Consider the following 177,133-nt stretch of genomic DNA (forward strand, 5'->3'; position numbering starts at 1 on the left):
CCGCAATCTCAACTACGGCGACTTGGACAGCCTCGGGTTGTTCCAGCAGCGGCCGTCCGCGGGCTGGGGAACCCCCGCCCAGGTACGCGACCCGGTGTATGCGTCCACGAAGTTCTACAAGGCGCTGCTGGAGGTGCGCGGGTGGGAGTCGATGACCGTCACCCAGGCCGCGCAGGCCGTCCAGATTTCTGGCTTCCCTGATGCGTACGCGCAGTGGGAGCCGCTGGCCCGTGCCCTGCAGTCCGCGATCATCAAGACGCTGCCGGACGGCGGCAAGTCCAAGCCCGAGGACGGCAAGACCACCGACAAGGACAAGCAGGACAAGAAGAACTCCACGACCGGCAAGGGTGGTTGCGCCACCGGAGCGGACGGGAGCAACTTCGGCACGATCCCGCCGGGCGCGGTGCCCAAGGGCTACGCGATTCCCAAGGACGCCCCGAAGAAGATCCAGACCGCGATCCGGTGGGCGCTCGGCCAGCTGGACACCCCGTACCAGTGGGGCGGCACCTGCGAAAACTCGCACGGGCCGGACCCGATGGGCCGGTGCGACTGCAGCTCGCTGATGCAGATGGCCTACCACGCCGCCGGCGTGAACATCTCCCGCACCACCTACACCCAGGTCAACGAGGGCAAGGCCGTCTCGGTCAGCTCGCTCAAGCCCGGGGACCTGCTCTTCACCCGGGGCACCGCGGCGGTGCCCGAGCACGTGGGGATGTACATCGGCAGCGGCTTGATCATCAATGCGCCGAAGACCGGTGACGTCGTGCGCATCACCACGCTCGCGAACTGGAAACCCCAGATCCTCGCCGCGCGCCGCATCCTCAACTGACCGGAACGCCCCCCAGCTTCACCGAAGCCACTCCCCTCCCCCGGCCCGGGGCACACCCCCGGGCGCCAGTGAAGCAGCTCACGTCGGCACGGCTCACGCCGTCGGCCGCGACCGCCCTTCCGGCAAGCAGGCCGAGACCTGCGCCTGAGCCCGCTCTGCGGCATTTCCCCCCTCTCCGAGGCGCTCGCCTCCACTCTCCCCCTCTTCTTTCGTCGCTTTCGCACGCTGTTTCGGCGTGCCCGCAAGGAGCTCGTCTGTGCCCACGCTCGACCATGTCCGCTACCTCGCCTACAACCCGGGCATCAGCCCGAAGGAGGGCGGGCTTCCGGGCCTGTCCGTCCTGAAGGACGTCATCTCCTCGATCAACCTCTTCGCGATCATTGCGATCGTCGGCGCTCTGGCAGTGAGCCTGGCCGTGTGGGCCTGGGGCCACTACACCGGCGGCCACCAGGCCGAAGCCAACGGGAAGAAGGGCGCGGTCGTGAGCGCCGGATGTGCGCTCGGCCTCGGCGCCGCCAACGGCATCGTGTCGTTCTTCAGCACGCTCGGGACGCAGGTCCACTAATGCTGAAACGTCACTTCAAGCGCCCGCGCACCCCACGTTTCTCCGCGCTGACCTCGCGGACGGCCTCGTGGTCGATGAACCGGCGCCTGGCCGCCGGCATCGCGGCCCTGGCGGTCCTGGCCGGTGCGGCCGGGCTGACCGCCTACCTCACCGCCGACACCGACAAGCCCGCCGGCTCGCCCCCTCCAGTCTCCGCGAGCAGCAGCCCCTCGCCCACGGCCTCGGCCGACGGTGAGGGCAGCGGCGCCGTGCCGAAGCCGCCGTCCACCCGTGACCCGGCGGAGTTCGCCAAGGCCACTGCCGGTGCCCTGTGGTCCTACGACACCCGCCGGACCACCCAGCCGCAGCACCTGGCAGGGCTGAAGGCGTGGATGACGAAGGAGCCGAAGTACACCGACTGGGACTCGGTGGCCTCGCAGGTCCCCGACCCGACGCTGTGGTCGCGGATGCACGACAACGGCCAGTACGCCACCGCGAAGATCGCCGAAGGTCACATGCCGCACGCGTTCACAAAGGCGCTCGGCGACAACCCCGGCGCCATCACCGAGGCGTATGTCTACGTGGTCACCGTCAGCGGCAAGCAGTCCATCTCCTGGCGCGGCGGCGGAGCCGGCGCCGAGGGCCGGGCGATCACGCTCGCCGTCCAGTGCCGCCCCGACCGTGACTGTGCCCTGTCCGGGGTCTCCCCCCGCGTCGCCCCCTGACCCACGCCCAGCAGGAAGGAGGTAAAAACCTGTGGGCTTCTGCAATCTCCCGCTGGTGGACAACGTCTGCAAGGCGGTCGACGCGATCGATTTCGTCGCCGACCCCGGCAAGTCCATCACCGAGGGTCTCGGCGCGTGGATCGCCAAGAGCGTCGGCGAACTCGCCGCCTCGGCAGCCGACCTGGCCGCCAAGGCTGTCGACACCACCACCAAGGTCGATCTCAATGCAGGATGGTTCAGAGACAACTACGAACTGATCCTGCCGATCGCCCTCCTGGTGATCGTCGGCACGTTCTGTATGCAGCTGGTGCGAGCCGCCTGGAAACGCGACGGCCAGGCTCTGAGCCAGGCGCTCAGCGGCACGCTGGTCGGCGTGATGTTCGCCTTCGGCGCCATCGCGTTCACCACCGTCGCCCTCACCGTCGTCGACGCACTATCGGACGGCCTGTTCAAGGCCGGGCACTCCTCGATCGCGGACTCCGTCCGCCGCATGATCAAGGTCTCCCAGTACGGCGGCATGTACGAACTGGGCTGGCTGGTACCAACGTTCGTGGCGATCGGCGCCGCCATCGGAGCGTTCCTCTACTGGTGCGTGATGATGGTCCGCAAGGTCGGCATCCTCGTCCTGGTCACGCTCGCCTGCTTCGCCGGTGCGGGCGGCGGCTGGGAGGTCGCCAAGCGGTGGCGCAAGGGCTGGATCGAAGCCACCGCGACCCTCGTGGTCTCGAAACTCTTGATGACGATCGTCTTCCTGCTGGGCGTCTCCGCCATGGGCAAGACCGAGGCGAAGGACGGGCTCGCCGCCGTCTCGGATGCGATGGCCGGCATCGTCGTGATGGTCATGGTGCTGCTGTGCCCGTACATCACGTACCGGTTCGTGCACTGGGCCGCTGATGGTCACGGCGAGGACCTCCACCGTTCCGGCGGCGCCGGTATGGCGGCTGCGTCCCGTACCGCCCAGGGCGTCGGCCGCAAGGCCATGGCCATGTCGGCCGGAGGTGGCGGCGGTGCCGCTCTGGCCGCGGCAGCCCCGCAGGGCCCGCCGCAGGTCCCCGGCCAGCTGCTGGCCAAGGCAGCTCCCTCCAGCTCCGGCTCAGGTTCCAACTCGGATTCGGATAACGACTCCGGTTCGGGAGCGAGCAGCGGGACGTCCGGTCCCGGGTCGGGATCTTCCGGGAGCCACGGCGAGGGCGGCTCGGGCGACGAGCCGACGCCCACGCCTCCCCCTCGGTTCGCCACGGACGACAGCGGATCCTCATCCCCGCAGTCCGGCCGGCTGACGGGCCAGGGCAACGGCATGCCGGCGCAGCAGTCCGGACTCATGGCCGCGGGTAGCCAGCCGGGAGCGAGTCTGGCCTCCGGCTCCGGTCTGATCGGGCAGGGACCGCCGGCCCCGACTCCGCAGGGTCCCGCGGTCTCCACGCCCAGGCCACAGCCCGTCACCCGGTCCGGCGAGACGGCCGCCCCGCCGTCGCCTCCCGCGACCGGCAGCTGACCCACCGTCCCCCACCCCTGGGGCACCCGCCGACCCAGTCCACTGCGGCGGCGGGTGCCCCAGGGCCCCACCCGGCCACGCCACCTCTTGCTTCGTCGTGCCCCCTGCACTTCCAGAACGGCCCCCATCTGTATGTCTGATCACTCCGCCGCTGTGCCGGTGACGGTGAAGTTCCCGCACCGAAGTCGCCGCGGCATCCTGCTCGGGCTCTCCCTGCCCCAGCTCGCCCTCACCGCCTCCACCCTGGCGGTGCTGATGCTCATCGTCGTGAGTACCGGCCTCACCGGCGCGTTCGCCCTCACGCCGCTGTGGGCGGCCATTGCCGCGCTGGTCTTCGTCCGCCGGGGCGGACGCTCGCTCATCGACTGGGCCCCGGTCATCACCCGCTACTCCATCCGCCGCGCCCGAGGACAGCACATGTGGTTCTCCCGTCCCTCCAGCCGCCCCCGCACTGAGGGCCTGCTCCATCTGCCGGGCACCGACGCCTCGTTGCGGGTGTTCACCTCCCCCGACCGGCAGCTCGCCGCGGTCCACGACCCGCGCGCGGGCACCATGACCGCCGTCGCCCGCATCTCCAGCCGGGCCTTCGCCCTCCTCGACCCGGCCACCCAGAACGCCAACGTCTCCGGCTGGGGCCGCACCCTGGCCGGCCTGGCCCGCACCGGGCACATCAAGACCATCCAGGTCCTCGAGCGCACGGTGCCCGACTCCGGTGACGCTCTGACCCGGCACTGGAACGAACACGGCCACCCCCAGGCCCCGGTCGCCGGCACCGTGTACGCCGAGCTCGTCGCCGCCGCCGGCCCGGCCGCCGCCCCTCACGAGGCGTACCTGGCCATCTCCCTCGACATGAAGGCCGCCCGCCGGCTGATCTCGCAGGCCGGTGGCGGACTGCCGGGTGGTTTCACCGTGCTGCAGCAGACCACCGCCACCCTCACCCAGGCCGCCCGCAATGCCGGCCTTGCGGTCACCGGCTGGCTGGACGCCCGGGAGATCGCCGCGGTCATCCGCACCGCCTACGACCCCAAGGCCCTCTCCGCCCTCCAGCAGTGGTCGCCCACCGGCCGTGCCGAAGCCGACCCGGCCGCCGCCGGCCCCGTCGTCCAGGTCGAGGAAACCGACCGGGTCATCACCGACAGCGCCCACCACGCCACCTACTGGGTCGAGAACTGGCCCCGCACCGAAGTCGGCGCCGGATTCCTCCACACCGTGCTGTTCTCCGCCGGCGTGCGCCGCTCCTTCTCCCTGATCTACGTCCCCCAGCAGCTCGAGGCGGCACTGAAGGATGTCCAGCGGAGGAAGGCGACGATCATCGCGGACGCGGCCGAGCGCCAGCGCAAGGGCCAGGTCGACAACGAGGAAGACAGCGTCGAGTACGCGGACGTCAAGCAGCGCGAGCGGCAGCTGATCGCCGGCCACGCCGACGTCGCCCTCACCGGCCTGCTCACCGTCTCCGCCGACAGCGACGACCAACTCGACGCCGCCTGCGCCCAGATCGAGACCGCCGCCGTCTCCGCCCAGGTCGACCTGCGCCGCCTGACCTACCAGCAGCCCGACGCGTTCGCCACCGCCGCCCTGCCGCTCGCCCGCACCGCCCTGTAACACCCGCAAGCCGCAGGAAGGACCACCCTCTCGTGACGCCTCCGTCCCCGCCCACCGGCAACGAGCCGCTCGCCTACCTCACCGCAGCGACCGCCGGTATCCGCCACCACACCCGCACCACCACCTCATCCCCCGGCGGCCGTCCGGCAACCCGGGCCCAGGTGGACGCCCTCCACGCCCACCTCACCGCCCTCCACACCCTCCTCGGCCGGCTCGCCGAGCAGACCCGCAGCGAACGCCCCGCCCAGAGCAGCCACTTCGCGGCGGCCCGCACCCGCCTGTGGCAGGCCGGCGAACACCTCCACGACGCCTTCCACCAATCTCCCCGCACCCCCGCACTCGACCCGGACGCGCCGCAGGACGACACCTGCCAGCAGGACATCGACCCCACCGGGCCGCCGTTCCTGACGATCTGCCTGCGCCACCTGCGCACCAGCACCCTCGTCCGGCAGCAGACGACCCCGGCCGACCTGCACTCGCCCCTCCACGGCCACGCCCGCCACCGCACCAGCTGAGACCGTTCCCCCGCTGAAAGCCGAGCACTCCACCCGATGAACCACCGGCCCGCCCGCACCGCCCGCCGCGCCAGCGCCTCCCCGCTCTTCACTCCCCACACCCGCGACCGGGCCCGACGCCGCGCCGACCGCCGACAACTGCACGCCGCCCGCGACAAGGCCCGCAAGGCCGCCCCCGCCCCCGCCCGCCGCCGCAGCCGGACGGACGACCAGGGACCGATGCCGCAGTACCCGGCCAGTGGCCGGCCGGGTCCAGCCTCGGCCCGCGGCGGGAAGCTGGCCCTGCCCGCCCACCGGATGACCACCGCCACCGTCGCCGGCGCGTATCCCTTCCTCGCCGAAGGCGGCCTCGGCGCCGAAGGCACCTACATCGGCCGCGACGTCCACGCCGAAGCCTCCTTCACCTTCGACCCCTTCGCGCTGTACGGAAAGCTCGACGGCTTCACCAACCCCAACGTCCTGCTCGCCGGCGTCATCGGCATGGGCAAATCCGCACTGGCCAAGAGCTTCGCCCTGCGCTCAGTCGCCTTCGGATACAGGATCTACGTCCCCTGCGACCCCAAAGGCGAATGGACAGCCGTGTCGGCCGCGCTCGGCGGCACGACCATCGCCCTCGGCCCCGGCCTGCCCGGCAAACTCAACCCCCTCGACGCACCCCCACAGCCCGACGGCGTGACCGCCGAGGACTGGGCCAGCGAAGTCCGCAAGCGACGCCTGATGCTGCTTGGCTCCCTGGCCCGTACCGTCCTCGGACGGGACCTGCTGCCGATGGAACACACCGCACTCGACGTCGCCCTCGACTGCGTCGTCACCCACGCCGCCCAGACCGGCCGCACACCGCTCCTCGGCGACATCGCCGCCACCCTCAACAACCCCGGCCTGCTCGACATCGCCGGCGGCGAACTCTCCGGCCGCCTCGGCGACGCCGCCCGCGACCTCGCCCACGCCATGCGCCGCCTTGTCCACGGCGACCTGGCCGGCATGTTCGACGCCCCCTCCACCGTGGCCTTCGACCCGCGCAGCCCGATGCTCACCATCGACCTCTCCCGCCTCGGCGGCTCCGGCGACGACACCGGCCTCGTCCTCGCCATGACCTGCGCCTCCGCATGGATGGAGTCCGCACTCGCCGACCCCAACGGCGGCAGGCGCTGGGTCGTCTACGACGAGGCATGGCGACTCATGCGACACGCGGGCCTGCTCGAACGCATGCAGTCCCAGTGGAAACTCTCCCGCGGCCTGGGCATCGCCAACCTCATGGTCATCCACCGCCTGTCCGACCTGCTCACCGCCGGAGACGCCGGCTCGCGCGGACGCGCACTCGCCGAGGGCCTGCTCGCCGACTGCTCCACCCGCATCGTCTACCGCCAGGAAGCCGACCAAGTCCTCGCCGCCGCCGGACTGCTGGGCCTGACCTCCGTGGAATCCCAGGCCATCGCCCACCTCAACCGCGGACGCGGCCTGTGGAAGGTCGCCGGCCGATCCTTCATCGTCCAGCACCTGCTCCACCCACAGGAACTGGCCCTCTTCGACACCGACGCCCGCATGCATTGAATCTGCATAAATGCCGAGACAAATACGGAACTAAGGCATCGCATGACAGAGTCCGCCTCAGACCCCTTCCTGGAACGCCTGCAGCAGCTGTCCACCCGGCTCAAGGCTGCCTGCGACCACCTCGAACTGCTCGACGCCACAGGCCACGTTCCCTCAACCGTCCCGGTCGGTACGATGCTGCAGCACACGGTCACCGCCCAGAGCCTCTCCCGCGACACCACGCTGCTGGCCACCGAGTTCACCACCCGGTTCACGAGCCCCTCGGACCACCTGTCCAAGGCCCATGCACAGCTGCTCACCGCCGTAGCGGACACGTGCAACGCCACGACGCTCTTCGCGCAGACCGCGCGCACCGCAGCAACTCCGCCCCGTCACGCGGGACCCCGGACGCCGACCGCTGGCAATGGCAGCTGGTCCTCGATCACGCCCATGGACGCGGCGCGCTGCGCCGGGCCTCCGAGGCCGTCAGCACTGCAGGCGGCCACGTGAAAACCCACCACGAGATGGAGCGCCTCCTCGCCGAAATGCGTGGCCGTTCCGCTACCCCCTCCCCGAGCCCAACGGCCCGGACAAATCCACGGCGCTAGCAACACCGGAGCGAACTTGTTGCGCATAGACCCTCGCAGCCCCGCCCACCTGAACACCATCGCCCAGGAAATACGCGAACTGGCCAACGGGCTCACGTTGTTCACCCACAACACGCCGGAGACAGCGGCCTTCACTGCCGGTGCTCGGATGAAGGCCCTCGGCAGCATGACGGAGATGCTCTCCAACACCCTGCTGTACAACCTCAGCGGCGAGCCCTCCGCCGACCGCGCCGAGCGTCGCGGTGCCGGCGCCCTCGCCACCGCCGCAGTCGGTACGTCACAGGCCATGGGTCACCTGGCTGAAGCGCTCCAGCAGGTCGCCTTCCTCCAGGAACACGCCACGCGCCGGCCAGGGCCGGACCTCGCCGACGCCCAGCAGGCCGCATGGAACGTCATCGGTGACCACTTGGACGACGCCCGCACAGCACTGGAAGACACCGCCACCCAGATGGAATTCGACACCCTTCACCTCACCCAGCCGCCACGGCGGCCCGCCCCGCGCAGAACCGTCCCGACCCCGCAGGCCCAGCGGCCACCCACGCCGGTATCCGTCCCCACCGCCCCTCGGCGCCGACCGGCCCCCTGACCGCACCACCTACCACCCGTCCCCGGAAAGAACCTCCCTCTTGCCTAACCGAGCTGATCTGTCCGCGTTCGCCGACGCACTCGCCCAGCGGCTGCCCGGCACGTGGACCAGCCAGTACCACCCGCACCCCGACTACCCCGCCCAGTTCCCCATCGCCGAACAGCTGTGGGACATGGCCCATGCCCACTGGGCCGTCGCCGAGTTCGTCCTCAACCACGACGCCGTACTCAGCGGCCCCGGCGGCAAACGCCTGTACGTCATCGACCGGCCCCTCAACCAGAACGAGTTCATCGTGGCCGCCCTGGCCCCACCCGGACTCGATGACCACCTCTTCCGCGGCGTACCCGAGCCCAACGGGATCACCGTTGGAACCGACCCCGCCCGGGCCGCGGCCACCGTCGCCCGGCGCCTGCTGCCCCGCTACGACAAGGCACTCGCCGAAGTACACCGCAGGGCCGCCGTGGAGCAGGACCTTTCGGTGAAGCGCACGGCCCGGGTGGATTTCGCCTGGCAGGCTGACGGCTCCCTGACCGCCACCACCGACCACCCAGGGGCCATCGATCACCTGCACCGCGCCGGCTTCCATGCCGACCCCCGCTTCAGCGACACCTTCGCCCTCCCCGTCGCACTCAGCACAGCCGAACGGGACCAGAGGCTGCGCACCGTCGCCCTGGAACTCGGAGCTCTCGGAGCCCATGTCTCCATCCGCAACGCCCCCATGCCGCCCGCACCAGCGCCCCCGGCCCCGGCGGTCCTGACAGAGCTGGTCCACCGTGCCGCCTCCGCCGAGGACCTGCACGCGGTAGCCGCGGTCCTCGACGAAGCACTCGACCCGAGGACCGGGCCCCTTCCCGGTCTGGAAGCAGTGGTCCGTCACAGCGCCGCCCGCGCCGCCGAGACCGGACCGGCCCCCCTGCGCAGTGAGTTCACCGTCTCCTTCGACGCCATTGCCACGCGCATCCAGCAGCTCCGCCGCGATCTCGTCGAACTCCGGCTCGGGGTGGGAGAGATCGCTGCTCTCACCCACGCCCACGGCGAGCACATCTGGTCCGATCTCCTCGACCAGCGTCACACCACACGCGCCACCCCTACTGCGACAGCCGCATCCCCGACGCCAGCCAGGACCACCGCCACCATCGGTGTCCCGCGCGGGCGCTGAGCGTAGTCACGTGCCGCCGGTCACCACCATGCCCTCGTTGCCGCCACCGGTGAGCCCTTCACACTTTTCCCCAGCACGGAGCACAGCCCTGTGGATATCCCAGACCCTCATGTCGTCGTCGGCCGCCACCCCGAATTCGGCTACGTCGCCCTGAACACCCAGGACTTGTTCGTCGCCGACCACGTGCTCAAGCTCCTCGGCTTTCAGCCCGTCCCCGGCAGCAAGCTCTACGCCCTGGCCAACCCCGAGCACGACGGCGAACGCCGCGCCCGGCAGGCCATCGCCTCCCTGCGTGCCGCCCGCTACCAGGTCGCCGCCGACATCAGCCTCGACCCCGCACCACCCCAGCAGGCCGCCACCCAGCGCCTCGCCAACGAGCACCAGCAGACCACGACGCAGGGCAGGGCGCAGCGGACGACGCCGACTGCTCAGGCGGCGGTCGTGAAGTCCGCTGCCTGGCAGAGCCGTACCGATCTCCAGCCCATTCCGCCCAAGCCGAAGAACCCTCCGCTGTGGGCGCCCCGCAGCCAGATACGACGGTGAGGCCCCAATGGACCTGACACCAGCCGACCGTGTCGCCGGCGCACGCTCCTCAGCAGAGGCGGCACGCATACTCCAGGAAGCGCTCGAAGATCCGCGCGGCCATCTGGCCAGTCTCTATGACCTGTTGGAGCGGGCCGGCATCTGGTTCGACGAGCACCCCGGCCCCGCCCCCGGCGACGCCGCCCAGCGGCTGCGCGACGCCGCTTCCGCGCTGGATGCGATCGGGGACGACGTCGTCCGGGTCACCGAAGATCTCATCCGATCCCAGGCGCCCACACCCCGCGGGACGGGGCCTCGGCCGCACACCGTGCACCCCTTCGGCCCGCCCGGCCCCAGCCTGCCACCGCGTGCTGCCGCACCGCCCGGCCACCGTCCCCGCCGCTGACCATCCCCTTCAAACCGCGACCGAGTTGGAGAACTTCATGGCTGTCCGTACTCACTGGACCATCGACCACACGTGCGGCCACCAGGCCGAGCACGACCTGTCCGACCGCGCCGCCGACCGACGCGCCAGCTTCGCCCGCTGGCTTGAGGCCCGCGACTGCTCCGACTGCTGGAAGGCCGCCCGCGAGAGCAGTCCTGCGGACAAGGAGCAGTGGCTCGCCGCCCGGCGCGCCGAAGAGCAGGAAGCGGCCACCGAGTGGGAGCAGCGCTACGAGATGCCGCCGCTGGAGGGCCCGGAAAAGGCGGTGGGGTGGGCCGTGCGGTGCCGGCACCAACTGGTGACCGCCGCGTACACCGCTCTGGCTGTCGAAGGTGAGCTTGACGACGCGGGCTGGTCGGAGATCGAGGAGAAGGTCCGTACGGTCACTCGGGCCGGGTGGTGGATCGACCAGCGCGATGCCGATGGCGCCGATCTGCCGGAGCTGCTCGAGGCGGCCACCGACGCCGACTGCCCAACCGAGAACCCCTACGTGTAGCAGAGCAGTTATAGCCCCTTATAGCCGGTTCAAGAAGCCGGCTTCGCCGCACGACCCTCGACTTGCGCCCCCCTTCTGACCGTTCCACCCGCTGAGGTCCCGTCGATGCCCGACTCCGCTCCCCTTTCCGTCCACGCCACCGACACGGTTACTCCCAGCCGGCAGGTCCGGCACGACCACTTCGCCCCCGGCGACCGCGTCGTGGTCATCCGGGGAAGCCTGGATGGCGACCTCCACGGGGACGACCTGACCGTCGTCGCGCCGTCCTGGCACACGCCCACCGGCCAGGACGGCTGGCGCACCCGCAATCCCCATGGCGGCGCCCACACCTTCACCACCGCGCACCCGCGCTATCTGGTCCACGTCGAGCGGCACTGCTCCGACTGCGTCGCGTTCTTCCGCGCCCTGGCCGCCGAGCTGCTGCCGCAACTGCCCAAGCGCGGGTGTACGGAGGGGGATTGGTACCGCTTCACCGCTCTCGACCAGCTCGTGCATCGCGATGACTACGGCCTAGCGGCCTGATCCCCCCTCTGGAGCCGCGAAGGCGATGCCGTCACCGTCGTGCAGGACGTCCGGCAGACCGCGGAGCCCGGCACCCCACCCGCTCGTCCCTGCCGCACAGATTCCCCCCGCCTCACATGTTCCCCAGCTCCGCCACGATCGCCGGACCTGCAGCCCGGCTGACGCGACACCTCTTCTACCGCCTGCGCCGACTGCTCCAGCGCTACATCAGCCGCTGTGCCTCCGCATGCGCGACGCACCCCCGGCATACGGGCATCCCTCTGGCCACCAGCTTCGGCACGCTCGACGAGACCAGCCGAACATCCGGCACGACACCTCCCCCTGGCCGAACCGGGGATGTGAGCGGTCGATGTTGACGGTCCCGTCCCGGTAACGATGGAGGAGGCGGATCGGATCGCCGCCGATCTGATCCACCTGCTCGACCAACGGCTGCGCACCACGAGCGAGCCCCGGGCTGCGGCCCCGTCCATCTCAGAACCGGCGTGCTGGAGCGGCTCACCGCCGCTCGCCCTTTCTCACAGCGCTCCCGCCCCCCGGCCTCGGCCGCCGTATCTCCCGCGCCCAGCCGCCGAGGCCGCTGTACCCAGCGCATTCCCCCGCGTCTCTCGCGCTCCCCCTCCCCCTTCCGCACCACCACAGGATCATCCGCTTTGCCTCCTCGCACGTCCCCGTCCGCGTCCTCCTCCCCGGCCACGGACCTCCTCTTCCGGATCCTGATCGGCGCCATCGCCGTTTTCGTCCCCTTCGCCACCGCCTCCTGGATCGGCGGCAACGCCGTCGCCTTCCTCACCACCGACGCCGACTCCCGTGCCCCCTTCCGCCCCACCGACGCGCTCCTCCACCCGCACGACCTCTGGCCCGAGACCGGCGACACCGCCCTGACCCTCGGCACCCTCGTCTTCCCCTGCGTCCTCCTCGTGGCCCTCGCCGCCATCGCCGCGCGGCTCTACATGCGCCACAAGAACGGCACGAAGGGCCGCAAGGCCGTCAAGGGGATGGCCACCCGGCGCGACGTCGAGCCGCTGCTCGCCCGACAGATCACCGCCAAGGCCAAAGAGCTGCGCCCGAGCCTGGCCAAGAGCGAGACAAAGAAGATCGACCCGCAGCAGACCGGAGTGCTGCTCGGAGATCTCGCCGGCACCCGGCACGAGGTCCGCATGGGCTACGAGGACGTGGCCGTGGCCATCATGGCCCCCCGCTCCGGCAAGACGACCTGCCTGGCCATCCCCGCGATTCTCGGAGCCCCGGGCGCCGTCCTGCTGACGTCCAACAAGGCCGCGGGCGACGCCTATACGGCCACGCTGGAGGCCCGGGGGAAGGTGGGGCGGACATGGTCGATGGACCCACAGCAGATCGCGCACGCCCCGCGGGAGATGTGGTGGAACCCCCTCGCCGACGCCACCAGTCTCGAAGGCGCCGGCCGTCTGGCCGGCCACTTCGTCGCCGCCTCCGTCGACAGCAGCAACGCCGGCGACTTCTGGTCCAAGGCCGCGCAGAACATCCTCGCCCAGCTCTTTCTGGCCGCCGCTCTGGACCGGCGCCCGATCACCGACGTGATGCAGTGGCTGGCCTTCCCTGCCGACCGCACCCCGCTGGACCTGCTGCGTGACCACGGTTTCGACGCCGTCGCCGCCCAGCTCAAGGGCACCGTCGAAGGCCCGCCCGAGACCCGCGACGGCATCTACGAGACCGCCCGCCAGTACGCGGCCTGCCTGCTCTCGGCCGATATCGCCGCCTGGATCACCCCGCAGGACGACGTCGCGGAATTCCGGCCCGCCGAGTTCGTCCAGGGCCGCGACACCTTGTACCTGCTGTCGAAGGACGGCGGCGGAGGAGCAAGCGCCCTGATCGCCGCGTGCGCGGACTCGGTGATGCGCACGGCGACCGCACACGCCGAACGCTCCGGAGGCCGCCTGGACCCGCCGATGCTCGCCGTCCTCGACGAGGCAGCCAACGTATGCAAGATCAGCGACCTGCCGGACCTGTACTCCCACCTCGGATCCCGCGGGATCATCCCCATCACCATCCTGCAGAGCTACCGCCAGGGCCAGAAGGTCTGGGGCGACTCCGGCATGGACGCCATGTGGAGCGCGGCCACCATCAAGGTCATCGGCTCCGGCATCGACGACCCCGACTTCGCCGACAAACTCTCCCGGATGATCGGCGACCACGACGTCGAGACCGTCTCCACCTCCACCTCGGACTCCGGCACTTCCAAGTCAGTCTCCATGCGGCAGGAGAGGATCCTGCCCGCCGACGCCATCCGCGCCCTCGCCAAGGGCACCGCCATCTGCCTCGCCACCGGCATGCGCGCCGCCATGCTCACCCTGCGCCCCTGGTACAAGGAGCCCGGCGCCACCGAACTCTCCGCCGCCTCCCAGCGCACCTCGCAGGCCATCACCGCCCGTGCCGTCGCGAAGGCTGCACCGAAGCAGGACAACTTCGGGCAGGCCGCATGATCCTGGACCTGTTCGCCGGCCCCGGTGGCTGGTCACATGCCCTGGCCGTCCTCGGCGCCCAGGACGTCGGCCTGGAATGGGATGAGTGGGCGTGCAAGACCCGGGCAGCCGCCGGGCACACCACGATCCGAACCGATGTGGCGCGGTATCCGACGTGGCCGTTCACTGGGAAGACCATGGGGCTGATCGCGAGCCCACCGTGCCAGGCGTGGTCGATGGCCGGCAAGCGGCTGGGGCTGATCGACCAGCCCTTGGTCCACCAGGCCGTCGCCGACCTTGCCAACGGTCTCGACACCCGCGGCAAGCTCCTGGCCGCATGCCGGGACGAGCGGTCGCTGCTGGCCGCCGAGCCGATGCGCTACCTCCACGCCCTCCATGCCGTCGGCCAGCCCGAATGGGTCGCCATGGAGGAAGTGCCGGACGTGCTTCCGCTCTGGCGCCAGTACGCCCAGATCCTGCGCACCTGGGGCTTCTCCGTATGGACCGGCATCGTGAACGCGGCGGACTACGGGGTTCCGCAGACCCGCCGGCGGGCCATCCTCCTCGCCTCCCGCACCCGCGACGCCGCACCGCCTGAGCCGACACACGCCCAAGTAGCCACGCAAGACACGCTCTTCGGACCGGGCCGGGCCCGCTGGGTCTCCATGGCCGAAGCGCTCGGCTGGGGCGCGACCGACCGGCCCGTTCCCACCGTCTGCGCAGGCGGTGGGAACGGCGGCGGGCCCGAGCCCTTCCCCAGCGGGTCACGCAAAGCACTGGCCACGTCCCGTGACCGCGGAACCTGGCAGCCCCACCACACCGGCTCAACAGCCCGGGTGAGCCACGGGCGTTCATCCTGGGCGCTGCGGAGCAACAGCCAGGCCAACGCCACCGTTCGCCGGGCGGACGAACCAGCAGGCACCCTCTTCTTCGGCCACCGCGTGAACGAATGCGTCTGGGTACCCGATCCCACCACGCCGCCCGCCCCGGCCCCTGGTAGCGAACGAAAGCCGGGCGCGATCCGAATCACGGCGACGGAGGCAGGGATCCTCCAGTCTTTTCCCGCCGCCTACCCGTGGCAGGGCACGAAGTCACGGCAGTTCGAGCAGATCGGCAACGCCGTACCTCCCCTGCTGGCCGCGCAACTCCTCGCCCCACACCTGGGTGCCCGTGTACGCCAGAGCGACTTTGGGCTGGCCGCATGAGCACCGGTCTCCAGGGTCTGCCCGGCCGGGACGTCATCGTCCTGGCCGAGCAGGCCCTCCTCGGCGCCCTTCTCTTCCAGCCCCACATGCTCGCCACGGTCTCCGGATGGCTGGAGCCGGAGCACTTCTACCTCCCGCACCACACCGCCCTGTACTCCGCGATGCGCCACCTTGCCAAAGCCGGGCACCCCGCCTTCATCGAGAAGCACCCGTCGGCAGAGGACGGACTCGCATGGGTGCAACAGATCACCGCACTCAGTGCTGAAGAGGCACCAGCAGTCACGCCCTCCTACGCTCACACCCTGATCAGCTCATGTCCCCAACCCAAGCACGCGTCCGCGTACGGACACATGGTCCTAGCCGACCACACGCGCCGGACTGTCGCTCAGCACGCTGCGCGTCTCTGTCAGGCCGTACAGGAAGCTCCAGGGCTCGACGCGGGGGTGGATCTGACCTGTGCACGGGCTGACGAGTTGGCTGACGTCCTCGAGCAACTCGCCCGCCGGTGGCGACCCCACCCCGGTTCTCTCCCCCGCACCAAAGTGGGCCTCACGCCCTCGCCGAACGAGGACACCGGCGACCGAGTCCATGTCGAGCAAGCCTTTCTCTCAGCCGTCACGCATCAGCCAACGAAGCTCAGGGAGGTCCGCGCCTATCTCACGGTGGAGGACTTCGCCGACCCAGTCCACCAGCAGCTGTTCCGGGCGCTGGCCGCCCTGGACCACCGCGGCGACCCAGTCGACCCAGTCACCGTCCTGTGGGAGGCTCAGTACCGTGGTGCCTTCACCCGGACCACGACCACACCCCAGGAAGTTCTGGCTATCTGTGAACCATCCGGCAACGACCCCATCTATTGGGCCGTCCGCGTCCTGGGGCAAAGTCTTATCTCCACCGCAGCTGAGGTCAGCACCCGTATCAAGGCTCTCGCCGCCGATGCAACGCTCACACCCCACCAACTGATTACCGCCTCTCGCCGCGCCCACGGCGACCTCACCCTCATCCGCCTCCGCTGGCACCGTGCCCAGAGCGAAATCGCGGCGACAGAGCCCCGACACCAACCGAAGCCATTCACAGCCGACCGAGTCTCGCCACGCCTTCCAACGCAAGGAACCACATCCCAGAGCTCACCTCCGAGAACCCCGAGGTCTCCTACGTCTCCCCCCGGATCCGCACCTGTCCCGTCAGGGCAATCGCCGCTATCAGCGCCCCCGTCTTCACCGCACGGCCCTTCCTCCAACCCACGAGGCAGACGGTAATACCCGCCCACATCACCTCGACGGCCCTGATGGCTCCAGCACCCAAACAGCGAAGTGCGCTGCCGTCGGAGAAGACCTGTGAACATGGCAGCACGACGCATATTACTCTTGATCAGAGCATGCAGAATGAGCCGCCTATCGCTACACTGCCGCGAAGCCACCATTGACATACCAGGAGTTGGCAGCCAGAGCCTGATACATGACACCTCTCCAGTGATTCAGGTCATCCACAAAGAGGCTGTCGGCCATTTTCCCCAAGTGTGCAGCCACCGCTTGCGTGTCCATACCTTTCAGGTAGTGACGAAGAGAACTCATCTCTGCAGCTGCATGGGGGCCATACAAGTCCCCCAGCTTGAACATACGGAAGTGCCGACGCACTCGAGCTACGAGAACCTTGTCCCATTCTTCTGGCGGCTTGACAAAGAACTCGACAGCGGCGGGAGCGTCCTCGAGGACGCGAGCAAAAAGCCACTGCTGCTTACCGATGTCATCGTAGTAGGGATGGAGCGTCTGCTCTTCGGCGCTTGCAGGGGCAGCCTCACCCTTAAGCGCATTACAGCTGCGGCACGCCGGTACGAGATTGACCGGCACCACCGCCAGCAGTGGATAGTCTCCTTTAGGGAGCTGATGGTCAACAGTCTCCACATGGCGCTCGCCACACAGAGGGCAACGCCCAAATCGAACTGAGGCCTTAATCTCGTTGTAGACATCCCTACCTGGAGCGTAAGGGCGCGCCATGCGCTGCGTGTAGTTCTTTTTCAGCTCTTCCTGGACTGCCTTGTCGGCAGGCTCGCCCTTAAGGTCCTTTAGCGTGTGCAGAGCAGCCGCTGAAGCCGCTGCTTCGTACCTGTCAGCAGCGTCAGCGACGGTGTCTTCAAGAGCTTCTAGCTTGGCCCTCTTGACCTTTGGAAGGGTGTTGCTGACGCAAGTGAGGTAGAGTGCACGCGCTGGAATATTGGGGGCTGGCAACGACCACATCAGTAGCGTCCCTCTGCATCCCAATCCGATCCATCTGATTCTCGTACAGCGATGAGGGCTCGAACGATGGCTTTGGCCTCGCCACCGAGCTGCCCATTAAATTCAGCGAGCACCTGATCGTAAGTCAGGCCCTGCTGCACCAGGGCCCTGAGGTCACGGTGAAATCCTGAATCTGTGACTTCTAGGCCAAATACTTCATGAGTGAGGACCCCGACGTTTTCGCCAAACGTCTGGATTGTGGGGCGCTCAACGACCATCTGATGTCCATAGCGCCGCAATTTCAACACGCAAGAAGCAGGGACCTCTTGGACAACGACCGGCGAGTGGGTAGCAATAACCGCCAGCCCGTTGCGCTCACCAAGTAGGTCAGAAAGAGCACGAACAAAAGCGGCCAGCAACGGAGGGTGCAGGTGAGATTCCGGCTCATCGATGACGACCAGCGTCCGCTCAGTTACGTGCTCGACCAGACGAGTCATGGTCAAGAGAACAGCCTTATGGCCTGAACTTAGACCAGCGAACAGCTGGCGCGCCTTGCGGCGTCGACTATTCGCGCTTCGAGTGGATTGGAAATCTTCGAGCCATGCATCCTCAATGAAACCACTGCCAGCGTATTGCAGGGTTCTCAACGCCTTTGCCCACCGCTGCGCACGTTCACCAGTCAGGCAAGCTTCCACACCGTCCGCGAAGTCTCTCTTCAGCTGGTTGGACGTCTTAACGCGGGGGGCCCGCCCCCCGGAAGCAGGAATCTTCAACCCAACATAGGCAAAGCGGTCAATTCCCACGTCATCGCCATGGATGAGAGGCAGTTCATCGAAAGCACTGAAAGTGACGCTAACCAAGTTCGCGAAGGTGTTTCGATCACCGCGGTTGTATTCAATGACACGTCCTACGTCCTGCCCATGAGCTCGGGCGTCGCCAACGCAGCGCGTCAAGTTATTAAGCAGGAAGGATTTTCCGACACCGTTACGACCGATCAGCACATGGATATTCGTTGGGGGCAGCGACTCGGGAGCCACCTCGAAGGACAGCCTCACCGAGCTTCCTCCACCGGCGGCCGGCAGTGGAGGCTCGTAGGCCACACGAAAGCCCGACACCCGTTCGCCGTGGTCCTGAGCGATACGACGAAACTGCTCTTCAACAGCGGCCGACTTCACGAAGCGCATGAGTGACTCCCGCGTCACTCTCTCATGCTGAGCACGCTGGAAGACCTGCTCGTCGTAGGCCATGTCCCGCAGCGAAGAGAGAACCACTTCACGGATCCGCCCCCCGAGGCGACGGAGACGCACGTAGTAACTGTCGTCTTGCCCTAGCGAGAAGAATGTATCAGCGAGAAATTCGAAGCTCTCGGGCACCTGCACAGAAGCCTTCGAGGGCATCCCGTACTCGCCGATCTTCACCTCGCCGATCTCGTGCTGGACGCCCTGCTCGTCATAGATCACCAGGTGGAACATGGTGACGAAACCGAAATCGTCCCAGCTGTCCCTCTTCAACAAAGCGAGGGACCGAGCATTCTTCGGCTCTCGCCCACCCGGCTCCACTACAGTGAACCGCACTCGATCCCTACCCCTCCACGCCCCAGCGAGCGATCAACTACACCCAACACACAGGTGCTGGCGAAGTCGTAGAACAACAAGGATAATCACGGCAGCCATCGAGCGTGACCCGCATGCAGTTCACGTCTCCAGCCACGTGCGGGCTCCGGAGGAGTAGGCACTCGCAGCTCATCAAAGTCGGGAAGGCGGGGATCGGTCCGGGTTCTCCCAACTGGGTAGCGGAACCCTGGCTCACTACGATCTGACCAGCGTCCTCTACACCGAGTCCGCCATGCCGCCGTCCCGGCCAGTGCAGGAAACGTCACCGTACCCAGCGCAACCTGGCTGGAGCTCGCTGGGATCCCTCTGAGCGCTGGCGCGACGACCCGGTGCCGACACCTCGCGCCATGGTATGAGCGGCCACCCTGCGATCCGCTCATACCATGGCGCCACAACTCGACTTGGGGGATGCGCTCCCTCTCTGTAAGACAACGGACAGAGAGCGTGTCAACAGGATCCCTGCTACTCAGTCCGTACGTCGAGGTCGTGGGTGGCCTCCTCAAGGGGCTCGATCAAGCCGTTCCGGAGCGATACACGGTCAAACTCTCCTTCGACGTGAATCCGGACCTGGACTCGGACCGTGCCCTGTTGGTCCCGGCACCACGCGAGGGCGCGCCCCAAATCGAAGAGCCCAGGCTTATCGATGATTGCGTCGATGTCAGCCACGCGCACCCTGTCGCTTGCCCCCGACGCAGGCTTAGCGCCGCCAGTAGTGGAGCCTTGCGAAGCAGCAGCCGGCGAGGAAGCTGAATCATGCGGCTTCCCACCTCCGGGATTGGGGGCCGGCTGCGGCTCCGGGTCGGGCTCCGGGTCGGGCTCCGTGACAGATTGCAGGCACTCGCGGGCGTAGTCGTGCCAGAGGATCGCAGCGTCCTCCGAGAGGTCGGTCTCTTCACCAAGAAGCCGCTCCCCGAAACGCACTTGCTGCGGGTCACGGGGGGCTAGGGAATCGGGCCCGCCCACAAGGCCGACCACGTAGCCGAGCTCTGACGAAGTCACTGCCTTCGCGATGACGGATGCGATGGCTTGTTTGTCCCACAGCTTAGTGAACTCGTAATAGCTGTAGAACCAGTCCACCAGCTCAGCACACGTGATGATCTTTCTCTCCGGCCCCAGGCCGGAAAGAGCAACAAGCTTCGCCGGAGTAACCGAGCTGAAAACGCGTTGGCTCAGAGCCTCCACGACGCGTTCGTGAAGGGCACGTCCAGCTGCAAGCATGGTGCGCAGGTCGAAAGTTTCCAGCACGTAGGGCGCATCGCCATTGCGTGACCTCGTGGGCAAGGCGACCGCACTGTACGCACTTCCCAAGGCCGCAGATGCCTCGCGCCGCGCATTGCCCGACTTCTCCCGAAGCTCCTCGGCCTGTTCCGGGCTGAAGTTGTAATTGGCAGCCCGAGCAAGGAGGGAGTCTGCCGCCAGGCGCATCCTTATGGCATGGCGCGCTTGGTCAAACTGCGCCTTGTCAGGGAGAACCAACGCCAGCCCGTTCCGGTATCTCCGTGGGCCGCCCTTTCCGGAGTACTCGATGAATTTCGCCAGAGGGTCTCGATCTTCAGACCAGTCCGGGTGAAGGTAAGCGACGGTGAACAGCGGTTGTTCGTCACTGATGCCACCAGATTCACTCGGCCACAGGGCCACGCCCTTGCTGCCACGAAGCTGCAGCTCCAACGCGGCGCGTACCTCGGCAAGAACCTCGCTGGAATCGAGCTTGTTGGCTTCGTCTCGGACGAGCTTGGTGAGGTTCGGGGTCGGCTCGAAGCGATAGCGACGCCCGGTGTAGTGCAGGTAGAGCTCTTCGTCACGCAAGTCGTGCAAGGCTGCAATGACTACGTTGCGGTCAAGTCCGGGCACGAGAACGCTGCGTACAAGGTCCGTTTCCAGGACACCGCGATCCTCGCCATCTCGCGCGCCGAAGCTGTAGAGCATGATGGCCGTGGCAACTCGCGTTCCCACTCTGAGCTGCTCGATCATCGGGCTGTTCGCGCCGAGGTGCCTGTCGACGGTTCCTGCCCCCGCGCCGGCCGACGTGATGTCGCTCGAGAGAACAGAGGTGTATCGCTCTCGTTCCCCGACCTGACCGAAGAAGGCTCCTCTTGATGCCTCGTCCGTGAAGTCGATGTCACCCGGGCCGATCAGGGGGCTCCTGGCCCCCGAACGCCACAGGGCGTTCACCACAGCGGCCAGGAACTGCAAGGCACCTCGGGTCCTCTGGTAGGACGGGAGAGACCCCCAGCGGTGGTACATAAGGTCGAGGAGGTCAGGGTGGAAGGGGTAGGCAGCCAATATCCGCTGCTCAAGCGTGTCCGCAGCGACGTCGGCTTCCCTGCGGGCATCACCGGTCTCAGCCGCGGCCAGTAGCTGCTTCCGGAGGAGCTGGGAGTACGCTCGTGCAACCTCGTGATGGACGGATTCATCGCCCAGTTCCGCGAAGAGCCGACGCTGGACGACTCGGAGCACCTCGTCGTCCGCGACTGGCTCCCGCTTCGCGTCAACGCGGGTGACGAGCTTGTCGAGGTCGCTGAGCAGACCTTCTGCGCCTACCGCTTCTCCAACGCTCGCCTGAAGGCTGTAAACCATCGCTGCCCGCGGCTGTGCACTGATCGCTTCAGTCAATGCCTGCACAAACAGCATCGCCTGCCGACCTGCGGTCGATTCGCCTCGAGGGATGGCCAGGGCCTTTTCGACGAAGACCAGCACCTCGTCCAAGAGAACGAGCGTCGGCTTGTCACCGAGGATCTGCCTCAGTACGTCGCCGCCGGGTGCCGAGCCTGTCCGATCGTGCTCCTCAATCAGCTCATAGCGACCCAACTGCGCCGCCAGTTCGCCCCACAGGGTGTGGGTTTCAATCCCCGTTGCCCGCATCGGGGACAGAGGATCGAGTTCCTCACCGGACAGAACCGCGATCTGGACGTCACCAGGGTCAGCCAGCTCCTTCAGGTCCGGGCATGCGGCAACCGCCGCTGCCCGGTCCCGGGCAAGGTGCAGAAGCGCTACGAGGCTGTGGGTCTTGCCCCCGCCGAAGGGTGTACGCAGCTGCAAGACGTGAGAGCCAGTCCCTCCTGCGAGGACGTCCATAACGTCCTCGAGCAGTTCCTTCATCTTCACAGTGAGATAGGTCGCCCGGTAGAACTTGCCTGCGTCCGTATACACGGGCGCAATGCCCGCCCGGCCACGGAAGACGCCAGCGAGGTTCGCGGCGTAGGTGCCCATGTCGAGGACGCCGGCCGCCACATCATCATGAGGACGTGCGACCTGCGACCACGGCATGAGTCGATAGCTCGAGCTCACAGCGTTCCAACCCCCTGAGTTTCAACTTTGCGCAAGATCGACACCTCAGACCAGCCCTTGCTCGCCGACGATCGTTCTCCATGAGACCAGCAGTCGCTCCGCTGCGCTCGCCTCTCTGGGTTTTGTCTCGCTTGAGCTGGCCCGGAGAGCCCGGCCAGCCAGCGTCTGAATCAGGTCGCGCAGCCGCACGACGTCGACGCTGACGGACATCAGATAGGACCGCACCTCGGCCGGACGATGCTCCGCACGCCAGAGGACTGCATGGGCCACGTCAATGAGCGGCGGTGCGACAGCTGGCTCCAGGTCGATGAGGGCGATAGTCCCATTGCCTTCGGTGTCCGGCTTTCCCAGGCGGGCATCATCCCCCCGTTCCTCGAAGTCCCTGAGTACGACGGTCGACTTGACCTTCGAAACGAGGGGGTTCGGGCCCGTTGTTAGCCCGCTGGGGCCGTCAAGATTTGCCCCCGTCATCCGGGCGAGGTTGTTAGCCTCGTCGAAGGGGACAGCACCGTAGCCGTAGGAGTACTGGGCAGCGACGTAGTAACGCGTGACAGGGTCTGTGCTGGCCAGTGCGCCGAAGATAGCGTCCAGAACACGCGTCTGCACCATCTCCAGGAACGTCTCAGCCGGGAGCAGTTCACCGTTGTCCTGTTCCACCCTCTCGTACCGTGTAAGCGCCCGGAGGCCGGCTCCCACGGTCGCAATCACCAAGTCGGAGCCGGTGATGCCGAGTTGCTCCAGGCGCTCTCGGCGTTCCTTGATGATGTCATTGAGTTCGGCCATTACCTCGGCTTCACTGCCTACACCGGCATCGTCCTTGCGCTTGCGCGCCACAAGGAAAATCGATGAGGCGAGGCTCGCAGTGCCTCGGCCGACAGCACGCTCAGGCATCTCTGTGTCGAGTGGCCATGCCTCGGTGATGGTGAAGCCTGCATTGCGAAGCGCCTCCACGAGACTGGACCACCCAGAAGTGGTCTTGTGCGCGTACACACAGACGAGAGGGGCGCCTGGCTTGAGTACTCGGTGAGCCTCGCTGAACGCACGCTCCATGAGGTTCTCGTAGTGCTCCCGCGCGGCATCTTTACTCCCCGAGTGCCGATAGGCGGCAACAACGGCTTCGTTCCTCTTAGGCGTCAGCTCGCCGCCGAGGTCTGTGGGGTACAAGAAGCCAACCGAACGCTTGAGCCAGACGTAGAAGAAGTCCGAAAGGTCTGCGTACGAGATGTTGTCGTAGTACGGCGGATCGGTGATGACTGCGTCTTGGGAATTGTCGGGGAGTGGCAGCGACGCTGCTGACCCACGCACACAGTTCGCCGGACTCGGGAGCGCAGAAAGCCGTTGGACGAGATCTGCTGTTTCTTTCAGGTACTTGCGAACGTCGCCGGACGCGCCGGCGAACGGGTTCGCCTCATAGAAATCCCACACCATGGGCAGAGCCTGCCGCGCGAAGGTGTTGGTGCCACCTTCATTCTTCGTGTCGAGGCGGCACAAACTAGACAAACGGTCAGCCACCCGGTTCAGAGCCATCGCCAGCGCAGTCGAAAGCGCGGCCGCTCGCCCCGGTTCCATGCCTTGCGCGCACGCCTCGTCATGGACCTGCTTGATCCCCGCAGCAAGCGTGCTGAGGGACAGGAGCTGCCGCGGAGTGAAGAGGTCGCGGTACTGCGCAAACCCATAAACCATGCACGTTCCGCCCGTGATACGCATGGTGCCGGGAAGCGACTCCGACAGAGGCTCAACGGGCAACTCTTCGAGGCGTTTAAGGCACTCGGCGTCATCAGGCAGTTCATACTCGCCAACGGCAAGGTAATCGCGTCCACGCCCGACCGCCTTGGTCACGATGGCGGCAAGCGGGGCGGTCCCCATGCGGCCAGCCCGGGCTTCTGCCTTCACATACTGACCGGTGACTGTCGCACCGCAGATTCGGCAGGTAACCTCACCACCCCTGGAGCCTTCCGCAGGATCAAAGCCCAGGTCCGCCTCCGCCGCGGCCTCCACCACTTCGTAGCGCAGCGACCAGCCGTCGCGATCCGTGACAGGCTTCAGGGCTACATACCGGTTCTTCTTCCGCCCAAGCCAAGTCTGCCGGACAAGGTGGGCGTCATGCTCCGGCGTGGCTGGGTTCGGACACCGCACCGTTCGTGTCCACAGATAAGCCAGGGGGAGACGCCGGTCGCTCTCGTCGTCAGCCAGAATTCGCTGCTGACCAGTACCGCTGTCGACGCTGGGGTAGAAGGGGGCCAGCTGTTCCCAAGCCGAATCGATCCACGCTTTCCCCCACCGGCGAATGTCGTCGGCGAGCCCAGAATGACTCTGCGGGTATTCGAGGATCATGCGCTCAATAATGTGCGCCACGGGATTCAGCTCGTTTGCCGTTACTTCACAGCCGAGACGGAGAGCCTCCAGGGGGATCGCACCTCCCCCGGAGAACAGATCAACAACCTTCGGCGGCCCGTCGTCGCTGGCCGCAAGCACCTCATTACGAGCGGTACGAATTGCTTGGTCCGGCTCCCCCCAAGTGCAGAGGGCATCGAAGAAATCCGACTCCTCCTGCAGGGTGCGCGTCCGGCCGGCAGCCGGGGTGAGAGCCGCGTAGACAGCCGCTCGCGACGCCGCCAAGGGGCGACGGGCCCACCACAAGTGCATGGAGGCCGGGTGGCCGACGCGCCCACCGACCTTCTCGCTCGCACTCGTGCGGCTGATGACGTCGATCGGGATCGCGTCCTCGATGAGCCGCTTAAAACTGCTGTCGCGCACTCTCATCCTCTCACTCCGCGGCTTCCGCTTCTGTAACCGCGTGATCTCGGATGCTAGCGCCCGGCACCCGGTAACCGGTAACCTGCCGGATTTCAGCCACATTGGGCAGGGTGTGGTAGGGGTCCTGGACCCTCATCAGGACGGGGTCCGTCGTGGCGCTGTACACGACATAGAGCCAGAAGCCGGCAGCCCATCTCTGAGCTGCGTACCACTCGGTCCTGTAGAGGCCAACGTCGCCGGAGGCGGCGCCTCGGCCCTTTACCTCGATCCGGCGCACCTGGGTGGCCCCATCGGGCAGGGTCCGGGTGGACCGGATGTCGAAGCCGCTGCCATCCTGCAGGTGCCCCACGTACTCGGGGTGCCAGCCGTGCTCCTCCTCGTACGCCATGGCTACCGCGACGGCGGCTTCTTCGACCTCCTTGCTCGGCCGCATGACATCGACATCGGGGTCTTCGAGAACGGCAGGGGGGACCACGGAGGCGGATCCGAGGTGTGTGACCTTCCCGGAGCGGACCACTCCCAGCCGGCTGAGCGATTCGAGCTTCGCTGCTCGACGATGTGCGAGCTCCTTGAGCTGCCGCTCAGCGTTGTCTCGCAGCAGACGGTATGAGTCATCACCCCCAGCAACCTTGGCGTCGTGCGCCATCCAGCGATCCTGCAGCCGACGCTTCTGAGCGTCCATGGCCTCCGACAAGTACGAGGAGCGAAGCTTCGCGTGTTCCAAGCGGTTGGCTCGTTCAGCGGTGGTACGACCGAGCTGCACCGCAACTCGAAGCCAGTCCGTCGTTGTCTTGATCTGGTCAGGAGACAGAGGAGGCGCCGCTCGGCTCGGCGCTGGTGTAAGCGTGTGCAGAACATCGGCTGGCCCTCGGTGAAGCCCGTCCTCGTCCTCTATGACCGCAACAACTTCCGCGAAGGCAACTTCTGGGGCGCCGTGCACGTCCTCCCCGACCACCTCGTAGGCAAAAAGGTGCACGAAGTAGGAGACGAGAGCACCAGGGTCCACAAAGGCAGCCGCTCCTTGGGGTACCCCTTCCGCTGCGAGGTCGCGCTCCAGAGACTCCGCGAGCGCCGCGAACAGAGGGTGCCCTGGCGAGCACAGCGTCGCATCCTCATGCTCGACTCGGTCCCGCTCGTCCTTCCGGAAGGTGACCTTGCGGTACTCCGACGCGGGGCGGCCTCTGTACCGGACGGCGGTCAGGTCATCACTGCGAAGAGCGACAGGCACATGCTCGATGCGTAGCAGCTGATCTGCTCGGCGTTCGACGCGCAAACTCTGGCGGCTCGCGGCTCGGAGGAAGAACGCCTCTACATACTCCGGCATCAAGCGGCGCTCATCGGAGAGGAAGTTCTGCCCTCGGACCCAGTCGATATCGACGTACTTCTTTGCCAGCGCGATACCAGTAGCCTTCTCATACTCGGCGAGTTTCTCCGAGTCGAGTCGGTTGATCTCAGCCACTGCCGCGTCACGGTTCGCACGGGTCGGGTTGGCCAACGTCTCCTTGACCAGGCGTTCGAAGTCGACACCGTTGAGCGTGAGCAGCTCCCCAATCACATCGTAGACCCGGCCATTCAAATCCTGGCGCATCGCCTCAAGCCGGTGGTGAAGCCTCTCGAGAAGCTCACCCTCCACGGTATTACTCGCACAGAAATTGAAGATCCAACAGTCGGCGCTTTGGCCGATCCGGTGCACGCGGCCCATACGCTGCTCAAGACGGACTGGATTCCACGGAAGGTCATAGTTGATCATGAGATGACAGAACTGAAGGTTGATACCTTCGCCCGCAGCCTCTGTCGCGATGCAAATCTGCTTGTTCTGCCTGAAGTCGTGCTGGATCCGCTTCCGCTCGGCAGGTGGGTGCCCTCCATGAATAGTGCAGACCGAGTATCCCCACTGCCGAAGGTGCGCTTCCAAGTAATCGAGGGTGTCGCGATGTTCCGTGAAGATAAGGAGCTTGCCCCGACCGTCGCGCAATTCTTCGAATTCGGCCCTCTCCAAGCAGTCGCGGAGAGCTGCCAGCTTTCGCTCCTCGCCTTGCGAGCGCACCCTATCGGCATGCGCAACGAGCTTACGCAATTCGGTGACTTCTGTGCGCAACTGAGAGATTTGCGCAGCACTACTGACTTCCGTAGCGAGAAGATCGTCGACAGACTCGTCGATGTCATCCGCGCCAGTCTCGGCGTCGTCCATAACGTCTACGTCGGCCGGAATACGCCCCAACGCGGCCAGTCGCCGAGTCGCCTCAGCCGGTGCCATTACCGTCAGCTGATCAGCCAACGCCTCCAAGCGATCGGCGCGCTTGGCCAGAGACGATCTGATTGCACCTAGGCTCGACGCCAAGCGGCGCTGTAGCACTGTGCGAGCCAAGGCTACGGCGTTGCCCCGCGACCCACCACTGTTCCCCAAGTAGGTGTTCACGTACTGCGTGACATCCAGGTACAGAGAATATTCAGCCGGGGAGAGCTGGAATGGCTGCGTGCGAACATGCCGTTCAACGAACAATGCGCCGCCATGCTCATCGACCAGATCTTCCTTCTGACGCCGAAGAAAGTATGGGTTGTTCTCATTCGCGATCTGCTTCTTGACAAGGTCAGACGTCGAGAACTGATCCGGGTCGAGAAGTCCGAGGAAGCGAGTGAACCTGTCCTCATCGCCCGAGTGGGGTGTCGCCGTCAGCAGCAGGAGACGATCCGCCTGCTGAGAAACCCCTTCCACCAGGGAATATCGCTTAGTCTTAACGATCCTTTCGTCCTTACCCCGCTTCGTGAAAGCCGAAGCCTTGTGGGCCTCATCGACGATTACCAGATCCCACTGACTACGGAATAGATCATCGCGTACGCCGTCCCGCTTGGCGAAATCAATACTGCTGACCACCAGCGGGTAGCGCTCCCACGGGTTTTGCCCAAGCTGATTGCGCACTTGCTCACTCGAAACAACCTCGAACTGTTCGTCGAACTTATCGAGCATTTCGTCCTGCCACTGCGTAGTCAGCGGAGCCGGACATAGAATCAAGATTCGCTCGACTGCGCCACGCAGTTTCAGCTCTTTAAGCAAGAGGCCAGCCATGATCGTCTTCCCGGCGCCAGGGTCGTCGGCAAGCACAAACCGCAACCGAGGCTGAGGCAGCATGTGGCGGTAGACGGCTTCGATCTGGTGCGGCAAGCCCCGAACACCGCTCATGGACACCGCGAACAAGGGGTCATGTGCAAACGCATGACGGATTCGCTGAGACTCGACCCACAGGGAAAGATCCCGCGGATCCACAAGCTCCGGCTGCGGCGACACGTTCGCCAACGCTGCCTGAAGCTCCGACTCCAGCACCTGTGTTTCATCAGGGGCGCCGTTGGCATGCCGCACCCGAACCAGAAGCACGCCCGCCCCGATCGTCTCCACGTGCTCAACCCTGACAGGGTGCGCAAAGTGACCGTCCAGCATGATCAAGCGGTTCTTGGCGCGCTCCCCCAAGTCACTCACGTCCAGGTCCCTCCGTCACTCCGGTAGCAGCCGGGCCCCAACGTATCCGATACCTGTGACAACGCCCCTCACTCACCGGTTCCACACTGTCACCCACTCATAACGGCCCTCTGCCGAAGCTGGTCAAAGGGCTCCGCCACGACGCGCCACAACAGACAGGTGACGTCCGCCCCACACGAGACACAGCCCTGGACGCCGGTCGCAGCTACGCGGCCTGGTAACTCAGCCGGAACAGGTCTCCAGCGCGCTCCAAGTCCGCCTCAGACCGCAGGCGCACCTCGAGCGCCCCCGTGCCGTGGTGGCCGATCTCCCGTACGTCCCGGGTGAAGCCGGGGACGAGGTCGACCGTGTCCGGGTCCGCCTTGAGGTAGACGACGACCTCGCGCTGCTGCGTGCGGCCGACACAGGCGAAGTTCTTCAGCCGCCTGTAAGCGAGGTACTGCTTGCGCTCCACCTGCGTCACGTCATCGCCGAGCGACACCAAGACATCGTCCAAGGCCGATCGCAGCTCCTCCAGCGATCCGCCGGCGCCACAGGGCTGCACGATCGTCGTGTCGGCGCGATGACGCTCGCGCACGGCACGTCGCTCCTTGGCCGGCGGCGTCACGGAGACGACCGTCTCCAGGGCGAGCAGCTCGTGGCCGAAGTAGCGGTAGCTGACGAGGTCGATGTTGCGCTGGATCTCGCGGACGGCGTGGACGTCGTATCGCGTGAAGCTCTCCGCGACGCAGATCAGCCTGGGCACGCTCCACAGCACCTGAGCCGCCGCCGCTGCCCCGAGGCGTTCGCGGACCAGGAGCTGGAACTCGGCCCGATGGTCGGTCAGCCAGGAAAGGTAGAAGAGGCCCTGCGGGATTACACCCAAGCTCTGGCCACGCTTGTATTCGACGATCACGGGCGAACCGTTCTCGTCCAGGCCCAGCGAGTCGATCCGTCCGCCGTGCCGCGGTCCGGTGCTGTACTCGCTCGCCAGGAAGCGCACGCCCAACAGCGCCTCCATGTTCCTCTCGACCAGCTCCTGCAGATGCCGCTCACGCACCGCCGTGGCCGATACCACCTCTGCCGCGCCACCACCCGCGACGTTGAACAACCTCAGACTCGACACCCGTCCCCCTTGTCCTCGCGGATCACAACGATCCGCGAGGGCAGGATTGTTTCCGGAGGCGTGAGCGCACGTCAAAGGACTTCGGGAACAGCGTCGTGCACCCTGGGCAGGCCCTTCGCCCTGCCCAACACAACCGCCCGCCGACCGGACTCAAAGCCCAGTCGACGGGCGATTTTGTGCCCTCTGGCCACCCTCCCGACGAGCGTCACACGAGCGTCAGGAGAGCGTCACGAGCGTCATTTCAGCGTCAGAATTTCGCCCGTAACGCCCATAGCGCACATAATGCACACCAGGTAAAACCGCAGGTCAGAGGCCCTTTGCCGCAGGCTTGAGGATCGCGACGCACTCAACGTGATGGGTCATCGGGAACAGGTCGAACGCCCGCAGCTTCACCGGCTCGTACCCCGCCTCCGCGAAGTACTTGAGGTCGCGCGCCAGCGCTGCCGGGTCGCATGCCACGTACGCGATGCGGCGCGCACCCAGAGTGGCGAGATGCCGCACCGTCTCCTTGCCCGCACCGGCCCGCGGCGGGTCCAGGACGATGATGTCGGCGCTGTCGATGCGGGTGCGCGGGAGGACCGATTCGACCTTGCCCTGTTCGATGCGGACGCGGTCCAGGTCGCGGAGGTTGTGGCGGGCGTCCTCGACGGCGCGCTTGCCGGATTCGATGCCGAGGACGGCGCCCTTGTCGCCGACGCGCTCGGCGAGGGAGCCGGCGAAGAGGCCGACGCCGCAGTAGAGGTCGAGGGCCATGTCGCCCTTGCGCGGCATCAGGCCCTGCATGACGGCCTTGACGAGGGTGTCGGCGGCCTGGGGGTGGACCTGCCAGAAGCCGCCGGCGCCGACGCGGTAGGTGCGGTCGTCGGCGCGCTCGCGGACGAAGGCGCGGCCGTGGACGGGGTGGACCTGCTTGTCGCGCTCGCCGATGCGCATGACGGAGACGGGCTTGTCGAGCTCGACGATCGGCAGGCGGCCGCCCGGCTTGGGGGTGAGGATGACCTGGCGGTCGTGGGAGCCGGTGGCGGCGATGGCCTCGACCGAGGCGATCTGCGGCCACTCGCGCTTCTCGATGCCGAGCTCGCTGACGCCCTCGGCCGCGATCATGCAGTGGTCGATGACCTGGACCTCGTGGGAGCGGTGCTTGCGCAGGCCCGCGTGGCCCTCGGCGTCGATCGTGTACTGGACGCGGGTGCGCCAGGCCGGGACCTGGCCCGCGGGGAGCTTGTCGCCCTCGGCCGGCATGACCGTGCCGTCCCAGCCGGCCTCCTCCGGCGTGAGGCCCGCGAGGCGCATCAGCTGCTCCGCGATCACCTCGCCCTTGAGGCGGCGCTGCGCGCCCGGCTTCGCGTGCTGCCAGTCGCAACCGCCGCACTTGCCCGGGCCCGAGAAGGGGCAGGGGGCCGGTACCCGGTCCTTGGACGCCTCGAGCACACGAACCGCGTCCGCGCGGAGGAAGCGGGACGTCGACTCGCCCTCCGTCACCCTCGCCACCACGCGCTCGCCCGGCAGCGCGTGCCGTACGAACAGGACCCGGCCCGACTCCGTGCGCGCCACGCAGTGGCCGCCGTGGGCCACCGGGCCGACCTCGACCTCGTACTCGTGGCCGACCAGCGATGCTTCGGTCTCGTGCTGCATGACTGGTCGACTCCAGAAAGTAGAGAAAAGTAGAGAAGTGGGGAGACAAGAGGAAGGGGTGCGGGGGACCCCCTGGACAACAGCCGTCCAGTTTACGTCCCGCCGCACCCCATCAGCGACATCGGTCGCGACATCGGTGCCCCGCGTCGCTACTTCTTCGTCGCTACTTCTTCGTCGCCGCCTTCTCCTTCTTCGACTCCCCGACCGGGCCGCGGCGCACCGAGCCCGGCGCGTTCCACTCGGCGCGCTTGCGGGCGCGCCGCTTGGCGACCTCGGAGGAGTCCAGCTGCCACGGCACCGAGGTGACCATCACGCCCGGGGTGAAGAGCAGGCGGCCCTTCAGGCGCAGGGCGCTCTGGTTGTGCAGCAGGTGCTCGTACCAGTGGCCGACCACGTACTCGGGGATGTAGACGCTGACCGCGTCGCGCGGGCTCTCCTTGCGGAGGCCCTTGACGTAGTCGATGACGGGCCGGGTGATCTCTCGGTACGGCGAGTCGAGGATCTTCAGCGGGACGTCTATGCCGCGCCGGTGCCACTCCTCGCGCAGCGCCTTGGTCTCGGCCGCGTCGACGCTGATGCTCACGGCCTCCAGGGTGTCGGAGCGCATCAGCTTGGCGTAGGCCAGGGCCCGCAGGGTGGGCTTGTGGACCTTGGAGACCAGGACGATGGAGTGCACCCGGGACGGGCGGACGGTTTCCTCACCGGGCTCGTCGGGGGCGGCGATCTCCTCGGCGACCCGGTCGTAGTGGCGCCGGATGGCGGTCATGGTGGCGTAGAAGATCACCATGCCGAGGATGGCGACCCAGGCGCCGTGGGTGAACTTCGTGACCAGCACGACGACCAGGACCAGGCCGGTGAGGAAGCCGCCGAAGGTGTTGATGGCGCGGGAGCGCATCATGTGGCGGCGCTTGGCCGGGTCGGTCTCGGTCGCCAGGAGGCGGTTCCAGTGCCGGACCATGCCGGTCTGGCTCAGGGTGAAGGAGACGAACACGCCGACGATGTACAGCTGGATCAGCTTGGTGGAGTCCGCGCCGTAGATGTACGTCAGGACGGCGGCGGCGCCGGCGAGCAGCACGATGCCGTTGGAGAACGCGAGCCGGTCGCCGCGGGTGTGGAGCTGGCGGGGCAGGTAGCGGTCCTGGGCGAGGATCGAGCCGAGCAGCGGGAAGCCGTTGTACGCGGTGTTGGCCGCGAGGAACAGCACCAGTGCGGTGGCGGCCGCCAGCACGATGAAGAGGAACGATCCGTTGCCGAAGACGGCCTCGGCGACCTGCGAGATCACCGGGTTCTGGGTGTAGCCGTCGCCGACCGGCGTGCCGTTCTTCAGCAGGTCGGTGGCCGGGTTCTCGGCCATCCGCACCTTGGTGACCAGGGCCAGGGCGATGATGCCGCAGAACATGGTGACGGCCAGGCCGCCCATGAGGGCCAGGGTCGTCGCGGCGTTCTTGGACTTCGGCTTGCGGAAGGCGGGGACGCCGTTGCTGATCGCCTCGACGCCGGTGAGCGCGGCACAGCCGGAGGAGAAGGCGCGCAGCAGCAGGAAGACGAGGGCGAAGCCCGCGAGGCCGGTGTGCTCGGCGTTGATCGTGTAGTCGGCGGTGGGGGCCTTCATGGTGTCGCCCGCGATCAGGCCGCGGTAGGCACCCCAGGCGATCATCACGAAGACGCCGCCGACGAAGACGTAGGTGGGGATGGCGAAGAGCTTGCCGGACTCCTTGACGCCCCGGAGGTTCATCAGGGTCAGCAGCACGATCACGGCGATGGCGCACGCGGTCTTGTGCTCGACGACGAAGGGGATGGCGGAGCCGAGGTTCTCGATGCCGGAGGCGATGGAGACCGCGACGGTCAGGACGTAGTCGACGAGCAGGGCGCTGGCGACGGTCAGGCCCGCCTTGGGGCCGAGGTTGACGTTGGCGACCTCGTAGTCGCCACCGCCGCTCGGGTAGGCGTGGACGTTCTGGCGGTACGAGGCGACCACCGTGAACATCAGCACGACGACCGCCACCGCGATCCATGGGCTGAAGTGGTAGGCGGAGACGCCCGCCACGGACAGCACGAGAAGCACTTCGCCCGGCGCGTACGCCACGGAGGAGAGCGGGTCGGAGGCGAAGACGGGGAGGGCGATGCGCTTGGGGAGAAGGGTTTCTCCCAGCTTGTTGCTGTGCAACGCCCGGCCGATGAGGATCCGTTTCGGCAGGTCGGTCAGTTTGGACACGCAGAGGATCGTAAGGGTTCCGTATGGCTGTCGCCCACCCGCCACCCACCGGGAGCCGATCCGGCACACGCTACGCGATCACTCCCGGTGGGTAAAGGGCGGTTCAAATGCCGGCTACGGTCGCAGCCTCACCGGCAGCGCGCGATGGCCGTTGGAGATGAAGGACTCCACCGGGCTGAGCTCCTCCGGAGCCACCGCCAGCGACATCTCGGGGAAACGGGCGAAGAGGGCGGGCAGTGCGACGGCCGCCTCCAGCCGGGCCAGCGGGGCGCCGAGGCAGAAGTGCACTCCGTGACCGAAGGAGAGGTGCTCCTTGGTGGCACGCATCACATCGAACCGGTCGCCGTCGTCGCCGTAGATGCCGTGGTCGCGGCCGGCGGCGGCGTAGGCGGCGACGATGGCGTCGCCCTTGCGCAGCACCACTCCCCCGTCGGCTCCCCCGTCCGCTCCCCCGTCCAGCTCGATGTCCTCCACCGCGTAGCGCAGCGGGAGGTTGGCGACGGGCGCCTGGACGCGCAGGGCCTCCTCGATCACGTCGTCCCAGCCGACCTTGCCGTCACGGACGAGGGCGAGCTGCTCGGGGTGGGTGAGGAGGAGGTGAATGGCGTTGTCGAGGAGATTGACGGTGGTCTCGTGGCCCGCGCCGATCATCAGCAGGAGGGTGTCGACGAGCTCCTGCTCGTTCAGCTTGCCGTCCTCCTCGTCGCGGGCGGAGATCAGCACGCTGGTCATGTCGTCGCCGGGCGTCTCCCGCTTGGCGGCGACGAGGCCGCGCAGCAGGCCGTAGAGCTCGCTGTAGGTGGCGGTGACCTCCTCCGGGTCGGCGGAGGTGTGGAAGATCGAGTCGACGCAGCGGCGCAGGCCCTCGCGGGTGGACTCGTCCTCGACGCCGAAGAGCTCGCAGATGACCTGGATGGGGATGGGGTAGGCGTACTCCTCGCGCAGGTCGGCGACCGCGCCGGGCGGGGTGGCGTCGAGGCGGTCGAGGAGGTCCGCCGCCATCCGTTCGATGCGGGGGCGCAGGGCGGCGGTGCGGCGGGCGGTGAAGGCCTTGGCGACGAGGGTGCGCAGCCGCTTGTGGTCACTTCCGTAGGCGGTGAACATATTGGTCACCGCGACCCAGGTGTAGAGCGGCCACTCCGGGGAGATCTCGCCGTCGATCCAGGCGGGCCAGTGCCGGCGCGGGTCCTTGGAGACCCTCGGGTCGGTCAGCAGCCGCTTGAGCAGCGGCTGGCTGGTCACTGCCCACGCCACCACGCCCCCAGGGAGCTCCACACGGACCGCTTCCCCGAGGGCGCGGAGGCGGGCGGCTTCGCCGTGGATGTCACGGCCGGCGGGATCGATGGTGAAGGGGCATGCGGAGCGGTCCATCGGCGGTCTCCAGAGGTCTCGTCCGGGGTCGGCGCGGACGGCTGAGGGCGGGGGGCCATACCGGGGTGTTGAGGGGCCGTACCGGCGTGTACGGGCGGGGGCGCCGGCACGGGGACGGGCACCGGCGGGAAGCGCACCGGCAGCGCGGTGAGCGCGCGGTGGAAGGGGCCGGGCCGCCAGACGAGCCGGTCGGCGGGGACGGCCAGCTCCAGGTCCGGGAGCCGGTCCAGCAGCCGCTCGACGGCGGCGGCCGCGATGAGCCGGGCGGGGTCCTTGGCGGGGCAGTGGTGGGGGCCCGCGCTCCAGGCCAGGTGGGCGCGGTTGCCCGCGCGGCTGCCGGCCGGGTGGCCGGTGCGCAGGGCGGGGTCGGTGTTGGCGGCGGCGAAGCTGACCACCACGGGCTCGCCCGCGCGCAGCGGGACGTCGCCGAGGACGTCGTCGGCCAGGGGGTAGTGGACGGCGTAGTTGGCCATGGGCGGGTCGAGCCAGAGGACCTCGTCGAGGGCGTCGTCGACGGGCAGGCTGCCCCCGGCGAGGTCGCCGGCGAAGCGGTCGTCGGAGAGCAGCAGCCGCAGCGCGTTGGCGATCAGGTTCTGCTGGGGCTCGGTGCCCGCGCCGATCAGGACGACGAGCTGATGGAGCATCTCCTCGTCGCTGAGCCGGGCGGGGTGGGCCATCAGCCAGGAGATCACGTCCGCGCCGGGCTGCCGGCGCTTGAGGGCGATGAGCTCCAGGAGGCTGCTGGTGATCAGGGCGTCGGCGCGTTCGGCCTCGACGCCGTCGAAGATGCCGGAGAAGCCCTCGACGAGCCGGTCGCCGAGCTCGGGCGGGCAGCCGAAGAGCTGCTGGAAGACCAGCAGCGGGAGGGTCTTGGCGTAGCTGCCGAGCAGGTCGGCCTCGCCGAGCGCGGTGAAGCGGTCGATGAGGCTGTCGGCGCTGCGCTCGACGTAGCCGCGCAGGGCGTTGGGGTCGATCCGGGCGAGGCTGTCGTCGACGGCCTGGCGGTAGCGGCGGTGGTGGTCGCCGTCGGAGAACAGGCAGTTGGGCCGGTAGGCCATCATCGGCACCACCGGGTTGTCCGCCTCGACGCGGCCGTCGGCGAGGGCACGCCAGTGGCGGGCGTCCTTGACGAACCGGCCGGGGCTGCGCAGGACTTCGAGCGCGGCGCGGTAATCGGTGACGAGCACGGCCTTGACCCGGGGGGCGAGCTCCACGGGCGCGGCGGGCCCGTGCTGCCGCAGCCGCTGGTAGACGGCGTGCGGGTCGGCGGCGAAGTCGGGCCCGTAGAGCGGGGTGTATGTCACGGACGGCGCCTGCGGGGGGTACGCGGCGGGCGGTGCCGGCCGGCCGTACGTCGCGGGCGGCTCGGTGCGGGAGGCGCCCCATTCCGGCGACGGGTACGGCGTGGACTGTTCCCGTGAGGGGTACGCCGTGGGCTGTTCCCGCGACGGGTACGGCGTGGGCTGCTCACGCGAGGAGTACGTCGCGGGCTGTTCCCGTGAGGGGTTGGGCACGGGCGGCGCCTGCGAAGGGGGCGCCGTGGGCGGCGCCTGGTGCGCGGGGCACCCGGGGGGTGGTGCGTCCGGGCGGAAGGTCACACGTGCTCCTGGGCGGTGCGGGCGCTGAGGTATTCCACGAGGGTGATCAGGGCGCGGGTCGAGGAGACCCGGTCGCGGGCGTCACAGGTGATCAGCGGGGTCTCCGGGAGGAGGTCGAGGGCCTCGCGGATCTCCTCGTCGGGGTAGGTGGGGGCGCCGTCGAAGTGGTTGACGGCGACCGCGTACGGCAGCCCCAGCTCCTCGAGCAGCCCCATGACCTCGAAGGACTGGTCCAGCCGCCGGGTGTCGGCGAGGACGAGCGCGCCGAGCGCGCCCTGGGTCATGTCCTGCCAGAGCCGGGTGAAGCGCTGCTGGCCGGGCGCGCCGAAGAGATAGAGGACGAGGCTCTCGCTGAGGGTGAGCCGGCCGAAGTCCATGGCGACGGTCGTGGTGGTCTTGCCGTCGATGCCGGCCAGGTCGTCGACGAACGCGCCGGCCTGGGTCATGGTCTCCTCCGTGCGCAGCGGCCGGATCTCCGACAGCGAGCCGACGAAGGTGGTCTTGCCGACCGCGAAGTGCCCCACGACGAGGATCTTCGCCGCGGTCCGGACGGTACGGGGCAGGTAGACGGCTCCGTCAGAGGCGAGCGCGGAGTCCATCGAGCACCTCCTGGAGGATCTGGGCCTCGGGCAGCTCTGCCGAGGGGATGGGGGCCCGGGTGGAGAGGTGGCCGCTGTCGACGAGATCGCCGAGCAGCACCTTGACGACGCTGACGGGCAGCATCAGATGGCCGGCGATCTCGGCGACGGACAGGGCGCCGCCGAGACAGAGCTCCATGAGGGCGCGCTTCTCCGGACTGAGGCCGCCGAGCGGCCGGTCCTCGTGTGCCAGCACCAGGGTGACGAGGTCAAAGGTGTTGCGCGTGGGGTGGGAGCGGCCCTCGGTGACGACGTACGGGCGGACCAGCCCTTTGTCGCGTCGCGGCGCCGGCGGGGTCATGCCTGGCTGCCCGGGCCGCCCTGCCAGGTGTCCATGCCCTGCCGGGGCGGGCTCACCAGCTCCTTGCCGAGCCGGTCGACGGTCTTCTGCATGCGGTAGGTGACGGCTTCCATGTCGACGTTCTCGCTCGCCGAGACGGCGAGGTAGGCGCCGGGGCCGGCGGCGATGAGGAAGACGTAGCCGTGGGCGAACTCGATGAGCGTCTGCCGCCAGGGGCTGTCCTGGTTCCGCGGGTGGGTGCAGAACTCGGTGGTGGAGCGGCTGATGGACTGCAGCCCGGAGAGGGCGGCCGCCTGGCGCTCGGCCTCGTCGCGGTCGATGCCCTGGGAGTGGGCGCGCAGCATGCCGTCGGCGGAGAGCAGGATCGCGTGCCGGGCCTCCGGCATCTTGACGACCTCGTCCAGCATCCAGCCCAGCTCTTTGTTCATGTGGTCGTTCACGCGTGCGGGTTCCCTTCGTCTTCTGCGGGGGTGGGGGCGTGGGCGCCGGTCGGCCCACCGGCCGCGTCCCGGTCGCCGGGCAGCGGCGGGAAGCGGTGCTCCCCGGTGCGACCGGTGCGGGTGCCGCGGGCGAACGCGCCCATGCGCCGGGCGGTCTCCTCGGCCGAGCGCTCCGGGGGGATGTCGGCGGGCGGCATCGGCGCGGCCGGGCGGGAGTGGCGCTGCTGTCCGGGCGCGGGCTGCCTGCGACGGCGTTTGGGCAGCCCGCCCGCGGTGGAGCCGGTCACGTGCGGGGCGCCGGGGGCTTGCGGGGTGTCGGCGCCGTGCGGGGTCTCGCCGGGGTGCGCGGTAGGAGTGTCGCCGGGGTGCGCGGTATCGGTGCTGTGCGGAGCGACCGGCGGGCGCGGCGTCGCCCGGGGGGTGGTGTGCGGCGTGCCCGTGTCCTCGGCCGGCCGGTCCGCGCCGGCGCCGTACGCGGGCGGCGGCTCCTGCGGGGCGTGGGTGCGCTCCGGGTGGCGGGTGCGCGAGCGGGAGGGGCCGCGCGGGGCGGGCACGGTCGGCGTGTGGCGCGGCTCCTCGCCCCGGCCGCGCTCCCGCAGGGGCGTCGTCCCGGGTCCGTCCAGCTCCAGCTGGGTGAGCAGCGCGGAGGGCAGGAACAGGACCGCGCGGACACCGCCGTACGGGGAGCGGGTGTCGACCGAGACGCTGAAGCCGTAGCGCGCGGCGAGCACGCCGATCACGGGGTAGCCGAACTGCGGGGGGTCGCCGAGGCGGGAGACGTCCACCGCCCGCCGGCCCGAGAGCATGGCGACGGCTTCCTGGATCTCCCGGCCGTCCATGCCCACGCCCGCGTCGTCGATGACGACGCACGCGCCGTTGTGCACCGGCTGGAGGCTGACCTCGACGGTGGTGTTGGGCTGGGAGTGTCGGGCGGCGTTGTCGAGGAGCTCGGCGACGGCGAGGACGACGGGCTCGACGACCCGGCTGACGACGGCGAGCTCGTTCTGGCCGCTGTGCACCCGGACGCGGCGGTAGTCACGGATCCGGGAGGTGGCGCCCCGGACCACGTCGGTCAGCGGGGAGGCGACGCGCTGCCGGCCGGGCCAGGAGCCGCAGAGCACGGCGATGGCCTGCGCGCGCCGGCCGAACTGGGCGTTGGCGTGGTCGATCTCCAGCAGGTCGCGCAGGACGTCGGGGTTGTCGTGCCGCTCCTGCATCTCCGAGATGGCCAGCTGCTGTTCGTGCGCCAGGCCCTGGAGCGCGCGCATGGACGCCTTGAGCGCGGCCTTCGCGGACTGGTCCGCCCGGCTCTGCGCCTTCTCCACGGCCTGGGCGAAGAGGTCCATCACATCCTGGAGGCGCTGCGCGAAGACGGTGCCGGCGAGCCGCGCGTCGAGCGGCCCGGGCAGCGGCACCTCCTGGCTGACGGCGTCCGCGACGGCGGGCAGCCGGACACCGACCAGATGCCCGATCTCCTCGTCACGTGCCTGGACGCTCTCCTCCAGCTGGGCGACACGCCTGCGCAGTCCGGCGGTGATCGAGCGCTGACGGGTCAGCAGCACCGCGACCGCGGCCACCGCGACGACCAGACACCAGATCACCACCTGGGATATGTGATCAGACATCAATTCCTCTTGGCCGAAGGGAGCTTGCGGTCGGAGGGACAGGTCGGTAGCTCCCTGACGTCCCGTCCGGAAGCGGAATACGCGGATCATCCTAACCGCGTACATGACCATGCGTCCGATCTTCGTCACGAGTCCCGAACATGCTTGCGCATGCCTTTCGTCCCTTCAAGGGAATGGGGTTCACGTCACCCCGATTCGGGGGTGCCGGGAGGGGTACGGAAACCCCCGTCACCCCCTCCCCCGGGGCAGCGGTACGAAGGGCCCCGGCCCCCGTGCCGCCCCCGGTCGGAGGTCCTGGCGCCCGGTCCCGCGGGGGTTGCGGATACGGTGGTGACATGCGCTCGGTGCGGACAAAACTCCCATCGGGCACATCGCGTCGTACCCTCGGGCCCCCGCCCGTCGGGCCGTGAGTCGAGGAAGAAAGTTGTGAGCAGGGTGTTGGTGCAGGTCAGCGCGGTAGTCCGGAGCTTGGGGCAGGCGTAATGCACATCGTGATCATGGGGTGCGGGCGAGTGGGCTCGGCCCTCGCGCAGACCCTTGAGCAGCAGGGCCACACGGTCGCCGTGATCGACCAGGACCCGACGGCCTTCCGCCGTCTGGGCTCCGGGTTCGGCGGGCGCCGGGTGACCGGCGTCGGCTTCGACCAGGACACCCTGCGCGAGGCGGGTATCGAGGAGGCCGGCGCCTTCGCCGCCGTGAGCAGCGGCGACAACTCCAACATCATCGCGGCCCGGGTGGCCCGGGAGATGTTCGGCGTCGAGAACGTGGCGGCCCGGATCTACGACCCCCGCCGCGCCGAGGTCTACCAGCGGCTCGGCATCCCGACCGTGGCCACCGTACGGTGGACCGCCGACCAGATGCTGCGGCGGCTGCTGCCGTCCGGCGCGGAGCCGCTGTGGCGCGACCCCAGCGGTGGCGTGCAGCTCGCCGAGGTGCCCATCTCCGAGGAGTGGGTCGGCCACAAGGTCAGCGTCCTCCAGGACGAGACCGGGGTGCGCGTGGCGTTCCTCACCCGACTGGGCGAGGCGATGCTGCCGACGTCCTCCACGGTGCTGCAGGAGGGCGACCTGGTGCACGTGATGATGCGCAGCGACGAGGTCGAGAAGGTCGAAGCGGCGTTCTCCGCGGGTCCCGAGGAGGCGCACCGGTGAGCGACGCACACGCGGCCGCTCAGCCGCGGACGACGTACGACGCGCGCTTTCGCCGCGTGGGCGGAGAAGCGAACGGAGTAATGCTGTGAGGGTCGCTATTGCTGGTGCCGGGGCCGTCGGCCGTTCCATCGCGGGCGAGCTGCTGGAGAACGGGCACGAGGTCCTGCTGATCGACAAGGCCCCCTCGGCCATCTCGGTGGAGCGGGTGCCGCTGGCGGAGTGGCTGCTGGCCGACGCCTGCGAGATCACCTCGCTCGACGAGGCGGCGCTCCAGCGCTGCAACGTGGTCATCGCCGCGACCGGTGACGACAAGGTCAACCTGGTCGTCTCGCTGCTCGCCAAGACCGAGTACGGGGTGCCCCGGGTCGTGGCCCGGGTGAACAACCCCAAGAACGAGTGGCTCTTCAACGAGTCCTGGGGCGTGGACGTCGCCGTCTCCACCCCGCGTCTGATGTCCGCGCTGGTCGAGGAGGCCGTGAGCGTCGGCGACCTGGTGCGGCTGCTGCGCTTCAGCCAGGGCGACGCCAACCTCGTCGAGCTCACCCTGCCGCCGGAGTCGGCGCTGGCCGGCACCCGTGTCGGCGACGTGGACTGGCCGGAGGACACCTCGCTGGTCACCATCATCCGCGGCAACCGCGTGCTCACCCCCAACCGGGAGGACGCGCTGGAGGCCGGCGACGAGCTGCTGTTCGTGGCCGCCCCGGCCCGCGAGGAGCAGCTGGAGGACCTGCTGTCGGTGCGCCGCGAGAGCACCGCCGACTGAGTCCGGCCGTACACGCGCCGAGGGCCCCCGGGAACGATTCCCGGGGGCCCTCCGTGTTCGTCGGCCGCGTTCGGCCGCGTCCGTCGGCGCCGTACGGCCGCTCAGCGCGCCGTCGCCTCCGCCTCGCGCTCCGCGCGCTCGGCCGCCTCCATCTCCGCGAAGACGTCGATCGGCGGCGGGGCCTTGGAGAGGAAGATCCAGGTCAGATAGACCGACAGCAGCATCGGCGGGATGCCCAGGGCCACCTTCACCCAGCCCAGCTGGGTGACGTCACCCCACCAGTAGAGGGGGAAGAGGACCGCCGACTTGGCGAGCAGGATCAGCCCCCAGGCCCAGCTGGCCTTGGTGTAGGCGACCTTCCGGCCGGGGTTGCGGGTGCGCCAGGAGAGGTTCTCCTTGAACACCGGGCCCAGGATCAGGCCCATCAGCGGATAGCCGGCCAGGGCCGAGACGATGTAGCCCACCGCCAGGCCCAGGGTGTAGAGCATGCCCGGCAGGTAGAAGTTCTTGGCGTCGCCGGACATCATCGCGAAGACCGCGCCGAAGGCCACGCCGAAGACACCGCTGAAGGCGTGCTTGAGGGTGTCCTTGCGGACCAGGCGGGCGATGCCCAGGAGGAGCGAGAGGCCCAGCGCGGCGATGGCCGCGATGTGGATGTCCCGCTTGACCGTGTATATCGCGACGAAGACCAGGCCGGGGACGGTGGTCTCCACCATGCCGCGCACGCCGCCGAAGGCCTCGAAGAGGGCGGCCTCGGTGGCCGCCCTCGAGTCCGCGCCCTGCGCGTCCCGCGTGGCTTCCTGCTGATCCGTCGGCTTGTCGAAGGACGGCAACGGCTACTCCTGTCCGAGCGGTCGGAGTTCGTATCGGGGATTGAACAGCACCCTCCGGCCGCGGCTCATGGAGATCCGCCCGGAAGCGATCAGCTTACGGCCGGGCTCTATGCCCGCGATGGACCGACGGCCGAGCCAGACCACGTCGAGCGCGGCCGAGCCGTCGAACAGCTCCGCCTCCAGGGCGGGCACGCCGGCGCGGGGCCGGAGGGTGACCGTCCGCAGGGTGCCGGTGACCTTGACGATGGCACGGTCGTCGCAGTCGCAGATCCGGGTGCAGCCCGTGGCCTCCGTGTCCTGCTGGAGCTCGGCGTGATGGAGCTCCTCCTGGGAGGACGACAGCCGGTCGAGCATCCGGCGGAAACGGCCGGTCGGCTTCTCGGGACGGGGTACGGCACTCATGTCCCCAGCGTACCGGGGGCCCACGCGATCGGGATCAGCCTCGACGCGCCCGGCGCGGCCCCGGACCCCCGGCCGGCGCGGCCCCTCACCCCTCGAAGCGGTAGCCCATCCCCGGCTCCGTGATGAAGTGCTTGGGGTGCGAGGGGTCGAGTTCCAGCTTGCGGCGGAGCTGGGCCATGTACACCCGCAGGTAGTTCGTCTCCGTGCCGTACGACGGCCCCCAGACCTCCTGGAGCAGCTGCTTCTGGCTGACGAGACGGCCCGTATTGCGTACCAGCACTTCCAGCAGGTGCCACTCCGTCGGCGTGAGGCGTACGTCCTTCCCGCCGCGGTTGACCTTCTTCGCCGCGAGGTCGACCGTGAAGCCCTCGGTCTCGACGATCGCGTCGTCGCCCGCCGCCGACACGCCCGTCGGCTCGGCCCGCCGCACGGCGGCCCGCAGCCGGGCCAGCAGCTCGTCCATGCCGAACGGCTTGGTGACGTAGTCGTCGGCGCCCGCGTCGAGCGCCTCGACCTTCTCGTCGGAGGTCTGGCGGGCGGAGAGGACGAGGATCGGCACCCGGGTCCAGCCGCGCAGGCCCTTGATGACCTCGACGCCGTCCATGTCGGGCAGGCCGAGGTCGAGGATGACCACGTCGGGGTGGCGCGCGGCGGCGAGCTGGAGCGCGGTGGCGCCGTCGGGCGCGGCGTCGACCTCGTACTTCCGCGCCTTGAGGTTGATCACGAGCGCGCGGACGATCTGCGGCTCGTCATCCACCACGAGCACCCGGTTCATGCTGAACCACCTCTGCTGTTCGTGCGGGCCCCGCCAAGGGGTCCCGGGATTCCGTCGGGGTTGCTGCGGGGGCCGCGCCGCGACCCGGGCCTCACGAGGTGGCCTGGGCCGGAAGGTCCGGCCGTACGGGCGGCCGGCCGGCGGCCGCCCGCAGGGTCAGGACCATGGTCATCCCGCCGCCGGGGGTGTCCTCGGCGGCCAGCGTGCCGCCCATGGCCTCGGCGAAGCCGCGGGCGACCGCGAGGCCGAGGCCGACGCCGGCGCCGCGCGGCGCGTCGCCGTAGCGCTGGAAGGGCTCGAAGATGCGGTCCTTGGCGCTGTCCGGGACGCCGGGCCCCTGGTCCGCGACCCGGACCTCGACCCGGTCCCCCAGGGCGCTGGCGGACACCAGGACCCGGGAGCCGTCGGGGCTGTACTTGACCGCGTTCTCCACGACGTTCGCCACGGCGCGCTCCAGCAGGCCGGGGTCGACGGCCACCATCGGCAGCGTCTCGGGGATGTCGAGGACGACGCTGCCCTCGGGGACGCCGCCCAGCGCCATCGGGACGACCTCGTCGAGGTCGATCTCCCGGATCAGCGGGGTGACGGTGCCGGTCTGGAGGCGGGACATGTCGAGGAGGTTGCCGACGAGGTGGTCGAGGCGGTCGGCGCCGTCCTCGATGCCGGCGAGCAGCTCGGCCTCGTCCTCCTCCGACCAGGCGACGTCGTCGGAGCGCAGCGAGGTGACGGACGCCTTGATGCCGGCCAGCGGGGTCCGCAGGTCATGGCTGACGGCGGCCAGCAGGGCCGTGCGGATGCGGTTGCCCTCGGCGAGCGCGCGGGCCTCCTCCGCCCGGTCCACCAGCCGCTGCCGGTCCAGGACGACCGCGGCCTGCGCGGCGAAGGCGGCCAGCACCCGGCGGTCCTCGGCGGGCAGCACCCGGCCGGAGAGCGCGAGGGCCATGTTGTCGCCGACGGGCATGTCGACGTCCGCGTCCTCGGGGCGCAGCAGGGGCTTGCCGTTGCTGGTGACGACGCTGCTCGCGCAGGTCCAGGGGTCGACCTCGCTGGCGCGTTCCAGCAGCGCCACCGACTCCATGCCGAAGGTCTCGCGGACCCGTTCCAGCAGGACGTCCAGGCTCGTCTCGCCGCGCAGGACGCTGCCGGCGAGGAAGGAGAGGATCTCCGACTCCGCGCGCAGCCGGGCTGCCTGGTGGGTGCGGCGCGCGGCGACGTCGACGACGGACGCCACGGAGACCGCGACGAAGACGAAGATCGCGATCGCGATGATGTTCCGGGTGTCGGTGATCGTCCACTGGTGGACGGGCTCGACGAAGTAGTAGTTGAGCAGCAGCGAGCCGAAGGCCGCCGACGCCAGGGCCGGGAGCATGCCGCCCAGCAGGGCCGCGCCGACCGTCGCGCACAGGAACAGCAGCATGTCGTTGGCGAGGCCCAGGTCCGGGACGACCCGCGTCAGCATCAGGCTGAGCACCGCCGGGCCGGCCACGCCGACCAGCCAGCCGGCCACGAGCCGGCCCCGGCCGAGCCGGGCGCCTCGGGCCACGGGCAGGCCGCGGCCCTTGGCGACCTCGTCGTGGGTGACGATGTGGACGTCGAGGTCGGGGCCGGAGTCCCGGGCGACGGTCGCGCCCACGCCGGGCCCGAAGATGTACTGCCAGGTCTTGCGGCGGCTGGACCCGAGCACGATCTGGGTGGCGTTCACCCCGCGCGCGAACTCCAGCAGCGAGGCGGGGACGTCGTCGCCTATGACGTGGTGGAACGTGCCGCCCAGGTCCTCGACGAGGGTGCGCTGGACGGCCAGCTCCTTCGGGGAGGCCGAGGTCAGCCCGTCGCTGCGGGCGATGTAGACCGCGAGGATCTCGCTGCCGGAGCCCTTGGCGGCCATGCGGGCGGCGCGGCGGATGAGCGTACGGCCCTCGGGGCCGCCGGTGAGGCCGACGACGATGCGCTCGCGGGCGTGCCAGATGGTGGAGACGTCGTGCTCGGTGCGGTACTGCCGCAGGTACTCGTCGACCCGGTCGGCCGTCCACAGCAGGGCCAGCTCGCGCAGGGCGGTCAGGTTGCCGGGGCGGAAGTAGTTGGAGAGGGCCGCGTCGACCTTGTCGGGCTTGTAGATGTTGCCGTGCGCCATGCGGCGGCGCAGGGCCTGCGGCGACATGTCGACCAGCTCTATCTGGCCCGCGCGGCGCACGACCTCGTCGGGGACGGTCTCGCGCTGGCGGACGCCCGTTATCGACTCGACCACGTCGCCCAGCGACTCCAGGTGCTGGATGTTGACGGTGGAGATCACGTCGATGCCGGCCTGGAGCAGCTCCTCGACGTCCTGCCAGCGCTTGGTGTTGCGGGAGCCGGGGACGTTGGTGTGGGCGAGCTCGTCGACGAGGGCGACGGCCGGGCGGCGGGCGAGGATCGCGTCCACGTCCATCTCGGTGAAGCGCGAGTCCCGGTAGACGAGCTCCCGCCGGGGCACCTCCTCCAGGCCGTGGAGCATGACCTCGGTGCGCGGGCGGCCGTGGTGCTCCACGAAGCCGACCACGACGTCCGTGCCACGCTCCACGCGGCGGTGCCCTTCGGAGAGCATGGCGTAGGTCTTGCCGACGCCCGGTGCCGCGCCGAGGTAGATCCGGAGGTTGCCGCGTCCCATGGCCCCTATTGTCTTTCACGAGTCGCGGCGGTGTGCAGGCTGCCGCGTATCCCCGACCTTACGACCAGAGTTTTGGACATTTCGGGCGGTAGCCGGTCGGGGGGCAGGTATTGACGCAGTCCTGACGCGTCGGGCCGTAACCGCCGGCCCGCAGGTCGGAGGCGCGACGGCGGCCGGGCGGACGGAAATCCGGTGCGGCGCTCCGGGCGTCCCGGCGAGAATGACGCGGCCGGACCCCCGGCACACCGCCGCATCACCCCGCCGACGCGAGGAGGCCGTCACCATGCCCGAGCCGCGCACCGCGCACACCTCCGATCTCACCGCCGCCGAACTGGCCGCGATCCGCGCCCTGCTGGACGACTCCTTCGAGGGCGACTTCTCGGACGACGACTGGGACCACGCGCTGTGCGGCATCCACGCCACGGTGTGGGAGGGTGACGCCCTCCTCGCCCACGGCGCCCTGGTCCAGCGCCGGCTGCTGCACGGCGGCCGCGCGCTGCGCACGGGCTATGTCGAGGCCGTGGCCGTGCGCGCGGACCGCCGCCGCGAGGGCCTCGCGTCGGCGGTGATGGGGGCGCTGGAAGGGGTGCTGCTGCGGGGCGGGTACGAGCTGGGCGGCCTCGGCGCCTCGGAGGAGGCGGCTCCGCTGTACACGGGCAGGGGCTGGCGGCAGTGGCGGGGCCCGCTGTCGGTCCTGGCCCCGTCGGGGATGCGGCGCATCCCGGAGGAGGCCGGGAACGTCTACGTCCTTCCGGTGGGCGCGCCGGGGCCGGATCTGGACGGGGAGCTCGTCTGCGACTGGCGGGCGGGGGACGTGTGGTGAGCCGGCGCTGACGGCCGGGTCCGGCATCGGGGCCCGGCGTGGGCCCCGATGCCGGGCGACGCCCGGAGGGGTCGGTCGTGGTCGCCCCGGCGGGCGCCCCTCATGTCGTCCGGCCGCCGCCCGTGTCCGTACGGGAGCGGGGGCGGCGGTCCAGCAGCTGCGCCAGGCCCTCCCGGGTCGCGGCCACGATCACCCGCTCGCCGGGGGCCAGGACGTGCCCGGGCGGCGGGTCCCAGCGCGGCGTCGCCTCCGGGCCGCCCAGGGCGAGGAGCCGCCAGGCGCCGGGGCTGAAGGCCTCCCCCGCCGTACGTCCCTGGAGCGCGGCGTGGCCCTCGACCTCCACGGCGGCGATGAGGACGACCTTCCGCTCGACGGGGACGGCCCCCAGGATCTGACGCCCCATCATCGCGCCCGCGAAGGCCGGGGCCACCAGCGAGGAGACGCTGCGGCTGCGGGTGAGGGCCTGGGGGTGGGAGTCCCGCAGGGTGCGGTAGACCGCGCCGGCGAAGCGGTCGTCGTACAGCCGCATGACCACTCGAAGGTCGGGTTTGACGCCTCGCGCGTACAGAACGGCTTCCAGGTTCGTGATGTCGCTACTGGTGAGCGCCAGCAGGGTGCGGCTGTCGGCGATCTTGGCCGCCTCCAGGACGCCGTCCTCCGTGATGTCGCCGATGACCGTGGGAACCCGCAGCGAGCGGGCGAGGGCGACGCCCCGGGCCTGCGGGTCGCGCTCCACGCAGACCACCGGGATGCCGAGCTCCCGCAGCCGGGCCAGCACCCGCGCCCCGATCTTGCCGAGCCCCAGCAGCACCACGTGCCCGGACAGCCCGCGCGGCGGCCGCGGCAGCGCCGAGGCGGACCGGAACGTACCGAGGCCCTCCAGGGCCGCCGCCACCAGCAGCGGCAGCAGCAACAGCCCCAGCAGCCCGGACAGCAGCTGGAGGATCTGCCGTCCCATGGGCTGTCCGATGGCCGGGTCGTTGATGGCGAAGAGGTCCAGCAGGGACAGATACGCGGCGTGCACCGGCGCGTCCCCCGTCACCAGCCACGACGCGACCGCCAGCCCGCACACGGCCGCCGCCAGCCCCGCCAGCGCCCAGCGCAGCCGCCGGGAGAAGAACGACCCCAGCGGCAGGCTGCGCGCCGCCGCGAACCGCGAGGACGGCGGTGGCGGCGGCGCCGCGAACCGCACGGTCTCCAGCACGATCCGCCCCCGCCGCCCGGCCCGCGCCACCTGCCGCTCGTCGGGCAGCAGCACCGGCCCGTCGCCGTCCGAGAGCAGAGCGAGGGTGATCGCCCCGGGCCCCGCGTCCTCCCCGCCCGGCCCCGGGGCGGGCGCGGGCCGTTCCACGGCGCGCAGCATCAGGTCCCCCGCCTCGATGGCCTTGCTGGTGCCCGTCACGGCGGCGGCCACCAGCGCCGGGGCGGCGGTGTCCGCGTCGGAGAGCACCGTGGTGGTCCCGGCGTCGGCGTCGCCCACCAGGGCGGCCTGGTCGAGGAGCTCCTCCAGGTACTGGCCGAGGCGGCGGTTGTAGAGCCGGATGACCAGCCGCAAGCGGGGGTTGAGCCGTCGGGCGCGCATCGCGGCGTTGACGTTCGTCTCGTCGTCCTCGTAGACGAGCGCCAGCGCGACGGCCCGTTCGACACCGGCCTGCGTCAGCGCCTCGTCGTCCGGCTCGGCCGCCTCGACGACCCTTACCGGCCCACCGGACGAACCGTCGGTCCCGGCCGGCCCGTTGGGCGCGGACGGACCGCCGGGGCCGGCCGCGCCGTTGGGGCCGTTCGCGCCCCGCCCGACCGCGCCCGTCACCCGCCCGAAGAGCGCGGCGGCCCGCCCCGCGACCGCCACGGGGCGGCGCCGGTCGTCACGGGCGGGCGGCAGCACCAGGACGACCCGCTCGCCGTGCACGCCCGACAGCTCCGCCGTGAGCCGGTGCGCCAGGCCGTCGTCACCGCACACGACCATGTGCGGGGCGGACGAGGCGACATGGGACTGCTGAGGTAAGGAGGCCACGCCCCTACAGTGCCCTGCCGCGGCCCCTGACGCCGCGCCATTTACCGAGGACGCGCGGGCCGTCCCCCGTACGAACGGGGCCCGCGCCGCCCGGGAGTGCGCGATGATGCGGGACATGACCTTGACGCCGATGTGTCTGTGCCTGGTGACCCGGACCGCCGCCGACGGTCAACGGGAGGTGCTGCTGGGCCGGAAGAAGCGGGGCTTCGGCGCGGGCAACGTCGTGGGCCTCGGCGGCCATGTGGAGGCCGGGGAGAGCCCGGCACGGGCCGCGGTGCGCGAACTGCTGGAGGAGTCCTCGCTGGTCGCGCCCGAGTCGGCGCTGCGCCCGGCGGCGAAGCTCGTCTTCCGTTTCCCCGCCCGCCCGCACTACGACCAGGAGGTGACGGTCTTCGTCACCGGCACGGCCACCGGCACCCCGCGCGAGTGCGACGAGATCGCACCGGCCTGGTACCCGGTGCGCGCGCTGCCGCTGGAGGCGATGTGGGACGACGCCGGGCACTGGATGCCCGACGTGCTCGAAGGGCACTACGTCGACGCGGAGTTCACCTTCGCCGACGACTGCCTGACCGTCGCCGCGGCACGGGTCCGGGCGGAGCCGGTGGCCGGCTGACCCTGCCGGGCCTCTCGTCACCGCGCACGCGCGGGGTGACGAGAGGCCCAGGGGGATCAGCCCTTGGCGAGCTTCTTCAGGGCGATGTTGAGCTGGAGGACGTTGACGTGCTCCTCGCCCATGAAGCCGAGGATCCGGCCGTCCACGTGGTCCTCGACGAGCTTGTCGACCTTGGCCTCCGGCAGGCCGTTGGCCTTGGCCACGCGCTTGGCCTGGAGCCGGGCGTAGTCCGGGGAGATGTGCGGGTCGACACCGGAGGCCGAGGCCGTCAGGGCGTCCACCGGCACGGATGCCGGGGAGACGCCGTTGAAGGCGGCGACGTCGGCGCGGCGCTGCTCGACGCTGTTCAGCAGGACCTTGCTGTCGGCGGCGAGGTTGGAGGCGCCGGAGACGAGCAGCTTGTAGCGGGTGTTCTCGGTGTTGGGGCCGGCGGCCGAGGGGCGGGGCTGGAAGTACTGGGGGTCCGGCAGGGGGTTGCCGTCCTTGTCCTTCTTGTCCGCGAGGTTGAAGCTCTGGCCGAGGAGTTCGGAGCCCACGGACTTGCCGTCGACCTTGATCTCGGAGCCGTTGGCCTTGTCGTTGAAGGCGGCCTGGGCGATGCCGGTGACGACGAGCGGGTAGATCACACCGCAGATGACCGTGAGGACGAGCAGGGCGCGCAGCCCCGCGCCGAGCAGCCGGATCGTGTTCTGTACGGAGTTGTTCACGGTGGTCACCCGATGCCAGGGATGAGGGAGATGAGCAGGTCGATGATCTTGATGCCGATGAACGGGGAGATCAGGCCGCCCAGTCCGTAGATCAAGAGGTTGCGGCGGAGCATGGCGTCCGCGCTCATCGGGCGGTAGCGCACGCCCTTGAGGGCGAGCGGCACCAGGGCCACGATGATCAGCGCGTTGAAGATGACGGCGGACAGGATCGCGGACTTCGGCGAGGCCAGGCCCATGATGTTGAGCTTGTCGAGACCGGGGTAGGCCACGGCGAACATCGCGGGGATGATCGCGAAGTACTTCGCGACGTCGTTGGCGATGGAGAACGTGGTCAGCGCGCCACGGGTGATCAGCAGCTGCTTGCCGATCTCGACGATCTCGATGAGCTTGGTGGGGTTGGAGTCCAGGTCCACCATGTTCCCGGCCTCCTTGGCGGCCGAGGTACCGGTGTTCATGGCCACGCCCACGTCCGCCTGGGCCAGTGCCGGGGCGTCGTTGGTGCCGTCGCCGGTCATCGCCACCAGCTTGCCGCCGGCCTGCTCGCGCTTGATGAGCGCCATCTTGTCCTCGGGCGTGGCCTCGGCGAGGAAGTCGTCGACACCGGCCTCCTCCGCGATGGCCCGGGCCGTCAGCGGGTTGTCACCCGTGATCATGACGGTCTTGATGCCCATGGCGCGCAGCTCGTCGAACCGCTCGCGCATGCCCTCCTTGACGACGTCCTTGAGGTGGATGACGCCCAGGACGCGCGGACCCTTGTCGTCCTCGACCGCGACGAGGAGCGGCGTGCCGCCGGCCTGCGAGATGTCGTCGGTCAGCCGGGTGGCGTCGTCGGCGACGGTGCCGCCGCGCTCCTTCACCCAGGCCACGACCGAGCCGGTCGCGCCCTTGCGGACCTTGCGGCCGTCGACGTCCACGCCGGACATCCGGGTCTGGGCGGTGAAGGGGATCCACTCGGCGCCCACCAGCTCGCCCTCGTGGCGCTCGCGCAGGCCGTACTTCTCCTTGGCGAGGACGACGATCGAGCGGCCCTCGGGCGTCTCGTCGGCCAGCGAGGAGAGCTGGGCGGCGTCCGCCACCTCGGCGGCCATGGTGCCCTTGACGGGCACGAACTCGGCGGCCTGGCGGTTGCCGTAGGTGATGGTGCCGGTCTTGTCGAGCAGCAGCGTGGAGACGTCGCCCGCGGCCTCCACCGCGCGCCCGGACATCGCCAGGACGTTGCGCTGGACGAGCCGGTCCATGCCCGCGATGCCGATGGCGGAGAGCAGCGCGCCGATGGTCGTCGGGATGAGGCAGACCAGCAGGGCGGCCAGCACGATCATCGTCTGCTCGGCGCCCGCGTAGATCGCGAAGGGCTGGAGGGTGACGACGGCGAGCAGGAAGACGATGGTGAGCGAGGCCAGCAGGATGTTGAGCGCGATCTCGTTCGGCGTCTTCTGCCGGGCGGCGCCCTCGACCAGGTTGATCATCCGGTCGATGAAGGTCTCGCCCGGCTTGGTCGTGATCTTGATGACGACGCGGTCGGAGAGGACCTTCGTACCGCCGGTGACCGCCGAGCGGTCGCCGCCGGACTCGCGGATGACGGGGGCCGACTCGCCGGTGATGGCCGACTCGTCGACGGAGGCCACGCCCTCGACGACGTCGCCGTCGCCCGGGATGACGTCGCCCGCCTCGCAGACGACCAGGTCGCCCACGCGCAGCTCGGTGCCGGCCACCGACTCCTCGCCGCCGTCGCCGGTCAGGCGGCGCGCGACCGTGTCGGTCTTCGCCTTGCGCAGCGTGTCGGCCTGGGCCTTGCCGCGCCCCTCGGCGACGGCCTCGGCGAGGTTGGCGAACAGGACGGTCAGCCAGAGCCAGATCGTGATCGTCCAGCCGAACCAGTCGCCCGGGTTCTTCAGCGCCAGCCCGGTGGTGACCACCGAGCCGACCTCGACCACGAACATCACCGGGGACTTGACCATGACCCGGGGGTCGAGCTTCTTGAACGCGTCCGGCAGGGACTTGAGCAGCTGCGCCGGGTCGAAGAGACCGCCGGCGACGCGGCCGGGCTCCTGGGCGCCGTGCCCGTCGACGTCCTTGGGGTCCTCGGAGGTGGGTCGGACAGGGGTGGTCGTGCTCATGAGAGTCCCTCCGCCATCGGGCCAAGGGCCAGGGCCGGGAAGTAGGTCAAGCCGGTGATGATGAGGATCGCGCCGACGAGCAGGCCCGCGAACAGCGGCTTCTCGGTGCGCAGGGTGCCCGCGGTCTCGGGGACGGGCTTCTGCTCGGCGAGCGAGCCGGCCAGCGCCAGGACGAAGACCATCGGCAGGAAGCGGCCGAGCAGCATCGCCAGGCCGATCGTGGTGTTGTACCACTGCGTGTTGGCGTTCAGGCCCGCGAAGGCCGAGCCGTTGTTGTTGGCGCCGGAGGTGAAGGCGTAGAGGACCTCGGAGAAGCCGTGGGCCCCGCTGTTGTTCACCGAGTTCGACGCGCCGTTGAGGATCGAGCCGGGCGGCGTGGACAGGGCCATGGACAGCGCGGTGAAGCCGAGGACCAGGGTCGGGGTGATGAGGATGTAGCACGCGGCGAGCTTGATCTCGCGGGTGCCGATCTTCTTGCCGAGGTACTCGGGCGTGCGGCCGACCATCAGGCCCGCGATGAACACCGCGATGATCGCCATCACGAGCATGCCGTAGAGGCCGGAGCCGACGCCGCCGGGAGCGATCTCGCCGAGCATCATGCCCAGCAGGGTGATGCCGCCGCCGAGGCCGGTGAAGGAGGAGTGGAAGGAGTCCACGGCGCCGGTCGAGGTGAGCGTGGTCGTGGTTGCGAAGATCGCGGAGGCGCCGACGCCGAAGCGCTGCTCCTTGCCCTCCATCGCGCCGCCGGCGGCCTGGAGCGCCGCTCCGTGGTGCGCGTACTCGGTCCACATCATCAGCGCGGTGAAGCCGAGCCAGATGACGCCCATCGTCGCCAGGATCGCGTAGCCCTGCTTGACGTTGCCGACGAGCTTGCCGAAGGTACGGGTCAGCGCGAAGGGGATGACGAGGATCAGGAACGCCTCGAAGAGGTTGGTGAAGGCGTTGGGGTTCTCGAACGGGTGGGCGGAGTTGGCGTTGAAGTAGCCGCCGCCGTTGGTGCCGAGCTCCTTGATGACCTCCTGCGAGGCCACGGCGCCGCCGTTGACCTGCTGGCTGCCGCCCGCCAGCTGCCCGATCCCGTGGATGCCGGCGAAGTTCTGGATGGCGCCGCAGGCGACGAGGACCAGCGCGCCGACCACCGAGAGGGGGATCAGGATGCGGATCGTGCCGCGCACCAGGTCGGCCCAGAAGTTGCCCAGCTCGCCGGTGCGGGAGCGGGCGAAGCCCCGGACGAGGGCGACGGCGACGGCCATGCCGACCGCGGCGGAGACGAAGTTCTGCACCGCGAGGCCGAGCGTCTGCACGGCGTGGCCCATGGCCTGCTCGCCGGAGTACGACTGCCAGTTGGTGTTGGCCACGAACGAGGCGGCGGTGTTGAACGCCTGGTCCGGGCTGATCGCGGTGAAGCCGAGCGAGAGCGACTCCGGCAGCACGCCCTGGACCCGCTGGAGCAGGTAGAGGAAGAGGAGGCTGACGGCGGAGAAGGCGAGGACGCCGCGCAGATAGGCGGGCCAGCGCATTTCGGCGCCGGGGTCGGCGCCTATCAGGCGGTAGATCCATTTCTCGGCGCGCAGGTGCTTCTCGGAGCTGTAGACGCGGGCCATGTAATCGCCGAGCGGGATGTACACCAGGGCCAGCGCGCCGATGAGCGCGACGAGCTGAAGAATTCCGGAGAGGACGGGACTCATGTCTGTGCTCAGAACCTCTCCGGGAAAACGAGGGCGAGGATCAGGTAGCCCAGCAGGGCGACGGCCACGACGAGGCCGACGATGTTCTCGGCGGTCACAGCTTCGTCACCCCCTTGGCGACGAGAGCCACCAGTGCGAAGACCGCGATGGTGGTGACGACGAAGGCCACATCGGCCATCGTGTGCTCCTAGAGAGGTTCGGAAGAACGGACCCCTAGAGGAAACCTCCACTACCGTCCGGTAGCACTTCCGTTGACGCCTCCCTTACGGCCATTAGCGCCCCCTTGACGAGATCCTGACGCGGACGCTCCGGACCTGCGGAAACGTTCCGGAAACGCCGCTGGGCCGGAACCCGTATTACGGGTTCCGGCCCAGCGAAACAGCGTATTCAGGCCGCCCGGCGGCCCTTTCGGCAGCCACCCGGCGGTCTTTCCGGCACCGGCGTCCTTCCGGCGGCTCGGGTCAGCGGATCTCGCTGATCTCCGGGCCGCGCTGGAGACGGTCCACCCCGCCGGCGAAGCGGGAGCCCGGCTCCTCCTGCTGCTGGAGCCCCTCGGCCACCATCTGCGCGTCCTCGGGCAGCTTCAGGACGATCGGGTCGCGCGGCGCCATCGGGGAATCCCCGCGCACCACGACCGTGTCCCGGAAGACCTGCTCCAGCAGCCCGGCGGTCTGCGGCTGCACCGCGCCCTGGCCGGAGATCACACCGCGCAGGAACCAGCGCGGACCATCACAGCCGACGAAACGGACGAGCTGGACGCCCTGGGTGCCGTCCGGCAGCGCCACGGGCACCTGGGCCCGCAGCTCCCAGCCGAGCGGACCCTCGACCTCGTCCACGACACCGCCCTGCTGGGTGATGCCGGCCGCGATCTCCTCGCGGACCTCGCCCCAGATGCCCTCGCGCTTGGGGGCGGCGAACGCCTGGAGCTGGACGGCGCTGTCGCGCAGCACCACGGTCGCGGCGACGATGGCCTCGCCGGCGACCTCGACCCGCAGCTCCATGCCCTCGACGCCGGGCACGAACAGTCCGCCCAGGTCCACCCGGCCCTCGGCGGGGTCCCCGACCTCGGAGGCGTCCCACGGACCGTCGGGGCGCGGCCCCGGCTCCAGCCGGATCCGGCTCTCGGCCGCGGTGGCCTCTGCGGCCCGGGAGTCCTCAGTCAACTCCTCGGAGGCCACGTCGTCGATACGATCGACAACGTCCTCGCTGCGCTTGCGGCGACGACCGAACACGTCACTGTCCTTCCCGGTCGCAGGCGACCGAAGCGAATCCATTCCCCACGGCAGCGTGGCCACCGGTGGACCCGAAGCCCCCTTCGGCCCGCGCCGAGCCGGGAAGCTCCGCCACCTCGTGGAAGCGGACCTTCTCGACCTGCTGGACAACCAATTGGGCGACGCGGTCGAACCTCTCGAACCGGACGCTCTCGCGCGGGTCCAGATTGACCACAATCACCTTGATCTCTCCACGGTACCCGGCATCGATGGTGCCCGGGGCATTGACCATGGACACCCCGCAGCGGGCGGCCAGGCCCGACCGGGGGTGGACGAACGCCGCGTAGCCGTCGGGCAGCGCGATGGAGATGCCGGTGGGCAGCACCGCGCGCTCACCGGGGGCGAGCTCGGCGGCCTCGGTGGTGACGAGGTCGCAGCCCGCGTCACCGGGGTGCCCGTACGAGGGAATGGGCACCTCGGGGTCGACCCTGCGGATCAGGACGTCCAGTTGCGGACGGGGCACGACGCTCACGGGTTCACCTCAAAGGCTCGGGCGACCTTCACCTGGTCGGGATCGGCGAGGGCGGCCTGGATCTCCTGCTTGCGGCCGTTCTCGATGAAGTGGTCGACCTTGACCTCGATGAACACCGCGTCCGCCTGCACCGCGACCGGGCCCTCCGGCCCGCCGATACGGCCGGTGGCCGTGCAGTAGATCTTGCGACCGTGCACCGCGACGGCCTCGGCCGTCAGGTGCAGCACGGTGCCGACCGGCACGGGACGCGTGAAGTCCGTCTCCAGCCGCCCCGTCACCGCGATGGTGCGCAGCAGCCAGCCCAGCGAGCCCAGGGTCTCGTCCAGGGCCGTGGCCAGCACACCGCCGTGCGCCAGGCCGGGGGCGCCCTGGTGGGCCTCCCTGACGCGGAACTCGGCGGTGACGCTCACTCCGTCGCCGGCGCGGGTCTCCAGGTGCAGCCCGTGCGGCTGACCGCCGCCACAGCCGAAGCAGTGTTCGTAGTGCGACCCGATGATCTCTCCGGGCGCGGGGGCTTCGGGGTGCCGCACCGGAGGCCGTGCGTCGGCCGGCGGTGTCAGCGCTGTCGTTCGTCCACTCACAGGGGCTGACCTTACCCGCGCGGACGGGGCCCGGTCCCGTCCGTGCCAAGCTTGTGCGCATGCAGCCTTACGAAGAACGCCTGACCGCGCCCCGATCCTGGTGGGTCATCGCGGTCCTGGCCGGCGTCGCCATGGCGCTGATCCTGCTGCCGCTGGGCACCCTGCCGATGCTGGGCGGGCTGATCGGCGGCTCGGCGCTGTCCGCGATGGCGGTCAGCTCGTACGGCTCCGCGCGGATCCGGGTGGTCGGCGGCGCGCTGGTGGCGGGCGACGCCAAGATCCCCGTCACGGCGCTGGGGGTGCCGGAGGTGCTGGACGCCGAGGAGGCCCGCGCCTGGCGCACCCACAAGGCGGACACCCGCGCGTTCATGCTGCTGCGCGGCTATGTGCCCACGGCCGTGCGGATCGAGGTCACCGACCCGGCGGACCCGACTCCGTACGTCTACCTCTCCACGCGTTACCCGGAGCGACTGGCCGCCGCGGTCGAGGCCGTACGGGCTTAGTCGAGGCCGTAGGGGCTTTGCGGGGAGGCCGTAGGGGCCTGGTCGGGGCCGTACGGGCTTCAGGTCGGGCCGGTGGTCCCGGAACCCGGCCTCGGGGATCCCGGGGCCCAGGCGGTCACCCACAAGGGCCACACGGGCCTCTGGGAGGCCCGTGCGGGCTTCCGGGTCGGGCCCGGTCGGCCCTCGCGGCGTCTCAGGCCAGCCCCAGGCCCTCGTCCGGCGGCTCCGAGGGCGTGCCCGCGAGCTCGTCCCAGGAGGTCTGCCGGGCGCGCAGGTCCTTGCGGACCTTCTCCGCGAGCCGTTTGGTGTCCCGGCGGTTCATCACCGCGCCGACGGTCGCGCCGATCATGAACGGCGTGAGGTTGGGGAGGTTGCGGAAGGTGCGCTTCAGCACCCGCTGGCGCAGCTCGCGGCGGAGCTGGCCGCCGAGCGCGGCGTTGACGGTCAAGGGGGACGTGACGTCGATGCCACGCTCGTCGGCCCAGGCGCCCAGGTAGGCCAGGGCCCGCTGGCGCCCGTTGCCGGGGGCCCGGACGCCGTACACCTCGTGCAGCTCGGCGATGAGCTTGTACTCCACGGCGGCGACGCCGATGACTTCGGCCGCCAGCTCCGCGGGCATGGCGGGCGGCACGGGCAGCATGGCCGCCGCCCCGATGCCCGCGCCCACCGTGGAGGTGCCGTAGGCGGCTCCGGCCACCAGTTTGTCCGCGAGCTCCTCCGGCCCGAGGCCGGGGAACTGCGCGCGAAGGGTCGCGAGATCACGCACCGGGATGCGTGGAGCGTTCGCGATGATCCGGTCCGCGACGGCGGTGAGGCCCGCCCGGGCGCCCCGGCCGCCCTTGCGCAGCCGCACGGCGGCCTCCTGGCCGACGACGGCGGCGAGCGAGGCCATGCGGCCTCGCTCGGTGGTCGGGCCGACACCCGCCTCGACCGCGCCGCCAGGGACGTCCTCGACGGGCCCGGAGGTCAGCCCGGGCCGCTGGGAGCGCCGCTTCCGGAACGGGTTCGAGCCTGCCATGGCAGACCCTGCCTCACTCGCAGTCGCGGCAGATCGGCTGGCCGTTCTTCTCCCCGGCGAGCTGGCTGCGGTGGTGCACGAGGAAGCAGCTCATGCACGTGAACTCGTCGGCCTGCTTGGGCAGGACCCGGACGGCCAGCTCCTCGTTGGAAAGGTCGGCGCCGGGCAGCTCCATGCCCTCGGCGGCCTCGAAGTCGTCGACGTCGACCGTCGACGAGGACTTGTCGTTCCGCCGGGACTTCAGTTCTTCAAGGCTGTCACTGTCGACGTCGTCGTCGGTCTTGCGTGGGGTGTCGTAGTCCGTTGCCATGTCGCTCTCCCCCTCTGGGTGTCTGCGGTATCTCCAGCGCACGTAACGCGTGAGAGGCCGGACTTGTGCCCGACCCGAGGCGGAGATTTTGCCTCACATCAAGGTCTGTTACTCAATCGACACCCAACCGCACACCTGAAGAGGTGATCGGGACGGGTGCCGATGGGGACCGTACACGGTCGAAATGCCGTGTACGGCCATGCCATTCCGTGTACTTCCCGTGATCAGGACCCCCGGAAACCCCCATTTTTCAGGCGTTCCCCCGGGGCCACCGGTCACGGAGAGTAGATGGCCGGAAGTCTGCGTATGTGACCGATCACACACGGCCGCGATGCCGGGCGGACCGGATGAATTCCGCCCAAAGCGAACCCGCGACGCCCTATTCTCGCAGACTTCCCGGCCCGGGTGCCGCCCGGGTCGGCACCGGTCAGGTGGGCAGGACGACCCGCATGACCAGGCCACCTCCCTCACGGGGCTCGGCGGTGATCCGCCCGCCGTGCGCCCGCGCCACCGAGCGCACGATGGACAGCCCCAGGCCGACGCCCTTGTCGCTGCCGGTACGCTCCGTGCGCAGCCGGCGGAAGGGCTCGAAGATGTTGTCCACCTCGTAGGCCGGGACGACCGGGCCGGTGTTCTCCACGATCAGCACGGCCTGGCCCGGCAGGGCCTGGGTCGTGACCTCCACCCAGCCGTCCGGGATGTTGTAGCGCACCGCGTTCTGCACGAGGTTCAGCGCGATCCGCTCCAGCAGCACGCCGTTGCCCTGGACGACCGCGGGCTGCCGGGTGCCGCGCAGCTCCACGCCCTTGGTCTGGGCCTCCCCGCGCGCCTGGTCGAGGGCCTGGGAGGCCACCTCGGCGAGGTCCACGGGCTTGCGGTCCACGATCTCGTTGTCGCTGCGGGCGAGCAGCAGCAGGCCCTCCACGAGCTGCTCGCTGCGCTCGTTGGTGGCCAGCAGCGTCTTGCCCAGCTGCTGGAGCTCCGGGGAGGCGCCGGGGTCGGACAGGCTGACCTCCAGCAGGGTGCGGTTGATCGCCAGCGGGGTGCGCAGCTCGTGCGAGGCGTTGGCGACGAAGCGCTGCTGGGCGGTGAAGGCGCGCTCCAGCCGGTCCAGCATCTCGTCGAAGGTGTCCGACAGCTCCTTGAGCTCGTCGTCCGGGCCGCCCAGCTCGATCCGCCGGCTCAGATCCGTGCCGGCCACCCGGCGGGCGGTCCGCGTGATCTTGCCCAGCGGGGAGAGGACCCGGCCGGCCATGGCGTAGCCGAAGGCGAAGGCGATCACGGCGAGGCCGAGGAGGGCGAGGAGGGAACGGCGCAGCAGGGAGCCCAGGGCCGCCGCCCGCTGGTCGACCATGCAGCCGTTGAGGATGCTGTTCGCCTGCTCGGCGTTGAGGCCCGGGCTCTTCAGCGCGGGGCAGGTGTTACGGGTCACCTGGACCTGGCTGCCGTCGACCAGCTTGATCAGCGGCTCGCTGCCGACCTCCAGGGCGTTGGCGGCCAGCAGATAGATGATCGTCAGCAGCAGGACGCCGGCCATCAGGAACATCCCGCCGTAGAGCAGGGTGAGGCGTATCCGGATGGTCGGGCGCAGCCAGGGGAAGGGCCGTACGACCGGCTGGCGCGGGTCCCAGGTGGGCTTGGGGGGCGGCGTGGCCGCCGGGCCCGGCCCGCCCGCCGGAGGGGCGGGGGGCGGCGGGGGCGTGGGGGTGGCGGGGGTCTGGGACATCGCGGCTCAGATCCGGTATCCGGAGCCCGGGACGGTGACGATCACCGGGGGCTCGCCGAGCTTGCGGCGCAGGGTCATCACGGTGACCCGGACCACGTTGGTGAAGGGGTCGGTGTTCTCGTCCCAGGCCTTCTCCAGCAGCTGCTCGGCCGAGACCACAGCACCCTCACTGCGCATGAGGACCTCCAGGACGGCGAACTCCTTGGGCGCCAGCTGCACCTCGCGGCCGTCGCGGAACACCTCGCGGCGGTTGGGGTCCAGCTTGATGCCGGCCCGCTCCAGCACGGGCGGCAGGGCGACGGTCGTCCGTCGGCCCAGCGCCCGGACGCGCGCGGTGAGCTCGCTGAACGCGAAGGGCTTGGGAAGGTAGTCGTCGGCGCCGAGCTCCAGGCCGGCCACGCGGTCGCTGACGTCGCCGGAGGCGGTCAGCATCAGGACCCGGGTGGGGATGCCGAGCTCGACGACCTTGCGGCAGACGTCGTCGCCGTGGACGAGCGGCAGGTCGCGGTCGAGCACGATGACGTCGTAGTCATTGACGGCGACGCGTTCGAGGGCGGCGGCTCCGTCGTACACGACGTCGACGGCCATGGCCTCCCGGCGCAGTCCGGTGGCGACGGCGTCTGCGAGCAGCTGCTCGTCCTCGACGACGAGTACGCGCACGGCGCTTTTCCTTCCTCTTGGCCCGTGTGGGCAGGCGTGATGACCCCTGATGGGTTCCTCCATCCTGCCTCGGATGTCGGTAAACCGGCTGTAAGGGGTGCCCGGCGGACTGCTGGGGGAAGGATTCCGGATTCTTCGGCGGCCGAAGGTTTCCGCCCGGACCGGGGTGGGGAAGACGTCTGCACACCCGCGATCACGCTTCTCCGTACGCCTCCGCGTACGCGGGTACTCCACGCAGTGATCGTTTTCGCCGTGGCACACCCCCGTGCCGCCAACCCACGACGAGGGGGCGCAGCACCATGGACGCGTTCACCGCTGGCATTCTGCAGCGCATAGAGACGACCCGGTCCGACCTCGACCACGCCCGACGTACGGGCGACGACTACCTCGCCGACGTCGAACAGTCGGAGCTCGACGAGCTTCACCGCCTGGCGGCGGAGCACGGCGTGCAGGTCTGATCCGCACAGCGCGGAGCGCCCCCGGCACGGCTTCGGTCCGTGCCGGGGGCGCCTGCGTGCCGGCGGGGCGAAGCCCTCGGGCCTGCCCGCCGGGGGCCGGGGCGGCAGCCCCGGGAAACGGTGAAAGGGTGGGGCCGGGGCCTCTCCGCCGCCGCGACGGCGGCCGGCCACCGCGTGGGAGCCCGGCGGTGCCGAACGACCCGCACCCCCACCGCAAGCCGGAAGCCGGAAGCCGCCCGCAGGGCTAGTCGTGCCAGGCCCCCAGCTCCTCCAGCCGGGCCTGGAGCGGCTCGAAGAGCCCCGGCGCCGCCGCGATCGTCAGCTCGCCCGAGGCCGGGTCCTCGGGGCGGCGGCCGCCCGTGAGGGCGCCGGACTCGTGGGCGATGAGGGCGCCCGCCGCGTAGTCCCAGGGATTGAGCCCCCGCTCGTAGTACCCGTCGAGCCGGCCGCAGGCCACGTCGCACAGGTCGATCGCCGCCGATCCCCCGCGCCGGATGTCCCGCACCTCCGGCAGGAGCGCGCGGACCACCTCCGCCTGGGCGGCGCGCCGGGCCGTCAGATAGCCGAAGCCCGTGCCGATGAGGGCCTGGGAGAAGACGGGCGCGGGCCGGCAGCGCAGCCGCCGCTCCCCCTCGAAGGCGCCCTGCCCGCGTACGGCGCGGTACGTCTCACCGCGCATCGGCGCCGCGACGACGCCCACGACCGCCTCGCCGTCGATCTCGGCCGCTATCGACACGGCCCACGACGGCAGCCCGTACAGGTAGTTGACCGTGCCGTCGATGGGGTCGATCACCCAGCGCACCCCGCTGGTGCCCTCGGTGCTGGCGCCCTCCTCCCCCAGCAGCCCGTCGTGCGGGCGGCGCTCCGCGAGGAAGCCGGTGATCAGCTTCTCGGCGGCGATGTCCATCTCGGTGACGACGTCGATGGGGCTGGTCTTGGTGGCGGCCACGCCGAGATCGGCGGGCCGGCCGTCGCGCAGCAGCGCGCCGGCCCGGTCGGCGGCCTCCAGGGCCACGGCCAGGAGTTCGTCCTTGAGGGCATCGGGGGCATCGAGGGCGTCAAGCGCATCGGTCACGGTCGGCGGCTCCTTACGCGTACGGGCTGTCGGCACCGGCGGCGGCCGGGCGCGGGGCCCGCGCCGGGCAGCAGCCGACGGGGCAGAGGTCGTGGGAGGGGCCGAGCGAGCCCAGCGCGCAGCGCTCGGGCCGCTCGCCCCGCTCGGTCGCCGCACGCTCCAGCACCAGCTCGCGGACGGCGGCGGCGAAGCGCGGGTCGGCGCCGACGGTGGCGGCCCGGGCCACGGGCAGGCCCAGCTCGGCGGCCTTGGCGGCGGCCTCGGTGTCGAGGTCGTACTTGACCTCCATGTGGTCCGAGACGAAGCCGATGGGCACCATGACGACGGCCGGCGCGCCCTCGGCACGCACCGCCTCCAGGTGGTCGCAGATGTCGGGTTCGAGCCAGGGGATGTGCGGGGCGCCGCTGCGCGACTGGTAGACCAGGCGCCAGGGGCGGTCCTCGACGCCGGTCTCCTTCCGCACCGCCTCCACGACGAGCCGGGCCACGTCGAGGTGTTCGGCGACGTAGGCGCCGCCGTCGCCGTGGCCCTCGGCCGGGCCGGAGGTGTCGGCGGCGGCCGTGGGGATGGAGTGGGTGGTGAAGGCCAGGTGGGCGCCGGCCCGGACCTCCTCGGGCAGCCGGCCGAGCGCGGCCAGCGTCGCCTCGGCCATGGGCGTGACGAAGCCGGGGTGGTTGAAGTAGTGCCGCAGCTTGTCGACGCGCGGCAGGGGCAGGCCCTCGGCCTCCAGCGCGGCCAGCGCGTCGGCGAGGTTCTCCCGGTACTGCCGGCAGCCGGAGTAGGAGGCGTAGGCGCTGGTGGTGAGGGTCAGTACGCGGCGGTGGCCGTCGGCCACGATCTGCCGCAGGGTGTCGGTCAGGTACGGCGCCCAGTTGCGGTTGCCCCAGTAGACGGGGAGGTCGACGCCCTGCGCCGCGAAGTCCTCGCGGAGGGCGCTCAGCAGTGCGCGGTTCTGCTCGTTGATCGGGCTGACGCCGCCGAAGAGGAAGTAGTGCTGCCCGACCTCCTTGAGCCGCTCGCGGGGGATGCCCCGGCCGCGGGTGACGTTCTCCAGGAACGGGACGACGTCGTCCGGCCCCTCGGGCCCGCCGAAGGAGAGCAACAGCAGGGCGTCGTAGGGGGCGTGGGATGGCTGATCCGACATGCCTCCGATCCTGCCACCCGCCACTGACAGCCGGGAAATGGCGGTGCGTCGCACGAACATCCGGACGTAAGCTGTATCGGCCACCTACGTCCCTTACGGCACCCTCTACCCGTCCCCAGTGCCGACCCTCCCGGGAGCCGTCCTTGTCCAGTCCCTACCGCGCGATATTCGCCGCACCCGGCACCAAGGGCTTCGCCGCGGCGGGCCTCGTCGGCAGGCTGCCCCTGTCGATGCTCGGCATCGGCGTCGTCACCATGATCTCCCAGCTGACCGGCCGGTACGGGCTGGCGGGCGCCGTATCGGCGACCCTGGCGCTCTCCGCCGCCGTCCTGGGACCGCAGGTCTCCCGGCTGGTCGACCGGCACGGGCAGCGGCGCGTACTCCGCCCGGCGACGGCCCTCGCGCTGACGGCCGTCGCGGGGCTGCTGGTGAGCGCGCAGCAGCGCTGGCCCGAGTGGACGCTGTTCGTCTTCGCGGCGGGCGCGGGCTGCGTGCCGAGCGTGGGGTCGATGGTGCGGGCCCGGTGGGCGGCGCTCTTCCACGGCTCGCCGCGCGAGCTGCACACGGCGTACTCGGCCGAGTCCGTCATCGACGAGGTGGTCTTCATCATCGGGCCGATCCTGTCGATCGGCCTGTCCACGAGCTGGTTCCCCGAGGCGGGCCCGCTGCTGGCGGCCTGCTTCCTGGCGATCGGCGTCGTGTGGCTGACCGCGCAGCGGGCCACCGAGCCGAAGCCGCATCCCCGGACGGACCAGACGGCGGGCTCCGCGCTGGGCTCGCCGGGGCTCCAGGTGCTGGTGGTGGTCTTCGCGGCCACCGGCGCCCTGTTCGGCTCCATCGACGTCGTCACCGTGGCCTTCGCCGAGGACCAGGGCCACAAGGCCGCCTCCAGCCTGGTGCTCGCGGTGTACGCGCTGGGCTCCGGCATCGCCGGCGCGGTCTTCGGCCTCCTCCACCTGCGGGGCGACGCCGCCCGCCGCTGGGTTCTGGGCGTGTGTGCGATGGCCGTGAGTATGATCCCCCTCCAACTGGTCGGGAACCTGCCGTTCCTGGCCGTGGCGCTCTTTGTCGCGGGCCTGGCCATCGCGCCGACGATGGTGACCACGATGGCCCTCGTCGAGCAGCACGTACCGCGCGCGAAGCTGACCGAGGGCATGACCTGGACGAGCACCGGGCTGGCGGTCGGCGTGGCGCTCGGCTCGTCGGCCGCCGGCTGGGTGGTGGACGCGGCCGGGGCCCGGGCGGGGTACGCGGTGTCCGGCGCGGCGGGACTGCTCGCGGCCGTCGGCGCGTTCCTCGGGTACCGCCGGCTGCGGCCGGCGCCGGAGCGGGTGGGGGTGCGCGCCCATGGGGGCGACGGCAAGGACGGACAGCACCTGGCGGAACAGCGCCACCAGGAGGCATGACGACGGCTTATGGCGCAACTGGGCGGGGAACGTCACCGCCCGGCCCGTGCGCAGGGTGGCCCCGAGGACCGCGGAGGAGCTGTCCGCGGCGGTCGTCCGGGCCGCTTCCGACGGCCTGAAGGTGAAGGCGGTCGGCAGCGGCCACTCCTTCACCGCCGCGGCGGCCACCGACGGTCTGCTGATACGCCCGGAGGGCCTGACCGGCATCCGTTCGGTCGACCGGGACGCCGGGACCGTGACGGTCGGCGCCGGCATGACGCTCCGTCGGCTCAATGAGGAGCTCTCCGCCCGGGGCCTGTCCCTGACGAACATGGGCGACATCATGGAGCAGACGGTCTCCGGGGCCGTCAGCACCGGCACCCACGGCACCGGCCGTGACTCGGGCGCGATCGCCGCCCAGATCGCCGGGTTGGAGCTGGTGACCGCCGACGGTTCGGTGCTGACCTGCTCGGCGCGGGAGAACCCCGAGGTGTTCGCCGCGGCGCGGGTGGGCCTCGGCGCGCTGGGCGTGCTCACCGCGATCACCTTCCGGGTCGAGCCGGAGTTCCTGCTCACCGCGCGTGAGGAGCCGATGTCCTTCGGCGCGGTGACGTCCGGCTTCGACGCGCTCGTCGCGGAGAACGAGCACTTCGAGTTCTACTGGTTCCCGCACACCGACCGCTGCGTCACCAAGCGGAACAACCGCGGCGCGGGCCCGGCGGACCCGCCCGGCCGGGCCGCCGCCTGGGTGCAGGACGAACTGCTGTCGAACGGGCTCTTCGGCGCCGTCTGCGCGCTGGGCCGGGCCGTCCCCGGGACGGTCCCCGGGATCGCCCGGCTCTCCGCCCGGGCCCTGTCCGCCCGTACGTACACCGACATTCCCTACAAGGTCTTCACCAGCCCCCGCCGGGTGCGCTTCCTGGAGATGGAGTACGCGCTGCCGCGTGAGGCGGCGATGGCGGCCCTGCGGGAGCTGCGGACGATGATCGAGCGGCGGCGGCTGCGGGTGAGCTTCCCCGTGGAGGTGCGGACGGCCCCGGCCGACGACATCCCGCTGTCCACCGCTTCGGGCCGGGATACGGCCTATATCGCCGTACACATGTACAGGGGCACACCGCACCAGGCGTATTTCACGGCCGTCGAGCAGATCATGACGGCCCACGGGGGACGGCCGCACTGGGGCAAGCTCCACGGCCGTGACGCCGCATATCTGGCCGAGGTCTATCCGCGCTTCGCGGAGTTCGCTGCGGTGCGGGACCGGCTGGATCCCGACCGTGTCTTCGGCAACCCCTACCTGACGCGGGTCCTGGGCCGGTGACGGCACGGGCGCCGGGCGCGGCCTCCTCGTGGGAGGTCCGCCGCCCGGCGCCCGTGGTGTCCGCGTCGTGTCGCCCGGTCTGTCCTACAGGCCCGGCCCGTCCTACGAGACCGTGCCCGTGCCGGTGGTGCCGGTGCTCGTGCCGGCCGCCGCGTTCTGGCCGGGCTGCGGCGAGGGGGACTGGCCGCCCGTGCCGCCGGAGCCCTGGCCACCGGTCCCGCCCTTGCCCGCGTCCGGCGACGTGCCGGAGTCCGGCGTCGGGGTCGGCTTCGGCGTGCCGCCGCCGGAGGACGGGGTCGGCGTGGGGGTGGGGGTGTTCTTGCCGCCCGTGCCGCCGCCCTGCTGCGACGCGCCCGGGGAGGGGGTCGAGCCGCTGTCGCCCGCGTCCGTCCCGTTGCCGTCGTGCGAGCGGCCGGGGTCCGGGGTCTGCGGCGGGGCCTGGTCCTCGTCCTGCTTCTTCTCGCTCCTGTCCGGCTGGAAGATCCGGCTGACGGTCGTCCCGCCCTTGTCACCGTCCGCGCTGGAACCGGAGACGAGCTCCACCGCCGTCACCGTGCCCATGGCCAGGGCGAAGACGGCGGCGGCCGCCAGCAGCGGGCGCTTCCGGCCGCGCAGCCGGGTGCCGTGGGTCGTGCCCTTCGAGAATTCCTCCGAGAACTCGCCGGAGGAGGCGTGGATGTACGCGTCGTCATGCGCGCCGGTGTACGCACCGGCGTACGCCTCGGATTGCGCCGGGTTCGCACCGGGATGTGACACCTGGTGCAGCAGTTGCGTACGGTCCTCGGTCCCCGGTGGCGGGTCCGCCGCGTCGATCCGCCCGAGCAGCTGGGTGCGCTCCAGGTCGGCCGAGCGTGCCCGGCCCACCGCACGGGACGCGTCGCGCACCGGGACCTGGCGGAGCCGGGGCTCCGACGGGGTCGCCGCGTCGCGTATCTGCTCACCCGTACGTTTGAACAGGTGCTGGAAGACTGTGCCACCCGTCGTGGCCACGACACTGACGACACCGGCACCGAGCACCGTGCCGTACACCCCGAGCCGGCCCGCCAGCATGGCCGCCACGACCGCCGCCAGCGCACTACCGGCCACTTGTGCGACGCTCAGCTCCAGACGCCTGCCCTTGGCTTTTGCCTCAGTTTCGGCTTTGTCGTCCATCTCCAGCCTCTGTTGTTCCCTTCGGTCCCTCTTATAGCCAGAAGAGACATTCGAGCCTAACGAACAGTTCCGAATCGGGCGATTATGTGAACCTCGCCACCCACGGGAACCGGGCCCGGACGCGCCCCCCGCAAGGGGCGCATTCCAACTCCCTTGCCGCACGAGAACTTCGCTGGCGCGCCGATCCACGCCCGCTGGCCCGAATGGAGTACTGTGGCGAGCCCTGGCCCCAATATCCCGTTCGGCTGCCCGGAAACCACCGGACCCGTCGGGAGGGGCCCGGGCGGCTCTCGCCCCGTCAACTCGGCAATGTTGTGGCAGGCTGCTACCCGGGCAGGCCACACTCGACTAGCGGAAGCAGCGACGCAGGTGACGTCGGCAGGCACCACCCGGGAGGTCCCCATGCCCGAACTGCGTGTCGTGGCAGTCTCCAACGACGGCACACGGCTGGTGCTCAAGTCTGCGGACAGCACGGAGTACACGCTTCCCATCGACGAGCGGCTCCGCGCCGCCGTGCGCAACGACCGCGCACGCCTCGGCCAGATCGAGATCGAGGTGGAGAGCCACCTCCGGCCCCGCGACATCCAGGCCCGCATCCGGGCCGGTGCCTCGGCGGAGGAGGTCGCCCAGCTCGCGGGCATCCCCGTGGAGCGCGTACGCCGCTTCGAGGGCCCCGTGCTCGCCGAGCGCGCCTTCATGGCGGAGCGCGCCCGCAAGACACCCGTGCGCCGCCCCGGCGAGAACAGCGGCCCACCGCTCGGCGAGGCCGTCGCGGAGCGCATGCTGCTGCGCGGCGCCGAGAAGGACACCGCCCAGTGGGACTCCTGGCGCCGCGACGACGGCACGTGGGAGGTCCTGCTGGTCTACCGCGCCGCCGGCGAACCGCGCGCGGCCAGCTGGACCTACGATCCGCCGCGCCGGATCGTTCAGGCGCTGGACGACGAGGCGCGGGCGCTCATCGGCGAGACCGACGACACGCCCGAGCCGACCTTCCCGTTCGTGCCGCGCATCGCCCGGCTGCCGCGTGACCGGCCGCTGGACCGTTCCCTCGACCGGGACCGGCAGCAGCCCGCCGGCCCGGACGCGGAGGCACCCTCCGGCGACGCGCCGGCGGAGGACGCTCCCGCGCCCAAGGAGCGCGACCGCGACTCGCTGACCAGCCTGCTGGAGGCCGTCCCGAGCTTCCGGGGCGACATGGTCGTACCCGAGCCGCCGTCGACGCCCCCGGCCGTCGGCGCGGTCCCCCCGCCCCCGTCCGACGCGCCGGCCGAGGAGACGGAGCTCGTCGAGCCCCCGGCCCCGGCGGCCAGCGCCGGGTCCGCCTACGCGGATGTGCTCATGCCACGGTCGGTCGCGGGGCACCGCGAACGCCTGATCGGCACGACGGACCGCCAGGCCGAGGCGGACGGCGTCCGCCCCGGGCGGCGGGCGGCGGTGCCGAGCTGGGACGAGATCGTTTTCGGGACGCGGCGGAAGAAGCAGGACTGACCCGGCTGGCGCGGCCGGGGCGGTTCGGCACCGCCGGACACCTCGCGGTGGGCTGGGCGCCGTCGCGGCGGAGGGATGCCCCGGTCCCGCCCTTTCACCGTTTCCTGGGGGCGAGCCCCCAGACCCCCGGGGGCGAGGCTTCGCCCGCCCGCACTGGGCGGGGCTGGGGAGACCTCCCCCGCCGCGGCCGGCTCAGCCCGCGTCCGGCCCCGTCGCCACCGGCCGTGCCGGATCCGACGACCACTCGCTCCACGACCCGACGTACAGCGCCGCCGGCACACCCGCCACCGCCAGGGCGAGGATCTCGTGGGCCGCGGAGACGCCCGAGCCGCAGTAGACGCCCACCTCCGCCGCCCCCGTCGCGCCCAGACGCGCGAAACGGGCCGCGAGCTCGGGGGCCGGGCGGAAGAGGCCGTCCTCGGTGACGTTCTCGGTCGTGGGCGCGGAGACCGCGCCGGGGATGTGCCCGGCGACCCGGTCGAGGGGCTCCACCTCGCCCCGGTAGCGCTCCCCCGCCCGCGCGTCCAGCAGCACCCCGCGCCGCGCCAGCGCGGCCGCGCCGTCCGCGTCGAGCACCGGCAGCGCGCCCGGCTCGGGCACGAAGTCGCCCTCTGCCGGCGCCGGCACCTCCGTCGTCAGTTCGCCGCCGGCCGCCGTCCACGCGGCGAGGCCGCCGTCCAGGACGCGGACGGACGGGTGCCCCGCCCAGCGCAGCATCCACCACGCCCGGGCGGCGGCCCAGCCCAGACCGTCGTCGTAGACGACGACCGGGCGGTCGGAGCACACCCCCGCCCGTCGCATCGCCGCCCCGAACGCCGCGGTGTCCGGCAGCGGATGACGGCCTCTCTTCCCGGGTTCGGCCGCGAGTTCGGCGTCCATGTCGACGTAGACCGCGCCCGGGAGGTGCCCGGCCTCGTACTGGGGGCGGCCGGGCGCTGCCCCGGGCCGGTAGCGGATGTCCAGGAGCGTCGGCGGCCGTTCGCCGGCCGACTCGCTCGCCCATTCCTTCGCGGTGATGATGACGTCCATGAACCCATCCTGGCGTAGTCCGCGTTGCTCCGAACGGTCCCCTGGCCAGAAGGCGCGTTGCTGATCGATACTGGACGGCGCTGCCGAGGGCACGGAAGCGGATCGCGAATTCGGGCATGCTCAGCGGGAACCCTTACGCCCGGCACGGCCGGGGCGCGTGTCCCGGCGGGGACGCGCGGCCACCACGATGGTCCGAGGAGATACTGACGATGACCGAGGTATGGGGCTCCTCCGAGCACCGCGGGGCGACCCGGCGGCAGACACCGGGCACTCCTTGCTGGACGAGTCTCCTGGCCCAGGACCTGGAGGCGGCCAAGGAGTTCTACGGCGGGCTGTTCGGGTGGTCCTACTACACTCCCGGCCCCGGCCGGCCGGGGCCGTACGTCCGGGCCACGATCGACGGCCGGGACGTCGCCGGAATCGGGGGCCTGCCGCCCGATCGTCAACGCGCCAACGCGTGGACCACCTATCTGGCGAGCGACGACGCGGACGCCTCCGCGGAGTGGATCCACTGCGCCGGAGGAACGGTGGGCGTGGGCCCGCTGGCCGACGAGGACGCGGGGCGGCTGGTGCTGGCCACGGACCCGGCGGGGGCGCCGTTCGGCGTCCGGCAGGGGCGGGGGGCCGCCGATCCCGGTCCGGCCGGCGTGCCCGGCACTCCGGTCTGGCACGAACTGGTGACCCATGACGCCGCCGCGGTGCTGAAGTTCTACCGCGCGCTGTTCGGGTACGAGACGAAGTCGTCCGGCGCCGTGGGCGCCGACACGTTCACGCTGCACCTGGACGGCCGTCCGGTGGCGGCGATCCGGGGCGCGGGGCCGGCGCTGCGGCATCCGCACTGGATGACGTATTTCGAAGTGGCGGACGTGGACACGGCCGCCGAGCGGGTCGCCGAGCTGGGCGGCCGGGTCGTGGACGCCCCGGCGGAGGTGGCGGCCGGACGCGCGGCGACGGTCGAGGACCCGGAGGGCGCCGTCTTCACCCTGCTGCGGACGGCCGGCTGAGGGGACGTCGGGATCGGCCCCGGCTCAGCCCGCGTTCTCGCGGTCCACCGGCAGCACGTCCGGCGACAGGGCCGCCGCGCGCGCGGCCGCCGCCGTCAGCCGGCGGCGGTGGTGGCGTCGGCACAGCACCTCGTAACCGACCACGGTCTCCGGCTGGTTGACGTCGCCGACGACGACCTGCGCGCCCTCGACGACCATCTGCCCGCCGACCGTACGGGCGTTGTGGGTGGCCCGTGCCCCGCACCAGCACAGCGCCTCGACCTGGAGGACCTCGACGCGGTCCGCGAGTTCGATCAGACGCTGGGAGCCCGGGAAGAGCTTGGTGCGGAAGTCGGTGGTGATGCCGAAGGCGAAGACGTCCATGTCGAGGTCGTCGACGATCCGGGCCAGCTGATCGATCTGCTCCGGCTCGAGGAACTGGGCCTCGTCGCAGATGACGTAGTCGGCCCGACCGCCCGCCGAGAGGTGCCCGACCAGGTGGGCGTAGAAGTCGAACCCCTCCCCCGCCTCGACGGAGTCGGTGACCAGGCCGAGCCGGGAGGACAGCTTGCCCTCGCCGGCGCGGTCGTTGCGGGTGAAGATCAGCCCCTCGAGGCCGCGGGCCGACCGGTTGTGCTCGATCTGCAGAGCGAGGGTGCTCTTTCCGCAGTCCATCGTTCCGGAGAAGAACACCAGCTCGGGCATGGGAAGGCCGATGCCTTTCGTTTGATCGTGGGGGTGGGGGGTGGAACGGGGAGGCTCAGGAGCGGACTTCGAGGAGCGGCACGAGCTGCTCGACCGGCGTCATGGAACCGTGGAGGCCGACCATCTTCGACTCGTTGGGCTCGGTCTCCGTGGCAACGATCGCGACGTCGTCGCGGGCGGCGGCGACGACGTCGCCGATCCGCGCGTACACCCGGTCGTCGACGCCCTCGCCGGGCGGGCCGAACCAGCCCGCCTCGATGGCCTCGTCCCGGCCCGCGACCCACATCTGCTCGCCGAGCACCTCGCGCCACACGGCCAGGACGTCGGCGGCCGCGCCGGGCACCGCGTAGACGTGGCGGGCCCGCGCCTCGCCGCCCAGCAGGGCGACACCGGCGCGCAGCTCCCAGTCCTCGTCGAAGTCGATGCGCGACTCCGGGTCGAACGGGATGTCGATCATGCCGTGGTCCGCGGTGACGTAGAGGGCCGAGCGCGGCGGCAGCTGTTCGGCCAGCCGCCGGGCGAGCAGGTCCACGTACATCAGCTGGCCGCGCCACTCCTCGGAGTCGACGCCGAAGCGGTGGCCCTTGCCGTCCACCTCGCTGTAGTACGTGTAGACGAGCGAGCGGTCCGCGGCGCCGAGGCGCTCGGCGGCGAAGTCCATCCGCTCCTCGCCGGAGAGCCGGCCGTGGAAGGTGCCGCCGCTCAGCGCGACCTTGGTCAGCGGGGTGTGCTCGAAGTCCGGCGAGGAGACCTGGCAGGTGGCGATCCCGGCCGCGTCCGCGAGCTGGAAGACGGTGGGGTACGGCTGCCAGGCGTGGGGGTCGGTCCAGGGGCGCCAGCGGAGCTGGTTCATCAGCTGCCCGGTGGCCGGGTCGGCGACGGTGTAGCCGGCCAGGCCGTGGGCGCCGGGCGGCAGGCCCGTGCCGACCGAGGCGAGGGAGCTCGCGGTGGTGGAGGGGAAGCCGGCGGTCATGGGCGCGCCGGTGCCGTTCATGGACGTGCCCAGCAGCGAGTGGAGGAACGGGGCCTCGTCGGGGTGGGCGCGCAGCAGCTCCCAGCCCAGGCCGTCGATCAGGAAGACGCAGACCCGGTCGGCGGGCGCCAGCTCCATCCCGGAGGACATCCCGGGCACGCCGAGGCCCGCGGCGACCGAGGGCAGCAGGTCGGCGAGGGAGCCGGTGCCGTAGCGGGGCAGCGGGGCGGAGCGGGGGTCGAGCGGGGCGGGCTCGTGCCAGGCATGGCCCGCCGCGGTGGAGTAGGACATCAGCGGGTGGTCGCCGCGGTGGCCTCGGAGAGCGCCTGGGCGAAGGCGAGGGCCTGGCGGACGGTGTCCGGGCCGTCACCCGCCTCGCTGACGCGCAGGCTGAGGTCGTCGGCGGTGGAGGAGCCGGTGTAGCCGTGGTCGGCGTCGCAGTTCGGGTCGCCGCAGGCGGCGGGCTCGAGGTCGATGCGGGAGACCGCGCCCCAGCCGATGGTGAGGACGACCTCGCGGGGCAGGGTGCCCGGGGTGTAGGCCTCGGGGTTGGCGACGACGCGGCTGAGCACCACCGAGGAGATCCGGTCGAGCTTCACGGACTCGGTGGAGGTGGTGGCGTAGGGGGACGGGGAGGTGCCGTCGGCGGCCTGCTCGTCGGTGTGGCTGACGATGAATCGGGTACCGGTGAGAACGAGCACCGTGACATGGCGGCGCACCTCGTTGGAGTCGAACGTCGTCTCCTGGTGGACCAGGTACGACACGACCGGCTCACCGCCCACGGCGGCTTCCACCGCCTCGGCCACGAGGGCCGGGTAGTAGCCGCTGCGCTCGATGGCCGCGCGCAGCCCCTGGGTCGTCGTACCGGTCTTCGCCATACGTCCCATCCTACGGGGCGTACGGGGTCCGGCTGCCGCCGATCCCCGGCCAGGGCTCGGCGCCGGGGCTCGGTGCCGGGCCTCAGTACAGGGGCAGACTCCGCGGGCCGAGGTCGGAGCGGGCCGGGGGCGGGGCCAGCCGGATGGTCGCGCCCAGGATGTGCACCCCGTGCTGGGCGACGATCACCGGCTCCAGGTCGGCGCCGACGACTTCGGGGTGGTCGTCGACGAGGCGCGAGACCCGCAGCAGGAGCTCCTCCAGGGCAGCGGTGTCCACGGGGGCGGAGCCGCGCCAGCCGAAGAGCAGCGGCGCGGTGCGCACGGAGCGGATGAGCTCGGCGGCGTCCCGGTCGGTGGCCGGGACGAGACGGTGGGCGATGTCCCCGAGCAGCAGGGACGGGGCGCCGGCCAGCCCGAAGGAGAGCACGGCGCCGGCGGTGGGGTGGATGGCGGCGCGGACGACGGTGTCGACGCCGCGCGGCGCCATGGACTGCACGACGAGGCTCAGCTCCTCGGGCTTGCCGAGCAGCTCGGTCAATTCCGCGTAGGCGCGGCGCAGTTCCGCCTCGCCCCCGAGGTCGAGGCGGACCCCGCCGAGGTCGGCGCGGTGGCGGAGGTGGGGCGCGGTGGGCTTGAGGGCCACGGGGAAGCCGAGCCGCCGGGCGGCGTCCACGGCGCTGTCGGGGTCGGGAGCGGGCAGGGCGGGCAGCACGGCGATGCCGTAGCGGGCGAGGAGGCGCTGGGTGTCGGGGGCGGAGAGCGTCACGGCGCGCGGGGCGACGGCGCCGTGGGCCTTGAGCAGGACGCCGATGTCGGCGGCGGCGCCCTCTTCGTCGATGTCGTCGTACTCGGGCACCCGCCCGGGCACGGCGACGTCCCGCCGCCACCGCGCGTAACGCACCGCCTCGGCGAGCGCCCGCACGGCCCGCTCGGCGGCGGGGTAGGCGGGTATCCGGATGGCGGGGGCGCCTGTGGCTGGGCCGGGGTCGGAAGCGGTGCCGATCGGGGTGGCGGCGCGAACGCCGGGAGCGCCGCCCGAGGCGGCGGCATGCCGCGCGTCGCCGCCGATGGCGGAAGAGGGCGAAGCCGCCGCGGCACGCTCCGCCCGCCCGGCGGGGGCAGCCGGGCCGGTGGGCGGGACGCCGCTGTCGGCGGCGGGCGACGGGCCCGCCGGGGCGCGGTCCGGGCGCGTACCGGGGGCGGCGCCCGCGACGGCGGCGGCTTCCGCCGCGATGGCTCCCCCGGCGGTGGTCTCCGTCGGGGCGGCCCCGCCGTCCGCGACGGCCGGCCGTTCCCCGGCCGCGGAGGCGGAGCTCCCCGGCGGTGGGTCCGCGGGGCCCTCGGCCCCGGCCCGGGGGGCCGGGGCGCCGGCATCCTCGGCGGGCCGGTCCGGGACCGGTGCCGCCAGGGCTTCGGCCAGGCCGGGGATCTCCAGGTGGACGACCGCGACCGGCTTCGCGGTGGGGGCGGTGGCGACGGCCTCGCGCAGGGCGGTGGCGAGGTCGGCGGCGGAGGTGTCGCCGACCCAGGGGATGGCGGTGACGACCACGGCGTCGCAGGCCCGGTCGGCCAGGGCGGCCGAGAGCGCGGCGCGGAAGTCCGCCGGGGTGGCGGACGTGGTCAGGTCGCGGGGCAGCAGGGGCCGCAGCCCGTCCGTGAGGCAGGCGTCGTACGTGAGCAGGGCGAGGGATTCGGAATTGCCGCAGATCGCGACCCGGGGGCCCTCGGGGAGCGGCTGGGAGGCGAGGAGCAGTCCGGTGTCGGCCAGCTCGGTGACCGTGTCGACACGTATGACGCCGGCCTGCCGCAGCAGGTCGGAGACCGTGGCGTCGGGGATGCGGGTGGAGGGCACGGCGTGGCCGGTCGGGGCGGCGGCGCCGTGCCGGGCGCCCTTGACGACGACGAGCGGCTTGCGGGCGGCCGTGCGCCGGGCGAGGCGGGCGAACTTCCGCGGGTTGCCGATGGACTCCAGGTACATCAGGACGACGTCGGTGTCGGGGTCGTCGTGCCAGTGCTGGAGGAAGTCGTTGCCGGAGACGTCGGCGCGGTTGCCCGCCGAGACGAAGGTGGAGATGCCGACGAGGCCGGCCGCCCGCCGGTGGAGCCCGGAGAGCAGGGCGATGCCGATCGCGCCGGACTGGCTGAACAGCCCGACCCGCCCGGTGGTGGGCAGCTCGGGGGCGAGGGAGGCGTTGAGCCTGACGGCCTCGGCGGTGTTGATGAGGCCGAAGGAGTTGGGGCCGATGACGCGCATGCCGTGCGAGCGGGCCTGGCGGACCAGCTCGCGCTGGCGGGCGCGGCCCCTCCCGCCGCTCTCGGCGTACCCGGCGGTGAGCACGACGAGCCCCTGGACGCCGTGCTCGCCGCAGTCGGCGACGACGGCGGGGACCTCCTCGGCCGGGACGGCGACGACCGCGAGGTCGACCGGCTCGGCGATGCCGCCGACGGAGCGGTGGGCCGGGACGCCCTCGGGCTCCAGGCGCGAAGGCCCCTCGGGGAAGGCGCGGTTGACCGCGTACGTCCGCCCGGTGAAGCCGCCGGCGACGATGTTGCGCAGCACCGTCCGGCCCATCCCGCCGGGCTCGCGGCCGGCGCCGACGACGGCGACGGAGCGCGGGGTGAGCAGGCGCTGCACCGAGTGGGCCTCGGCGCGCTGTTCGCGGGCGCGCTGCACGGCGAGGGAGGCGTCGGTGGGCTCCAGGTCGAGGCCGAGGCGGACGACGCCGTCCTCGAAGCTGCGCTTCTGCGTGTAGCCCGCGTCCGTGAAGACCTTGATCATCTTGCTGTTGGCGGGCAGCACCTCGGCGGCGAAGCGCCGGATCGAGCGCTCGCGCGCGACGGCCGCGATGTGCTCGAGCAGGGCGGAGGCGACGCCGCGCCCCTGGTGGGCGTCCTGGACGAGGAAGGCGACCTCGGCCTCGTCGGCGGGGGCGATGCGGTCGTAGCGCACGGTGGCGATGAACTCGCCGCCGACGATCGCGGCCAGGCCCACCCGGTCGACGTAGTCGTGGTGGGTGAAGCGGTGGACGTCCCGGTCGGAGAGGCGGGGGTAGGGGGCGAAGAAGCGGTAGTACTTGGACTGGTCCGACACCTGCTCGTAAAAGCTGACCAGCCGTCCGGCGTCGTCGGGCGTGATGGGGCGGATGTGGGCGATGCCGCCGTCGCGCAGCACGACGTCGGCTTCCCAGTGGGTCGGGTACGCGTGCTCGGACGGCGTCTGCATGGGCCCAGCGTAAGGCCGGGCACCGACAGCGGGCCGGTGCCGCCCGGGCCACGGGCGCGACCGAAGGGCCCTGGTGGGGGCGCACGCGCGGGGCACCGCGCGCCCCGTGCCACAATGGTCTAGACAACCAATATCGACTTGAAGGGCAACACCATGGTTGAGCGCCGCGTAAACGTCGGCTGGGCCGAGGGCCTGCACGCCCGGCCCGCGTCGATCTTCGTCCGTGCGGCGACCGCCGCCGGCGTCCCCATGACGATCGCCAAGGCGGACGGCAACCCCGTCAACGCCGCCTCCATGCTCGCCGTGCTGGGCCTGGGCGCCCAGGGTGGCGAGGAGATCGTCCTCGCCAGCGAGGCGGAGGGTGCCGAGGCCGCGCTCGACCGTCTGGCCAAGCTCGTCGCCGAGGGGCTCGAGGAGCTCCCGGAGACCGTCTGATCCTCCGGCCCGCCCCTTTCGCCGGGCGGACCGCGCGGCGGGGCCGCGGTGGCCGACGGAGGCCGTCGCGGCCCCGTCGTCGTATCCGTCACCGGCATATCCGTGAGCGGGTGAGCCGCGAGCCGGGTATCCACGGCCCGGCCGTATTCACAGGATTTTCACACGCCGTGCGCGCCGCTCTCCGCAGACGCGCACGGCGTGCCCCGGCCGGGGACCGCCACGAATTCCCGGCCCTATTCCCCCAGGAATAGCGGCCGCTCGTTAAGGACGGACGCCCGCCGTGTTTACGGGCTGTTTCGGCGGGTGCACGCGATCGCCGCCCGTCCGCCGCAGCAGGAATTCACCGGGCGAACGGCCGGCCCGTACGGCGGCGAGTTCCCGGGCGCGCTCCACGTCCCCCCGGGCCACCGCGTCCACCAACGCCCCGCACGCCTCCCAGGTCTCCAGCGGCCGGACCACGGGCCCCGGGGCGTACACCCACGCGATCTTGCGGCGCAGCTGGGTCAGGAGCCCGGCGACCGAGGGGCTGCCGGACGCCTGGGCGAGGGTCTCGTCGAACCAGTCGCCGAGCTGGCGCAGTTCGCCGCAGCGGCCCGCGCGGGCCCGCTCCTGGCCGAGCCTGACCAGGCCCCGCAACACCTTGAGGTGGGCCTCGGAGCGCCGCTGCGCGGCCTTGGCGGCGCCCAGCGGCTCCAGCAGGGCCCGGATGTCGAGGAGGTCGGCGGCCTCGCGCTCGGTGGGTTCGGCGACACAGGCGCCGGCGTGCCGACGGGTGGTCACGAAGCCCTCGGAGGCCAGGGTGCGCAGCGCCTCGCGGACGGGCACCCGTGAGACGCCGTAGCGGCGGGCGAGGATTTCCTCGATGAGCCGGCTTCCCGGCGGGAAAGCACCGGAGACGATGTCGTCGCGGATGGCGGTGCACACCGCGTGCGTGGAAATACGACGGCTCTCGCGCGGCCCCTCGCCGTCGCCGCTCACGTACGGCCCCGCATGGGTCTACCTCCGCCTCATGCCTCAATCCCCGTGCAGCACGGCCGATTGACGTCCGTTCGGCGACTCTATGGCAATCCCGGGCGTTTTCCGATGGTGCCGCCGCTTCATGGATATTTTTTGGCCAACACGAAGGCCCCGGCCGGGGGCCGGGGCCTTTCGTACGTCGTCGCGCGTCGTCGTTACAGGTTGACGCCGTGCGCGGCCATGTAGGCGATCGGGTCGATGTCCGAGCCGTAGGTGGGGGCCGTGCGGGCCTCGAAGTGCAGGTGCGGGCCGGTGACGTTGCCGGTGGCGCCGGAGAGGCCGATCTGCTGGCCCGGGGTGACCGTCTGGCCGACGGAGACGTCGATGGAGGACAGGTGGCCGTACTGGGTGTACGTGCCGTCGGCCATCTTGATGACGACGTTGTTGCCGTAGGCACCGCCCCAGCCGGCCTCGACGATGGTGCCCATGCCGACGGCGTGGACGGAGGTGCCGGTCTCGGCGTGCATGTCGATGCCGGTGTGGCTGCCGGAGGACCACAGGCCGCTGGAGGCCTTGTAGGAGGTGGAGACGTAGGAGCCGTCGATCGGGCTCACGAAGGTGCCGAGGCGCTTGCGCTCCTCGTCGCGGGCGGCCTTCTCCTTGGCGGCGCGCTCCTCCTCGACCTTGCGCTGGGCCTCTTCGTAGCGCTGCTTGGCCTGGACGGCCTTCTGCTTGGCGCTCTCCTCGGCCTGGAGGCGGGCGGCGGCCTCGTCGGCGGCGCTGCGCTGGGACTCGGCCTGGGCGTCGACGTGCTCGGCCATGACGTCGCCCATGACGACGGCCTGGGTCAGGCCGGTGTCCTCGGGGCGCTGCGTGTCGTCGGAGGCGGCGAAGGCCGGGGCGGCGACACCGGCGACGACGCCGGCGGCCGTGAGAGTGGCTATGCCCGCCACGTTCGCGCTGACGCGCGCGGCGCGGCTCGGACGACGGTGCTTCCCGGTGGCACGGGTGAACGCCATGTCGCGGCTGTTTCCTTTCCTTCCCTCTCGCCTACCGGGTTAGCTGACGGGTTCGGAGCAGGAAGGTCTCCTACGGATCCCTCGTGAGAGGGGCCCGATTCACCCCAGGGACGTTTGGGTCCCCGGCTCCCCTCGGCTGGTGCTCCGGGGACTCGGCGATGGCTGCCCGGGGCCGCGGTCGCGGCTCCGATCGGCGGGCTGCCGGGCCTGACGCTAATCGGCGTCAGATTCGAACAGCAAACAGAAGTGGGCTTTTATGACGTACGCCACACGACCAACACCCAACCTCCGTCTGAAAGCGGACATAAGTGAGGCGCATGGGTCACAACGGACCCATGCGCCGAAGGGGCCCCGGCGCGGCGTCGCCTGCCGCGCCGGGGTGGTGAGTCGCCGTCAGGCGGGGATGACCGTCACCGGGCCGATGCCCAGGGCCTTGACGGGCTCGGCGATCTCGGCGGCGTCGCCGACGAGGACGGTGACGAGGCGGTCGGCCGGGAAGGCGCTCACGACGGCCGCCGTGGCCTCCACCGTGCCGGTCTCCGCGAGGCGTTCGTACAGCCGCGCCTGGAAGTCGTCCGGCAGGTACTGCTCGACCTGGTCGGCGAAGGTCGCGGCGACGGCCGCGGCCGTCTCGTACTTCAGCGGCGCGACACCCACCAGGTTCTGCACGGCGACGTCGCGCTCGGCGTCCGTCAGGCCCTCCGCGGCGAGGGTGCGCAGCACGGTCCACAGGTCCGCCAGGGCGGGGCCGGTGTTGGGGGTGTCCACGGAGCCGCTGATGGCGAGCATGGCCGTGCCCGTCCCGTCGGGGGCGGAGAGCAGCACCTGGCCGAAGGAGCGCACGCCGTAGGTGTAGCCCTTCTCCTCGCGCAGGACGCGGTCCAGGCGGGAGGTGAGGGTGCCGCCGAGGCAGTAGGTGCCGAGGATCTGGGCGGGCCAGGCGCTCGCGTGCCGGTCGGGGCCGGTGCGGCCGATGAGCAGCTGCGTCTGCACGGCGCCGGGCCGGTCCACGATCACGACGCGGCCGGTGTCGTCGGCGGTGACGGCCGGCACGGGCAGCGGCTCGGCGGCGGTGCCGGTCCAGGCGCCGAGGGACTCCGCCAGGATCCGGTCGAGGTCGATGCCGGTGAAGTCGCCGACGATCGCCACGGTGGTGGTGGCGGGGCGGACATGGGCCTCGTAGAAGGCCCGGACGGCCGCGGCGTCGATGCGCTCGACGGTCTCCTGCGCGCCCTGGCGGGGGCGGGACATCCGGGAGCCGGCCGGGAAGAGCTCGGCGGCCAGCGCCATGGCCGCCCGGCGGGCGGGGTTGGCCAGCTCGTGCGGGATCTCGTCCAGGCGGTTGTCGACCAGGCGCTCGATCTCGCCGTCCGGGAAGGCCGGGGCGCGCAGGGCGTCGGCGAGCAGGCCCATGGCCTTGCCCAGCCGGGAGGCCGGGACCTCCAGGGAGAGCCGGACGCCGGGGTGGTCGGCGTGCGCGTCGAGAGTGGCGCCGCAGCGCTCCAGCTCGGCGGTGAACTCCTCGGCGCTGAGCTTGTCGGTGCCCTCGGAGAAGGCGCGCGCCATGATCGTGGCGACGCCGTCCAGGCCCTCGGGCTCGGCGGCCAGCGGCGCGTTCAGGACGACGTCGACGGCGACGACCTGCTGGCCGGCGCGGTGGCAGCGCAGCACGGTCAGCCCGTTGGGGAGCAGGCCGCGCTCGGGGGCGGGGAAGGCCCACGGGGAGGCGGTGCCGGGGCGGGGCTGCGGGTGGAACTCCATCGAGGCCTCTGCGGTCTGGGTGCTCGCGGCTGCGGCGTCGCTCACCGGTCCGCCTCCTCTTCCTCGTTCTCGCCGGCGGCGTCGGTGCCGGACTGGGGCGTGGGCTCGTACACCAGCACGGCGCGGTTGTCGGGGTGCAGCCGGGCCTTGGCGACCTCCTGCACCTCCAGGGGCGTGATGTCCAGGACGCGCTGAACGGCGGTCAGGGCGAGCTGGGGGTCGCCGAAGAGCACGGCGAAGCGGCACAGCTCGTCCGCGCGGCCGCTGACGGTGGCCAGCCGGTCCAGCCACTCGCGCTCCAGCTGGGCCTGGGCGCGCTCCATCTCCTCGGGCGTCGGGCCCTCGGCCGCGAAGCGGGCGAGCTCGTCGTCCACGGCGGTCTCGATCGCGGGGACCTCCACGCCGCCGGACGCCTTGACGTCCAGCCAGCCGAGCGAGGGCGCGCCGGCCAGGCGCAGCAGGCCGAAGCCGGCCGCGACGGCGGTGCGGTCGTGCCGCACGAGGCGGTTGTGGAGGCGGGAGGACTCGCCGCCGCCGAGGATGGTCAGCGCCAGGTCGGCGGCGTCGGCCTCGCGCGTGCCGTCGTGGGGCAGGCGGTAGGCGGCCATCAGCGCGCGGGAGGGCACCTCCTCCCGGACGACCTCGCGCAGCTGCTCGCCGATGGTGTCGGGCAGCCGGCCGTCGCGCGGGGGCTGCTTCCCGTCGTGCGCCGGGATGGAGCCGAAGTACTTCTCGATCCAGGCGAGCGTCTGCTCGGGGTCGATGTCGCCGACGACCGAGAGGACGGCGTTGCCCGGCGCGTAGTACGTGCGGAAGAAGGCGCGCGCGTCCTCCAGGGAGGCGGCGTCCAGGTCGGCCATGGAGCCGATGGGCGTGTGGTGGTACGGGTGGCCGTCGGGGTAGGCCATGGCCGTCAGCTTCTCGAAGGCCGTGCCGTAGGGCACGTTGTCGTAGCGCTGGCGGCGCTCGTTCTTGACGACGTCGCGCTGGTTCTCCATCGACTCGTCGTCGAGGGCGGTGAGCAGCGAGCCCATCCGGTCCGCCTCGAGCCACAGCGCCAGCTCCACCTGGTGGGCCGGCATGGTCTCGAAGTAGTTGGTGCGCTCGAAGCTCGTGGTGCCGTTGAGCGATCCGCCGGCGCCCTGGACCAGCTCGAAGTGGCCGTTGCCCTTGACCTGGGCCGAGCCCTGGAACATCAGGTGCTCGAAGAGGTGGGCGAGGCCGGTACGGCCCTTGACCTCGTGGCGCGAGCCGACGTCGTACCAGAGGCAGACCGCGGCGACCGGGGTCAGGTGGTCCTCGGAGAGGATCACCCGCAGGCCGTTGGCCAGGCGGTGCTCGGTCGCTGTCAGGCCGCCGGAGCCGGCCTGTTGCGTGGCCGTGTGACCCATGGGCATGTACGTCCCTTCGATCTCTTGAGATCCCGCGGTGCCTCGCGACGACTCGCGTGATGAACAGTCCTGTCACTGTATGCAAGCGCGCTGACATCTGGCGAAGTTCCCGAACCGCCGGGGATGCCCCGGACGGGTCGCGGTCGGCGTTGTCGGTGGCTCGGTCCACAATGGTCGGCGTCAGGACCCCGCCTCGGCAATCGATCGAAGGAGCAGCAGCCGCGATGGCCCGCCGCAGCACGAAGACCCCGCCGCCGGAAGAGTTCGAGGAGCGCATCCTCGACATCGACGTCGTCGACGAGATGCAGGGCTCCTTCCTCGAGTACGCCTATTCCGTCATCTACTCCCGCGCCCTGCCCGACGCCCGGGACGGCCTCAAGCCGGTCCAGCGCCGCATCCTCTTCCAGATGAACGAGATGGGCCTGCGGCCCGAACGGGGGCACGTGAAGTGCGCCCGGGTCGTCGGCGAGGTGATGGGCAAGCTCCACCCGCACGGCGACGCGTCGATCTACGACGCCCTGGTGCGCATGGCGCAGCCGTTCTCGATGCGGCTGCCCCTGGTGGACGGCCACGGCAACTTCGGCTCGCTGGGCAACGACGACCCGCCCGCGGCCATGCGTTACACCGAGGCCCGGATGGCGGCGCCGTCGTCGCTGATGACGGAGTCGATCGACGAGGACACCGTCGATTTCGCGCCGAACTACGACGGCAGCGAGCGGGAGCCGGTGGCCCTTCCGGCCGCCTATCCGAACCTGTTGGTCAACGGTTCGTCCGGCATCGCGGTCGGCATGGCGACGAACATGCCGCCGCACAACCTGGGCGAGGTCATCGCCGCCGCCCGCCACCTGATCCGGCACCCGGGCGCCGACCTCGACACCCTGATGAAGTTCGTCCCGGGCCCCGACCTGCCGACGGGCGGCCGCATCGTGGGCCTGAGCGGCATCCGCGACGCCTACGAGACCGGCCGCGGCACGTTCAGGATCCGCGCGACGGTCTCCGTGGAGAACGTCTCGGCCCGCCGCAAGGGCCTGGTCGTCACCGAGCTGCCCTTCGCGGTGGGCCCGGAGAAGGTCGTCTCCAAGATCAAGGACCTGGTCGGGTCCAAGAAGCTCCAGGGCATCGCCGACGTCAAGGACCTCACCGACCGCGCCCACGGCCTGCGCCTGGTCATCGAGATCAAGAACGGCTTCAACCCCGAGGCCGTCCTGGAGCAGCTCTACAAGCTGACGCCGATGGAGGAGTCCTTCGGCATCAACAACGTGGCGCTGGTCGACGGGCAGCCGCTGACGCTGGGCCTCAAGGAGCTGCTGGAGGTCTACGTCGACCACCGCTTCGAGGTGGTCCGCCGGCGCAGCGAGTTCCGGCGCGGCAAGCGGAACGACCGGCTGCATCTGGTCGAGGGCCTGCTGGTGGCGCTCGTCGACATCGACGAGGTCATCCGAATCATTCGATCGAGCGATAACGCGGCGGCCGCCAAGGCGTCACTCGTGGAGCGCTTCTCCCTCTCCGAGACGCAGACCCAGTACATCCTCGACACCCCGCTGCGCCGCCTGACCAAGTTCGACCGGATCGAGCTGGAGTCGGAGCGCGACAGGCTCACCGAGGAGATCGCCGAGCTGACCCGGATCCTGGAGTCGGACGCGGAGCTCCGCAAGCTCGTCTCGGCGGAACTGGCGGACGTGGCGAAGAAGTTCGGCACCGACCGGCGCACGGTGCTGCTGGAGTCGGCGGGCCAGCCGGCCTCGGCGGTGCCGCTGAAGGTCGCGGACGACCCGTGCCGGGTCCTGCTGTCCTCCACCGGCCTCCTGGCCCGCACGGCCACGGGCGAGCCGGCGGACGCCTCGGCCGATGCCAAGCGCGTGAAGCACGACGTGATCGTCTCGGCCGTCCCGGCGACGGCCCTGGGCGAGGTCGGCGCGGTGACCTCGGCAGGGCGGCTGCTGCGGCTGCGGGTGATCGACCTGCCGCAGCTGCCGGACACGGCGGCCCCGCCGAACCTGGCGGGCGGCGCCCCCGTGTCCGAGTTCCTGACACTGGCGGACGGCGAGCGGCTGGTCTGCCTGACCACGCTCGACGAGTCCTCCCCCGGCCTGGCCATCGGCACCGAGCAGGGCGTGGTCAAGCGCGTCGTCCCGGACTATCCGGCGAACAAGGACGAGCTGGAGGTCATCGGCCTCAAGGACGGCGACACCATCGTCGGCGCCGTCGAGCTGCGCACGGGCGAGGAGGACCTGGTCTTCATCACGGACGACGCCCAGTTGCTGCGCTACCAGGCCTCGCAGGTGCGGCCGCAGGGCCGCCCGGCGGGCGGCATGGCGGGCGTGAAGCTGTCGCCGGACGCGAAGGTCATCTCCTTCACGGCCGTCGACCCCGCGGAGGACGCGGTGGTGGTCACGGTCGCGGGTGCCCGGGGCGGGCTGCCGGGCGCGGTCTCGGAGGGCACGGCGAAGATGACGCCGTTCGACCAGTACCCGCGCAAGGGCCGGGCCACGGGCGGAGTGCGCTGCCAGCGCTTCCTCAAGGGCGAGGACTGCCTCGTCCTGGCCTGGGCGGGCGCCGCCCCGGCGCGGGCCGCGACGGCCACCGGCATGCCCGCCGAGCTGCCGGCGCCCGACCCGCGCCGCGACGGTTCGGGTACGCCGCTGCCGAAGCCGGTGACCGTGGTGGCCGGCCCGGTGTAGACCTTCGGGGCTTGAGGTGCGCGCGGCTCCGCACGTGGGACTGCGCGCACCTCAAGCCCGGATGCGTCTCAAGCCCGGGTGCATCTCAGTCCTGCGCGTAGCGCAGGACGCCCCACATGCTGTGCTCCTCGGTCTCTGCCGGTGCCGTGTCCCGGCAGCCTTCGAGTCCCTCCCGCAGGGCGTGGGCGTCGATGCCCCTGCCGATCATCACTATCTGCGTGACGCGCTCCTCGGAGCGCGCCCACGGCGACCGGTAGAAGCGCAGGAAATCGCCCACCGCGTGGAGGGTGAACTTGTCGCGGTGGCCGGCCACGCCGAAGTGGACGAAGCCCTTCATGCGGTAGAGGCCCTCGGGCCTGCTGTCGAGGAAGTCCATGAGCCGCCGGGGGTTCATGGGGGTGTCGGACCGGAACTCGACGTTCTCGTAGCCGGAGTGGAGATGGCCGCTGTGGCCGCACCCCTCCCCGCAACGGTCGCCGTGCTCGTGATCGTGGTCGTAGTCGTGATCGTGCTCGTCGTCCGTGAGGAGGAGGTCCTCGAAGGAGAGCTGGCGCACGGCCTCCAGGTGGTCCTCGCGGGGCTTGCGGTCGAAGAGCATCTCCGGGTCGATCCGCCCGTGGGAGACCGGGGCGACGGGAGTACCCGGGGCCAGTCCGGCGAGCGTCTCCAGCAGGCTCTCGCGGGTCTCGTCCCCGATCCGGTCGGCCTTGTTGAGGACCACGAGGTCGGCGATGCCCACGTGCCGGTCGAGCTCCGGGTGACGTTCGCGCGTGGCGGAGAACTCCGCCCCGTCGACCACCTCGACCAGCCCGCCGTAGACGACGCTGTCGTTGTCGCTGGCCAGGATCATCCGGATGATCTCCTGGGGCTCGGCCAGCCCGCTGGCCTCGATGACGATCACGTCGATGCGGGCCGCCGGGCGGGCCAGCCGGTCCAGGAAGCCGTCCAGCTCGCTGGCGTCCACGGCGCAGCACAGGCAGCCGTTGCCGAGGGAGACCATGGAGTCCACCTGGCCGGCGACGCTCATCGCATCGATCTCGATCTTGCCGAAGTCATTGACGACCGCCCCGATCCGGGTGCCTCCGCTGTGTCGCAGGAGGTGGTTGAGCAGGGTCGTCTTGCCCGATCCGAGGAATCCCGCCAGCACGATGACCGGAATCTGTCGCTTGGCCAAGAAAAAGCCTCCCTCGTCGCTCCACCGCGGCGGACGGACCGGGGTCCACCGCCCGACCCAGGATAGGAGGGCCTCGGCGCGCAGGACCGGCCCCGGTCAGGTTAGGCTCACCTATGTGAGCACGTGCGCGACCGCCTCCCGACAGCTGACCGAGCCGCTGGCCGGTACCGCCGCACCGGCGCGGACCTGGCTGCTGATCGAGCAGCCCGGCCCCTGGGGCGCGAACGCGCTCATCTCCAGCCACCTCGACCCCGCCGTCGGCCGCGCCCTCGACGAGGCCGCCAAGGGCACCGGGGTGCGGATCGCCCTGATCCGCCGCCCCGGACGGCACGCGGACTGCCACGAGCCGTCCCTCCAGCGGATCTTCCTGGCCCACACCGCGCCCGGCCGCTCCTGGATCCGTACGACCACCCTCACCGACCCGGCCGCACTGCTGGGGCTGGACTTCGCGGCGCTCGGCGCCGGCGAGCACGGCGGGCTGTGGGAGCCGTACGACGGGGATCCGCTCGCCCTGGTGTGCACCAACGCCAAGCGCGACCGCTGCTGCGCCCTGCTGGGCCGTCCGCTCGCCGCCGAGCTGGCCGCCGCGGGCGGCACGGAGGTCTGGGAGGTCACCCACCTCGGTGGCCACCGCTTCGCCCCCACCCTGCTCGTCCTGCCCTACGGCTACGCCTACGGGCGGGCCACCGCGCACGCCGTCAAGGAGGCCCTGGAGGCGGCGCGTGACGGCAGGATCACCACCGCGCACTGCCGCGGCCGCTCCGCCTGGGAGCGCCCCGGGCAGGCCGCCGAGCTGGCCGTCCGCGCGCTGACCGGCGAGGAGGGCGCGGACGCCCTGGACGTCACCGGGACCGAGGGGGCCGCGCCCCGCTGGTCCGTGACCGTCGCGCACACGGACGGGCGCGCCTGGCGGGTCGAGGTCGAGCAGGGTGCCGCGGCGCCGCCCCGGCCCGAGAGCTGCGGCCGGGCGCTCGGCACGCCGGCCCGGATGGACGTCGTCGCCATCACCCCGCTGACCGCCCGGCCGGCCGGGGTCAGCCGGCCTTCTTGACGAACTCCGTGGTGTAGGTCTTCTCCAGGTCCACCGAGGCGTTCTTGAGGTTCGGGTTGAAGGACTTGAGCACCTGGAGCACGGTCTTCGGCCCGTCGGCGGGCATCACGCCGTCCTTGGTGAACATCGGCAGCGTGCTGCGGATCGACTTCACGTACAGGTCCTTGCCGCCCTTGGCGTAGTCGGCGGGCATCTGCGCCGCGATCTCCTCGGGCGTGTGCTCGGACATCCACTTCAGGGTCTTCACCATGGCGTTGGCGAGCTTCTGGACGGTTTCCTTGTTGCTGTTCACCCAGTCGCTGCTCATGTAGAGGCTCGACGCGGGGTAGAGCCCGCCGAGGGCCGCCTTGGAGCCCTCCGGGGTGCGCATGTCGACGAGGACCTTGCCGAGGTTCTTGTCCAGGACCTGGGCGACGGTCGGGTCGGTGGTCATACCGCCGTCGATCGCGCCCTTCTCCAGGGCGGAGAGGAAGGTCTGGCCCGCGCCGACCGCCACGGGCGTCACGTCGCTGACGTCCACGCCGTTCTTCACCGCCAGGTACTTGGTGAGGAAGTCGGTGGACGAGCCGAGTCCGGTGACGCCCAGCTTCTTCCCCTTGAAGTCCTTGGGGGAGACGATGTCGCCCGCCGCCTTGGTGGAGACGACCTCCACCTCGCCCGGCGTCTGGGCCAGCTGCACCACCGACTCCACCTTCTTGCCCTTGACCTGGAGGTCGAGGGTGTGGTCGTAGAAGCCCACGACGCCCTGGACGTCACCGGAGAGCAGGGAGGTCGTGGCCTGGACGCCGGCGGGCTCGCTCAGGAGCTTGACGGTCAGGCCCTCCTGCTGGAAGTAGCCGAGGCGCTGGGTGAGCACCGCCGGCAGGTAGATGACCTTGTCCAGGCCGCCGACCATGATCTTGACGACGTCCCCCTTGAGGGACTCGCTGCCGGAGGTGTCGGCCGACGACTCGTCGGCGCAGCCGGAGAGGGACAGGCACATCGCTCCGGCGACGACCAACGCTGAGAACTTGGCGGAGGTACGCATTTTCCGTTCCTTATGGTCAGGTCGAGGGGGGTGGGGCGGATGGTGCGCGGTGGGGTTCAGCGCTCGCCGGGCGCGGCGGGCTTCCAGCGGAAGAGCCGCTTCTCCAGGAAGGTCAGCAGCCCCTCGGCGAGCAGGGCGACGACGGCGAGGATGGCCATCGCCGCGTACACCCCGGCGGTGTTGAAGGTGCCTTGGGAGGCGGAGACGAGCAGGCCGATGCCCCTGTCCGCGCCGATGTACTCGCCGACGATCGCGCCGATCAGCGCGAAGCCGAAGCTGACGTGGAGGCTGGTGAAGATCCACGAGGTGGCGGCGGGGACGACGACCTGGAGGGTCACCTGGCGGCCGCTCGCGCCCAGGATCCGGGCGTTGGCGACGAGGTTGCGGTCCACCTCGCGGGCGCCCTGGAAGGCGTTGAAGAAGACGGGGAAGAAGACGAGCACCACGGCCGAGGCCACCTTGGAGGCGGGGCCGAGGCCGAACCAGATCAGGAAGACCGGCGCGAGGACGATCCTGGGCAGCGCGTTGAGCACCTTGATGAAGGGGCCGAGGACGTCGGCGAGGAAGCGGACCCTGCCGAGGACGATGCCGAGGACCACTCCGGCCGTCACGCCCACGATCCAGCCGAGCAGGGCCTCGTAGAGCGTGTACGCGATCTGCTCGCCGAGGGGGCCCTGCGGGGTGCCGTGGAGGGTCCACTGGACGATCTGGTCCCAGACCTTCGACGGCATCGAGAAGTTGAAGGCGTCGATGACGTCGTTACGGGCCAGGACCTCCCAGGCGCCCAGCAGGACGGCGAGGAGCAGGACGCGCGCGCCGAGGACCTTCAGCTTGTGGTTGCGCGCCGCACGTGCCCGCGCTTCCGTGCGCCCCTGGGGGCGCTTCTGCGCGACGACGGTGGCGGCGATGGTCTCAGGCGACATGAGCGGCACCCCTTTCCCGGGTGATACGGACTTCCTCGCCGAGGGAGGACCAGATCTCCCGGTAGATCTCGATGAACCGGGGCTCCAGGCGCACGGATTCGACCCTCCGGGGGCGGGGCAGGTCGATCGGGAAGACCTCCTTGACGGTGGCCGGCCCGGCCGTCATCACGACCACCTTGTCGGCGAGCGCGATGGCCTCCTCCAGGTCGTGGGTGACGAAGACGACGGAGGCCGCCGCCCGGCCGTCGGGGCGCGAACCGCCCCACAGCTCCAGGAGTTCGTCCGACATCAGTGCCCGGGTCTGTACGTCCAGCGCCGAGAACGGCTCGTCCATCAGCAGGATCGCCGGGTCGCCGACGAAGGTCTGGGCGAGCGCCACGCGCTTGCGCTGGCCGCCGGAGAGCTGGTGCGGATAGCGGTCCTCGAACGCCGCGAGCCCCACCCGGCCCAGCCAGTCACGGGCCCGTTCGCGCGCCTCCGCCTTCGGCACCCCGCGGAAGCGCGGGCCCGCCATCACGTTCGACAGCACGGTCCGCCAGGGGAAGACCGCGTCCTGCTGGAAGACGAAGCCGACCTCGGTCCGGATGCCGGTCACGGGCTCGCCGCCCACCAGCACCTCGCCCTCGGTGGGCTCCTCCAGGCCGCTGACCAGCGTGAGCGTGGTGGACTTGCCGCAGCCGGTCGGGCCGACGACGGCCACGAACTCGCCCTGGGCGACGGTGAGGTCGAGATCGCGCACGGCCGTGTGGTCCGCCCCCGAGGGGGTGCGGAACACCTTGGTCGCACCACGCAGCTCGATCGCCGGCGCCGCGTCCGGTCGTGGTGTGCCGCCGGGGTTCTCCCCTGGCTTGCCGCTGTTCCCGCTGTTCATAGGGCGCCTCCGCTCCCGGGTGTCCGGCCCCGCGGCCCGTGCGGGGCGACCGGTGCTGGAGGCTAGGAGTGGCGTGCGCCACAGCGGCAGTCTTGTGTGCGCTGTGCGACTTCAGCGTACGAAGCCTGTTCTGCTCGTTTTGCTCGCGATAGAACAACGAAAGTGACACGGGGGTGACACAAGAGGCCATCGTGCGGCTACGTTCGGTACACACCCATGGCCCGGAATGCGAAAGGCTCGTACATGCGCCCCCGGCTGCCCCGGCGTGTCTTCGCCCAGGCCCTGTCCGTCCAACTGCTGATCACCACCGGTGTCACCGCGTTGACCGCCGGTCTCTTCCTCGCGCCCCTGGGCGCCCAGCTGGACGAGCAGGCCGAACGCCGGGCGCTGGCCATCGCCGAGGCGGCCGCCGCCCAGCCCGGGCTCGCCCATGACATCCTGGCCGGGCCGCCGAGCCCCGACGGACCGGTGCAGACCGCCGCCGAGCGCATCCGCCTGGCGACGGACGCCAGTTACGTCGTGGTCGTCGACACCCGGGGCATCCGCTACTCCCACACCACACCCGCCGAGATCGGCCGGCACGTCAGCACCGATCCGGGCCCGGCCCTGGCCGGACGCGAGTGGACGGGCATCGAGAACGGCACCCTGGGCCGCTCGGCGCGCGGCAAGGTGCCGCTGCGCGGGCCGGAGGGCGCGATCGTGGGCGCCGTCTCCGTCGGCATCGCCTACGACGACGTGCGCGACATCCTGCTGCACACCCTGCCCAGCATCCTCACCCACGCCGGAGCGGCGCTGGCGGTCGGCGCGCTGGCGGCCCTGGCCGTCTCCTTGCGGCTGCGCAAACGCACCCGCGGCATCGCGCTGTCGGAGATATCCGCCCTCCTCGACGAACGCGAGGCCATCCTCCACGGCATCCGCGAGGGGGTGGTGGCCCTCGACCGGAAGGGCAGGGTCCGGCTCATCAACGACGAGGCGCGACGGCTGCTCGGCATCGGCCCGGACGCCCTCGGCCGGCCGCTGGACGCCGCCCTCCCGCCCGGCCGGACCACCGACGTCCTGGCGGGCCGGGTCACCGGCACGGACCTGCTCACCGTCCGGGACGGCCGGGTCCTGGTCGTCAACCGGATGGACACCACCGACGGCGGAACCGTGGCGACGCTCCGCGATCGTACGGAACTCGAGCAGCTGGGCCGTGAACTGGACGGCACCCGGGGGCTGACGGAGGCGCTGCGCGCCCAGGACCACGAGCACGCCAACCAGCTGCACACCCTCGTCGGGCTGCTGGAACTGGAGATGTACCAGGAGGCGGTCGACTTCGTGGCCGAGGTCACCGGCGCCCACCGGGCCACCGCCGAGCAGGTGACCGAGCGGGTCCACGAGCCGCTGGTCAGCGCGCTACTGGTGGGCAAGAGCGCGGTCGCCGCGGAGCGCGGGGTGGCGCTGCGGGTGAGCGAGGAGTCGGACCTGCCGGGCCGGGTGGTGGAGCCGGGGGACCTCGTCACCGTGCTCGGCAATCTCGTGGACAACGCCCTGGACGCCACCGGGCGGTACCGTCCGGACGCCTTTGTGGAGGTCGGGATCCGGGCGGAGGGCACGACGGCCGTGGTCACCGTCTCCGACAACGGCCCCGGCGTCCCGGAGGAGGTGCGCGAACTGGTCTTCGCCGACGGCTGGTCCACCAAGGAGGCCGCGCCCAACCGCCCCCGGGGGCTGGGCCTCTCGCTCGTACGGCGGCTCGCCGAACGGTACGGCGGTTCGGCCCGCGCGGGTGAACGGGACGGCGGCGGCGCGGTCTTCACCGTGGAGCTGCCGGACGCCCTCCACCCCTTGGCATCGGGCACACGATCCCTCGAAGGAGTGAGCAGATGATCGAAGTCCTGGTCGTGGACGACGATTTCCGTGTCGCCGAGATCAACGCCGCGTATGTCATGCGCGTGCCGGGATTCCGGGTGCGGGCCACGGCCCACAACGCCGCACAGGCGCTGGCGTTGCTGGAGCGCGGAGGCATCGACCTGGTGCTCCTCGACCACTATCTGCCGGACGAGAGCGGGCTGTCGCTGATCCGCCGCATCCGGGAGCTCGGCCACCACACGGACGTGATCATGGTCACCGCGGCCCGTGACGTCGCGACCGTGCAGACGGCCATGCGCTATGGCGCGCTCCAGTACCTGGTGAAACCTTTTACGTTCCCGGGGCTGCGGGTGAAGCTGGAGGCGTACGCGCGGCTGCGGCGAACCCTGGAGGGCGCCGACGAGGCGGAGCAGGACCAGGTCGACCGGATCTTCGGCACCCTGCGCACCGCCGCCGTCACCACGCCCCTGCCCAAGGGTCACTCGGCGCCGACGGCCGATCTGATCCGCCGGGTGCTCTCGGACGCCTCACGGCCCCTGTCGGCGCACGAGGTGGCGGAGCGCTCGGGGCTGAGCCGGTCGACCGCCCAGCGGTATCTCAAGCGGCTGGAGGAGTCGGGCAGGCTCAGCCTGACGCTCAAGTACGGCGAGACGGGCCGCCCCGAGCACCGCTACGCCTGGTCCGCACGGTGACACCTCGTCAACGCGTCGGCCGCGTCCGCCCCATCAGCCCCGTCAGCCCGCCCGTCAGGAGAGGGAGGTCTCCGGAGGGCTCGCGATGCCGTGCCGGAAGGCGTACCGCACGGCCTGGGCCCGGTCGCGCACCCCGGTCTTGGCGAAGAGGTTGTTGATATGGGTCTTCACCGTCGCCGTGCTGACCTGGAGCCGGCGGGCGATCTCGCCATTGGACAGCCCCTCGGCGACGAGTGAGAGGACTTCCGCCTCGCGCGCCGTCAGCCCGTCCGGAAGCTCGCGAGGAAGCCCCGGGGCCGTCGACGGACGCTGGACCACGCCCGTGGAAAGGCGCTCCAGCAGCCGCAGTTGCACCTTCGGGGACAGCCCCGCCTCCCCCGACATCACATGCGCGACCGCCCTGACGATCTCCTCCCCGTCGGCGTCCTTGGTGAGATAGCCGCGCGCCCCGGCCCGCAAGGCGGGAAACAGCGAGTCGTCATCGGCGTAGGTCGTCAGGATGACGACCTGGGTGGCCGGGTACTCGGCGCGGATCCGCCGGGTGGCCTCCACACCGTCGCACCGCGGCATCCGCAGATCCATCAGCACCACGTCGGGCGCGTGCTCGGCCACCAGCCGCACCGCTTCCAGCCCGTCCGCCGCCGAACCCACGACCTCGATCCCCGGCAGCAGGCCCAGCAGTATCACGATCCCCTCGCGCACCACGGTCTGGTCGTCGGCGACCACCACCCGCGCCGCCCGTGGCCCCGCGCTCCCCTCCCCGACGGCACGGCCCGGTCCATCCGGCCCACCCGCCCCGTCGCTCGTACCGCCCGTCATGTGGGCACCCTCAGACACACCACAAAGCCCTCCTGGTCCGATCCGGCCGGCCCGGCCTCCAGCGTGCCGCCGAGCAGTTCGGCGCGCTCCCTCATCCCGAGCAGACCGTACCCGGCGCCGGAGGCCGCCAGCCCCTCGACCGTGCCCCGCGCTCCGCTGTCCTTCACCCAAAGCTCCACCTCTCGCTCCAGATAGGTGAACCGCATCTCCACCCGGGCACCGGGCGCGTGCTTGCGCACATTGGTGAGCGCCTCCTGCGCGACCCTCCGCACGGCCAGCCCCGCCTCCGCCGGCAGCCCGCGCGGCTCCCCCGCCATCTCCAGCCGCGCCCCCTCCGCCGCCGCGACCTCCCGCAGGAACTCCTCGACCGGTGTGAGCTCACCCCGCAGGGCGGACAGCGCCTGCCGCGTCTCGGCCAGGCCCTGGCGCGCCATGCCCCGGGCCGCCGACACCCGCTCCAGGACCCGCTGCCGGTCGGCGTCGCTCTCGATCAGCAGCCGGGCGGCCTCCAGATGCACCAACTGCGCGGAGAGGCTGTGCGCCAGCACGTCATGTATCTCCCGGGCGATACGGGCCCGCTCGGCCAGCGCCGCCGACTCCGCCTCGGCCCGCCGCGCGGCCCGCTCCTGCGCCAGCAACCGGAATCCGGCCCCCCGGGCCTCCTCGTCCAGCCGCAGCGAGTACCCGATCAGCAGCACGCCCACGACCGTCACCGCGGTCGTCGCCGACCGGTCGTGAAGGGCCAGCACATACGCCCCCAGCGCCACACCCGCGAAGGCCAGCCCGGCACCCAGGGGCAGCCGCTCCACGGCGATGGCCGCGCTGACGCACCACAGCCCCGTCGCCGCGGCGTGCGAGCCGGCCGCCTCCGCGGCCACCCCCACCAGCACCGGCACGCCCAGCAGCGCCACGGAGGGCCCCAACCGCATGGCGAGCGTCGTCAGATAGCACCCCCGTACCGCGGCGGCGCAGAGCAGGAAGCCGACCGCGAGCGCGGCGTACCCCCATCCGTGGAAGACGTCCTCGCGGAGCACCCCCCACAGGAAGGCGCCCACCAGGACGACGCGCACCACCCACGTCATCACCTGGCGCCGCCGGGGCACGCCCACCTTGGCGAGCGCCTCGCGGGCGGGCCATTCAATCCAGTTCTCGATCGCCACGGATTCCACGCTACGGAGTCGGCTCCCGGCGCGTATCGGAGCACGGGTGGGTCCGGGGTGGATCCCGGGTGGAGGTGGTCTCTCCACCCGGGGGTGGACATCGAGTGTCGCGCGGCGGGCGCGCCGGGCCGTCAGGCGTCGATGCGCGAGCGGTCCAGCGTGGCCGCGGAGTTGGTGATGAACTCCTTGCGCGGCGCGACCTCATTGCCCATCAGCAGGTCGAAGGCGCGCTCGGCGGCCTCCAGGTCGCTGATGTTGATCCGCCGCAGGGTGCGGTGGCGGGGGTCCATCGTGGTCTCGGCGAGCTGGTCGGCGTCCATCTCACCCAGACCCTTGTAGCGCTGGATGCTCTCCTTGTAGCGGACGCCCTTGCGCTCCAGCTCCATCAGCGTCTGCCGCAGCTCGCTGTCGGAGTAGGTGTAGATGTACTTGTCCTGCCCCTTCTTGGGGTTCGTCAGCTCCACCCGGTGCAGCGGGGGCACGGCCGAGAAGACCCGGCCCTCCTCCACCATGGGCCGCATGTAGCGCTGGAACAGCGTCAGCAGCAGGCAGCGGATGTGCGCGCCGTCCACATCGGCGTCGGCCAGGAAGATCACCTTCCCGTACCGCGCGGCGTCGATGTCGAACGTCCGGCCGGACCCTGCTCCTATCACCTGGATGATCGCGCCGCACTCGGCGTTCTTGAGCATGTCCGAGACCGAGGACTTCTGGACGTTGAGGATCTTGCCGCGGATCGGCAGCAGCGCCTGGAACTCCGAGTTCCGCGCCAGCTTGGCCGTGCCGAGGGCCGAGTCGCCCTCGACGATGAACAGCTCGCTGCGCTCGACGTCGTCGCTGCGGCAGTCGGCCAGCTTGGCCGGGAGCGAGGAGGACTCCAGCGCGGTCTTCCGCCGCTGGGCCTCCTTGTGCTGGCGGGCGGCGATACGGGTGCGGGCCGCCGCCACGACCTTCTCCAGCACGGCCCGGGCCTGCTGCTTGGCGTCGCGCTTGGTGGAGGTCAGGAACGCCTTGAGCTCCTTGGCCACCACGTTGGCGACGATCCGGTTGGCGGCCGAGGTGCCCAGCACCTCCTTCGTCTGGCCCTCGAACTGCGGCTCCGCCAGCCGGACGGTCACGACCGCCGTGAGCCCCTCCATGGCGTCGTCCTTGACGACGTCGTCCTCGGCGACCCGCAGCAGCTTGGCCGAGCGGAGCGCCTCGTTGACCGTCTTGGTGATCGACCGCTCGAATCCGGTGACGTGCGTACCGCCCTTGGGGGTGGCGATGATGTTGACGAAGGACCTGACCGTGGTGTCGTAGCCGGTGCCCCAGCGCAGGGCGATGTCCACGCCGAGCTCGCGGGTGACCTCGGTGGGGGTCATGTGGCCCCGGTCGTCGAGGACCGGCACGGTCTCCTTGAAGGTGCCCTGCCCGGACAGCCGCAGCACGTCGCAGACGGCTTTGTCCTGCGCGAGGAACTCGCAGAACTCACTGATGCCGCCGTCGAAGCGGAACGTCTCCTCGGTGATCTCCCCGCCGTCCAGGGCCCGCTCGTCGCGGACGACGATCGTCAGCCCGGGCACCAGGAAGGCCGTCTGCCGGGCGCGCCCGTAGAGGGTCTCCAGGGAGAGCTTGGCGTCCTTGAGGAAGATCTGGCGGTCCGCCCAGTAGCGGACGCGGGTGCCGGTGCGGGTCTTGGGGACCTTCTTGCCCTTGAGCAGGCCGCCGGAGGGGTCGAAGGGCGCGTCCGGGCCCGACTCGGTGAAGATGCCGGGGACGCCCCTGCGGAAGCTGATCGAGTGGGTCCTGCTGTTCCGGTCGACCTCGACGTCCAGCCGCGCGGAGAGCGCGTTGACGACGGAGGCGCCGACACCGTGGAGACCGCCGGAGGCCGCGTACGACCCGCCGCCGAACTTGCCGCCGGCGTGCAGCTTGGTCATCACGACCTCGACACCGGACAGCCCGGTCTTGGGCTCGACGTCCACGGGGATGCCGCGGCCGTTGTCCCGCACCTCCACCGACCCGTCGTCGTGGAGGATCACCTCGATGCGGTCGCAGAACCCGCCGAGGGCCTCGTCGACGGAGTTGTCGATGATCTCCCAGAGGCAGTGCATCAGGCCACGGCTGTCCGTGGACCCGATGTACATGCCGGGCCGCTTGCGGACGGCCTCCAGGCCCTCGAGGACGAGCAGGTGCCGAGCGGTGTAGTTGGATCCGTCCCGGTCTGCCCCGGTCAGCAACGCAGTGGACGGCACGGACGTCTCGGCGGTCACGCGGTTCGCTCCTCGCTGAATTTCTGTCTGGCCCGAGTGGGGCACAAGGGTGGCTCGGTTGCCGTTCAGAGGGTACCGAGGCCAGGTAGAGCCTTTGTGCCGCCACCCTTGAGAACAACCATGCTAATCGAGATTCGATCAGACGTTCGATACCTCGATGGAGTGACATGCACATCACGTTCCCTTCGAGGCATGAACCATTTAGGCTCCGGGCACGTCCTCAAGAACAACCCGGCAAGCCGGCCGGGAGGACGACAACCCCCAGCGACGTGAAACCGTAAGCCCACGCGATACGGCTCATTCGCCGCCAAACGTCAAGGTCCGGCCCCACTCGAAAGGAAGTTTCGAGGAAAAGCCACGAGCGGGAACGTTTTCGGCCTGGTTGGATGTTGACCCTGGTACGACAGCTCGTCGAGCTAGAGAAGAGGCGACGTGACTACTGTTCTGACCCCCGCGAGCCCGCTGACCGCTGCGACCGGTGCGGCGCTCAGGCTTACCTGCGCGTCGTTCTCATGAGCGGCGGTGAACTGCTCTTCTGCGCCCACCACGGCCGCAAGTTCGAGCCAGAACTCAAGAAGATCGCCGCGGAAATACAGGACGAGACGGAGCGGCTCACCGCCGTGCCGGCGTCCGCGTCCGACGAGGACCGCTGAGTCCGCGCGGTGCAGCGCTGACACATCGCATCCGACGACGAGCGAGGTCCGGCCATCCAGGGCCGGGCAGCCGCGGGCGGCCACCCCACCGGGGAGGCCGCCCGCTCTCGTACCCTCCGCCGGCCTCCCGACGGCACCGCCACCGGGCTCACAGAGGTCTCCTGCCCGGGCGTTTCCCCGACCCCGGTGCGGGCGGCGCCACCTGCGGTGACGCGGACGGTGCGGCCGGCGGCCGCACGGGCGGGGCCACCGAAGGCTGCGCGGGCGGCGGAGCGGCCGGAGGAGGGGCCGCGGGAGCCGGGTCGATGCTGTGGGCCCACACCAGCGCGGCGACCGCGGAGACGCGCGTATAGACCCCCGGACGGCCCGCCTGGGCGCATCCGCTCCCCCAGGACACCAGCCCCACGAGGCGGCCCCGCGCCACCAGCGGTCCCCCGCTGTCGCCCTGGCAGGCGTCCCGCCCGCCGCGTGGCAGCCCGGCGCAGAGCATGGTGGCCGGCTGGTAGACCCCTTCGGGGCCGCCCGGGTACGCCTGCCGGCACATCGCGTCCTCCAGGACGGCCACCCGCGCGCCCCGCAGCGTCGGCGAGTAGGCGCCGTTGCCGAACATGTCGCCCCAGCCGTAGACGCCCGCCTCCGTCCCGGGCTGATAGGCCACGTCCCCCTCCTTCGCCAGGGCGATCGGCGTCTTGTCGGCGACCGGTTCGGCCAGGGTGATGACGGCCACGTCCCCGGCATTCGTCTCGGGGTTGAAGGCGGGGTTGACCCAGGCGTCCTTGAGCGCGATCTCCTTCCCGGCCCCACCGCGCAGGTCGTCGCGCCCCACGATCACCCGAAGGTCCTTCGCCTCGGACATCTCGACGCCGAGCACCTCACGACTGAGGCAGTGGGCCGCCGTCACGACCGTCGAACGGCTCACCAGGGCACCGCCGCAGAACTGGCCCGACCGCGTGGGGCCGAACCGCTCACGGCTCGCCAGAGCCACCGTCCAGGGCACGTCCGCGACCTTCACGGTCTGCCCGCCGATGACCCCGCGTTCCCCCGCCCGCACCGGCAGCGGTGCCGCGAGCAGCAGCACGGCTGTTCCGATCAGCGGGTACCTCAGGGCGCGCATACACAGCCTCCTGACGGAGCGAAATCCTTTGCCTACCCAGCGTCACCCCGCACGCCGGTCACCGCATCCCGGGAAACAGCGGGGCCCGGCCCCTCGGAAAGAGGAACCGGGCCCCACGGCGATCGATCTATCGCTCTGTCAGGACTAGTCGAGGTAGTCGCGCAGGACCTGGGAGCGCGACGGGTGACGCAGCTTCGACATCGTCTTGGACTCGATCTGACGGATGCGCTCACGCGTCACGCCGTAGACCTTGCCGATCTCGTCGAGCGTCTTCGGCTGGCCGTCGGTGAGACCGAAGCGCATCGAGACCACGCCGGCCTCGCGCTCGCTGAGGGTGTCCAGGACGGAGTGGAGCTGCTCCTGGAGCAGGGTGAAGCTGACCGCGTCGGCCGGCACGACCGCCTCGGAGTCCTCGATGAGGTCACCGAACTCGCTGTCGCCGTCCTCACCCAGAGGGGTGTGGAGGGAGATCGGCTCACGGCCGTACTTCTGGACCTCGATGACCTTCTCCGGGGTCATGTCGAGCTCCTTGGCCAGCTCCTCCGGGGTGGGCTCGCGGCCCAGGTCCTGGAGCATCTGGCGCTGGACACGCGCGAGCTTGTTGATGACCTCGACCATGTGCACCGGGATACGGATGGTGCGGGCCTGGTCGGCCATCGCGCGCGTGATGGCCTGGCGGATCCACCAGGTCGCGTACGTGGAGAACTTGTAACCCTTGGTGTAGTCGAACTTCTCCACCGCGCGGATCAGACCGAGGTTGCCCTCCTGGATCAGGTCCAGGAAGAGCATGCCGCGGCCGGTGTAGCGCTTGGCCAGGGAGACCACCAGACGGAGGTTGGCCTCCAGGAGGTGGTTCTTGGCGCGCCGGCCGTCCTCGGCGATGATCTCCAGCTCGCGCTTGAGCTTCGGGGCCAGCTTGTCGGCGTTCGCCAGCTTGTCCTCGGCGAACAGACCGGCCTCGATGCGCTTGGCGAGCTCGACCTCCTGCTCGGCGTTGAGCAGGGGGACCTTGCCGATCTGCTTCAGGTAGTCCTTCACCGGGTCGGCGGTGGCACCGGCCACCGCGACCTGCTGCGCCGGGGCGTCGTCCTCGTCCTCGTCGGACAGGACGAAGCCCTTGTTCTCGCCGCTCTCGTCCTCTTCCTCACCCTTGCCCGGGGTGGGGGTCTCCTCAAGGAGATCCTCGTCGAGGAGCTCGTCGGCGTCCTTCTTGGCGGCCGTCTTCTTGGCCGTCGTCTTCTTGGCGGCGGTCTTCTTGGCCACCGTCTTCTTGGCCGTCGCCTTCTTGGCGGCGGTCTTCTTGGCGGGCGCCACGGCCTCGTCCGTCTCGTCGCCGTACGCGCCCTGGGCGGACGTGGACGACACGGAGGACTGCCGCGCCGTGACCGTCTTGGAGGAGACGGCCTTGGTGGCGGTGCGCTTCGCCGGGCTCTTCGCTGCGACGCTCTTGCGGGTGCGCTTGGGCGCCTCTGCGGCACTGACCATCAGCGTCACACCCTCCTCGTCGAGGACCTGGTTGAGGCTGCGCAGAACGTTCTTCCACTGGGTTGGCGGAATCTGGTCAGCCTCGAAGGCCCGACGCACGTCGTCGCCGGCGATCTGCCCCTCGGCCTTTCCCTGCTCGATGAGCGCCATCAGAGACTCGGATTCGGCGATCTCCGGCGGGAGCGTACGGGATGTGCTGGCCGACACGAACAACCTCTCGGAACGATGGAAACGGCTTCCGGCCCCGTCCGCTCTGGACCGGGCCGACGACCGTCGGCAAGGATGAACCGACGGCGCGCGGGCGGTAGTGCGGAGAAGTCAGCACCTCCATCGAGGCGCGTATTCCCTCCGCGGCCACCACCTCTTTAGTCATCGCGCTGTCACAAGGAGCGTTACGCCCAATCCTCGTGGCCCGAGTCACACCCCAAAACAGGGTGAAAGGCCCCTGAAGTGGACAGATCGTGACCTCTGCCGCCGTCGGCGGCCGCGCGGAGCGGCTCGCCCGGTGCGTGCGTACGACCCCGTACGCACGCGCCGGCCGAGCGGCCCCGCACGCGCCGCCCCGTCCGCGTGGTCCGTCCCGCGCTCAGTGCTCGCGCGGGGCGGGCACCACTCGCTCGACCTCGGGGTGGGTGACGAGCAGTTGGCGCATGGCCGCCTCGGCGCCCGCGGCGTCCCCGGCGGCGACGGCGTCGACGATCCGCAGGTGCTGCCCGACGCCCGCCTCGGTGGGACGGTCGCAGCCGCCGGTGGAGGCGCCGGAGACGTGGAGGGCCGCCGAGACGATCCCCGAGAGGTGCTCCAGCATGCGGTTGCCCGCGACCTGGAGGAGCAGGGAGTGGAACTCTGCGTCGGCGCGGGTGAAGGTGAGGGAGTCGCCCTGGGCGAGGGCGTGGCCCATGATCTCGGCCATGTCGGCGAGGCGCTGCTGGACGTCCTCGCGGCCGTGGCCGGCGGCGAGCCGGGCGGCCAGCGGCTCGATCGTCCAGCGCAGCTCGCACAGCTCCCGGCGCTGGTCCTCGCGCTGCGGACCGAAGGCCCGCCATTCGATGATGTCGGGGTCGAGGAGGTTCCAGTCGCTGACGGGACGGACTCGGGTGCCCACGTTGGGGCGGGCGCTGACCAGGCCCTTGGCCTCGAGGACGCGCAGGGATTCGCGGACGACGGTGCGGGAGACCTCGAAGCGCTGCCCGATCTCCTCCGGGACCAGCGGGCGGTCGGCGCCCAGGTCACCGGAGACGATCATCTGGCCGAGCTGCTGTACGAGCTGGCCGTGCAGCCCGCGGCCACGGCTGCCCGCGGCGCGGCGGCCCACGCGGCTGAGCTCCGTGTCGCCGTCCCAGGCGGGCGAGGCACCGCGGTCGGCCCCGGGGGCGTCCGCGTAGGAGTAACGGTCAAGCTCGCCCGGGCCTGCGAGGCCGGAGTCGGCGGGGCGAGCCGCGGTCATCATGGTGTGCGCAAGGGTACTCACGCTTCCTTTGTCGGCGACACCTCGAAGGCCCTTGAGGTCTTTGGTGAAAAGCACACGAAAGGGTGATCGCCCATTACCTCGCAATTGACGCTCAAATAGCCAGAATCGGGCGCCTCCCTGGGCGGACCGACTGCGGAGAGTGACTCCCTCGCCGATTTCTCCGCAGGCCCTCCGGGCTGATTGTCACTCTGCGTTCTCTCCGGACCGGCGAGGCGCACTAGCACAGCGCTCACCTGGGCCGCCCGCGGATCACCGTCAGCACATACGCGCCGAGCAGCCCCGTCAGCGACAGCGCGAGCGCCCAGCCGACCGGCTGGGACATCAGGCGCAGCGCCGCCTCGATCCCCTGGTCGAGCCCGGACGGCCAGCGCACCAGGGCCGCCGAGCGCAGCCGCTCCGGCAGGCCGATCAGCGACCGGGCCTCGGGCCGGGAGAGCGCGCCACCGAGCACGGGCACCACCAGCGTGGGCACCGCGAGGACCGCCACCAGCCCGAGCGCGGTGGACCGGAACAGCCCGGCCGCGAGCAGTCCCGCCCAGGCGCACCCCAGGACGAGGCAGGCCCAGCCCACCAGCGCGGCCGCCCAGCCCCCGGGGAGGAGGGGGACGGCCGGGCCGAAGAGGATCCGCAGGGCGGCGGAGTCGAGGCCGAGCGCGGTCAGCGCGAGGAGCAGGGCGGTTCCCCCCGAGACGGCGAGCTTGGCGCCGAGCAGCCCCAGCCTGCGCGGCACGGTGCCCTGGTCGGGGGCGAGCGCGGGGTAGCGGAATTCCTGGCCGAAGGAGAGCGCGCCCAGGAGACCGGCCGCGAAGGCGGCCGGCGGCAGGGGAAGCCAGAGCGGCCAGCCGGCGAGCAGCCGCGGTGCCGGGGCGGCTCCGGCGCGCGCGAGCAGGACGGAGGTGAGCACGGAGATGGCGAGCGCCCCGCCCGCCACGCCCCAGCCGGTGCGTACGCCGGTGGCGCGGCGCAGTTCGTATCGCAGAGGCCACGCCGGGCTCGGGGCGGGGAGCCGGCGCCGCAGGCCGGAGCGGGGCGCGGCCTCCGGCTCTGCGGGTCCGTCCGGCGCGTCCTCGTCGGCCGTGGCGCCGGACCCGCGGCCGTCGGCGCGCCGCAGAGGTGCGACGGGGCCGGTGTCCACGGTCTCCTCCGCGAGGCGGTGCACGAGGATGCCGTGGCGGTAGGCGGTCTCGCCGACGGCGGCGCAGCTGCTGCCGTAGACGAAGAGGCGGCTGCCCCCTTCGCGCACGACCTCGACGGGAGGGTCGCCCGGCCGTTCGTCCGCCGAGTCCGCCTCCTCGGCCAGGACGTGGGCGAGGCGGTTCGCCAGGGGCGACTGGACGGCGACACGGGGACGCAGGCGGGTACCGGAGAACGCGGCCCCGTCCTGGTCGGCGACGAGACGTCCCTTGTCGATGGTGACGACCTGGTCGGCGATGCGGGCCGCCTCGGCCGGGTCGCGCGAGGTGACCAGGACGGCTCCGCCCTGGGCCGCATAGCCGCGCAGGAGTCCGTGGAGCCACGCGGTCTCGCGGGGGGAGAGCCCTCCGGCGGGTTCGTCGAGGACGAGGGTGTGGGGGTCGCCGAGGAGGGCGGAGGCGAGGCCGAGGCGGCGGTCCATGCCGAGCGAGAAGTCACCGAGGCGCTGATCGGCGAGGCCGCTGAGGCCGACGACCTCGAGAACGTCGTCGGCGCGCTCGGCGGGGACCCCGGCCGCGGCACAGAGCATGCGCAGATGGCCGCGGGCCGTGCGCCCGGGGTGGCCGGGGACGTCCCCGAGGAGGACGCCGATCTCGCGGGCGGGGTGGGGGATCCGGTCCAGGGTGCGGCCGCGGAAGAGGGCGACGCCGCGCCCCGGGTCGAGTCGCAGCATCAGGCGCAGGGCGGCGGTCTTGCCGGAGCCGGGCTCGCCGAGCAGCACGGTGACGCGCCCGGGGCGGGCCTCGAAGGTGAGGTCGTCGACGGCGGGGGGCTGGTGGCGACGGGAGAGGCTGGTCAGCCCGATGGCCTGGATCATGGCTTCACTCGCGGGACGGCGGGACCGTACCGCAGCACCGTAACCCGATATGTCCTATTTGCTACGCACTGTGGATGCCCGCCGTCGCGTGTCCCCTCCGGCGGCGGCGCCGGGGCGTCGGAGGGCCGTGAACTCCACCGCCTTTTGCCCCCCCTTTTTTACCCCCGCGAGCTCCTGGGCTACGCCTCGGGCCGCAGCATGGGCGGATTGAGCAGCGTGGCCCCGCCCGCCCGGAAGAGCTGCGCCGGACGCCCGCCCTGGCGTGTCGTCGTCCCGCCCGTGGGCACCAGGAAGCCCGGCGTGCCGGTGACCTTCCGGTGGAAGTTCCGCGGGTCCAGTGCGACGCCCCACACCGCTTCGTAGACCCGCCGGAGCTCGCCGACCGTGAACTCCTGCGGACAGAAGGCCGTGGCCAGCGAGGAGTACTCGATCTTCGACCGGGCGCGCTCGACGCCGTCCGCGAGAATGCGGGCGTGATCGAAGGCCAGCGGCGCCGCCTGCTCGCCCTCGCGCCCGTACCCGACCTCCTGGTCCAGCAGGTCCTCGACGGGAGCCCAGCGCACGCTGCGCGCGTCGCCGCCCGGGCGCGGGGCCGGCAGGTCGGGCGCGAGCGCGAGGTGGGCCACGCTCACCACGCGCATCCGGGGATCGCGCTTGGGGTCGCCGTACGTGGCCAGCTGTTCGAGGTGCGCGGCGTTGGCGTTCGCGGGCGCCGCCGGGTCGTGGGCCTGCAGCCCGGTCTCCTCGGCCAGCTCACGGGCGGCCGCCGTCGCCAGGTCCTCGTCGCCCCGCACGAACCCGCCGGGCAGGGCCCATCGACCCTGGAACGGGGGCTCGCCGCGGCGGACGGCCAGCGCGCACAGCGCGTGGCGCCGCACGGTGAGCACGACCAGGTCGACGGTGACTGCGAAGGGCGGGAAGGCCGACGGGTCGTAGGGCATGCCGTGATCATAGTCGTCTTCCTGACGATAAACAGGCTCTTCCGCTCTCCCCATGAGCGGTCCGGCCACGAACCCGGCGCTCATCCGCTCACACCCCCAGCTGCAGTCCGGCCGCGGCTTCCTCGACCATGCCGAGCCCGAGCCTGCTGATCCGTACGGAGAACGGCCGCTCGGCGACGCGCAGCCCGGTGAACCGCAGCTCCCCGAGCGGCGCCGAGCGCGGCGGCCGGACCGTCACCCCGCCCGCCGGGACGTCGGGACGCACCCCGGCCGCGGCCGTCAGCAGCTGGACCGCGCCGGCGGCGGCGACGGCGGCGGGCCGGCAGGCCGCCGGGTGCGGCAGCGGCGCTCCGCCCGTGGTCCGCTGATCCCCCGCGTACATCTCCGGCAGCCGGTGGCCGAAGGACTCGGAGGCGTCCAGGACCCCCCGGAGCAGCCCGGTGGCCTCCTTCTCGTATCCGGCTGTCATCAGCCCGGCCACGGCGACCGCCGTCTCATGGACCCGTACGGCGCCCCCGCGGTGCCCGAAGGGGTTGTGCCCCGGTTCCTTCGCCCCCAGGCTGCGCAGCCCCCAGCCCGAGTCGAGGGCGGGCCCGCCGAGCAGCCGGGCGAGTTGCTCGGTCTGCACCCTGTCGAGCAGCCCCGGGCCGTACTCCCCCGCTCCGAGCAGCCCCGTGTCCAGCAGGTGGGCCGCCGCACAGCCCAGGTGGGGTATCAGCCGGCCGTCGGCCGTGCGCGCGGCCACGGGCCGCCCACCACCGGGGTCGTCGGACCAGAAGTCCTCCCGGAAACGGCGGCGCAAAACCGCCGCCCACTCGCGCAGCCCCTCCGCGCCGGGGCGGCCGTATGCCTCCAGCAGGTCGGCCCCGAGGGACGCGGCCCGGTGGGCGTGCGCCTGGACCTCGCAGCGGTACGGCCCGCCGGGCGCCGGGTCCGCGAGGTACACCCGGTCCCCGGTGGCGGCCCGCAGCCACTCCAGGCACCTCTCGGCGGCGGGCAGCAGGGCCTCGGTCTCCTGCTCCGGAAGCCCCCAGCGGCGGGCCTCCGCGAGGACGACGGGGAACAGCAGGGTCGCCTCGACGCCGGTGCACCCGGGGGGCAGATGGGCGCCCGAGTGCCGTAGCGCCCCGGGGATCCTGCCGGTGTCGGGGCCCGGGCCGGCGATCTGTGTACGCGCCAGCGTGCGCAGCGTGCCGGCGGCCAGCCGGACGCCCAGGGGCAGGGCCATCCGGGCCGCCCAGAGGGCCTCGGCGGGGGCGAGCTGGCCGCATCGCCAGGGGATGCCGGCGGCGAGGTGGGCGTCGCCCGGGTGGACGGGATCGCGCACGAGGAGCGCGCGAAGGTCGCCGAGGGCCGTCGCCAGCAGCGCCGGGACCCGTGGGTCGTCACCGTCGGCCTCGGCCTCTCCCCAGGGCGGCGCCGCCCCGCCCCGGCCGTGCGTCGCCGACTCGGCCGCGTGCGGGCGGCCTGGCAACTCGGGGCGCACCCGCAGCTCGATGCTCCGGCTGCCCCCGGGCGGCAGCCGTATCTCCCAGCACAGCAGCCCCGCCGAGGCGAGGACGTCGTCCGGGGCCGGGTCGGCGGTGACCACCGCGTGCAGCCTGGGAGCCGACCAGCGCAGCCCGGAGGCGTGCACATCGGCGGGGATCTCGGGCCCGGCGGCCCCGGCGGCGATCGCGGCCAGCTCGGCGAGGTCGGTGCCCAGGGCCACTTCCACGGGCAGCGTCAGCTCCTGCGCCGCCGAACTGCGGACGACGATCCGCTCCACGCCCTCGGCGTCGCGCAGCCGCTCGACGGTGACGGCCGGATCCGGCCCGGCGTCGACGGGGGTGCGTACCGTGCCGACGAAGCGGGCGCGGTCCGCGCCAACCATCCGACCCTGCACGGGCATCGGCTCGACCCCCGCGATCCGCACTCGGCACGTGCCCAGGAGCCTGCGGCCGCTCCGGTAGAACCCGTCGAGGCCGTGCCCGGTGAGCTGCCCGTGCGCCCGGGAGATCGCGAGCGCCGGGAGGGAGACGCAGATCAGTGCCTCGTGCACGGGCTGCGGCCCCTGGGGGCGCGCGCCACCGCCGCGCCGCTGCTCGGGCGGACGCTGCACCAGCTGGGGCGTGTGGGTCGAAGGACCCTTGGGGGCGATGCCTTGCACGGTGTCTGCGCTCCCTGGGCTCTCGCGGTCCGGCGGCCGGCGGTCGTCAGTGGACCGCCGGATGGCCGACGGCGGTCGCCGACGACGATTACGGCCACTTAGGTGAACGCCGCGGGGCCCGCCGAAGTCACGGTGGCGCTCGGCAGCCGGGGTCATGACCGGCTCCGCGCGCCCCGCTGCCCGCCGCGCCGCCGCGTACGCGCCCGGCCCGCGGGCCCCCCGGCGCCCGCTGGGCCCACGGGCCCGCCCGGAGAGCCCGGCCCGGCAGAAGAGCCCGGCCCGCTCGGGCCTGCCGGGCGGGCGAGCCCCGCACCGGCCGGCCCCGCGCCGGCGTTCGCGGGCCGGTCGCGGCGTCGCCGTTCGCCCGCGCGTTCCGCCGCCTCCTCCGCCTCGGCCATGGCACCGGGCCCCGTCCCCGTAGTGGGCTTCCGGTTCCTCGCGTCGGCGGCCACCGCGCGGGCCGCTTCGGCTTGGGCGGCCGTGTGCACCGCGCGGTCGGCGCGTTCGCGGCGCAGACAGCGGCGGAGGTGTTCGGGGTCCATGCCGTCGTTGCACGCGCGGTGCAGGAGCTGGGCGAAGAGGTATTCGGGGTCGGCGCTCAGGGCCCGACTCAGGGCGACCCGCGCCTCGGGGTGGTCGCCGATCGACCAGGCGACCCAGCCCGCGAGGGCGAGGGGCGCGGCCGCGTGCTCCGTGTAGGGCGGCACGCACCGCCGGGCGAGAGCCCGCCACAAGCGCAGCACCGCAGGGGCCCGGGGGCCCTCCATCCATTCCGCGGCGTGGTCGCGCGTGGTGCGGTCCTGAAGGCCGAGGATGACGGCCGCCGCCTCGTCGGCGGCCAGGAGGTCGTCGTCACGGGCGTCGGCTTCCGCCCGGCCGATGACGGGCCGGGCCGTGTGGAACCGGCCCACGACCAGGCTCACCAGGTCCAGCGTCTCCTGCCGTACGGTCCGGCCGGCGGTGCCGGCGAGGATGCGCGGGACGAGGTCGGCGGCGGCCGCGTCCAGCGCGGACTGCTGCTCCAGCGCCCGTCCTCCGGTGAGCGGGGCGTACCGGGCCTCCATCTCGCGGAGCGTTCCGCGCACCTGGATTCCCGCGTAGGCGGCGGCCGCGGCCATGACCGAGGTGCCGGGAGGGGTCAGCGGCGCGCCGTCCGGTGGGCAGCAGCGTTCGTCAGGGCAGCAGTAGGACCAGTAGCGGCCGTCGGAGAGGCACAGCGCCTCGTAGACGGGGACGTCCAGCCCGCCGCAGGCCAGGCGCAGGCTCTGGGCCAGCGGGCGGAGCCGTTCCATGACCTGGCGGCCGGTCTCTCCTCCGGCGGGGTCCTGGCAGAGGAACAGGACGATGCCGTCGGGCCGGGCGCCCCGCTTGTCGCAGCCCGCGATCAGGGTCTCGGCGAGCTGCCGGCTGACGTCGGGCCACTCGTCCGGGCCCGGGATGCCGAGCCTGAGCCGCCCGCCGAAGCGGCCGCGCTCGCCGTGGAGGGCGAGCATCACCACGCTGTCGTTCGGGTGGAAGCCCAGCAAGTACGGGAGGGCGTCGGCGAGTTCGGCCGGGCTGCGCAGCGTGATCTGCGCGTCCGGCGGGGTGTTCCAGGCGGCGGAGGAGTCGGTGGAGGGGCGGGAGGACTCGTTGTGGTGGGTCATGGCCCGAGAGTCCCGCGAGGCCGTCCGAACCCGCCAGCCCTGTGGATAACTCCAGAAGTATTGTCGTACTACTCCTGTGGAGAAACGTCCGCGCGGGTTTTCCACAGGTCCGGCCACCGGTTCGCGCGTTGTCAGTGTCCTCGTGTTGCATGGGGGCATGACCAACGAAGCCCTCCGCGTCTCGGCGGACACCGTCCTCGCCCGTCTCGTCGGAGACGCCACGGGCACGGCGCGACTGCGCGAGGACCAGTGGCGCGCGATCGAGGCCCTCGTCGCCGACCGCCGCCGCGCGCTGGTGGTCCAGCGCACCGGGTGGGGCAAGTCCGCGGTGTACTTCGTCGCGACCGCCCTGCTGCGGGCGCGGGGCAGCGGCCCGACCGTGATCGTCTCCCCGCTGCTCGCCCTGATGCGCAACCAGGTCGAGGCGGCCGCGCGGGCGGGCATCCACGCGCGCACGATCAATTCCTCCAACACCGAGGAGTGGGAGACCGTCCAGGCCGAGGTCGCGGCGGGCGAGGTGGACGTGCTGCTGGTGAGCCCCGAGCGGCTCAACAACCCGGACTTCCGGGACAATGTGCTGCCCAAGCTCGCCGCCGCCACCGGTCTGCTCGTCGTGGACGAGGCGCACTGCATCTCCGACTGGGGCCATGACTTCCGGCCCGACTACCGCCGGCTGCGGACCATGCTCGCCGACCTGCCGCCCGGGGTGCCGGTGCTCGCGACGACCGCCACGGCGAACGCCCGCGTCACCGCCGACGTCGCCGAGCAGCTGGGGACGGGTGAGGGGGCCGAGGAGGCGCTGGTGCTGCGCGGTCCGCTGGACCGGGAGAGCCTGAGCCTCGCCGTCCTGGAGCTCCCGGACGCCGCCCACCGCCTGGCCTGGCTCGCCGATCACCTCGACGAGCTCCCCGGTTCGGGCATCGTCTACACGCTCACGGTCGCCGCCGCCGAGGAGGTCGCCGCGTTCCTGCGCCGCCGCGGCCACACCGTCGCCTCGTACACCGGCAAGACCGAGAACGCCGACCGCCAGCAGGCCGAGGAGGACCTGCAGGCGAACCGCGTCAAGGCACTGGTGGCCACCTCCGCGCTGGGCATGGGCTTCGACAAGCCCGACCTCGGCTTCGTCGTCCACCTCGGTTCCCCCTCCTCCCCCATCGCCTACTACCAGCAGGTGGGCCGGGCCGGGCGCGGCGTCGAGCACGCCGAGGTGCTGCTGCTGCCCGGGCGCGAGGACGAGGCGATCTGGAAGTACTTCGCGTCGCTGGCCTTCCCGCCGGAGGAGCAGGTCCGTCGCACGCTCGACGTGCTGGCCACCGCCGACCGTCCGCTGTCGCTGCCCGCCCTCGAACCGCTGGTGGACCTCCGGCGCTCCCGGCTGGAGACCATGCTGAAGGTCCTCGACGTGGACGGCGCCGTGCGCCGGGTCCGCGGCGGCTGGACCGCGACCGGCGAGCCCTGGGCGTACGACGGCGAGCGGTACGCGTGGGTGGCGCGGCAGCGCGAGGCGGAGCAGCAGGCCATGCGGGAGTACGCGGCGACGACCGGGTGCCGGATGGAGTTCCTGCGGCGGCAGTTGGACGACGAGGCGGCGGCGCCCTGCGGGCGGTGCGACAACTGCGCCGGGTCCCGGTTCTCCGCCGGCGTCTCCGGCGCGGCCCTGGACGCCTCCCGGGGCGAGCTGGGACGACCGGGAGTGGAGGTGGAGCCGCGCCGGATGTGGCCGACGGGGATGGGCGCGGTCGGGGTGGACCTCAAGGGGCGCATCCCCCCGGGTGAGCAGGCGGCGCCCGGCCGGGCGCTCGGGCGGCTCTCCGACATCGGCTGGGGCAACCGGCTGCGCCCCCTCCTGGCGCCGCAGACCCCGGACGTCTCCGTTCCGGACGACGTGGCGGACGCGGTGGTGACCGTGCTGGCCGACTGGGCGCGGGGCGCGGGCGGTTGGGCGTCCGGCGCCCCGGACGCCCCGGCCCGCCCGGTGGGGGTCGTCACCGTCGCCTCCCGTACCCGGCCGCTGCTGATCGGCTCGCTCGGCGAGCGCATCGCCGCCATCGGCCGCATGCCCCTCCTCGGCACGATCGAGTACCGGGACTCGGACGCGGACACCCGGGTGCCCCGCACCAACAGCGCCCAGCGGCTGCGGGCGCTGGACGGGGCGCTGACCGTGCCGCCGGCCCTCGCGGAGGCCCTGGCGTCGGCCGGCGGTCCGGTCCTTCTCGTCGACGACATGACCGACACCGGCTGGACCCTCGCCGTGGCGGCGCGGCTCCTTCGGCGCTCCGGGGCGAAGGAGGTGTTCCCTCTGGTCCTGGCCGTTCAGGGGTGACGCGAGGGGTGACGCGCGTGGCGGTCGGACGGCCCGGAACTCCGGGCCCCGGAACAGCGGATACCGGTCAATGGCGGCAATTGATCGTTGCCGCACGGCGGCCGGGGCCGCGAGAATTGGACCGGTCCCCCGCTCCCGCCCGTCGCACGGGCCCGCCGGACCGCTGTCGCGCCGTATGCCGCGGTGTACGCCCTGCCTGAGCTCCCGCACCGGATCGTGGGCGTGCAGACGAAGGGAGAATCATGGCCTTCGGCTTCACTCCACCCTCGTCCGCCGACTCCGTTCCCCGCCCGGGCAGGCTGCTCGAACCGGCGGACTGGATCGCTTCGGGAGTCCCTCTGCTGCGCAATCCGCGCGAGGTGGTCAGCGGGCTCCACGCCCGGCACGCGCCGACGCCGTCCACGGCGGTCGTCGCCGTCTTCCAGCCGGACGAACGGCTCGTGGCCAGCGCCTCCTTCGTCCGGCACACCGGACGCACGGATCCCGCCGACGGCTGGGAGCTGCGCAACGCGCTCCTCACCCAGCTGCGCCGGGTGATCCCTCATGACCTGCGCAGACGCACTCCGGTCCGCACGGCCGTACTGCTCTACTGCCGCGCGGGCCCGTCCCATTGGACGGAGGAGGACGGCGCGTGGATGTGGGCCCTGCGTGACGCCTGCGCGCTGCACGGCCTGCGCTGCGGCGCGTACATCACACTCACCCGGACCGGATGGCAGATCCTCGGCGAGGGACGCAGCGGACGCCGGCCCTGCTCCACCGCCTATCCGGTCGCATCGCTGAGCTCCGGCGGCGGAGCGCCCGAGGCACACCGCCGCGCGGTGGCCCGGTAGGGCGATACGACACAGTGGCCGACGGCTCCCTCACGAGCGACCGGCCACCGTGCGCGTTCGTCAGGCGTCAGCGGCCAGAAGGCTGTTGACGCGCTGCGGGTCACCGCAGACGATCAGCAGCGCGCCGGCGCGGGTCATGGCCGCGGGCAGCGCCCCGGCCACCGCGGCGTCCGACCCGCCGTTGACGGCCACGACGACGACCGGGCGGGGTGCGGCCCGCTGGGCGTCGGCGTCGGCGTAGAAGACGTCGTCCCCGGCGTCGTGCTGCGCCCAGTAGGACGCCTCGCCGAAGGACAGCTCGTGCGCGGCCCAGGGGTGCGGGTCGCCGGTGGTGAGGACCAGCACCTCGCCGGGGGCCCGACCGCTGTCGAGCAGCACGTCGACGGCCTCGTCGGCGGCGTCCAGGGCGCCCTGCGCGGTGGCCGGGATCAGCTGGATCTGCGGGGTGGCCGCCGAGGCTCCCGCGGCCTGCTCGCGAGGGGCGCGCTGGGCCGGGACGGCGGTGCGGTGCGGGCCGGTGCCGCCGGGCCGTATGGGGGCCGGTCGGGGACCAGGGACAGGGCGGGGGGTCGCCGCGGTCCGGCCGGGGGCCGGTACCGCGCGGGGACCCGGGACACTCTCGTGAATCTGAGGCTCCTCGGGGATGAGAGGCATGAGTTGATGTTTATCAAACGCCGGTGCGAGTCGCGTCGGCGGGTGGCGCTGTGCGCCCGTCCGGATCAGAAGTCGAAGCCGAGCTGGCCACCGGCCTCCAAGGCCATGTCGTCGGGGCTGATACGTGCTCGCTTGAGGTGCTGCCACCGGGGCAGCGCGTCCAGGTAGGACCACGACAGCCGGTGGTGCGGGGTGGGGCCCAGCTCCTCGAGCGCGGCGCGGTGCACGGGCGACGGATAGCCCGCGTTGTCACCGAAGGCGAAGTCGGCGTGCAGCTCGCCCAGTTCGGCCATCATGGCGTCCCGCCGCACCTTGGCGATCACGGAGGCGGCGGACACGACCACGCAGGACTGGTCGCCCTTGATGACCGTACGGACCTTCCAGGGCGCCCCGAGGTAGTCGTGCTTGCCGTCGAGGATCACCGCGTCGGGCCGTACGGGCAGGGCTTCGAGCGCCCGGGTGGCCGCCAGCCGCAGGGCCGCCGTCATGCCCAGCTCGTCGATCTCCTGTGGGGAGGAGTGGCCGAGCGCGTACGCGGTGACCCAGGACTCCAGCTCGACGGCGAGTGCGGTACGCCGCTTGAGCGTCAGCAGCTTGGAGTCCGTGAGCCCCTCGGGCGGACGGCGGAGGCCGGTGACGGCCGCGCACACGGTGACGGGACCGGCCCAGGCGCCCCGGCCGACCTCGTCCACACCGGCGACGATCTTTGCTCCGGTCGCCGCTCGGAGGGAGCGCTCGACGCTGTGGGTAGGCGGTTGGTAGGGCATGACGCCTGCAAGGTTACGCCTTCGAGGCCGGACTGTCCCGTCCCGCCCCCGCTCCTTCCGTCCGCTCAGCGCGAAGCGGCCGGAAGCCAGCCGGGGAGGGCTTCCGTGGACTCCAGCCAGGCAGTTGGCGGAGCACCTCGTTCCGACGCGGCGACCACTCCTCCGGCGATCGCGGAGGTGGTGTCCACGTCGCCGCCGGCCCGCGCCGTCGTCCAGAACGCCTCCTCGAACGAGTCGAGGTGGCGGGCCGCGGCCCACAGCGCGAAGGGCACCGTGTCGTGGGCGCTGGTCCGCCGGCCGCAGCCCAGGACGGCGGCGACGGTGCTGGTGTCGGCGTAGTCGAGCATGTCGCGGGCGCGGCGCAGGCCCTGCTGGACCGCGCTGCGCGGCACGAGAGCGATCACCCCGTCCAGGAGGGCCTCGGGGCCGGTGACGCCGGACGGGCTCGCGGCGATGGCCGCCGCGGCGGCCACGGCCATGGCGCCGGCCACGGCCTCGCGGTGCTGATGGGTGGTGTACGCCGAGATCTCGGCCTGGTGCGTGGCCTGCTCGGGGTCGTCGGCGTACCAGGCGCCCAGCGGCGCGATGCGCATGGCGGCGCCGTTGCCCCAGGACCCCTGCCCCTTGAACAGCGCGGCGGCCAGCTCGCGCCAGTCGCCGCCCTCCCTGACCAGGCGCAGCATCCGGTTGACCGCGGGACCGTAGCCGCGGTCGAAGTCGTGGTGCTCCGCGAAGGAGCGCGCGAGGGCGTCCTGGTCGATACGGCCGTGCTCGGCCAGGACGGCCAGGACGGAGCAGGCCATCTCGGTGTCGTCGGTCCAGCTCCAGGGCGCGGGCGGGAGCTCGCGGCGCTTGAGGGAGGGATAGTGGGCGGGGACGAAGAACTGGGAGCCGAGGGCGTCACCCACGGCCAGCCCCCGGAGGCTCGCCAGGGCTCGGTGGAATCGGTCAGCTGTCATCGCTGCGAACTCTAGTCGGTGAAGCCGTACGACTCCGGGGTACACCAGCGCTCGAACGGCCGGTCCAGGTGATAGCGGCCGTCGGAGCCGAGCTGCAGCACGCGGGTCTCGGCGTTGCCCGGGTTGGACAGGCACTCGAACTCGGCGACGGTCCAGTGCAGCCATCGCATGCAGAACAGCCGCATGGTCAGGCCGTGGGTGACGAGCAGGACGTTCGGCGGGTGGCCGGGATCCTCGAAGCTGCGCCACAGGCTCTCCAGGAAGGCGCCGACCCGGTCGTAGACGTCGGCCCCGGACTCGCCCTGGGCGAAGCGGTAGAAGAAGTGCCCGTAGGCGTCGCGGTAGGCCTTCTGCCGGCGCACGTCCTCCCGTTCCTGCCAGTTCCCCCAGTCCTGCTCGCGCAGGCGCGGCTCCTCGCGCACCCGCACACGACTGGGGTCGAGCTTCAGGGCGTGGAAGGTCTGGTGCGCGCGGCGGTAGGGCGAGACGTACGCGGAGATCCGTTCGTCGCCGAAGAGCTCCCGGAGCCGCTCCCCGGCCTGGTCGGCCTGCTTGCGGCCCTTCGCGGTCAGGCTGAGGGCATGGTCGGGCTCCCGCTCGTAGACCGTGTCGTCCACATTGCCCTCCGACTCTCCGTGCCGGAGGAGGACGATGCGCCGGGGCCGTGACATGCCGCCACCCTAGACCGCTGAGCCCTCGTCCGCCGCGCCCGGCACCCTCCGGCCCGGCGGGCGCACCGCGCGCACCCGCGCCGCCGTGCGCGACGCCGTTCTCGCGGGATCGTCGACGCCTTCACCGACCCGGGGACCGCCGCCGTCGCGGACGAGGCCGCGGAGGCCACGCTCGCGGCGGTCGCCGCGGGCGCCTACGCCATCAGACCGTCCACGCCTGCTCTATCTGCACGACGTCACCGGTGATCGCCGCGACATCGGCCTCCGTCTGCGCCCGCAGGGCGAGCCGCTCCACCCGGTCCTCGCGGTACTTCCCGTGCTCCGCGCCGGAGTTCCACATCGACAGGACCAGGAACTCCGGGCCGGGCGCCTCGCCGAAGACCCCCCGCAGCATCCCGGGCGACCCGGCCATCGCCGGGTTCCACACCTTCTCCTGCATCATCGTGAAGTGCTCCACCCGGTCCTCATGGACCCGGCAGTGCGCGAAACGCACCACGTCCGCGTCGCCGAACTGCGGCCGGAATCCCACCTTCACATCGAAGCGGTGCTCGAAGAGCCGCACCTGGACGTTCCGGAACGTGCCGGACTGCGCCGCCGCCAGTCTGTCGTGGGACCGCGCCATGAAGGAGTCGTAGAACGACCGGCTCTCCCAGAAGCCGAAGAGGTGCACCACACCGGGGCGCGCCCGGCTCCAGCCACCCCCCTGCCCCCGGAATCCCGGTTCGCCGAGCAGCCCCGCCCATTTCCGCTGCCCCCGCTCGAACCCCCGGCGGTCCACCACGGTGCAGCGAATCCACTTGACCAGCACCGACCCATCGTACGGCGACCGCAGTGGCGCGCGTCACGTAGCGACGCGGTACACGCGGGTGAGGGTCGCGGCGTCCAGTTCGATCCGGGACTCGTTCTTCAGCACCGTGGTCAACTCCTCGGCACCGGCTTCCCGTTCATCCCCCGGTCCAGCAGGACGCGCGTTCGTCGGCGTCGAACCCACGAGCGTCCGCCGTAGGTCCGACTCCGTCCGCTGCACCACCAGCCGCGAGACGAACGGTGCGACCGAAGGTGCGCACGGACCCAGGAAAGGCCGATGGGGGAACCGGCACGGGCCGGTTCCCCCATCGTCACACGACTGTCAGCTGCAGCCGCTGGTCGAGCCGCAGCCCTCGCAGAGGTAGCAGCTGCCCGCGCGGCGCATCTTGGTGCCGCAGGAGAAGCACAGCGGCGCGTCGGCGTTCAGGCCGAGCTGCATCTCCACCAGTTCGGTGGAGTTGTGGACCTGCTTCGGCGCCGGGGCGGCCGCGGCGGGCTGGGCCGGGAGCTCCGGCTTGGCCGGCGCGACCTGACGCGGCGCGGACTGGGCCAGGCCCTCGACGTCGACCTCGTCGGCGGCCGGCTCGTACGAGCCGGTGTCCAGGTGGCGCTGACGCTCCTCGGCGGAGTGGATGCCCAGCGCCGAGCGCGTCTCGAAGGGCAGGAAGTCCAGCGCCAGGCGGCGGAAGATGTAGTCGACGATCGACTGCGCCATCCGCACGTCCGGGTCGTCCGTCATGCCGGCCGGCTCGAAGCGCATGTTGGTGAACTTCGAGACGTACGTCTCCAGCGGCACGCCGTACTGGAGGCCGACCGAGACGGCGATCGAGAAGGCGTCCATCATGCCCGCGAGGGTCGAGCCCTGCTTGGACATCTTCAGGAAGACCTCACCGAGACCGTCGTCCGGGTAGGAGTTGGCGGTCATGTAGCCCTCGGCGCCACCCACCGTGAAGGAGGTGGTGATGCCCGGGCGGCCCTTCGGGAGGCGCTTGCGGACCGGGCGGTACTCGACGACCTTCTCCGCGACGGCGGGAGCGGTGGCCTCGGCCTTCTTCTCCTCCTTCTTCTTGGCGGAGAGCGGCTGGCCGACCTTGCAGTTGTCGCGGTAGATGGCGAGGGCCTTCAGGCCCATCTTCCAGCCCTCGAAGTAGACCTCCTCGACCTCCTCGACGGTGGCCGACTCCGGCAGGTTCACCGTCTTGGAGATCGCGCCCGAGAGGAACGGCTGCGCGGCGGCCATCATGCGCACGTGGCCCATGGCGGAGATCGCGCGCTCGCCCATGGCGCAGTCGAAGACCTCGTAGTGCTCGGCCTTCAGGCCCGGGGCGTCGATCACATTGCCGTGCTCGGCGATGTGGGCGACGATCGCCTCGATCTGCTCGGCCTGGTAGCCCAGTCGCTTGAGCGCCTTGGGAACCGTGTTGTTCACGATCTGCATCGAGCCGCCGCCGACGAGCTTCTTGAACTTGACCAGGGCCAGGTCCGGCTCGACGCCCGTGGTGTCGCAGTCCATCATCAGGCCGATGGTGCCGGTGGGGGCCAGCACGGAGGCCTGGGCGTTGCGGAAGCCGTCCTTCTCGCCGAGGCGGAGCACGTCCTGCCAGGCCTCGGTCGCGGCGGCCCAGACCGGGGTGTCCAGGTCGTCCATGCGCTTGGCGACGGCGTTGGCGTCGGAGTGCTGCTTCATGACGCGCTTGTGGGCGTCGGCGTTGCGGGCGTAACCGTCGTACGGGCCGACGACCGCGGCCAGCTCGGCGGAGCGCTTGTAGGACGTACCCGTCATCAGCGAGGTGATCGCGCCGGCCAGGGCGCGGCCGCCGTCGCTGTCGTAGGCGTGGCCGGTGGCCATCAGCAGGGCGCCCAGGTTGGCGTAGCCGATGCCCAGCTGGCGGAAGGCGCGGGTGGTCTCGCCGATCTTCTCGGTCGGGAAGTCGGCGAAGCAGATGGAGATGTCCATCGCCGTGATGACCAGCTCGACGACCTTGGCGAAGCGCTCGGCGTCGAACGACTGGTTGCCCTTGTCGTCGTCGCGGAGGAACTTCATGAGGTTGAGCGAGGCGAGGTTGCACGAGGAGTTGTCCAGGTGCATGTACTCGCTGCACGGGTTGGACGCGGTGATCCGGCCCGTCTCCGGCGAGGTGTGCCAGTGGTTGATCGTGTCGTCGTACTGGATGCCCGGGTCGGCGCAGGCCCAAGCGGCCTCGGCCATCTTCCGGAAGAGGCCCTTGGCGTCGATCTCCTCGATGACCTCACCGGTCATCCGGGCGCGCAGACCGAACTTCGTGCCGTTCTCGACGGCCTTCATGAACTCGTCGTTCACGCGGACGGAGTTGTTGGCGTTCTGGTACTGGACGGACGTGATGTCGTCGCCGCCCAGGTCCATGTCGAAGCCCGCGTCGCGCAGGGCGCGGATCTTCTCCTCCTCCTTCACCTTGGTGTCGATGAAGGCCTCGACGTCGGGGTGGTCGACGTCGAGCACGACCATCTTGGCCGCGCGGCGCGTGGCGCCGCCGGACTTGATGGTGCCGGCGGAGGCGTCGGCGCCGCGCATGAAGGAGACGGGGCCGGAGGCGTTGCCACCGGAGGAGAGCAGCTCCTTGGAGGAGCGGATGCGGGAGAGGTTCAGGCCGGCGCCGGAACCGCCCTTGAAGATCATCCCCTCTTCCTTGTACCAGTCGAGGATCGACTCCATGGAGTCGTCGACGGAGAGGATGAAGCAGGCGGAGACCTGCTGCGGCTGCTTGGTGCCGACGTTGAACCACACCGGGGAGTTGAAGCTGAAGACCTGGTGGAGCAGGGCGTAGGTCAGCTCGTGCTCGAAGATCTCGGCGTCGGCCGGGGAGGCGAAGTACCCGTGCTCCTCGCCCGCCTTGCGGTAGGTGATCACCACGCGGTCGATGAGCTGACGCAGGCTGGACTCGCGCTGGGGCGAGCCGGTCGCGCCGCGGAAGTACTTGCTGGTGACGATGTTGACCGCGTTCACCGACCAGAAGTCGGGGAACTCGACGCCACGCTGCTCGAAGTTGATCGAGCCGTCGCGCCAGTTGGTCATGACGACATCACGACGCTCCCAGACCACCTCGTCGTACGGGTGCACGCCGGGGGTGGTGTGGACGCGTTCGATGCGCAGGCCCTTGCCGCCCTTGTTTCCCTTGGAGCGGGAACCTCGTGCAGAGCCGCTCGTCGTCTCGGTCATGCCGCCTCCCTCTACGGGCAAAACGCCCATATGCGCCCATTTTCTTCCGGGGCGCGATGTGTTCTGTCACCCGGGAGCGCTCGGCGCTCCGGGTAGGTCTGGATTGCCGTCGCTCAGTCGGCGGCGACGGCGGGCGCCGGCACCTCGGTGCCGGCGGCGGGGCCCGTCGGGGTCACGGCGGCGCCACCGCCGGTCCCGCGGCCGAGGCCCTCGCGCAGCTCCGCGACGGCGGCCTCGAAGTCCTCGAGCGAGTCGAACGCCTGGTACACGGACGCGAAGCGCAGGTAGGCGACGAGGTCGAGGTCCTTGAGCGGGCCGAGTATGGCGAGCCCGACGTCATGGGTGGTGAGCTCGGCGCTGCCCGTGGCCCGCACCGCTTCCTCGACCCGCTGACCGAGCTTCGCCAGGGCGTCCTCCGTGACCGGGCGGCCCTGGCACGCCTTGCGCACCCCGGAGATCACCTTGGTCCGGCTGAACGGCTCGGTGACCCCGCTCCGCTTGATCACCATGAGTGACGCGGTCTCCACGGTGGTGAACCGGCGGGAGCAGTCGGGGCACTGGCGGCGCCTGCGGATCGAGCAGCCGTCGTCGGTGGTCCGGCTGTCGACGACCCGGCTGTCGGGGTGCCTGCAGAAGGGGCAGTGCATGGCTCTCCACCTTCCTTCACCCTCGAGGAACCTCGAACAAGCTGTCACGATCCACGGCTCCGGCGACCCCGTAGGGGTCTCGCCGAGCAGCCCCCAGCATAGGCGATGACCGGGACCCGAAATGACCGGGGAGGGACATCGACCACAACTTGTGGGTGGCCGTGGCCATCAAACCACTAGATCTGGTGCCCGGCCGCCAGGATCCACCCCAGCGTGTCGCGCCGCGCCGACGGGACACGGCCCCGCCCGAGCGACCCGGAGGCAGGCCGGGAGGGTCGCGGATGACACACTGGGTGACGTGGCACGGCGCCGCCGCCGGACACCGTCGACGCCCCCCGAAGGGCGGCGGACGGGCCGTCGCGCGATCGCCGCGCGACCCGAACGGGCCTCCGGCGCGAGCGAGCGAAGCGCGCATCGAAGAGTACCGTAATGGGGCGAATTGATCTTTGCCCGTACACCCTGCCGTCTGATCAAGTCAGCCAATCCGCGATATTTCACTCGAACGTGTGTTTGGCGCAACCTTTCGAAAGCAACTACCGTTGTCCAGCTAGGGAGAACATCTCGAGAGGGGCCGACGTGACCACCACCGCAGACAGCGCCACCATCACCGCCCAGGACCGCTCCCAGAACCGACTCGACCAGGCACACCCGATGAATGACGCAGCCATGAACGCCGAGGGGCAGAAGCCGGCCCGCTCGCTCCCAGGACGGCCCCCGGGCATCCGGGCGGACAGCTCCGGGCTCACCGACCGGCAGCGCCGTGTGATCGAGGTCATCCGGGACTCAGTCCAGCGCCGCGGATACCCACCATCCATGCGCGAGATCGGCCAGGCGGTGGGGCTCTCCAGCACCTCATCGGTCGCCCACCAGCTCATGGCCCTGGAGCGCAAGGGCTTCCTCCGCCGGGACCCGCACCGCCCCCGCGCCTACGAGGTGCGCGGCTCGGACCAGCCGAGCACCCAGCCCACCGACACCACCGGCAAGCCCGCGGCCTCGTACGTCCCGCTGGTGGGCCGTATCGCCGCCGGTGGTCCCATCCTGGCCGAGGAGTCGGTGGAGGACGTCTTCCCCCTCCCCCGGCAGCTGGTCGGCGACGGAGAGCTGTTCGTCCTCAAGGTCGTCGGCGATTCCATGATCGAGGCCGCCATCTGCGACGGCGACTGGGTGACGGTCCGCCGCCAGCCCGTGGCGGAGAACGGTGACATCGTGGCCGCGATGCTCGACGGAGAGGCCACGGTCAAGCGCTTCAAGCGCGAGGACGGCCATGTCTGGCTGCTCCCGCACAATGCCGCTTACCAGCCCATCCCCGGCGACGAGGCCACCATTCTGGGCAAGGTCGTGGCCGTATTGCGGCGGGTCTGACACACCCGCCGAAAGACGGGGCCCCGGAACCAACTGCGCCGGTTCCGGGGCTCTTCTTTATGCCTATTCGCATTCAGGCGCATACGTGATTTGCGCGCTCACGCTGCCGAGCGCCTTTTCTTTATACGGCAGCGGCAGCCCTTCATTTCCCCTCCGCCTTGGCCGCCGCGTCGATGGCGGACAGGGAACGGCGCACCTGATTACGGTCCGTGGTGTACCAGAAGTCCGGCATCGAGGCCCGCAGGAAGGATCCGTAGCGGGCCGTCGCCAGCCGGGGGTCGAGCACCGCGACCACACCGCGATCCCCCGACGCCCGGACGAGCCGGCCCGCGCCCTGCGCCATCAGCAGTGCCGCGTGTGTCGCGGCCACGGACATGAAGCCATTGCCCCCCGCGTCCTCCACGGCCCGCTGCCGGGCGCTCATCAGCGGATCGTCCGGGCGGGGGAAGGGCACCCGGTCCATGACCACGAGCTGGCAGCTCGGCCCCGGCACGTCGACGCCCTGCCACAGCGACAGCGTGCCGAACAGACACGTCCGCGTGTCCCCCGCGAAGTTCTTGATCAGCTCGCCCAGCGTGTCCTCGCCCTGGAGCAGGATCGGCATGTCGAGCCGTCCCCGGAGCGCCTCGGCGGCCGCCTGGGCGGCCCGCATCGAGGAGAACAGCCCCAGCGTGCGGCCTCCGGCCGCCTCCACCAGCTCGGCCAGCTCGTCGAGCATGTCCGTCCGGTTCCCCTCCCGGCCCGGCTGGGCCAGGTGCCGGGCGACATAGAGGATGCCCTGCTTCGGATAGTCGAACGGCGAGCCGACATCGACGCCCTTCCACGACGGGAGGTCGTCCCCCTCGACGCCCTCCGGGGCGAGGCCCAGGGAAGCGCCGACGCCGTTGAAGTCGCCGCCGAGCTTGAGCGTGGCCGACGTCAGCACCACGGACCGCTCGCTGAAGAGCTTCTCCCTCAGCAGCCCCGACACCGACAGGGGCGCCACCCGCAGCGAGGCGCCGAAGCGGTCGTGCCGCTCGTACCAGACGACGTCGTACTCGGAGCGCGCCACGATGCGCTCGGCGACCGCGTGAATGTTCTCCACAGAGGCCAGGGCCTGCTTGCGGACCGCGTCCTCGTCCTGGAGGGACTTGTCGCGGGTGTTGCCGATCGACGAGATCACCGTGCGCGAGGCGTCGCGCAAGGCCATCAGACAGTGGTCGAGGTCCTCCGGGATCTCCTCCAGCCGGCCGGGCAGAGCGAGCTCCATCAGCCGCTCGAAACTCTCCGCGGCGGTCTGGAGGGCGTCCGCCGCCTTCTCGTCGACGAGCTTGGCGGCCCGCCGGACGGCCCGGTTGACCTGGCCGGGAGTAAGCTCACCGGTCGCGACGCCGGTGACCCGCGAGACCAGCTCATGGGCCTCGTCCACGATCAGGACCTCATGGCCGGGGAGGACCGGGGCGCCCTCGATCGCGTCGATGGCGAGCAGCGCGTGATTGGTGACCACCACGTCGGCGAGCTTGGCCCGCTCCCGGGCCGCCTCGGCGAAGCACTCGGCACCGTAGGCGCACTTCGAGGCGCCCACGCACTCGCGGGAGGTGACGGACACCTGGGCCCAGGCGCGGTCGGAGACGCCGGGCGTCAGATCGTCCCGGTCGCCGCTCTCGGTCTCGTCCGCCCAGTCGCGCAGGCGCAGCAGGTCCTTGCCGAGCTTGCTGGTGGGCGCGGCCGACTCGAGGGGGTCGAAGAGCCCCTCCTCCTCGTCCTGCGGGACGCCCTCGTGGAGCCGGTGGAGGCACAGGTAGTTGCTGCGGCCCTTGAGCATCGCGAACTGGGGGCGACGGCGCAGCTGCGGATGCAGCGCGTCGACCGTCCTCGGCAGATCGCGCTCGACGAGCTGGCGCTGGAGCGCGAGCGTCGCCGTCGCGACGACGACGCGCTCGCCGTGGGCGAGGGCCGGCACGAGGTAGCCGAGCGACTTACCGGTGCCGGTGCCCGCCTGGACGAGCAGGTGGGAACCGTCGTCGATGGCCGCGGCGACGGCTTCGGCCATGGTGACCTGGCCGGGCCGCTCGCTGCCGCCGACGGCGGAGACGGCGGCGTGCAGCAGGTCGGTGACGGAGGGCGAGGAGGTGGCAGTCATAGCCTGTTCAGCCTACGGTGCGGCACTGACATCGCGGGCCGATGTCCGTCCCGGGCCTTTCCGGGCCAGGCCGTACAAACGGGCCGACCCGGACCGTCGCACGACATCGTGATCGTCACAGAACGGCACGCAGCGCCCTGTCGCGGATCATCAGCGCCGCGCGTTTGCCGGGCAGCTCCACCTCGCCGCTCAGCCGGAAGCCCGCGCCGAGGAACGCGGCCGTCGACGGGGTGTTGCGCAGGTCCGGTTCCCCGATGACCCGGTCGCAGGAGGGGCGGCGGTCCAGGACCAGGTCGGCGACGGCCCGCAGGAGGAGCGTGCCGAGACCCCGGCCCCGGTCGGCGACCTTGCCGATGAGGAAGTGGATCCCGGTGTCGTGCGGCCGGGCCGGGTAGTGGCGGGCGACCGGGTCGAGATCGGCCCGGTAGACCTCCCAGTAGCTCATCGGGACCCCGGAGAGCACGCCGAGGCAGGGCATGCTGCGCCCGTCGCCGTCGAGCTGGGCCCGGAGGTGGTCGACGGTGGCGGCGCCCGGTCCGGCCAGCTCCCAGAACGCCGCGACAGCGGGATCGTTCATCCACTGCGTGACCAGCCGGAGGTCGCGTTCGATCCGCACCGGGACGAGCTGGAACGGCCCCGCGTCGGTGCCCACCGGCCCCCAGTCGGCGAGACCGTCCAGGAAGTCGCCGGGCCCACCGGGGAATCCGGGCCGTCCGGCCCCCGGGGAGTGGTGGCGGGCGTCGGCTGGTTCGGTGAGGTCGTGCACGGCGTGCTCGGCGGTGATGAGCTCGATGAGTTCATCGGTCAGCCGGAGGTCGAGGGTGTCGTTGAGCGGGTTCGTCCCGGCGTTCGTGTCGGCGTTGGTGTCGGCGTTCATCCGTGGCTCACCCCGCCGCCGTGGCCAGGGGGTTGGCGATGGTGACGTAGACGGACTGGGAGTCGACGGGTCCGGAGAGCTCGTCGAGACCGTGCAGCCTGGTCAGCATGTTGGCCTTGCAGCGCAGCACGGGCTCCTCCAGGAGGCGCCGGGGCAGGGCGGAACGGACCGGGGAGGCGCCGGACGCGGCCTCTTTGAGGAAGCGACGGAGCGCGGCGAGCAGGATGTGCTCGTCGGCGAGGCGCTGGGAGCCGAACGCGCCGATCAGACCGAGGACGTTGTTGATGCCGAGGTAGTAGAGGAACCGTTCGTCGGCGACCGCGTCCGAAACGAAGGTGTCGCTCTCCCGCCCGATGCCCGGAAGTCGCTGTTCGAGCGCGGCGCGATGGGATTCGCGGAAGTAGTAGCCCTGGTTGTCGCGGTAGCGCCCGCCGACGGGCCAGCCGTCCGCGTCCAGCAGGACGAGGGTGTTCTGCTGGTGGGCCTCCAGGGCGATGCCCGCTTCGCCGTCGAGCCAGAGGACGGGCCGGACGATCGCCTCGAGGTAGCGCAGGAACCATTCCGTGGCGACGGCTCCGGCGGGCCGGCCCGTGCGGTAGGCGAGCCGGGCGACGGTGTCGGCGAGCCGGGAGTGGGTGGCGGGCCTTCCGGTGGCGCCCTGCCGGCCGGCCCACGGCCGGGGCGAGACGAGCCCGGCGAGGCACACGGCGTCGTCGCCGGGACCGAAGGGGTTGTGCCGGATGACGGTGTCGAGCCCGCGCAGGGGGGTGCCGTCCGGGGCGTCGACACCGATCCAGGCCGGGTCGCGGACGATGTCGAAGCCGTGCCCGCCGACGCAGGACGTCCGCCAGCGCTCGGCGAGGCCGCCGCGCAGCAGCCGGTGCACCTCGACGCCGCGCCGCAGCTCCTTGCGGAGGTTCTCGCGGCGGGAGTTGGTGACGCGCAGGCCGACGGAGAGCTTGAGCATCGCGGGGGCGCCGGGCCGGTGCACGGTCCGCAGCGACGACGTGGGGTACCAGGGCACGCCCCGCGGACCGAGGTCGCGCAGCAGCCCGGCGTCGAAGAGCTGGGCGAACTCGGGGCGGTGGCGGATGTCGCGGGCCTGCCAGGGGTGCGCCGGCAGGGGGACGGTCCCGGGCGGCAGTTCGCGCTCCAGGTCCGGCCCGGCGAGGCGGGCCGCGAGCGCGGTGGCGTCGACGGGGCGGCCGCGCTCCGTCCAGGCCGAGTCGGCGGCGAGCACGGAACGGTCGACGGCCAGCCAGTGCAGCGGGAAGCTGCCGCGCAGCTCGGGCGAGTAGGGCGCGGCCTCGGCGTCCGAGAGTCCCTCGCGGCTCTTGGGCGCGGGGTGCAGGGGGTGTCCGAGGAGCAGGGCCTGTTCGCCGTAGAGGAAGAGTTCGCCCGCGTCCGGGTCGGCGGGCCGCTCGCGCCGGTCGGCGAGGAACACGGCCGTGCGGCGTGCCGAGTCGGCGACGCGGGCGACCAGTTCCCCGCCGTCGTCGGTGAGGGGACGGCCGGACTGGGCCGCGCGGTGGGCGGCTTCCCGGCCGAGGAGGGCGGCCAGGGTGACGGCGTCGAAGGCGGGGGCGTCGTCGGGGCCGCCGGTCAGCGTGACGCGTCCGAAGCGGTGCCAGCCGGTGGCGGACCAGTAGTGCACCGGCACGCTCAGCGGGATGCCGCTGGCGTTGAGCGGCAGGTAGAGGATGTCGCCGTGGGGGCGTTCGACGCCGTTCTCGCGCACCCAGCAGCGCAGCAGGTTCTCCACGGCGGCGGCGTCCGCGGCGGCTCGCGGGTCGGGGTCGTCGAGGGGCTCGGCGACGCCGTGCGGTCCACCGGCGGGCAGTTCGGCGCGGGCGACGTGCCCGCCGTGATCGTGCGCGCCGGCCCTGCCGTGCGGGCGCGGCAGCGCCGGGGTCAGGGCCTGGCCGACGGGGGATGCATCGGTGGGGAGGGACGCGTTCATGCGGGGTGCGGCGTACAGGTCACGGCGTTCCGGCCGGGCTGCGGCGCCTTCCTCCTTCGGCGGTCTGGTGCGGCGGTCTAGGGGTTGGGGAGCCGGCGGACGGTGCGGGAGGCCGCGGCGACGGCGTCGGACAGCCGGTCGAGGACGGCCTCGGCCTGCTCGTCGGTGAGGGTGAGGGGCGGAAGCAGCCGGATCACCGGGGGGCGGCGGTCGCTCAGCCCGACGATCAGGCCGCGGCGCAGGCACTCCCGCCGGACGGTCTCGGCCAGCGCGGTGGCTCGGGGGGCGGCCTCGGGATCGGCTTGGGGGGCGGCCTCGGGATCGGTGATCTCGATGCCGATCATCAGGCCCTTGCCGCGTACGTCCGCGACGCACGCGTGCTCCCGCGCGAGCCGCCGCAGCCGTTCGAGCATCCGGGCGCCGAGGACGGCCGCGCGGCGGTCCAGTCCGTGCTGCCGGATGTGGCGCAGGGTGGCCGTGCCCGCGGCCATGGCGAGCTGGTTGCCCTGGAAGGCGGCGGGCGGGCCCTGCCGGCTCGGCCGGGCGTCGAGGTCGTCGCGGTGGACGATGACGGCGAGCGGGAGACTGCCGCCGATGGCCCTGGACAGGACCATGACGTCGGGGACGACGCGACTGTGTTCGACGGCCCAGAAGGCGCCCGTGCGGCCGGCCCCCGTCCACGTCTCGTCGGCGATGAGCGGCACGGCCCGCGCCGCGGTGACATCGCGGATCCGGCGCAGCCCGTCGTCGGGCACCGGCACCACTCCGTCACCCAGGACGGGCTCGACGACGAGCCCGGCGGGAAGCGGGGCGCGGCGGTGGACGTCACCGATCGGACGTCCGGCCGCGTCCGTGGGGGCGTCGCCGAACGGACAGCCCGTCGCCCCGCAGCCCCCTTCGTGGACGCCAGGGGACGGAAACCCCGGCGCAGCACCGAGGTTTGCGGTGGGGATGTCGGCAAACGGCAGCCCGGACGAACAACCTTCCGCGCCGAGGTTTCCCATGCGGACGTCGACGAACGGAAGTCCCTGCGCGCGAGCGCCCCCTGTGCCGACTCCGCCGATCGGACACCCCGACACACAGCCGACCGCGCCGGCGCCTCCGGCGAGGGGCCCCTGCGGCGAGGCGAACCCCGACACCGCCTCCCCCGGCCCGTCGCCCCCCAGGGTGAGGAGTCCGGCGCGGCCGGTCGCGGCGCGGACGAGGCGGAAGGCGTCCGCCAGGGCATCGGTGGCGGCGGGGCCGCAGAACCGGATCCGGGCCGAGTCGGCCAGTCCGCGCGGGAGGGTCGCGAACAGCTCGTCCGCGAAGGCCTCCTGGACGGGCGTGGCGAGGTCCGGGACCTGGAGCGGCGCGCCGGAGTCGAGCACGGCGCGGATGGCCTCCAACACGACCGGGTGATTGTGGCCGAGCGCGAGGGCGCCGCCGCCCGAGAGGCAGTCGAGATAGCGACGGCCGTCGGCGCCCTCGATGGTCAGGCCCCGGGCGCGCACGGGCACGACGGGCAGCGACCGGGCGTACGTCCGGGCCGAGGGCTCGCGGGTCGGCTGTCGCCGCGGCGTGCCCGCGCGCCCGGGCCGACGTGCCAAGAGCGGTGCGGGCGGCGGTAGTCGGGTCGGGGTCATGGCTCGGTTACCTCCTTCTGCCCGCTGAACGGTGGCCGGTCGTCCCCCGTACGTACCAACGACGCCGCGAGCTGCGGATCACGGTCGGATCGCAAGATCCTTCGTTCCGGAACCGAGGACCCGCCCGTGTCCGTCTCCCTCGGCACCGGCATAGTGGGGGCCCCGCCCCTCGCCGGGACGGGGCATGACAAGTTCACGCCATGCCCGCGCATATAGCGGACATGAACCACCCGATACGCACAGATCACAGGGGGAGCCCACTCCATGCCATCGACAAGGCGGCCAGTCCTGGCCGCGGCCGCCCTCACCGCCGCCCTGGCGCTGACGGCCACCGCGTGCGGCCCGTCCGACGACAAGGCCGCGGGCGACACCAAGCCCAGCGCGGCCGCGAGCCAGAAGGGCGACGACTTCCCCAGCCTGCCCAAGGGCATTCCCGCCCAGGACCTGGAGAAGTGGAAGAAGAAGTGGCAGGACGGCGCCTGGAAGAACTGGGACAAGGACCAGTGGCTGCGTGAGGCCCGCGACTTCGTCAACCCCATCATCAAGGGCCACTGGAAGCCCGACACGATGAAGGACGCCCACTCCAGCGACAAGACGCTGGCCACCCAGGGCGCCCCCGGCACCGTGCCGGGTGGCGGGGCGAGCGACCAGGGCGTCACGGACCCGGAGCCGCGCCCGGTCACCGCCAAGGCCGTCGGTCTGCCGTACCACAACAACGCCGCCCCCGTGGGCAAGGTCTTCTTCGACAGCCCCGAGGGCCACATGGTCTGCTCGGGCACGGTCGTCAAGGACCCGGCGCACCCGGGCAAGTCCAACCTGGTGTGGACCGCCGGCCACTGCGTGCACGCCGGCCAGAAGGGCGGCTGGTACCGGAACATCGCCTTCGTGCCGTCCTACAACGACAAGGGCCTCCCGGGCGCGCAGGTCAACAGCGCTCCGGTGCAGGACGTCGCCCCGTACGGCCTGTGGTGGGCGGACTGGGCGCAGACGTCGACGCAGTGGATCACGCAGGGCGCCGAGACCGGTGGCGCGGGTGCTCCGTACGACTTCTCCGTGCTCCATGTGAAGTCCGAGAACGGCACCGGGAAGTCCCTGGAGGAGACGGTCGGCAACGCCCTCACCGTCGACTTCAGCACCCCGCAGGTGAAGTCCATCAGCAGCATGGGGGCCTGGGGCTACCCGGCCGCGCCGCCCTTCGACGGGCAGAAGATGTACGACTGCGTGGACAGGCCGGGCCGCCTGACCATCGAGTCGTCGCAGCCCACGATGTACCGCATCGGCTGCACGATGACGGGCGGTTCGTCGGGTGGCGGCTGGTTCGCCAACGGTCCGGACGGCAAGCCGGTGCTGATCTCCAACACGTCGATCGGCCCGGCCAACAGCACCTGGCTGGCGGGGCCGCGCCTGGGCCCGGAGGCCAAGGGCGTCTACGACGCGCTGAGCCAGAAGTTCGCCAACAAGCAGTAGCGAGCAGGAGCGAGCGGCAACGAGCGAAGGCCCGCCCCGACCGATGTCGGGGCGGGCCTTCGTGTCGGCGGGGTCAGTGCCGGGCGGCCGGTACGAACCGCTGGAGCTCGGCGGCGAGCTCCTCGTGGACCCGGGCCTTGATCAGGGTGCCCTCCGGGGTGTGCTCCTCGGAGATCACCTCGCCGTCCTTGTGCACCCGGGCGATCAGCGAGCCATGGGTGTACGGCACGAGCGCCTCGATCTCCACGGCGGGGCGCGGCAGCTCGGAGTCGATCAGTGCCAGCAGCTCCGCGATGCCCTCGCCGGTCCGCGCCGACACCGCGATCGAGTGCTTCTCGATGCGGAGCAGCCGCTGGAGGACCAGCGGATCGGCGGCGTCCGCCTTGTTGATCACGACGATCTCGGGCACGTCGACCGCGCCGACGTCCCGGATCACCTCGCGCACGGCGGCAAGCTGCTCGTCCGGCGCCGGGTGCGAGCCGTCGACCACGTGGAGGATCAGGTCGGAGTCGCCGACCTCCTCCATCGTGGAGCGGAACGCCTCGACGAGGTGGTGCGGCAGGTGCCGGACGAAGCCGACGGTGTCGGCGAGGGTGTAGATCCGGCCCGAGGGCGTCTCGGCCCGGCGGACGGTCGGGTCCAGGGTGGCGAACAGGGAGTTCTCCACCAGTACGCCCGCGCCGGTGAGACGGTTGAGCAGCGAGGACTTGCCGGCGTTGGTGTAGCCCGCGATGGCCACCGACGGGATCTTGTTCCGTCGGCGCTCCTGGCGCTTGACGTCACGGCCGGTCTTCATCTCCGCGATCTCCCGGCGCATCTTCGCCATCTTCTCGCGGATCCGTCGCCGGTCCGTCTCGATCTTGGTCTCACCGGGGCCACGGGTGGCCATGCCGCCGCCGGAGGAGCCGGAGCCACCACCACCCATCTGCCGGGACAGCGACTGGCCCCAGCCGCGCAGCCTGGGCAGCATGTACTGCATCTGGGCCAGCGAGACCTGGGCCTTGCCCTCGCGGGACTTGGCGTGCTGGGCGAAGATGTCGAGGATCAGGGCCGTGCGGTCGACGACCTTGACCTTGACGACGTCCTCGAGGTGGATGAGCTGGCCGGGGCTGAGCTCACCGTCGCAGACGACGGTGTCGGCGCCGGTCTCCAGGACGATGTCCCGGAGCTCCTGGGCCTTGCCCGAGCCGATGTAGGTGGCCGGGTCCGGCTTGTCGCGGCGCTGGATGACGCCGTCGAGGACCTGCGCGCCGGCCGTCTCGGCGAGGGCGGCGAGCTCCGCGAGGGAGTTCTCGGCGTCCTGGACCGTGCCGGACGTCCAGACGCCGACCAGCACGACGCGCTCCAGGCGCAGCTGCCGGTACTCGACCTCGGTGACGTCCTCGAGCTCCGTGGAGAGCCCGGCGACACGGCGGAGCGCGGCGCGCTCGGAGCGGTCGTACTGCTCGCCGTCGCGCTCCCCGTCGATCTCGTGGCTCCAGGCGACGTCCTCTTCCATCAGGGCGTCGGCCCGAAGGCTCTCCGGGAGGCTCTGCCGGTCCTGCCGGTCCTGGGGAAGGGAAGAAGAGGAGGTCATTTGATCCTTTGCTTGATTGACGACTGTGCGGAGCCCTCGTGGCGAGGGCTCACGGCATCGACAACGTCCGGCGCCCTCCGGAGATTCCCGGGGGCGGCCGCCTCGCCGACCCGTCGATGTTCCCATGCCGCCGCCGGGGCGTCACGCGGGTTTCGGCGGGGTCGTCTTCCAGTCGGGGTGCCCGGGCATGGGCGGGGTCGTCCGTCCGTACAGCCACGGCTGGAGGAACCGGGCCTGGTCCTGGCCGGAGACCTCGGAGGCGAGGGCGACGAAGTCGGCGGTGGTGGCGGTGGAGTCGTGGTAGCGGCGCACCCACTCGCGCTCCAGGCGGTCGAAGGCCGCCGTGCCGATCCGCTGGCGGAGGGCGTAGAGCACCAGGGCGCTGCCGTCGTAGCAGACGGGCCGGAAGATGCTGATCTTCTTGCCGGGCACGGGCCCCTTGATCGCCGCCGGGGGGCCTCCGTCGGCGCGCATCTGGTCGGAGAGCTGATAGGCGACGCGCATCCGGTCCACCAGTTTCCGGCCCTTGCGCTCCTCCGCGTAGAGCGATTCGTACCAGGTGGCGTGGCCTTCGTTGAGCCAGAGGTCGGACCAGACGCGGGGGCTCACGCTGTCGCCGAACCACTGGTGGGCGAGCTCGTGAACCATGATCGACTCCACGTACCAGTCGGGGAAGCCGGCCTTGGTGAACACGTCGCGCTCGAAGAGGGAGAGGGTCTGCGTCTCCAGCTCGAAGCCGGTCGAGGCGTCGGCGATGAGCACGCCGTAGGTCTCGAAGGGGTAGTTCCCGACCCGCTTCTCCATCCACGCGATCTGGTCCGGCGTCTTGGCGGTCCAGCTCTCCAGGGCCTTCTGGTCGGCGGCCGGCACCACGTCCCGCAGCTTCAGCCCGCGCGGGCCGCCGCGCTGGGGCACGGTGGAGCGGCCGATGGCGACCTGCGCGAGTTCGGTGGCCATGGGGTGGAGGGTGCGGTAGGTCCAGGTGGTGTTCGCCCCCTCGGTGGTCTGCCCGGCGGGCAGCCCGTTGGCGACCACGGTCAGCTCCTTCGGGGCGGTCACGCGGAAGGTGAACAGCGCCTTGTCGGAAGGGTGGTCGTTGCCGGGGAAGACCCGGTGCGCGGCGTCGGCCTGGTTGGCCATGACGAGGCCGTCGCTGGTCGGCACCCAGCCGCCCTCGCCCTCGCCGCGCGGATCGCTGGTGTGATGGACGGTGACGGTGAACGAGCTGCCGGAGGGCACCGGCTCGGTGGGGGTGACGGCCACGTCCTCGCCGGCGGGGGTGAACTGGGCGGGCGCGCCGTTGACCTCCACCGAGGCGATCGTGCCGTGGGTGAAGTCCATGTTGAAGTCGTCCAGCCGCGCGGTGGACCGCGCGACGAACCGGGTCACGGCGTCCAGCGGCTGGTTGTTGGCGTGATAGACGAGCGAGATGTCGTAGGCCGCGATGTCGTAGCCGGGGTTGCCCAGGTGGGGGAAGAGCCGGTCGCCGATCCCCCGGGCCTCGGGGGTCGGCGGCGCGGCGGCGCCCAGGACCAGGACCGCCGCGGCCGCGAGGAGGGCGGCCCGGCGGCGCGGGAAGCGCCGGCGCTGCGGGGAACGCTCCCCGGGGGCGGGTGAGTGCGACATGCTCCACCGCTACCAGCGCGCGCCCGCACGCCGGTGGCGGCGCGGCGTCGGCCCACCCTTACGAGCGTCTTGGATGCTGGTACGAGTGTCGTATCGGACGACCGATGGGCATGCTTCCCGGCCGGCGGAAGCGCGGCTACAGCGGGGCCGTCAGCGCCCGGCCCGCCCGCTCGACGTCATAGACCCCCGGGACCCGGCGCATCGCCCGCATCAGCTCCGGCAGCCGGCCCGGGTCGGCCAGCTGGAGGGTGTAGGTGTGCCGCACGCGCTGCTCGTACGGCGGCTCGACGGCGGCCGAGATGACGGCGACCCCTTCGGCCGCGATGGCCTCGGTCAGGTCGGCGAGCAGATGCGGTCTGCTGAACGACTCCGCCCGCAGGGTCACGCGGTAGTCCCCGCCGCCCGCCTCGTCCGGGCTGCGCCAGCGCACCTCCACCGGCTGCCGGCCCGAGGTGACCATCCGGTCGACCACGGGGCAGGGCGCGCGGTGCACCGTCACCGTGCCGCCGCGCACCGCGAAGCCGGTGACCTCGTCGGGTGGGACGGGAGTGCAACAGCCCGCCAGCCGGACGCTCACGGCCGCCCGCTCGCCCTCGCCCGCCGCTCCGGTGACGACGGCGACCGGGCCGCGCGCGGGGGAGGCGGCCCGGGGAGCGGACCGGGGCGGGCCGGGGGCGGGCGGTGCGGCGGGCGGACCGTCGGCGGCCGGTTCGGGCGCCGGGTGGGCGGCCAGCCAGCGGTCGATGGCGATCCGGGCCGCCGGCGTCCGCGCGTGCTCGCGCCACTCGGGCGAGGGACCGGAGGCGCTGTCCGGGGACATCAGCAGATGGAGGGTGTCGCCGTCGCGCAGCACGGTGCCGAGGGCGGCCAGCCTGCCGTTGACCCGGGCGCCGATGCAGTGGTGCGCCCCGTCTCCGTACTGGGCGTAGGCCGCGTCGACGCAGCTGGAGCCCGCCGGGAGGCCGATGGTGCCGCCGTCGGCCCGGAAGACCGTGACCTCGCGGTCCTGGGCGAGCTCGTCGCGCAGGGACGTCCAGAAGGTGTCCGGGTCGGGGGTGGCGCGCTGCCATTCCAGGAGGCGGGAGAGCCAGCCGGGGCGGGTGGGGTCGACGCGCTCGCCGTCCGGCGCGTCGGGGGCGTCGGGGGCCGCGTAGGGGTTGCCGAGGGCGACGACGCCGGCCTCGGCGACCCGGTGCATCCGGTGGGTGCGGATGAGGACTTCGGCCGCCTGGCCGTCCTCGCCGGCGACGGCCGTGTGCAGCGACTGGTAGAGGTTGAACTTGGGGGCGGCGATGAAGTCCTTGAACTCGGAGATGAACGGGGTGAAGCAGGTGTGCAGCTCGCCGAGGACCCCGTAGCAGTCCGCGTCCTCGGCGACCAGGACGAGCAGTCTGCCCAGGTCGGAACCGGTGAGCTCGCCGCGCTTGATCCGCACTCGGTGCACGGAGACGAAATGGCGGCGGCGTACGAGGACTTCGGCGTTGATGTCGGCCTCGCGCAGGACGGCGCGCACCCGTGCGGCGGTGGCCTCCAGGGGGTCGGGGCGGCCCGCGTGGGCGAGGACGAGGTCGCGGGTGCGGGCGTATTCGTCGGGGTGGAGGATGGCGAAGACCAGGTCCTCCAGCTCGGTCTTCAGGGCCTGCACGCCCAGTCGCTCGGCGAGCGGGATCAGCACGTCGCGGGTGACCTTGGCGATGCGCGCCTGTTTCTCGGGGCGCATGACGCCGAGGGTGCGCATGTTGTGGAGGCGGTCGGCGAGCTTGATGGACATGACCCGGACGTCGTTGCCGGTGGCCACGAGCATCTTGCGGAAGGTCTCGGGCTCGGCGGCTGCGCCGTAGTCGACCTTCTCCAGCTTGGTGACGCCGTCGACGAGGAAGCGCACTTCCTCGCCGAACGCCTCCCCCACCTGATCGAGGGTCACCTCGGTGTCCTCGACCGTGTCGTGGAGGAGGGACGCGGTCAAGGTGGTGGTCTCGGCGCCCAGTTCGGCCAGGATCAGGGTGACGGCGAGGGGATGGGTGATGTAGGGCTCGCCGCTCTTGCGCGTCTGACCGCGGTGGGAGGACTCGGCGAGGACGTAGGCCCGGCGGAGGATGTCCAGGTCGGCGCCGGGGTGGTGGGCGCGGTGGACCTTGGCCACGTGGTCGATGGCGTCGGGGAGCCGGCCGCGGGCGCCGGAGCCGCTGAGCGCCGCGCGTCCCAGCCGTCTCAGGTCGATGCGGCGGCCGCGCCTGCGGCCGGGAGCACCGGTGTTCGTGACCTCTGCGCCCATGGGCACCTCCGGCAGCGTCGACCGGCGGTCGGCTCACGCCTCCAGGCCGGTGCTTGATGCTACCGAGCCCATCACGCACCGCTCACCCGCTCTCGCCCAGAGTGAAACGGATCACCCATTCGAGGGAGCCGAGGCATGACACGGGCCCCACGGCGAACAGTGGCGTGCCCGCCCGGGCGTCCTCCAGGGACGGCGAAGGGCGTCAGACCGTGACGGCGAAGCGGGAGGCGTCGAAGACGCCCTCCGCGACGATCACGGCGGGACCGGTCATCTCGACGGTGCCGTCCGGGGTCTCACTGATCACCAGGCGTCCGCCGGGGACGTCCACGGTGTAGGTGACGGGGTGGCCCAGGACGGCCGGGTCGGCGCCGTCGCGGCGGGCGGTCGCGACCATCACGGCGCAGGCGCCGGTGCCACACGAGCGCGTCTCGCCCGAGCCCCGCTCGTGGACCCGCATGGCGACGTGGCGGGGACCGCGGTCGACGACGAACTCCACGTTGACGCCGTCCGGGTAGGTGGCGGCGGGGGCGACGGCGGGCGCGGTGTACAGGTTCCCGGCGTCGGCGAGGTCGTCGACGAAGGAGACGGCGTGGGGGTTGCCCATGTTGACGTTGCGCGCGGGCCAGTCGCGCTCACCGACGGTGACGGTGACCTCGCCCTCGGGGAGCTCGGCCCGGCCCATGGCGACGGTGATCCCGCCGGGCTCGCCGTCGGGGCCCGGCTTGGCGATGTGGGCGTGCCGGACGCCGGCGCGCGTGGCGATCGCGAGATCGCCCGCCTCGACGAGGCCCGCCTCCTGGAGGTAGCGCGCGAACACCCGGACGCCGTTGCCGCACATCTCGGCGACGCTGCCGTCGCTGTTGCGGTAGTCCATGAACCACTCGGCCTCGTCGGCCATCGCCCGCGCCTCGGGGTGCGCGGCGGAGCGCACGACACGGAGCACGCCGTCGGCGCCTATGCCCGCACGCCGGTCGCACAGGAGCGCGACCGCGGTCGGGGACAGCTCCAGGCGCCCGTCGTGGTCGGGAATGATCACGAAGTCGTTCTCGGTGCCGTGACCCTTGAGGAAGGCGATCTGCGCGGTGCTCACGCTTCGATGGTACGGGGCCTCGCCCGGGGGCCCTCCGCCGGTCCCCGCGCCGGTCAGCGCAGGCGCGCCACGCGCAGCACGGCGAGGAGGACCACCACGGCGACGACGGCCGTGTAGGCGGCCACGTACCGCCAGTCCGGGCGCCGCCCGGAGCCGCGCGGCGGCAGGCCCGGCCAGGTGTAACCCACGCGACGGGCCGCCATCACGCCCCAGCCGGCGGCGCAGCAGCTGATGAGCAGGCCGAGGACGGCGACGAGGGGTCCGCCGTCGCCGAACTCGAAGGCGAGCGGGAAGGCGAACATCAGCGAGCCGACGGCGGCGAGCACGACGATGGGCGCGAGCTGCCACAGCCTCAGCCTGCGCGGCGGGCGCAGCTCGCGGAACGACTCGGGCGCCGACGCGTCCGCCGTCGTCCCCTCGGTGTCGTCGGGGCCGTCCGGGGTGAGCACGTCCGGCTCTCCTCCGGCCACCGCCGGGAGGTCGCCCCAGGGCTGCGGCTGATGCGGTCTGTCACGAGGGCCGGCCTCCATCGCCACGCGCCCTCCCAACTCGGACTCCACGGCTCGATCGAAGCTTGATGATGGCACGTCGGACGCGCTCCCCATGGCGTGCGGAGCGTCCCGATGCCATCACGTGATCAGGCTGTAATAGCCCGTTCGACCAACGCCAGCGCTCGCTCGGGAAGTTCCGCCCGTCGCTCGGCGGCGCCGCTCAGCCAGTGGACGCGGGAATCGCGCCGGAACCACGAGTCCTGCCGGCGCGCGAAGCGCTTGGTGGCGCGGACGGTCTCGGTACGGGCCTCGTCCTCGGTGCACTCCCCCGCCAGGAAGGCGAGCACCTGCTGATAGCCGAGGGCACGTGAGGCCGTGCGCCCCTCGCGCAGGCCCTCGCGCTCCAGGGCGCGCACCTCGTCGACGAGCCCGGCCTCCCACATCCGGTCCACCCGGACGGTGATCCGTTCGTCCAGTTCGGGGCGCTCGACGTCCACGCCGATCTGCAGGGCGTCGTAGACGGGCTCCTCCCCGGGCAGGTTCGCCGTGAAGGGCCGGCCGGTGAGCTCGATGACCTCCAGGGCGCGCACGATGCGGCGGCCGTTGCCGGGGAGGATCGCGCGGGCGGCGGCCGGGTCGGCGGCGGCCAGCCGGGAGTGGAGGGCGCCGGGGCCGAGCTCCTCGAGTTCGGCCTCCAGCCGGGCCCGGACGGCCGGGTCGGTGCCGGGGAAGTCCATGGCGTCGATGGTGCCCTTGACGTAGAGCCCGGAGCCCCCGACGAGGATCGGCGTGCGTCCCTCGGCTAGCAGCCGGTCGATGTGGGCCCGGGCCAGTCGCTGGTACTCGGCGACGCTGGCGGCCTCGGTGACGTCCCAGATGTCGAGCAGGTGGTGCGGCACGCCCTGCCGCTCCTCCATGGTCAGTTTGGCCGTGCCGATGTCCATGCCGCGGTAGAGCTGCATGGAGTCGGCGTTGACGACCTCGCCGCCCAGGTGCTGGGCGAGGGCGACGCCGAGATCGGACTTGCCTGCCGCCGTGGGACCGACGACGGCGATGACCCGGGGTGCGGGAGCTGCGTTTCTCACCGCTTCAGTCTCCCAAACCTCCGGAGCACCCCACGAACGAGCGACGTGACGCGACGCGGGTGGCTTCGTTGCCTGTTGCGAGGTTCCGAGAGCCGGTTCGCGGACCGGCGTGCGTGAGCGGCGCCATGGGACGCCCCTGACGACGCGGGATTTCGCTCACACCAGTAAGGTAATGGAGTAGATATGGGCGTGTTTGCAAGGCTTCTCGGCAGGTCGTCGTCGAAGTCCTCGGCGTCAACGGAAGAGGCCGCGGCTGCCACTCCGACGGCGGAATCCACCGACGCCGCCGGGACGGCCGAGGCGCAGCCGGAGGCGGCGGCCGAGACCGAGGCCGAGGAGGCCGCGGAGGAGGCGGCCGAAGGGGTGGAGATCCCTAAGCAGCAGTCGGCGGAGAAGGCGGCCGACAGCGAGGCCGGTGAAGGCGCCCGCAAGTAGTTCGGCGAGGAAAGACGAGGGGCGGTCACCATGGGCCTGCTGGACAATCTCAAGGCCAAGCTCGGCCCGTTGAAGGACAAGGCCGGCGATCTCGCGCAGCAGCACGGGGACAAGATCGAGCAGGGACTCGAGAAGGCCGCCAAGGTGGTCGACGAGAAGACCAAGGGCAAGTACAGCAGCCAGATCCAGACCGGCACGGGCAAGGCCAAGGACGCCCTGGGCCGCCTGGCCGAGCAGGACGGCAAGTCCGGGGGCCCGGCCGGCGGGAAGGGCCCCGGGGCCTCCTGACCCTCGTCATCACCTTGAGTCGGCGACGGCCGTGGAGCACGCTCCACGGCCGTCGCCGTGTACACGGCTCACGACCGGCGGCGGGTCACGACCAGGCGGCCACGAGGTAGCCCACGCCGTAGGGGGCCTCGTCGTACAGCAGGGCCCCGCTCAGTCCGGCGCCCTCCGCCGCGCCCGCCAGGACCTGCCAGGGGGCGCGTCCGGCCGCCTGGAGCTCGCGGGCGAGCCCGGGGTCCAGGGCGGCCAGGGCGGCCGTGTCGGCGGCTCCCAGGGCCCGTGCGGCCTCCGCGTCGAAGGGCTCGGCCCGCTCGTCCAGGTATCCCGGCGCCTTGACCGTGCGGCAGGCGCTGCCGTCGCCCATCACCAGGAGTGCGGTCCGCTGGGGCGTGGCGGCCAGTTCCCGGCCGGTCGCCAGGCACCGCTCGCTCTCCAGCGCCGCCCCGACGCCCAGGCCCTCCACCGGCGCGGCGGCCCACTTCGTGCGCTCCAGCAGCCAGGCGGCGACGGCCAGGGACTGCGGGAGGGCGCGCTCACCGGCGGGGTCCCCCGCGCCGAGCCGCACGTCGAGGTCCACTCCCAGGCCGCGGAAGGACCCGGGGGAGCCCGGCGGGTAGGTGCCGTCACCGGCGTGCGGGGCGGGGCCCACGACGACGAGCCGGTCGGGCCGGGCGGCCGCCAGCACGGCCACCGCGTCCAGGCAGGCGGCCCGCAGGCCGTCCAGCTCGGACGCGGCCCCGGTGGCCACGTCGGGGACCAGCAGGGGCGGGCAGGGGCATACGGCGGCGGCGACGAGCATGGCGGCACCCTAGCAATTCGCGATCAACGCTCGTCGGGCTTCCCCGGACCGTCGTGCGGCCGTTTCCCCGCCGGTTCCCGCAGGCCACCTGTGACCTGCGGGAACCCGTCACGTCCCGCTGTGCCGCCGTGCCCGCTCAGTCGCAGCCGCAGCCGGGGCCCGCCGCGGGCGCCGGCGTCGGCGCGGGGGCGCCGATGCGCGGGATGCCCAGCATCACGCCCTGGGGCTTCTCCGCCGGAGCGGCGTTGCGCTTCTCCCACGCGTCGCCCGCGGGCGTGCGGCGGACGGCCTTCGCGGGGCCCTCGGCCAGCAGGTGGTGCGGGGCGGCGTAGGTGATCTCGACGGTGACCACGTCGCCGGGGCGCACGTCCTCGTCGGGCTTGGTGAAGTGGACCAGGCGGTTGTCGGGGGCGCGGCCGGAGAGGCGCCGGGTGGCGTCGTCCTTGCGGCCTTCGCCCTCGGCGACCATGACCTCCAGGACCCGGCCGACCTGCTTCTTGTTCTCCTCCCAGGAGATCTCCTCCTGGAGGGCGACCAGACGCTCGTAGCGCGCCTGCACGACCTCCTTGGGGATCTGCCCGTCCATGGTCGCCGCCGGGGTGCCGGGGCGCTTGGAGTACTGGAAGGTGAAGGCGTTGGCGAAGCGGGCCTCGCGGACGACGTGCATGGTCTGCTCGAAGTCCTCCTCGGTCTCGCCGGGGAAGCCCACGATGATGTCGGTGGAGATGGCGGCGTCCGGCATGGCGGCGCGCACCTTCTCGATGATGCCCAGGAAGCGCTCCTGGCGGTACGAGCGGCGCATCGCCTTGAGGACCGTGTCCGAGCCGGACTGCAGCGGCATGTGGAGCTGGTGCATCACGTTCGGCGTCTCGGCCATCGCGGCGATCACGTCGTCGGTGAAGTCGCGCGGGTGGGGCGAGGTGAAGCGGACGCGCTCCAGGCCCTCGATCTGGCCACAGGCGCGCAGCAGCTTGGAGAACGCCTCGCGGTCGCCCATGTCGGAGCCGTAGGCGTTGACGTTCTGGCCGAGGAGGGTGATCTCGCTGACGCCCTCGGCGACGAGCGCCTCGACCTCGGCGAGGATGTCGCCCGGGCGGCGGTCCTTCTCCTTGCCGCGCAGCGCGGGGACGATGCAGAAGGTGCAGGTGTTGTTGCAGCCGACGGAGATGGAGACCCAGGCCGCGTAGGCGCTCTCACGGCGCGTCGGCAGCGTGGAGGGGAACGCCTCCAGCGACTCGGCGATCTCGACCTGCGCGTCCTCCTGGACGCGGGCGCGCTCCAGCAGCACCGGCAGCTTGCCGATGTTGTGGGTGCCGAAGACGACATCGACCCAGGGGGCCCGCTTGACGATCGTGTCGCGGTCCTTCTGGGCGAGGCAGCCGCCGACGGCGATCTGCATGCCGGGCCGCTTCGTCTTCATCGGTGCCAGGCGGCCGAGATTGCCGTACAGCTTGTTGTCGGCGTTCTCCCGCACCGCGCAGGTGTTGAAGACGACGACGTCGGCGTCGCCCTCGGCGGTGCCTTCGGGCGCGCGGACATAGCCCGCTTCCTCCAGGAGGCCGGACAGCCGCTCGGAGTCATGGACGTTCATCTGGCACCCGTAGGTGCGCACCTCGTATGTCTTCGCACTCATCTCAATCGACCAGGGTACGTGGTCCCTCGGACAGCGTGCCCCCACGTTTCCCCGGCACCCGCGCCCCGTCCCGTGATCTCCGCCCCGAGCCGCCGCCCGCCGAGGCCTGGTCGACGCGGCGGCGGGCTGGCAGGATCCGAGCGTGCTTCCCCGATTCGCGCGCCCCGGCGGGCGCCGTGCCGCGCGGGCGGGCGCGGTGGCGGCCGCCGTGCTCGCCCTGCTGCTGTGGTCGCTGTGGCCGCCCGACCGGGGCCCGGATCCGGTCGGGGAGATCACGGTCGCGACGGGGGTGCCGACCGGGGTGTACGAGAAGTACGGCGACGTCCTCAAGGAGGACCTGGGCCAGGACCTGCCGGCCCTGAAGGTACGGCTGCGGCACAGTCAGGGCTCCCTCGACAACCTGCGGCAGCTCGCGAGAGGCGAGGCCGACTTCACGTTCGCCACGGCCGACGCGGTGGCCACCTACCGGGACCGCAAGCAGCCGGGTGCCGGACGGTTGCGGGCGTGCGCGCGGCTCTACGACGACTACATGCAGCTGGTCGTGCGCAAGGACTCCCCCGTGAGGTCCACCCGGGATCTCGCGGGGCTGCGGGTGGGGGTGGGGGCGGACGGGTCGGGGGTGCAGCTGATCGCCCGGCGGCTGCTCCAGGCCGCCCGTGTCGACTTCGAAAAGGACATCACGCCGGTGCGGGTGGGCATCGACCGGATGCCGGGGCTGCTGGAGAAGGGCGAGCTCGACGCGTTCTTCTGGTCCGGCGGGCTGTCCACCAACGCCGTCAAGGTCCTGGGAGAGCGGCTGCCGATAAGGCTCGTCCAGCTCGGGGACCTCATCGAGCCCCTCCACCGGATGGGGCGGCAGACGCGCTACTACCGGTCGGCGATGATGCCGACGGACGCCTATCCCGAGCTGAACGCCCCCGGCGTCGTCCAGACGATCGCGATCGCGAACCTCCTGGTCACCAGGGACGACATCGACGCGGATCTCGCCGAGAGCGTCACCCGCACGGTGATCAAGAGCCGTGACCACATCGGCAGCAAGGTGAACGCCGCGCAGAAAGTGGACCTCCGCACGGCCATCTTCACCGACCCCCTGGAGCTCCACGCCGGGGCGCGCCGCTATTACCTGTCGGCCAAGCCCTGAACCTGTTTCCGGTCGCGACGCCGTCGGCTCAGCCGCCGTGGCGCGGTACGGCGATCGTCACGCGCAGTCCGGTCGGCCTGTTCGGCTCGTACGAGAGCGTGGCGCCGCCGGCGGCGAGCAGGGCGCGGGAGATGGACAGCCCGAGGCCGGAACCGGAGACGTTCTGGTGGCGGCTGCTGCGCCAGAAGCGATCGCCGATGCGGGCGAGCTCCTCCTCGGTGAGGCCCGGGCCGCCGTCGGCCACGGTGATGTCGACCCGGTCGCCGGAGACGGCGACGGTGACCTCGACACGGGCGTTCTCGGGCGTGAACTTGAGCGCGTTGTCCACGACCGCGTCGAGCGCGCTGGAGAGGGCGACCGGGTCGGCCCAGCCGGTCGCCGCGGACGGTCCCCGGTAGGTGAGGGCGATCTTCTCCCGGTCGGCGACCGGCGACCAGGCGCCCACCCGGTCGGTGACTATCTCGGCGATGTCGGTGAGCCGGCCGTCGCCGGAGGCGTGCTCGGCCAGGGCGAGGTCCAGCAGGTCGTCCAGGACGCGGGCCAGTCGCTTGCCCTCGGCGCGCACCGAGCCGACCTCCGCGTGGCCCTCGGGCAGATCGAGAGCCAGCAGATCGATGCGCAGCAGCAGCGCGGAGAGCGGATTGCGCAGCTGGTGCGAGGCGTCGGCGACGAAGGCGCGCTGCTGTTCCAGGACGTCCTCGACGTTGTCGGCCATCTCGTTGAAGGAGCGCGCCAGTCTGCGCAGTTCCGGGGGGCCGCTGTCGGCGACGACCCGGGACTTCATCCGGCCGGTGGCGATGTCGTGGGCGGCGACGTCGAGGGTCCGTACGGGCTTGAGCACCCATCCGGTCAGCCGGAACGCCGCCGCGACCGCCACCAGCATCGCCGCCGTCTCACCGGCCGCGATCAGCAGCCAGTCGCGCAGGATGAGGGAGCGCAGCCGGCCGGTGGGCGAGTCCGTGACCACGACGGCGACGACGTCGCTGTCGCGGATGACGGGCGAGGCGACGGTGAGCCGGTCGTGGCGCCAGGGCCAGATCTGTCCGGGATCGCGGCTGCGGCGCCCGGCCAGCGCGTCCTGGAAGGCCGCCCAGCTCTCGCCGCGCCGGGGCAGGACCCAGCCCGTGGGGGCGACCGTCAGGGGCTTTCCCTCGCGGGAGAAGACGCCGGCGCGGATGCCGTAGAGCTTCTCGTAGCGGGCGAGTTCGTGCTGGAGGCTGAGCTGCCGATCGCCGCTGTCGCCGCCTTCGGGCGGCTCGGGGGTGCGGTAGCCGACGAACTGGGCGAGGGCGGCGAAGCGGGCGGTGTCGTCGATGCGGTCGACGACGACCCGCTGCTGGCGCACGGCGGCCATGCCGGCGGCCAGCGGGAGGCCGAGGGTCATCAGGATGCCCGCCATCAGCACGATGAGCAGGGGGAGGAGTCGGGCGCGCACGGGTTGCCGCGGCTACCGGACCGGAACGACGATCTTGTACCCGACGCCCCGTACGGTCTCGATGAGGGCGGGCATCCGCAATTTGGCGCGCAGCGAGGCGATGTGCACTTCCAGGGTGCGTCCGGTTCCTTCCCAGCTGGTGCGCCACACCTCGCTGATGATCTGCTCCCTGCGGAAGACCACCCCGGGGCGCTGGGCGAGCAGGGCCAGCAGGTCGAACTCCTTGCGGGTGAGGGCGACGGCCGAGCCGTCCACGCAGACACGGCGGTTGGGGAGCTCGATGGTCAGGTCGCCCAGGCTGAGGACGTGCGCGTCGCCCTCGGGGGCGCGCGACCGGCCCGGCGCGCTCTCCTGGTGCGGGATGCGCCGGGCGACGGCGTGGATGCGGGCGAGCAGTTCACCGGTGTCGTAGGGCTTGACCACGTAGTCGTCGGCGCCGAGGTTCAGGCCGTGGATCTTCGAGCGGGTGTCGGCCCGGGCGGTCACCATGATGACGGGCGTGGTGGTGCGCTTGCGGATCCTGCCGCAGACCTCGAAGCCGTCCTGGTCGGGCAGTCCGAGGTCGAGCAGGACGACGCCGAAGGGCGACCGGTCGCCCGGCAGCAGGGCCTGGAGGGCCTCCTCACCGCTCCTCGCGTGCGTGACGTCGAAGCCGTGCCGGCCGAGGACGGCCGACAGGGCCGCGGCGACGTGGTCGTCGTCCTCCACGAGCAGCAGTCTCATCGGCCCCCTCCGCGCGGTCGGTGCGGTATCACCGCATCCACGCCGATGCGCTCCCGGTACGTCAAGGGGTTCTGCCCGCGCGAGGGCATCCGTTATCCAGCCGGTACCACGGAGCGAGGCGTTCCGGCGATCTGACGCTGCGTGTCCGGTTGAGTCCGGATCGTTATGCTCAATTTCAGCTCAGATGTAATGACGTTGGTCTTCGCCGCTCATTAGGGTCCTCCCCAACCGAGGAGGACGGAGCGAGGAGCGCCGATGAACGAGATATCGGTGACCAAGGACGTGGCGCCCGCCGCGGACGCCCTGGTCGTCCTGGACAAGGTCAACAAGCACTTCGGCGCGCTGCACGTGCTCCAGGACATCGACTTGACCATCGCGCGCGGCGAAGTGGTGGTCGTCATCGGGCCGTCGGGATCGGGCAAGTCGACCCTGTGCCGCACGATCAACCGGCTGGAGACCACGGACTCCGGTTCCATCACCATCGACGGGAAGCCGCTGCCCCAGGAGGGCAGGGAGCTGGCGCGGCTGCGCGCCGACGTGGGCATGGTCTTCCAGTCGTTCAATCTCTTCGCCCACAAGACCGTGCTGGAGAACGTGACGCTGGGGCAGGTGAAGGTCCGCAGGAAGGACCGGAAGGCGGCCGAGGCCACGGCCCGTTCCCTGCTCGACCGGGTGGGCGTGGGCGCCCAGGCGGAGAAGTACCCCGCACAGCTCTCCGGTGGCCAGCAGCAGCGTGTGGCGATCGCCCGGGCGCTGGCCATGGACCCGAAGGTGATGCTCTTCGACGAGCCGACCTCGGCCCTGGACCCGGAGATGATCAACGAGGTGCTGGAGGTCATGCAGCAGCTCGCCCGGGACGGCATGACCATGGTCGTCGTCACCCACGAGATGGGCTTCGCCCGCTCCGCCGCGAACCGCGTCGTCTTCATGGCGGACGGCCGCATCGTCGAGGAGGCGCGGCCGGACCAGTTCTTCAGCAACCCGCGCAGCGACCGGGCCAAGGACTTCCTGTCGAAGATCCTCCACCACTGAGCGCCCCTCTCCGCGACGCCCCTTCCCCACCGCTCTCCCCCGCCGCTTCACCGCCACCCGAGGTCCCGCAGACGCAAAGGATGTCCTCCATGAAGCTCCGCAACACCGCAGCGGCGGCCGCCGTCGTCATCGCGCTGGCCGCCTCCGCCACCGCCTGCGGCAAGTCGGGCAGCCCCGACGACAAGAGCGACAAGTCCAGCGGCGGCGCCTCCGCGGCCGCCGAGCTGCCGAAGTACCAGGTGAACTCCGCCGCGGACGTCAAGGGCTCGTCGGTCTTCGAGAAGATCAAGGGCAAGACGATCACCATCGGCACCAAGGCGGACCAGCCCGGTCTCGGCTTCGAGAACCCCGGCACCAAGAAGCGCTCCGGCTTCGACGTGGAGATCGCCCGGATGATCGCGGCCGATCTCGGTTTCGACGAGGAGCACATCAAGTTCGTGACGGTCCCCTCCGAGGCGCGGGAGACGCAGATCGCCAGCGGCGGCGTCGACCTGTACGTGGGCACGTACACGATCAACGACGAGCGCAAGAAGCAGGTCGGCTTCGCCGGCCCGTACTACGTCGCCGGGCAGGACCTGCTGGTGAAGGCCGACAGCTCGATCAAGGGCCCGGACGACCTCAAGGGCAAGAAGGTCTGCTCGGTGACCGGCTCCACCCCGCTGAAGCGGATCAAGGAGGCCAAGTACGGCGTGGCCGAGGCCAAGGCGCAGCAGGGCTACCAGCTGTGCGTCCAGGAGCTGGTCAACGGTTCGGTCGACGCGGTCACCACGGACGACTCGATCCTCAAGGGTTACGCGGCCGAGAACAAGGGCGCGCTGAAGGTCGTCGGCAACCCCTTCTCCAAGGAGCCCTACGGCGTCGGCCTCAAGAAGGACGACACGGCGCTGCGCGAGGCGGTCAACAAGGCCATCGAGGCGCACGAGAAGAACGGCGACTGGAAGAAGGCCTACGACGCCACGCTGGGCCGTTCGGGCGTCCCCGCCTCCACCCCGCCCGCGGTCGAGCGCTACTGACCGGCGAGTGGTGCCGGACGACCGCCTCGCGATACCCGGAGAAGTGACGTGAACGTTCTGTCGGACAACTTCGCGATGTTCCGCGAAGGTTTCATCGGCACCGTGGAACTAACGGTGCTCAGCGCGCTGCTCGCCCTGGTGCTGGGCACCCTCGTCGCGGCGTTCCGCGTCTCTCCGGTGCCCGCGCTGCGCGCCTTCGGCACCGCGTGGGTGACGCTGCTGCGCAACACCCCGCTGGTGTTGCTGTTCCTCGCCGTCACGCTGGGGCTGCCGGCGCTGGGGCTGAAGGGCTGGGACTCCTTCTGGCTCGCCGTGCTCGCCCTGGGCTGCTACACCTCGGCTTTCATCTGTGAGGCCCTCCGGTCGGGGATCAACACCGTGCCGGTGGGCCAGGCGGAGGCCGCCCGGTCGATCGGGATGACCTTCGGGCAGACGCTGGTCCAGATAGTGCTGCCGCAGGCCGCCCGCACCTCGATACCGCCCATCGGCAGCCTGCTGATCGCCCTGGCCAAGAACACGGCCATCGCCTCGGGCTTCAACGTCACCGAGCTCGGATCGGTGCAGAAGACCCTCAACGCCGCGTCGGGCTACAACATTTACGTGATCTTCCTTTGGATCGCGATCTGCTACATCATCATCACCTTCACCATCAGCGGCCTGTTCCGGCTGCTGGAGAACCGACTGGCGGTGGCCCGATGAGCGGCAGCGTCCTCTACGACGTCCCCGGCCCCCGGGGCCGGGCCCGCAACCGCCTCTACGGCGTCCTGTCCACCCTCGCGATCGCCGGTCTGATCGGCTTCGTGATCTACCGGCTGGACGCCACCGGGCAGTTCCAGGCCGGGCTGTGGGACGACTACGAGTACACCGAGACCCAGCAGCGGATCGTCGACGGCCTGCTGACCACCCTCAAGACCTTCGCGATCGCGGCCGTCCTCTCGCTGGTGCTGGGCACGGTGCTGGCCACCGCGCGGCTCTCCGACCACCGGCCGGTGCGCTGGGCGGCCACGGCGGTGGTGGAGTTCTTCCGGGCCATGCCGCTGCTCATCATGATCTTCCTGCTGTACGCGGCGGTGTTCACCTCCGACCCGATGTGGGCCCTGGTGATCGGGCTGACGCTGTACAACGGTTCGGTCCAGGCGGAGATCTTCCGCTCCGGGATCAACGCCGTGCCCCGGGGGCAGAGCGAGGCGGCGTACGCGATCGGGCTGCGCAAGACGCAGGTGATGACGGCCGTGCTGGTGCCGCAGGCCGTGCGCTCGATGCTGCCGTCGATCATCAGCCAGCTCGTGGTGACCCTCAAGGACACCTCGCTGGGCTTCATCATCCTCTACGAGGAACTGCTGTTCGTCGGCAAGGCCTTCGCCCAGCAGACCCCGCCCGTGAACGGCGTCTACGCCTTCATCCCGATGGTCATCGTCTTCGGCTCGATCTACATCCTGCTGTGCCTGGCGCTGTCCTCCGTCGCCACATGGGTCGAACGGCGCACACAGCGCTCCCGTAAGGGGAAGCCGCCGGCCCTGCCGGCCGCCGGCATCGTGCCGGGCGCCGAGCCCACGGCGGGCGCCTCCGGCGCGGACGGCACCGGAACCGCCTGAACGGACGGTGGTTGACGCCCCGTCGGTCGCACCGGACCGGCGGGGCGCACGCCTTCGGCGCGCCGTGACGGCGGCTCTGATCACTTGACGCACGCACCGGCAATGGGTTGCATACGTTCTGTGATCGCGCACCGTTTTCCCCCTGCCAGTCCCCGTACGTCCCGTACGCGCCACGCGTACGGCGAGGTCACCGTCCGTTCCGGGGGCGAGGGGGCCGCGCCGTGGACCCGGTGATCGTCGTCGGGGCCGGGCCCGTCGGGCTCACCCTGGCCCTGGCCCTGGCCCGGTACGAGGTGCCCGTCACCGTCCTGGACGAGTCGCCCGGCGAGGCCGGTACGCCACGGGAGCGCCGCCTGGCCCGTACGGCCGTGCTGCGGCCGGAGACCGCCGCGCTGCTGGAGCGGCTGGGGTGCGTCACCTCGGAGGGCACCCGCTGGTCGGGCTGGCGCACGCTGCGGCGCCGGACGGAAGTGGCACGGATCCCGTTCGCACCGCCCGGCGACGCCGGAAAGGCCGCGGAACCCGCCGAGTTCGAGGACGCGTTCGAGGCGGGTGGGGCCGTCGAGGAGCGCCCGGGTGACGAGCCGCGCGCCGACCCGGCAGCAGAACCGTCTCCCCTGCATCTGCCCCAGCACGCCCTCGCGCGCGAACTGCGGGCGGCGCTCGCCGGCGAGGCGGACGTGCGGATCGTCCACGACAGCCGCGTGGCCCTCCTCGAACAGGACTCCTCCGGCGTCACCGCGCACACCCGGGGCGAGGGCGGCGGCGACAACGACACGGTCTGGCGGGGCAGTTATCTGATCGGCTGCGACGGCGCCCGCTCCGTCGTCCGCAAACTGCTCGGGGCCCGCTTCCCCGGGCGTACGGCCGTGGAACGGTACGCGGTCGCCGCGCTCCGCGCCGAGCTGCCCTGGCCGGGCGAGGCCGTGCTGCACCGGTCGCCGCCGCGCGGTGGCGAGGTGACGGCCCGTCCGCTGCCCGACGGGGTGTGGCGGCTCGACTGGCCGCTGCCGCCCGACGGCGGGCTGGTCACCCCCGACGCGCTGCTCGCCCGCGTCGGCGACTCCCTGGCGGCGTGGTGCGGCGAAGCCCCGGCGTACGAGCTGCTGGACACCGGTGTGTACGCCGTGCACCACCGTCTCGCGCGCCGCTGGCGCTGCGGGCGCGCCTTCCTCGCGGGCGACGCCGCGCATCTGCTGGGCGCGCTGGGCACCCAGGGGCTCGACGAAGGGCTGCTGGACGCCGAGAACCTCGCCTGGAAGCTGGCGCTGGCCTGGCACCACGGCGCTTCCGAGGCCCTGCTCGACAGCTATCAGGCCGAGCGCCGGGAGGCCGTCGCCGCCCGGCTGCGCGCCGCCGACCGGATGCTGCCCGCGGTGCGCGGCGAGGGCGGCTGGCGGACGGTGCGGCGCACCCTCGTGCCGGGCGCCGCGCGCTCCCACGACGCGCTGCTGACGGAAGGCCACTTGGGGCGCGGGCTGCTGGGCGCGCCGGCCGTCCACTCCCGTACGCCCCTGCTGCCGGCCGCGCCGCCCGCGAGCTCGGTGCTGGTGGGCACGGCCGTGGGGGCGCTGGTCGACGACGTGCCGGTGACCGCGCCGGACGGTTCGGAGGCGTGGCTGCGCGACCGGCTGGGCGGCGACCTGCTGGTGGTCCTCGTCGCCCCCGGCACGGGGGTGTGGGAGCGCCGCCACTGGGTGGGCGCGGGCCTCATGCCCGCCCTGGCGGCGGCCGTCTCCGCCCTGCCCGTGGCGGCGGAACTGCTCGTCGCCGAGGGGTATCCGGGGGCGGACGCGCACACCGTGCTGGTGGTCCGGCCGGACGGCCGGCTGGTGGCCGCGCTGGCGGGGGTGCGGGCGGCGGAGCTGTACGCGTGCGCGGACGCGGCGCGGGGAGGTGCCGCCGGAGGCTCCGGGGGCGCCGAGGCGCCGCCGGAGGAGTCGACTCCCCAGGAAGCCACCAGTGAGGCTACGGCCAACCGTTGACCGGCCATGGTCGCCATGGTTGACTCCGGAGCGTGACTGACAGCGGCTCGCGTTTCTGGCGGAGGGTCCATCTGGACCTGCTCCGCTACGCGGGCTGTGTCTGTCGTCCGTCCTGCTGATCCGCTCTTCCCTCCGCGCTGCCGGGCGCCCCGTGCGCCGCGCGCGTCCTTCGCGATCACTCAGGACGGTTCGACTGTGCCCGCTTCCGTACGTACGAACGTTTCGCACGCCGCCTCGCCGGACGCCTCCGGGGCGCCCTCCCAGGCGGATCTCCTGGACTTCGCCGGCCGGACGGCCGCCGACGCCCGTCTCGTCGCCTCGCTCCCGCTCGACCCCCATGGGCGGACCTGGATCCGGCTGGAGGGGCCGGGCGGCGGGGAGGCATGGCTCATCGGCTGGCCGCCGGGCAGTGGCACCGGCTGGCACGACCACGGCGGCTCGCACGGCGCGTTCGCCGTGGCCTCCGGCAACCTGACCGAGCAGTCCCTGGCCGCGCGGCTGCCCACCGAGGGGTGGAAGCTGCTGGAACTGGCGGACGGCATCGACCGTGAGCGCCTGCTGGCGGAGGGGGGCGGCCGGGCCTTCGGGCCGCACCACGTCCACCAGGTGCTCAACGCCTCGCGGGAGCGGCACGCCATCTCCGTGCACGCGTACTACCCGCCGCTGCCGATGATGCGCCGGTACAGCCGCAGCGGTCAGGTGCTGCGGCTGGAGGCGGTCGAGTGGGCGCGGGAGTGGGCATGAGGGGCCGGGAGCGGGCATGAGGGAGCGGTCATGAGGGTGGAGGAGTTGCTGGCCGAGGCGCGCGCGCAGCTCGACCGCGTGGGGCCGGCCGAGGCGGCCGCCGTCCGGGCGGACGGCGGCCTGCTGGTGGACATCCGCTACGCGGCGCTGCGGGAGCGCGACGGGACGGTCCCGGGGGCGCTCGTCGTGGAGCGCAACGAGCTGGAGTGGCGGCTCGACCCGGCCTGTGAGCACCGCGCGGCGCGGGCGACGGATCACGGCCTGCGGGTGGTCGTGTTCTGCGACGAGGGGTACGCCTCGTCGTTGGCCGCCGTCTCCCTGCGCCGGCTGGGCCTGTACCGGGCCACCGATCTGGTGGGCGGCTTCCAGGCGTGGCGCGCGGCCGGCCTGCCGGTGACGCCCTGGCGTCCGCCTCAGGCGTCCGGCAGGTAGTGGTCGAGGAGCTCCGGGTCGTCGCCCTCCTCCTCCAGGGCGCGACGCACCACGCGCAGGGCGAGCCCCTCGGAGTAGCCCTTGCGGGCCAGCATCCCGGCGAGGCGGCGCAGCCGCTTCTCCCGGTCCAGGCCCCGGGTCGACCGGAGCTTGCGCTGGACGAGCTCACGGGCCGTGCGCTCCTCCTGCTCCGCGTCGAGCCGCCCCACGGCCTCGTCGACGATCGCCGAGTCGACGCCCTTGGTGCGCAGCTCCCGGGCGAGGGCGCGGCGGGCCAGGCCCCGGCCATGATGGCGGGACTCGACCCAGGCGCCGGCGAACGCGGTGTCGTCGATCAGGCCCACGTCCTCGAACCGGGACAGCACCTCTTCCGCCGCCTCGGCCGGTATGCCGCGCTTGGCCAGGGCGTCGGCGAGCTGTTTGCGGGTGCGCGGGGTTCCGGTGAGCAGGCGCAGGCAGATCGCCCGCGCCTGCTCCTCCGGTGACGGTGGTGCTCCGGCCCCGGCCCTCGACGGGGAAGCGGAGCCACCGCCCGTTCGGTCGTCCGCGCGCGGCTCACGTGGCACGGGCCCGTCGCCGTGCCACGGCTGTGCATCAGACACGGCGCGGCTTAGCTCTTGGCCGCGGCCTTCGCCGCCTTACCGGTGGACTTGGTGGCCGGCGCGGGCACCGACTTGGCCGGCTCACCCGCGGCGGCACCCGCGGCGTCGGCGGCGGGCTCCTCCGCCTGGGCGCCGGGCCGGACGCCCACGCCCAGCTTGTCCTTGATCTTCTTCTCGATCTCGTTGGCGAGGTCGGGGTTGTCCTTGAGGAAGTTACGGGCGTTCTCCTTGCCCTGACCGAGCTGGTCGCCCTCGTAGGTGTACCAGGCACCGGCCTTGCGGATGAAGCCGTGCTCCACACCCATGTCGATCAGGCCGCCCTCGCGGCTGATGCCCTGGCCGTAGAGGATGTCGAACTCGGCCTGCTTGAAGGGCGGCGCGACCTTGTTCTTGACGACCTTGCAACGGGTGCGGTTGCCGACCGCCTCCGTGCCGTCCTTCAGCGTCTCGATGCGGCGGATGTCGATGCGCACCGAGGCGTAGAACTTCAGGGCCCGGCCACCGGTCGTGGTCTCCGGGGAACCGAACATCACGCCGATCTTCTCGCGGAGCTGGTTGATGAAGATCGCGGTGGTCTTGGACTGGTTGAGCGCGCTGGTGATCTTCCGCAGCGCCTGGCTCATCAGCCGGGCCTGGAGACCCACGTGCGAGTCGCCCATCTCGCCCTCGATCTCCGCGCGCGGCACCAGGGCGGCCACGGAGTCGATGACGATCAGGTCGAGCGCGCCGGAGCGGACCAGCATGTCGACGATCTCGAGAGCCTGCTCGCCGTTGTCCGGCTGGGAAAGGATCAGGTTGTCGATGTCGACGCCGAGCTTTCTGGCGTACTCGGGGTCGAGGGCGTGCTCGGCGTCCACGAAGGCGACGGTGCCGCCGGCCCGCTGGGCGTTGGCCACGGCGTGCAACGTCAGGGTCGTCTTACCGGAGGACTCCGGTCCGTAGATCTCCACCACGCGGCCGCGCGGCAGGCCGCCGACACCGAGCGCGACGTCGAGAGCGGTCGACCCGGTGGAGATGACCTCGATGGGCTCATTCGGCCGCTCGCCCAGACGCATGACCGCGCCCTTGCCGAATTGCCGTTCAATCTGCGCGAGCGCGGCGTCGAGCGCCTTCTCGCGGTCGGTTCCTGCCATGGGTTCCACCCGGTTCGCTTGAGTCGATCGCTTCACGTCCACGACGCTAACGCCTGCCACTGACAATGCGCCCGGGCGTCGCTCCGGCCTGTGGATAACTCGCGTCCAGCAGCCCGGGACACCCATGAGAATAGATGTTCGATTTTCGTGTCAAGCGCGCCACCCGGCGCGCCGGAAACCCCGGAATCAGCGCCTCCGCGACGTCTCGGTGACCCTGTGGCGCTCGGCGTACGCGCTCGGTCAGCGGCGGTCCTCGGGGATCTCCAGCGCCCGGCACACCGCGCGCCAGACGTCCTTGGCGTTCCAGCCGGCGTCCAGCGCCTGGTGCACGGTCCTCCCGCCGAGCTCGGACATCACATGATCGCGAGCGAAGGAGTCGGCGTACGCCGCGCCGAAGTAGTCAGCCATTCGCTGCCAGAAGACCGTCAACCGCATGCGCCCAGTATCCCGCCCCTGAGAGTGCAGCCGACCATGAGCCGCTGACCGGCGGCGCTCCGCGCCCTACGGTCTTGTCCATGGCACCGTCCGGAGCATCCGCCACCGCCCGCGCCGAGCGCTTCATCTGGCTGACCGCCCGTGTCCTGGAGCAGCGGAGATTCGCGTTCCACTTCCTGGGTGGGCAGGCCGCCGCCGTCGAGGCCGCCCTCGACGCGTACGCGGGCGACGATGGGGGCTTCGGCCACGCCCTGGAGCCGGATCTGCGCGGCCCCGTGAGCCAGCCGCTGCACACCGCGCACGCCCTGCGCGTGCTCGACGAGATCGGGCGCTGCCGCGACCGGCGGGTGGAGCCCGTGTGCCGCTATCTGACGGCGGTCTCCACCGCCGACGGAGCGCTGCCCGCACTCCACCCCTCGCTGCGCGGCTACCCGGCGGCCCCCTGGATGCCGCTGGTGGACGACCCGCCCAGCGATCTGCTCGCCACCGGCCCCGTGGTCGGCCTGCTGCATCGCAACGCGGTGTGGCACGCCTGGCTGTTCCGGGCCACCGACTTCTGCTGGGCCGCCGTCGACGCCCTCGGCCGGGGGGCGCGCACCCACCCGTACGAGGTCGAGGCGGCGGTCGCCTTCCTCGACGGGGCACCCGACCGCGCCCGGGCCCGGGCCGCGGCCGACCGGCTCGGACGGGCGGTACGGGAGCAGCGGCTGGCCGTGCTGGACCCGGACCGGGCGGCCGACCACCCCCTCCCGGAGGGCTACGCGCCCGGCGAGTACCACTTCCCCCACGACTTCGCGCGCGCGCCCGGCTCGCTGGCCCGCGCCTGGTTCTCCGACGCCGAGATGGCGCGGTCGCTGGACTTCCTCGCCGCATCCCAGCAGGAGGACGGCGGCTGGCCGGTCCGCTGGCGGGCCTGGGCCCCGGGCACGGTCCTCGAGTGCCGGCCCATGGTGACCCTCGACGCCCTGCTGACCCTGCGCGCGTACGGCCGCCCCACCTAGCCCCGCAGCCCGCCCCGGCCCCGCGGCCGGGCTCCGGCCTCGGCCCCGGAACCGCCCCCGAAACCGCCTCTGACCTGCGCTTCCGGGGCATTGTCAGTGGTGCGGTGCACGATGGGGGGCATGGCGAACGACAAGGCGGCCCCACCCTCGGGGCCGGATCCGGCCTCGGCCCTCGACGCGTTCTCCCCCGCGACCCGCTCGTGGTTCACGGGGGCGTTCTCCGCGCCCACGGCCGCCCAGGCCGGTGCCTGGCGGGCCATCGGCGAGGGCTCGGACGTCCTGGTCGTCGCGCCCACCGGCTCCGGCAAGACGCTGGCCGCCTTCCTCGCCTCCCTCGACCGGCTGGCGAGCAGCCCGCCGCCCGCCGAGCGCAAGAAGCGCTGCCGGGTGCTGTACGTCTCCCCGCTCAAGGCCCTCGCCGTGGACGTCGAGCGGAATCTGCGCAGCCCCCTGACCGGCATCCGCCAGGAGGCCGCCCGGCTGGGGCTGCCCGAGCCGGAGATCCGCGTCGGCATCCGCTCCGGCGACACCCCGGCGGCCGAGCGCCGTGCCCTGGTCACCCGGCCGCCGGACATCCTGATCACCACACCCGAGTCGCTGTTCCTGATGCTCACCTCCGCCGCGCGGGAGGCGCTGACGGGCGTGGAGACGGTCATCCTCGACGAGGTCCACGCCGTCGCCGGGACCAAGCGGGGCGCGCATCTGGCGCTGACCCTGGAGCGCCTCGACGTCCTGCTGGAGCGCCCCGCCCGGCGCATCGGCCTGTCCGCGACCGTGCGCCCGGTGGACGAGGTGGCCCGCTTCCTCTCGCCCCGGCGCAAGGTGGAGATCGTCCAGCCGCCGTCCGGCAAGGAGTTCGACCTGTCGGTGGTCGTGCCCGTCGAGGATCTCGGCGAGCTCGGCGGCTCGCCCGTGCAGGAGGGCGGCGACGGCAAGGACCGCCCGTCGATCTGGCCGCACGTCGAGGAGCGCATCGCCGATCTCGTCCAGGCCCACCGCTCCACGATCGTCTTCGCCAACTCCCGCCGCCTCGCCGAGCGCCTGTGCAACCGGCTCAACGAGATCGCCCACGAGCGGGCCACCGGCACCCCGCTGCCCGAGCACCACTCCCCCGCCGAGCTGATGGGCGGCTCCGGCCCCGCGAAGGGCGCGCCTCCCGTCCTCGCCCGCGCCCACCACGGCTCGGTCTCCAAGGAGCAGCGCGCCCTGGTCGAGGAGGACCTGAAGGCGGGCCGGCTGCCCGCCGTCGTCGCCACCTCCAGCCTGGAGCTGGGCATCGACATGGGCGCCGTGGATCTGGTCGTGCAGGTCGAGTCACCGCCGTCGGTGGCCTCCGGGCTCCAGCGGGTGGGCCGCGCGGGCCACCAGGTCGGCGCGGTCTCCACCGGTGTCGTCTTCCCCAAGTACCGGGGCGATCTGGTGCAGGCGGCCGTGGTGACCGAGCGCATGCGGCGCGGCGCCATCGAACGCTTGCGCGTCCCCGCCAATCCGCTGGACGTCCTCGCCCAGCAGATCGTCGCCATGGCGGCCATGGACACCTGGGACGTCGAGGAGCTGCTGGCCCTGGTGCGCCGGGCCGCGCCCTTCGCGGCGCTGCCCGAGTCGGCCTACTCCGGCGTTCTCGACATGCTCGCCGGGCGCTATCCGTCCGACGCCTTCGCGGAGTTGCGCCCGCGCCTGGTCTGGGACCGCGTGGCCGGTACGGTCACGGGGCGCCCCGGCGCGCAGCGCCTCGCCGTCACCTCCGGCGGCACCATCCCCGACCGGGGCCTCTTCGGCGTCTTCCTGGCCGGCGCGGACCCCAAGAAGGGCGGCGGCCGGGTCGGTGAGCTCGACGAGGAGATGGTCTACGAGTCCCGCGTCGGCGACGTGTTCACCCTGGGCACGACGTCCTGGCGGATCGAGGACATCACCCGCGACCGCGTCCTCGTCACCCCCGCCCCCGGCACCCCGGGCAGGCTGCCGTTCTGGAAGGGCGACCAGCTGGGCCGCCCGCTCGAACTGGGGCGCGCGCTCGGGGCGTTCCTCCGCGAGATCGGCGGGCTGGCGCCCGACGCCGCCCGCGACCGGCTCACCGCCGCCGGCCTCGACGACTGGGCCGCCGGCAACGTCCTGTCCTACCTCGACGAGCAGCGCCGCGCCTGCGGGCACGTGCCCGACGACCGCACCGTCGTCGTCGAACGGTTCCGCGACGAGCTGGGCGACTGGCGGGTGGTCGTCCACTCCCCCTTCGGCGCCCAGGTCCACGCCCCCTGGGCGCTGGCCCTCGGCGCCCGGCTCGCCGAGCGCTACGGCATGGACACCCAGGTGATGCACGCCGACGACGGCATCGTCCTGCGGCTGCCCGACGCCGACCTGCTCGGCCTGGACCTCCTCGACGCCGACCCCGCCCGGCAGGACGGCGCGTACGACGCCGAGCAGTCCCCCCTCGGCGCCGCCGACGTCCTGTTCGACAAGGGCGAGGTCGAGGGAATCGTCACCGACCAGGTGGGCGGCTCGGCCCTGTTCGCCTCCCGCTTCCGCGAGTGCGCCGCCCGCGCCCTGCTGCTGCCGCGCCGCGACCCGGGCAAGCGCACGCCGCTGTGGCAGCAGCGCCAGCGCGCCTCCCAGCTGCTGCAGGTGGCGAGCGAGTTCGGCTCGTTCCCCATCATCCTGGAGGCCGTCCGCGAATGCCTCCAGGACGTCTTCGACGTCCCCGGCCTGACCGAGCTGATGGGCGACATCGAGGCGCGCCGGGTCCGTCTGGTGGAGGTCACCACCCCCGAGCCGTCCCCGTTCGCCCGCTCGCTGCTCTTCGGCTACGTCGCCCAGTTCCTCTACGAGGGCGACTCCCCGCTGGCGGAGCGGCGCGCCGCCGCCCTGTCCCTCGACTCCCGGCTGCTGGCCGAGCTGCTGGGCCAGGCCGAGCTCCGCGAGCTGCTCGACGCCGACGTGCTGACGGAACTGGAGCGCGAGCTCCAGTGGCTGACCGAGGACCGCCGCGCCAAGGACGCCGAAGGCGTCGCCGACCTGCTGCGGCTGCTGGGTCCCCTCACCGACGCCGAGCTGGCGGCGCGCGGTGCCGGGCCGGAGTGGGCCCGGGAGCTGTCCGACGCCCGCCGCGCCCTGCGCGTCCGGATCGCCGGCGAGGACCACTGGGCCGCCGTGGAGGACGCCGGGCGGCTGCGGGACGCGCTGGGCACGGCCCTGCCCGTCGGTGTCCCCGAGGCGTTCACCGAGCCCGTCAAGGACCCGCTGGGCGATCTCCTCGCCCGCTACGCCCGCACCCACGGCCCGTTCACCTCGGCGGAGGCGGCGGCCCGGTTCGGCCTCGGCGTCGCGGTGACCGACGGCGCGCTGCACCGGCTGGCGGCGTCCGGCAGGCTCGTGCAGGGCGAGTTCCACCCCGCCGGCCTGGGCCAGGAGTGGTGCGACGCGGCCGTCCTGCGCCGGCTGCGGCGCCGCTCCCTGGCGGCGCTGCGGCACGAGCTGGAGCCCGTGCCGCCCGCCACCCTCGCCGCGTTCCTGCCCACCTGGCAGCACGTCGGCTCCCACAGCCTGCGCGGCGTCGACGGACTGCTGCGCGCCGTCGAGCAGTTGCAGGGCGCCCCGGTGCCCGCGTCGGCGCTGGAGAAGCTCGTCCTGCCCTCCCGGGTGACGGGCTACACCCCCGCCATGCTCGACGAGCTCACGGCGGCGGGCGAGATCGTCTGGGCCGGCGCGGGCGCCCTGCCCGGCAAGGACGGCTGGGTCTCGCTGCTGCTCGCCGACGCGGCCCCCCTGCTCCTCCCGGCCCCGCACCCGCTGGAGCTCTCCCCCCTCCACCAGGCCGTGCTGGACGCCCTCGCCGGTGGCTACGGCCTGTTCTTCCGGCAGATCGCCGAGCAGGTGCGCGCCACGAGCGCGGCGGCGGACGGCACCGACGGCACGGACGCCCGCATCGTTGAGGCCGTCTGGGATCTCGCCTGGTCCGGCAGGCTGACCAATGACACGCTCGCGCCGCTGCGCTCGCTGCTCGGCTCCGGCCGCACCGCCGGATCCACCGCCCACCGCGCCAAACGGGCCGTCCCACGCGGCCGCTACGGTTCCGTCCTCGCCCGGACGGGCCCGGGGCTCCGGCCCACCGCCTCGCGCGGCGGTCCTCCCACGGTCGCGGGCCGCTGGGCGCTGCTGCCCGAGCGCGAGCCCGACGTCACCCACCGGGCCCACGCCCTGGCCCGTACCCTGCTCGACCGGCACGGCGTGGTCACCCGAGGGGCCGTCGCCGCCGAAGGGGTGGAGGGCGGTTTCGCCGCGGCCTACCGGGTGCTGTCGGCCTTCGAGGAGACCGGCCAGGCCCGCCGCGGCTATGTCGTCGAGGGCCTGGGCGCGGCCCAGTTCGCCATGGACGGCGCGGTCGACCGGCTGCGCGCCGCCAGCACGGCCCGGGAGCGCTCCGGCGCGGCGGCGGGCGCCGCCCCCTGGGACGACCGCCCGGCGGACGCCCGGGACGGCCGGCGACGGGCGGTCGTCCTCGCCGCCGCCGATCCCGCGAACGCCTACGGCGCCGCGCTGCCCTGGCCCGATCCGCCCGCCGACGCGACCCACAAGCCCGGCCGCAAGGCCGGCGCCCTGGTCGTCCTCGTCGACGGCGCGCTGACGCTCTACGTCGAACGCGGCGGGAAGACAGTCCTGGCCTGGCCCCGGGAGCCCGGCGCGGAGACCGCCGCCGACGACCCCGCCGTGCGCGAGGCGGCCACCGCCCTGGCCGAGGCGGCGCACGCCGGCGCGCTGGGCACGGTCACCGTCGAGCGCGTCAACGGCACCCCGACGCTGTCCTCCCCGCTGGGAGCCGTACTGGAGGCCGCGGGCTTCCACGCCACACCGCGCGGGCTGCGCCTGCGCGCGCCCTGACCCACGTCGCATCATGGGCCGTAGCCGCGAAGGAGGCGCCCCATGCCCGAAGGAGACACCGTCTGGCGCACCGCGCGGGCCCTGCACGGGGCCCTCGCGGGCGGCGCGCTGATCCGCAGCGACCTGCGCGTGCCCCGGCTCGCCACCACCGATCTCACCGGCCGCGAGGTCCTCGAGGTCGTCCCGCGCGGCAAGCACCTGCTCACCCGCGTCGGCGGCGGCCTCACCCTCCACTCCCACCTCGGCATGGACGGCTCCTGGCGCGTCCACGCCACCGGTGAGCGCCCGCGCGGCGGCCCGCAGCACCAGATCCGGGCCGTCCTCGCCACCGCCGACCGCACGGCCGTCGGCTATCGCCTCCCCGTGCTGGACCTGGTGCGCACCACCGACGAGTCCACGCTCGTCGGCCATCTGGGCCCCGATCTCCTCGGCCCCGACTGGGACGCCGACGAAGCCGTCAGCCGGCTGCTCTCCGACCCCGGGCGCACGGTGGGCGAGGCCCTCCTCGACCAGCGCAATCTGGCGGGCGTCGGCAACGTGTACAAGTCCGAGCTGTGCTTCCTGCTGCGGATCACCCCGTGGCTGCCCATGGCGTCCGTGCCCGCCCCCGAACGGCTGGTGGCCCTGGCGAAGAAGCTGCTGGAGGCCAACAAGTCCCGCCTCTCGCGGATCACCACGGGCGACGCGCGCCCGGATCGCGCCCTGTGGGTCTACGGACGGGCCGACCGGCCGTGCCGGCGCTGCGGCACGCCCGTCCTCACGGCCGGCCAGGGGCCGGAGGGCCGGGAACGGACGACCTACTGGTGCCCCCACTGCCAGACGGGGCCTCCCCCGCCCGCCGGCTGATCCCCCGCCCACTCATCCGAATGGGTGAACCGACACCACCGGGGTACAAGCCACGGCCCTGGACAGGCTGCCGCTCAGTGCCGTGCCCCTCCGCGCCACCACCGCCGCAGCGCCCGCAGGACGGCCCCACCGGCCTCCCCCGTCTCCCCGCCGTCCCCCCGGCCCCGGGGCGTGCAGTGCACCGGCAGCAGGCTCAGCCCCCATCCCCCGGCCGCGACCAGCCCCTCCACGAATCCGGCCCGGCCCGGGTGGAGCAGCAGCCGGAGGACGGCCCAGCACCACACGCCGGTCAGGAGGCTTCCCACCACCCAGCCGAGCGGCCCCAGCGGCGGTGGGCGCCCGGGCTCGTCACCCCGGACCATGGCGTGCTTCAGGCGTTCTCGGCCTGGAACATCCAGTGGTGCTTCTCCAGGTCGCCCGTCAGGCCGATGAGGAGGTCCTGGGTGACGGGGTCCGGGTCGGCCGTCGCCTGGACGCGTTCGCGCATCCGCGTGATCACGGCGCCGAGCGCCTCGACCAGCGTCCGCACGGCATCGGTGTCCTTGGTCCAGCCGCTGCCGATCGTGCCGATGCCGCTGGTCCTGGCGACGGTCTCGGCCCGGCCGTCCGGGGAGACGCCGAGCGCCGAGGCCCGTTCGGCGACCGTGTCCGCGTGGGTGCGGGCGCTGGCCACGACCTCGTCGAGCTGGAGGTGGATGGAGCGGAAGCGCGGGCCGATCACGTTCCAGTGGACCTGCTTGGCGACGAGGGAGAGGTCGACGAGGTCCACGAGCGCGCCCTGGAGGGCGTCTCCGACGGTCTTGCGGTCCGGTTCGGACAGCGGGCTCTTCACCACAGACATCCGCGTTCCTCCTGCTCCACAGAGTGCTTCACAGACTGCTCCAGGGAAGGGTGCGGAGAGTGACCGGATCGCTCCGGTTCCTCCGCTCTCCTCACCATTGCACCAGGGGCGGGGGAAGCCCGCAGAACGCGGAGATCCCGGTCAGATCATCCGACCGGGATCTTTCTGGGAAACGGTTGTCCTCCGGACCGTCTCAGGCCGGGTCAGGCGGCGACCACGTCCACGGCTTCCGCCGGGGCCTTGATGGTCACGCGCTCCCCCGGAACGCCCGTCACGGACGTCACGGACACCGAATTGAACATCGGCCGCATCGGCGCGGGTACCGGCTCGCTCGCCGCCGCCGACTGCGCCAGCTCGGCCAGCGACAGTTCGTCGCTCACCTCGCGCATGACCTCTGACATCCGAACGTCCAGAGCGTCGCAGATTGCGGAGAGAAGCTCGGAGGACGCCTCTTTCTGCCCGCGCTCGACCTCGGAGAGATATCCGAGCGAGACCCGGGCGGACGAGGAGACCTCGCGCAGAGTGCGGCCCTGGCGTTGGCGCTGCCGACGCAGCACGTCACCCAGCAGGCGACGGAGCAGAATCATCGGTGGCTCCCTCCTTGGACCGCGAATCCGGTTCCTTCACGCCCCACCGTACCGCCTCGGGGTGCGGCCGTGCGGGGAGCTATGTCGTGTTCACTCAGGGCTGCAAACATCAATTCCCCCCGTTGTGTTCCGTATCCTTTGCCCCCGCGTTCCCCGCCAGTTCGCGAACGAGCAGCGCGAGGACCGCCCGTACGCTTTCGGCCCGGATTCCCGCCCGGTCGCCGTCCAGGGACAGCTCCCGTACGGCGGCGGTGCCGTCCGGTCCCTCGACGGCCACGAAGACCGTGCCGACGGCCTTGCCGTCCTGCGGTTCGGGCCCGGCCACCCCCGTGGTGGCGAGCCCCCAGTCCGCGCCCAGCACGGCCCGGACGCCGTGCGCCATCTGCCGTGCCACGTCGGCGTCGACGGCGCCGCGCGCCGCGAGCAACGGCCCGTCCACGCCCAGGACGTCGCGCTTGACGTCGGTGGCGTAGGCCGTGACCGAGCCCCGTACCGTGCGGGAGGCGCCCGGCACGGCGGTCAGTTCCGCCGCGACCAGCCCGCCCGTGAGCGACTCGGCGACGGCCAGGCTGTGGCCACGTGCCTCCAGCGCCGCGAGCGCCGCCGCGGCCGGCCCGCCCCCCTGGCCGCTCATCGTGCGGACTCCCGCCGACGCGCGGCCCGCCGCAGCCGGAACGCCTGGCCGATGTACTCGAGGCCGGTGGAGACGGTCAACACCACCGCGACCGCCATCACCCAGAAGCGCAAGGTCGCCAGCGGGCCGACCAGCGGCAGGATGTACATGCCCACGCCCACGCCCTGCGCGAGCGTCTTCATCTTCCCGCCCCGGCTGGCCGGGATGACCCCGAGCCGGATGACCCAGAACCGCATCAGCGTGATGCCGATCTCGCGGAAGAGGATCACGCCCGTCACCCACCAGGGCAGGTCGTCCAGGGCGGAGAGACAGATCAGGGCGGCACCCATGATCGCCTTGTCGGCGATGGGATCGGCGATCTTGCCGAAGTCGGTGACCAGGTTGTACGTCCGCGCGAGATGACCGTCGAAGAGATCGGTGATCATGGCGATCGCGAACGCCGCCCAGGCGAAGGAGCGCCAGGCCTCGTCATAGCCGCCGTTGTGCATCATCAACAAGACGAATCCGGGCACAAGGAGCAGCCGCACCATGGTGAGGATGTTGGCGATGTTCCACAACCCGGCGGGCCGGACACCCTTCGCCGGGGCCGGACCTCCTGTGGCGGAGGCCGGGAGTCCGCTCATCTGCCCGCCTCCTCGGTACACCCGCCCTCGATCCCGAGCGGTTCGGCGACGAGGTCCACGCCCTCGCTCGCCACGACCTTCGCCGTGACCATCCGGCCGGGCTCCAGCCGGTGGTCCGTGCCGAGCAGCACCTGGCCGTCGGTCTCCGGCGCCTGGTGGGCCGCCCGGCCGATCACTCCGTCCTCGTCGTCCACGCGGTCGACGAGTACTTCGATCGTCTCACCGATGCGCTCCTCCGCGCGCTGCGCGGTCAGCTCCTCGGCCAGCCGGGAGACCCGCTCCAGCCGCTCGGCGACGATCTCGGGGTCGAGCTTGTTCTCGTACGTGGCGGCCTCGGTGCCGTCCTCGTCGGAGTACCCGAAGACGCCGATGGCGTCCAGTCGGGCCCCCACCAGGAAGCGCTCCAGCTCGGCCACGTCCTCCTCGGTCTCCCCGGGGAAGCCGACGATGAAGTTGGAACGGGCACCCGCCTGCGGCGCCTTGCCGCGGATGGTGTCGAGCAGCTCCAGGAAGCGGTCGGTGTCGCCGAAGCGGCGCATGGCCCGCAGCACCTTCGGGGCCGAGTGCTGGAAGGAGAGGTCGAAGTAGGGGGCGATCTTCTCCGTCGAGGTCAGCACGTCGATCAGGCCGGGCCGCATCTCGGCCGGCTGGAGGTAGCTGACCCGGATCCGCTCCAGGCCGTCCAGCGCCGCCAGCTCCGGCAGCAGCGTCTCCAGCAGCCGGATGTCGCCGAGGTCCTTGCCGTAGGAGGTGTTGTTCTCGGAGACCAGCATGATCTCCTTCACGCCCTGCTCGGCCAGCCAGCGCGCCTCACCGAGCACGTCGGAGGGACGTCGGGAGATGAAGGAGCCGCGGAAGGAGGGGATCGCGCAGAAGGAGCAGCGCCGGTCGCAGCCGGAGGCGAGCTTCACGGAGGCGACGGGGTTGTTGTCCAGCCTGCGGCGCAGCGGGGCGCGCGGCCCGGAGGCCGGGGCCACGCCCTCGGGCAGGTCCTCCGGAGGAGTGTCCTGCGCGTGGCCGGGGAGGGCGACACCGGCCGCCTCCTGGCGCTCGGCGGGACTGATCGGCAGCAGCTTGCGGCGGTCGCGCGGGGTGTGGGCGGCGTGGATGCCACCGGAGAGGATGGTCTGGAGCCGGTCGGAGATGTCGGCGTAGTCGTCGAAGCCGAGCACGCCGTCGGCCTCGGGGAGCGCCTCGGCGAGGTCCTTGCCGTAGCGCTCGGCCATGCAGCCGACGGCCACGACGGCCTGGGTGCGGCCGTGCTCCTTGAGGTCGTTGGCCTCCAGGAGGGCGTCGACGGAATCCTTCTTGGCGGCGTCGACGAAGCCGCAGGTGTTGACGACGGCCACATCGGCGTCGGCGGCGTCCTCGACGAGGTCCCAGCCATCCGCCGCCAAGCGGCCTGCCAGCTCCTCCGAGTCCACCTCGTTACGGGCGCAGCCAAGTGTGACAAGAGCGACGGTACGGCGTTCGGGCATAGGGCTCAGCCTACTTTGTCCCGGCGCCGCATCCGCTGCCGAGTGGCCGACGGGCGCGGAGAGCCTGATCACCCACAGACTCCTCGCGCCCGTCGCGGCGGCCGCTCTGGCGGGTTCCGCCGCAGGTCAGCCCGCCGAAGGGTCGCCCCGGGTGTAGCTCAGGCGCTGGACCTGGCCGTCGGCGCCCAGGTTCTTGACCTCTTTGCCGTTCACGAACAGTTGCACGGCTCCGGCGTTGCCCAGGACCAGGTCGATGCGCTTGTTGTCGGTGAAGGTCTTGGACGCGCCCCGGGCGAGGACGCCCTCCTCCAGGAGCTTGCCGTCGCCGTCCTTGGCGGACATCCAGGTCTGGCCGTTCTCGGCGGTGAGCTTGACGGTGACCTTGTTGCCGGGGACGCCGGCGATGGCGCTGGCCGAGGCCTCGCCCTTGGGGCCGGCCTTGGGCTCGGCCTTGGGGTCCGTCCTGCCCTTGCCGGGGACGGCCTTGGCGCTGGACGCCGTGGACGGCTTGCCGGAGGCGGGGTCGGCGGAGACGGGGCCGCTCTTGGCCCCGCCGTTGAAGAGCGTGAAGCCCACGAAGCCGACGACCGCGACGATCGCGGCGACCATCGCCGCGGTCCAGTTGGGCCGCCGGGGTTCGGGCCGGATGCGCTCGGCGTCGAAGAGCGGGGCCGCCGGGGTCGGCGCGGGGCGCCCGCCGTGCTCGGCGTCGTACTGCGTGACGAGCGGCACCGGGTCCAGGCCGACGGCGCGCGCCAGGGTGCGGATGTGCCCCCGGGCGTAGACCCGGCCGCCGCAGCGGGTGAAGTCGTCCTGTTCGATCGCGTGGACGATCGGCACGCGTACACGGGTGGTGGAACTGACCTCGTCCACGGTCAGTCCGGCACTGATACGGGCTTGCTGAAGGATTCGTCCGACGGAGGGCCGGTCCTCCTGCCGGTCCTCCTCGGAGCCGGGGATCCGGTCGTCCTCTGAAGAGTTGCCGATGGACACGTGGGCGCCTTTCGAGCGTGCAGCCACCTGCTGGAGATTCAGTCTAGGGGGCATGCGAAACGGTCGGGCAAGCGGGAAGCCGGACTTTGTAGGCCATCAGAAGGCTCTGTGATCACGACGGTGGCACATCGCCCCTCCCCCCTCGCTCAACTCCGCTCGAGCCCGAGAGAAACGGTGGACCAGGGATCTTTTCCAGCTGCCGCTGCCGGGCCGCTACGCCTGGTCCTCTCCTCGGATGATCGCGAGCACACCGTCCAGCTCATCGGGCTTCACCAGCACGTCACGCGCCTTGGAGCCCTCGCTGGGGCCCACGATGTTGCGCGATTCCATCAGGTCCATCAGTCTGCCCGCCTTGGCGAATCCCACACGCAATTTCCGCTGGAGCATCGAGGTCGAGCCGAACTGGGTGGAGACGACCAGTTCGGCGGCCTGGCACAGCAGGTCGAGGTCGTCGCCGATGTCCTCGTCGATCTCCTTCTTCCTGGATGTGCCGACCGTGACGTCGTCGCGGAAGACCGGTGCCATCTGGTCCTTGCAGTGCTGGACGATCGCGGCGACCTCGCCCTCCGTGACGAAGGCGCCCTGCATCCGGATGGGCTTGTTGGCCCCCATGGGCAGGAAGAGGCCGTCGCCCTTGCCGATCAGTTTCTCGGCGCCCGGCTGGTCGAGGATGACGCGGCTGTCGGCGAGGGAGGAGGTGGCGAAGGCGAGCCGTGAGGGCACGTTGGCCTTGATGAGGCCGGTGACGACGTCGACGGAGGGCCGCTGGGTGGCCAGCACCAGATGGATGCCGGCGGCGCGCGCGAGCTGGGTGATCCGGACGATGGAGTCCTCGACGTCGCGCGGGGCCACCATCATCAGGTCCGCGAGCTCGTCGACGATCACCAGCAGATACGGGTAGGGCGACAGCTCCCGCTCGCTGCCCTGCGGCGGGGTGACCTTTCCGGCGCGCACGGCGGCGTTGAAGTCGTCGATGTGCCGGAAGCCGTAGGCGGCCAGGTCGTCGTAGCGCAGGTCCATCTCGCGCACGACCCACTGGAGGGCCTCGGCGGCCCGCTTGGGGTTGGTGATGATCGGGGTGATCAGGTGGGGGATGCCCTCGTAGGCCGTCAGTTCGACGCGCTTGGGGTCGACCAGCACCATCCGGACGTCCTCGGGGGTGGCCCGGACCATGATCGAGGTGATCAGGCAGTTGATGCAGGACGACTTTCCGGAGCCGGTGGCGCCGGCGACCAGGATGTGCGGCATCTTCGCGAGGTTGGCCATCTCGTAGCCGCCCTCGACGTTCTTGCCCAGCGCGACGAGCATCGGGTGGTCGTCGCCGGCGGCGTCCGCCAGCCGCAGGACGTCCCCGAGGTTGACCATCTCGCGGTCGCTGTTGGGGATCTCGATGCCGACCGCGGACTTGCCCGGGATGGGGCTGATGATGCGCACGTCGGGGCTGGCGACGGCGTAGGCGATGTTCTTGGTGAGGGCGGTGATCCGCTCGACCTTGACGGCCGGGCCCAGCTCGACCTCGTAGCGGGTGACCGTCGGGCCCCGGGTGAAGCCGGTGACGGCCGCGTCGACCTTGAACTCCGCGAAGACGTTGGTCAGCGAGGCCACTATGGCGTCGTTCGCGGCGCTGCGGGTCTTGCCCGGGCCGCCGCGCTCCAGCAGGCCGAGCGAGGGCAGCGCGTAGGTGATGTCACCAGCGAGCTGGAGCTGCTCGGCGCGCGCGGGCAGGCCGCCGGGCACGGGCTCGGGGGCGGGCTTGGTGAGGTCGGGGACGCTGGCCGGTACGGGCGGGCGGCTCGTGGCGTGGTCGGCGGTCTCGTCCGCGGCGGGCTTCTTCCGCCCGGCGGCGCGCCCGCTCCCGGCCCGTCCGCCGTCCGTGGTGGCACCGGAGACGGCGCTGCTGAGGTCGGCGACGAGCGGGGTCGGCGGGACGCCGTGGAGCACGGCCCCGTCCAGGGAGGCGGCGGCCGCCGCGGCGAGGTCCACGGCGTCCGGTTCCCGGTCCCCCGGGGGTGCCACGGCGGCGCGGCGGGGCTTGCGACGCCGTTCGAGCGCCTCCTCCTCGGCCTGCTCGGGGCCGGCGGGGGCGGCGGTGCGGCGGGGGCGCCGGGCGGGCGCGGCGCGCCACTCGTCGTCGTATTCGTCGTGGTCGGCGTATCCGGCGACGGCCTCGTGCCCGTACTCCCCCGGGTGCGGCTCGATGACCCCGAGCCGTATGCCGAGCTCCCTCAGCCGGCGTGGGATGGCGTTGACCGGGGTGGCCGTGACCACGAGCAGCCCGAAGACGGTGAGGAGCGCGAGCAGCGGTACGGCGAGCATCTCGCCGACCGTGAAGAGCAGGGGCTTGGAGGCGACCCAGCCGATCATGCCTCCGGCGTCGCGCACGGCCTGCCAGCCGGAGCCCCGGCCGGGCGATCCGCAGGCCACGTGGACCTGGCCGAGGATGCCGAGGACCAGTGCCGTCAGGCCGATGACGATCCGTCCGTTGGCCTCGGGTCGCTCGGGGTGGCGGAAGAGCCGGAGCGCTATGACGGCGAGGAGTATCGGTACGACGAGGTCCAGGCGGCCGAAGGCGCCGGTGACGAACAGGCGGATGAGGTCGCCCACGGGGCCGTCGAGGCTGGACCAGGTGCCGACGGCCACGATGAGGGCGAAGGCGAGGAGGAGCAGCGCCAGCCCGTCCTTGCGGTGGGCGGGGTCGAGGCCCCTGGCGCCCCGGCCGACGCCGCGGAAGACGGTGCCGGCGCCGTGCGCGAGGCCGCGGCCGACCTTGCGGGCGCCGCCCGGCGGGCGCTTGGCGGCGGCCTTCTTGGCCGGTGCCTTGCGCGCGGGCGGCCGGCTCGCGGGCCGGGCCGGGGACTTCTTCGCGGCGGTCTTCTTGGCAGGGGCCCCTGCGCGCCCGGCGCGCTGCTTGGAGGTGCCCGCCGTGCTCTGGGAACCCTTGCCGGACGTACGTGAGGCCATGGTGCCGAGATTACCGGTGTCGGCCGCGCGGTACACGTGCGGCCGGGCGTTCACCCGTTCGTGTCGACGGGCCGTAGTGACGCGGGTGACGCAGCGTCAAACCTCGGGCGACACCTCCCCGGAGCGGCGTCGCGGCGAGGGTGCGGTCAGCTCTGCGAGGGGACGGGGCTGGCGCCGCTGCCGGCTCCGGGCTCCAGCGCGTCCAGGGCGCGCCGCAGTCCGGTGAGCTTGCGCTCCAGGTGGGCGGCGGTGGCGACGGCGGCCGCGTCGGCGGACTCGTCCAGCTGTTTGGAGAGCGCCTCGGCCTGCTCCTCGACGGCGGCGAGCCGCGCCGAGAGCTCGGCGAGCAGCCCGGCGGGCTCCTGGGGCTCGAGCACTCCGGTGCGGCCGGAGTGGCCGCCGCTCTCCAGCTGGAGGCGCAACAGGCTGGCCTGCTCGCGCAGCTGGCAGTTCTTCATGTACAGCTCGACGAAGACCGAGACCTTGGCGCGCAGCACCCACGGGTCGAAGGGCTTGGAGATGTAGTCGACCGCGCCCGCCGCGTAGCCCCGGAAGGTGTGGTGGGGGCCGTGGTTGATGGCGGTGAGGAAGATGATCGGGATGTCCCGCGTGCGCTCCCGCCGCTTGATGTGCGCCGCGGTCTCGAAGCCGTCCATGCCGGGCATCTGCACGTCCAGCAGGATCACCGCGAAGTCGTCCGTCAGCAGCGCCTTGAGCGCTTCCTCCCCTGACGATGCCCGTACCAGCGTCTGATCGAGCGCGGAGAGAATGGCCTCCAGCGCCAGCAGATTCTCCGGCCGGTCATCGACCAGGAGGATCTTGGCCTTCTGCACCATGCCCCGTCCTCCTCGTCCCGGCTTGGGGTCTCCCCGGCTCGCGGAGCCGGGGGAAGCACCGGGCGCCGCCCCGGGGGACGACTCCCTAGCGCCGCCCGTCCTTGTGCCGGTCATGGTAGCCGCACCCCGCCCGTCGCCACACCCTGTCACCGCGATGTCACTGTGCACGTAGCAGAAACGCGGTGGGGGACCAGAAGGTTCCCCGAATACCGCGCCCCCACACGCCTTCGGCCACACTGAGTCAGCGAATTGTCAAAGAGTGAACGAGATTCCGTCACTCTGCGCGCATCCACTGCTCCATCACCGTGAGGAGATGGTCAGTATCCACAGGTTTCGTGACATAGTCGGACGCTCCGGCGTCGATGCTCTTCTCCCGGTCGCCCTTCATGGCCTTCGCCGTCAGCGCGATGATGGGCAGCCCCGCGAACTGCGGCATCCTGCGGATCGCCGCCGTCGTGGCGTAGCCGTCCATCTCCGGCATCATGATGTCCATCAGGACCACCACGACGTCGTCGTGCTGTTCCAGCACCTCGATCCCCTCGCGGCCGTTCTCCGCGTAGAGCACCGACAGGCCGTGCTGCTCCAGCACGCTGGTGAGGGCGAACACATTGCGGATGTCGTCGTCGACGATCAGCACCTTCTCGCCGTTGAACCCGCCGCTGAAACCGCCTCCGTAGCCGTTGCCCGCGTCGGTGCCGAAGCCGCCGTGCGTCATCCCGCCGCCGAAGGCGGCCGGCTGCGGCCAGCCCGGCGCCGAGGGCTCCGGGGACGGCGCACCGGGCAGCCGCGCGCCCGGCACCGCCCCGTCGCCCTGCCCGTCCCGGGCCGGGGCGGCCGCCCGCCCGGCGGCCTGGGCCGCGCGACGGCGGCGCAGGAAGAGCCCCGCGGCCTGCCGGGCGGGCGAGGCGTCGCCCTCCGGCCCGCCGTGCCCGGCCCCGGGCGTCTCCTGCCCGGCGCCCCCGACGCCCTCCACGCCCGGCTGCGGATAGCCCTGGGGCGGCAGCTCGCCGGGGTTGAGCGGCAGGTAGAGGGTGAAGGTCGAGCCCCGGCCGGGCTCGCTCGCCGCGTCGATCTCCCCGCCGAGCAGCCGGGCGATCTCCCGGCTGATGGACAGGCCCAGGCCCGTGCCGCCGTACTTGCGGCTCGTCGTGCCGTCGGCCTGTTTGAACGCCTCGAAGATCACGCGCATCTTGCTCTGCGCGATGCCGATGCCCGTGTCGGTGACCGAGAAGGCGATCATCTCCGCGTCGGCGTCCCGCAGCGAGCCGGCCTCCAGCAGCTGTTCCCGGATGCTGTCCGGGACCTCCGCGCCGGCCGGGCGGATCACCAGCTCGACGGCGCCGGTGTCGGTGAACTTCACCGCGTTCGACAGCAGGTTGCGCAGCACCTGGAGCAGCCGCTGCTCGTCGGTGTGGAGCGTGGTCGGCAGCTCCGGCGAGACCCGCACGGAGAAGTCCAGGCCCTTCTCCGCCGTCAGCGGCCGGAAGGTCGCCTCCACGTAGTCGACGAGCTGGACGAGTGCGATCCGCGACGGGCTGACGTCCATCTTGCCCGCCTCGACCTTCGACAGGTCCAGGATGTCGTTGATCAGCTGGAGCAGGTCCGAGCCCGCCCCGTGGATCGTGTCGGCGAACTCGACCTGCTTCGGCGAGAGATTGCCCTCGGCGTTGTCGGCGAGCAACTTCGCCAGGATCAGCAGCGAGTTGAGCGGCGTGCGCAGCTCGTGCGACATGTTGGCGAGGAACTCCGACTTGTAGCGCATGGAGACCGCGAGCTGCTCGGCCCGCTCCTCCAGCACCTGCCGGGCCTCCTCGATCTCGGTGTTCTTCACCTCGATGTCGCGGTTCTGCCGCGCCAGCCGCTCGGACTTCTCCTCCAGCTCGGCATTGGAGATCTCCAGCGCCTTCTGCCGGTTCTCCAGCTCCGCCGACCGCTCGCGCAGTTGCTCGGTGAGCTCCTGCGACTGCTTGAGCAGCACCTCGGTCTTGGTGTTGACGCTGATGGTGTTGACGCTGGTGCCGATCATCTCGGCGATCTGGCTGAGGAAGTCCTTCTGGATCTGCGCGAACGGCTGGAAGGACGCCAGCTCGATCACACCGAGGACCTGGCCCTCGAAGAGCACCGGCAGCACGATCACATGCGCCGGGGGCGCCTCGCCCAGCCCGGAGGCGATCTTCAGATAGCCCGGCGGCACGTTCTCCACCAGGATCGTGCGCTTCTCCTTGGCCGCCGTGCCGATCAGCGACTCGCCCGGCAGGAACGACGTGGGCATCGACCCCATCGAGTAGCCGTACGAGCCGAGCATCCGCAGCTCGTAGGCGTCCGCGCCGCTCTCGCCCTCGTGCGGTTCCGTCGGCATCGCCAGGAAGAACGCGCCGTGCTGCGCGGAGACGACGGGCGTCAGCTCGCTCATGATGAGCCCGGCGACGTCCTCCAGATCGCGGCGGCCCTGCATCAGGCCGGAGATCCGGGCGAGGTTGCCCTTGAGCCAGTCCTGCTCCTTGTTGGCCAGGGTGGTCTCGCGGAGATTGGCGATCATCGTGTTGATGTTGTCCTGGAGCTCCAGGATCTCGCCGGCCGCATCGACATCGATCTTGAGGTTGAGGTCGCCGCGGGTCACCGCGGTGGCGACCTCGGCGATGGCCCGTACCTGCCGGGTCAGATTGCCCGCCATCTCGTTCACCGACTCTGTGAGGTCGCGCCACGTGCCGTCCACGTCACGCACCCGAGCCTGACCCCCGAGCTGACCCTCGGTACCCACCTCACGGGCCACGCGGGTCACCTGGTCGGCGAAGGACGACAGCTGGTCGACCATCGTGTTGATGGTCGTCTTCAGCTGGAGGATCTCACCGCGCGCATCGATGTCGATCTTCTTGGTGAGATCGCCCTGCGCGATGGCGGTGGTCACCATCGCGATGTTGCGGACCTGGCCGGTCAGGTTGGACGCCATCGAGTTCACCGACTCGGTGAGGTCCTTCCAGGTGCCGCTGACGCCCGGGACGCGCGCCTGGCCGCCCAGGATGCCGTCGGTGCCCACCTCGCGGGCCACGCGCGTGACCTCGTCCGCGAACGACGACAGCGTCGTCACCATCGTGTTGACGGTGTCGGCCAGCTGTGCCACCTCGCCGCGCGCCTCGACGGTGATCTTCTTGGTCAGGTCGCCGTTGGCGACCGCGCCCGCGACCTGTGAGATGTTGCGCACCTGGATGGTCAGGTTGTTGGCCATCAGGTTGACGTTGTCGGTGAGGTCCTTCCAGATGCCGGTGACGTCCCGCACCCGCGCCTGACCGCCCAGCTGCCCCTCGGTGCCCACCTCACGGGCCACGCGCGTGACCTGCTCGGCGAAGTCCGACAGCTGGTCGACCATGGTGTTCACCGTGGTGACGAGCTCCAGGATCTCGCCCTTGGCGTCGACCGTGATCTTCTTCGACAGATCGCCCTTGGCGACCGCCGTGGTCACCTCGGCGATGTTGCGCACCTGGGACGTCAGATTGTTGGCCATGAAGTTGACCGACTGCGTGAGGTCCTTCCAGGTGCCCGAGACGCCCTGCACCTCCGCCTGGCCGCCCAGGATGCCCTCGGTGCCCACCTCACGGGCCACCCGTGTGACCTGCTCGGCGAACGAGGACAACTGGTCCACCATCGTGTTGAGGGTGTTCTTCAGCTCCAGGATCTCGCCCCGGGCGTCCACGTCGATCTTCTGCGAGAGGTCGCCGCGCGCCACCGCCGTCGCGACCTGCGCGATATTGCGGACCTGCGCGGTCAGGTTCTCCGCCATGCCGTTCACCGAGTCGGTGAGGTCACGCCAGACGCCCGCCACTCCCGGCACCTGCGCCTGACCGCCCAGCCGCCCGTCCGTACCCACCTCACGGGCCACCCGGGTCACCTGCTCGGCGAAGGCCGAGAGCTGATCGACCATCGTGTTGATGGTGTTCTTCAGCTCCAGGATCTCGCCGCGCGCGTCCACGTCGACCTTCTGCGACAGGTCACCGCGCGCCACCGCCGTCGTCACCTGGGCGATCTGCCGCACCTGCGAGGTGAGGTTGCCCGCCATGAAGTTGACCGAGTCGGTCAGCTCCTTCCAGGTGCCGCTGACGCCCGGCACCCGCGCCTGACCGCCGAGCCGGCCCTCCGTGCCCACGTCCCGCGCCATCCGCGTCACCTGGTCGGCGAAGGACGACAGTTGGTCCACCATGCCGTTGACGGTGTTCTTCAGCTGGAGCATCTCCCCGGAGACGTCCACTGTGACCTTCTGCGACAGGTCGCCGTTGGCGACCGCCGTGGTCACCTGCGCGATGTTGCGCACCTGGCCGGTGAGGTTGCGGAAGGCGGTGTTCACCGAATCGGTGAGGTCCTTCCACGTACCCGCCGCACCCGGCACCGCCGCCTGGCCGCCGAGCTCGCCCTCGACGCCGATCTCCCGCGCCACCCGCGTCACTTCGGCGCCGAAGGACTGCAGCTGGTCCACCATCCCGTTGACGGTGTTCTTCAACTCCAGCATCTCGCCGGAGACGTCCACGGTGACCTTCTGGCCCAGATCGCCGTTCGCCACCGCCGTCGTCACCTGCGCGATGTCCCGGACCTGGCCGGTGAGGTTGCGGAACGCGGTGTTCACCGAATCGGTGAGGTCCTTCCACGTACCCGCCGCACCCGGCACCTGAGCCTGACCACCCAGCCGGCCCTCGGCACCGACCTCGTTGGCCACCCGCGTCACCTCGTCGGCGAACGTGCGCAGCGTCTCCGTCATCTGGTTGATCGTCTCGGCCAGCTGCGCGATCTCGCCGCGCGCGCTCACCGTGACCTTCTGCGACAGGTCGCCGTTCGCGACCGCCGTCGTCACCTGCGCGATCCCGCGCACCTGGGCCGTCAGATTGCCGGCCATCAGATTGACCGAGTCCGTCAGGTCCTTCCAGACGCCCGCCACTCCCGGCACCTGCGCCTGGCCGCCCAGCTCGCCCTCCGTACCCACCTCACGGGCCACGCGCGTGACCTCGGAGGCGAAGGACGACAGCTGGTCCACCATCGTGTTGACGGTGTTCTTCAGCTCCAGCATCTCCCCGGCCACGTGCACCGTGACCTTCCGGGAGAGATCGCCCTTCGCGACCGCCGTCGTCACGAGAGCGATATCACGCACCTGAGCGGTCAACCGGGACGCCATCGTGTTGACGGAGTCCGTCAGGTCCTTCCACGAACCCGACATACCGCGCACCCGGGCCTGCCCGCCGAGCTTGCCCTCCGTGCCGACCTCGCTCGCCACGCGCGTCACCTCGTCGGTGAACGCCGACAACTGGTCGACCAGCCCGTTGACCGTGCGCCCGACCTTCAGGAACTCGCCACGCAGCGGGTGTGCCGCGGAACCGTCCGCTCCCTGGGAGCGCAGGTCCATCCGCTGCTCCAGATCGCCCTCGGCCACCGCCGACAGCACCCGGCCCACCTCGGACACCGGCCGCGCCAGATCGTCCACCAGGGCGTTGCAGGCGTCGATCGCCGCCGCCCAGGACCCCTCGCAGGCGCCGAGCTCCAGCCGCTCCGTGAGCTTCCCCTCACGGCCGACGACCCGCCGCACCCGGTTCAGCTCACCCGTGAGCTGCAGATTACGGTCCGCGACCTCGTTGAACACGGCGGCGACCTCGGCCATCACCCCGTCCCCGGGCACCGTCAGCCGCTTGCGGAAATTCCCGTCCCGCATGGCCTCCAGGGCCGACAGCAGACGGTGCAGGGCAGCGGCGTCCACCTCGATCGTCCCGTTGGGCCGGGCCCGTCCGCCCTTCGCGCGCGTGCTTGCGGCCCGCGCCGTCGCGCCAGACTCCACCGTCGTCCCTCCCGCAGGTTCGATCATCCTCGTCGGGCTTCCGCTTCGAGCTGTCCCAGTGTTTCACCCCGGCCCAACCAGGCCATAACCATCGGCAGCATCGCACACGGTCCACCGGCACCCCCAAGTGTGGAATCCCTGTGCACCGGCATCCGCGCACACGGCGGAGGTAAGTAACCTGGCATCCGGCCGGGCAAGGAGGGGCGCTGCACATGGGTGAGCAGATCGCCGAGACATTGATGAGGAGACCTGTGATCACCGCGCGGGCTGCCGCCACCTTCGAGCCGGTAGGACGCTCGGTAGCGGCCGCCCGTGCCTTCGTCCGGGACACCCTCCAGGGCTGGGGCTTCCTCGACGTCATCGACGACGCCGTCGTCCTCACCAGCGAGCTGGTCACCAACGCCGTCGTCCACGCGGGCACCGCCGCCGAGGTGCTGTGCGTCCGCATGACCACGGGCGTGCGCGTCGAGGTCGCCGACCGCTACCCCGAGCGCGAGCTGCCCGTACAGAGCCCCGGCCAGCCCCTGGGCGGCCTCGACCGCGAAGGCGGCCGCGGACTGCTGCTGTGCGCCTCCCTGGCCTCCCGCTGGGGCGTCGAGTACAGCCCCACCCGCAAGACCGTCTGGTTCCGCATCGACCTGCCCGACCGCCCGGCCGGCACCCGCTCCGCCGGCCCCGCCCTCCCCGCCGAGGCCCTGCCCGTCGCCGACGCCCGCGTCCGCGTCGCCGTCATCCAGATCGACCGCCACGGCGCCGTCAACGCCTGGAACGACGACGCCCACGACCTCTTCGGCTTCACCGCCAAACAGGTCATCGGCAAGCCCCTCACCGACCTCGCCGCCTGGCCCCACACCCCCGGCACCTCCACCGGCATCGAGGAGGCCCTGCGCCTCTCCCGCTGGGAGGGCTCCTACGGCATAAGGGGCGCCGACGGCCGCATCGTCCCCGTCTACGCCTCCCACCTCCGCGTCCGCGACACCGCCGGCGCCCCCTCCACCGTCTGCCTGCTCGTCCGCGACGACGAGCGCGCCGTCCTCCAGACCCCGCCGCGCACCACCGCCGCCGACCCGGCCACCAACGAGCGCGGCGCCGCCACGGACCCGTTCGAGGTCTTCATCGGCTCCCCCGCCCCCGACGACCTCGACGGCCTCCTCCAGCGCACCGTCGAACGCGCCCGCGACATGCTCGACGGAGACTCCGCCTACCTGCTGCTGGCCACCGACGACGAGACGGAACTGGAGGTCCGCGCCTCCACCGGCCTGCCCTCCGCCCGCCAGCGATTCGCCCGCGTCCCCGTCGAGGCCGGCACCGGACGCTACGGCTCCGCCCGGATGCCCGCCGTCCACGACGACCTCAGCGCCGTCCCCGGCGCCGTCCCCCTGCTCGCCGACACCGGCATGCGCTCCGTCGTCACCGTCCCCCTCAAGGTCGAGGGCCGCCTCACCGGCTCCCTCGGCGTCGCCGCCGAGTCCCCCCGCCGCTACGGCAACGAGGAGGCGCTGCGCCTCCAGTTCGCCGCCGACCGCATCGCCCTCGCCGTGGAGTCCGCCCGCCTCGGCGAGCTGGAACGGCTGCGCCGCGGCTCGCTCTCCTTCCTCGTCGAGGCCTCCGACCTCCTCGCCGGCACCCTCGACCGCGACCAGACCCTGGCCCTGATGGCCCAGATGACCGTCCCCACCCTGGCCACCTGGTGCGCCGTCTACACGATCGCCGACCAGAGCTCGGACCCCGAGCTCTCCTACGTCCTCCACGAGGACGAGGACCGCATCGACGGCCTCAAGGCCCTGCTGTCCAAGGTCGCCCCGCCCGACCCGGTCCCCACCCCCGGCGCCCGCGTCTGGACGGCCCCCACCGAGGCCGCCCACGCCGCCGCCCTGCGCACCTCCCTGCGCAGCTTCGGCCTCGCCGACGCCAAGGGGGACATCCCGGCCCCCGGCCCCTCCCTCGCCACGGCTGCCGCCGTCGGCGGCGAGACCGTGGTCCTGCCGCTCGTCGCCCGCAACCGCGTCATCGGCATGCTCACCCTCGGCAAGCCCAGCGACGACCACTTCCGCCAGGAGATCCTCGAACTCGCCGAGGATCTCTCCCGCCGAGCCGCCCTCGCCCTCGACAACGCCCGCCTCTACAGCGAGCGCACCGCCATCAGCCAGAGCCTCCAGCGCAGCCTCCTGCCGCCCGAGCTCCCGGACGTCCCCGGCGTGGAGGTCGAGGTCATCTACCGCGCGGCCGGCGAGGGCAACGAGGTCGGCGGCGACTTCTACGACGTCTTCCCCATCCGCGACGGCGCCTACGGCTTCGCCATCGGCGACGTCTGCGGCACGGGCCCGGAGGCGGCGGCCGTCACCGGCCTCGCCCGGCACGCCCTGCGCCTGCTCGCCCGCGAGGGCTTCGGCGGCCCCGCCGTCCTCCAGCGCCTCAACGCCGCCATCCTCGACGAGGGCGCCCGCAGCCGCTTCCTCACCCTCCTCTACGGAGAGCTGCGCCCGCAGCCGGACGGCAGCGCCCTCCTCAAGGTCGTCTGCGCCGGCCACCCCCTGCCGCTGCGCCTGCGCCAGGACGGCACCGTGGAGCCCGCGGCGGACCCGCAGCCGCTGCTGGGCGTCATGGAGGACCTGGAGCTGTACGAGCAGACCGTCACCCTCGACCCGGGCGACGTCCTGCTGTGCGTCACGGACGGCGTGACCGAGCGCCGCGAGGGCACGCGCATGCTCGGCGACGACGGCCTGACGGACGTTCTGACGACCTGTACGGGCCTGACGGCGGGCGCGGTCGCGGCGCGCGTCCTCCGCGCGGTGGAACGCTTCGCCGCCGAGCCCGCCTCGGACGACATGGCCATCCTGGCCATGCGGGTGCCGGAGCGTCAGGACTGAGAAATGAAGAAGGCCCCCGCCATTCGGCGGGGGCCTTCTTTCCAGAGCCCCAAAACGGAATCGAACCGTTGACCTTCTCCTTACCATGGAGACGCTCTGCCGACTGAGCTATTGGGGCTTGTCGCTGTCGACGAGATAAAGCATACCCCACGTTCGCACTGGCTTTTGGCCACCGGGCGGCGGTGCTCAGGCAGCGGCGGGAAGCAGCCCGCCGAGCGCGTTGCAGGCCGATACGAGCCGCTGCAGTTCCCGGCGCGACGACACTCCGTCGATGGGCAGGGCCAGACATTCGTCGGCGGCCCGTTCCGTCTCCGGAAGCCACCACTCCCGCGCCGGTCGAACAAAGGACGGCAACCGGTGCACGGGCGTCTGTACGGGCACGTGGCACCGGACGCCACGGGCCCGCAACGCCCGTGCGAACGCGTCCCGGTCGGGCCGGCCGTTGCCGAGGACACGAACGACGTAGGAGTCGTAGCGGTGCTCGATGCCGGGGGCGGCTGTGGGGGTCACCACTCCGGAGAGACGGGCGACGAGATAGGCGGCGTTGGAGCGGCGGCGGGTGACGTCCGGGAAGTCGGGGGCGCACTCGTCGTGTTCGACGACGGGCACGGCCCTGTCAGCGGCCACCTGGCGCAAGCCGCTCAGATCGGCCGGGTGGCCGAAGAGGGGGACGGGCACGACGGCGGCGGTACGCGGCGTCAGGGCGCCGGCCACGGCGGCCGGGTCGAGGCAGTAGGTGGTGGGATCGATGTCGGCGAAGACGGGGAGGGCCCCTACGTTCCGGACGGCCACGGCGGCCCCGGCGGTCGCGAAGGAAGGAACGACGACCTCGCTCCCCGCACGGACACCTGCGGCGACGAGCTTCTCTTCAGTCCGCATGCCGGGGATGCTGCCCACGGCAGGTGAACCCGGTGAAAACAAAAAAGCTCTGACGCGTGAACCGAAGTCCACACATCAGAGCTTTTTTGAATAATAGTTCGGCGGCGTCCTACTCTCCCACAGGGTCCCCCCTGCAGTACCATCGGCGCTGAAAGGC

Annotated in this window: 142 protein-coding genes, 1 tRNA gene, 1 pseudogene and 1 riboswitch (1 of these 145 cut by a window edge); of the genes and pseudogenes, 52 read left to right on the forward strand and 92 right to left on the reverse strand. The window is 71.7% G+C overall.

Annotated elements, in window-relative coordinates; translation table 11 throughout:
- The 17 genes from IE096_RS06220 to IE096_RS32075 form a co-directional block, all read left to right on the forward strand.
- On the forward strand, positions 1 to 829 hold the 3' portion of the coding sequence (locus IE096_RS06220; RefSeq protein WP_189449683.1) for a C40 family peptidase. 335 nt of this gene lie to the left of the window's left edge; 829 of the gene's 1,164 nt are visible here — the last part of the coding sequence; its start codon lies off the left edge, out of view; its stop codon occupies positions 827 to 829.
- Positions 830 to 1,085: 256 nt separating this feature from the next.
- Positions 1,086 to 1,394, forward strand: a complete 309-nt coding sequence (locus tag IE096_RS06225) for a DUF6112 family protein (RefSeq protein ID WP_049714171.1) — start codon at positions 1,086 to 1,088, stop codon at positions 1,392 to 1,394.
- Positions 1,394 to 2,098 carry a hypothetical protein gene (locus tag IE096_RS06230; RefSeq protein ID WP_189449139.1) on the forward strand — a complete coding sequence of 235 codons (705 nt, stop codon included), beginning with the start codon at positions 1,394 to 1,396 and terminating at the stop codon, positions 2,096 to 2,098. Before IE096_RS06225 ends, IE096_RS06230 begins: the two co-directional genes overlap by 1 nt.
- Before the next feature lie 31 nt (positions 2,099 to 2,129).
- Positions 2,130 to 3,593 (forward strand): SCO6881 family protein, encoded by a 1,464-nt coding sequence (locus IE096_RS06235; RefSeq protein WP_189449141.1) that lies wholly within the window; start codon positions 2,130 to 2,132, stop codon positions 3,591 to 3,593.
- 132 nt (positions 3,594 to 3,725) lie between these two features.
- Positions 3,726 to 5,195: an SCO6880 family protein gene (locus tag IE096_RS06240; RefSeq protein WP_189449143.1), complete on the forward strand. Its 1,470-nt coding sequence runs from the start codon at positions 3,726 to 3,728 to the stop codon at positions 5,193 to 5,195.
- A 32-nt stretch (positions 5,196 to 5,227) separates the two neighbouring features.
- Entirely contained in the window at positions 5,228 to 5,710 is a 483-nt protein-coding gene (locus tag IE096_RS06245; protein ID WP_189449145.1) for a DUF6238 family protein, read from the forward strand.
- Between the two features lie 36 nt (positions 5,711 to 5,746).
- Positions 5,747 to 7,261 carry a putative type IV secretion/conjugal transfer ATPase gene (locus IE096_RS06250; protein ID WP_189449147.1) on the forward strand — a complete coding sequence of 505 codons (1,515 nt, stop codon included), beginning with the start codon at positions 5,747 to 5,749 and terminating at the stop codon, positions 7,259 to 7,261.
- Between the two features lie 42 nt (positions 7,262 to 7,303).
- The gene (locus tag IE096_RS06255) at positions 7,304 to 7,750 is read left to right on the forward strand and encodes a hypothetical protein (protein WP_189449149.1); all 447 of its coding nucleotides are present in this window, start codon (positions 7,304 to 7,306) and stop codon (positions 7,748 to 7,750) included.
- Between the two features lie 117 nt (positions 7,751 to 7,867).
- Positions 7,868 to 8,434 carry a hypothetical protein gene (locus IE096_RS06260; protein ID WP_189449151.1) on the forward strand — a complete coding sequence of 189 codons (567 nt, stop codon included), beginning with the start codon at positions 7,868 to 7,870 and terminating at the stop codon, positions 8,432 to 8,434.
- A 40-nt stretch (positions 8,435 to 8,474) separates the two neighbouring features.
- Entirely contained in the window at positions 8,475 to 9,593 is a 1,119-nt protein-coding gene (locus IE096_RS06265; RefSeq protein ID WP_189449153.1) for a hypothetical protein, read from the forward strand.
- Between the two features lie 90 nt (positions 9,594 to 9,683).
- Positions 9,684 to 10,136, forward strand: a complete 453-nt coding sequence (locus IE096_RS06270; RefSeq protein WP_189449154.1) for a hypothetical protein — start codon at positions 9,684 to 9,686, stop codon at positions 10,134 to 10,136.
- 7 nt (positions 10,137 to 10,143) lie between these two features.
- Positions 10,144 to 10,521, forward strand: coding sequence for a hypothetical protein (locus IE096_RS06275; protein ID WP_189449157.1), 378 nt, complete (start codon positions 10,144 to 10,146; stop codon positions 10,519 to 10,521).
- Between the two features lie 37 nt (positions 10,522 to 10,558).
- A complete protein-coding gene (locus IE096_RS06280) occupies positions 10,559 to 11,056 on the forward strand; it encodes a hypothetical protein (RefSeq protein WP_189449159.1) in 498 nt (165 codons plus the stop codon).
- Positions 11,057 to 11,161: 105 nt separating this feature from the next.
- Positions 11,162 to 11,578 carry a hypothetical protein gene (locus IE096_RS06285; protein ID WP_189449161.1) on the forward strand — a complete coding sequence of 139 codons (417 nt, stop codon included), beginning with the start codon at positions 11,162 to 11,164 and terminating at the stop codon, positions 11,576 to 11,578.
- Between the two features lie 650 nt (positions 11,579 to 12,228).
- The gene (locus IE096_RS06290) at positions 12,229 to 14,037 is read left to right on the forward strand and encodes a type IV secretory system conjugative DNA transfer family protein (protein WP_189449171.1); all 1,809 of its coding nucleotides are present in this window, start codon (positions 12,229 to 12,231) and stop codon (positions 14,035 to 14,037) included.
- A complete protein-coding gene (locus IE096_RS06295) occupies positions 14,034 to 15,221 on the forward strand; it encodes a DNA cytosine methyltransferase (RefSeq protein WP_189449173.1) in 1,188 nt (395 codons plus the stop codon). Before IE096_RS06290 ends, IE096_RS06295 begins: the two co-directional genes overlap by 4 nt.
- Positions 15,218 to 16,477: a DnaB-like helicase N-terminal domain-containing protein gene (locus IE096_RS32075; protein WP_189449176.1), complete on the forward strand. Its 1,260-nt coding sequence runs from the start codon at positions 15,218 to 15,220 to the stop codon at positions 16,475 to 16,477. Before IE096_RS06295 ends, IE096_RS32075 begins: the two co-directional genes overlap by 4 nt.
- Positions 16,478 to 16,618: 141 nt before the next feature.
- Here IE096_RS32075 and IE096_RS06305 read toward each other — a convergent pair whose 3' ends face one another.
- The 14 genes from IE096_RS06305 to IE096_RS06370 form a co-directional block, all read right to left on the reverse strand.
- A complete protein-coding gene (locus IE096_RS06305; protein WP_189449178.1) occupies positions 16,619 to 17,455 on the reverse strand; it encodes an HNH endonuclease in 837 nt (278 codons plus the stop codon).
- Positions 17,455 to 18,906: an AAA family ATPase gene (locus IE096_RS06310; RefSeq protein ID WP_229819955.1), complete on the reverse strand. Its 1,452-nt coding sequence runs from the start codon at positions 18,904 to 18,906 to the stop codon at positions 17,455 to 17,457. The genes IE096_RS06305 and IE096_RS06310 overlap by 1 nt, the downstream gene beginning before the upstream one ends.
- A gap of 603 nt (positions 18,907 to 19,509) precedes the next feature.
- Complete coding sequence (locus IE096_RS06315; protein WP_189449183.1) at positions 19,510 to 22,278, reverse strand: DUF499 family protein; 2,769 nt, start codon at positions 22,276 to 22,278, stop codon at positions 19,510 to 19,512.
- A gap of 102 nt (positions 22,279 to 22,380) precedes the next feature.
- Entirely contained in the window at positions 22,381 to 25,092 is a 2,712-nt protein-coding gene (locus tag IE096_RS06320) for a DUF1156 domain-containing protein (protein WP_189449185.1), read from the reverse strand.
- Between the two features lie 10 nt (positions 25,093 to 25,102).
- Positions 25,103 to 28,567 carry a helicase-related protein gene (locus IE096_RS06325; RefSeq protein WP_189449187.1) on the reverse strand — a complete coding sequence of 1,155 codons (3,465 nt, stop codon included), beginning with the start codon at positions 28,565 to 28,567 and terminating at the stop codon, positions 25,103 to 25,105.
- Between the two features lie 205 nt (positions 28,568 to 28,772).
- A complete protein-coding gene (locus IE096_RS06330) occupies positions 28,773 to 29,672 on the reverse strand; it encodes a DUF5655 domain-containing protein (protein ID WP_189449190.1) in 900 nt (299 codons plus the stop codon).
- Between the two features lie 306 nt (positions 29,673 to 29,978).
- Complete coding sequence (locus tag IE096_RS06335; protein ID WP_189449192.1) at positions 29,979 to 31,307, reverse strand: class I SAM-dependent RNA methyltransferase; 1,329 nt, start codon at positions 31,305 to 31,307, stop codon at positions 29,979 to 29,981.
- Positions 31,308 to 31,470: 163 nt separating this feature from the next.
- Entirely contained in the window at positions 31,471 to 33,522 is a 2,052-nt protein-coding gene (locus tag IE096_RS06340) for an APC family permease (RefSeq protein WP_189449195.1), read from the reverse strand.
- Between the two features lie 114 nt (positions 33,523 to 33,636).
- Complete coding sequence (locus tag IE096_RS06345; RefSeq protein WP_229819956.1) at positions 33,637 to 34,764, reverse strand: cytochrome P450 family protein; 1,128 nt, start codon at positions 34,762 to 34,764, stop codon at positions 33,637 to 33,639.
- Positions 34,761 to 36,197, reverse strand: coding sequence for a cytochrome P450 (locus tag IE096_RS06350; protein ID WP_229820000.1), 1,437 nt, complete (start codon positions 36,195 to 36,197; stop codon positions 34,761 to 34,763). The genes IE096_RS06345 and IE096_RS06350 overlap by 4 nt, the downstream gene beginning before the upstream one ends.
- Before the next feature lie 290 nt (positions 36,198 to 36,487).
- Entirely contained in the window at positions 36,488 to 37,090 is a 603-nt protein-coding gene (locus IE096_RS06355) for a GTP-binding protein (RefSeq protein WP_189449199.1), read from the reverse strand.
- The gene (locus tag IE096_RS06360; RefSeq protein WP_189449201.1) at positions 37,068 to 37,430 is read right to left on the reverse strand and encodes a DUF742 domain-containing protein; all 363 of its coding nucleotides are present in this window, start codon (positions 37,428 to 37,430) and stop codon (positions 37,068 to 37,070) included. Before IE096_RS06360 ends, IE096_RS06355 begins: the two co-directional genes overlap by 23 nt.
- Positions 37,427 to 37,858, reverse strand: a complete 432-nt coding sequence (locus IE096_RS06365) for a roadblock/LC7 domain-containing protein (protein WP_189449684.1) — start codon at positions 37,856 to 37,858, stop codon at positions 37,427 to 37,429. Before IE096_RS06365 ends, IE096_RS06360 begins: the two co-directional genes overlap by 4 nt.
- A gap of 8 nt (positions 37,859 to 37,866) precedes the next feature.
- Positions 37,867 to 39,495 carry an ATP-binding protein gene (locus tag IE096_RS06370; RefSeq protein ID WP_229819957.1) on the reverse strand — a complete coding sequence of 543 codons (1,629 nt, stop codon included), beginning with the start codon at positions 39,493 to 39,495 and terminating at the stop codon, positions 37,867 to 37,869.
- A gap of 482 nt (positions 39,496 to 39,977) precedes the next feature.
- On the opposite strand from IE096_RS06370, the gene IE096_RS06375 reads away from it, so the two are divergent.
- Together IE096_RS06375 and IE096_RS06380 are read left to right on the forward strand one after the other, a co-directional pair.
- Entirely contained in the window at positions 39,978 to 40,646 is a 669-nt protein-coding gene (locus IE096_RS06375) for a potassium channel family protein (protein WP_189449203.1), read from the forward strand.
- An 85-nt stretch (positions 40,647 to 40,731) separates the two neighbouring features.
- Positions 40,732 to 41,409: a potassium channel family protein gene (locus IE096_RS06380; RefSeq protein WP_189449205.1), complete on the forward strand. Its 678-nt coding sequence runs from the start codon at positions 40,732 to 40,734 to the stop codon at positions 41,407 to 41,409.
- A gap of 101 nt (positions 41,410 to 41,510) precedes the next feature.
- On the opposite strand, the gene IE096_RS06385 is transcribed toward IE096_RS06380, so the two are convergent.
- The 4 genes from IE096_RS06385 to IE096_RS06400 all read right to left on the reverse strand — a co-directional run bounded on the left by IE096_RS06385 (position 41,511) and on the right by IE096_RS06400 (position 46,063).
- Entirely contained in the window at positions 41,511 to 42,242 is a 732-nt protein-coding gene (locus IE096_RS06385; RefSeq protein WP_189449207.1) for a DUF3159 domain-containing protein, read from the reverse strand.
- A gap of 3 nt (positions 42,243 to 42,245) precedes the next feature.
- Positions 42,246 to 42,644, reverse strand: coding sequence for an OB-fold nucleic acid binding domain-containing protein (locus IE096_RS06390; protein ID WP_126916472.1), 399 nt, complete (start codon positions 42,642 to 42,644; stop codon positions 42,246 to 42,248).
- Positions 42,645 to 42,729: 85 nt separating this feature from the next.
- The gene (locus tag IE096_RS06395) at positions 42,730 to 43,419 is read right to left on the reverse strand and encodes a response regulator (protein ID WP_126916471.1); all 690 of its coding nucleotides are present in this window, start codon (positions 43,417 to 43,419) and stop codon (positions 42,730 to 42,732) included.
- A 91-nt stretch (positions 43,420 to 43,510) separates the two neighbouring features.
- Positions 43,511 to 46,063 carry an ATP-binding protein gene (locus IE096_RS06400; RefSeq protein ID WP_189449209.1) on the reverse strand — a complete coding sequence of 851 codons (2,553 nt, stop codon included), beginning with the start codon at positions 46,061 to 46,063 and terminating at the stop codon, positions 43,511 to 43,513.
- Between the two features lie 283 nt (positions 46,064 to 46,346).
- Here IE096_RS06400 and IE096_RS06405 point away from each other — a divergent pair, with 283 nt between their 5' ends.
- Positions 46,347 to 46,886: a GNAT family N-acetyltransferase gene (locus IE096_RS06405; RefSeq protein ID WP_189449211.1), complete on the forward strand. Its 540-nt coding sequence runs from the start codon at positions 46,347 to 46,349 to the stop codon at positions 46,884 to 46,886.
- A 100-nt stretch (positions 46,887 to 46,986) separates the two neighbouring features.
- Here the strand turns inward: IE096_RS06405 and IE096_RS06410 are convergent, their stop codons facing one another.
- Positions 46,987 to 48,852, reverse strand: coding sequence for an NAD(P)-binding protein (locus tag IE096_RS06410; RefSeq protein ID WP_189449692.1), 1,866 nt, complete (start codon positions 48,850 to 48,852; stop codon positions 46,987 to 46,989).
- Between the two features lie 163 nt (positions 48,853 to 49,015).
- On the opposite strand from IE096_RS06410, the gene IE096_RS06415 reads away from it, so the two are divergent.
- Entirely contained in the window at positions 49,016 to 49,513 is a 498-nt protein-coding gene (locus tag IE096_RS06415; protein WP_189449213.1) for an 8-oxo-dGTP diphosphatase, read from the forward strand.
- Between the two features lie 56 nt (positions 49,514 to 49,569).
- Here IE096_RS06415 and kdpC read toward each other — a convergent pair whose 3' ends face one another.
- The 7 genes from kdpC to IE096_RS06450 all read right to left on the reverse strand — a co-directional run bounded on the left by kdpC (position 49,570) and on the right by IE096_RS06450 (position 56,349).
- Positions 49,570 to 50,220: a potassium-transporting ATPase subunit KdpC gene (gene kdpC / locus IE096_RS06420; protein ID WP_189449214.1), complete on the reverse strand. Its 651-nt coding sequence runs from the start codon at positions 50,218 to 50,220 to the stop codon at positions 49,570 to 49,572.
- A gap of 5 nt (positions 50,221 to 50,225) precedes the next feature.
- On the reverse strand, positions 50,226 to 52,337 hold the full coding sequence (gene kdpB / locus IE096_RS06425; protein ID WP_189449216.1) for a potassium-transporting ATPase subunit KdpB: 2,112 nt from the start codon (positions 52,335 to 52,337) through the stop codon (positions 50,226 to 50,228).
- The gene (kdpA, locus tag IE096_RS06430) at positions 52,334 to 54,025 is read right to left on the reverse strand and encodes a potassium-transporting ATPase subunit KdpA (protein ID WP_189449218.1); all 1,692 of its coding nucleotides are present in this window, start codon (positions 54,023 to 54,025) and stop codon (positions 52,334 to 52,336) included. Before kdpA ends, kdpB begins: the two co-directional genes overlap by 4 nt.
- 8 nt (positions 54,026 to 54,033) lie before the next feature.
- Positions 54,034 to 54,123: a K(+)-transporting ATPase subunit F gene (gene kdpF, locus IE096_RS06435; protein WP_043188605.1), complete on the reverse strand. Its 90-nt coding sequence runs from the start codon at positions 54,121 to 54,123 to the stop codon at positions 54,034 to 54,036.
- Positions 54,124 to 54,486: 363 nt separating this feature from the next.
- The gene (locus IE096_RS06440) at positions 54,487 to 55,257 is read right to left on the reverse strand and encodes a DUF3710 domain-containing protein (RefSeq protein WP_229819958.1); all 771 of its coding nucleotides are present in this window, start codon (positions 55,255 to 55,257) and stop codon (positions 54,487 to 54,489) included.
- A 1-nt stretch (position 55,258) separates the two neighbouring features.
- Positions 55,259 to 55,759, reverse strand: coding sequence for a dUTP diphosphatase (gene dut, locus IE096_RS06445; protein WP_189449694.1), 501 nt, complete (start codon positions 55,757 to 55,759; stop codon positions 55,259 to 55,261).
- Between the two features lie 5 nt (positions 55,760 to 55,764).
- Positions 55,765 to 56,349 (reverse strand): PaaI family thioesterase, encoded by a 585-nt coding sequence (locus IE096_RS06450; RefSeq protein ID WP_126916464.1) that lies wholly within the window; start codon positions 56,347 to 56,349, stop codon positions 55,765 to 55,767.
- Positions 56,350 to 56,408: 59 nt separating this feature from the next.
- Here IE096_RS06450 and IE096_RS06455 point away from each other — a divergent pair, with 59 nt between their 5' ends.
- On the forward strand, positions 56,409 to 56,852 hold the full coding sequence (locus IE096_RS06455) for a DUF3093 domain-containing protein (RefSeq protein ID WP_189449222.1): 444 nt from the start codon (positions 56,409 to 56,411) through the stop codon (positions 56,850 to 56,852).
- 193 nt (positions 56,853 to 57,045) lie between these two features.
- Here IE096_RS06455 and IE096_RS06460 read toward each other — a convergent pair whose 3' ends face one another.
- From IE096_RS06460 to IE096_RS06475, 4 genes are all read right to left on the reverse strand, one after another.
- Entirely contained in the window at positions 57,046 to 57,870 is an 825-nt protein-coding gene (locus tag IE096_RS06460) for a hypothetical protein (RefSeq protein ID WP_189449224.1), read from the reverse strand.
- Between the two features lie 13 nt (positions 57,871 to 57,883).
- Complete coding sequence (locus IE096_RS06465) at positions 57,884 to 58,180, reverse strand: DUF4193 domain-containing protein (RefSeq protein ID WP_126916461.1); 297 nt, start codon at positions 58,178 to 58,180, stop codon at positions 57,884 to 57,886.
- Positions 58,181 to 58,607: 427 nt separating this feature from the next.
- Complete coding sequence (locus IE096_RS06470) at positions 58,608 to 59,906, reverse strand: sensor histidine kinase (RefSeq protein WP_189449227.1); 1,299 nt, start codon at positions 59,904 to 59,906, stop codon at positions 58,608 to 58,610.
- A gap of 6 nt (positions 59,907 to 59,912) precedes the next feature.
- Positions 59,913 to 60,566: a response regulator transcription factor gene (locus IE096_RS06475; protein ID WP_189449229.1), complete on the reverse strand. Its 654-nt coding sequence runs from the start codon at positions 60,564 to 60,566 to the stop codon at positions 59,913 to 59,915.
- Positions 60,567 to 60,865: 299 nt separating this feature from the next.
- Here IE096_RS06475 and IE096_RS06480 point away from each other — a divergent pair, with 299 nt between their 5' ends.
- Positions 60,866 to 61,024: a hypothetical protein gene (locus IE096_RS06480; protein WP_189449231.1), complete on the forward strand. Its 159-nt coding sequence runs from the start codon at positions 60,866 to 60,868 to the stop codon at positions 61,022 to 61,024.
- Between the two features lie 244 nt (positions 61,025 to 61,268).
- On the opposite strand, the gene IE096_RS06485 is transcribed toward IE096_RS06480, so the two are convergent.
- Both IE096_RS06485 and IE096_RS06490 read right to left on the reverse strand, forming a co-directional pair.
- Positions 61,269 to 62,099, reverse strand: a complete 831-nt coding sequence (locus IE096_RS06485) for an inositol monophosphatase family protein (RefSeq protein ID WP_189449233.1) — start codon at positions 62,097 to 62,099, stop codon at positions 61,269 to 61,271.
- Between the two features lie 13 nt (positions 62,100 to 62,112).
- Entirely contained in the window at positions 62,113 to 63,243 is a 1,131-nt protein-coding gene (locus IE096_RS06490) for a ferrochelatase (RefSeq protein ID WP_189449235.1), read from the reverse strand.
- Positions 63,244 to 63,386: 143 nt separating this feature from the next.
- Here IE096_RS06490 and IE096_RS06495 point away from each other — a divergent pair, with 143 nt between their 5' ends.
- Both IE096_RS06495 and IE096_RS06500 read left to right on the forward strand, forming a co-directional pair.
- Entirely contained in the window at positions 63,387 to 64,649 is a 1,263-nt protein-coding gene (locus tag IE096_RS06495; RefSeq protein WP_189449237.1) for an MFS transporter, read from the forward strand.
- A complete protein-coding gene (locus IE096_RS06500) occupies positions 64,591 to 65,946 on the forward strand; it encodes a D-arabinono-1,4-lactone oxidase (RefSeq protein ID WP_189449239.1) in 1,356 nt (451 codons plus the stop codon). Before IE096_RS06495 ends, IE096_RS06500 begins: the two co-directional genes overlap by 59 nt.
- Before the next feature lie 102 nt (positions 65,947 to 66,048).
- Here IE096_RS06500 and IE096_RS06505 read toward each other — a convergent pair whose 3' ends face one another.
- The gene (locus IE096_RS06505) at positions 66,049 to 67,032 is read right to left on the reverse strand and encodes a hypothetical protein (RefSeq protein ID WP_189449240.1); all 984 of its coding nucleotides are present in this window, start codon (positions 67,030 to 67,032) and stop codon (positions 66,049 to 66,051) included.
- 435 nt (positions 67,033 to 67,467) lie between these two features.
- On the opposite strand from IE096_RS06505, the gene sepH reads away from it, so the two are divergent.
- The gene (gene sepH / locus IE096_RS06510) at positions 67,468 to 68,586 is read left to right on the forward strand and encodes a septation protein SepH (RefSeq protein WP_189449241.1); all 1,119 of its coding nucleotides are present in this window, start codon (positions 67,468 to 67,470) and stop codon (positions 68,584 to 68,586) included.
- 192 nt (positions 68,587 to 68,778) lie between these two features.
- On the opposite strand, the gene IE096_RS06515 is transcribed toward sepH, so the two are convergent.
- Positions 68,779 to 69,615: a sulfurtransferase gene (locus IE096_RS06515; RefSeq protein WP_189449243.1), complete on the reverse strand. Its 837-nt coding sequence runs from the start codon at positions 69,613 to 69,615 to the stop codon at positions 68,779 to 68,781.
- A 209-nt stretch (positions 69,616 to 69,824) separates the two neighbouring features.
- On the opposite strand from IE096_RS06515, the gene IE096_RS06520 reads away from it, so the two are divergent.
- Positions 69,825 to 70,619 carry a VOC family protein gene (locus IE096_RS06520; protein WP_189449245.1) on the forward strand — a complete coding sequence of 265 codons (795 nt, stop codon included), beginning with the start codon at positions 69,825 to 69,827 and terminating at the stop codon, positions 70,617 to 70,619.
- A gap of 24 nt (positions 70,620 to 70,643) precedes the next feature.
- On the opposite strand, the gene IE096_RS06525 is transcribed toward IE096_RS06520, so the two are convergent.
- From IE096_RS06525 to IE096_RS06540, 4 genes are all read right to left on the reverse strand, one after another.
- A complete protein-coding gene (locus IE096_RS06525) occupies positions 70,644 to 71,303 on the reverse strand; it encodes a thymidine kinase (RefSeq protein WP_189449247.1) in 660 nt (219 codons plus the stop codon).
- 55 nt (positions 71,304 to 71,358) lie between these two features.
- A complete protein-coding gene (locus IE096_RS06530) occupies positions 71,359 to 72,567 on the reverse strand; it encodes an alkaline phosphatase family protein (protein ID WP_189449249.1) in 1,209 nt (402 codons plus the stop codon).
- On the reverse strand, positions 72,567 to 73,154 hold the full coding sequence (locus tag IE096_RS06535) for a DUF5998 family protein (RefSeq protein WP_189449250.1): 588 nt from the start codon (positions 73,152 to 73,154) through the stop codon (positions 72,567 to 72,569). The genes IE096_RS06530 and IE096_RS06535 overlap by 1 nt, the downstream gene beginning before the upstream one ends.
- An 82-nt stretch (positions 73,155 to 73,236) precedes the next feature.
- Positions 73,237 to 76,377, reverse strand: coding sequence for a GNAT family N-acetyltransferase (locus IE096_RS06540; RefSeq protein ID WP_189449251.1), 3,141 nt, complete (start codon positions 76,375 to 76,377; stop codon positions 73,237 to 73,239).
- A 153-nt stretch (positions 76,378 to 76,530) separates the two neighbouring features.
- Between IE096_RS06540 and IE096_RS06545 the strand changes: the two genes are divergently transcribed.
- Positions 76,531 to 76,812 carry an HPr family phosphocarrier protein gene (locus IE096_RS06545; protein ID WP_126916446.1) on the forward strand — a complete coding sequence of 94 codons (282 nt, stop codon included), beginning with the start codon at positions 76,531 to 76,533 and terminating at the stop codon, positions 76,810 to 76,812.
- A gap of 261 nt (positions 76,813 to 77,073) precedes the next feature.
- Here IE096_RS06545 and IE096_RS06550 read toward each other — a convergent pair whose 3' ends face one another.
- From IE096_RS06550 to IE096_RS06565, 4 genes are all read right to left on the reverse strand, one after another.
- On the reverse strand, positions 77,074 to 77,790 hold the full coding sequence (locus IE096_RS06550) for a GntR family transcriptional regulator (RefSeq protein ID WP_229819959.1): 717 nt from the start codon (positions 77,788 to 77,790) through the stop codon (positions 77,074 to 77,076).
- 194 nt (positions 77,791 to 77,984) lie between these two features.
- The gene (locus IE096_RS06555; protein WP_189449253.1) at positions 77,985 to 78,788 is read right to left on the reverse strand and encodes a M23 family metallopeptidase; all 804 of its coding nucleotides are present in this window, start codon (positions 78,786 to 78,788) and stop codon (positions 77,985 to 77,987) included.
- A 13-nt stretch (positions 78,789 to 78,801) separates the two neighbouring features.
- Positions 78,802 to 78,956, reverse strand: a riboswitch (cyclic di-AMP (ydaO/yuaA leader).
- Positions 78,957 to 79,181: 225 nt separating this feature from the next.
- Entirely contained in the window at positions 79,182 to 80,549 is a 1,368-nt protein-coding gene (locus IE096_RS06560) for a M16 family metallopeptidase (RefSeq protein WP_189449698.1), read from the reverse strand.
- Between the two features lie 41 nt (positions 80,550 to 80,590).
- Positions 80,591 to 81,940, reverse strand: coding sequence for a M16 family metallopeptidase (locus IE096_RS06565; RefSeq protein ID WP_189449701.1), 1,350 nt, complete (start codon positions 81,938 to 81,940; stop codon positions 80,591 to 80,593).
- 224 nt (positions 81,941 to 82,164) lie between these two features.
- On the opposite strand from IE096_RS06565, the gene IE096_RS06570 reads away from it, so the two are divergent.
- The gene (locus IE096_RS06570; RefSeq protein ID WP_189449255.1) at positions 82,165 to 84,621 is read left to right on the forward strand and encodes a DNA gyrase/topoisomerase IV subunit A; all 2,457 of its coding nucleotides are present in this window, start codon (positions 82,165 to 82,167) and stop codon (positions 84,619 to 84,621) included.
- Between the two features lie 85 nt (positions 84,622 to 84,706).
- On the opposite strand, the gene IE096_RS06575 is transcribed toward IE096_RS06570, so the two are convergent.
- Positions 84,707 to 85,795: a CobW family GTP-binding protein gene (locus IE096_RS06575; protein ID WP_189449256.1), complete on the reverse strand. Its 1,089-nt coding sequence runs from the start codon at positions 85,793 to 85,795 to the stop codon at positions 84,707 to 84,709.
- 115 nt (positions 85,796 to 85,910) lie between these two features.
- On the opposite strand from IE096_RS06575, the gene IE096_RS06580 reads away from it, so the two are divergent.
- Positions 85,911 to 86,846: a ferredoxin family protein gene (locus IE096_RS06580; RefSeq protein ID WP_189449259.1), complete on the forward strand. Its 936-nt coding sequence runs from the start codon at positions 85,911 to 85,913 to the stop codon at positions 86,844 to 86,846.
- Here IE096_RS06580 and IE096_RS06585 read toward each other — a convergent pair.
- From IE096_RS06585 to IE096_RS06595, 3 genes are read right to left on the reverse strand one after another with little or no spacing between them, the layout of a single operon-like run.
- Complete coding sequence (locus IE096_RS06585; protein ID WP_189449267.1) at positions 86,830 to 87,873, reverse strand: ABC transporter substrate-binding protein; 1,044 nt, start codon at positions 87,871 to 87,873, stop codon at positions 86,830 to 86,832. The genes IE096_RS06580 and IE096_RS06585 overlap by 17 nt on opposite strands.
- A gap of 56 nt (positions 87,874 to 87,929) precedes the next feature.
- On the reverse strand, positions 87,930 to 88,796 hold the full coding sequence (locus IE096_RS06590; protein WP_189449269.1) for an ABC transporter permease: 867 nt from the start codon (positions 88,794 to 88,796) through the stop codon (positions 87,930 to 87,932).
- Positions 88,786 to 89,667 carry an ABC transporter ATP-binding protein gene (locus tag IE096_RS06595; protein WP_229819960.1) on the reverse strand — a complete coding sequence of 294 codons (882 nt, stop codon included), beginning with the start codon at positions 89,665 to 89,667 and terminating at the stop codon, positions 88,786 to 88,788. Before IE096_RS06595 ends, IE096_RS06590 begins: the two co-directional genes overlap by 11 nt.
- Positions 89,668 to 89,910: 243 nt before the next feature.
- Between IE096_RS06595 and IE096_RS06600 the strand changes: the two genes are divergently transcribed.
- Both IE096_RS06600 and IE096_RS06605 read left to right on the forward strand, forming a co-directional pair.
- Positions 89,911 to 91,536, forward strand: a complete 1,626-nt coding sequence (locus tag IE096_RS06600) for a sensor histidine kinase (RefSeq protein WP_189449704.1) — start codon at positions 89,911 to 89,913, stop codon at positions 91,534 to 91,536.
- Complete coding sequence (locus IE096_RS06605; protein ID WP_189449272.1) at positions 91,533 to 92,210, forward strand: response regulator; 678 nt, start codon at positions 91,533 to 91,535, stop codon at positions 92,208 to 92,210. The genes IE096_RS06600 and IE096_RS06605 overlap by 4 nt, the downstream gene beginning before the upstream one ends.
- Positions 92,211 to 92,264: 54 nt before the next feature.
- On the opposite strand, the gene IE096_RS06610 is transcribed toward IE096_RS06605, so the two are convergent.
- From IE096_RS06610 to IE096_RS06620, 3 genes are all read right to left on the reverse strand, one after another.
- Positions 92,265 to 93,029, reverse strand: a complete 765-nt coding sequence (locus IE096_RS06610; RefSeq protein WP_189449274.1) for a response regulator transcription factor — start codon at positions 93,027 to 93,029, stop codon at positions 92,265 to 92,267.
- Positions 93,026 to 94,183 (reverse strand): sensor histidine kinase, encoded by a 1,158-nt coding sequence (locus tag IE096_RS06615; RefSeq protein ID WP_373298040.1) that lies wholly within the window; start codon positions 94,181 to 94,183, stop codon positions 93,026 to 93,028. The genes IE096_RS06610 and IE096_RS06615 overlap by 4 nt, the downstream gene beginning before the upstream one ends.
- Before the next feature lie 137 nt (positions 94,184 to 94,320).
- The gene (locus tag IE096_RS06620; RefSeq protein ID WP_189449276.1) at positions 94,321 to 96,441 is read right to left on the reverse strand and encodes a DNA gyrase/topoisomerase IV subunit B; all 2,121 of its coding nucleotides are present in this window, start codon (positions 96,439 to 96,441) and stop codon (positions 94,321 to 94,323) included.
- A gap of 432 nt (positions 96,442 to 96,873) precedes the next feature.
- On the opposite strand from IE096_RS06620, the pseudogene IE096_RS06625 reads away from it, so the two are divergent.
- Positions 96,874 to 97,094 (forward strand): annotated as a pseudogene (locus IE096_RS06625) (DUF7455 domain-containing protein).
- Positions 97,095 to 97,242: 148 nt separating this feature from the next.
- Here IE096_RS06625 and IE096_RS06630 read toward each other — a convergent pair.
- The 7 genes from IE096_RS06630 to IE096_RS06660 all read right to left on the reverse strand — a co-directional run bounded on the left by IE096_RS06630 (position 97,243) and on the right by IE096_RS06660 (position 107,911).
- Positions 97,243 to 98,208 carry a S1 family peptidase gene (locus IE096_RS06630; RefSeq protein ID WP_189449278.1) on the reverse strand — a complete coding sequence of 322 codons (966 nt, stop codon included), beginning with the start codon at positions 98,206 to 98,208 and terminating at the stop codon, positions 97,243 to 97,245.
- Positions 98,209 to 98,352: 144 nt separating this feature from the next.
- A complete protein-coding gene (locus tag IE096_RS06635; protein ID WP_189449280.1) occupies positions 98,353 to 99,900 on the reverse strand; it encodes an RNA polymerase sigma factor in 1,548 nt (515 codons plus the stop codon).
- Positions 99,901 to 100,279: 379 nt separating this feature from the next.
- Entirely contained in the window at positions 100,280 to 101,218 is a 939-nt protein-coding gene (locus IE096_RS06640; RefSeq protein WP_308430319.1) for a FadR/GntR family transcriptional regulator, read from the reverse strand.
- Between the two features lie 175 nt (positions 101,219 to 101,393).
- Positions 101,394 to 103,175: an ABC transporter ATP-binding protein gene (locus tag IE096_RS06645; protein ID WP_189449291.1), complete on the reverse strand. Its 1,782-nt coding sequence runs from the start codon at positions 103,173 to 103,175 to the stop codon at positions 101,394 to 101,396.
- 179 nt (positions 103,176 to 103,354) lie between these two features.
- The gene (locus tag IE096_RS06650; RefSeq protein ID WP_189449293.1) at positions 103,355 to 104,116 is read right to left on the reverse strand and encodes an NUDIX hydrolase; all 762 of its coding nucleotides are present in this window, start codon (positions 104,114 to 104,116) and stop codon (positions 103,355 to 103,357) included.
- Between the two features lie 88 nt (positions 104,117 to 104,204).
- Positions 104,205 to 106,217 carry a glycogen debranching N-terminal domain-containing protein gene (locus tag IE096_RS06655; RefSeq protein WP_444544780.1) on the reverse strand — a complete coding sequence of 671 codons (2,013 nt, stop codon included), beginning with the start codon at positions 106,215 to 106,217 and terminating at the stop codon, positions 104,205 to 104,207.
- Positions 106,218 to 106,417: 200 nt separating this feature from the next.
- A complete protein-coding gene (locus tag IE096_RS06660) occupies positions 106,418 to 107,911 on the reverse strand; it encodes a DUF4192 domain-containing protein (RefSeq protein WP_189449297.1) in 1,494 nt (497 codons plus the stop codon).
- Positions 107,912 to 108,068: 157 nt separating this feature from the next.
- On the opposite strand from IE096_RS06660, the gene IE096_RS06665 reads away from it, so the two are divergent.
- Together IE096_RS06665 and IE096_RS06670 are read left to right on the forward strand one after the other, a co-directional pair.
- A complete protein-coding gene (locus IE096_RS06665) occupies positions 108,069 to 110,234 on the forward strand; it encodes a RecQ family ATP-dependent DNA helicase (RefSeq protein ID WP_189449299.1) in 2,166 nt (721 codons plus the stop codon).
- 242 nt (positions 110,235 to 110,476) lie between these two features.
- Entirely contained in the window at positions 110,477 to 111,064 is a 588-nt protein-coding gene (locus IE096_RS06670; protein ID WP_189449301.1) for a hypothetical protein, read from the forward strand.
- A 60-nt stretch (positions 111,065 to 111,124) separates the two neighbouring features.
- Here IE096_RS06670 and IE096_RS06675 read toward each other — a convergent pair whose 3' ends face one another.
- The 7 genes from IE096_RS06675 to nrdR form a co-directional block, all read right to left on the reverse strand.
- Positions 111,125 to 111,718 (reverse strand): hypothetical protein, encoded by a 594-nt coding sequence (locus IE096_RS06675; RefSeq protein WP_189449303.1) that lies wholly within the window; start codon positions 111,716 to 111,718, stop codon positions 111,125 to 111,127.
- A gap of 65 nt (positions 111,719 to 111,783) precedes the next feature.
- On the reverse strand, positions 111,784 to 112,485 hold the full coding sequence (gene rnhB, locus IE096_RS06680; protein WP_189449305.1) for a ribonuclease HII: 702 nt from the start codon (positions 112,483 to 112,485) through the stop codon (positions 111,784 to 111,786).
- 65 nt (positions 112,486 to 112,550) lie between these two features.
- Positions 112,551 to 113,444 (reverse strand): ADP-ribosylglycohydrolase family protein, encoded by an 894-nt coding sequence (locus IE096_RS06685; protein ID WP_189449307.1) that lies wholly within the window; start codon positions 113,442 to 113,444, stop codon positions 112,551 to 112,553.
- 11 nt (positions 113,445 to 113,455) lie between these two features.
- On the reverse strand, positions 113,456 to 114,115 hold the full coding sequence (locus tag IE096_RS06690; RefSeq protein WP_189449309.1) for a histidine phosphatase family protein: 660 nt from the start codon (positions 114,113 to 114,115) through the stop codon (positions 113,456 to 113,458).
- A 202-nt stretch (positions 114,116 to 114,317) separates the two neighbouring features.
- Positions 114,318 to 114,923: a YdbC family protein gene (locus IE096_RS06695; RefSeq protein WP_189449311.1), complete on the reverse strand. Its 606-nt coding sequence runs from the start codon at positions 114,921 to 114,923 to the stop codon at positions 114,318 to 114,320.
- Positions 114,924 to 115,244: 321 nt separating this feature from the next.
- Positions 115,245 to 118,118, reverse strand: coding sequence for a vitamin B12-dependent ribonucleotide reductase (locus tag IE096_RS06700; protein ID WP_189449313.1), 2,874 nt, complete (start codon positions 118,116 to 118,118; stop codon positions 115,245 to 115,247).
- 113 nt (positions 118,119 to 118,231) lie between these two features.
- Positions 118,232 to 118,765 carry a transcriptional regulator NrdR gene (nrdR, locus tag IE096_RS06705; RefSeq protein WP_189449315.1) on the reverse strand — a complete coding sequence of 178 codons (534 nt, stop codon included), beginning with the start codon at positions 118,763 to 118,765 and terminating at the stop codon, positions 118,232 to 118,234.
- Between the two features lie 576 nt (positions 118,766 to 119,341).
- Between nrdR and lexA the strand changes: the two genes are divergently transcribed.
- Complete coding sequence (lexA, locus tag IE096_RS06710; protein ID WP_099202316.1) at positions 119,342 to 120,127, forward strand: transcriptional repressor LexA; 786 nt, start codon at positions 119,342 to 119,344, stop codon at positions 120,125 to 120,127.
- A gap of 142 nt (positions 120,128 to 120,269) precedes the next feature.
- On the opposite strand, the gene IE096_RS06715 is transcribed toward lexA, so the two are convergent.
- The 4 genes from IE096_RS06715 to IE096_RS31290 all read right to left on the reverse strand — a co-directional run bounded on the left by IE096_RS06715 (position 120,270) and on the right by IE096_RS31290 (position 126,711).
- Entirely contained in the window at positions 120,270 to 122,249 is a 1,980-nt protein-coding gene (locus tag IE096_RS06715; protein ID WP_189449317.1) for an ATP-dependent DNA helicase, read from the reverse strand.
- Positions 122,250 to 122,364: 115 nt separating this feature from the next.
- Positions 122,365 to 123,126 carry a GNAT family N-acetyltransferase gene (locus IE096_RS06720; RefSeq protein WP_189449319.1) on the reverse strand — a complete coding sequence of 254 codons (762 nt, stop codon included), beginning with the start codon at positions 123,124 to 123,126 and terminating at the stop codon, positions 122,365 to 122,367.
- Between the two features lie 7 nt (positions 123,127 to 123,133).
- The gene (locus IE096_RS06725; RefSeq protein ID WP_189449321.1) at positions 123,134 to 125,086 is read right to left on the reverse strand and encodes an IucA/IucC family protein; all 1,953 of its coding nucleotides are present in this window, start codon (positions 125,084 to 125,086) and stop codon (positions 123,134 to 123,136) included.
- 77 nt (positions 125,087 to 125,163) lie between these two features.
- Positions 125,164 to 126,711, reverse strand: coding sequence for an aminotransferase class III-fold pyridoxal phosphate-dependent enzyme (locus tag IE096_RS31290; protein ID WP_229819964.1), 1,548 nt, complete (start codon positions 126,709 to 126,711; stop codon positions 125,164 to 125,166).
- A 264-nt stretch (positions 126,712 to 126,975) separates the two neighbouring features.
- Here IE096_RS31290 and IE096_RS06740 point away from each other — a divergent pair, with 264 nt between their 5' ends.
- Complete coding sequence (locus IE096_RS06740; RefSeq protein WP_189449323.1) at positions 126,976 to 128,178, forward strand: trypsin-like serine peptidase; 1,203 nt, start codon at positions 126,976 to 126,978, stop codon at positions 128,176 to 128,178.
- Between the two features lie 73 nt (positions 128,179 to 128,251).
- On the opposite strand, the gene hflX is transcribed toward IE096_RS06740, so the two are convergent.
- The 6 genes from hflX to miaA all read right to left on the reverse strand — a co-directional run bounded on the left by hflX (position 128,252) and on the right by miaA (position 136,321).
- Positions 128,252 to 129,754 (reverse strand): GTPase HflX, encoded by a 1,503-nt coding sequence (gene hflX, locus IE096_RS06745; protein ID WP_189449326.1) that lies wholly within the window; start codon positions 129,752 to 129,754, stop codon positions 128,252 to 128,254.
- A gap of 141 nt (positions 129,755 to 129,895) precedes the next feature.
- Positions 129,896 to 131,380: a M1 family metallopeptidase gene (locus IE096_RS06750; protein WP_189449328.1), complete on the reverse strand. Its 1,485-nt coding sequence runs from the start codon at positions 131,378 to 131,380 to the stop codon at positions 129,896 to 129,898.
- A 136-nt stretch (positions 131,381 to 131,516) separates the two neighbouring features.
- Entirely contained in the window at positions 131,517 to 133,655 is a 2,139-nt protein-coding gene (locus tag IE096_RS06755) for a RelA/SpoT family protein (RefSeq protein ID WP_189449330.1), read from the reverse strand.
- 202 nt (positions 133,656 to 133,857) lie between these two features.
- Positions 133,858 to 134,745 carry a diaminopimelate epimerase gene (dapF, locus tag IE096_RS06760; protein WP_189449332.1) on the reverse strand — a complete coding sequence of 296 codons (888 nt, stop codon included), beginning with the start codon at positions 134,743 to 134,745 and terminating at the stop codon, positions 133,858 to 133,860.
- Between the two features lie 53 nt (positions 134,746 to 134,798).
- A complete protein-coding gene (locus tag IE096_RS06765; RefSeq protein WP_189449711.1) occupies positions 134,799 to 135,275 on the reverse strand; it encodes a hypothetical protein in 477 nt (158 codons plus the stop codon).
- 107 nt (positions 135,276 to 135,382) lie between these two features.
- Positions 135,383 to 136,321, reverse strand: coding sequence for a tRNA (adenosine(37)-N6)-dimethylallyltransferase MiaA (gene miaA / locus IE096_RS06770; protein WP_189449333.1), 939 nt, complete (start codon positions 136,319 to 136,321; stop codon positions 135,383 to 135,385).
- Positions 136,322 to 136,504: 183 nt separating this feature from the next.
- On the opposite strand from miaA, the gene IE096_RS06775 reads away from it, so the two are divergent.
- On the forward strand, positions 136,505 to 136,756 hold the full coding sequence (locus IE096_RS06775) for a hypothetical protein (RefSeq protein ID WP_189449335.1): 252 nt from the start codon (positions 136,505 to 136,507) through the stop codon (positions 136,754 to 136,756).
- A gap of 30 nt (positions 136,757 to 136,786) precedes the next feature.
- Complete coding sequence (locus tag IE096_RS06780; protein WP_126916406.1) at positions 136,787 to 137,044, forward strand: antitoxin; 258 nt, start codon at positions 136,787 to 136,789, stop codon at positions 137,042 to 137,044.
- Between the two features lie 85 nt (positions 137,045 to 137,129).
- Here the strand turns inward: IE096_RS06780 and IE096_RS06785 are convergent, their stop codons facing one another.
- Together IE096_RS06785 and miaB are read right to left on the reverse strand one after the other, a co-directional pair.
- Entirely contained in the window at positions 137,130 to 137,840 is a 711-nt protein-coding gene (locus tag IE096_RS06785) for a class III extradiol dioxygenase subunit B-like domain-containing protein (protein WP_189449337.1), read from the reverse strand.
- Between the two features lie 136 nt (positions 137,841 to 137,976).
- Positions 137,977 to 139,473: a tRNA (N6-isopentenyl adenosine(37)-C2)-methylthiotransferase MiaB gene (gene miaB, locus IE096_RS06790; protein WP_189449339.1), complete on the reverse strand. Its 1,497-nt coding sequence runs from the start codon at positions 139,471 to 139,473 to the stop codon at positions 137,977 to 137,979.
- A gap of 142 nt (positions 139,474 to 139,615) precedes the next feature.
- On the opposite strand from miaB, the gene IE096_RS06795 reads away from it, so the two are divergent.
- Entirely contained in the window at positions 139,616 to 140,614 is a 999-nt protein-coding gene (locus tag IE096_RS06795; RefSeq protein ID WP_189449340.1) for a TAXI family TRAP transporter solute-binding subunit, read from the forward strand.
- 28 nt (positions 140,615 to 140,642) lie between these two features.
- Here the strand turns inward: IE096_RS06795 and IE096_RS06800 are convergent, their stop codons facing one another.
- Both IE096_RS06800 and IE096_RS06805 read right to left on the reverse strand, forming a co-directional pair.
- A complete protein-coding gene (locus tag IE096_RS06800; RefSeq protein ID WP_189449341.1) occupies positions 140,643 to 142,049 on the reverse strand; it encodes a sensor histidine kinase in 1,407 nt (468 codons plus the stop codon).
- Positions 142,050 to 142,061: 12 nt separating this feature from the next.
- The gene (locus tag IE096_RS06805; protein WP_189449343.1) at positions 142,062 to 142,772 is read right to left on the reverse strand and encodes a response regulator transcription factor; all 711 of its coding nucleotides are present in this window, start codon (positions 142,770 to 142,772) and stop codon (positions 142,062 to 142,064) included.
- A gap of 255 nt (positions 142,773 to 143,027) precedes the next feature.
- On the opposite strand from IE096_RS06805, the gene IE096_RS06810 reads away from it, so the two are divergent.
- The 8 genes from IE096_RS06810 (at position 143,028) to IE096_RS06840 (ending at position 149,573) form a co-directional block, all read left to right on the forward strand.
- A complete protein-coding gene (locus IE096_RS06810) occupies positions 143,028 to 143,804 on the forward strand; it encodes an amino acid ABC transporter ATP-binding protein (RefSeq protein ID WP_189449345.1) in 777 nt (258 codons plus the stop codon).
- Between the two features lie 89 nt (positions 143,805 to 143,893).
- Positions 143,894 to 144,817: a glutamate ABC transporter substrate-binding protein gene (locus IE096_RS06815; RefSeq protein ID WP_189449347.1), complete on the forward strand. Its 924-nt coding sequence runs from the start codon at positions 143,894 to 143,896 to the stop codon at positions 144,815 to 144,817.
- A gap of 48 nt (positions 144,818 to 144,865) precedes the next feature.
- Positions 144,866 to 145,516: an amino acid ABC transporter permease gene (locus IE096_RS06820; protein WP_189449349.1), complete on the forward strand. Its 651-nt coding sequence runs from the start codon at positions 144,866 to 144,868 to the stop codon at positions 145,514 to 145,516.
- Positions 145,513 to 146,412, forward strand: coding sequence for an amino acid ABC transporter permease (locus IE096_RS06825; protein ID WP_189449351.1), 900 nt, complete (start codon positions 145,513 to 145,515; stop codon positions 146,410 to 146,412). Before IE096_RS06820 ends, IE096_RS06825 begins: the two co-directional genes overlap by 4 nt.
- A 221-nt stretch (positions 146,413 to 146,633) precedes the next feature.
- A complete protein-coding gene (locus IE096_RS06830) occupies positions 146,634 to 148,397 on the forward strand; it encodes an FAD-dependent monooxygenase (protein WP_189449353.1) in 1,764 nt (587 codons plus the stop codon).
- A 32-nt stretch (positions 148,398 to 148,429) separates the two neighbouring features.
- The gene (locus tag IE096_RS32080; RefSeq protein ID WP_358631730.1) at positions 148,430 to 148,516 is read left to right on the forward strand and encodes a putative leader peptide; all 87 of its coding nucleotides are present in this window, start codon (positions 148,430 to 148,432) and stop codon (positions 148,514 to 148,516) included.
- A gap of 76 nt (positions 148,517 to 148,592) precedes the next feature.
- Positions 148,593 to 149,141 carry a cupin domain-containing protein gene (locus IE096_RS06835; RefSeq protein WP_189449355.1) on the forward strand — a complete coding sequence of 183 codons (549 nt, stop codon included), beginning with the start codon at positions 148,593 to 148,595 and terminating at the stop codon, positions 149,139 to 149,141.
- A gap of 30 nt (positions 149,142 to 149,171) precedes the next feature.
- On the forward strand, positions 149,172 to 149,573 hold the full coding sequence (locus IE096_RS06840; RefSeq protein WP_189449357.1) for a rhodanese-like domain-containing protein: 402 nt from the start codon (positions 149,172 to 149,174) through the stop codon (positions 149,571 to 149,573).
- On the opposite strand, the gene recX is transcribed toward IE096_RS06840, so the two are convergent.
- The 3 genes from recX to IE096_RS06855 form a co-directional block, all read right to left on the reverse strand.
- Positions 149,555 to 150,139: a recombination regulator RecX gene (gene recX, locus IE096_RS06845; RefSeq protein WP_229820002.1), complete on the reverse strand. Its 585-nt coding sequence runs from the start codon at positions 150,137 to 150,139 to the stop codon at positions 149,555 to 149,557. The genes IE096_RS06840 and recX overlap by 19 nt on opposite strands.
- Before the next feature lie 44 nt (positions 150,140 to 150,183).
- Entirely contained in the window at positions 150,184 to 151,308 is a 1,125-nt protein-coding gene (gene recA / locus IE096_RS06850; RefSeq protein ID WP_189449361.1) for a recombinase RecA, read from the reverse strand.
- A gap of 240 nt (positions 151,309 to 151,548) precedes the next feature.
- Positions 151,549 to 151,743 carry a DUF3046 domain-containing protein gene (locus IE096_RS06855; protein ID WP_086566421.1) on the reverse strand — a complete coding sequence of 65 codons (195 nt, stop codon included), beginning with the start codon at positions 151,741 to 151,743 and terminating at the stop codon, positions 151,549 to 151,551.
- Between the two features lie 80 nt (positions 151,744 to 151,823).
- On the opposite strand from IE096_RS06855, the gene IE096_RS06860 reads away from it, so the two are divergent.
- The 3 genes from IE096_RS06860 (at position 151,824) to IE096_RS06870 (ending at position 158,462) form a co-directional block, all read left to right on the forward strand.
- Positions 151,824 to 152,744, forward strand: a complete 921-nt coding sequence (locus tag IE096_RS06860; protein WP_189449363.1) for a hypothetical protein — start codon at positions 151,824 to 151,826, stop codon at positions 152,742 to 152,744.
- A 120-nt stretch (positions 152,745 to 152,864) separates the two neighbouring features.
- Complete coding sequence (locus tag IE096_RS06865; RefSeq protein ID WP_189449365.1) at positions 152,865 to 157,616, forward strand: ATP-dependent helicase; 4,752 nt, start codon at positions 152,865 to 152,867, stop codon at positions 157,614 to 157,616.
- A 42-nt stretch (positions 157,617 to 157,658) separates the two neighbouring features.
- Entirely contained in the window at positions 157,659 to 158,462 is an 804-nt protein-coding gene (locus tag IE096_RS06870; RefSeq protein WP_189449367.1) for a DNA-formamidopyrimidine glycosylase family protein, read from the forward strand.
- Positions 158,463 to 158,536: 74 nt separating this feature from the next.
- Here the strand turns inward: IE096_RS06870 and IE096_RS06875 are convergent, their stop codons facing one another.
- From IE096_RS06875 to IE096_RS06920, 10 genes are all read right to left on the reverse strand, one after another.
- Positions 158,537 to 158,824 carry a hypothetical protein gene (locus tag IE096_RS06875; RefSeq protein WP_229819965.1) on the reverse strand — a complete coding sequence of 96 codons (288 nt, stop codon included), beginning with the start codon at positions 158,822 to 158,824 and terminating at the stop codon, positions 158,537 to 158,539.
- A gap of 8 nt (positions 158,825 to 158,832) precedes the next feature.
- Complete coding sequence (locus IE096_RS06880; RefSeq protein ID WP_189449369.1) at positions 158,833 to 159,303, reverse strand: Dps family protein; 471 nt, start codon at positions 159,301 to 159,303, stop codon at positions 158,833 to 158,835.
- A gap of 203 nt (positions 159,304 to 159,506) precedes the next feature.
- The gene (locus tag IE096_RS06885; protein ID WP_086566431.1) at positions 159,507 to 159,890 is read right to left on the reverse strand and encodes a helix-turn-helix domain-containing protein; all 384 of its coding nucleotides are present in this window, start codon (positions 159,888 to 159,890) and stop codon (positions 159,507 to 159,509) included.
- 109 nt (positions 159,891 to 159,999) lie between these two features.
- Positions 160,000 to 160,524 carry a CinA family protein gene (locus IE096_RS06890; protein WP_189449377.1) on the reverse strand — a complete coding sequence of 175 codons (525 nt, stop codon included), beginning with the start codon at positions 160,522 to 160,524 and terminating at the stop codon, positions 160,000 to 160,002.
- Complete coding sequence (gene pgsA / locus IE096_RS06895) at positions 160,521 to 161,147, reverse strand: CDP-diacylglycerol--glycerol-3-phosphate 3-phosphatidyltransferase (RefSeq protein WP_189449379.1); 627 nt, start codon at positions 161,145 to 161,147, stop codon at positions 160,521 to 160,523. Before pgsA ends, IE096_RS06890 begins: the two co-directional genes overlap by 4 nt.
- On the reverse strand, positions 161,144 to 162,625 hold the full coding sequence (gene rimO, locus IE096_RS06900) for a 30S ribosomal protein S12 methylthiotransferase RimO (protein ID WP_189449386.1): 1,482 nt from the start codon (positions 162,623 to 162,625) through the stop codon (positions 161,144 to 161,146). The genes pgsA and rimO overlap by 4 nt, the downstream gene beginning before the upstream one ends.
- A gap of 126 nt (positions 162,626 to 162,751) precedes the next feature.
- Positions 162,752 to 163,618, reverse strand: a complete 867-nt coding sequence (locus IE096_RS06905; protein ID WP_373298032.1) for a helix-turn-helix domain-containing protein — start codon at positions 163,616 to 163,618, stop codon at positions 162,752 to 162,754.
- Positions 163,619 to 163,831: 213 nt separating this feature from the next.
- Positions 163,832 to 166,579, reverse strand: coding sequence for an FtsK/SpoIIIE family DNA translocase (locus tag IE096_RS06910; RefSeq protein WP_189449390.1), 2,748 nt, complete (start codon positions 166,577 to 166,579; stop codon positions 163,832 to 163,834).
- A 146-nt stretch (positions 166,580 to 166,725) separates the two neighbouring features.
- Positions 166,726 to 167,415, reverse strand: coding sequence for a response regulator (locus IE096_RS06915; protein ID WP_189449393.1), 690 nt, complete (start codon positions 167,413 to 167,415; stop codon positions 166,726 to 166,728).
- Between the two features lie 274 nt (positions 167,416 to 167,689).
- Positions 167,690 to 173,227, reverse strand: a complete 5,538-nt coding sequence (locus IE096_RS06920) for a HAMP domain-containing protein (protein WP_189449395.1) — start codon at positions 173,225 to 173,227, stop codon at positions 167,690 to 167,692.
- Positions 173,228 to 173,439: 212 nt separating this feature from the next.
- Between IE096_RS06920 and IE096_RS06925 the strand changes: the two genes are divergently transcribed.
- Positions 173,440 to 176,097: a SpoIIE family protein phosphatase gene (locus tag IE096_RS06925; protein ID WP_189449398.1), complete on the forward strand. Its 2,658-nt coding sequence runs from the start codon at positions 173,440 to 173,442 to the stop codon at positions 176,095 to 176,097.
- Between the two features lie 45 nt (positions 176,098 to 176,142).
- Here IE096_RS06925 and IE096_RS06930 read toward each other — a convergent pair.
- Positions 176,143 to 176,215: transfer RNA gene (locus IE096_RS06930), tRNA-Thr, on the reverse strand.
- Between the two features lie 68 nt (positions 176,216 to 176,283).
- A complete protein-coding gene (locus tag IE096_RS06935) occupies positions 176,284 to 176,976 on the reverse strand; it encodes a DegT/DnrJ/EryC1/StrS family aminotransferase (RefSeq protein ID WP_189449401.1) in 693 nt (230 codons plus the stop codon).
- Between the last annotated feature and the right edge of the window lie 157 nt (positions 176,977 to 177,133).

The organism is Streptomyces abikoensis, from assembly GCF_014648775.1.
Taxonomy (GTDB): Bacteria; Actinomycetota; Actinomycetes; order Streptomycetales; family Streptomycetaceae; genus Streptomyces; species Streptomyces abikoensis.

Coding starts and splice junctions, on each gene's coding strand:
- IE096_RS06230 (WP_189449139.1), top strand. CDS start 1,394: ATGCTGAAACGTCACTTCAAGCGCCCGCGCACCCCACGTTTCTCCGCG.
- IE096_RS06240 (WP_189449143.1), top strand. CDS start 3,726: ATGTCTGATCACTCCGCCGCTGTGCCGGTGACGGTGAAGTTCCCGCAC.
- IE096_RS06250 (WP_189449147.1), top strand. CDS start 5,747: ATGAACCACCGGCCCGCCCGCACCGCCCGCCGCGCCAGCGCCTCCCCG.
- IE096_RS06255 (WP_189449149.1), top strand. CDS start 7,304: ATGACAGAGTCCGCCTCAGACCCCTTCCTGGAACGCCTGCAGCAGCTG.
- IE096_RS06275 (WP_189449157.1), top strand. CDS start 10,144: ATGGACCTGACACCAGCCGACCGTGTCGCCGGCGCACGCTCCTCAGCA.
- IE096_RS06280 (WP_189449159.1), top strand. CDS start 10,559: ATGGCTGTCCGTACTCACTGGACCATCGACCACACGTGCGGCCACCAG.
- IE096_RS06285 (WP_189449161.1), top strand. CDS start 11,162: ATGCCCGACTCCGCTCCCCTTTCCGTCCACGCCACCGACACGGTTACT.
- IE096_RS06295 (WP_189449173.1), top strand. CDS start 14,034: ATGATCCTGGACCTGTTCGCCGGCCCCGGTGGCTGGTCACATGCCCTG.
- IE096_RS32075 (WP_189449176.1), top strand. CDS start 15,218: ATGAGCACCGGTCTCCAGGGTCTGCCCGGCCGGGACGTCATCGTCCTG.
- IE096_RS06305 (WP_189449178.1), bottom strand. CDS start 17,455: ATGTGGTCGTTGCCAGCCCCCAATATTCCAGCGCGTGCACTCTACCTC.
- IE096_RS06310 (WP_229819955.1), bottom strand. CDS start 18,906: ATGTTCCACCTGGTGATCTATGACGAGCAGGGCGTCCAGCACGAGATC.
- IE096_RS06335 (WP_189449192.1), bottom strand. CDS start 31,307: ATGCAGCACGAGACCGAAGCATCGCTGGTCGGCCACGAGTACGAGGTC.
- IE096_RS06355 (WP_189449199.1), bottom strand. CDS start 37,090: ATGGACTCCGCGCTCGCCTCTGACGGAGCCGTCTACCTGCCCCGTACC.
- IE096_RS06360 (WP_189449201.1), bottom strand. CDS start 37,430: ATGACCCCGCCGGCGCCGCGACGCGACAAAGGGCTGGTCCGCCCGTAC.
- IE096_RS06365 (WP_189449684.1), bottom strand. CDS start 37,858: ATGAACAAAGAGCTGGGCTGGATGCTGGACGAGGTCGTCAAGATGCCG.
- IE096_RS06370 (WP_229819957.1), bottom strand. CDS start 39,495: ATGTCTGATCACATATCCCAGGTGGTGATCTGGTGTCTGGTCGTCGCG.
- IE096_RS06375 (WP_189449203.1), top strand. CDS start 39,978: ATGCACATCGTGATCATGGGGTGCGGGCGAGTGGGCTCGGCCCTCGCG.
- IE096_RS06390 (WP_126916472.1), bottom strand. CDS start 42,644: ATGAGTGCCGTACCCCGTCCCGAGAAGCCGACCGGCCGTTTCCGCCGG.
- IE096_RS06395 (WP_126916471.1), bottom strand. CDS start 43,419: ATGAACCGGGTGCTCGTGGTGGATGACGAGCCGCAGATCGTCCGCGCG.
- IE096_RS06400 (WP_189449209.1), bottom strand. CDS start 46,063: ATGGGACGCGGCAACCTCCGGATCTACCTCGGCGCGGCACCGGGCGTC.
- IE096_RS06405 (WP_189449211.1), top strand. CDS start 46,347: ATGCCCGAGCCGCGCACCGCGCACACCTCCGATCTCACCGCCGCCGAA.
- IE096_RS06410 (WP_189449692.1), bottom strand. CDS start 48,852: ATGGTCGTGTGCGGTGACGACGGCCTGGCGCACCGGCTCACGGCGGAG.
- IE096_RS06415 (WP_189449213.1), top strand. CDS start 49,016: ATGACCTTGACGCCGATGTGTCTGTGCCTGGTGACCCGGACCGCCGCC.
- kdpB (WP_189449216.1), bottom strand. CDS start 52,337: ATGAGCACGACCACCCCTGTCCGACCCACCTCCGAGGACCCCAAGGAC.
- kdpA (WP_189449218.1), bottom strand. CDS start 54,025: ATGAGTCCCGTCCTCTCCGGAATTCTTCAGCTCGTCGCGCTCATCGGC.
- IE096_RS06455 (WP_189449222.1), top strand. CDS start 56,409: ATGCAGCCTTACGAAGAACGCCTGACCGCGCCCCGATCCTGGTGGGTC.
- IE096_RS06460 (WP_189449224.1), bottom strand. CDS start 57,870: ATGGCAGGCTCGAACCCGTTCCGGAAGCGGCGCTCCCAGCGGCCCGGG.
- IE096_RS06465 (WP_126916461.1), bottom strand. CDS start 58,180: ATGGCAACGGACTACGACACCCCACGCAAGACCGACGACGACGTCGAC.
- IE096_RS06470 (WP_189449227.1), bottom strand. CDS start 59,906: ATGTCCCAGACCCCCGCCACCCCCACGCCCCCGCCGCCCCCCGCCCCT.
- IE096_RS06480 (WP_189449231.1), top strand. CDS start 60,866: ATGGACGCGTTCACCGCTGGCATTCTGCAGCGCATAGAGACGACCCGG.
- IE096_RS06490 (WP_189449235.1), bottom strand. CDS start 63,243: ATGTCGGATCAGCCATCCCACGCCCCCTACGACGCCCTGCTGTTGCTC.
- IE096_RS06500 (WP_189449239.1), top strand. CDS start 64,591: ATGGGGGCGACGGCAAGGACGGACAGCACCTGGCGGAACAGCGCCACC.
- IE096_RS06515 (WP_189449243.1), bottom strand. CDS start 69,615: ATGGACGTCATCATCACCGCGAAGGAATGGGCGAGCGAGTCGGCCGGC.
- IE096_RS06520 (WP_189449245.1), top strand. CDS start 69,825: ATGACCGAGGTATGGGGCTCCTCCGAGCACCGCGGGGCGACCCGGCGG.
- IE096_RS06525 (WP_189449247.1), bottom strand. CDS start 71,303: ATGCCCGAGCTGGTGTTCTTCTCCGGAACGATGGACTGCGGAAAGAGC.
- IE096_RS06530 (WP_189449249.1), bottom strand. CDS start 72,567: ATGTCCTACTCCACCGCGGCGGGCCATGCCTGGCACGAGCCCGCCCCG.
- IE096_RS06535 (WP_189449250.1), bottom strand. CDS start 73,154: ATGGCGAAGACCGGTACGACGACCCAGGGGCTGCGCGCGGCCATCGAG.
- IE096_RS06540 (WP_189449251.1), bottom strand. CDS start 76,377: ATGCAGACGCCGTCCGAGCACGCGTACCCGACCCACTGGGAAGCCGAC.
- IE096_RS06545 (WP_126916446.1), top strand. CDS start 76,531: ATGGTTGAGCGCCGCGTAAACGTCGGCTGGGCCGAGGGCCTGCACGCC.
- IE096_RS06555 (WP_189449253.1), bottom strand. CDS start 78,788: ATGGCGTTCACCCGTGCCACCGGGAAGCACCGTCGTCCGAGCCGCGCC.
- IE096_RS06560 (WP_189449698.1), bottom strand. CDS start 80,549: ATGGAGTTCCACCCGCAGCCCCGCCCCGGCACCGCCTCCCCGTGGGCC.
- IE096_RS06565 (WP_189449701.1), bottom strand. CDS start 81,940: ATGGGTCACACGGCCACGCAACAGGCCGGCTCCGGCGGCCTGACAGCG.
- IE096_RS06570 (WP_189449255.1), top strand. CDS start 82,165: ATGGCCCGCCGCAGCACGAAGACCCCGCCGCCGGAAGAGTTCGAGGAG.
- IE096_RS06585 (WP_189449267.1), bottom strand. CDS start 87,873: ATGCGTACCTCCGCCAAGTTCTCAGCGTTGGTCGTCGCCGGAGCGATG.
- IE096_RS06590 (WP_189449269.1), bottom strand. CDS start 88,796: ATGTCGCCTGAGACCATCGCCGCCACCGTCGTCGCGCAGAAGCGCCCC.
- IE096_RS06595 (WP_229819960.1), bottom strand. CDS start 89,667: ATGAACAGCGGGAACAGCGGCAAGCCAGGGGAGAACCCCGGCGGCACA.
- IE096_RS06600 (WP_189449704.1), top strand. CDS start 89,911: ATGCGCCCCCGGCTGCCCCGGCGTGTCTTCGCCCAGGCCCTGTCCGTC.
- IE096_RS06605 (WP_189449272.1), top strand. CDS start 91,533: ATGATCGAAGTCCTGGTCGTGGACGACGATTTCCGTGTCGCCGAGATC.
- IE096_RS06610 (WP_189449274.1), bottom strand. CDS start 93,029: ATGACGGGCGGTACGAGCGACGGGGCGGGTGGGCCGGATGGACCGGGC.
- IE096_RS06630 (WP_189449278.1), bottom strand. CDS start 98,208: ATGCGCGCCCTGAGGTACCCGCTGATCGGAACAGCCGTGCTGCTGCTC.
- IE096_RS06645 (WP_189449291.1), bottom strand. CDS start 103,175: ATGATCCAGGCCATCGGGCTGACCAGCCTCTCCCGTCGCCACCAGCCC.
- IE096_RS06650 (WP_189449293.1), bottom strand. CDS start 104,116: ATGCCCTACGACCCGTCGGCCTTCCCGCCCTTCGCAGTCACCGTCGAC.
- IE096_RS06660 (WP_189449297.1), bottom strand. CDS start 107,911: ATGACCCACCACAACGAGTCCTCCCGCCCCTCCACCGACTCCTCCGCC.
- IE096_RS06665 (WP_189449299.1), top strand. CDS start 108,069: ATGACCAACGAAGCCCTCCGCGTCTCGGCGGACACCGTCCTCGCCCGT.
- IE096_RS06670 (WP_189449301.1), top strand. CDS start 110,477: ATGGCCTTCGGCTTCACTCCACCCTCGTCCGCCGACTCCGTTCCCCGC.
- IE096_RS06675 (WP_189449303.1), bottom strand. CDS start 111,718: ATGCCTCTCATCCCCGAGGAGCCTCAGATTCACGAGAGTGTCCCGGGT.
- rnhB (WP_189449305.1), bottom strand. CDS start 112,485: ATGCCCTACCAACCGCCTACCCACAGCGTCGAGCGCTCCCTCCGAGCG.
- IE096_RS06685 (WP_189449307.1), bottom strand. CDS start 113,444: ATGACAGCTGACCGATTCCACCGAGCCCTGGCGAGCCTCCGGGGGCTG.
- IE096_RS06690 (WP_189449309.1), bottom strand. CDS start 114,115: ATGTCACGGCCCCGGCGCATCGTCCTCCTCCGGCACGGAGAGTCGGAG.
- IE096_RS06700 (WP_189449313.1), bottom strand. CDS start 118,118: ATGACCGAGACGACGAGCGGCTCTGCACGAGGTTCCCGCTCCAAGGGA.
- nrdR (WP_189449315.1), bottom strand. CDS start 118,765: ATGCACTGCCCCTTCTGCAGGCACCCCGACAGCCGGGTCGTCGACAGC.
- IE096_RS06715 (WP_189449317.1), bottom strand. CDS start 122,249: ATGACTGCCACCTCCTCGCCCTCCGTCACCGACCTGCTGCACGCCGCC.
- IE096_RS06720 (WP_189449319.1), bottom strand. CDS start 123,126: ATGAACGCCGACACCAACGCCGACACGAACGCCGGGACGAACCCGCTC.
- IE096_RS06725 (WP_189449321.1), bottom strand. CDS start 125,086: ATGAACGCGTCCCTCCCCACCGATGCATCCCCCGTCGGCCAGGCCCTG.
- IE096_RS31290 (WP_229819964.1), bottom strand. CDS start 126,711: ATGACCCCGACCCGACTACCGCCGCCCGCACCGCTCTTGGCACGTCGG.
- IE096_RS06740 (WP_189449323.1), top strand. CDS start 126,976: ATGCCATCGACAAGGCGGCCAGTCCTGGCCGCGGCCGCCCTCACCGCC.
- hflX (WP_189449326.1), bottom strand. CDS start 129,754: ATGACCTCCTCTTCTTCCCTTCCCCAGGACCGGCAGGACCGGCAGAGC.
- IE096_RS06750 (WP_189449328.1), bottom strand. CDS start 131,380: ATGTCGCACTCACCCGCCCCCGGGGAGCGTTCCCCGCAGCGCCGGCGC.
- IE096_RS06755 (WP_189449330.1), bottom strand. CDS start 133,655: ATGGGCGCAGAGGTCACGAACACCGGTGCTCCCGGCCGCAGGCGCGGC.
- IE096_RS06765 (WP_189449711.1), bottom strand. CDS start 135,275: ATGGAGGCCGGCCCTCGTGACAGACCGCATCAGCCGCAGCCCTGGGGC.
- IE096_RS06775 (WP_189449335.1), top strand. CDS start 136,505: ATGGGCGTGTTTGCAAGGCTTCTCGGCAGGTCGTCGTCGAAGTCCTCG.
- IE096_RS06780 (WP_126916406.1), top strand. CDS start 136,787: ATGGGCCTGCTGGACAATCTCAAGGCCAAGCTCGGCCCGTTGAAGGAC.
- IE096_RS06785 (WP_189449337.1), bottom strand. CDS start 137,840: ATGCTCGTCGCCGCCGCCGTATGCCCCTGCCCGCCCCTGCTGGTCCCC.
- miaB (WP_189449339.1), bottom strand. CDS start 139,473: ATGAGTGCGAAGACATACGAGGTGCGCACCTACGGGTGCCAGATGAAC.
- IE096_RS06805 (WP_189449343.1), bottom strand. CDS start 142,772: ATGAGACTGCTGCTCGTGGAGGACGACGACCACGTCGCCGCGGCCCTG.
- IE096_RS06810 (WP_189449345.1), top strand. CDS start 143,028: ATGAACGAGATATCGGTGACCAAGGACGTGGCGCCCGCCGCGGACGCC.
- IE096_RS06815 (WP_189449347.1), top strand. CDS start 143,894: ATGAAGCTCCGCAACACCGCAGCGGCGGCCGCCGTCGTCATCGCGCTG.
- IE096_RS06825 (WP_189449351.1), top strand. CDS start 145,513: ATGAGCGGCAGCGTCCTCTACGACGTCCCCGGCCCCCGGGGCCGGGCC.
- IE096_RS06840 (WP_189449357.1), top strand. CDS start 149,172: ATGAGGGTGGAGGAGTTGCTGGCCGAGGCGCGCGCGCAGCTCGACCGC.
- recA (WP_189449361.1), bottom strand. CDS start 151,308: ATGGCAGGAACCGACCGCGAGAAGGCGCTCGACGCCGCGCTCGCGCAG.
- IE096_RS06855 (WP_086566421.1), bottom strand. CDS start 151,743: ATGCGGTTGACGGTCTTCTGGCAGCGAATGGCTGACTACTTCGGCGCG.
- IE096_RS06860 (WP_189449363.1), top strand. CDS start 151,824: ATGGCACCGTCCGGAGCATCCGCCACCGCCCGCGCCGAGCGCTTCATC.
- IE096_RS06865 (WP_189449365.1), top strand. CDS start 152,865: ATGGCGAACGACAAGGCGGCCCCACCCTCGGGGCCGGATCCGGCCTCG.
- IE096_RS06870 (WP_189449367.1), top strand. CDS start 157,659: ATGCCCGAAGGAGACACCGTCTGGCGCACCGCGCGGGCCCTGCACGGG.
- IE096_RS06875 (WP_229819965.1), bottom strand. CDS start 158,824: ATGGTCCGGGGTGACGAGCCCGGGCGCCCACCGCCGCTGGGGCCGCTC.
- IE096_RS06880 (WP_189449369.1), bottom strand. CDS start 159,303: ATGTCTGTGGTGAAGAGCCCGCTGTCCGAACCGGACCGCAAGACCGTC.
- IE096_RS06885 (WP_086566431.1), bottom strand. CDS start 159,890: ATGATTCTGCTCCGTCGCCTGCTGGGTGACGTGCTGCGTCGGCAGCGC.
- IE096_RS06890 (WP_189449377.1), bottom strand. CDS start 160,524: ATGAGCGGCCAGGGGGGCGGGCCGGCCGCGGCGGCGCTCGCGGCGCTG.
- pgsA (WP_189449379.1), bottom strand. CDS start 161,147: ATGAGCGGACTCCCGGCCTCCGCCACAGGAGGTCCGGCCCCGGCGAAG.
- rimO (WP_189449386.1), bottom strand. CDS start 162,625: ATGCCCGAACGCCGTACCGTCGCTCTTGTCACACTTGGCTGCGCCCGT.
- IE096_RS06910 (WP_189449390.1), bottom strand. CDS start 166,579: ATGGCCTCACGTACGTCCGGCAAGGGTTCCCAGAGCACGGCGGGCACC.
- IE096_RS06915 (WP_189449393.1), bottom strand. CDS start 167,415: ATGGTGCAGAAGGCCAAGATCCTCCTGGTCGATGACCGGCCGGAGAAT.
- IE096_RS06925 (WP_189449398.1), top strand. CDS start 173,440: ATGGGTGAGCAGATCGCCGAGACATTGATGAGGAGACCTGTGATCACC.
- IE096_RS06935 (WP_189449401.1), bottom strand. CDS start 176,976: ATGCGGACTGAAGAGAAGCTCGTCGCCGCAGGTGTCCGTGCGGGGAGC.